This window comes from Stenotrophomonas sp. SAU14A_NAIMI4_8 (genome assembly GCF_003086695.1).
GTDB lineage: Bacteria > Pseudomonadota > Gammaproteobacteria > Xanthomonadales > Xanthomonadaceae > Stenotrophomonas.
The window spans coordinates 180,320-403,924 of sequence record NZ_CP025999.1 but is presented as its reverse complement, the minus strand read 5'-3'; the positions used below and the strand labels follow the sequence as shown (position 1 = coordinate 403,924).

The 223,605-nt window shown below is 67.7% G+C and carries 211 protein-coding genes, 1 tRNA gene, 1 pseudogene and 2 riboswitches (1 of these 215 running past the window's edge); of the genes and pseudogenes, 87 read left to right on the top strand and 126 right to left on the bottom strand.

All coding sequences use genetic code 11. From position 1 onward, the window contains the following. Positions 1 to 70: the beginning of a bifunctional phosphopantothenoylcysteine decarboxylase/phosphopantothenate--cysteine ligase CoaBC gene (coaBC, locus tag C1930_RS01765; RefSeq protein ID WP_108770941.1), read on the bottom strand. It extends 1,193 nt beyond the left edge of the window; the window shows 70 of its 1,263 coding nt (coding positions 1-70); its start codon is at positions 68 to 70; its stop codon lies off the left edge, out of view. Positions 71 to 296: 226 nt separating this feature from the next. Between coaBC and C1930_RS01760 the strand changes: the two genes are divergently transcribed. The 4 genes from C1930_RS01760 (at position 297) to C1930_RS01745 (ending at position 4,389) form a co-directional block, all read left to right on the top strand. Further along, entirely contained in the window at positions 297 to 923 is a 627-nt protein-coding gene (locus C1930_RS01760; protein WP_108757615.1) for a response regulator transcription factor, read from the top strand. 69 nt (positions 924 to 992) lie between these two features. Continuing rightward, positions 993 to 1,697 carry a DNA repair protein RadC gene (gene radC / locus C1930_RS01755; RefSeq protein ID WP_108755182.1) on the top strand — a complete coding sequence of 235 codons (705 nt, stop codon included), beginning with the start codon at positions 993 to 995 and terminating at the stop codon, positions 1,695 to 1,697. A 103-nt stretch (positions 1,698 to 1,800) separates the two neighbouring features. Then, positions 1,801 to 3,489: an arginine--tRNA ligase gene (gene argS / locus C1930_RS01750; protein WP_108748211.1), complete on the top strand. Its 1,689-nt coding sequence runs from the start codon at positions 1,801 to 1,803 to the stop codon at positions 3,487 to 3,489. Between the two features lie 21 nt (positions 3,490 to 3,510). Beyond that, on the top strand, positions 3,511 to 4,389 hold the full coding sequence (locus tag C1930_RS01745; RefSeq protein ID WP_108755181.1) for an SPOR domain-containing protein: 879 nt from the start codon (positions 3,511 to 3,513) through the stop codon (positions 4,387 to 4,389). Between the two features lie 125 nt (positions 4,390 to 4,514). Here C1930_RS01745 and C1930_RS01740 read toward each other — a convergent pair whose 3' ends face one another. Further along, entirely contained in the window at positions 4,515 to 5,267 is a 753-nt protein-coding gene (locus C1930_RS01740; RefSeq protein WP_108755180.1) for an SDR family NAD(P)-dependent oxidoreductase, read from the bottom strand. A 150-nt stretch (positions 5,268 to 5,417) separates the two neighbouring features. Next, positions 5,418 to 5,894 carry a hypothetical protein gene (locus tag C1930_RS01735; protein ID WP_108755179.1) on the bottom strand — a complete coding sequence of 159 codons (477 nt, stop codon included), beginning with the start codon at positions 5,892 to 5,894 and terminating at the stop codon, positions 5,418 to 5,420. Between the two features lie 84 nt (positions 5,895 to 5,978). Here C1930_RS01735 and C1930_RS01730 point away from each other — a divergent pair, with 84 nt between their 5' ends. Then, positions 5,979 to 6,446 carry a DUF1456 family protein gene (locus C1930_RS01730; protein WP_108748207.1) on the top strand — a complete coding sequence of 156 codons (468 nt, stop codon included), beginning with the start codon at positions 5,979 to 5,981 and terminating at the stop codon, positions 6,444 to 6,446. Here C1930_RS01730 and C1930_RS01725 read toward each other — a convergent pair. After that, positions 6,415 to 7,302 (bottom strand): LysR family transcriptional regulator, encoded by an 888-nt coding sequence (locus C1930_RS01725; protein WP_108755177.1) that lies wholly within the window; start codon positions 7,300 to 7,302, stop codon positions 6,415 to 6,417. The genes C1930_RS01730 and C1930_RS01725 overlap by 32 nt on opposite strands. Before the next feature lie 144 nt (positions 7,303 to 7,446). Between C1930_RS01725 and C1930_RS01720 the strand changes: the two genes are divergently transcribed. Both C1930_RS01720 and C1930_RS01715 read left to right on the top strand, forming a co-directional pair. Next, the gene (locus C1930_RS01720) at positions 7,447 to 8,586 is read left to right on the top strand and encodes an MFS transporter (RefSeq protein WP_343125581.1); all 1,140 of its coding nucleotides are present in this window, start codon (positions 7,447 to 7,449) and stop codon (positions 8,584 to 8,586) included. Positions 8,587 to 8,648: 62 nt separating this feature from the next. Beyond that, positions 8,649 to 9,038 carry a DUF6165 family protein gene (locus C1930_RS01715; RefSeq protein ID WP_108770940.1) on the top strand — a complete coding sequence of 130 codons (390 nt, stop codon included), beginning with the start codon at positions 8,649 to 8,651 and terminating at the stop codon, positions 9,036 to 9,038. A gap of 7 nt (positions 9,039 to 9,045) precedes the next feature. Here the strand turns inward: C1930_RS01715 and C1930_RS01710 are convergent, their stop codons facing one another. Then, complete coding sequence (locus tag C1930_RS01710) at positions 9,046 to 9,720, bottom strand: response regulator transcription factor (RefSeq protein WP_108770939.1); 675 nt, start codon at positions 9,718 to 9,720, stop codon at positions 9,046 to 9,048. Positions 9,721 to 9,909: 189 nt separating this feature from the next. Further along, on the bottom strand, positions 9,910 to 10,482 hold the full coding sequence (locus C1930_RS01705) for an Ax21 family protein (protein WP_108748202.1): 573 nt from the start codon (positions 10,480 to 10,482) through the stop codon (positions 9,910 to 9,912). Positions 10,483 to 10,758: 276 nt separating this feature from the next. On the opposite strand from C1930_RS01705, the gene C1930_RS01700 reads away from it, so the two are divergent. After that, positions 10,759 to 11,118, top strand: coding sequence for a DUF1428 domain-containing protein (locus C1930_RS01700; protein ID WP_108751912.1), 360 nt, complete (start codon positions 10,759 to 10,761; stop codon positions 11,116 to 11,118). Between the two features lie 20 nt (positions 11,119 to 11,138). On the opposite strand, the gene C1930_RS01695 is transcribed toward C1930_RS01700, so the two are convergent. The 4 genes from C1930_RS01695 to C1930_RS01680 are packed head-to-tail and all read right to left on the bottom strand — an operon-like array spanning position 11,139 to position 14,193. Further along, positions 11,139 to 11,831, bottom strand: a complete 693-nt coding sequence (locus C1930_RS01695) for a hypothetical protein (RefSeq protein WP_108755173.1) — start codon at positions 11,829 to 11,831, stop codon at positions 11,139 to 11,141. 39 nt (positions 11,832 to 11,870) lie between these two features. Beyond that, complete coding sequence (locus C1930_RS01690) at positions 11,871 to 12,920, bottom strand: cupin domain-containing protein (RefSeq protein ID WP_108755172.1); 1,050 nt, start codon at positions 12,918 to 12,920, stop codon at positions 11,871 to 11,873. A 17-nt stretch (positions 12,921 to 12,937) separates the two neighbouring features. Next, positions 12,938 to 13,654, bottom strand: coding sequence for an ATP-binding protein (locus C1930_RS01685; protein ID WP_108770938.1), 717 nt, complete (start codon positions 13,652 to 13,654; stop codon positions 12,938 to 12,940). A gap of 35 nt (positions 13,655 to 13,689) precedes the next feature. After that, positions 13,690 to 14,193 (bottom strand): DNA starvation/stationary phase protection protein, encoded by a 504-nt coding sequence (locus C1930_RS01680; protein ID WP_108751908.1) that lies wholly within the window; start codon positions 14,191 to 14,193, stop codon positions 13,690 to 13,692. A gap of 225 nt (positions 14,194 to 14,418) precedes the next feature. On the opposite strand from C1930_RS01680, the gene C1930_RS01675 reads away from it, so the two are divergent. The 5 genes from C1930_RS01675 to C1930_RS01655 all read left to right on the top strand — a co-directional run bounded on the left by C1930_RS01675 (position 14,419) and on the right by C1930_RS01655 (position 19,689). After that, positions 14,419 to 16,365, top strand: coding sequence for an ATP-binding protein (locus C1930_RS01675; RefSeq protein WP_199911401.1), 1,947 nt, complete (start codon positions 14,419 to 14,421; stop codon positions 16,363 to 16,365). A 1-nt stretch (position 16,366) separates the two neighbouring features. Further along, on the top strand, positions 16,367 to 17,002 hold the full coding sequence (locus C1930_RS01670) for a response regulator transcription factor (RefSeq protein WP_108748196.1): 636 nt from the start codon (positions 16,367 to 16,369) through the stop codon (positions 17,000 to 17,002). A 125-nt stretch (positions 17,003 to 17,127) separates the two neighbouring features. After that, positions 17,128 to 17,535, top strand: coding sequence for a response regulator (locus tag C1930_RS01665; RefSeq protein WP_108770937.1), 408 nt, complete (start codon positions 17,128 to 17,130; stop codon positions 17,533 to 17,535). A 66-nt stretch (positions 17,536 to 17,601) separates the two neighbouring features. Next, a complete protein-coding gene (locus C1930_RS01660; protein ID WP_108770936.1) occupies positions 17,602 to 18,438 on the top strand; it encodes an alpha/beta hydrolase in 837 nt (278 codons plus the stop codon). A 60-nt stretch (positions 18,439 to 18,498) separates the two neighbouring features. Further along, positions 18,499 to 19,689, top strand: coding sequence for an MFS transporter (locus tag C1930_RS01655; RefSeq protein ID WP_108755168.1), 1,191 nt, complete (start codon positions 18,499 to 18,501; stop codon positions 19,687 to 19,689). A 60-nt stretch (positions 19,690 to 19,749) separates the two neighbouring features. Here the strand turns inward: C1930_RS01655 and C1930_RS01650 are convergent, their stop codons facing one another. Further along, entirely contained in the window at positions 19,750 to 20,670 is a 921-nt protein-coding gene (locus C1930_RS01650; protein ID WP_108770935.1) for a histone, read from the bottom strand. A gap of 458 nt (positions 20,671 to 21,128) precedes the next feature. Between C1930_RS01650 and C1930_RS01645 the strand changes: the two genes are divergently transcribed. The 9 genes from C1930_RS01645 (at position 21,129) to C1930_RS01605 (ending at position 29,039) form a co-directional block, all read left to right on the top strand. After that, on the top strand, positions 21,129 to 22,562 hold the full coding sequence (locus tag C1930_RS01645) for a Do family serine endopeptidase (RefSeq protein WP_108748191.1): 1,434 nt from the start codon (positions 21,129 to 21,131) through the stop codon (positions 22,560 to 22,562). Between the two features lie 100 nt (positions 22,563 to 22,662). After that, a complete protein-coding gene (locus C1930_RS01640) occupies positions 22,663 to 23,025 on the top strand; it encodes a hypothetical protein (RefSeq protein ID WP_108760992.1) in 363 nt (120 codons plus the stop codon). Positions 23,026 to 23,033: 8 nt separating this feature from the next. Further along, positions 23,034 to 23,504, top strand: a complete 471-nt coding sequence (locus tag C1930_RS01635) for a phage holin family protein (RefSeq protein ID WP_108770934.1) — start codon at positions 23,034 to 23,036, stop codon at positions 23,502 to 23,504. Next, positions 23,501 to 23,974, top strand: coding sequence for a protein sip-5 (locus tag C1930_RS01630; protein ID WP_108755166.1), 474 nt, complete (start codon positions 23,501 to 23,503; stop codon positions 23,972 to 23,974). Before C1930_RS01635 ends, C1930_RS01630 begins: the two co-directional genes overlap by 4 nt. Before the next feature lie 67 nt (positions 23,975 to 24,041). Further along, the gene (locus tag C1930_RS01625; RefSeq protein WP_108751900.1) at positions 24,042 to 25,142 is read left to right on the top strand and encodes an AI-2E family transporter; all 1,101 of its coding nucleotides are present in this window, start codon (positions 24,042 to 24,044) and stop codon (positions 25,140 to 25,142) included. A gap of 31 nt (positions 25,143 to 25,173) precedes the next feature. Continuing rightward, entirely contained in the window at positions 25,174 to 25,893 is a 720-nt protein-coding gene (locus C1930_RS01620) for an HAD family hydrolase (protein ID WP_108751899.1), read from the top strand. A gap of 3 nt (positions 25,894 to 25,896) precedes the next feature. Further along, entirely contained in the window at positions 25,897 to 27,264 is a 1,368-nt protein-coding gene (locus C1930_RS01615; RefSeq protein ID WP_108755164.1) for a M17 family metallopeptidase, read from the top strand. Between the two features lie 138 nt (positions 27,265 to 27,402). After that, complete coding sequence (locus tag C1930_RS01610) at positions 27,403 to 28,506, top strand: catalase family peroxidase (RefSeq protein ID WP_108770933.1); 1,104 nt, start codon at positions 27,403 to 27,405, stop codon at positions 28,504 to 28,506. Beyond that, positions 28,503 to 29,039, top strand: a complete 537-nt coding sequence (locus C1930_RS01605) for a cytochrome b (protein ID WP_108770932.1) — start codon at positions 28,503 to 28,505, stop codon at positions 29,037 to 29,039. Before C1930_RS01610 ends, C1930_RS01605 begins: the two co-directional genes overlap by 4 nt. Positions 29,040 to 29,418: 379 nt before the next feature. Here the strand turns inward: C1930_RS01605 and C1930_RS01600 are convergent, their stop codons facing one another. From C1930_RS01600 to C1930_RS01585, 4 genes are read right to left on the bottom strand one after another with little or no spacing between them, the layout of a single operon-like run. Then, positions 29,419 to 30,021: a response regulator transcription factor gene (locus tag C1930_RS01600; RefSeq protein WP_108748182.1), complete on the bottom strand. Its 603-nt coding sequence runs from the start codon at positions 30,019 to 30,021 to the stop codon at positions 29,419 to 29,421. After that, entirely contained in the window at positions 30,018 to 31,238 is a 1,221-nt protein-coding gene (locus C1930_RS01595) for a sensor histidine kinase (RefSeq protein ID WP_108770931.1), read from the bottom strand. The genes C1930_RS01600 and C1930_RS01595 overlap by 4 nt, the downstream gene beginning before the upstream one ends. Before the next feature lie 6 nt (positions 31,239 to 31,244). Then, positions 31,245 to 32,021, bottom strand: coding sequence for an ABC transporter permease (locus C1930_RS01590; protein WP_108770930.1), 777 nt, complete (start codon positions 32,019 to 32,021; stop codon positions 31,245 to 31,247). After that, on the bottom strand, positions 32,018 to 32,914 hold the full coding sequence (locus C1930_RS01585) for an ABC transporter ATP-binding protein (RefSeq protein WP_108755160.1): 897 nt from the start codon (positions 32,912 to 32,914) through the stop codon (positions 32,018 to 32,020). The genes C1930_RS01590 and C1930_RS01585 overlap by 4 nt, the downstream gene beginning before the upstream one ends. A 203-nt stretch (positions 32,915 to 33,117) precedes the next feature. Between C1930_RS01585 and C1930_RS01580 the strand changes: the two genes are divergently transcribed. The 5 genes from C1930_RS01580 to C1930_RS01560 all read left to right on the top strand — a co-directional run bounded on the left by C1930_RS01580 (position 33,118) and on the right by C1930_RS01560 (position 41,012). Further along, entirely contained in the window at positions 33,118 to 34,365 is a 1,248-nt protein-coding gene (locus C1930_RS01580; RefSeq protein WP_108770929.1) for an efflux RND transporter periplasmic adaptor subunit, read from the top strand. Between the two features lie 104 nt (positions 34,366 to 34,469). Further along, positions 34,470 to 35,159 carry an ABC transporter ATP-binding protein gene (locus C1930_RS01575; protein ID WP_004153799.1) on the top strand — a complete coding sequence of 230 codons (690 nt, stop codon included), beginning with the start codon at positions 34,470 to 34,472 and terminating at the stop codon, positions 35,157 to 35,159. Between the two features lie 14 nt (positions 35,160 to 35,173). Beyond that, positions 35,174 to 36,331, top strand: coding sequence for an ABC transporter permease (locus tag C1930_RS01570; RefSeq protein WP_108748177.1), 1,158 nt, complete (start codon positions 35,174 to 35,176; stop codon positions 36,329 to 36,331). A 12-nt stretch (positions 36,332 to 36,343) separates the two neighbouring features. Beyond that, the gene (locus C1930_RS01565; protein WP_108755158.1) at positions 36,344 to 37,660 is read left to right on the top strand and encodes an ABC transporter permease; all 1,317 of its coding nucleotides are present in this window, start codon (positions 36,344 to 36,346) and stop codon (positions 37,658 to 37,660) included. Positions 37,661 to 38,186: 526 nt separating this feature from the next. Beyond that, a complete protein-coding gene (locus C1930_RS01560; protein ID WP_108770928.1) occupies positions 38,187 to 41,012 on the top strand; it encodes a TonB-dependent receptor in 2,826 nt (941 codons plus the stop codon). Between the two features lie 159 nt (positions 41,013 to 41,171). Here C1930_RS01560 and rarD read toward each other — a convergent pair whose 3' ends face one another. Beyond that, positions 41,172 to 42,098: an EamA family transporter RarD gene (rarD, locus tag C1930_RS01555; protein WP_108770927.1), complete on the bottom strand. Its 927-nt coding sequence runs from the start codon at positions 42,096 to 42,098 to the stop codon at positions 41,172 to 41,174. A gap of 10 nt (positions 42,099 to 42,108) precedes the next feature. Beyond that, the gene (gene yedA / locus C1930_RS01550; RefSeq protein WP_108755155.1) at positions 42,109 to 43,014 is read right to left on the bottom strand and encodes a drug/metabolite exporter YedA; all 906 of its coding nucleotides are present in this window, start codon (positions 43,012 to 43,014) and stop codon (positions 42,109 to 42,111) included. Positions 43,015 to 43,259: 245 nt separating this feature from the next. Here yedA and C1930_RS01545 point away from each other — a divergent pair, with 245 nt between their 5' ends. After that, entirely contained in the window at positions 43,260 to 44,594 is a 1,335-nt protein-coding gene (locus tag C1930_RS01545) for an MFS transporter (RefSeq protein ID WP_108748172.1), read from the top strand. 31 nt (positions 44,595 to 44,625) lie between these two features. Beyond that, the gene (locus C1930_RS01540; RefSeq protein ID WP_234412768.1) at positions 44,626 to 44,961 is read left to right on the top strand and encodes a hypothetical protein; all 336 of its coding nucleotides are present in this window, start codon (positions 44,626 to 44,628) and stop codon (positions 44,959 to 44,961) included. A 23-nt stretch (positions 44,962 to 44,984) separates the two neighbouring features. On the opposite strand, the gene C1930_RS01535 is transcribed toward C1930_RS01540, so the two are convergent. From C1930_RS01535 to C1930_RS01515, 5 genes are all read right to left on the bottom strand, one after another. Further along, positions 44,985 to 45,929, bottom strand: coding sequence for an IS481 family transposase (locus C1930_RS01535; protein WP_108755154.1), 945 nt, complete (start codon positions 45,927 to 45,929; stop codon positions 44,985 to 44,987). A gap of 272 nt (positions 45,930 to 46,201) precedes the next feature. Next, entirely contained in the window at positions 46,202 to 47,854 is a 1,653-nt protein-coding gene (locus C1930_RS01530) for a M28 family metallopeptidase (protein WP_108770926.1), read from the bottom strand. 78 nt (positions 47,855 to 47,932) lie between these two features. Further along, the gene (locus C1930_RS01525) at positions 47,933 to 48,865 is read right to left on the bottom strand and encodes an MBL fold metallo-hydrolase (RefSeq protein ID WP_108770925.1); all 933 of its coding nucleotides are present in this window, start codon (positions 48,863 to 48,865) and stop codon (positions 47,933 to 47,935) included. Positions 48,866 to 49,050: 185 nt separating this feature from the next. Next, the gene (locus tag C1930_RS01520) at positions 49,051 to 49,347 is read right to left on the bottom strand and encodes a hypothetical protein (protein ID WP_108755151.1); all 297 of its coding nucleotides are present in this window, start codon (positions 49,345 to 49,347) and stop codon (positions 49,051 to 49,053) included. A gap of 91 nt (positions 49,348 to 49,438) precedes the next feature. Further along, positions 49,439 to 50,731 carry a tryptophan--tRNA ligase gene (locus tag C1930_RS01515; protein WP_108770924.1) on the bottom strand — a complete coding sequence of 431 codons (1,293 nt, stop codon included), beginning with the start codon at positions 50,729 to 50,731 and terminating at the stop codon, positions 49,439 to 49,441. A 108-nt stretch (positions 50,732 to 50,839) separates the two neighbouring features. Between C1930_RS01515 and C1930_RS01510 the strand changes: the two genes are divergently transcribed. After that, on the top strand, positions 50,840 to 51,664 hold the full coding sequence (locus tag C1930_RS01510) for a hypothetical protein (protein ID WP_108770923.1): 825 nt from the start codon (positions 50,840 to 50,842) through the stop codon (positions 51,662 to 51,664). Between the two features lie 79 nt (positions 51,665 to 51,743). Here C1930_RS01510 and C1930_RS01505 read toward each other — a convergent pair whose 3' ends face one another. From C1930_RS01505 to C1930_RS01485, 5 genes are all read right to left on the bottom strand, one after another. Next, positions 51,744 to 51,965, bottom strand: a complete 222-nt coding sequence (locus tag C1930_RS01505) for a CsbD family protein (RefSeq protein WP_108748166.1) — start codon at positions 51,963 to 51,965, stop codon at positions 51,744 to 51,746. 202 nt (positions 51,966 to 52,167) lie between these two features. Further along, on the bottom strand, positions 52,168 to 52,305 hold the full coding sequence (locus tag C1930_RS01500; protein ID WP_108748165.1) for an entericidin A/B family lipoprotein: 138 nt from the start codon (positions 52,303 to 52,305) through the stop codon (positions 52,168 to 52,170). Between the two features lie 167 nt (positions 52,306 to 52,472). Then, positions 52,473 to 53,393, bottom strand: a complete 921-nt coding sequence (rocF, locus tag C1930_RS01495; protein ID WP_108748164.1) for an arginase — start codon at positions 53,391 to 53,393, stop codon at positions 52,473 to 52,475. Between the two features lie 104 nt (positions 53,394 to 53,497). Continuing rightward, positions 53,498 to 54,442, bottom strand: a complete 945-nt coding sequence (locus tag C1930_RS01490) for an ankyrin repeat domain-containing protein (RefSeq protein WP_108770922.1) — start codon at positions 54,440 to 54,442, stop codon at positions 53,498 to 53,500. Between the two features lie 58 nt (positions 54,443 to 54,500). Then, positions 54,501 to 55,265, bottom strand: a complete 765-nt coding sequence (locus C1930_RS01485; RefSeq protein WP_108770921.1) for a DUF3011 domain-containing protein — start codon at positions 55,263 to 55,265, stop codon at positions 54,501 to 54,503. 600 nt (positions 55,266 to 55,865) lie between these two features. Between C1930_RS01485 and C1930_RS01480 the strand changes: the two genes are divergently transcribed. After that, positions 55,866 to 56,270: a hypothetical protein gene (locus tag C1930_RS01480; protein WP_108770920.1), complete on the top strand. Its 405-nt coding sequence runs from the start codon at positions 55,866 to 55,868 to the stop codon at positions 56,268 to 56,270. A gap of 6 nt (positions 56,271 to 56,276) precedes the next feature. Here C1930_RS01480 and C1930_RS01475 read toward each other — a convergent pair whose 3' ends face one another. After that, complete coding sequence (locus tag C1930_RS01475) at positions 56,277 to 57,920, bottom strand: fatty acid--CoA ligase (RefSeq protein WP_108772517.1); 1,644 nt, start codon at positions 57,918 to 57,920, stop codon at positions 56,277 to 56,279. Positions 57,921 to 58,048: 128 nt separating this feature from the next. On the opposite strand from C1930_RS01475, the gene C1930_RS01470 reads away from it, so the two are divergent. After that, a complete protein-coding gene (locus C1930_RS01470) occupies positions 58,049 to 58,723 on the top strand; it encodes a response regulator transcription factor (protein WP_108748159.1) in 675 nt (224 codons plus the stop codon). A 4-nt stretch (positions 58,724 to 58,727) separates the two neighbouring features. On the opposite strand, the gene C1930_RS01465 is transcribed toward C1930_RS01470, so the two are convergent. From C1930_RS01465 to C1930_RS01450, 4 genes are read right to left on the bottom strand one after another with little or no spacing between them, the layout of a single operon-like run. After that, positions 58,728 to 62,063, bottom strand: a complete 3,336-nt coding sequence (locus tag C1930_RS01465) for a PAS-domain containing protein (RefSeq protein WP_108770919.1) — start codon at positions 62,061 to 62,063, stop codon at positions 58,728 to 58,730. Positions 62,064 to 62,108: 45 nt separating this feature from the next. Beyond that, positions 62,109 to 62,591 carry a MaoC/PaaZ C-terminal domain-containing protein gene (locus C1930_RS01460; RefSeq protein WP_108770918.1) on the bottom strand — a complete coding sequence of 161 codons (483 nt, stop codon included), beginning with the start codon at positions 62,589 to 62,591 and terminating at the stop codon, positions 62,109 to 62,111. Further along, on the bottom strand, positions 62,588 to 63,466 hold the full coding sequence (locus tag C1930_RS01455; RefSeq protein WP_108770917.1) for an alpha/beta hydrolase: 879 nt from the start codon (positions 63,464 to 63,466) through the stop codon (positions 62,588 to 62,590). Before C1930_RS01455 ends, C1930_RS01460 begins: the two co-directional genes overlap by 4 nt. A gap of 11 nt (positions 63,467 to 63,477) precedes the next feature. Further along, positions 63,478 to 65,676 carry a TonB-dependent receptor gene (locus C1930_RS01450; protein ID WP_234412720.1) on the bottom strand — a complete coding sequence of 733 codons (2,199 nt, stop codon included), beginning with the start codon at positions 65,674 to 65,676 and terminating at the stop codon, positions 63,478 to 63,480. Between the two features lie 168 nt (positions 65,677 to 65,844). Between C1930_RS01450 and C1930_RS01445 the strand changes: the two genes are divergently transcribed. The 3 genes from C1930_RS01445 to C1930_RS20130 all read left to right on the top strand — a co-directional run bounded on the left by C1930_RS01445 (position 65,845) and on the right by C1930_RS20130 (position 69,809). Continuing rightward, on the top strand, positions 65,845 to 66,849 hold the full coding sequence (locus tag C1930_RS01445) for a PHB depolymerase family esterase (protein ID WP_108770916.1): 1,005 nt from the start codon (positions 65,845 to 65,847) through the stop codon (positions 66,847 to 66,849). An 80-nt stretch (positions 66,850 to 66,929) separates the two neighbouring features. Beyond that, positions 66,930 to 68,507 (top strand): N-acetylmuramoyl-L-alanine amidase, encoded by a 1,578-nt coding sequence (locus C1930_RS01440; protein ID WP_108770915.1) that lies wholly within the window; start codon positions 66,930 to 66,932, stop codon positions 68,505 to 68,507. Positions 68,508 to 69,020: 513 nt separating this feature from the next. Next, entirely contained in the window at positions 69,021 to 69,809 is a 789-nt protein-coding gene (locus C1930_RS20130) for a hypothetical protein (RefSeq protein WP_159093519.1), read from the top strand. A gap of 79 nt (positions 69,810 to 69,888) precedes the next feature. Here C1930_RS20130 and C1930_RS01435 read toward each other — a convergent pair. The 4 genes from C1930_RS01435 to birA form a co-directional block, all read right to left on the bottom strand. Next, positions 69,889 to 69,964, bottom strand: a tRNA-Thr gene (locus C1930_RS01435). Positions 69,965 to 70,009: 45 nt separating this feature from the next. Beyond that, positions 70,010 to 70,864 (bottom strand): SPOR domain-containing protein, encoded by an 855-nt coding sequence (locus C1930_RS01430; protein WP_108770914.1) that lies wholly within the window; start codon positions 70,862 to 70,864, stop codon positions 70,010 to 70,012. Between the two features lie 9 nt (positions 70,865 to 70,873). After that, positions 70,874 to 71,605 carry a type III pantothenate kinase gene (locus C1930_RS01425; RefSeq protein WP_108748152.1) on the bottom strand — a complete coding sequence of 244 codons (732 nt, stop codon included), beginning with the start codon at positions 71,603 to 71,605 and terminating at the stop codon, positions 70,874 to 70,876. Further along, the gene (gene birA / locus C1930_RS01420; RefSeq protein ID WP_108770913.1) at positions 71,602 to 72,567 is read right to left on the bottom strand and encodes a bifunctional biotin--[acetyl-CoA-carboxylase] ligase/biotin operon repressor BirA; all 966 of its coding nucleotides are present in this window, start codon (positions 72,565 to 72,567) and stop codon (positions 71,602 to 71,604) included. The genes C1930_RS01425 and birA overlap by 4 nt, the downstream gene beginning before the upstream one ends. A 131-nt stretch (positions 72,568 to 72,698) precedes the next feature. Between birA and C1930_RS01415 the strand changes: the two genes are divergently transcribed. Further along, positions 72,699 to 72,974 carry a hypothetical protein gene (locus C1930_RS01415; protein WP_108748150.1) on the top strand — a complete coding sequence of 92 codons (276 nt, stop codon included), beginning with the start codon at positions 72,699 to 72,701 and terminating at the stop codon, positions 72,972 to 72,974. An 8-nt stretch (positions 72,975 to 72,982) separates the two neighbouring features. Further along, entirely contained in the window at positions 72,983 to 73,729 is a 747-nt protein-coding gene (locus C1930_RS01410; RefSeq protein ID WP_108755136.1) for a M90 family metallopeptidase, read from the top strand. Positions 73,730 to 73,765: 36 nt separating this feature from the next. Here C1930_RS01410 and C1930_RS01405 read toward each other — a convergent pair whose 3' ends face one another. From C1930_RS01405 to dusA, 4 genes are all read right to left on the bottom strand, one after another. After that, positions 73,766 to 75,190: a sensor histidine kinase gene (locus C1930_RS01405; RefSeq protein ID WP_108755135.1), complete on the bottom strand. Its 1,425-nt coding sequence runs from the start codon at positions 75,188 to 75,190 to the stop codon at positions 73,766 to 73,768. A 25-nt stretch (positions 75,191 to 75,215) separates the two neighbouring features. Further along, positions 75,216 to 75,899 carry a response regulator transcription factor gene (locus tag C1930_RS01400; protein WP_053520384.1) on the bottom strand — a complete coding sequence of 228 codons (684 nt, stop codon included), beginning with the start codon at positions 75,897 to 75,899 and terminating at the stop codon, positions 75,216 to 75,218. A 71-nt stretch (positions 75,900 to 75,970) separates the two neighbouring features. Continuing rightward, on the bottom strand, positions 75,971 to 76,345 hold the full coding sequence (locus C1930_RS01395) for a hypothetical protein (protein ID WP_108748148.1): 375 nt from the start codon (positions 76,343 to 76,345) through the stop codon (positions 75,971 to 75,973). Positions 76,346 to 76,557: 212 nt separating this feature from the next. Next, positions 76,558 to 77,589, bottom strand: coding sequence for a tRNA dihydrouridine(20/20a) synthase DusA (gene dusA / locus C1930_RS01390; protein ID WP_108755134.1), 1,032 nt, complete (start codon positions 77,587 to 77,589; stop codon positions 76,558 to 76,560). A gap of 159 nt (positions 77,590 to 77,748) precedes the next feature. On the opposite strand from dusA, the gene C1930_RS01385 reads away from it, so the two are divergent. Then, on the top strand, positions 77,749 to 78,057 hold the full coding sequence (locus C1930_RS01385; protein WP_108755133.1) for an addiction module antidote protein: 309 nt from the start codon (positions 77,749 to 77,751) through the stop codon (positions 78,055 to 78,057). Between the two features lie 62 nt (positions 78,058 to 78,119). Here C1930_RS01385 and C1930_RS01380 read toward each other — a convergent pair whose 3' ends face one another. The 3 genes from C1930_RS01380 to C1930_RS01370 all read right to left on the bottom strand — a co-directional run bounded on the left by C1930_RS01380 (position 78,120) and on the right by C1930_RS01370 (position 82,022). Then, a complete protein-coding gene (locus C1930_RS01380) occupies positions 78,120 to 80,507 on the bottom strand; it encodes a peptidoglycan-binding domain-containing protein (protein ID WP_108770912.1) in 2,388 nt (795 codons plus the stop codon). A 41-nt stretch (positions 80,508 to 80,548) separates the two neighbouring features. Then, positions 80,549 to 81,022 (bottom strand): lysozyme inhibitor LprI family protein, encoded by a 474-nt coding sequence (locus C1930_RS01375; protein WP_234412719.1) that lies wholly within the window; start codon positions 81,020 to 81,022, stop codon positions 80,549 to 80,551. A 151-nt stretch (positions 81,023 to 81,173) separates the two neighbouring features. Continuing rightward, positions 81,174 to 82,022, bottom strand: coding sequence for a hypothetical protein (locus tag C1930_RS01370; protein WP_108770911.1), 849 nt, complete (start codon positions 82,020 to 82,022; stop codon positions 81,174 to 81,176). Positions 82,023 to 82,284: 262 nt separating this feature from the next. On the opposite strand from C1930_RS01370, the gene C1930_RS01365 reads away from it, so the two are divergent. Beyond that, positions 82,285 to 82,686, top strand: a complete 402-nt coding sequence (locus C1930_RS01365) for a lysozyme inhibitor LprI family protein (RefSeq protein WP_234412718.1) — start codon at positions 82,285 to 82,287, stop codon at positions 82,684 to 82,686. 46 nt (positions 82,687 to 82,732) lie between these two features. On the opposite strand, the gene C1930_RS01360 is transcribed toward C1930_RS01365, so the two are convergent. After that, a complete protein-coding gene (locus tag C1930_RS01360; RefSeq protein ID WP_108770909.1) occupies positions 82,733 to 83,203 on the bottom strand; it encodes a hypothetical protein in 471 nt (156 codons plus the stop codon). Positions 83,204 to 83,306: 103 nt separating this feature from the next. Then, positions 83,307 to 84,761 carry a SulP family inorganic anion transporter gene (locus tag C1930_RS01355; RefSeq protein WP_108770908.1) on the bottom strand — a complete coding sequence of 485 codons (1,455 nt, stop codon included), beginning with the start codon at positions 84,759 to 84,761 and terminating at the stop codon, positions 83,307 to 83,309. Between the two features lie 169 nt (positions 84,762 to 84,930). Here C1930_RS01355 and C1930_RS01350 point away from each other — a divergent pair, with 169 nt between their 5' ends. Both C1930_RS01350 and C1930_RS01345 read left to right on the top strand, forming a co-directional pair. Beyond that, a complete protein-coding gene (locus tag C1930_RS01350; protein WP_108770907.1) occupies positions 84,931 to 85,911 on the top strand; it encodes a cation transporter in 981 nt (326 codons plus the stop codon). Positions 85,912 to 86,020: 109 nt separating this feature from the next. Beyond that, on the top strand, positions 86,021 to 86,446 hold the full coding sequence (locus C1930_RS01345) for an organic hydroperoxide resistance protein (RefSeq protein WP_004153735.1): 426 nt from the start codon (positions 86,021 to 86,023) through the stop codon (positions 86,444 to 86,446). Positions 86,447 to 86,671: 225 nt separating this feature from the next. On the opposite strand, the gene mmsB is transcribed toward C1930_RS01345, so the two are convergent. Genes mmsB through C1930_RS01320 form a run of 5 tightly spaced genes read right to left on the bottom strand, consistent with a single transcriptional unit; the run spans position 86,672 to position 92,211 of the window. After that, complete coding sequence (gene mmsB / locus C1930_RS01340; protein ID WP_108755125.1) at positions 86,672 to 87,562, bottom strand: 3-hydroxyisobutyrate dehydrogenase; 891 nt, start codon at positions 87,560 to 87,562, stop codon at positions 86,672 to 86,674. Then, positions 87,559 to 88,734, bottom strand: a complete 1,176-nt coding sequence (locus C1930_RS01335) for an enoyl-CoA hydratase/isomerase family protein (RefSeq protein WP_108770906.1) — start codon at positions 88,732 to 88,734, stop codon at positions 87,559 to 87,561. The genes mmsB and C1930_RS01335 overlap by 4 nt, the downstream gene beginning before the upstream one ends. Further along, on the bottom strand, positions 88,731 to 89,528 hold the full coding sequence (locus C1930_RS01330; RefSeq protein WP_108755123.1) for an enoyl-CoA hydratase: 798 nt from the start codon (positions 89,526 to 89,528) through the stop codon (positions 88,731 to 88,733). The genes C1930_RS01335 and C1930_RS01330 overlap by 4 nt, the downstream gene beginning before the upstream one ends. Next, positions 89,525 to 90,691: an acyl-CoA dehydrogenase family protein gene (locus tag C1930_RS01325; RefSeq protein ID WP_108770905.1), complete on the bottom strand. Its 1,167-nt coding sequence runs from the start codon at positions 90,689 to 90,691 to the stop codon at positions 89,525 to 89,527. Before C1930_RS01325 ends, C1930_RS01330 begins: the two co-directional genes overlap by 4 nt. Before the next feature lie 14 nt (positions 90,692 to 90,705). Continuing rightward, positions 90,706 to 92,211, bottom strand: a complete 1,506-nt coding sequence (locus C1930_RS01320; protein ID WP_108751851.1) for a CoA-acylating methylmalonate-semialdehyde dehydrogenase — start codon at positions 92,209 to 92,211, stop codon at positions 90,706 to 90,708. Between the two features lie 114 nt (positions 92,212 to 92,325). Here C1930_RS01320 and C1930_RS01315 point away from each other — a divergent pair, with 114 nt between their 5' ends. Further along, positions 92,326 to 93,693, top strand: a complete 1,368-nt coding sequence (locus tag C1930_RS01315) for a short-chain fatty acyl-CoA regulator family protein (RefSeq protein ID WP_108755121.1) — start codon at positions 92,326 to 92,328, stop codon at positions 93,691 to 93,693. Positions 93,694 to 93,896: 203 nt separating this feature from the next. Here C1930_RS01315 and C1930_RS01310 read toward each other — a convergent pair whose 3' ends face one another. Both C1930_RS01310 and C1930_RS01305 read right to left on the bottom strand, forming a co-directional pair. Next, complete coding sequence (locus C1930_RS01310) at positions 93,897 to 94,334, bottom strand: hypothetical protein (protein ID WP_108751849.1); 438 nt, start codon at positions 94,332 to 94,334, stop codon at positions 93,897 to 93,899. 43 nt (positions 94,335 to 94,377) lie between these two features. Further along, entirely contained in the window at positions 94,378 to 96,270 is a 1,893-nt protein-coding gene (locus tag C1930_RS01305) for a patatin-like phospholipase family protein (protein ID WP_108755119.1), read from the bottom strand. Positions 96,271 to 96,411: 141 nt separating this feature from the next. On the opposite strand from C1930_RS01305, the gene C1930_RS01300 reads away from it, so the two are divergent. The 3 genes from C1930_RS01300 (at position 96,412) to pncA (ending at position 99,640) form a co-directional block, all read left to right on the top strand. Beyond that, the gene (locus tag C1930_RS01300; protein ID WP_108770904.1) at positions 96,412 to 97,818 is read left to right on the top strand and encodes an FAD-binding oxidoreductase; all 1,407 of its coding nucleotides are present in this window, start codon (positions 96,412 to 96,414) and stop codon (positions 97,816 to 97,818) included. A 109-nt stretch (positions 97,819 to 97,927) separates the two neighbouring features. Further along, positions 97,928 to 98,145, top strand: a riboswitch (cobalamin riboswitch). A 140-nt stretch (positions 98,146 to 98,285) separates the two neighbouring features. Continuing rightward, complete coding sequence (locus C1930_RS01295; RefSeq protein ID WP_108751847.1) at positions 98,286 to 98,957, top strand: epoxyqueuosine reductase QueH; 672 nt, start codon at positions 98,286 to 98,288, stop codon at positions 98,955 to 98,957. 56 nt (positions 98,958 to 99,013) lie between these two features. After that, positions 99,014 to 99,640, top strand: a complete 627-nt coding sequence (gene pncA / locus C1930_RS01290; protein ID WP_108770903.1) for a bifunctional nicotinamidase/pyrazinamidase — start codon at positions 99,014 to 99,016, stop codon at positions 99,638 to 99,640. A gap of 85 nt (positions 99,641 to 99,725) precedes the next feature. On the opposite strand, the gene purU is transcribed toward pncA, so the two are convergent. Both purU and C1930_RS01280 read right to left on the bottom strand, forming a co-directional pair. Beyond that, positions 99,726 to 100,577: a formyltetrahydrofolate deformylase gene (gene purU, locus C1930_RS01285; protein WP_108748124.1), complete on the bottom strand. Its 852-nt coding sequence runs from the start codon at positions 100,575 to 100,577 to the stop codon at positions 99,726 to 99,728. A gap of 60 nt (positions 100,578 to 100,637) precedes the next feature. Beyond that, the gene (locus C1930_RS01280; protein ID WP_199912211.1) at positions 100,638 to 100,892 is read right to left on the bottom strand and encodes a DUF2798 domain-containing protein; all 255 of its coding nucleotides are present in this window, start codon (positions 100,890 to 100,892) and stop codon (positions 100,638 to 100,640) included. Between the two features lie 122 nt (positions 100,893 to 101,014). On the opposite strand from C1930_RS01280, the gene C1930_RS01275 reads away from it, so the two are divergent. After that, a complete protein-coding gene (locus tag C1930_RS01275; RefSeq protein ID WP_108755116.1) occupies positions 101,015 to 101,926 on the top strand; it encodes a LysR family transcriptional regulator in 912 nt (303 codons plus the stop codon). Positions 101,927 to 101,932: 6 nt separating this feature from the next. Here the strand turns inward: C1930_RS01275 and C1930_RS01270 are convergent, their stop codons facing one another. The 3 genes from C1930_RS01270 to C1930_RS01260 form a co-directional block, all read right to left on the bottom strand. Then, complete coding sequence (locus C1930_RS01270) at positions 101,933 to 103,036, bottom strand: NADH:flavin oxidoreductase/NADH oxidase (RefSeq protein WP_108770902.1); 1,104 nt, start codon at positions 103,034 to 103,036, stop codon at positions 101,933 to 101,935. Positions 103,037 to 103,200: 164 nt separating this feature from the next. Further along, positions 103,201 to 104,007: an NAD-dependent protein deacetylase gene (locus tag C1930_RS01265; protein WP_108755114.1), complete on the bottom strand. Its 807-nt coding sequence runs from the start codon at positions 104,005 to 104,007 to the stop codon at positions 103,201 to 103,203. Positions 104,008 to 104,050: 43 nt separating this feature from the next. Then, complete coding sequence (locus C1930_RS01260; protein ID WP_049433141.1) at positions 104,051 to 104,455, bottom strand: acyl-CoA thioesterase; 405 nt, start codon at positions 104,453 to 104,455, stop codon at positions 104,051 to 104,053. 91 nt (positions 104,456 to 104,546) lie between these two features. Here C1930_RS01260 and C1930_RS01255 point away from each other — a divergent pair, with 91 nt between their 5' ends. After that, positions 104,547 to 105,182 carry a LysE family translocator gene (locus C1930_RS01255; protein ID WP_108770901.1) on the top strand — a complete coding sequence of 212 codons (636 nt, stop codon included), beginning with the start codon at positions 104,547 to 104,549 and terminating at the stop codon, positions 105,180 to 105,182. A 56-nt stretch (positions 105,183 to 105,238) separates the two neighbouring features. On the opposite strand, the gene C1930_RS01250 is transcribed toward C1930_RS01255, so the two are convergent. Then, positions 105,239 to 106,258 (bottom strand): ribonucleotide-diphosphate reductase subunit beta, encoded by a 1,020-nt coding sequence (locus C1930_RS01250; RefSeq protein WP_108770900.1) that lies wholly within the window; start codon positions 106,256 to 106,258, stop codon positions 105,239 to 105,241. A 119-nt stretch (positions 106,259 to 106,377) separates the two neighbouring features. Then, complete coding sequence (locus C1930_RS01245) at positions 106,378 to 108,762, bottom strand: ribonucleoside-diphosphate reductase subunit alpha (protein ID WP_108751839.1); 2,385 nt, start codon at positions 108,760 to 108,762, stop codon at positions 106,378 to 106,380. Positions 108,763 to 109,315: 553 nt separating this feature from the next. Between C1930_RS01245 and C1930_RS01240 the strand changes: the two genes are divergently transcribed. Further along, positions 109,316 to 110,083: a DUF2884 family protein gene (locus C1930_RS01240; RefSeq protein WP_108755112.1), complete on the top strand. Its 768-nt coding sequence runs from the start codon at positions 109,316 to 109,318 to the stop codon at positions 110,081 to 110,083. Between the two features lie 92 nt (positions 110,084 to 110,175). Here the strand turns inward: C1930_RS01240 and zapE are convergent, their stop codons facing one another. Together zapE and C1930_RS01230 are read right to left on the bottom strand one after the other, a co-directional pair. Beyond that, positions 110,176 to 111,276, bottom strand: coding sequence for a cell division protein ZapE (gene zapE / locus C1930_RS01235; RefSeq protein ID WP_108755111.1), 1,101 nt, complete (start codon positions 111,274 to 111,276; stop codon positions 110,176 to 110,178). Next, positions 111,273 to 111,944, bottom strand: a complete 672-nt coding sequence (locus C1930_RS01230; protein ID WP_108751836.1) for an alpha/beta family hydrolase — start codon at positions 111,942 to 111,944, stop codon at positions 111,273 to 111,275. The genes zapE and C1930_RS01230 overlap by 4 nt, the downstream gene beginning before the upstream one ends. A 43-nt stretch (positions 111,945 to 111,987) precedes the next feature. On the opposite strand from C1930_RS01230, the gene C1930_RS01225 reads away from it, so the two are divergent. Then, complete coding sequence (locus tag C1930_RS01225) at positions 111,988 to 112,845, top strand: hypothetical protein (protein WP_108755110.1); 858 nt, start codon at positions 111,988 to 111,990, stop codon at positions 112,843 to 112,845. 177 nt (positions 112,846 to 113,022) lie between these two features. On the opposite strand, the gene C1930_RS01220 is transcribed toward C1930_RS01225, so the two are convergent. From C1930_RS01220 to C1930_RS01210, 3 genes are all read right to left on the bottom strand, one after another. Further along, complete coding sequence (locus C1930_RS01220; RefSeq protein ID WP_108770899.1) at positions 113,023 to 114,468, bottom strand: ExeM/NucH family extracellular endonuclease; 1,446 nt, start codon at positions 114,466 to 114,468, stop codon at positions 113,023 to 113,025. A 241-nt stretch (positions 114,469 to 114,709) separates the two neighbouring features. Then, positions 114,710 to 115,228, bottom strand: a complete 519-nt coding sequence (locus tag C1930_RS01215; RefSeq protein WP_108755108.1) for a c-type cytochrome — start codon at positions 115,226 to 115,228, stop codon at positions 114,710 to 114,712. A 181-nt stretch (positions 115,229 to 115,409) separates the two neighbouring features. Then, positions 115,410 to 116,024 carry a TetR/AcrR family transcriptional regulator gene (locus C1930_RS01210; protein WP_108770898.1) on the bottom strand — a complete coding sequence of 205 codons (615 nt, stop codon included), beginning with the start codon at positions 116,022 to 116,024 and terminating at the stop codon, positions 115,410 to 115,412. Between the two features lie 158 nt (positions 116,025 to 116,182). Between C1930_RS01210 and C1930_RS01205 the strand changes: the two genes are divergently transcribed. From C1930_RS01205 to C1930_RS01195, 3 genes are read left to right on the top strand one after another with little or no spacing between them, the layout of a single operon-like run. Then, the gene (locus tag C1930_RS01205) at positions 116,183 to 117,346 is read left to right on the top strand and encodes an isovaleryl-CoA dehydrogenase (protein WP_108770897.1); all 1,164 of its coding nucleotides are present in this window, start codon (positions 116,183 to 116,185) and stop codon (positions 117,344 to 117,346) included. A 10-nt stretch (positions 117,347 to 117,356) separates the two neighbouring features. Further along, the gene (locus C1930_RS01200; RefSeq protein ID WP_108751830.1) at positions 117,357 to 118,967 is read left to right on the top strand and encodes a carboxyl transferase domain-containing protein; all 1,611 of its coding nucleotides are present in this window, start codon (positions 117,357 to 117,359) and stop codon (positions 118,965 to 118,967) included. A 41-nt stretch (positions 118,968 to 119,008) separates the two neighbouring features. Continuing rightward, positions 119,009 to 120,991, top strand: coding sequence for an acetyl/propionyl/methylcrotonyl-CoA carboxylase subunit alpha (locus C1930_RS01195; protein WP_108770896.1), 1,983 nt, complete (start codon positions 119,009 to 119,011; stop codon positions 120,989 to 120,991). A 5-nt stretch (positions 120,992 to 120,996) separates the two neighbouring features. On the opposite strand, the gene C1930_RS01190 is transcribed toward C1930_RS01195, so the two are convergent. After that, positions 120,997 to 122,166, bottom strand: coding sequence for a putative peptide maturation dehydrogenase (locus tag C1930_RS01190; protein WP_108770895.1), 1,170 nt, complete (start codon positions 122,164 to 122,166; stop codon positions 120,997 to 120,999). A gap of 143 nt (positions 122,167 to 122,309) precedes the next feature. Here C1930_RS01190 and C1930_RS01185 point away from each other — a divergent pair, with 143 nt between their 5' ends. Next, the gene (locus C1930_RS01185) at positions 122,310 to 122,618 is read left to right on the top strand and encodes an NHLP-related RiPP peptide (RefSeq protein ID WP_108751829.1); all 309 of its coding nucleotides are present in this window, start codon (positions 122,310 to 122,312) and stop codon (positions 122,616 to 122,618) included. Here the strand turns inward: C1930_RS01185 and C1930_RS01180 are convergent. The 4 genes from C1930_RS01180 to aceB form a co-directional block, all read right to left on the bottom strand. Continuing rightward, the gene (locus C1930_RS01180) at positions 122,572 to 125,109 is read right to left on the bottom strand and encodes a putative peptide modification system cyclase (RefSeq protein WP_108770894.1); all 2,538 of its coding nucleotides are present in this window, start codon (positions 125,107 to 125,109) and stop codon (positions 122,572 to 122,574) included. The two genes, C1930_RS01185 and C1930_RS01180, sit on opposite strands and share 47 nt — an antisense overlap. A gap of 15 nt (positions 125,110 to 125,124) precedes the next feature. Further along, positions 125,125 to 126,165, bottom strand: coding sequence for a GGDEF domain-containing protein (locus C1930_RS01175; protein ID WP_108755102.1), 1,041 nt, complete (start codon positions 126,163 to 126,165; stop codon positions 125,125 to 125,127). A gap of 323 nt (positions 126,166 to 126,488) precedes the next feature. Then, on the bottom strand, positions 126,489 to 127,790 hold the full coding sequence (aceA, locus tag C1930_RS01170) for an isocitrate lyase (protein ID WP_108748104.1): 1,302 nt from the start codon (positions 127,788 to 127,790) through the stop codon (positions 126,489 to 126,491). 70 nt (positions 127,791 to 127,860) lie between these two features. Further along, on the bottom strand, positions 127,861 to 129,483 hold the full coding sequence (gene aceB, locus C1930_RS01165) for a malate synthase A (protein ID WP_108770893.1): 1,623 nt from the start codon (positions 129,481 to 129,483) through the stop codon (positions 127,861 to 127,863). 110 nt (positions 129,484 to 129,593) lie between these two features. Between aceB and C1930_RS01160 the strand changes: the two genes are divergently transcribed. Beyond that, a complete protein-coding gene (locus tag C1930_RS01160; RefSeq protein WP_108748102.1) occupies positions 129,594 to 130,562 on the top strand; it encodes a LysR family transcriptional regulator in 969 nt (322 codons plus the stop codon). A gap of 207 nt (positions 130,563 to 130,769) precedes the next feature. Next, on the top strand, positions 130,770 to 131,678 hold the full coding sequence (locus C1930_RS01155; RefSeq protein ID WP_108751825.1) for a LysR family transcriptional regulator: 909 nt from the start codon (positions 130,770 to 130,772) through the stop codon (positions 131,676 to 131,678). A gap of 466 nt (positions 131,679 to 132,144) precedes the next feature. On the opposite strand, the gene C1930_RS01150 is transcribed toward C1930_RS01155, so the two are convergent. The 5 genes from C1930_RS01150 to arfB all read right to left on the bottom strand — a co-directional run bounded on the left by C1930_RS01150 (position 132,145) and on the right by arfB (position 137,622). Continuing rightward, on the bottom strand, positions 132,145 to 133,401 hold the full coding sequence (locus tag C1930_RS01150) for an MFS transporter (protein ID WP_108755100.1): 1,257 nt from the start codon (positions 133,399 to 133,401) through the stop codon (positions 132,145 to 132,147). Positions 133,402 to 133,521: 120 nt separating this feature from the next. Beyond that, positions 133,522 to 134,148 carry a signal peptidase I gene (gene lepB, locus C1930_RS01145; protein WP_108770892.1) on the bottom strand — a complete coding sequence of 209 codons (627 nt, stop codon included), beginning with the start codon at positions 134,146 to 134,148 and terminating at the stop codon, positions 133,522 to 133,524. Positions 134,149 to 134,315: 167 nt separating this feature from the next. Continuing rightward, entirely contained in the window at positions 134,316 to 136,472 is a 2,157-nt protein-coding gene (gene dcp, locus C1930_RS01140; protein WP_108770891.1) for a peptidyl-dipeptidase Dcp, read from the bottom strand. 111 nt (positions 136,473 to 136,583) lie between these two features. Beyond that, the gene (locus tag C1930_RS01135; RefSeq protein WP_233614934.1) at positions 136,584 to 137,144 is read right to left on the bottom strand and encodes a lysophospholipid acyltransferase family protein; all 561 of its coding nucleotides are present in this window, start codon (positions 137,142 to 137,144) and stop codon (positions 136,584 to 136,586) included. 46 nt (positions 137,145 to 137,190) lie between these two features. Further along, the gene (arfB, locus tag C1930_RS01130) at positions 137,191 to 137,622 is read right to left on the bottom strand and encodes an alternative ribosome rescue aminoacyl-tRNA hydrolase ArfB (protein WP_108748096.1); all 432 of its coding nucleotides are present in this window, start codon (positions 137,620 to 137,622) and stop codon (positions 137,191 to 137,193) included. A 134-nt stretch (positions 137,623 to 137,756) separates the two neighbouring features. On the opposite strand from arfB, the gene C1930_RS01125 reads away from it, so the two are divergent. Next, positions 137,757 to 138,284: a DUF2059 domain-containing protein gene (locus C1930_RS01125; RefSeq protein ID WP_108748095.1), complete on the top strand. Its 528-nt coding sequence runs from the start codon at positions 137,757 to 137,759 to the stop codon at positions 138,282 to 138,284. 82 nt (positions 138,285 to 138,366) lie between these two features. Here C1930_RS01125 and C1930_RS01120 read toward each other — a convergent pair whose 3' ends face one another. Together C1930_RS01120 and C1930_RS01115 are read right to left on the bottom strand one after the other, a co-directional pair. Continuing rightward, the gene (locus C1930_RS01120) at positions 138,367 to 139,116 is read right to left on the bottom strand and encodes a pseudouridine synthase (protein ID WP_108770890.1); all 750 of its coding nucleotides are present in this window, start codon (positions 139,114 to 139,116) and stop codon (positions 138,367 to 138,369) included. A gap of 65 nt (positions 139,117 to 139,181) precedes the next feature. Continuing rightward, positions 139,182 to 139,763: a class I SAM-dependent methyltransferase gene (locus C1930_RS01115; RefSeq protein WP_108770889.1), complete on the bottom strand. Its 582-nt coding sequence runs from the start codon at positions 139,761 to 139,763 to the stop codon at positions 139,182 to 139,184. 231 nt (positions 139,764 to 139,994) lie between these two features. Between C1930_RS01115 and C1930_RS01110 the strand changes: the two genes are divergently transcribed. Genes C1930_RS01110 through C1930_RS01095 form a run of 4 tightly spaced genes read left to right on the top strand, consistent with a single transcriptional unit; the run spans position 139,995 to position 143,128 of the window. Further along, on the top strand, positions 139,995 to 140,606 hold the full coding sequence (locus C1930_RS01110) for a PIG-L deacetylase family protein (protein WP_108755096.1): 612 nt from the start codon (positions 139,995 to 139,997) through the stop codon (positions 140,604 to 140,606). Then, complete coding sequence (locus tag C1930_RS01105) at positions 140,606 to 141,745, top strand: glycosyltransferase family 2 protein (protein WP_108755095.1); 1,140 nt, start codon at positions 140,606 to 140,608, stop codon at positions 141,743 to 141,745. The genes C1930_RS01110 and C1930_RS01105 overlap by 1 nt, the downstream gene beginning before the upstream one ends. Then, positions 141,732 to 142,337, top strand: coding sequence for an acetyltransferase (locus C1930_RS01100; RefSeq protein WP_108755094.1), 606 nt, complete (start codon positions 141,732 to 141,734; stop codon positions 142,335 to 142,337). The genes C1930_RS01105 and C1930_RS01100 overlap by 14 nt, the downstream gene beginning before the upstream one ends. 5 nt (positions 142,338 to 142,342) lie before the next feature. Further along, positions 142,343 to 143,128, top strand: a complete 786-nt coding sequence (locus tag C1930_RS01095; RefSeq protein WP_108755093.1) for a YaiO family outer membrane beta-barrel protein — start codon at positions 142,343 to 142,345, stop codon at positions 143,126 to 143,128. Between the two features lie 50 nt (positions 143,129 to 143,178). Here the strand turns inward: C1930_RS01095 and ubiB are convergent, their stop codons facing one another. Then, positions 143,179 to 144,834 carry a ubiquinone biosynthesis regulatory protein kinase UbiB gene (gene ubiB, locus C1930_RS01090; protein WP_108770888.1) on the bottom strand — a complete coding sequence of 552 codons (1,656 nt, stop codon included), beginning with the start codon at positions 144,832 to 144,834 and terminating at the stop codon, positions 143,179 to 143,181. Continuing rightward, a complete protein-coding gene (locus C1930_RS01085; protein WP_108770887.1) occupies positions 144,831 to 145,466 on the bottom strand; it encodes an SCP2 sterol-binding domain-containing protein in 636 nt (211 codons plus the stop codon). Before C1930_RS01085 ends, ubiB begins: the two co-directional genes overlap by 4 nt. Before the next feature lie 187 nt (positions 145,467 to 145,653). On the opposite strand from C1930_RS01085, the gene ddlA reads away from it, so the two are divergent. Then, positions 145,654 to 146,703: a D-alanine--D-alanine ligase gene (gene ddlA, locus C1930_RS01080; RefSeq protein WP_108757610.1), complete on the top strand. Its 1,050-nt coding sequence runs from the start codon at positions 145,654 to 145,656 to the stop codon at positions 146,701 to 146,703. Between the two features lie 128 nt (positions 146,704 to 146,831). Here the strand turns inward: ddlA and C1930_RS01075 are convergent, their stop codons facing one another. The 3 genes from C1930_RS01075 to oleC all read right to left on the bottom strand — a co-directional run bounded on the left by C1930_RS01075 (position 146,832) and on the right by oleC (position 149,750). Continuing rightward, a complete protein-coding gene (locus tag C1930_RS01075; RefSeq protein WP_107231440.1) occupies positions 146,832 to 146,987 on the bottom strand; it encodes a DUF1328 domain-containing protein in 156 nt (51 codons plus the stop codon). A gap of 121 nt (positions 146,988 to 147,108) precedes the next feature. Next, complete coding sequence (gene oleD / locus C1930_RS01070) at positions 147,109 to 148,095, bottom strand: 2-alkyl-3-oxoalkanoate reductase (RefSeq protein WP_108755090.1); 987 nt, start codon at positions 148,093 to 148,095, stop codon at positions 147,109 to 147,111. Further along, positions 148,092 to 149,750: an olefin beta-lactone synthetase gene (oleC, locus tag C1930_RS01065; RefSeq protein ID WP_108755089.1), complete on the bottom strand. Its 1,659-nt coding sequence runs from the start codon at positions 149,748 to 149,750 to the stop codon at positions 148,092 to 148,094. Before oleC ends, oleD begins: the two co-directional genes overlap by 4 nt. A gap of 103 nt (positions 149,751 to 149,853) precedes the next feature. Here oleC and C1930_RS01060 point away from each other — a divergent pair, with 103 nt between their 5' ends. Then, complete coding sequence (locus tag C1930_RS01060) at positions 149,854 to 150,225, top strand: YkgJ family cysteine cluster protein (RefSeq protein ID WP_108770886.1); 372 nt, start codon at positions 149,854 to 149,856, stop codon at positions 150,223 to 150,225. A gap of 344 nt (positions 150,226 to 150,569) precedes the next feature. Here the strand turns inward: C1930_RS01060 and C1930_RS01055 are convergent, their stop codons facing one another. From C1930_RS01055 to C1930_RS01035, 5 genes are all read right to left on the bottom strand, one after another. Further along, positions 150,570 to 151,457: an alpha/beta fold hydrolase gene (locus C1930_RS01055; protein WP_108755087.1), complete on the bottom strand. Its 888-nt coding sequence runs from the start codon at positions 151,455 to 151,457 to the stop codon at positions 150,570 to 150,572. Positions 151,458 to 151,482: 25 nt separating this feature from the next. Next, positions 151,483 to 152,532 carry a Fic family protein gene (locus C1930_RS01050; RefSeq protein ID WP_325051540.1) on the bottom strand — a complete coding sequence of 350 codons (1,050 nt, stop codon included), beginning with the start codon at positions 152,530 to 152,532 and terminating at the stop codon, positions 151,483 to 151,485. Positions 152,533 to 152,762: 230 nt separating this feature from the next. Next, positions 152,763 to 153,779 (bottom strand): 3-oxoacyl-ACP synthase III, encoded by a 1,017-nt coding sequence (locus C1930_RS01045; RefSeq protein ID WP_108748081.1) that lies wholly within the window; start codon positions 153,777 to 153,779, stop codon positions 152,763 to 152,765. A gap of 102 nt (positions 153,780 to 153,881) precedes the next feature. Next, positions 153,882 to 154,199, bottom strand: coding sequence for a DUF4156 domain-containing protein (locus C1930_RS01040; protein WP_087921159.1), 318 nt, complete (start codon positions 154,197 to 154,199; stop codon positions 153,882 to 153,884). Between the two features lie 115 nt (positions 154,200 to 154,314). Beyond that, positions 154,315 to 157,164 (bottom strand): pitrilysin family protein, encoded by a 2,850-nt coding sequence (locus tag C1930_RS01035; RefSeq protein ID WP_108757609.1) that lies wholly within the window; start codon positions 157,162 to 157,164, stop codon positions 154,315 to 154,317. A gap of 394 nt (positions 157,165 to 157,558) precedes the next feature. Here C1930_RS01035 and C1930_RS01030 point away from each other — a divergent pair, with 394 nt between their 5' ends. Beyond that, a complete protein-coding gene (locus C1930_RS01030; protein WP_108751812.1) occupies positions 157,559 to 158,035 on the top strand; it encodes a hypothetical protein in 477 nt (158 codons plus the stop codon). A gap of 69 nt (positions 158,036 to 158,104) precedes the next feature. Further along, complete coding sequence (locus C1930_RS01025; RefSeq protein WP_108770884.1) at positions 158,105 to 158,584, top strand: tRNA (cytidine(34)-2'-O)-methyltransferase; 480 nt, start codon at positions 158,105 to 158,107, stop codon at positions 158,582 to 158,584. 163 nt (positions 158,585 to 158,747) lie between these two features. Here the strand turns inward: C1930_RS01025 and C1930_RS01020 are convergent, their stop codons facing one another. Next, a complete protein-coding gene (locus C1930_RS01020) occupies positions 158,748 to 159,911 on the bottom strand; it encodes an acyl-CoA dehydrogenase family protein (protein ID WP_108770883.1) in 1,164 nt (387 codons plus the stop codon). Between the two features lie 315 nt (positions 159,912 to 160,226). Between C1930_RS01020 and C1930_RS01015 the strand changes: the two genes are divergently transcribed. Beyond that, the gene (locus C1930_RS01015; RefSeq protein WP_108770882.1) at positions 160,227 to 161,903 is read left to right on the top strand and encodes an electron transfer flavoprotein-ubiquinone oxidoreductase; all 1,677 of its coding nucleotides are present in this window, start codon (positions 160,227 to 160,229) and stop codon (positions 161,901 to 161,903) included. A gap of 64 nt (positions 161,904 to 161,967) precedes the next feature. Further along, positions 161,968 to 162,366, top strand: coding sequence for a c-type cytochrome (locus tag C1930_RS01010; RefSeq protein ID WP_108770881.1), 399 nt, complete (start codon positions 161,968 to 161,970; stop codon positions 162,364 to 162,366). Positions 162,367 to 162,407: 41 nt separating this feature from the next. Here the strand turns inward: C1930_RS01010 and C1930_RS01005 are convergent, their stop codons facing one another. Next, complete coding sequence (locus tag C1930_RS01005; protein WP_108770880.1) at positions 162,408 to 166,019, bottom strand: transporter substrate-binding domain-containing protein; 3,612 nt, start codon at positions 166,017 to 166,019, stop codon at positions 162,408 to 162,410. Positions 166,020 to 166,094: 75 nt separating this feature from the next. Here C1930_RS01005 and C1930_RS01000 point away from each other — a divergent pair, with 75 nt between their 5' ends. The 4 genes from C1930_RS01000 (at position 166,095) to C1930_RS00985 (ending at position 170,620) form a co-directional block, all read left to right on the top strand. Beyond that, the gene (locus tag C1930_RS01000; protein ID WP_108770879.1) at positions 166,095 to 166,733 is read left to right on the top strand and encodes a response regulator transcription factor; all 639 of its coding nucleotides are present in this window, start codon (positions 166,095 to 166,097) and stop codon (positions 166,731 to 166,733) included. Between the two features lie 200 nt (positions 166,734 to 166,933). Then, positions 166,934 to 167,875: a hypothetical protein gene (locus tag C1930_RS00995; protein WP_234412715.1), complete on the top strand. Its 942-nt coding sequence runs from the start codon at positions 166,934 to 166,936 to the stop codon at positions 167,873 to 167,875. Positions 167,876 to 167,979: 104 nt separating this feature from the next. Beyond that, on the top strand, positions 167,980 to 169,977 hold the full coding sequence (locus tag C1930_RS00990) for an XVIPCD domain-containing protein (RefSeq protein ID WP_108770877.1): 1,998 nt from the start codon (positions 167,980 to 167,982) through the stop codon (positions 169,975 to 169,977). A gap of 280 nt (positions 169,978 to 170,257) precedes the next feature. Further along, positions 170,258 to 170,620 (top strand): glycine zipper 2TM domain-containing protein, encoded by a 363-nt coding sequence (locus C1930_RS00985; protein ID WP_108748070.1) that lies wholly within the window; start codon positions 170,258 to 170,260, stop codon positions 170,618 to 170,620. 55 nt (positions 170,621 to 170,675) lie between these two features. Here the strand turns inward: C1930_RS00985 and betT are convergent, their stop codons facing one another. Together betT and C1930_RS00975 are read right to left on the bottom strand one after the other, a co-directional pair. Further along, positions 170,676 to 172,649, bottom strand: coding sequence for a choline BCCT transporter BetT (betT, locus tag C1930_RS00980; RefSeq protein WP_108770876.1), 1,974 nt, complete (start codon positions 172,647 to 172,649; stop codon positions 170,676 to 170,678). Between the two features lie 62 nt (positions 172,650 to 172,711). After that, a complete protein-coding gene (locus C1930_RS00975; protein WP_234412714.1) occupies positions 172,712 to 173,812 on the bottom strand; it encodes a hypothetical protein in 1,101 nt (366 codons plus the stop codon). Between the two features lie 157 nt (positions 173,813 to 173,969). Here C1930_RS00975 and C1930_RS00970 point away from each other — a divergent pair, with 157 nt between their 5' ends. The 3 genes from C1930_RS00970 (at position 173,970) to pnuC (ending at position 178,159) form a co-directional block, all read left to right on the top strand. Next, positions 173,970 to 175,097 carry a phosphotransferase gene (locus tag C1930_RS00970; RefSeq protein WP_108770875.1) on the top strand — a complete coding sequence of 376 codons (1,128 nt, stop codon included), beginning with the start codon at positions 173,970 to 173,972 and terminating at the stop codon, positions 175,095 to 175,097. Positions 175,098 to 175,228: 131 nt separating this feature from the next. Next, a riboswitch (TPP riboswitch) is annotated at positions 175,229 to 175,324 on the top strand. Positions 175,325 to 175,397: 73 nt separating this feature from the next. Next, entirely contained in the window at positions 175,398 to 177,578 is a 2,181-nt protein-coding gene (locus C1930_RS00965) for a TonB-dependent siderophore receptor (RefSeq protein ID WP_108770874.1), read from the top strand. A gap of 8 nt (positions 177,579 to 177,586) precedes the next feature. Beyond that, complete coding sequence (gene pnuC / locus C1930_RS00960; RefSeq protein WP_108772514.1) at positions 177,587 to 178,159, top strand: nicotinamide riboside transporter PnuC; 573 nt, start codon at positions 177,587 to 177,589, stop codon at positions 178,157 to 178,159. 65 nt (positions 178,160 to 178,224) lie between these two features. On the opposite strand, the gene C1930_RS00955 is transcribed toward pnuC, so the two are convergent. Together C1930_RS00955 and C1930_RS00950 are read right to left on the bottom strand one after the other, a co-directional pair. Next, on the bottom strand, positions 178,225 to 179,199 hold the full coding sequence (locus tag C1930_RS00955) for a Dyp-type peroxidase (protein ID WP_108770873.1): 975 nt from the start codon (positions 179,197 to 179,199) through the stop codon (positions 178,225 to 178,227). 236 nt (positions 179,200 to 179,435) lie between these two features. Continuing rightward, a complete protein-coding gene (locus C1930_RS00950; protein ID WP_199911434.1) occupies positions 179,436 to 180,008 on the bottom strand; it encodes an Ax21 family protein in 573 nt (190 codons plus the stop codon). Positions 180,009 to 180,336: 328 nt separating this feature from the next. Here C1930_RS00950 and C1930_RS00945 point away from each other — a divergent pair, with 328 nt between their 5' ends. The 3 genes from C1930_RS00945 (at position 180,337) to C1930_RS00935 (ending at position 181,473) form a co-directional block, all read left to right on the top strand. Next, a complete protein-coding gene (locus tag C1930_RS00945; protein WP_108770872.1) occupies positions 180,337 to 180,624 on the top strand; it encodes a helix-turn-helix domain-containing protein in 288 nt (95 codons plus the stop codon). Between the two features lie 8 nt (positions 180,625 to 180,632). Next, the gene (locus C1930_RS00940; protein ID WP_159093517.1) at positions 180,633 to 181,058 is read left to right on the top strand and encodes a hypothetical protein; all 426 of its coding nucleotides are present in this window, start codon (positions 180,633 to 180,635) and stop codon (positions 181,056 to 181,058) included. An 82-nt stretch (positions 181,059 to 181,140) separates the two neighbouring features. Continuing rightward, positions 181,141 to 181,473, top strand: coding sequence for a hypothetical protein (locus C1930_RS00935; RefSeq protein ID WP_108770870.1), 333 nt, complete (start codon positions 181,141 to 181,143; stop codon positions 181,471 to 181,473). 12 nt (positions 181,474 to 181,485) lie between these two features. On the opposite strand, the gene C1930_RS00930 is transcribed toward C1930_RS00935, so the two are convergent. Further along, positions 181,486 to 182,235, bottom strand: coding sequence for a pentapeptide repeat-containing protein (locus tag C1930_RS00930; protein ID WP_159093515.1), 750 nt, complete (start codon positions 182,233 to 182,235; stop codon positions 181,486 to 181,488). Positions 182,236 to 182,323: 88 nt separating this feature from the next. Here C1930_RS00930 and C1930_RS00925 point away from each other — a divergent pair, with 88 nt between their 5' ends. Beyond that, positions 182,324 to 182,638, top strand: coding sequence for a hypothetical protein (locus C1930_RS00925; protein WP_159093514.1), 315 nt, complete (start codon positions 182,324 to 182,326; stop codon positions 182,636 to 182,638). A gap of 29 nt (positions 182,639 to 182,667) precedes the next feature. On the opposite strand, the gene C1930_RS00920 is transcribed toward C1930_RS00925, so the two are convergent. Beyond that, positions 182,668 to 183,036: a hypothetical protein gene (locus tag C1930_RS00920; RefSeq protein WP_108770867.1), complete on the bottom strand. Its 369-nt coding sequence runs from the start codon at positions 183,034 to 183,036 to the stop codon at positions 182,668 to 182,670. 510 nt (positions 183,037 to 183,546) lie between these two features. On the opposite strand from C1930_RS00920, the gene C1930_RS00915 reads away from it, so the two are divergent. Next, positions 183,547 to 183,921: a hypothetical protein gene (locus tag C1930_RS00915; protein ID WP_108755067.1), complete on the top strand. Its 375-nt coding sequence runs from the start codon at positions 183,547 to 183,549 to the stop codon at positions 183,919 to 183,921. A gap of 14 nt (positions 183,922 to 183,935) precedes the next feature. Here the strand turns inward: C1930_RS00915 and C1930_RS00910 are convergent, their stop codons facing one another. From C1930_RS00910 to C1930_RS00885, 6 genes are all read right to left on the bottom strand, one after another. Then, positions 183,936 to 184,595, bottom strand: coding sequence for an Ivy family c-type lysozyme inhibitor (locus C1930_RS00910; protein WP_108770866.1), 660 nt, complete (start codon positions 184,593 to 184,595; stop codon positions 183,936 to 183,938). 200 nt (positions 184,596 to 184,795) lie between these two features. Further along, complete coding sequence (locus C1930_RS00905; protein WP_108748051.1) at positions 184,796 to 185,821, bottom strand: NAD(P)H-dependent glycerol-3-phosphate dehydrogenase; 1,026 nt, start codon at positions 185,819 to 185,821, stop codon at positions 184,796 to 184,798. Between the two features lie 20 nt (positions 185,822 to 185,841). After that, complete coding sequence (gene secB, locus C1930_RS00900) at positions 185,842 to 186,360, bottom strand: protein-export chaperone SecB (protein WP_004153553.1); 519 nt, start codon at positions 186,358 to 186,360, stop codon at positions 185,842 to 185,844. 100 nt (positions 186,361 to 186,460) lie between these two features. Next, positions 186,461 to 186,898, bottom strand: coding sequence for a rhodanese-like domain-containing protein (locus C1930_RS00895; protein ID WP_108748050.1), 438 nt, complete (start codon positions 186,896 to 186,898; stop codon positions 186,461 to 186,463). Positions 186,899 to 186,954: 56 nt separating this feature from the next. Then, positions 186,955 to 187,386: a hypothetical protein gene (locus C1930_RS00890; protein ID WP_108751794.1), complete on the bottom strand. Its 432-nt coding sequence runs from the start codon at positions 187,384 to 187,386 to the stop codon at positions 186,955 to 186,957. Between the two features lie 33 nt (positions 187,387 to 187,419). Further along, complete coding sequence (locus C1930_RS00885) at positions 187,420 to 187,887, bottom strand: YiiD C-terminal domain-containing protein (RefSeq protein ID WP_108748048.1); 468 nt, start codon at positions 187,885 to 187,887, stop codon at positions 187,420 to 187,422. Positions 187,888 to 187,922: 35 nt separating this feature from the next. Here C1930_RS00885 and C1930_RS00880 point away from each other — a divergent pair, with 35 nt between their 5' ends. The 3 genes from C1930_RS00880 (at position 187,923) to C1930_RS00870 (ending at position 191,103) form a co-directional block, all read left to right on the top strand. Continuing rightward, complete coding sequence (locus C1930_RS00880) at positions 187,923 to 188,711, top strand: uroporphyrinogen-III synthase (RefSeq protein ID WP_108755065.1); 789 nt, start codon at positions 187,923 to 187,925, stop codon at positions 188,709 to 188,711. A 103-nt stretch (positions 188,712 to 188,814) separates the two neighbouring features. Then, positions 188,815 to 189,795: a uroporphyrinogen-III C-methyltransferase gene (locus C1930_RS00875; protein WP_108770865.1), complete on the top strand. Its 981-nt coding sequence runs from the start codon at positions 188,815 to 188,817 to the stop codon at positions 189,793 to 189,795. Between the two features lie 6 nt (positions 189,796 to 189,801). Beyond that, positions 189,802 to 191,103: a heme biosynthesis HemY N-terminal domain-containing protein gene (locus C1930_RS00870; RefSeq protein ID WP_108770864.1), complete on the top strand. Its 1,302-nt coding sequence runs from the start codon at positions 189,802 to 189,804 to the stop codon at positions 191,101 to 191,103. 69 nt (positions 191,104 to 191,172) lie between these two features. Here C1930_RS00870 and C1930_RS00865 read toward each other — a convergent pair whose 3' ends face one another. Next, complete coding sequence (locus C1930_RS00865; RefSeq protein WP_108748044.1) at positions 191,173 to 192,468, bottom strand: acetyl-CoA C-acetyltransferase; 1,296 nt, start codon at positions 192,466 to 192,468, stop codon at positions 191,173 to 191,175. Positions 192,469 to 192,561: 93 nt separating this feature from the next. Here C1930_RS00865 and C1930_RS00860 point away from each other — a divergent pair, with 93 nt between their 5' ends. Together C1930_RS00860 and C1930_RS00855 are read left to right on the top strand one after the other, a co-directional pair. Then, positions 192,562 to 193,449 carry a hypothetical protein gene (locus C1930_RS00860; RefSeq protein WP_108755062.1) on the top strand — a complete coding sequence of 296 codons (888 nt, stop codon included), beginning with the start codon at positions 192,562 to 192,564 and terminating at the stop codon, positions 193,447 to 193,449. A gap of 132 nt (positions 193,450 to 193,581) precedes the next feature. Continuing rightward, entirely contained in the window at positions 193,582 to 194,022 is a 441-nt protein-coding gene (locus C1930_RS00855) for a hypothetical protein (RefSeq protein WP_159093513.1), read from the top strand. An 81-nt stretch (positions 194,023 to 194,103) separates the two neighbouring features. Here the strand turns inward: C1930_RS00855 and C1930_RS00850 are convergent, their stop codons facing one another. The 4 genes from C1930_RS00850 to C1930_RS00835 form a co-directional block, all read right to left on the bottom strand. Continuing rightward, positions 194,104 to 194,739 carry a superoxide dismutase family protein gene (locus tag C1930_RS00850; RefSeq protein ID WP_108770863.1) on the bottom strand — a complete coding sequence of 212 codons (636 nt, stop codon included), beginning with the start codon at positions 194,737 to 194,739 and terminating at the stop codon, positions 194,104 to 194,106. Positions 194,740 to 194,772: 33 nt separating this feature from the next. Further along, positions 194,773 to 195,342, bottom strand: coding sequence for a superoxide dismutase family protein (locus C1930_RS00845; RefSeq protein ID WP_108755059.1), 570 nt, complete (start codon positions 195,340 to 195,342; stop codon positions 194,773 to 194,775). A 93-nt stretch (positions 195,343 to 195,435) separates the two neighbouring features. Next, positions 195,436 to 196,890, bottom strand: a complete 1,455-nt coding sequence (gene ntrC, locus C1930_RS00840) for a nitrogen regulation protein NR(I) (protein ID WP_108770862.1) — start codon at positions 196,888 to 196,890, stop codon at positions 195,436 to 195,438. Next, on the bottom strand, positions 196,883 to 197,944 hold the full coding sequence (locus C1930_RS00835; RefSeq protein WP_108770861.1) for an ATP-binding protein: 1,062 nt from the start codon (positions 197,942 to 197,944) through the stop codon (positions 196,883 to 196,885). The genes ntrC and C1930_RS00835 overlap by 8 nt, the downstream gene beginning before the upstream one ends. A gap of 216 nt (positions 197,945 to 198,160) precedes the next feature. On the opposite strand from C1930_RS00835, the gene C1930_RS00830 reads away from it, so the two are divergent. Further along, positions 198,161 to 198,457 (top strand): HigA family addiction module antitoxin, encoded by a 297-nt coding sequence (locus C1930_RS00830; RefSeq protein ID WP_108770860.1) that lies wholly within the window; start codon positions 198,161 to 198,163, stop codon positions 198,455 to 198,457. A 108-nt stretch (positions 198,458 to 198,565) separates the two neighbouring features. Here the strand turns inward: C1930_RS00830 and C1930_RS00825 are convergent, their stop codons facing one another. From C1930_RS00825 to glnA, 7 genes are all read right to left on the bottom strand, one after another. Further along, entirely contained in the window at positions 198,566 to 200,611 is a 2,046-nt protein-coding gene (locus tag C1930_RS00825; protein WP_108770859.1) for a TonB-dependent receptor, read from the bottom strand. A 160-nt stretch (positions 200,612 to 200,771) separates the two neighbouring features. Continuing rightward, the gene (locus tag C1930_RS00820; RefSeq protein ID WP_108751784.1) at positions 200,772 to 201,065 is read right to left on the bottom strand and encodes a hypothetical protein; all 294 of its coding nucleotides are present in this window, start codon (positions 201,063 to 201,065) and stop codon (positions 200,772 to 200,774) included. Positions 201,066 to 201,156: 91 nt separating this feature from the next. Further along, entirely contained in the window at positions 201,157 to 202,311 is a 1,155-nt protein-coding gene (locus C1930_RS00815; RefSeq protein ID WP_108755053.1) for an MltA domain-containing protein, read from the bottom strand. A gap of 117 nt (positions 202,312 to 202,428) precedes the next feature. Then, positions 202,429 to 203,175 (bottom strand): N-acetylmuramoyl-L-alanine amidase, encoded by a 747-nt coding sequence (locus C1930_RS00810; RefSeq protein ID WP_108755052.1) that lies wholly within the window; start codon positions 203,173 to 203,175, stop codon positions 202,429 to 202,431. 106 nt (positions 203,176 to 203,281) lie between these two features. Continuing rightward, the gene (gene amt / locus C1930_RS00805; protein WP_108755051.1) at positions 203,282 to 204,709 is read right to left on the bottom strand and encodes an ammonium transporter; all 1,428 of its coding nucleotides are present in this window, start codon (positions 204,707 to 204,709) and stop codon (positions 203,282 to 203,284) included. Between the two features lie 22 nt (positions 204,710 to 204,731). Further along, positions 204,732 to 205,070 carry a P-II family nitrogen regulator gene (locus C1930_RS00800; RefSeq protein ID WP_164275288.1) on the bottom strand — a complete coding sequence of 113 codons (339 nt, stop codon included), beginning with the start codon at positions 205,068 to 205,070 and terminating at the stop codon, positions 204,732 to 204,734. Between the two features lie 318 nt (positions 205,071 to 205,388). Next, the gene (glnA, locus tag C1930_RS00795; protein WP_108751779.1) at positions 205,389 to 206,798 is read right to left on the bottom strand and encodes a type I glutamate--ammonia ligase; all 1,410 of its coding nucleotides are present in this window, start codon (positions 206,796 to 206,798) and stop codon (positions 205,389 to 205,391) included. Between the two features lie 223 nt (positions 206,799 to 207,021). Between glnA and C1930_RS00790 the strand changes: the two genes are divergently transcribed. Together C1930_RS00790 and C1930_RS00785 are read left to right on the top strand one after the other, a co-directional pair. Further along, entirely contained in the window at positions 207,022 to 207,816 is a 795-nt protein-coding gene (locus C1930_RS00790; protein WP_108770858.1) for an undecaprenyl-diphosphate phosphatase, read from the top strand. Positions 207,817 to 207,888: 72 nt separating this feature from the next. Continuing rightward, positions 207,889 to 208,722, top strand: a complete 834-nt coding sequence (locus C1930_RS00785) for an META and DUF4377 domain-containing protein (RefSeq protein ID WP_108770857.1) — start codon at positions 207,889 to 207,891, stop codon at positions 208,720 to 208,722. 315 nt (positions 208,723 to 209,037) lie between these two features. On the opposite strand, the gene C1930_RS00775 is transcribed toward C1930_RS00785, so the two are convergent. The 12 genes from C1930_RS00775 to C1930_RS00720 form a co-directional block, all read right to left on the bottom strand. Beyond that, positions 209,038 to 209,646, bottom strand: a complete 609-nt coding sequence (locus C1930_RS00775; RefSeq protein WP_108770855.1) for a YbhB/YbcL family Raf kinase inhibitor-like protein — start codon at positions 209,644 to 209,646, stop codon at positions 209,038 to 209,040. Positions 209,647 to 209,656: 10 nt separating this feature from the next. After that, positions 209,657 to 211,735 carry a tetratricopeptide repeat protein gene (locus C1930_RS00770; protein WP_108770854.1) on the bottom strand — a complete coding sequence of 693 codons (2,079 nt, stop codon included), beginning with the start codon at positions 211,733 to 211,735 and terminating at the stop codon, positions 209,657 to 209,659. Positions 211,736 to 211,791: 56 nt separating this feature from the next. Further along, on the bottom strand, positions 211,792 to 212,826 hold the full coding sequence (locus tag C1930_RS00765) for an alpha/beta fold hydrolase (RefSeq protein ID WP_108751775.1): 1,035 nt from the start codon (positions 212,824 to 212,826) through the stop codon (positions 211,792 to 211,794). Positions 212,827 to 212,833: 7 nt separating this feature from the next. Further along, a complete protein-coding gene (locus tag C1930_RS00760; RefSeq protein WP_108748025.1) occupies positions 212,834 to 213,625 on the bottom strand; it encodes a lysophospholipid acyltransferase family protein in 792 nt (263 codons plus the stop codon). A gap of 212 nt (positions 213,626 to 213,837) precedes the next feature. After that, on the bottom strand, positions 213,838 to 214,671 hold the full coding sequence (locus tag C1930_RS00755; RefSeq protein ID WP_108770853.1) for an MBL fold metallo-hydrolase: 834 nt from the start codon (positions 214,669 to 214,671) through the stop codon (positions 213,838 to 213,840). Continuing rightward, on the bottom strand, positions 214,658 to 215,665 hold the full coding sequence (locus C1930_RS00750; protein WP_108770852.1) for an NAD-dependent epimerase/dehydratase family protein: 1,008 nt from the start codon (positions 215,663 to 215,665) through the stop codon (positions 214,658 to 214,660). Before C1930_RS00750 ends, C1930_RS00755 begins: the two co-directional genes overlap by 14 nt. Further along, positions 215,665 to 216,684: a 3-oxoacyl-[acyl-carrier-protein] synthase III C-terminal domain-containing protein gene (locus C1930_RS00745; RefSeq protein WP_108770851.1), complete on the bottom strand. Its 1,020-nt coding sequence runs from the start codon at positions 216,682 to 216,684 to the stop codon at positions 215,665 to 215,667. Before C1930_RS00745 ends, C1930_RS00750 begins: the two co-directional genes overlap by 1 nt. A 5-nt stretch (positions 216,685 to 216,689) precedes the next feature. Further along, positions 216,690 to 217,124, bottom strand: coding sequence for a hotdog fold thioesterase (locus C1930_RS00740; RefSeq protein WP_108748021.1), 435 nt, complete (start codon positions 217,122 to 217,124; stop codon positions 216,690 to 216,692). 9 nt (positions 217,125 to 217,133) lie between these two features. Beyond that, positions 217,134 to 219,185: a phospholipase D family protein gene (locus C1930_RS00735; RefSeq protein WP_108770850.1), complete on the bottom strand. Its 2,052-nt coding sequence runs from the start codon at positions 219,183 to 219,185 to the stop codon at positions 217,134 to 217,136. Further along, entirely contained in the window at positions 219,182 to 219,808 is a 627-nt protein-coding gene (locus C1930_RS00730) for a YceI family protein (protein ID WP_108770849.1), read from the bottom strand. Before C1930_RS00730 ends, C1930_RS00735 begins: the two co-directional genes overlap by 4 nt. Positions 219,809 to 219,812: 4 nt before the next feature. Continuing rightward, positions 219,813 to 220,289: a histidine phosphatase family protein gene (locus tag C1930_RS00725; RefSeq protein WP_108748018.1), complete on the bottom strand. Its 477-nt coding sequence runs from the start codon at positions 220,287 to 220,289 to the stop codon at positions 219,813 to 219,815. A 52-nt stretch (positions 220,290 to 220,341) separates the two neighbouring features. Next, positions 220,342 to 220,971, bottom strand: coding sequence for a ParA family protein (locus tag C1930_RS00720; RefSeq protein WP_108748017.1), 630 nt, complete (start codon positions 220,969 to 220,971; stop codon positions 220,342 to 220,344). Positions 220,972 to 221,093: 122 nt separating this feature from the next. Here C1930_RS00720 and C1930_RS00715 point away from each other — a divergent pair, with 122 nt between their 5' ends. After that, on the top strand, positions 221,094 to 222,578 hold the full coding sequence (locus C1930_RS00715; RefSeq protein WP_108755042.1) for an AAA family ATPase: 1,485 nt from the start codon (positions 221,094 to 221,096) through the stop codon (positions 222,576 to 222,578). Positions 222,579 to 222,634: 56 nt separating this feature from the next. On the opposite strand, the pseudogene C1930_RS00710 reads toward C1930_RS00715, so the two are convergent. Then, positions 222,635 to 222,766, bottom strand: a pseudogene (locus C1930_RS00710) (integrase core domain-containing protein); the annotation flags it as partial. Positions 222,767 to 222,804: 38 nt separating this feature from the next. Further along, positions 222,805 to 223,605 (bottom strand): IS3 family transposase (locus C1930_RS00705; protein ID WP_108770848.1); only part of this gene is annotated, 801 nt, incomplete at its 5' end.

The window sequence follows — 223,605 nt, the reverse complement described above, 5'->3', positions numbered from 1 at the left end:
CGCACAACAGCAGTTTCTGGCCCGCCAGCGCGCGGGCCGGCGCGGGGGAGGCGTTGGGAGAATCAGCCACCTGGAATTCCTGTGCAAACGAGGGCGCTAGCTTACCCGAAGGGCGGTGGCGTCCCGGTGCATGGCGCACATAGCGGGCCGCTATCAGCACATAGGGTTATGACCACATGAAGTTCCGCATGGACCATTGTTCGATTCGGAACTTTCCTATACCTGTGCGGCCGCGCTGTTTGCAGAATCATAGGTGGCCACGCCGCGTGTGCCGTCTGTTTTCCCAGGAGCATGCCGTGCACCCGCGCATCATCATTGCCGACGACCACCCGGTGGTCCTGCACGGCATCCGCATCGTGCTCGAACGCCACCGTCTGGATGTGGCCGGCGCCGCCTGCGATGGCGCCGGCCTGCTGCGCCTGGTGGACGAGCGCCGCTGCCATGCCGTGCTGACCGACCTGGCCATGCCCGGCCCCGGTCCGGACGGCCCGGAACTGGTGGCGGCCCTGCGCGAGCGGCACCCACAGCTGCCCGTGGTGGTGCTGACCGGCGCGCGCCATCCCGGCCTGCTGGATGGGCTGCTGCGTGATGGCGTGCATGGTCTGGTCGACAAGGCCGCCGATTTCGCCGAGCTGCCGCAGGCGCTGCATGCGGCCATGGGCGGGCAGGTGTTCGTTTCCCAGCAGCTGCGCCGGCACCTGCAGTCACGCGACCTGATGTTCCAACGCGAACCCTCACCGCTGTCGGCGCGCGAACAGGAAGTGATGCAGCTGCTGGCCGAGGGTCTGAGCGTGAATGCGATCGCCGACCACAGCGGCCGCAGCGCCAAGACCATCAGCCGGCAGAAGGCCGAAGCCAAGCGCAAGCTGGGCCTGCACAGCAACCAGGAACTGTACGAATACCTGAAGCGCCAGCGCGATTGAGGGCTTGCCCCACCGCAGGGCGCGGCAAGCGCCGATGCCCGCGACGATCGCGGGCGGCCACGATGGGCCATGACCATCCTCGACTGGCCCGAGAACGAACGCCCCCGCGAGAAGCTGCTGGCCCGCGGTCCGGCCGCCCTGTCCGATGCCGAACTGCTCGCCCTGTTCCTGGGCTCGGGCTTCGGCGGGCGCGACGCCGTGCAGACCGCGCGCGACCTGCTGCAGGCCCACGGCCCGTTACGGGTGCTGCTGGACCGACCGCCCGCCGAACTGACCCGCCTGCCTGGGCTGGGCCCGGCGCGCAGCTGCACCCTGGCCGCGGGTCTGGAGCTGGCCCAGCGCTACCTGGCCGCCGAGCTGCAGCAGGGCGACTGCGTGGGCGAAAACCCCAGCGCCGTGGGCCGCTACCTGCAGCACCGGCTGCGCGGCCAGCCCCGGGAAATCTTCATGGCCCTGTTCCTGGACAACCGCCACCGCCTGCTGGCCTGCGAAGAATTGTTCCAGGGCACGATCAATGCCGCCCCGGTCTACCCGCGCGAAGTGGTGCGTCGGGCCCTGCTGCACAACGCCGCCGCGGTCATCCTCAGCCACAACCACCCCTCCGGCGATCCTGAACCGTCGGCCGCCGATACCCGCATCACCCGCGAACTGCAGCAGGCCCTGGCCATGGTGGACGTGCGCCTGCTGGACCACTTCGTGGTGGGCGAAGGGCGCCCGGTGTCGTTTGCTGAACGGGGTCTGCTGCCGAAGGTGGGCGCCCGCCTGCCCGGCTGAACCGGCCGCAGCGCTGGCCCCGGCCGCAGGCGCCCGGTCAGCGGGTTGACCGGTATCTGCGCTAAAATGGACGATTCCGCCGCTCATTCTCACAGCAGGCCTCGTGAAAAATCTCCTCCGCGCCCTGATCAACCAAGGCATCGAAGCCTTGCGCGCCAATGGCACCCTGCCCGCCGACACCCTGACGCCGGACTTCGTGGTCGAACGCCCGAAGACCCGCGAGCATGGCGACTTCGCCACCAACGCCGCCATGCTGCTGGCCAAGGCCGCGCGCAGCAACCCGCGTGCCGTGGCGCAGGCGCTGGTGGACGCACTGCCGCGCAGCGAGGACGTCAGCAAGGTCGAGATCGCCGGCCCGGGCTTCATCAATTTCCACCTGGCCCCGGCCGCCTACCAGCGCGAAGCCGCGCTGGTGCTGAAGGAAGCCCACGACTACGGCCGCAACCTGTCCGGCAATGGCCGCACGGTGGGCGTTGAGTATGTGTCGGCCAACCCGACCGGCCCGCTGCATGTCGGCCACGGCCGCGCGGCGGCCATCGGCGACTGCATTGCCCGCGTGCTGGATGCCAACGGCTGGAACGCCAAGCGCGAGTTCTACTACAACGACGCCGGCGTGCAGATCGAAAACCTGGCGCTGTCCACCCAGGCCCGCGTGAAGGGCATCGCGCCCGACCAGGACGGTTGGCCCGAAGGCGGCTACCGCGGTGAATACATTGCCGATGTGGGCCGTGCCTACATGGCCGGCGCCAGCGTGGATCTGGAAGGCACCACCGTGGTCGGCGCCAAGGACCCGGACGACCTGCAGGCCATCCGTCGCTTCGCCGTGGCCTACCTGCGCAACGAGCAGAACCTGGACCTGGCCGCGTTCGGCGTGGATTTCGACATCTACTTCCTGGAAAGCTCGCTGTACGCCGACGGCAAGGTGGCCGAAGCAGTAGCCAAGCTGCAGGCCTCGGGCCACACCTACGAGGAAGGCGGCGCTCTGTGGCTGCGCAGCACCGACTTCGGTGACGACAAGGACCGCGTGATGCGCAAGTCCGACGGCACCTTCACCTATTTCGTGCCGGACGTGGCCTACCACCTGTCCAAGTGGCAGCGCGGCTACGAGCGCGCGATCACCGAACTGGGTGCCGACCACCACGGTTCGCTGGCGCGCGTGCGCGCCGGCCTGCAGGCCATGGAAGTGGGTATTCCGCAGGGCTGGCCCGAATACGTGCTGCACCAGATGGTGACGGTGATGCGTGGCGGCGAAGAAGTGAAGCTGTCCAAGCGTGCCGGCAGCTACTTCACCCTGCGCGACCTGATTGACGAAGCCGGCCGTGATGCCACCCGTTGGTTCCTGATCGCGCGCAAGCCCGATTCGCAGCTGACCTTCGACATCGACCTGGCCCGCCAGCAGAGCAACGACAACCCGGTGTTCTACGTGCAGTACGCGCATGCACGCGTGTGCAGCCTGCTGCGCCAGGCCCAGGAAAAGGGCATCACCCATTCGCCCAGCGCCGGCCTGGCCGGTCTGACCACGCTGGACGACGAAGCCTCGCTGTGGCTCATGGTGGAAATGTCGCGCTACCCCGAAGTGGTGGAATCGGCCGGCACGCTGATGGAACCGCACCTGGTGGCGCAGTATCTGCGCGAACTGGCACACGCCTTCCACACGTGGTATCAGAGCAAGAAGATCCTCGAACTGGATCAGTCCGAGCTGGATGCACGCCTGGCCCTGGCCAACGCGGCACGGCAGGTGCTGGCCAACGGCCTCGACCTCCTGGGCGTCAGCGCCCCGGAAAAAATGTAATTCCCCGGAGAAGCAGTAGACATGGCAGCACGACGCGGCAAGACACAGGCCAGGCGCAACAGCAGCAGCCAGGGCACGCCCGGATGGGTGTGGCTGGTGGCCGGTGTGGCCATTGCCGCCGTGGTGTTTTTGGCGGCGCCCAATCTGTTCAAGGGCGAAGGCGATGGTTTCCTGCGTGCCGGGCCGCAGCCGAACCCGAACGCGCAGCCGGCGCCGGTGGCCGACGCCGATGCCGATGTCGGCAGCCAGCCGGCCACGCCGGCCGCTGCCACCAAACCGGCTGAACCGGAAAAGCCGACCGCCACCCAGTACGACTTCTACACCCTGCTGCCGGGCAAGGAAGTGGAGATGTCCGACGCCGAACTGGCCGCCAGCGCGCGGGCCGAGGAACTGCGCCGGGCCAAGGCCGAAGCACAACGCGCTCAGGCCGCACTGGAAGGCAAGCCGGTTCCGGCTGCGCCGGCTGCAACGCCGGCTGCCGCCCCAGCAGCAACGGCCAGCGTGGCCAGCACCGCTGCGGTGACCGCCAGCGAACGCCCGTTGCCGGCGCCGTTGAGTGAACGCCCCGCGGCGGCAGCGGCGACCCCGCCGGCCACCGCACCGGTACGCACCGAAACCGCGGCGCAGCCGCCGGCTGCGGCTGCGGCACCGGCAGCCGCCGCTGACAACACACGCTACATCCTGCAGGCCGGCGCCTTTGGTGCGTCTGGCGATGCAGAAGCGACCAAGGCCAAGCTGGCCATGATGGGCCTGGCCGCACGCGTGGAATCGGCGCAGATCAATGGCAAGACCGTGTACCGCGTGCGCATGGGGCCCTACGGCAGCGCCGGCGAGCTGGCCGAAGCCAAGCAGAAGCTGGATGGCACCGGCTTGCAGGCGATGGCGATCAAGGCGCAGTAAGTTGAAAAGCCGGGCAATGCCCGGCTTTTTGCTTTCGTAGCGTCGAGCTTGCTCGACTGCTGTTGAACTCAGTCGAGCAAGCTCGACTCTACGACGGCAATGGCGCAGTCGAGCATGGCTCGACTCTACAACCCGCGGGCGACCTGGAAGCCGGCGAACGACTGGCTGACCGGCATCAGCTCCAGGCGATTGATGTTCAGGTGCGGCGGCAGCGTGGCCACCCAGAAGATCTGTTCGGCGATGTCTTCGGCGGTCATCGGGTTGGCGCCGGTGTACAGCTTGTCCGAGGCGGCCTGGTCGCCATGGGTGCGCACCACGGTGAACTCGGTTTCGGCCATGCCCGGCTCGATGGTGGTCACGCGCACGCCGGTGCCGTGCAGGTCCGAACGCAGGCCCAGCGAGAACTGGCTGACGAAGGCCTTGGTGCCGCCGTAGGCGTTGCCGCCCGGGTACGGGTAGACCCCGGCCACCGAGGAGATGTTGATGATCGCGCCCTTGCGCTCCACCAGCAGCGGCAGCAGGCGGTGGGTCAGCGTGACCAGTGCGGTGATGTTGGTGTCGATCATGGTGGTCCAGTCCTTCAGACTGGCGCTCTGCGCCGGCGCCGTGCCCTGGGCGAGGCCGGCGTTGTTCACCAGCAGATCGATATCGCCAAAGGCCGGCGGCAGGGCCAGCAGCGCGGCCTCCATCGCCACCGGATCGCGCACGTCGAACACCGCCGCGTGCACCACGTCCTTGCCGTAACGGTCGACCAGCGGCTGCAGGCGCTCACCACGGCGGCCGGTGGCGATCACCTTCCACCCGGCCTGGGCGAAGCGATGGACGGCGGCGGCGCCGAAGCCGGACGTGGCGCCGGTAATCAGGACGGTGCGGGTCATGCAGACAACTCCGTGGGGAACCAGACCCCCATTCTGGCACCGTCGGCCGCCGCCTGCGTTTGCCATATCGGGCCGGGGTGCCCTGCCAGGGTGCCCGGGTTGGGGTCAGCGCCCGGTGCCGGTGGCACCGGGATCCGCCCCCGGCATCGTTCAGCGCAGGCGGAACACCCGTGCCTTGGGCAGGTCTTCATCGACCTGCAGGAACCAGCGCCCGGCAATGCCCGGTATCACTTCGATCTGCGGCGCCTGCAGCGGTGCGCGCAACGTCATCTGGCCCTTCATGACCTGCCACTGCTGGCCGTTGTCCAGGCTGAACACGGTGCCCGGCGCCCAGCCGGCCACCTCGCCCACCAGCCGCGCACTCACCGGGCCCTCTTCCAGCCCCAGGTGCATGGCGGCCGGCGCGGGGACGCCCGCCGGCACCGGCGCGGCGGCGGTGCGGGTTTCCGGCCCCGGCCCTTCGGCCTGGCGCAGCGCGCGGTTCAGCGCCTGCAGCTGTGCCGGGCTGAGCCCGATCTCGGCCAGCTGCGCCGCGCTCAGCCGCTGTTCCAGCGGTACGTACGGGGCCTGCGCGCTGGCGCTGAAGCTGCTGGCCAGCAGCAGGGCGGAAAAGACGAACCGGCGCATCGCGAGGACCTGTGCGGGAGAGCGCCCACGATGCTGCAATCCGGTGACAGTCCGGTGACAGCGGCCGGGCCGGTACAATGGGCCATGATCAACAACGATGTCCTGCGCAGCGTGCGCTATTCCCTGGATCTGGGTGACCACCACGTGGTGACCCTGTGCCAGATGGCCGACCCGGCATTCGCCGTGGATAACGAGCAGGTGAAAGCCTGGCTGCTGCGTGAAGATGAGCCCGGCTTCCAGGCGATGAGCGACAGTGCCCTGGCGCATTTCCTGGATGGCTTGATCGTGCACCTGCGCGGCCGCGACGAAAGCCAGCCGCTGCGCCCGGTGGAAACCCGCATCGACAACAACCTGGTGCTGAAGAAGCTGCGCGTGGCCTTCCAGCTGCGCGATGTGGACCTGATGGAGATCTTCGCCAGTGCCGGCTTCCGTGTGTCCAAGTCGGAAGTGGGTGCGCTGTTCCGCCAGCCCGGCCACACCAACTACCGGCGCTGCCTGGACCAGATGCTGCGCAACTTCCTCAAGGGCCTGAGCCTGCGCCTGCGCGGCTGAGCACGGCCTGCACGAAGGCACGCGCGGCCGGGGTCGGCAGGCGCTGCCAGACCAGGTGCACGCGGCGCGTGGGCGTGGGCTGCAGCGGCACCTGCTGCACGTGCTGGAAGCCGGCGGCAATCGACACCGGCACGATGCCGATCGCCAGGCCCTGGCGCACGAAGCGTTCCACCAGTTCCATCAGGTTGACCTCGAAGCGCACCGCATGCGGCAGCCCGGCCGCAGCGAAGGCATCGTCGGTCTGGCGCCGCGCACCGGTGCCGCGCGGGAAATCCACCAGCGCTTCGTCCTGCAGATCGGCCAGGGCCAACCGCCGCCGGCCTGCCAGCCGATGGCCCGGCGCCAGCACCGCCACCAGGTCTTCTTCCAGCAGCACCTGCTGGCACACCCCATCCAGCTGCGCTGACGGCGCCAACCCGACCAGGGCCACGTCCAGCACGCGCGCCTGCACCTGCTCGATCAGGGTCTCGCTCTTGTCCACCCGCAGCTGGAATTCCACCTGCGGGTGCGCCTGCTGGAACGCGGCCAGCAGCGCGACCACGTCGATATCGGTGAGTGAGGAGATCTGGCCAATGGCCAGCATGCCGCGCACTTCACCGCTGACCGCCGCCACGTCGGCGCGCAGGTGGCGCAGGCTGGCCAGCACCTGCCGCGCATGCACCAGCAGCGCTTCACCGGCCGCGGTGGTGCGCACCTGGCGCGGCAGGCGCTCGAACAGCAGCGTGCCCAGTTCCTGTTCAAGATGAGCGATCTGGTGGCTGAGCGCCGACTGCACCACGTGGCAGCGCGCGGCGGCACGGGTGAAGTTGCCTTCTTCGGCCAGGGCCACGGCAAATTCAAGCTGCTTCAGGTTCACCCATGTATCTCGTTTTCAGATGACAGGGATGATGATGATTCATTTCCATCATGGACGCAGCAGGCGGACACTGTGCGCCCCTGCACTACGGAACAACGCGTGAGCCCTGCCCTTCCCCCCCTGCACCGCTGGCAGGTGCTGCTGATGTCGGTGGCAACCGGCGTAGCGGTGGCCAGCAACTACTACGCCCAGCCGCTGCTGCATACCATCGCCGATGCCTTCGGGGTGCCGTTCGGGCAGGTGGGCATGGTGGTGACCGCCGCGCAGCTGAGCTATGCCGCCGGCCTGATCCTGCTGGTGCCGCTGGGCGATCTGTTCGAGCGGCGGCGCCTGATCGTGGTGATGAGCCTGCTGTCGGCCGGCGGTCTGGTGATCAGCGCCTGCGCGCCCAGCCTGACCTGGCTGCTGGTGGGCACGGCCATCACCGGTCTGTTCTCGGTGGTGGCGCAGGTGCTGGTGCCCTTCGCCGCCACCCTGGCCGCGCCGGAACACCGCGGTCGCGTGGTGGGCACGCTGATGAGCGGCCTGCTGCTGGGCATCCTGCTGGCGCGCACGGTGGCCGGGCTGCTGTCCAGCCTGGGCGACTGGCGCCTGGTCTATGCCATCGCCGCTGGCGTGCTGGTGCTGACCGCCGCCGCGCTGCAGCGCGGCCTGCCACGCTTCCATCACTCGGCCGGGCTGGGCTATTTCGCCCTGCTGCGTTCGATCGGCACGCTGTTCGTGCAGGAGCCGGTGCTGCGCCAGCGCACCCTGCTGGGGGCCTGCAGCTTTGCCATGTTCGCCATCTTCTGGACGCCGCTGGCGTTCCTGCTGGCGCAGCCGCCCTACGCCTACAGCGACGCCACCATCGGGCTGTTCGGCCTGGTCGGCGCCGCCGGTACGCTGGCGGCGGGTCTGGCCGGGCGCATGGCCGACCGCGGCCAGGCCGGCCGCGCAACCGCCATCGCACTGCTGATGCTGCTGCTGTCCTGGCTGCCGCTGGGGTTGTCGGCGCACTCGCTGCTGGCACTGCTGGTGGGCGTGGTGGTGCTGGACCTGGCCGCACAGCTGCTGCATGTCAGCAACCAGAACCTGATCTACGCGCTGCAGCCGGAAGCGCGCAACCGCCTCAACGCCGGCTACATGACCGGCTATTTCATCGGCGGCTCGCTGGGCTCGCTGCTGTCGGCGCAGGTGTACCAGCACTTCGGCTGGACCGGCGTATGCGTGGCCGGTGCCAGCGTGGCAGTGCTGGCCCTGCTGCTGTGGCTGCCAGGCGCTGTTGGAGCCCGCGCAGACGCCTGAGCGTTGGCGATGGCAGGGAACAGGCGCGCTATCATGGCCGCCTGTTTCCAGGAGGTCGTCGCGTGGACGCCATTCTCACCCCGGTATCGATCGGCGAGCTGATCGACAAGATCACCATTCTCGAGATCAAGGCCGAACGCATCACTGATGCAGCCAAGGTCGACAACGTGCGCACGGAACTGAATGGTCTGCTGCCGCTGCTGCTGCAGCAGCTGCAGGCGCAGCCGGCGCTGCAGGCCCTGAAGGAGCAGCTGAAGGTGATCAACGAGCGCATGTGGGACATCCAGGACCAGCTGCGCGACAAGGAAGCGGCGCAGGTGTTCGACGATGCCTTCGTGCAGTTGGCACGCGGCGTGTACGGCACCAACGGCGAGCGCGTGGTGGTGAAGAACGAGATCAACCGCGTGGCCGGTTCTGCGCTGGTGGAAGAGAAGCAGTACCAGGGGCAGTAAGCCGGCCTCAGCTGCATTCCAGCAGGTGGCGGATGCGGAACAATTCGCCATCGCTGCGGATGCCCAGCTTCTGGTAGGCGGTTTTCTTCTGGGTACTGATGGTGCTGGCCGCACGCTGGAAGCGCAGGGCCATTTCGCCGGTGCTGCAGCCCTGCAGCACCAGCCGCAGCACTTCGCGTTCGCGGCGGCTGAGCGGCGCCAGGCTGGGCGTGACCGCGCGCAGGGTGCGCGACCGGCTGAGCTGGGCGCGCAGGTCGGGCGGCACGAAGCGGCCGCCGCGCGACACCACATCCACCGCGCGCAGCAGCACGTCGGGCGCGGTGGCCTTGGACAGGAAACCGCGTGCACCGGCCTGCATGGCCGTGGTGACCGTGCTGGCGTTGCAGTGCGCCGACAGCACCAGCACCGGCAGCTGCGGCCACTGGCGGGACAACCGGCGCAGCAGCGCCATGCCATCGCCCAGATCGCCCAGTGGCAGTGCATCGACCACCAGCAGATCGATGCCGCCGGGCTCGCGGCGCAGCCGCTGCAGCAGTTCGCGCTCATCGGCGTAGCTGCCGCATACCTCCACGCCACTGTGCTGCCGCAGCAGCACTTCCACGCCCAGCCGCAGTACCGGGTGCGGATCCAACAGTGCCAGCCGGCACGGCCGGTCGGGTAGCAGGGGCGGAAGGACGGGCATCGCTGCATATCCGGCATTTCGGGAATGCCACCGTAGGCCGCCGCCGCCCGCTGCGGAATCCAATTCGTTGCAATGCAGCACGCGCACCGCGCCGTGGTCATGCGCGGTTTCGATAGCTGAAAACAGAACAGGCCCGGTCAAGACCGGGCCTGTTGATGCGTTGCCGGAGCAATGCGCGCGGCGCGGCAATTACCAGCTGAAGCGCGGGCCGACGGTGTATTCCTTGTCGCCGTGGCGGTTCATCTTCAGCTCGCCGTTCACACCCCAGTTCTGGTTCAGCTTCACCTGGCCACCCAGGCGGCCGTACCACTGGCCGTCGATATCGACGCCGTGCTTCTTCGAATAATCTTCGTAGCCGACCAGGCCGTAGACTTCGGCGTGGGCACCGAAGGCGGTGCGGATACCGGCTTCAGCGCTGTAGCCGTTGAAGTCCAGGCCGTGCTTCTGGTCGAACTTCTGGTAGGCCACGCGGGCGACGAAGTCGCTGGACGGTGCGATTTCAACGTTGTAACCGGCACCGACCTTCCACTGGTCGACCTTGATGTTGGTGTGGTCCACTTCCTGGCGGCTGTATTCACCGAAGGCATGGAAGTTCGGCAGGAAGCCGTAGGAACCCTTGACGCCGTAACCGTCGGCCTTCACGCCATCAACGTCGGTCTTGGCGTAGTCCGCCTCGGCGTAGTTGTAGGACAGGTTTTCAGCGGCCGAAGCCGTGAACGGCAGGGCAGCGGCCAGAGCCAGGGCAATCAGCGAATTCTTCATGGGGGTACACCTTTACTTTCTTATGGTGTGCAGCAGCGCCAGGGCGCCATCGCATCGGGAATGTAAATTCTCCGTTATTCGACACAACGCTCCCTGAAAACCGCGGTCTTCGCATTGCTGAATTTTCTGGCTTGATTCAGGCAGTTTCTGGCATACGCGCGCGCTGCGTGCACATGCACTGCATTCCAATGGGCACAGGCGTGTCGATTGCGCGCGCACTGATTCGTCGAACCAGCAAGGCCGTGCATCCGCCACGGTCCACCACGGAGGCAAGCGATGAGCTACATCGATGGTTTCGTCCTGGCGGTGCCCACCGCCAACAAGGAAAAATTCCTGGCCCACGCCCGCATGGGCGACGTCGTGTTCATTGAATACGGCGCGCTGCGCGTGGTCGAGTGCTGGGGCGACGATGTGCCGCCAGGCAAGACCACCGACTTCTTCGGCGCGGTGAAGGCCACGCCGGATGAGACGGTGGTGTTTTCCTGGATTGAATGGCCCGACAAGGCCACCCGCGATGCGGGCATGCAGAAGATGATGGAAGACCCGCGCATGGATCCGTCGAAGAACCCGATGCCCTTTGATGGCGCGCGGATGATCTATGGCGGCTTCGTGCCGATCCTGGATCTTTTGCCCTGACGGACCCGACGCGACGCGCCTCAGCGCGCGCTGGGGTCGTCTTCGCTGGCATGGCCGGCGCCCAGCGCGGCGCCGGCCCCAAGGCCCAGGCCGCCCATGCCGGCGCCCGCTCCACCACCACCGCCCCCACCCCCGCGACCGCCCTTGGCCTCGCCCTCGCCGCCACGTGCCTTGTTGCCGCCGCCACCGCCACTGGCCGGACGGGTCGGGCCCTGCGGCGGAATCTGCAGGTCGGTCGGCACCGGGGCCAGGTCCAGTGCCTGGCGCACGAAGTCACGCAGCGACACCACCAGGTCGTGGGTATGCACCGGCCGGCCCTGCGCCAGTTCGGTGGCGGCACGCGCGGCCAGCCGCACTTGTTCGTCGGTGCCCAGCAGCAGGATGTCCGACAACGCCGCCTCCACTGCATCGCGGATGCGCCGTGCACGCTCCGAGCCCGGCTCGGTGCTGCCGCTTTCGTGGGCGCGCTGGCGCAGTTCGCGCAGATGGGTGGGGTCCACGCCCAGATCGCCGGTGAACGAGCCGCCCAATGTCTTGTAGGCGGCCATCAGCGTGCGCAGGCGCTCGTTGATCTGCCGGTTCTCACGCTCGCGGCGCTGCTGCAGGGTCTGCATCACCAGCAGGCGGATGCCCACGCCCAGCAGGGTGATCAGCACCAGTCCAGCCAGCGTGGACAGCACCCCCTGCCAGGAACTGAAGTCGATACCGCGCATGCGCAGGCCTCCCCGGGAAGGCCCCCATGGTGGCCTACTTCAGGTGCAGGGATCGAGAGGATTGCCGCGGGCCACGATCAGCGGGTCGCCGGCGGTGGCCGGCAGCACCGGCATGCGCTCCACCGGTACGCCGAAGGTCGCCGCCAGGGTGGCCGGTGGCAGCGCCGCGCCACACAGGCGGTAGCCGATATCGGCGGGCATCGGTCGGTCGAAGAACACCAGGAAATGGATGTCCTGCCCCAGTGCCTCGATCTGGTGTGGATAGGCCGGGGGAATGAAGTACACATCGCCCGGTGACAGCAGGTAGGTGTCGGTGCTGCCGTCGGGGTCGAGCACGGTCATGCGCGCATGGCCGCGGTGCACGTAGCCCATTTCGGCGGTATCGGGGTGCCAGTGCGGTTCGCGCATGCCGTCTTCGCCAACCTGCAGCGAGTACATGGCCAGATGGCGCAGGGCGGGCCAGAACTGGCTGCGGGCGACCCGTGCGTGGCCATACGGGAAGGTCACCGGTGCCGACTGCGCTTCCACATCGAAGCGCAGCGGCTGCGCATGATCGGGCGACGCAGGCGGCAGACCCCGCGGGCGCGGTACCAGGTAGCGGCTGCCGGTATCGCGTGGCAGCGCCGCAAAGGCGCTGGCGGGCAGATCGAAGGTATTGCCCAGCACGGCGTCGCTCATCGCACCGAAGGCTGCCTGCAGCGAGAAATCCTGCGGGTGCGCATGGCTGAAGGCGATGATCAGTTCGGCGCGGGCGGGGCCCAGGTTTTCAATCAGGTGCAGGGCACCGCTGGGAATATGGAACATCTGCCCTTCTGACACGACAAACGCACTCACCTGGTCACCGTTGTCGATCACCTGCACGCGCACCTGGCCCTGGCAGACGTAGGCCAGTTCATCGGCATTGGCATGCCAGTGCGCTTCGCGCATGGCGTCTGCTTCCAGCCGCAGGCGCTTGATCGACAGCCCCTGCAGCAGCGGGAACGCGGTGCCGTCCAGGCGGCGGACTTCGCCCAGCGCACTGGCATGGGCCAGTTCTGCGTGGGCGAGCGAACGGACGTGACGGGACAGGGGCATGGCAGAAACAGACATGACGTTCTCCGTAGGGATCAGGCGATCGTGCTGGGCAGGGCCAGCAGGAAGCAGGTACCGCGGCGTGGCGAGGACTGCACATCCACGAAGCCACCGCTGGCTTCCACCGCGGCGCGCACCTGGGCCAGGCCGAGGCCGCGCCCCGGGCCACGGCTGCTGGCGCCGGGCTCGAACACACGCGCGGCCACCGCCGGGTCGATGCCCGGCCCGTTGTCAGCCACCCGTACGATGCCGTAGCGGCCCGGTGTTCGGCCGGGCCCGGCGACCACCAGGGTGCAGGTGTCGGTGCTGATGCGCAGGCGCGCGCCTGGCGCGCAGGCTTCGCGCGCGTTCAGGGCCAGGTTCACCAGCGCACGCTGCAGGGCACTGCGGTCCACCTGCACGCGTCCGGACAGCGCGCACGCATCCAGTTCCAGCTGCATGGCCGGGGCGATGGCGTGCTGGAGCAGCGGCGCCATTTCCTGCACCAGCTCGGCCAGATCCACGCCGTCACTGCTGCACGGACGCGGAATGTCCTGGCCCAGGAACAACCGGGCCATGCCGGCGCCCTGCTGCAGGGCCTGCCCAGCCACGTCCAGCAGCGCGCTGTCGGCCGGGCCCAGTCGGCCGCCCTGCAGTGCCAGCCCGATCGCGGCGGCGGCCGCCTGCAGCACGTTGTTCAGATCATGGCCCAGCATGGCCAGGCGGCTGGCGGGGGACAGCTCGGCGGGAGCCACTACCAATGGGGTGTGCATTACCGCTCTCCTTGCAATGCGGACGGGTCGGGTGATCAGCGGGTTTCGCGGCAGGCGCCCAGGAACCAGCTGCGGCGTTCGGCCTCGTCGATCCAGGTTTCGATCAGGCTGGTGCTGGCCACGTCGCCGTACTCGCTGCACACGCCATGGGTGGCACGCAGGAAGCCGACCAGGCGGCGATTGTCGTCGGCCAGTTCGGCCAGCATGTCCTGCGCGGTGACATAGTCGGCATCGTTATCCAGCAGGCGCTGGATGCGCTGGATGTGGCCGATCGAACGCAGGGTGGTGCCGCCGACCTTGCGCGCACGCTCGGCAATGGCATCGGTGGTGGCCAGCACCTGCGCGGACTGTTCGTCCAGCATCAGGTGGTAATCGCGGAAGTGCGGACCGCTCATGTGCCAATGGAAGTTCTTGGTCTTCAGATACAGAGCGAACATGTCGGCCAGCAGCGCGGTCAGCGCCGGGGCCAGATCGGCGGCGGCCTGCGCGCCCAGGTCGTTGCGTACGCGCAGGGCGCTGGAAAAGGTGGGAGCGGTCATGGCGGCGGTTCCAGTAGGGGACGGATCCAGCGTAGGCAGCGCGCGGGCCGGCGCCCATTGCACCTGGGTATCGTGCGGGGCATACCTTGGTTTGCCCGGCCGGCTGCGCACATCCGTGCAAGACGCCGCGCCGGTTCCTTGCCCAGCATGGGCGGGCAAGGGACCGTAGCAGCGGTCTTTCGGCGTGGCCGACAGGCGGCGCCCCACCCTGGCACAGGAGGCCCGATGCCAACGCCGCGCACCCCATCCCCCTGGACCCCGGCACCGCACCCCAGTGGCGGCGGCGACGTGGTGTTCCCGCACCGGATCATTCCTGCCATGGCACTGCGTGCGGTGGCCTGCGTGGTGGTGCTGGCCATCGCCCTGTTCGACACGCTGTCCACGCTGGAAGGCGCGGTGGCGGTGCTGTACGTGCTGCCGGTGCTGCTGGTGGCGCGTACCGGCCGCCGCGGCGACATCATCGCCGTGGCCGTGGCCGGCGCCGGGCTGACCCTGTGCGCCTACCTGGATACGCACGGCATCGACCACGTGGGGCCGCAGACCGTGCGCGCACTGGTCAGCCTGGTGGCGATCGCGATCGCGGCCGTGCTGGCCCTGCAGAACCAGCGTTCCATGCGCACCCTGGCCGACCAGGCCGTGCTGCTGGACCTGTCGCACGACATGATCTTCGTGCGCGACCCGGCCGGGGTGATCGGCTTCTGGAACCTGACCGCCGAGCAGGTGTATGGCTGGAGCCGCGAGGAAGCCGCCGGCCAGCCGGCCGACCGCCTGCTGCAGACCCGCTACCCGGCGCCGCGCTCGCAGATTGAAGCGGACCTGCTGCAGCACGACCGCTGGGAAGGCCTGCTGGCGCAGCGCACCCGCGACGGCCGCACGCTGTGGCTGGAAAGCCGCTGGGTGCTGCAGCGCGATCGCCAGGGGCGGCCGCTGCGGGTGCTGGAGACGCATACCGATGTAAGTGAACGGCAGGCCGCACACGCCGCGCTGGTGCGCAGCGAACAGCGCTACCGGCGCATGTTCGACGGCAGCCGCATCGGCGTGGTGGAACAGGACTGGAGCGAGGTGCAGGCCGAACTGTCGCGGCATGGGGTGGGCGACCGCGCGCAGCTGCAGGCCTATCTGCAGGCCTCCCCACAGGCGCTCACCCGCTTCCGGCAACGGGCGCGCCTGGTGGGCCTGAACCCGGCCTTCCGCCGCCTGATCGGCGAAGGCGCACCACCGGCGACGGTCGATGCGGTGCTGGCCGACGACGACCGCACCTTCGCCGCATCGCTGGCCGCCTTCGTGGCCGGCGCGCCGCACTGCGAAGGCGAGACATCCATCGTGCGCGCCGACGGCAGCACGGTGCCGGTACTGTTCACCATCACCTTCCCCGACCGCCGCGAAGGCGATGGCACGGTGCTGGTGTTCGTGGTCGACATCCACGAGCGCAAGCAGGCCGAGGCCCGCGCCTTGGCCGCGCAGGCCGAACTGGCCCATGCCAGCCGCGTGGCCACCCTGGGTGAACTGACCGCGTCGCTGGCACATGAGGTGAACCAGCCGCTGATGGCGGTGGTGACCAATGGCGAGGCCGGGCTGCGCTGGCTGCGCCGGCCGCAGCCGGAGCTGCACGAAGTGGAACTGGCGATCGAGCGCACCATCGCCGAGGGACGCCGCGCCAGCGGCATCGTCAAGAACGTGCGCGACTTCCTGGGCAAGACGCCGCCCGCGCACGAAGTGCTGGCCCCGGCCGTGCTGGTGGACGATGCCCTGCGCCTGCTGCAGCACGAGCTGCAGCGCGAGCAGGTGCAGGTACAGGTGGACCAGGTGGCCGCGCTGCCGGACGTGCCGGGCCAGCGCATCCAGCTGCAGCAGGTGCTGGTGAACCTGCTGTTGAATGCCTGCCAGGCCATGAGCGGCCAGCCCGGCGTGCGCGCCCTGCACATCGAACTGCAGGCGATCGACGGCCACGTGCGCATCGACGTGAGCGACACCGGGCCGGGCATCGCCGCCGAACACGTGGCGCGCCTGTTCGAGCCCTTCTTCACCACCAAGCCGCAGGGCATGGGCATGGGCCTGCCGATCTGCCGCACCACCGTGGAAGCCCACGGCGGCCAGCTGCAGGTGCGCAGCACGCCCGGCACCGGCACCTGCTTTACCCTGCTGCTGGCCACTGCACCGGAGACCGCCTGACATGCATCGTTCCGCGCCCCCACCCGCTGCGCCGCCGTTGGTGGTGATCGTGGATGACGATCCGTCCGTGCGCACCTCGCTGGACAGCCTGCTGCGCTCGGTCGGGCTGCAGACGCGCTTGTACGCGGCCCCTGGCGAACTGGGCGCGCAGCCGCTGCCCGATGTGCCCGGCTGCATCGTGCTGGACGTGCGCCTGCAGGGCGTGAGCGGTCTGGATGTGCAGGCCCAGCTGGCCGCCCAGGGCGTGGCCCTGCCGGTGGTGTTCATGACCGGCCATGGCGACATTCCGATGACGGTGAAGGCAATGAAGGCCGGCGCGGTGGATTTCCTGGCCAAGCCCTTCCGCGACCAGGACATGCTGGATGCGGTGACCGCGGCCATCGAGCGCGACCGCCAGCGCCGCCAGAGCGATGGCGCACTGGACGGCGTGCGCGCGCACTACGCCACCCTGACCAGCCGCGAGCGCGAGGTGATGGCGCTGGTGGTGTCGGGCCTGATGAACAAGCAGGTGGCCGCCGAACTGCAGTTGAGCGAGATCACGGTGAAGATCCACCGCGGCAACGTGATGCGCAAGATGGGCGTGCGCTCGCTGGCCGAGCTGGTGCGCCAGGCCGAAGCCCTGGGCATCGGCCACTGAGCACAGGCCGCGCCCGGGCCGCTACCCACACCTGCGTATGATGGTGGCGACCGCGCGACTGCGGCATAAAGGACACCAGCCAAGCCCGGACCCGTTGCGTCCGGGGTGGCATGAAGGAGTCCCACATGTTTCCGCCCCCCCTCATCGCGATCGTGGACGACGATGCCGGCGTCCGCGCGTCGCTGTCCAGCCTGATGCGCGCGCTGGGCTATGCCGTGCGTGCCTACGCCCACGGCCAGGCGCTGCTGGATGACAGCACGCTGCCCGCGCCGGCCTGCATCATCAGCGATGTGCAGATGCCCGTACTCGATGGTGAACAACTGCAGGCACGCCTGCGCGCGCGCGGTGCGCTGCCGCCGATGATCTTCCTGACCGCCTTCCCCACCGCGGCCGTGGAACAGCGCGTGCGGGCGTCCGGCGCGGCGGCGTTCCTGCGCAAGCCGGTGGACGCCGATGCCCTGGCCGACTGCCTGCAGCGACTGTTCGAGGCAGGCGATCACACCAAGGTATGCCCCGGCGAACCGAGCGTGTGATGTTGCGCCGAGCCCCCCAGGCGTAGCGTGGACCTCGTTCCCACCCACCCCTGAGGAGTTACCCGGATGAGCACTGTCACCACCCCCGATGGCGTCGAGATCTTCTACAAGGACTGGGGCCCGAAGGAGGCCCAGCCGATCGTCTTCCACCATGGCTGGCCGCTGTCCAGCGATGACTGGGACACGCAGATGCTGTTCTTCCTGGCCAAGGGCTTCCGCGTGATCGCCCATGACCGCCGCGGCCACGGCCGTTCGGCGCAGGTGAGCGAAGGCCACGACGTGGACCACTACGCCGCCGATGCCGCAGTGGTCATGCAGCACCTGGACCTGCGCAACGCGGTGCATATCGGCCATTCCACCGGCGGTGGCGAAGTGGCGCGCTACGTGGCCCGTTACGGCCAGCCGCAGGGCCGCGTGGCCAAGGCCGTGCTGGTCAGCGCGGTGCCGCCGATCATGCTGCGCACCGCGGCCTACCCCAAGGGCCTGCCGATCGATGTGTTCGACGGTTTGCGTGCAGCACTGGCGGCCAACCGCTCGCAGTTCTTCCTGGACCTGCCCGGCGGCCCGTTCTACGGCTTCAACCGCGAAGGCGCACAGATCGTTCCCGGTGCCATCCAGAACTGGTGGCGGCAGGGCATGGCCGGCAGCGCCAAGGCCCATTACGAAGGCATCAAGGCCTTCTCCGAAACCGACTTCACCGACGATCTGAAGGCGATCACCGTACCGACCCTGGTACTGCATGGTGACGACGACCAGATCGTGCCGATCGATGCGGCCGCGCGTGAGTCGATCAAGCTGCTGGCCAACGGCACGCTGAAGGTCTACCCGGGGTATCCGCACGGCATGCTGACCACCCACGCCGACGTGATCAATCCGGACCTGCTGGCCTTCGTGCAAGGCTGAGGTCTGCCCGCGCGCGGGCACTGCAGCACGCCCGCGCGTTCTTCCGCCAGGAGCCGTGTCATGTCTTCCTCCCCCACTGCGGTCGGCGCCACGCGCGCCGCACCGTTGTTCGCCATGGCCGTGGCCGCCGGCCTGGGCGTGGCCAACATCTACTACAACCAGCCGATGCTGGCGGCCATGGCCCATGACCTGGGCGATGTGCGGGTAAGCAGCTGGATACCTGCGCTGACCCAGCTCGGCTACGCCGCCGGCCTGCTCCTGCTGCTGCCGCTGGGCGACCGCCACGAACGGCGGCGGCTGATCGTGCTGCAGTTCCTGGCGGTGGCGGTGGCCCTGGTGGTGTCGGCACTGGCGCCAGGGCTGGCCACCTTGGCGATCGGCGCGATCCTGCTGGGGGCGGCCGCCACCGTCGCCCAGCAGATCGTGCCGTTCACTGCGCTGCTGGTGGCGCCGGAGCGACGCGGTGCGGCCATCGGCACGGTGATGAGCGGCCTGCTGGCCGGCATCCTGCTCAGCCGTACGCTGGCCGGGCTGGTATCGAGCGCCAGCAGTTGGCGCGCCATGTTCTGGCTGGGCGTGCCGCTGGCACTGGGCGCGGCGCTGCTGATGGCGCGTTCGCTGCCACGGCATGCACCGCCGGGCCACCCGCCCGGTTACGGCGCCCTGCTGGGGTCGTTGCGCACACTGTGGCGCGAGCATCCGCTGCTGCGCCGGGCCACCTGGGCGCAGGCGCTGCTGTTCGCTTCGTTCTCGGTGTTCTGGACCACGCTGTCACTGCACCTGGCCGCGCCGCCGCTGCAGCTGGGTGCTGCCACGGCCGGGCTGTTCGGCATCATCGGCGTGGTGGGCGTGGCGATCGCACCGATGGCCGGGCGCCTGGCCGACCGCCGTGGGCCGGCACCGGTGGTGCGGTTGGGTGTACTGGCCACGCTGGCATCGTGGCTGCTGCTGGGCCTGTGGCCAGGCCTGCCCGGCCTGGTGCTGGGCGTGGTGGTGCTCGACTTCGGCGTGCAGGTGGCGCTGGTCAGCCACCAGCACCAGGTGTACGGCCTGCACCCGGAGTTCAAGAGCCGGCTCAACACCGTCTTCATGACGGGCATGTTCCTGGGCGGGGCGTTCGGCTCGTGGGCCGGCGCACTGGCCTGGCATCACTTCGGCTGGACCGGCGTGGCGGTGTTCGGCGGTGCCTTGCCGCTGGCCGCGCTGGCGGTGCTGCAGTGGCGGCCGACGGTGCAGCTGGCACGCCACTGACAGGCAAAAAAAAACCCTTCCGCCCGGATCGGGCGGAAGGGTTGATGGCGCCAGCGCAGATTACTTGCGCTTGGCAGCCTTGCGCACGGCCTTCTTGGCCGGCGCCTTCTTGGTGAGAACCTTCTTGGCCGGTGCCTTCTTGGCAGCGACCTTCTTGGCCGCGACCTTCTTCAGCGGTGCAGCCTTCTTGGCCACGGTCTTGCGGGTGGCGGCGACCTTCTTGCCGACAACCTTCTTGGCGGCCGCAGTCTTCTTGGTGGCGACCTTCTTGGTGGCGGCAACCTTCTTGCCGACGGCCTTCTTGGCCACGGCGGTCTTCTTGGTGGCGACCTTCTTGCCGGCCGCAACCTTCTTGCCGACAACCTTCTTCGCAGCCACGGCCTTCTTGCCGGCGACCTTCTTAGCAGCAACGGTCTTCTTGGCCACAGCCTTCTTGGCGGTCGCGACCTTCTTGCCGACAACCTTCTTGCCGACAACCTTCTTGGCAGCGGCGGTCTTCTTGGCGACGGTCTTCTTGGCCACGGCAGCCTTCTTGGTGGCGGCCTTCTTCACGGTGGCAACCTTCTTGCCGGCAGCCTTGGTGGCAGCCTTGGTGGTCTTCTTGGCAGCGGCGGCCTTCTTGGTCACGGCCTTGCCGGCAGCCGCCTTCTTCTTGGCCACTTCCTTCTTCAGGGCAGCGGCTTCGGCCTTGGCATTCTTCTTGGCCGTTTCCAGCTTCTTCTTCGCCTTGGCAACGGTCTTGCCAACCGACTTGGCAGCCTTCTCGGCCTTCTTCGCAACGGTCTTTTCGACCTTGGCCACGGCCTTCTTGGCCTTGGCAACGCGGGTACCGGCAGCCTTGGTGGCGCGCTTGACGGTCTTCTTGACCGACTTCACGGCGTCTTCGGCGGCGTGGGCGATGGTCTCGCCGACGTTGGTGGCGGTTTCTTTCACGTTCTCGACGGCGTCGGTCACGACCGACACACCATTACCGTTGCTCATGTTGCCCTCCTGGGGGCCTGGATTGTCAAAACGGGGCGATGCTATACCGACAATCGCCATCGTGGAACGGGTCACGCTTCTGCAATCGCATCCTGTGCGACGGCACTAAGGTAAGCGAACCGGGTCGTTACGCCGTGCAGGATCCGGCAAACCCCTTCTTTTCAGCGCTTCGCGAACATTGCGGGCACGTGGCTGCATGCGCTGGAACGTGCGCTGGCCGCGCGTTGCGGCAATTGCGGCCAAGCGGCATCGTGCTGCCCATATGCGCGGAACTGCGCAAGTATCGCGCTGTGTCCAACTGTCGCCTGCTGCCTGCATGCGTACCGGCGCGGGTCGCGTGGACGCCGCCAGCGCCCTGGTTTTTTCATGGGCCATTTATCCGGATCGCGACACACTCATTCAGCTTGTTCTACCGTATAGGCCTACGGCCCCCCACCCACGCCAACAATTTGACTGCCATGCGACCGCTACCCACCCTGCTCACGCTCGCCATTGCCGCAGCCTTCGGCGGCTTCGTTGCCACCGGCCTCAACGCGCACCTGGACAACCGTGCCGACGCAGCACCATTGCCGGCCGCACTGCCCACCACCGCGGCGCTGCCGGCATCGGTGGCCGGGCAGGCAGTGCCCTCGCTGGCGCCGATGCTGGAAAAGGCCATGCCAGCGGTGGTCAGCGTCAACACCAAGCAGGTGGTGCGCGTACGCAACCCCTTCTTCAACGACCCGTTCTTCCGCCGCCTGTTCCCGGATATTCCGCAGGAACGCATCAACGAATCGCTTGGCTCGGGGGTGATCATCGATGCCAGCGAGGGGCTGGTGCTGACCAACCACCACGTGATCGACAACGCCGACGACGTGCAGGTCACCCTGGCCGACGGGCGCACGGTGAAGGCCGAATTCCTCGGCTCGGACCGCGACACCGATATCGCCCTGATCCGCATTCCGGCGCAGAACCTGACCGACATCAAGCTGGCCGACAGCAACCAGCTGCGCGTGGGTGACTTCGTGGTGGCCATCGGCAACCCGTTCGGTTTCAGCCAGACGGTCACCTCGGGCATTGTCTCGGCGGTCGGCCGCAGCGGCATCCGCGGGCTGGGCTACCAGAACTTCATCCAGACCGATGCGTCCATCAACCCCGGCAATTCCGGTGGCGCGCTGGTCAACCTGCAGGGCCAGCTGGTGGGCATCAACACCGCCAGCTACAACCCGCAGGGCAGCATGGCCGGCAACATCGGCCTGGGCCTGGCCATTCCATCCAACCTGGCCCGCAGCGTGGTGGACCAGCTGGTGAAGCATGGCGTGGTGGTGCGCGGCACGCTGGGCATCGAAAGCCAGAACCTGAGTGCGCAGATCGCCCAGGGCCTGGGTCTGGGCGAAACGCGCGGCGCGCTGGTCACCCGCGTGCTGGCCGGTTCGGCCGGCGCCAGCGCCGGGCTGAAGCCGGGCGACGTGGTGGTGTCGGCCAATGGCCAGCGGGTGGACAGTGCCGAAGCGCTGCACAACGTGGAAGGCCTGGCCGCGGTGGGCAGCGTGCTGACCCTGGATGTGCGCCGCGAAGGCAAGCCGCTGCAGATCAAGGCCACGCTGAAAGAGCAGGCGCGTGCGGTGACCGGTGACAGCCTGGACCCGCGCCTGGGCGGGGCCACCTTCGTCGATCTGCCCGAATCGCTGCGCCAGTCCGGCGTGGGCGGCGTGCTGGTCAGCGAGGTCAAGCGTGGCAGCCGCGCGGCCAGCAACGGCCTGCAGCAGGGCGACATCATCGCCGAGGCCACGGTGGGTGAATTCGCCGATCTGGCCAGTTGGCGCGCCAATTTCCAGCAGCGCCCGCCCACCCTGGTGCTGCGCATCCTGCGCAACAATGGCCAGCAGCAGGGCCAGTTGGTGATGCGCTGATCGCCCCGCCGTAACACCCCCTATACCCGGCCGATGCTATTGCTACCCGTCCCATCGGCCGAACATCCGTTCGTCCCCCCATCGCAACAGGAGTGATTCGATGAGCCCCACCAATACCGAGAACCTGAAGGAACACCTGGGTGAAGCCGGTTCCCACCTGAAGCAGGCCGCCAGCGCTGCCGGCGGTGCGATCAAGGGTGCGACCGGTGCAGCGACCGACGAGCTGCGCATCGGCAAGGCCAACGTGAAGGCCGAACTGTCCGACAGCGCGCTGTCCGGCCTGGCCGCTGCCGAGTTCGGCGGTGCCGCCGCCAAGGAACAGGTCGATGCGCTGATGGACAAGGGCAAGGATCTGGTGGACAGCGCCGCCGAGCTGATCCGTGAACGTCCGCTGGCCTCGTTCGGCGTTGCCTTCGCCGCCGGCTGGCTGATTGCCAAGCTGGCCAGCAGCAACAACAAGTAAGCCGCGGCGTGAGCGAAGACACCTCGCAGGCTCCCGATCCGGCGGCGACCCCGCCGCTGGACGAGAGCATCCGCCAGGTCGGCGCGGCCGGCAAAGCCGCCGCCGATTCGGCCAAGCACTCGCTGCGTTCGCTGCGGCGCCTGGCCTCGGCCGACTTCGCCCTGGCCCGCAGTGCGTTCGGCCGTGCGCTGGCGTGGGCCGGGGTCGGCATCGTGTTCGGTGCCTCGGCCTGGCTGCTGATGGCGGCCACCCTCATCGCCCTGCTGCAGAGCTGGGGCCTGAGCTGGCTGCAGGCACTGCTGATCACCTCCCTGCTCAGCCTGGCCGTTACCGGCTACGCGATCTGGCGGGTGTCCTACTTCTTCCACCACACCGGCATGCATGCCACCCGGCGTCAGCTGTCACGCCTGGGCCTGTTCGATGAGCCCAGCGAGGATGACCCGGACGCCGATGTGCAGATTCCGGAGGGCAAGCCATGAAATTCGGCGCGCTGCAGCGGCGGGTGAAGCGCTGCGAACAGGTGGTGGCCGTGCGCATGGCCGAAACCCAGGACAACTGGGGCGTGCTCAGCCAGGTCTGGCGCCGCGGCTGGTCGCCGCTGCGCATCGTGGTGGTCGGCCTGGCCGGCGGCTTCGTGGCTGGCAAGCTGGAAGTGCCTGGAAAGGTGAATGGCGCGCGCTGGCTGCAGATGATCGGCTCGGTGTCCAACCTGATGGCCAGTGGCCAGGCGGCGTTCGCCGCGGCGATGGCGGCCCATGCCGCCGATACCGCCGACGAAGCTGCCGAGACCGCGGATGCCGCCGCCGACACCGCGGCGGATACGGCGGCCGGGCAGGCCACGCCACGGCCGGCGCCTGCGGCCGCCCCTGCTCCGGCAGCGCCACGTGCGGCCGACGAGCTGCGCGTACCGCAGCCGGCCGAGGCCGCTACCGACGTCTCTGAACGTTGACACCGTGAACCCGCCGCGTTGATCGCGGCGGGACGATAATGCGCTTCCCTTCCCGGTCGGTGCGCCGATGAGCGAGCCCCTGTTGTCCCCCTCTTCGCCCGCGCCCGACGCGCCGCTGCCGCCGCCGTCACGCCCGCGCGGGCCGATGTCGCTGGTGATCCTGGCCACCCTGGCCGTGGCGTACACGCTGTGGGCGGCGCAGGACATCTTCCTGCCCATCCTGCTGGCCATGTTCTTCGCCCTGGTGGGCAACCCGATCCTGCGTCTGCTGCAGAAACTGTGGATTCCGCGCGCACTGGGCGCGCTGTTGATCCTGGGCGCCGGGCTGGGGGTGACCACCGCGCTGGCGGTGCAGCTGGTGGGCCCGGCCATGGACTGGGCGCAGGAAGCACCGCAGCAGTTGCGCAAAGTGGCGCGCCAGGTGCAGGACCTGACCAAGCCGGTGCAGCAGGCCAACCAGGCCGCGGAAAATTTCGCCCGCGTGGCCGGCGGCGAGAGCAGCCGCCGCGTGCAGGTCATCCGCACCCAGCTGGACGATCCCTACCGCATGCTGACCCGCGCCCCGCGCCTGGCCGCCTCGGTACTGGCGGTGGTGCTGCTCACCCTGTTCTTCATGATCTACGGGCAGAGCCTGCAGCGCGCGGCCATCGCCTTGTTCCCCAACCGCCAGCAGCAACGCTTCACCAGTGACATCCTGCGTTCGATCGAACGCGAGGTATCGCGCTACGTGTTGACCATCACCGTCATCAACACCCTGGTCGGCCTGCTGTTCGCCGGCGTGCTGATGCTGCTGGGCATCGGCCTGCAGGAAGCGCTGCTGTGGGGCACGGTGGCGGCGCTGCTGAATTTCGCGCCGTACGTGGGCCCGCTGATCGGCGTGGCGCTGATGCTGCTGATGGGCTTCGTCGAATTCCGCGATCCGCTGCAGGCACTGCTGCCGGCCGCCGCCTACCTGGCCCTGCATACCCTGGAAGGCCAGCTGGTGACCCCCATCGTGCTGGGCCGGCGCATGAAGTTGTCACCGCTGGTGCTGATCCTGGCGCTGATGGTGTTCGGCTGGGCCTGGGGCATGATCGGCCTGCTGCTGGCGGTGCCGCTGCTGGTCTGCATCAAGCTGGTGCTGGCGCGGCTGGAAGGCATGCAGGGCTGGGCGCGGCTGCTGGAATGAAAGCCCGGCCGCGCGGGCGTAGAATGGCGGGGTGAACTTCCCTGTCCTTGCCATCACCCTCGACCTCGACGACACGCTGTGGCCGTTTGCTCCCATCGGCGCCCGCATCGACCAGGTCCTGTACGACTGGATGCGTGAACACAGCCCCGCCACCGCCGCGATGTATCCGGTGGCGGCCATGCGCGAACTGCGCGAGCGCGCGTTCCGCGACAACCCACAGCTGCATTTCGACCTGAGCGCGCTGCGTCGGCTGACTCTGCAGGAGGCGCTGCAGAACAGTGGCGCCAGCCTGGACCTGCTGGAGCCGGCCTACGAGGCGTTCTACGCCGCGCGCAACCAGGTGGAGTGCTATCCGGACGCGCTGGATGCGCTGGCCCGCATTGCCGCGCGCGTACCGGTGGCCGCCCTCAGCAACGGCAACGCCGATCTTGAGCGCATCGGCCTGGCCCATCATTTTGCCTTCCAGCTGGGTGCCCGCGAACACGGCGCCGCCAAGCCGGAACCAAGCATCTTCCATGCCGCCTGCGAACGCCTGGGCGTGGCCCCGGCGCAGGTGCTGCACGTGGGCGACCACATTGAAATGGACGTGGCCGGCGCGATCGCCGCAGGCCTGCGCGGTTGCTGGATCAACCGCGAAGCGGCCACCTGGAATCATCCGCAGCTGCAGCCTGACCTGCAGTTCGACACCCTTACCGGCCTGGCCGATTGGCTGGATGCCAACCTCGACGCCGCCGCACCCCGGAGTAGCTGACGCATGAGCGAGATCACTGGTTTCACCGCTTCCACCGCCACCGCCCTGCCGCTGTACGTGCTCGACCGCAGCCAGTTCGAGGCGTGGAAGGCGACCCAGCCGGCGGCCACCCAGGCCTGGCTGGGCGCACAGGGCTTCAACGCCGCCGCGCACAGCGTGGCCCTGCTGCCGGGCAGCGATGGTCTGGCCGGTGCAGTGATCGGCGTGGGCGACCGTGCCGATGCCTACAGCTATGCCCATGCCCCGCACGCCCTGCCCGAAGGCAGCGTGTGGCAGCTGGCCAGCGAACTGAGCGCCGACGAACAGGCCCTGCTGCAACTGGGCTGGGGCCTGGGCAGCTACCGCTTCGACCGCTACCGCAAGCGCAACCGCGCACCGGCACAGCTGGTGGCCGCGCCGCAGGGTGAAGTGGCCGACCTGATCGCCGCCAGCCTGCGCGTGCGCGACTGGGTGAACACCCCCACCGAAGACATGGGCCCGCAGCAGCTGGAAGATGCAGCGCGCGCCTTGGCCGACGCACACGGTGCGCAGGTTGAAGCGATCACCGGCGATGCCCTGCTGCAGCAGAACTTCCCGGCCATCCACGCCGTCGGCCGTGCCTCGCACCGCGCGCCGCGCCTGGTGGTGCTGCGCTGGGGCAAGGAAAGCGACCCGGCGCTGGTGGTAGTCGGCAAGGGCGTGTGCTTCGACACCGGCGGCCTGGACATCAAGCCCGCCGATGGCATGCGCAACATGAAGAAGGACATGGGCGGCGCCGCCCACGCCCTGGCCCTGGCCGGGCTGGTGATGGCGCAGCAGCTGCCGGTGCGGCTGACCCTGCTGGTGCCGGCGGTGGAAAACGCGATCGGCCCCGATGCGTTCCGCCCCGGCGAAGTCATCGCCACGCGCAAGGGCCTGAGCGTGGAGATCGACAACACCGACGCCGAAGGCCGGGTGATCCTGTGCGATGCACTGACCTTCGCCAGCGAACAGCAGCCGGACCTGGTGCTGGATTTCGCCACCCTGACCGGTGCCGCGCGCATCGCGCTGGGCCCGGACCTGCCGGCGCTGTTCAGCAACGACGACAGCGTGGCCCAGCAGTGGCTGCAGGCCGGCGATGCCACTCGTGACCCGGTGTGGCGCATGCCGCTGTGGCGCCCGTACCTGCGCTATCTGTCCAGCGGCGTGGCCGACCTGGCCAACGCCGGTTCGCGCATGGCCGGTTCGGTCACCGCCGCGCTGTACCTGGAACGCTTCCTGGCCGAAGGCCAGCGCTGGGCACACCTGGATGTGTACGCCTGGAACGACGGCGAACGCCCGGGCCGCCCGGCCGGTGGCGAAGCGCTGGCGCTGCGTTCGGCCTGGGCCATGCTGAAGGCGCGTTACGCCTGAAGATGCCGCCGGGCATGGCCCGGCGCTACCGGAACCGGTCGGCAAATCTGACGAAAAATTGAATACCGGGCCTGGAGGGGTTCTGCGAGGATGTGCGGGTCGACCACCCACACGTCCAGTGAAGGCAGGAACCCGACCATGCCCTTGTTCCGTTTTACCCGCGCCGGCCAGGGGCCGCGCTCGCCCCGCCCGCACACGCCCCTGCCCTGGATCGCCCTGATCGCGCTGATGTTGGGCGGCGTTGCGCTCCTCTTCGCCTGGCTGGCCGGCTGGATCGGCGACCGCCTCACCGCGCAGCGCTTCACCGACACCATCGAAGCCACCGGCCCGGCCCATCCCGGCTTCCGCCGTGCGCACAGCAAGGGCATCTGCGTAAGCGGCTGGTTCGAACCCAGCGCACAGGCCCGCACCCTGTCCAGCGCACGGGTGTTCTCGCAGCCGCGCGTGCCGGTGATGGGCCGCCTGTCGATCGGCGGTGGCGATCCCTATGGCGCCGACAACACCGCGCGGGTGCGCAGCCTGGCCGTGCAGATGGTGAGCGATGACGGCCAGGAATGGCGGATGGCGATGAACAGCTTCCCGTTCTTCGCCGTACCCACCGCCGAGGCCTTCTTCGAACAGACCCGCGCCGGCATTCCCGACCCGGCCACCGGCAAGCCCGACCCGGCGAAGATGGCCGCCGTGCTGGCGAAGTACCCCAGCGCGCAGGCGTTCCAGCAGTGGGCCAAGACCGCGCCGTGGACCAGCAGCTGGGCCGACACCACCTACAACAGCGTGAACAGCTTCTGGTTCACCAACGCCCAGGGCCAGAAGCGCGCGGTGCGCTGGCGCTGGCAGCCGCAGGCGCCGGTGGTGGTCATGGATGCCGAGGCGCGCAAGCAGGCCAGCGTCGATTTCCTCAGCCAGGAACTGCGCCAGCGCCTGGCCAACGGCCCGGTGCGCTGGGACCTGGTGGTCAGCACCGCCGCCGCCGGCGATGCCATCGACGACCCGTCGGTGCCGTGGCCCGAATCCCGCGAACAGGTGGTGGCCGGCGTGCTCAGCCTGGACCGCATGCAATCGCAGGAAGAAGGCGCCTGCGGACAGATCAACTTCGATCCGCTGATCCTGCCCAGCGGCGTGCGTGGCAGCGATGATCCGATCCTGGCCGCCCGTTCGGCGGTGTACTCGCAGTCCTTCAACCGCCGCGAACGCGAACGCGCCGCCGGCAACGTCGAACAACCGAAGGAGGCCGCACGATGAACACCGGCAACGGCCACTTCAACCTGCTGGCGCGGGTGCTGCACTGGACCATGGCGGTGATGATCGTGGCCATGCTGTTCATCGGCGTGACCATGGTCGCTTCGTTGCACCTGCGGCCAATGCTGATCGACCTGCACCGGCCGCTGGGCGTGGCGATCTTCGTGCTGGTGCTGCTGCGCCTGTACAACCGCCTGCGCCACCGGCCGCCACCGCTGCCGGCCGATCTGCCGGCCTGGCAGGTGCTGGCCGCCACAGCGTCGCACTGGCTGCTGTACGGGCTGATGCTGGCGATGCCGCTGATCGGCTGGGCGATGCTGTCGGCCGGTGGTTACCCGATCACCCTGTGGGGCGGCGTGCACCTGCCGGCCGTGGTGCCGCACAGCCCGGCGCTGTATGCGGCCCTGCGCAATGCGCACAGCCTGCTGGCCTACGTGCTGTTCGCCACCGTGCTGATGCACGTGGGCGCAGCGCTGTTCCACCTGTGGGTGCGCCGCGACGGCGTGTTCCAGGCCATGGCCCGCGGCAAGGATTGAAGGGGTCGCGCCGGGCCATGCCCGGCGGATCGTTTCCGCGCCTGCACACGACCAGCAGCCGAGCATGGCTCGGCTCTACAGAAAGCGCGCACCACTGGGAGCTTCCAGCCCCAGAATGCCGGCACTCGCGGCTGTGGCTGTTGATGTTTCCGCCTTGTAGCGAGCCGAGCACCGCAGGTCCGGCGAGGGCGAAGAGGCGCCGGTGTCTGAGCGCAGCGAGTTCGGCGCCGTCCCTCGACGGACCGAGGAGCGCAGGGTACCGGCGCGCAGCGCCGGCTCGCGGATGGCGGAGCGTTTCTTTGGTTACTTTCTTTGCGCGCAAAGAAAGTGACACCCCTGCAGAAACCGGCCGCCGGGCGTGGCCCGGCGCTACCGTTGCCTACAGCCAGCCTTTCTGCCGCGCCAGCCGGTACGCTTCGATGCGGTTGGCCACGCCCAGCTTGCCGATGCATTCGGACAGGTAGTTGCGCACCGTGCCGTGCGACAGGCCCAGCTGTTCGGCAATCTCGCTGGCGCTGCGGCCCTCGCCAGCCAGGCGCAGCACGCGGCGCTCGCGGTCGGTCAGCGGGTCGGCCTGCGACCAGGCGTCCAGCGCCAGTTGCGGGTCGATTGCACGAACGCCCTGCTGCACCTTGCGCAGGGCCTCGGCCAGGTTCTCCGCCGGCGCGTCCTTCAACAGGTAGCCCAGCACGCCCGCCTCCAGCGCGCGGCGCAGGAAACCGGCACGGGCGAAGGTGGTCACGATCACCACCTTGATCGGCAGCTCCTGCCGCGCGATGCGCTGGGCCAGTTCCAGGCCGGTCAGGCCCGGCATCTCGATGTCGGTCACCAGGATGTCCGGCTGCAGCTGCTGCAGCATCCGCCACGCGGTTTCACCATCGGCCGCACTGCCCAGCACCTCGATATCCGGTTCCAGGCCCAACAGTGCCGACAACGCACCACGCACCATGGCCTGGTCTTCGGCCAGCAGGATGCGGATCATGCCGCGCCCTCCTGCGGCAGCGACGCCGACGCCGGGGCCACCGCCACCGTGGCCGCCGCCAGCGGCACGCGCACGGTCAGCACGGTGCCCTCGCCACGCGGCGACTGCACGGCCAGCACACCGGCCAGCGCGGCCACCCGTTCGCGCATGCCGCACAAGCCATTGCCTTCGGCCTGCACCCCGCCGCGGCCGTCATCGCGTATCTGCATCACCAGTTGTCGTCCTTCCAGCATGAAGTCCACCTGCGCCTGCGTGGCCTGCGCATGGCGCACGATATTGGTGGCCGCTTCGCGCAGCACCAGCGCCAGGCCGCGTTCCACCTCCACCGGCATCGGCGGCGGCACGCTGTACTGCAGGTGCACCTGCTGGCATTCCAGCAGCAAGCGCGCCGAGGCCAGCTCACCGGCCAGGTCACTGGCGCGGATACCGGTCACCGCGCTGCGCACCTGTGCCAGCGCTTCGCGGGCAATCGCTTCGGCCTCGCCGATTTCCTGCCGCGCACGTTCGTCCTGGCGGTCGTACAGCTTGCGCGCCAGTTCCAGCTTCAGCGTGATCAGCGAAAGGGTATGGCCCAGCAGGTCGTGCAGGTCGCGGCCGATGCGCTCGCGCTCGGCGGTGGTGGCCAGCCGTCGTACTTCGTCCTGGGAAAGCTGCAGCGCCACGTCACGCTGGTGGCTGAGCGATTCCACGTTCACCACCAGGCCGACGATGAAGGACACCGCCGGCATCCACACCAGCGCCTGCCACGGGTAGCCGAAGTACAGCGCCACCGCGCCGAACAGCAGGTTCAAGCCGGTCAGCTGCAGCAGGTACACCCACCAGCCACCGCGCCCGCTCATGCGCAGCAGCACGCAGCCGAACACGAAGTAGCTCAGGCCCGACGGATACCAGGGCAGCAGCACCAGTGCCATGGCGATCATTGCCAGCGCGTAGCGCCAGGCATGGTGGCGCGGCGCCAGCATCACCCGCGCGTACAGCAGCAGGAACAGCGGATAGCTGGCCAGGGTGATGAACAGCCAGCGCAGGGTGAAGCCATTGCCCAGCACCGGGGTCAGGAAGATCCACACCGACCACAGCAGATGGATGGCCCCGCTCCACGGCGACTTGCCACGCCGCAGCAGATCGGCCACCGATGAATCCGGCGCAGGGCGCAGCAGCGACGCAAGCCAGTTCGATGGCACGGGGGAATCCAGGCGAGGATGATCGCTGTCGATCATGCCAGTTCAGCCGATCCGACGCAGGCGGCGGCGTGCCAGCAGCAAGGCTGCAGCAGCTACCAGCAGCAGCGCCAGCAGATGGCCCAGCGTACTGCCGGCCGCGGGCTGCCCCACCACCGGCAACGCCAGCTGCGCCAGGTGCCAGGTCGGCCACAACGGCGCCACCGTGGAAAACACCTTCGGCAGGGCCGCCAACGGCAGCCACAGGCCGGACAGCAGGGCCAGCGGCAGGTACACCAGGTTCACCACCGCCGGCGCCGCGCTGGCGCCCACGTGGCTGCCGATCAGCAGGCCGATGGCCCCCAGCGGCACCGCGGCCAGCGCCGCCACGGCCAGCAGCTGCAGGATCTGCAGCGGCTGCAGGTGCACGCCACCGAAGGCATGCGCCACGGCAACCAGCAGCGCGGCAATCAGCGTGGCAAACAGCACCGCCATCACCAGCCGCGCCAGCAACGGCGCCGCCGATGGCAGCGGCAGCGCGCGCTTGAGGGTCAGCAGGCCGCCTTCGCGGTCCAGCGCCAGCTGCACACCGAAGCCGAACAGGGCCGGCGCCATGGCACCAAACACGCAGTAGGTGGCCAGCAGGTACAGCGGCGCATGGCCGCGCCCCAGCAGCACGCCAAACAGCAGGTAGAACAGCACCGGGAACAACAGCGACGGCAGCACGAAGGCCGGCGTCCGCCAGGCGCGGCGCAGCTCGGCCAGCAGTTCGGCGACATAGGGGCGCAGCGCGGCACGGCAACGGCCGGCGCGGCTGGATTCACGGTGGATGAGGGTGTTCATGCAGCCTCCCGGGTCAGGTCAAGGAACGCGTCGGCCAGGGCCGCGCCCTGCACTTCCAGTTCCTGCAGTTGCGCATCGGCGGCCAGCAGGCGTGCCACCACCGGTTCGGCCGGGCTGGCCAGCACCTGCAGATGCGCGCCGTCGCGCTGCACCTGTTGCACGCCCGCCCAGTGCTGCACGTCCTCGACAGCCAGCGCGCTACGGCAGCGGATGCGGCGCGGCCGGTCGGCCAGGCGCAGCTCGGCCAAGGGTGCGTCGGCCAGTACCCGGCCGCCTTCCAGCACCACCACGCGCTGCGCCAGCGCCTCGGCCTCTTCCAGATAGTGTGTCGTAAGCAGCACACCGCAGCCTTCGGCCACCAACTGCCGCACCGCCTGCCACATGCCCTGCCGGGCCTGGATGTCCAGGCCAGTGGTGGGTTCGTCCAGGAACAGCACGCGCGGCCGGCCGCAGATGGCAATGGCGAACTGCACGCGGCGCTGCTGGCCGCCGGACAACTGGCCATAGCGGCGCCGTGCCACGTCCTGCAGGCCAGCGCGCTGCAGCACTTCGGGCAACGGCCATGGGTCGGGATAGCAGGCGCGGGCCTGCTGCACCAGTTCGTCCACGCGCAGCATCGGCGGCAGGTTGGTGCTCTGCAGCATCAGCCCCAGGCCAAGGCGGCTGGCGCGCTGCTGCGGATCACCGCCCAGCAGCTCCACCTGGCCGGCGTCGGCGCGACGCAGGCCCAACAGCACGCTGATCGCGGTACTCTTGCCGGCACCGTTGCGGCCCAGCAGCGCCAGCACCTGGCCAGCGCGCACCTGCAGGTCGATACCGTGCAGCGCGGTGTGGTTGCCGTAGTGCACCTGCACCTGCTGCAGGCGGGCCAGCGACGGGGGAATCGGATCCATGGGCAGTGCCGGTAGTGGGGACGTTGCCATCCTGTGCCGCCGTGGTCACATCCGGCAGTTGCCGCCGTCAGGAACTTCCAATGACAGCTGTCACTGCCCCTGCCGCCGTGCCTGCCGTCATGCTGTGCCGCACGCTCCACCGCCGGAACCGCCGCTGTCCGCGCTTCCGGTCACACCCGCCCGAACGCCTGTGATGGAACGCAATGAACGCTTCTGCCGAATTGTTGAAAGAACTCCGTATCGACCGCGGCGCGCCGCCGCCCCCGCGCGGTAGCGGCGGTTCGCGCCGCTGGCTGTGGATCGTGCTGGCGCTGCTGGTGCTGCTGCTCGGCGGCGCGGCCTTCCTGCTGTTCGGGCGCGAACCGGCGGTGGAAGTCAGCACTGCCCCGGCCGTGGCCATCCAGCAGGGCAATGCCAGCAGTTCGGTGCTCGATGCCAGCGGCTACGTGGTCGCCCGGCGCATGGCCACGGTGTCGGCCAAGATCACCGGCAAGGTGCGCGAAGTCATGATCGAAGAAGGCATGCGGGTGGAGGCCGGGCAGATCATGGCCACCCTGGACCCGATCGATGCCGATGCGCAGCGCAGCCTGTCGGCATCGCAGGTGCAGGCGGCGCGTGCGCAGGTGTCCGGGCTTGAGGCGCAACAGCGCCAGGCCGCCGCCGAAGCCAGCCGCCTGCAGGCCCTGGTGGGCCAGCAGCTGGTCTCGCGTTCGCAGTACGACCAGGCCGTGGCCCAGCGTGACAGCCTGCGCGCGCAGCTGGAAACGGCCCAGCGCAACGTCAAGGTCGCCAGCGACCAGTTGGCCATTGCCGATCTGGGCGTGGACAACAACATCGTGCGCGCGCCGTTTTCCGGCGTGGTGACCGCCAAGGCGGCGCAGCCGGGCGAAATCGTCTCGCCGCTGTCGGCGGGCGGTGGCTTCACCCGCACCGGCATCGGCACCATCGTCGACATGGACTCGCTGGAAATCGAAGTGGAAGTGGGCGAGGCCTTCATCGGCCGCGTGCAGCCGAAGATGCCGGTGGAAGCCACGCTCAATGCCTATCCGGAATGGAAGATTCCGGGCGAGGTGATCGCCATCATTCCCACCGCCGACCGCGGCAAGGCAACGGTGAAGGTGCGGGTGGCGCTGAAGGTGAAGGACCCGCGCATCGTGCCCGAGATGGGCGTGCGGGTCAGCTTCCTGGAACAGGCGCAGCCGCAGGCCGCCGCCAGCACGGCGCAGGGCGTGCGCGTGCCGGACAACGCCGTGGTGCAGCGCGACGGCGCGTCGGTGGCGTTCGTACTGGGCGATGACAACCGCGTGCAGCAGCGCAGCGTGCAGGCCGGCCAGGCCATGGGCAAGGACCGCCAGCTGCTGAAGGGCGTGAGCGCCGGTGAAGCGGTGGTGCTGAGCCCGCCCGACGCCCTGCACGACGGCAGCAAGGTGCAGCAGAAACAAGCGCAGTAACGGCCTGGCGCCCGCGTGGCGCCGCCGGCAACACCGCTCGACGCCTGCCCTCCGGCCTGCAGCCGGCGCGCATTCCCGTTTCCCGCCTCTGTGGAGAATCCCCGATGTCGACCCTGGTTTCACTGCGCAACATCACCAAGACCTACCAACGCGGCCCGGAAAAGGTACAGGTGCTGCACGGCATCGACCTGGACATCGCCCGCGGTGACTTCGTCGCCCTGATGGGCCCGTCCGGTTCGGGCAAGACCACCCTGCTGAACCTGATCGGCGGGCTGGACAACCCCAGCGGCGGCGAGATCAGCATCGAGGGCGAACGCATCGACCAGATGAGCGGCGGCCAGCTGTCCACCTGGCGCAGCCACCACGTCGGCTTCGTGTTCCAGTTCTACAACCTGATGCCGATGCTGACCGCGCAGAAGAACGTGGAACTGCCGCTGCTGCTGACCCACCTCAGCGCGGCCCAGCGCAAGCGCAATGCCGAAATCGCGCTGACCCTGGTCGGCCTGGCCGACCGCCGCAGCCATCGCCCCAACGAACTGTCCGGTGGCCAGCAGCAGCGCGTGGCGATCGCCCGCGCCATCGTTTCCGACCCCACCTTCCTGATCTGCGACGAACCCACCGGCGATCTGGACCGGCAGTCGGCCGAGGAGATCCTGGGCCTGCTGCAGCAGCTCAACCGCGAACACGGCAAGACCATCATCATGGTCACCCATGACCCGAAGGCCGCCGAGTACGCCACCCACACGGTGCACCTGGACAAGGGCGAGCTGGCCGACGCCCCGCTGGCCCACTGACGGAGGCTGCGGCGATGAAATACTTCTCCCTGGTGTGGGCACAGCTGTTTCGCAGCCGTACCCGCACCCTGCTGACCCTGCTGTCGGTGGTGGCCGCGTTCCTGCTGTTCGGCATGCTCGATTCGGTGCGCGTGGCCTTCAATTCCGGTGGCAGCGTGGAAGGTGCCAACCGCCTGATCGTCGCCTCGCGCCTGTCCATCACCCAGTCGCTGCCGATCCGCCTGGAAACCCAGGTGCGGCAGGTGGCCGGCGTGCGCGACGTGGCCTATGGCATGTGGTTCGGCGGCATCTACCAGGACCCGAAGAACTTCTTCCCCAACTTCTCGGTGTCGCCCAACTACTTCGACGTGTACCGCGAACTGCAGATCGACCCGGCGCAGCTGGAAGACTGGAAACAGACCCGCACCGGCGCCATCGTCGGCGAAACGCTGGCCAATCAGTTCGGCTGGAAGATCGGCGACACCATTCCGCTGCAGGCCACCATCTTCCCGCGCGGTGGCAGCAACGACTGGCCGCTGGAACTGAAGGGCATCTATCGTTCCAAGGACCGCGCACAGGCCGGCAACGAAGAACGCCAGTTGATGATGAACTGGAAGTACTTCGACGAATCCAACGACTACATCAAGAACCAGGTGAGCTGGTACACGGTCACCCTGGACAACCCGGACCATGCCTCGCGCGTGGCCCAGGCCATCGATGCGATCTCGGCCAACTCCGACCACGAGACCAAGACCCAGACTGAATCGGCGTTCCAGCAGGCCTTCGTCAAGCAGTTTGCGGATATCGGCATGATCGTCACCTCGATCATGGGTGCAGTGTTCTTCACCCTGCTGCTGCTGACCGGCAACACCATGGCCCAGGCCGTGCGCGAACGCGTGCCGGAGCTGGCCACGCTGAAGACACTGGGCTTCAAGGACAGCACCGTGTTGGCGCTGGTGATGGTGGAATCGGTGCTGCTGATCGGCCTGGGCGGCCTGATCGGCATGGGCCTGGCCGCGCTGATCCTGCCGGCCATCGGCCCGAAAAGCATGGGCATGCTGCCGCCCCACGTCCCCACGCCCACCTGGCTGGTGGGGCTGGGCCTGATCGTGGTGATCGGCATCATCGTCGGCCTGCTGCCGGCGTTGCGCGCCAAGCGCCTGAAGATCGTCGACGCACTGGCCGGCCGCTGAGGAGGACTCCCCATGAACAAGCTCAAGAAGTGGTTCGGCAACGCCTTCACCGTGCTGCTGCTGGCGGTGGGCCTGGTGCTATGGATCGGCCTGCCGTGGTTTGGCGTGCTTGCCGTGGCGCTGCTGCTGGCGCTGTGGCTGCTGCTGACCCGCGGTGGGCGGCTGGCACTGGCCGCCACCCGCATCGGCGTGGCCAGCCTGCCGCAACGCTGGGGCGCGTCCTCGGTGATCGTGGTCGGCATTGCCGGCGTGGTCGGCGTGCTGGTGGCCATGCTGGCCATGGGCGAAGGCTTCCAGGCCACGCTCAGCAACACCGGCGATGACACCACTGCCATCGTGCTGCGCGGCGGTTCGCAGGCGGAAACCAACTCGGTCATCACCCGCGAACAGGTGCCCACCCTGTCCACCTTGCCCGGCGTGGCGCGCGATGGCGAAGGCCGCCCGCTGCTGTCGCCGGAACTGTCGCAGGTGGTGAACCTGGTCTCGCGCGCCGACGGCACCGACGTCAACGCGCAGTTCCGCGGCGTTGGCCCGCAGGCCTGGGCCGTGCATGACAAGGTGAAGATCGTGCAGGGCCGCAAGTTCAGCGCCGGCCTGCGCGAGATCGTGGTCGGCCAGGGTGCGCAGGGCCAGTTCCGCGATATGGAAGTGGGCAAGACCCTCACCCTGGGCAACCAGACCTGGACCGTGGTGGGTGTGTTCGCCACCGGCGATGCGCACGATTCGGAGCTGTGGACCGACGCCGATACGCTGGCCACCACCTACCAGCGCAGTGCCTGGCAGTCGATCAGCGTGCGTACCGAAGGCAAGCCCGGCTTCGAGCAGTTCAAGGCCGCCGTTGCCGCCGATCCGCGCCTGAAGCTGGATGTGGAAACCACCCGTGCGTACTACAGCAAGCAGGGCGGTGGGCTGACCAAGCTGATCGACATCCTTGGCAAGGTGATCGGCACGATCATGGCGGTGGGCGCGGTGTTCGGCGCGCTCAACACCATGTATGCGGCAGTGGCCACGCGTGCGCGCGAGATCGCCACCATGCGCGCGATCGGCTTCCGCAGCCTGCCGGTGGTGACCGCGGTGATGCTGGAAACCATGCTGCTGGCGCTGCTGGGCGGCCTGCTGGGCTGCGCGGTGGCGTGGCTGGTGTTCAATGGCTACAGCGTGTCTACGATCGGCAGCAACTTCAGCGCGGTGGTGTTCAAGTTCCATGTGTCGCCGGAACTGCTGTGGACCGGGTTGAAGTGGGCGCTGGGCATCGGCCTGGTCGGCGGCTTGTTTCCGGCGCTGCGTGCGGCGCGGTTGCCGATTACCACGGCGTTGCGCGAAACCTGATCAACGCACGGGTGTAGGTAGTGATGAATGTAAGCGGGCGAAGCGAAGGCTTCGCCCGTTTTTTTTGCCCGCCATCCACGCATGGCGTGGATCTACCGGACCGGGGCTCGCGTCATCCACGCATGGCGTGGATCCACCGGGGCACGCGCCATCCACGCATGGCCTGGATCCACCGGGGCTCGCGCCATCCACGCATGGCCTGGATCCACCGGCCGTCATTGCGCGGGCGCCATGCAGTAGATCCACGCCATGCGTGGATGAACCACCGCACACCACGCGCATTACAGATCACCCAACATCGGCCGCTATCGATGCCTCTGCGCATGCAAAACAGCGCGCGCGTGATGCCGCGCACATCCAGCCTGTGGATTGTTGGTTGCGATTCATCTTCGCGCGCATGTGACACGCCGGGACAAACAGTTACGAATGAAAACACTCTAGAATCGCGCCCCCCACGTTGGTTTGCAGCACCCTCCGCGCCCACAGAACGGGCGCATGTTTTTTTCTGAAACACGAGATTTCACGGATGTTCCTGAAGACCACCCCGCTGCGCAACGCGATCACCCTCGCGCTGGCTGCCAGCTGCACCACCCCCGCCTTTGCACAGGATGCAGGCGACAACACCACCAACCTCGACCGCATCGAGATCACCGGCTCGCGCATCCGCCAGGCCAGTGTCGAAACCGCCCAGCCGGTGGTTGCGCTGAACCGCGCCGAGATCGAGAAGAAGGGCTACGTCAACGTTGCCGACATCCTGCAGGACGTGACCGCTGCCGGTTCGCCGAGCATGAGCCGCGCCTCCTCGCTGACCTCCTCGCGCGACTTCGGCGGCATGTATGTCAGCCTGCGCAACCTGGGCCCGGAACGCAGCCTGGTGCTGATCGACGGCCGCCGCATGGGCGTCAGCGCCGGCGGTTATTCGGACCTGGCCTCCATTCCTTCGGCCATCGTCGAGCGCGTGGAAGTGCTGACCGACGGCGCTTCGGCGCTGTACGGCTCGGACGCCATCGCCGGTGTGGTCAACATCATCACCCGCAAGAACTTCGACGGTGGCGAAGCCAGCGTCTACGTCGGCCAGTACGGTGAAGGCGACGGCCAGAAGCGCTCCTACAGCGCTACCTTCGGCAAGACCTTCGACCGCGGCTGGTTCAGCGTGGGTGCCGAGCGCACCAAGGAAGACGAAGTGATGGGCGGCGCGCGCGAGTTCAGCCGCTACGTCAACGGCCCGCGCCACCCCAATGACGGCCTGAACGGCACCACGCCGTGGGGCAGCGTCACCGTGGGTGGCAAGGCACTGACCGTCGGCCCGGGCGGTGACCCGACCGATGCGGCGAACTTCCACACGCCGAACCCGGCCGATGGTGCCAACACCAAGACCAACATGAGCCTGCTGACCGGCCTGGAGCGCACCTCGGTGTTCGCCAACGGTGGCTTCTCGTTCACCGACAACCTGCGCCTGGTTGCCGATGCGATGTACAGCAAGCGCGAATCGACCAAGCACCTGGCCGGCTACCCGTACTCGGTCACCGCCGCGCAGTCGCGCAATGGCACCCGTGCCGCCCTGTCCAAGGACAGCGCGTTCAACCTGTGGGGCCAGGACGTGCTGTTCTCGCACCGCACCGAAGAGATGCTGCGCGGCACCGAAAACACCCTGGAAACCAAGCGCGGCAGCCTGAGCCTGGAAGGCAGCTTCGAAACCGGTTCGCGCTACTGGGACTGGAACGTCAGCTACACCTACAACCGCAATGAAGGCGAGCGCGTCGGCACCGGCAGCATGTACCAGCCGAACGTGAACCTGGCCGTGGGCCCGTCGTTCATCGAAAACGGCGTTGCCTACTGCGGCACCCGCGATGCGGTGATTGCCGGCTGCGTGCCGTGGAACCCGGCCGCGCCGATGGGCTATACCGGCCCGGGCTCGCTCAGCAACCAGGACGTGCAGGATTACCTGTTCGCCCGCTTCGTGGACAAGAGCCAGACCACCACCAAGGTGGCCAGCGCCAACATCTCCGGCTCGCTGTTCTCGCTGCCGGCCGGTGACATCATGGCCGCCATGGGCTTCGAGCACCGCACCGAAGAAGCACGCTACACCCCGGACCTGATGGTGCAGAACGGCCAGATTGCCGGCACCAGCGGCCAGCCGACCCAGGGCGACTACTCGCTCAACGAGGTCTACCTGGAACTGCAGGTGCCGCTGCTGGCCGACATGGCCTTCGCCCGTGAACTGTCGCTGGACGTGGCCGGTCGCTATTCGGACTACAACAACTTCGGTTCCACCACCAACAGCAAGTTCGGCCTGAAGTGGAAGCCGATCGACAGCCTGCTGGTGCGCGCCACCTACGGCACCGGCTTCCGTGCGCCGACCGTTGACGACCTGTACGGCGGCACCGTCAGCAGCCGCGATTCGTTCACCGATCCGTGCGATACCTCCTTCGGCACCGCCGCCACCAGCGCCACCGTCGCGGCCCGCTGCAAGGCCCTGAACGTGCCGGCCAACTTCCGCCAGCTCAACAGCGATGGCAGCGTGGCCAGCAAGCCGGGCCAGCAGGCCACCACCGATTTCAATTCGGGTTCCAACCCGAACCTGAAGCCGGAAACCGCCAAGACCTGGACCGTCGGCCTGGTCTACAGCCCCGACTTCGTGCAGGGCCTGGACCTGAGCCTGGACTGGTGGAAGATCCGCATCGACAACGCCATCGTTGGCGAGTCGGCCACCAACATCCTGGAACAGTGCTACGTGCAGGGTTCGGACGCTGCGTGCGGCCGCTTCACCCGCGGCAGCAACGGCCAGGTCAATGCGCTGGACCGTTCGCTGGTCAACGCCGGCTACCGCGAAACCGCCGGCTATGACATCAGCGCGCGCTACCGCCTGCCGGAAACTGCGTTCGGCAAGTTCGCCGTCACCTGGAACACCACCTACACCGACTACCTGGAGCAGCGTAACGACAACGCCGCGACCACCCCGGTGGAACAGCTGACCAGCTGGGGCGGCAACTTCCGCGTGCGTTCGACCTTCAACCTGGACTGGCAGTACGGCAACCTGGGCATCGGTTGGACCGCGCGCTACTACTCCAGCATGAAGGAGAAGTGCTCCTACATGGACGAGTGCAACATGCCGGGCTTCAGCTCGGCCTACACCGATGCCTCGCCGACCAATAAGGTGGGTTCGAACACCTTCCACGACCTGCAGGTGCGTTACGCCCTGCCGTGGGATGGCACCGTTTCGCTGGGCCTGAACAACGTGTTCGACCACCAGGGTCCGATCATGTACAGCCAGCCGAACAGCAGCTTCGTCTACTACGGCGGCTTCGACATCGGTCGTTTCATGTACATGAAGTACCAGCAGCGCTTCTAAGCACTGCACCCGCGTTCCCGTTCCGGCCAACTCTCTCCTGGCCGGAGATGGAAGCAGAACGGCGCCCCTCGGGGCGCCGTTCTTTTTTCCGCGGTCCTGGGGTCGGATCCCTTCGCATGGCGAAGGGCTCTGACCCCATCGTCTTCGCAGGTCCCGGGGTCAGAGCCCTTCGCGCTGCGAAGGGATCTGACCCCGCGCTGCGCGCATCGCCCGCACGTTCTCGGCCACGAACAGCACCAGTCCGGCCCAGATCACCGCAAAGCCGATCGCCTTGCCGGTATCGAACGCTTCATGGAAGAAGAACACGCCCAGCAGCAACTGCAGGCTGGGCGCGATGTACTGCAGGATGCCGACCAGCGACAGCGGAATGCGCTTCACCCCGTAGGCGAAGCCGATCAGCGGCACGGCTGTCACCACGCCACCAAACACCAGCAGAAGATCGTTGCGCCAGCCCCAGCCGTGGAAGAACGCGCCGCCGTGGCCGTTCTCGGCCCAGATCGCAAAACCCAGCGCCGGCAGGAACAGGTACAGGCTTTCCACGCCCAGGCCGGCCACCGGATCGACCGACACCAGCTTGCGCAGCAGGCCGTACAAGCCAAACGAGCAGGCCAGGCCCAGCGCGATCCATGGCGGCGTGCCCGCATCGATGGTCAACCAGGCCACGCCCACCGCCGCCATGCCCACCGCCACCCATTGCAGGCGGCGCAGCCGTTCCTTCAGCACCAGCACGCCCAGCAGCACGTTCACCAGCGGATTGATGAAGTAGCCCAGGCTGGTTTCGATCACATGGCCAGCGTTAACCGCCCAGATGTACAGGCCCCAGTTGAAGGCGATGGTCAGGCTTGATACGGCCAGGATCGGCAGCGCGCGCGGCTGCGCGGCGATCTTCTGCCACCAGCCCAGGCGTGCGCTCAGCAGCAGCCAGGCCACCACCAGCACGGTGGACCAGATGATGCGGTGGGCGATGATCTGGAACGAAGGCACCTCGTTGAGCAGGTGCCAGTACACCGGCACCAGCCCCCACAGCACGAAGGTGGAGGCGGTGACCAGCAGGCCGCGGCGTTGTTCTTTTTCGTCCATGCTCACTTCTTCATGCTCATTTCTTTCGGGTCCGGGCCATGGTCAGCACCACCACGCCCAGCAGGATGACCGCCATGGCCAGGAAATCGCGCCAGCCGAAGCGCTCGCCATTCAATGCCGCGCCCAGCAGCACCGCGATCACCGGGTTCACGTAGGCGTAGCTGCCGGCCAGCGCCGGGCGCACGTTGTGCAGCAGCCAGACATAGGCAGTGAAGGCCACGATGGAGCCGAACACGCACAGGTAGGCCATCGCCAGCAGGCCACCGGTATCGGGCAGGGTGGTCGGGCGTTCGCCCACGGCCAGGCCGATCAGCACCAGCAGCACGCCACCGCACAGCATCTGCCCGGCGGCGGTCATGAACGGGCCGGGCAGATCCAGCCCGCGCGCCCAGACCGAACCGAACGCCCAGCCGATCGGGGCAATCAACAGCAGCACCAGCCCCGTAGGCGAAGCGGTCAGGCTGCTGCCCGCGTTCAGCCACACCACGCCGACGAAGCCCACCGCGATGCCCAGCCACTCGCCGCGGCTGGCGTGCTGGCCACGCAGTGCGGAAAACAGCGCCATCCACAGCGGCACCGAGGCCACCGCCGTGGCGGCCAGGCCCGACGACACCTCGCGTTCGGCCAGCACCACCATGCCGTTGCCCAGCACCAGCATGGTCACGCCCATGATGACCAGGTTGCGCCACTGCCGCAGGGTCGGCCGGGGCAGCTTCCAGAACACCCGCAGGGCCAGGTACATCAGCCCGCCGGCAATGATGAAGCGGCTGCCAGAGACCATGGTGAGCGGCAGCGCGCCGCCGTGCAGGGCCTTGGCGATGCCCAGGTAGGTGGACCCCCAGACCACGTAGACCAGCAGCAACGCCAACGCAACAAGGCCGCCCCGGGGGGCAGCCGCAGAAGAAACAGGGGGAGCCGACATGACGCACCAGAAAGCCGGGGGAAGCCGGATTCTAGAGGGTTCGGCTGCATCGCGTACGACGATCTAGCTATGGTCCCTCCCCCCCGCCGCTGTCATCCTGTGCGGTCCCATGCCCTGCCCCGCCTGTTCCGGCACCTGGCGTTGACATGGGATGCAGTACCCAGGAGGCTGACCGCCAGCGCCCCGCGCGCGGCTGGCACCGATCTTTCCCGCACGGAAGCGCCGCATCGAGGATCCCCAACCGGATGAGCACCACGTCCCATTCCGCTGTCCCCAGCACCGACGGCGCCGCGCTGCGCCGGTCGATCTCCAATACCCTCAAAGGCTCCGCCGGCAATCTGGTGGAGTGGTATGACGTCTACGTGTACTCGGTGTTCGCCGTGTACTTCGAATCACAGTTCTTCTCGCCCGAAGACAAGAACTCCACGATGTACGTGTGGGCGATCTTCGCCGCCACGTTCCTGATGCGCCCCATCGGTGCCTGGTTCTTCGGCCGCTTCGCCGACCGCCATGGCCGCCGCCTGGCGCTGACCGTGTCGGTCACCCTGATGGCCGTCTGCTCGTTCCTGATCGCCATTACCCCCACCGCGGCCAGCATCGGCATCTGGGCGGCGATCATCCTGCTGTTCGCGCGCCTGCTGCAGGGCTTCGCCACGGGTGGTGAGTACGGCGCCAGCGCCACCTACATGTCCGAGGCCGCCATTCCCGGCCGCCGCGGCTTCCTGTCCTCGTTCCACTACGTCACCCTGGTCGGTGGCCATGTGCTGGCCCAGCTCACCCTGTTCCTGATGCTGAGCGTCTGGGGCAAGCCGGAAATCTCCGAGTTCGGCTGGCGCATCGCCTTCGGCATCGGCGGTATCGCTGCCGTGGTGGTGTTCTGGCTGCGCCGTGGCATGGACGAGACGATGGAAGAATCGTCGATCGAAGCCGCGCGCGAAGGCAAGGCGAAGAAGTCCGGTTCGATGTACGAACTGTTCGTGCACCAGTGGCGCCCGCTGCTGCTGTGCTTCCTGATCACCGCCGGCGGCACCATTGCCTTCTACACCTACTCGGTGAACGGCCCGAAGATGATCCAGAGCGCGTTCGCCGCCGACGACCCGATGACCGCCACCCTGGTCAACCTGGGCGTGCTGACGTTCCTGATGGTGCTGCAGCCGGTGGGCGGCTGGCTGTCGGACATCATCGGCCGCAAGAGCCTGCTGGTGTTCTTCGGCGTGGGCGGTGTGCTGTACAGCTGGTACCTGATCACCCAGCTGCCGCACCAGCACGATGCCACCCTCGCCTTCCTGACCCTGGCGCTGGGCTTCGTCATCCTCACTGGCTACACCTCCATCAATGCCGTGGTGAAGGCCGAACTGTTCCCCGCCCACATCCGTGCGCTGGGCGTGGGCCTGGGCTACGCGCTGGCCAACTCGCTGTTCGGTGGCACCGCGCCGCTGCTGTACCAGGGCGCGCTGAAGACCGGCCACGTGGACTGGTTCGCCATCTACGTGACCGCCACGATCGCGGTATCGTTGGTGGTCTATGTGTTCTTCCTCACCAACAAGGGCCCGAACTGGCTCGACGGCACCCGCAAGTAACGCTGCGGTCCTGATGGCAGCCACCGGTGCAATGCCGGTGGCTGCGGTTTACCCGGCCACCCCACTGATGTGGGTGGCCCTGGGCACGGCCCTGGCCACGATGCTGGCCTGGCTGCTGCGACGCCCACCCGCGCAGGCCCAATGGCCGCGTATCGGTTTTGGCATCGCCCTGCTGCTGTTCTGCCTTGCCCTGCTGGTGGCGCTGGCCACGGTGCTGGGCGGTGATGCCACGCCCATGAACCTGCAACTGCATCGCGGTGAGAATCCCGGCCGTGCGCTGGCGTCGGGGCCGCGGGCAGGGCTGTATGTAGTCGCTTTGGTCGCCAGCGCCTGGGGCGCATGGCGGCTGCTTCGCGGCGGCCGGTAGAGTCGGCTGGGTAGAGTCGACTGTTAGTTGTGTAAACCCACTACGTTATTCAGCGGCACTCTGGAGATAGGTGGCTGGCCGCCGATCCCCATATGGGGACGGTGCCAGTTGTAGTGGTGCAGCCATTGGGTCAGCACGGAATTGCGTTGGTCCGAAGAGGCGTACTCGCAAGCGTAGGCCCACTCGCGCAAGCTGGTCTGGATGAAGCGCTCCGCCTTGCCGTTGGTGCGCGGTGTGTAGGGCTTGGTCCGGATGTGCTTGATTCCAAGGGATTTGAGCAGCTTGGCAAAGGCGGTGGAGCGATAGCAGGCGCCGTTGTCGGTCAGGATCCGCTTGAAGGTGATTCCCAAGCTGGCGTAGTACTCCAGAGCGCTCAGCAGCGCTTGGCAGGCCGTTTCTCCCTGTTCGTTGGGGTGAACGCTGCTGTAGGCGAGCCGGGAATGATCGTCGATGGCCACGTGGACGTACCCCCAGCCGCCGCCGGCAGCGTTTCCCCGGCGTTTGGCATCGGTTCTGTGCCCAGGCCTCTGGAAGTTGCCCAGTTTCTTGATATCCAGGTGCAGCAGTCCTCCGGGCTGATCGTATTCGTATCGGATGACCGCTTTGGGCGGATCCAGCCGGCACAGCCGGTTGAGGCCGTGAACACGCATCAACCGGGAAATGGTGCTGTGGCCGATCCCCAAGGCCTTGGAAATGGTCAGGTAGGTGTGCCGTTTACGGCGGCGCTCCTTGATCTGCTCGACGACCGACGCAGGCGTGGCATGCGGCGTCTGGTGCGGGCGAGAGCTGCGGTTTTCCAGCCCCGACGCCCCGAACTCCCGGAATCGGGCCAGCCACTTGTAGGCCGTACGCACACTTACGCCACACGCTTGTGCTGCCTCCTCCGGCCGCAGGCCCTCGTGGAGGATGCGACGGACAAGAAGTTCTCGACTAAACGGCGTTAAACGGGCATTTTTATGGTTGTTCATCCGGGCTCTTTGGGATCTGGAGAGGTGTGGTAACCACCATTTTCCAGAGATGTCCCGGATGAACAACGTACAGAGAGATCACAGTTAGTCGACTGCCTTCCCGTCCGACGCATGGAAACCCGCGCTTCGCGCGAAGTCGACTAACAGTCGACTCTACCGCAGGCGTCATGGCGCCGTTGCCATTTCACCGACGTCATGGCGCCGATGCCAATTCGCCGCCGTCATGGCGGCGCGGTCATCTCCACGCCGCCACAGCCGATATCCCCCCGCCATCAGCGGCGGGCGGCTTCACTCTTCTCGCGGGCACCGCGGAATTCGGACGCTTCTTCCCAGGTCGGCCAGCGGCGGCTGTTGGCCAGTTCGGCACCCAGGTCGTACACCAGCAGGGTGTCGGCGGCATGGCCGGCCGGGTCCCAGCTGGGGGTCCAGGCATCGCAGGCCTGGTGGTAGCAGTCGGCGAAGTACTTCTCGCGCAGCGCGCGGCCGGCTTCCACGCCGCCTTCCAGCTTGTCCAGGCCCGGGCCGATGGTGATGGCCGGCACGCCCAGGCGGGCGAAGGCGAAGTGGTCAGCGCGGTAGAAGAAGCCGGCTTCCAGGTTCGGATCGGGGCTGTAGCTGCGGCCGCGGGCCTTGGCGACGCGTTCCAGATCCCCTTCCAGCGACACGCGGCCCTTGCCCCACGAGGCAATATCGCGGGTGGCGCCATCGGGGCTGAACATTTCGATGTTCAGCACGGCGGCGGTCTTTTCCAGCGGTGCCAGCGGGTGCGCCGCGTAGTAGCTGGCGCCCAGCAGGCCCTTTTCTTCAGCGGTCAGGGCCACGAAGAACAGCGTGCGCTGCGGCTGCGGGCCGGCGGCAAACACCCGGCCCAGTTCCAGCACGGTGGCCACGCCGGTGGCGTTGTCGATTGCACCACGGCGGATGCGGTCGCCCTTGGCGTCGGGCTGGCCGATACCGAAGGCATCCCAGTGCGCCGAGAAGATCACGGCTTCATCGCCGTGCTCGCCACCGGGCAGCTTGGCCACCACGTTGCGGGTCACCACCTGCTCGCGCTTCAGTGCGAATTCCGCGCTGAGACGGGCGTTGTCCAGCAGCACCGGGCGGAAGTCGGCCTGCATGGCCTTGCGCTTCTCGGCGTCGAAATCCAGGCCGGCGTCGGCGAAGATCGCCTCGGCCAGCGAGCGCTGCATCCAGCCGCGCAGCGGCGTGTGCTGGGCCATCGCCTCGGCGTTGCTGCGTTCGATGTCGAACAGCGGCGAGGTGCCCGAACTCTTCACCGTGGCCCAGCCGTAGGCGGCCGGCGCGGTCTCGTGCACGATCAGCACACCCTCGGCGCCACGGCGCGCGGCTTCCTCGAACTTGTAGGTCCAGCGGCCGTAGTAGGTCACCGCCTTGCCGTCGAACGCACCCGGCGCATCGGCCTCGAAGTCGGCATCGTTGATCAGCACCACGGCAATCTTGCCGTGCAGATCCACATCCTTGTAATCGTTCCAGTGGCGTTCCGGCGCATCGATGCCGTAGCCGACGAACACCAGCGGTGCGTTCTTGATCTGCACGCGCTTGCGCGGCTGCAGGCTCTGCAGGGTCACGTCCTCGCCGTTCACCAGCGCGCGGGTGCCGCCCTTCAGGGCCAGGCTGGCCTTGGCCGCGCCATCCAGCTGCGCACGCACCAGCGGTACCGGCTGCACCCAGCTGCCATCGGCGCCACCGGGCTGCAGGCCATAGCTTCGGAACTGTTCGATCAGGTACTGCACGGTGCGCTCTTCGCCTGCCGTGGCCGGGGCGCGGCCCTCGAACTCGTCCGAGGCCAGCACCCGCACGTGGCGCGACAGCGCCTGCGGATCGATGCCGCCACCGGGAAGATCATTGGCCGCATGGGCCAGGCCCCCGACGAACAGGCAGGACGACAGCAGCAACACGCGCATCGGATTCACGGCAATACCACGGCAGGAAGGGATGCCCTGAAGTGTAGCGTGACAGTGCGATGACGGCGTGCGTTGCGTTCAGCGACGCACGCGGTCCAGCCAGCAGGCCAGGCCCTGCGCGTTCAATTCGATATCCATGGCCAACACCTCGGCCACCGCGGCCTGGTCCAGCGCGCAGCCATGCGCCTGCGCGCGCTCCAGGTACAGCGCCTGCAATGCCGCCAGCAGGCAGCGGTGGCGATCAGGCCGTCCATCGCACTGGCGGCCGATGGTGGCCATGGCATCGATCTGTTCGATCAGATCGGCCGCCAGCGTCGGCACCTGCTGCACCCGCCCGTAGTGGGTCAGGTACATCGCCTGCGGGTCGTACGCCAGCATGCGCTGGATCGACGCCTTCATGGCCTCGGGATCGAACTGCACCGGCGAAGACGTCGGGAAGATGAAGGCGCCCTTGGCGCTGTCCAGCTCGCGGTAGGAAATGCCGAAGGTATCGCCGGTGAACCAGCTGCGGCTGCGCGCATCCCACACACAGTAGTGGTGCAGCGCATGGCCGGGGGTGTGCAGCAGCAGCAGTTCGCGGCCGGCCAGATCGATGCGGTGGCCATCGTCGGCCACCACCACGCGGTCTTCGGCAATCGGCTCGATGCGGCCGTAACTGCGCGCGATTTCCTCGGCGCCGTACACCGCGGTGGCGCCGGCAATCAGCAGGGTGGGGTCGATCATGTGCGGTGCGCCGCGCGGGTGCAGCACGGCACGGGCCTTGGGCAACTGCTGCATCAGCAGGCCGGCGCCGCCGGCGTGGTCCAGGTGCACGTGGGTCAGCAGCAGCCAGTCCACCGCTTCCGGGCCCAGGCCGGCATCGGCCAACGCCTGCAGCATCGCCGGTACCGACAGACCGGTACCGCAGTCGACGAAGGCGGCGCGATCGTTTTCCACGATCAGGTAGGCGGCATCGAACTGCGCCCGCTGGAAACCGGTATCGATGGTGTGGATGCTGGGGTCGGCGGTCATCGGCACGCACCTGGCAGGTGGCGGAACAGACGCCCATGGTAGGCCGCCGCAGGGGCGCGGTTCGATGCGGCTTTGGTCGGAGGGGCACGGTGGGCCGGGGGTAGAGTCGACTGTCAGTCGACTTCGCGCAAAGCGCGGATTTTTTGGCAATGCCCTGCAGGAGAGCAGTCGACCAACGATCGACTCTACCTTTGCAGGTACCTCGGCCGCAGCAGCAGTGCCAGCACCAGCACTGCCAGGAACGCGCCGTAGGCGTACAGCACGGCCAGCACCTGCGGCCAGATCGGGCCTGCACCGGCCTGCACCAGGCCGATATGGTGGCCCCACAACATGGCCACGATGCTCAACAGGAAGGCCAGCACCAGGCTGGCGCTGTCGAACACGCGCCGCCGCAGGGTGCGCGGCTGGCGCGGGAAGAGCCAGTACAGGCTGCCCAGCAGCAGGAACCAGGGCAGGAACAGCAGCAGTGACAACCAGGCCATTGCAGACTCCGCGTCAGGGACGTTGCGCAGTTCCACGTGCCGACCAAGGTCGGCACCTACCCACTACCAATTGCCGTGATGTTCCGGCACGTTACTCGGCGCGCAGCGCCGCCAGTGCGGCCAGCACGGCCTCTACGTCGGCTTCCAGCTTGAACAGCTCGCTCTGCAGTGCGTCGCCCTGCTCGGCCTGCTTGAGCACGGCGATCAGCTGGCCGGCATCACGCGGCGAATCGAAGCCTTCGCTCTGGATCAGCAGCGTGCCGTCGCCGGCGGTCAGCTTGAAGTAGAAGCGGCCGTCCTTCTCGCGATACTGCTTGAACAGCGGCGGGGCCACGCGGGCCACGCCGGCGTCTTCGCTGGCGATATCGCCGGCGCTGGACAGATCGCGCAGGCCCACGGCGTGGCGCAGTTCGTCCAGCAGCGGCATGGCCAGCTGTTCGCGCAGCTGCTGGCCACGGCGCTTCAGCAGCGCTTCGATCTTTTCCGGCTCGGCCATCAGTGCGTTGTAGCGCTCGCGCAGCGGCGACAGTTCGCTGTCGATGCGCTCGAACAGCTGCTGCTTGGCATCGCCCCAGCTGATGCCTTCGGCGAAGGCCTGGGCAAACGCGGCGGTCTGCTCGGCGGTGGCGAAGGCCTGGTACATCTGGAACAGCGCCGAACCTTCGGTGTCCTTCGGTTCGCCCGGTGCGCGCGAATCGGTCAGGATCGAGAACACCAGCTTCTTCAGCTCTTCGCGCGGGGCGAACAGCGGAATGGTGTTGTGGTAGCTCTTGCTCATCTTGCGGCCGTCCAGGCCGGCCAGGGTGGCCACCTGCTCGTCGATCACCACCTCGGGCAGCGGGAAGTACTCCTTGCCATACACGTGGTTGAAGCGCTGGGCGAAGTCGCGCGCCATTTCGATGTGCTGGATCTGGTCACGGCCCACCGGCACCTGGTTGGCCTTGAAGATCAGGATGTCGGCGGCCATCAGCACCGGGTACATGAACAGACCGGCGCTCACGCCGGCATCTTCATCCACCCCTTCCTCGCGGTTCTTGTCCACCGCCGCCTTGTAGGCATGGGCACGGTTGAGGATGCCCTTGCTGGCGATGGCGGTCAGGAACCACATCAGCTCGGTGGTTTCGCGGATATCGCTCTGCCGGTAGAACCACACGTGTTCCGGGTCCAGGCCACAGGCCAGCCAGCTGGCGGCGATTTCCAGGGTCGCGCGCTGGGTGCGCTGCGGGTCCTGGGCCTTGATCAGGCTGTGCAGGTCGGCCAGGAAGAAGAAGCTTTCGATATCCGGCGCGCGGCTGGCGGCGATCGCCGGGCGGATGGCGCCAACGTAATTGCCCAGGTGGGGCGTGCCGGAGGGGGTGATGCCGGTAAGGACTCGGGTCGTCATGACTGCGTGCGGAAACCTTCGATGAACGGGGCCAGTTTACCGCGTGCCGGGCCAACCCCGTCGGGGCCGGCCGTGCGTTTGTTCACTCGAGCCCACCGGAGACCTGCCATGAAGCGCCTGCTGCCCCTGCTGCTGATCCTGCCCCTGGCCGGCTTCCGGCCTGCCCCGCCGCCGTCGGCCCCCTACCCGCAACAGCCGGTGCGGATGGTGCTGGTGGACCGCGACCGCGATACCGAACTGCGCAGCTATGCCGCCGACGGCCAGCAGTGGGTGGCGGGGGAACGCGGCCACCGCTACGCCGTGCGCCTGTACAACGACAGCCCCAGGCGGGTGCTGGTGGTGCTGTCGGTGGACGGCATCAATGCCATTTCCGGCGAAGATGCCGATCCGTCGCAGACCGGCTACGTGCTCGATCCGGGCCAGAGCGCGGACATCACCGGCTGGCGCAAGAGCCAGGACGAGGTGGCCCAGTTCGTCTTCAGCAGCCCCGGCGGCAGCTACGCCAGCCGCACCGGGCGGCCGGACAACATCGGCGTGGTTGGCATGGCGGTGTTCAACGAGGCCTACCGCTGGCGCCCCACCCCGCGCCCGCCGCTGCGCCATCTGCCGCCGCCGGCACCGGCCGCGCCGGCCCCCGCCGCCGAATCGGCCGCGGCCGACGCCAGTGCCAGCCGCATGGAAAGCAACAGCGCCAGCAAGGCGCGCAGCCAGGCCCCGGCGCTGGGCACCGGCCATGGCGAGCGCGAGTACTCGCAGGTGCGCGATACCCAGTTCGAGCGCGCCAGCCGCACACCCACCCAGGTAGTGCAGCTGCGCTACGACAGCGCCCGCAACCTGCGCGCACGTGGCATCCGCCTGGATGCACCGTCACGCCTGGCGCAGGAACCGCAGGCCTTCCCCAACCGCTACGTGCCAGATCCGCCGGCGCGCTGAGCGCACACAGCACGACGCCCGCACCATTTCGGCGCGGGCGTCGGGCTGTGGGGGACGCTCAGGTGTCTCAGCGCGGGACTTACCTGAAGTCCGGGTAATCCTTGCGCACGCTGTCCGAGAACTCGCTGACTTCCTTCTCGGCACGGTCCTTTGCCCAGCCATAGCGTTCCTGCAGACGGCCGGCCAGATACTCGGCGTTGCCTTCTGCCACATCGAAATCATCGTTGGTCAGATCGCCCCACTTGGCCTGAGCCTTGCCCTTCAGCTGCGACCACTTGCCGGAAATGATGTCTTTGTTCATTGCTGGAATCCTTGGTTGCAACGGCGTTCTTACCGTGACTCCAGCTTCGCCCACTGCCTGTTGAACAGCGGTCAACCCACCATGAAAAGCATGCTCACCTGCTTGAATGGTTCACTACCCGGCGCGTTGCACCGCGCCTGCACGCGCGCACGAAAAAGGCCGGGACATGCCCGGCCTTCCCGTGTGTCGCACCACCGCAGGCTCAGTTGCCCTTGGCGGCATCCTCGACCTTTTCGCCAGCCTTCTGCACATCCTTGCCGGCACCGGCAACGGTATTGCAGCCGGACAGCATGGCCACCGAGAACATCGACAACAGCATCAGGGCAACTACACGCTTCATGAGCTTCTCCTTGGGTTGGCCGCTACACCGCGCACATCGCGGGTCGGATTCTGTCGGTTGGCGGCGGTCCCCGAAGGCAGCGCCGTCGCTTGACGTGCAATCTGGCGGCAACGGCGTGGAGCGAGTGTGAACGGCGCAGTGGGCCATTCAGACTGCGGCAGGCAGGCTCAGTCGCGCATCAGGGTGGATTTGCCGAACAGGCTCTCCACCAGGTCCACGGCCAGCTCGGCAGTGGTGTTGTGGTTGTCCAGCAGCGGGTTCAGTTCCACGATGTCCAGCGAGCCCATGCGGCCGCTGTCGGCAATCATTTCCATCACCAGCTGCGCCTCGCGGTAGTTCACCCCGCCCGGCACGGTGGTGCCCACGCCGGGGGCGATGCTGGGGTCAAGGAAGTCCACGTCGAAGCTGACATGCAGGTGGGTGTTCTCATCCACACCGGCCAGCGCGGCTTCCACCGTGCGCTTCATGCCGTTCTCATCGATGTAGCGCATGTCGTACACATCAACCCGGTGGGTCTTGATCAGGCGCTTCTCGTCCGGGTCCACCGAACGGATGCCGATCTGGTGCACCTGGGTGGGGGCGATGGCCGGGGCGCTGCCGCCCAGCCGGGTCAGTTCGTCCGGGCCCAGGCCGCACAGGCAGGCCACCGGCATGCCGTGGATGTTGCCCGACGGGGTGACATCGCTGGTGTTGAAATCCGAATGCGCATCCAGCCACAGCACGCGCAGGGTCTTGCCCTGCTCACGGCACCAGCGCGCCACGGCGGTGATCGAACCGATGCCCAGGCAATGGTCGCCGCCCAGCATGATCGGCATGCGCCCGGCCTGCAGTTCGGCGTAGCTGGCCTCCATCAGCGCGCGGTTCCAGGCCACCACTTCATCCAGGTGGCGGTAACCGGCCACCGGCGCCGTCCACGGGTTGCGCGGGCCGTCCAGGTTGCCCAGGTCGCGCACGTCCACGCCACGCGCAGCCAGCGCCTCGGGCAGGCCGGCCACGCGCAGGGCTTCCGGCCCCAGCCGCGCCCCGCGATGGCCCGCGCCCACGTCGGTCGGCACGCCAATCAGGGTGACGGAAATGGGATGGGCCATGGGTGCCTCCTGCGAACGAAAAAGAAGCACAGTCTAGCCAGAGGCGTGTGACACCACTCGCGGCGGTGCAGCAGGACCACAGTCGCGTTCAATCTGCCTGAACGCTAGAGAATGGCCGCCGCCCAACGCTCGGTGTAAAACACACGCTTCTTCAGCACGTCGATCCGCCACTGCCCACCCACACGCTTGAGCACGAACAAGTGCTCGTAACGCAGGGAGCGCGACTTCTGCGGATCATCGCGGACCAGCACTTCCGCCTTCGACGCCGTGGGCCTCGCAATGGCTACCAGTTGATCTTCAGGCACGTATCGCCGGGGGTTCCCCACCGAAACGCCGGTCGAGTACACACGCCTGCGGTCGGTACACCAGGCCGTCAGTATGGCCAGTTTATCCTGCTGGAAACCCTCGCTGAGCATGAGGTCACCGCCGGAGCGGGAATCGTTGTAGCCGCGCGTTTCCCAGGCGTGATAGTCCAACAAGTAGCCGCGCACTACCGCCGCAGGCTCCCCTCCAGCGTCTGGCTCAGGCCACTCGAGGGGCAGCGCCTCCGCCAGAACGGGCGGCATCTGCGCACCTGCCGCCTGCAGACGTTCTGCCACGTTCCCGTGCTTGCGAGCCACAGCCAGCATGAGTGCATTGCGCCCTTCAAAATCCAGCGGTGCCACGTTGGCGCCGCTTTCCAGCAAGAGTTCAACCATCGGTAGATGCCCACCGGACGATGCCAGCATCAACGGTGTGTACTGCGACTCCGGCGAAGCGATGTCCACCGGAGCTCCGCGCTCGATCAATAGCCGTCCGATATCACCATCGCCTCGCTCGGCGGCCCAACTCAGCGCCGTGTAGCCGAGTGCGGTGCAGGCATGCTGGATGTTGGCGCCACGATCCAGCAGCCTTGCTACTGCGTCCCGCTTCCCGGCAATGACGGCCGACAGCAGGGGGGTACGCCCCGTGCCCTTGTGCTGCCACTCGATATCGGCGCCTGCATCAAGCAAGGCCTCCATCCGGTCGAGATCCGCTTTTTCCGCGGCCTTGGCCAGAAGATGGGACATGGTTCTGACTATCCAAGCAGGTGAGGACAGCTACCATAGGGCGGCGGGCACGAACAGCTCAACCCCCGCGGCGGCGCACCGGGGTGAGGCTCTGCACCTGGCCGTTGTTGCGCAGCATGCACAGGAAGCGGCCATCGGCATAATCGATGATCAGTTCCTGGTAATCGCTGCCCACCGGTACCTGGGTGACCAGCGTTCCCTGGTCGCCCTTGCGCGCATTGCACGATCCCAGCGCGGTATCACCGGCGGGTGCCACGCGGGGTACGCTGGATGTGTTGCGGAACACCGCCCGGCAGCCGCCGTTCACCCATACCGAATGCCGCGACAGGCCCCAGTTCACGCCCTGCTCGCAGCGGGTGCGGCTGAGCTGACGGCTCACTTCCACGGCGCCACGGGTGTTCATGTCGCACGACACCTGGCGCTGGTCGGTGGATTCGCAGGTGACCTCGTTGGGCAACGCGGCATCGCCGTCGTTGTCGTGCCGGTGCGCGGGCGACGGCGGCGGCGCTGCCGCGCTGTCGCTGACCTGGCAGATGCCGTTGGCCCCATTGCGGCCGGTGTAGCTGACCTGCGGCGTGCCATCGTCGCCGGTGCTGATGGACACCGTCAGCCCGCTCTGTGCATCGCGCGCTTCGGCGTAGCGGTCATTCACGTGCTTCAGGGTGGTCTGCCGCCCCTGCACGTAGACCGGCCCGCCCGCGTCGGCGTGCACGTCGATGCCACCGGGGCAGCGGGCATTGAGGAAGGGCACGGCGGCCAGCGCCGGCGTCGTGAGCGCAACACCCAGCACAGCGGCAACAACAGACAACGTCTTCAGGCGCATGGTCGGCTCCCGAGCGGGCCCGGAACGGGCAGATGGGCGGAGTATGCGGTGCAGGTGTCGGAGCGGATGTGAGGGCTGGGATGAGGTGTCGGCCGCCGGTAGCCGAGTGGACACCACCGCACGGCCGTGATGGGATGAAGGCACGCCTGCAGGGTTAAGTATTCTTTACACGCCGCCGTGTGCGATGCGCATCAGGCGCTTGAAACTGCACGCCATTCAACGCATTCCTGAGCCGCGCGCATTCTGTCGTTTTTGCCTTGGAATCATTGCTTTGAGCCAAAAACGGCAATTCAACTTTCTGATCAGAAAGTGCGAATGGATCGTGAGAATCAATTGGCGCAGCCTCTTCCCACGTGCCAATCATGAATCGCCACCTCATCCGGTGGCCGGGACTTCCAAGCCCGTTGTTCGATGATGTTTACGCTTGCCAGTCGGCGTCGTCGCCTCCTGCACGACGCCGGCTGGCAATCCGTCCGCGGCTCTACGGCGGGCGTTGCGTGGGGGCCCTGTGCCCGCCGGTTCATCGACTCGGTCTTGGAAGCCACGCATCGCCCGCCACCCGCAGCCGGTGGCGCTCTGCCCCGCTTCGAGGATGCCCGCATGACCCGACCGCCGCACCCGTTCCTGACTGCCACCCTGGGCGACGCTGCCGCGCAGCTGCCGCCGGAACTGGCACGCCCGCTGGAAGCCGCCTTCGCCGCCGCCAACGAAGTGCCCGATCCGCTCACCCTGCCCGCCTGCCTGCAGCGCCTGCGCGCCGGTGAAGCGGCCGATGGCCAACCCTGGCGGCGGCCGGTCTGCTCGCCGGCACAGGGCCAGGCGTTGGCCCGCGCCGACCGCGCCAACGCCGGCCTGACCACGGTGCTGGAACTGCTGCACGCCGCCGAACGCGTGCGCGTCGATGGGGCCACCAAGGACGATATCGGCGACGCCACGCGCGAAGGCCTGCTGCTGGCCTGCCGCGGGCTGGCCGAATACGTGGGGCAGCAGCTGCAGGCCGCCTGAGCCGGATCACGCCGGCGGCGCAGCCATCTGCGGATCGTGCAGGCTGCGCAGCTTCTTCTTGTTGATCTTGCCCACGCTGGTGCGTTCCAGCGCATCGACGAAGCGCACCCGCTGCGGAATGGCGTAGCGGGATATATCGCCGGTGCGGCTGCGCGCCGCCACCAGTTCGATGATCTCTGCTTCACTCACTTCGCTGCCGGCCTGCCGCACCACCAGCGGCAGCGGCCGTTCGCCCCACTTGTCATCGGCAATGCCGATGACGGCCACCTCGCTCACCGCCGGGTGCAGCGCGATGATGTCTTCCAGTGCCAGCGACGAGATCCATTCGCCGCCGGTCTTGATCACATCCTTGATGCGGTCGGTCACCCGCAGGTAGCCGCTGCTGTCGATGTTGCCGATGTCGCCGGTATGCAGATAGCCGCCTTCCCAAAGCACCGCCGATGCCTCGGGGTTGTGCAGGTAGCCCAGGGTCAGCCAGGGCGCGCGCACCACCACTTCGCCGGTGGCACTGCCGTCGTGGGCGACGTCCTGCATCTGCGCATCGACGATGCGCAGTTCGACCAGCGGCACCGGAATGCCGGCCTTGGTGCGCAGTGACAGTTCCTGTTCCGCATCGGCCACTGCGTCGGGGTCGATCTGCGCCAGGGTCAGCAGCGGGCAGGTTTCAGACATGCCATAGCCGCCGAAGACATCGATGCCGCGCGCCAGCGCCTGCTGGGCCAGCGCGCGCGGCAGCGCCGCACCGCCGATGATCACCTTCCAGCCGCGCAGATCGGCCTGTGCCGCATCGGAGTGCTCCAGCAGCATGTGCAGGATGGTGGGCACGCAATGCGAGAACGTCACCCGTTCGCGGGCGATCAGCTGCAGCAGCCGTGCCGGCAGGTAGCGCCCCGGATAGACCTGCTTGATGCCCATCAAGGTGGCCACATAGGGCACGCCCCAGGCGTGCACATGGAACATGGGCGTGATTGGCATGTAGACATCGTCGCGATGCAGGCGCCCCTGGCTGGCAGCACTGCCCAGCGCGGCCATGGCCGCCAGCGAATGCAGCACCAGTTGCCGGTGGCTGAAGCACACCCCCTTGGGCAGGCCGGTGGTGCCGGTGGTGTAGAACACGGTGGCGCGCGTGTTCTCGTCGAAATCGGGGAAGCGGGTAACCGGCGTGGCCTCGCGCAGGCCGGCCTCGTACTCGCAGGTGAAGCCCGGCGGCAGCGGACCGTCCTCATCGTCCAGCAGGATGCGCGTCTGCAGGTCGGGCAGCTGCTCGTGCAGCGCGTACAGCACCGGCAGGAAATCGCGGTTGGCCAGGATCACCCGAGCGCCGCTGTGGTTCAGCGTGTAGGCAATCTGTTCCGGCGCCAGGCGGATGTTCACCATCATCAGCACCGCGCCCAGCATCGGCACGGCGAAGTAGCTTTCCAGGTAGCGGTTGCTGTCCCAGTCCATCACCGCCACGGTATCGCCCTGCTTCACCCCCAGCGACGCCAGCAGGCCGGCCAGTTGGCCGATGCGCGCCTGCAGGGTGCGGTAGTCGAAGCGCACGCGGTCGCCGTAGACGATTTCCTGCTGCGGCCGCGTCGCCAGCGGCGTATGCAGCAGCTGCTTGATCAGCAGCGGGTAGGCCGGCGCGGCGGCGTGTTCCGTTGGCATGGTGCGCTCCTTGTGGGCCGCATCGGGGCGGCCGGGTTCATCGGCCACACTAGCGATCCACGCAGGCCACGCCAGCGTACCTAGGTACCTGTGCCCGGCCGCAGCGGTTTTGCTAACCTCGCCAGAACATGCCCAGCCTGCTGATCGCCGACGACCACCCCTTGTTCCGTGCCGCCCTGCACCGCGCGGCCGAGGACGCCGTGGCCGACCTGCAGATCAGCGAAGCCGATTCGCTGGAAACCGTGCTGGAAGCACTGGAAAGCCAGCCGATCGACCTGATGCTGCTGGACCTGCACATGCCGGGCAACCACGGCCTGGCCGGGCTGGCGACCATCCGTGCGCTGCAGCCGGGGCTGGCGATCATCATCGTGTCGGCCAACGAAGAACCACATGTGATCCGCCGCGCGATTGATCTGGGCGCGGCCGGCTACCTGCCCAAGAGTTCCGGCTTGAACGACCTGCAGCACGCGCTGCAGACCGTGCTGGAAGGCGAGCGCTGGATTCCGGCGTTGTTGCGCGAAGCGGTGGCGCGGGTCACGCCGTTCAACAAGGACGCCGACCTGGCCGCACGCCTGTCCAGCCTGTCGGCGCACCAGTACAAGGTACTTAGCCTGGTGGCCGAGGGCCTGTTGAACAAGCAGATTGCCGACCGCCTGGGCGTGCAGCTGCGCACGGTGAAAGCGCACATGACCCGCATCATGGAACGGCTTGGGGTGCGCAATCGCGCGCAGGCGATCCGCGTGCTGCACGAAATGGGCCTGACCGATCCCGCACGACAGATTGAAGACACCCAGGACGCCTGAGACCTCAGTCCGCCACGGTGGTGGGCGTGGCCAGCAGGTGGTTGATCGCCCAGCGCAGGGCCAGCGGCTTGAAGGGTTTGTTGAGCAGTGACAGCCCCACCGCACGCACCGCCTCGCGCACCTCGCTGCCGGTATCGGCGCTGAGTACCACAGTCGGCCGCGGACCATGCGCGGCCACCAGCCGCTGCCACAGCGCCACCCCGGTATCGCCCGCGTCCAGGTGGTAGTCGAACAGCCACAGCGCGGCATCGGCCGCGGCGCTGCCCACGGCGTCCGCATCGGCAACGGCCACCACGTCGCAGCCCCAGGCCAGCAGCATCTGCTGCATGGCGTGCAGGGCGTCCGGATCGTTGTCGACCACCAGCACACGGGTGCCCTTGATGGCACTGCTGCCACCGCTGGTGGCCTGCGGGCGCTGGACCACCGGCGGTGTGGCGCGTGCCACGCTGATGGAGAACGCCGAACCGTGATCGAGCACGCTGTGCAACCGCAACGGTGCATGCAGCAGGTGGGCAATACGGTGGGCGATGGTCAGCCCCAGGCCCAGGCCCTGGCCGTTGCTGCGGTCGCCGCGGTGGAATTCCTCGAACACGATGGACTGCTGTTCCGGGGCGATGCCGGGGCCGCTGTCATGCACCCCGATCAGCAGCGCCGGGCCGCGACGGCGCACGCCCAGCAACACCCCGCCCTGGCGGGTGTAGCGGATCGCATTGGCCAGGAAGTTCTGCAGCACCCGCCGCAGCAGCAGCGGATCGCTGTGCACCCAGGCCGCCGTGCGCACGTAGCGGAACTGCAGGCCACGCGCGGCGGCCAGCACGGCGAATTCCTGCGCCAGCGGGTCCAGCACGGTGGCCAGCGCGAACGGGCGTGGGTCGGGCACCAGCCCACCGGCTTCCAAGCGCGAGATGTCCAGCAGGCCCGACAACAGATCGTCGGTGGAATCGAGCGCCCCGCGGATCTGGCGCAGGAAGCTGCCGAGGAATTCCGAATCGATGTGCTGGGACATGGCGTCGGCCAGCAGCTGCGCCGCGTGCAACGGTTGGATCAGGTCGTGGCCCACGGCGGTCAGGAAGCGCGTCTTGGCTACGTTGGCCCGTTCGGCCTCGTGCACCGCCTGCTCCAGCCGCGCGGTGCGGTCCTGCACCCGCCGTTCCAGCGTTTCATTGCTGCGCTTGAGCGCATCCTCGGCGCGGCGGAAGGCGGTGACGTCGGTGAAGGTGGCCACGTAACCACCGCCGGGCATCGGGTTGCCACGGATTTCAACGATGGTGTTGTCCGGGAAGATGCGCTCGGACAGATGCGGGGTGCCGCGCCGCATGTGGGCCACGCGGCGCTGCAGCGCGTGGTCGGGGCTGTCGCCGGCACGCTGGCCGATCTGCAGCTGGTCCAGCGCCCACGCGGTCAGGTCCACCACCGGCCGGCCCACCTGCAGCAGTTCCGGCGGGAAGCGGAACAGCGCGGCGTAGCGGCTGTTCCAGGCCACCAGCTGCAACTGCGCATCGACCACGCTGATGCCCTGGCTCATGTTTTCCAGCGCGGCTTCCAGCAGGCGCTGGTTGAAGCGCAGTGCCTGGGTCGCCTCGCCTACCGCACGGGTGACCGCATCCAGCGGCGCCGCGCCGCCATCGCGCGCGGCTTCCACCAGCAGGCGCGCCATGCCGGCGCCGACCACGGCGGTCAGTTCGCGCTCGATGGCGGTCACACGCTCGCCTTCCAGCATCTGCCCGGCATGCCCTTCCATCAGCTGCCGTGCGCGTTCCTGGCCCAGGAAGCGCCCGGCGGTGCGGCGCATGGTGGCCGCAGCCACCGCATTGCGCTGGCGCGGCAGCGACGGGCGCACCGCCCGCGCCACCAGCACGATCGCCACCAGGTTCGCCGCCAGGCTGGCACACATGCTGATGGCGATGTGCCCCGGTTGCAGCCGCACCGACAGCAGGGCCAGCCAGTGCAGGCCGTCGCCGCTGGCACCCGGCTGCGGCGACGGCACCACCATCGGCAGCAGCACCAGCCACAGCCACACCAGCGAGCCCACCACGATGCCGGCCATGATGGCCGGCGCCGGCGTGCGCGGGCGGTACACCGCCAGCAGCACCGCCGGTGCCAGCTGCGAGAGTGCGGTGAAGGACATCAGGCCGAAATCGCTGAGCGCTTCGGTATCGCTCATCGCGCGGCTGTACAGCCAGGACATCAGGAACACCGCGACGATGCCGGCGCGGCGCAGGGCCAGCACGCGCGGGCGCAGGTCGGCACCGGCGTCGCCGCCCTGCATGCCGCCCAGCAGGCGCGAGCCCACACCGTGGTTGCCCAGCATGATCGACAGGGTCAGGCCGGACAGAATCATCATGCCCGTGGCCGCGCTCAGGCTGCCCAGGTACGCCACCAGGGCCAGCAGATGGTGGCCACCGGCCAGTGGCAGGCCCAGCACGTACAGGTCTGGCGAGACCGACGGCGGCAACTGCGCCGCGCCATACAGCGCCATCGGCACCGACGGCAGGCCGATCAGCAGCAGATACAGCGGAAACAGCCAGCGCGCCGTCTTCAGGTCGGACGACTGGCGCAGCTCGACCACGCCCACGTGGAACTGGTGCGGCAGGGTGAACGCGGCCAGCGCACCCAGCAGCACCATGGTCAAAAAATCGGGGATGACCGCCGGCGGCGGCAGGGTGGCCATTTTCTGCAGCAGTGGCGTGCCGGACTGCTGCACCGACAGCGCGGCATACAGGCCGATGGCCAGCAGCGCCACCAGCTTCAGCACCGATTCCAGCCCCAGCGCCACCACGATGCCGCGGTTGTGTTCGGTGGCCGAGGCCTTGCGCGCGCCGAACAGCAGGGTGAACGCGGCCATGGTCAGGGCGAACCAGAACGACATGTCCAGCCGCCAGCCATTGGCGGCGAAGTGATCGCCCAGCAAGGCGCCCAGGCCCTGGCTGACCGCTTTGAGCTGCAGCGCGATGTAGGGAATGATGCCGAACAGCGCCACCACCGTGATGGTGATGGCCAGCCCCTGGTCACTGCGCAGGCGCGCCACCACCAGGTCGGCCAGGGTGGCACTGTTGTGCTGCTTGGCCAACCGCCCCAGCCGCAGCAGGAACGGCAGGCCGAAGGCAAAGATCAGCGCCATGCCGATCAACGTGGGCGGCACCGGGAAGCCCCACTGCACACCCTGCGATGCCGCGCCGTAATAGGTCCACGCGGTGCAGTGCACCGCCAGTGACAGTGCGTAGATGACCGGCCAGGCGCGCGCCAGGCGGTGCCCCTTGCGTTCGCCCCACAGCGCAACGCCGAACAGCAGCACGGTCCACGCGATGCAGGCCAACAGGACGATCGAGGGCGTCAACATCGCTCCAGTGTAGAGAGAACCCGTGCCGCCGTGCAGCGGCCCGCGCTAGGCGGCGACCACCACCAGCGACAGCTGTTCGGCCACCACGGCCACCTGCCCGCCCGGTACCACTTCCACGGTCTTGTGCTGGGTCAGCAGCCACTGGCCGGGCTGCCGCGGTTCCAGGCTGACCAGCCGCGAGCGCACCTGCACCTCGCTGGCGCTGGGCACCGGGGCCAGGAAGCGCACCTTGTTCAAGCCGTAGTTCAGCACGTGGGCGATGCCGGCAAAGCCGGCCAGCGCGGCCACATCGTCTTCCACGGTCAACGCCAGCAGCAGGAAGCCATGGGCGATGGTCTGCCCACCCGGCAGGTCGCTGCGGGCACGCTGCGGATCGACGTGGATCCAGTTGTGGTCGCCGGTGGCATCGGCGAAGGCATCAATGCGGGCCTGGTCGATGCGCCTGCGTGGGCCCAGGCGTTCACTGGCCGCCCAGCGCCACAGATCCTGCAGGGCCACCGGCAAGGCCTCGGCATGGGCGGTGGTCACCGCACACGCTCCAGCAGGGCCAGGATCGCATCGCGCGCCTCGGGCTCGTTCAACATCGGTGCGTGGCCGACCGCCGGCACTTCCACCAGGCGGGCCTGGTCAGAGGTGGCCACCATCTGCCGCGCCACATCGGCCGGCAGGATGTCCGACAGCGCGCCGCGCACCACCAGCACCGGTACGCGCGAGGTCAGCCCACGTACCGCCCGCCACAGCACCGGGCGCAGCAGCCACAGCAGCCACGGCCGGGTGGTACGGATCACCGCCGGGTCGTAGTCCAGTTCCAGCAGGCCGTCGTCACGCACGCGGAAGGTGCGCTGCGCCATCGCCCGCCAATCGTCGCTGCCGTAGCGCGGGAACGCGGCCTTGCCGATCGATTCCACGTACGCGGTGGCCTGGGCCAGGTCCATCGCTGGCAGCGGCTTGCCGGCGTACTTGCCGATCCGCGCCAGCGCTTCGCGCGGCACCTTCGGGCCGGCATCGTTCAGTACGGCGGCTGCCACGCGCTCTGGTGCGCGCGAGGCCACGGTAAGGGTGACCAGCACGCCCAGCGAGGTGCCGATGAACACCGCCTTGTCGATGCCTTGCGTGCGCAGCAGCGCCACCATGTCGTCGGCGTAGACGCGCGCGTTGTAGCTGGCCGGGTCGGCGGCGCGCTGCGAACCGGCGCGGCCGCGCAGGTCCACCGCCAGCACGCGCCAGCCGGCCGCCGACAACGAGACAGCCAGCGCATCAAAGTCGGCCGCGTTGCGGGTCAGGCCTGGAATGCAGACCACGGTGCCGCGTGGCGCGGCCCCGGTTGCCGGTGCATGGTCGCGCGCGTGCAGGCGCAGGCCATCGTCACTGTTCCAGTACAGATCCTGGTAAGACGGCGTCATGCAGTTCACTCCTAGAAATCGTAACGGACGCTCAGACTGTACTGCCGCGGCGGGCCGTAGAAGCCAATGAGCGTACCGACCGCCGGAATGTTGTAGCCGGTGGTGCGGTATTCCTTGTCGGTCAGGTTGGTGCCCTGCAGCGAGAACGTCCAGGCATCATCCAGCCGCCAGATGACACCGGCATTGACCAGCCCGTAGCCATCCTGGCGGATCACCGGGCTCAGGTCGGTGGTCGGCCACACCTCGCTCTGGTAGCTGTAGGTCACCCGTGCGGACAGATTGCCGCCGCTGGCCAGATCGGTGCGGTATTCCACGTTCACCGCGCCGGAGAAATCCGGAGCATTGGTGAACTTCATCTGGTCGGCCACGTTGACGCCGCGGTCCATGTACTCGTCGTACTTGGTGTCCAGCCAGGCCAGGTTGCCGGAAATCAGCCAGTGCTGGGTGGGCAGGTACTGGTACTCGATTTCCAGGCCGTTCACCGTGCCTTTGCCGGCGTTGGTGAAGTCACCGAAGAAGCCATCGGCCACGCCATCGCCGTTGGTGTCGATGCCAGTGAACACCGAAAGCTGGATGTCCTTGTACTTGTTGTGGAACGCCGACAGGTTCAGGAACAGGCGCTGGTCGAAGAAGCCCATCTTGCTGCCGATCTCGAAGCTGTCCACGGTTTCATCGTCGAACGGCTCGGCCGAGCGCGGCACCGCCACCGCATTGGCGCGGATGTTGTAGCCGCCGGATTTGAAGCCGCGCGTGGCCAGGCCATAGACCATCACGTCCGGGGTGATCTGGTAATCCAGCGAGACCTTGGGCGAGACGTTGCTGAAGTTGGTCTTCTTGTCGAAGTCGGCGGTGACCGCCACCGGCCGGCTGAAGCCGGGGTCGGCATACAGGCGGTTGAGCACGATCGCGCGCTTGTCCTCGTCGGTGTAGCGCGCGCCCAGGTCAAGCTTCAGCTTGTTGGTCAGGTCGAAGGTCCAGTCGGCATACAGGGCGATGCTGTCGGTCAGCACCTTGCCCTGGTTGTCGGCGAACTGCGCGCTGAAGTAGTTGTTCTGGATCTGGCCACCGGCCTCGCCGCTGAACTGGTACAGGCCGACCACGCCGCGCACGCGGCCGCCGGCGTCGTAGTTCAACTGCAGTTCGTTGCTGATCTGGTCGTCGTGGTAGGTACCGCTCACGTCGGCCAGCTTCACCGGCGTGGTATCGAAATCGACGTTGCCATCGCTGTCCGATTCGCGCTTGGCCACCACGTACTTCAGCGCAACGTCCTCGCTGGGCCGCCAGTTCACCGTGGCGGATGCACCCTTGCTTTCCACGTTGTTGAGGTTGCGCATGCCCGAGCGGATGTCGTAGCGGCTGTCCATCGGCTGGAACGCCGGCAGGAACGGGTTGGGCGCCAGCATCTTCGAACCGCGCATGCCGGATTTGTCATCGATCCAGTCCAGCGCGAACTGCACATCGAAGTCATCGCCGGCATAGGCACCCAGATTGAAGCGCGCCGCATTGATCTGCTTGTCGCTGACCGGCTGGCCGTTGAAGGTGTTTTCGCCGAAACCATCCTGGTTCATGCTGGCCACTGCCACGCGCGCGCGCAGGCCGCTGTCGGCGCCGCCGATCGGGCCGCCGATGGCCGCCTTGGCGTCCAGCTGGCTGTAGTTGCCCACGGTGATCTGTGCGAAGCCTTCGGTCTGGGTGGGCAGGCCGCGCGAGATGTACTTGATCGCGCCGCCAATGGTGTTCTTGCCGTACAGCGTGCCCTGCGGGCCGCGCAGCACTTCGATGCGCGAGACGTCGAACACGTCCAGCAGCGCACCCTGCGGGCGCGCGATGTAGACATCGTCCAGGTAGATGCCCACGCCCGGGTCGGCGCCCCAGGTGGGATCGGACTGGCCGACGCCGCGGATGTAGGCGGTGACCGTGCTGCTGGCGCCGCGCGCCGCGTAGATGGTCAGGTTGGGCACCTGCGCGTCCAGATCGCTGATGTCCTGCACGTTCATCTTGTCCAGCGCTTCGGAGGTGAACGCGGTGACGGCCACCGGCACTTCCTGCAGGGTCTCTTCGCGCTTGCGCGCGGTGACCATGATGCTGTCCAGGTTGGTGGCCGTGGCCGCCTTGCCCGCGCTGGGCGCAGGCTCTGCCGCCTGCTGGGCCAGTACCGGCCCGGACACCACCAGCGCGCCGATCATCAGGCTCAAACAATTCCGTTTCATTCGCTCCTCCCCAGTGCCACGCGGGTGGCCCACGCCGCCCATCGTGCCAAGGCTAGCGGTGCGACCGGGGCCCGGCGAGTGGACCTAGGTCCAGTCGGCAGCCCGGGCCGGATCGGGATACTGGGCGCGCCGTCACCGGCGGCCATCGCGCACGCACCAGGAGCTGGCATGAACGCTGTCATCGATTCGATCAGAGCGGCAGGGCGGGCGTTGTGCCTGTGCCTGGCCATGGGCGCAAGCGCTGCGGCGGCGGGCGCCGAAGGGCATTGGGATGCCGGTGTGTACGGCAACCTGTTCGGCAGCCGCGAGTACCAGGTGTGGGTGCCTGCCGGCTACCAGGCCAGCCACCCGCTGCCCGTGCTGCTGGTGCTGCACGGCTGCGTGACCGGGCCCAACCTGATGGGCGAGGCATCGGGCTTCAACGAGGTGGCCGACAGCGAGGGCTTCATCGTGGTGTACCCGCGGCAGAACGTGACCGCCAATGGCGGGCGCTGCTGGAATTGGCAGTTGCCGGTGAACCAGGCGCGCGGCAGCGGCGAGGCGTCGATCCTGGCCGGCATTGTGGGCGCGGTGAAATCCGCTTACAGCGTCGACCCGCGCCGGGTGTATGTGACCGGTATCTCCGCCGGCGGAGCGATGACCTCGATCATGCTGGCCTGCTATTCGGATGTGTTCGCCGCCGGTGCGGTGCATGCCGGTGGCATGTACAAGGGCGCGACCACGGTATCGGGCAGCGCCTATGCGCTGCTGGCCGGCAGCATCTACTCACCGGACAGCAACGGGCGGCTGGCGTGGCAGTGTTCGGGATCGCCGTCGCCGCGACCGTTGCCGGTGCTGGTATTCCATGGCAGCGCCGATACCACGGTGAACCCGGTGAACGGCCAGCAGGCGGTACGCCAGTTCCTGCAGACCAACGATCTGGCCGACGACGGCCTGGACAACGATTCGGTGGGCACCACGCCAACCAGCATTTTCAACGGGCAGGTGCCGGGCGGGCATGCCTATACGGTCCACAGCTACCAGTACGGCGGCCGCACGCTGGTGCAGCACTACGTGGTGCAGGGCATGGGGCATGCGTGGAGCGGCAGCACCTCGGGGCTGCCGTTCACCGATCCGCAGGGACCGGATGCCACGCTGATTACCTGGTTGTTCCTGAGGGATCGGCAGCGTTGAGGCAGACATGCCTCGTTCGTAGCCAACGCACATTGCTGATACCCTCGAACCAGGGGGGGATCCACCAGCAAAGGAGATGCATGATGTACATCGCCCATAGTAGGAATTCGGTTTTGATAGCCGCAGGATTGGCGCTTTCTTTGGCTTTTGCCGGCAGTGCAAGTTCACAACAGCCGCAGAAGCAAGAGGGAAAGGATCTCCTCTCTGTGGCGGAAAGTGCGACTATTTTCCGCCAACTTGAACCTGAGCTGCAGCGTTTTGTCGACAAGCAATCGCGACTCCCCGGCCAAGAGAAGAGCGTAATCGTCAGAATCACGCCAGACAATTCGACCGGAATCGTCTGGATAGATCTTGATTCTGGCTACCTTCCCAAAGGACAGACAGAATTCAGTGAAGAGTTTGGTGACAAGCTAGCGGAAATTGAATCCGAGCTTTATGACTATCTATCTGGGACAGTAGGATTCAAATACGTCATTGCGAGAATTGGCGGCCGAACTATCAACGAAGTATTTCCTCCAGAGCGCCTACTGAAACGAAAGAATCAACGCAGCAGCCGCTCCGCGGCATCCCCTGTTCCGGGGATGGTGCTAATCAACCCCGGCCATGGCAAGTATTTCCATCATGGTGAGAATGTGTGGAAGTATGAGCGGCCCACGCCCTACGCCGGGACCACGAATGTCCATGAAGATGACATCACACCACAGTACGCATCGGTGCTAGACACTTATCTCACTTCACGCAGCAACATGTACGTAACCGATGTTCGCCATACGCGGGATATCCTAATGCCCTTCATCGAACCGGAGAGCAACCTCCCCTGGAAGGATCTGGCCGCTCGATACTACATTAAATCGCTCCTACCGAACGATGGCGGCACAATCTGGAATCTCTACCCCAACGGGAAACCAGGCAATGAAAATCTTCGCGAGTACGACGAAGACGTGATGGCTAGAGCAAAATATGCCAACCATATCAATGCCGAAACTCTAATTTCACTCCATACCAATGCAGCGGGACCGTCAGCACGCGGAACACTAGTGATGACTCAGTTGGATGACCCATCCTCGGTGCAGCTCTCCAATAACATCCTCTGCTACATGAAAGAGCAGATAAATGCAGTGGAGGCCTACTCCGACTTTGCAATCAGGCCAGCCCTCGTCAATGGAAACAACAAGGCAGAAGTGCGTGATGCGGAAATGCCAACGGCATTGATCGAAGTAGCATTTCACAGCAACACAGAGGATGCCGCAGCACTTCAGGATCCAAAGTTCCGATCCGCGGCGATGAAGGGAGTCGAGAAGGGATACCGCACCTTCATGAGGGGTGAAACCGACTGCCGGCCCCTTACGATCACAAGTGTCCCGGCGGTAACTGGGCCACACCTCACCGAAATTCCTTACAGCGTGCAGTTTGTGGGATCTCCAACCTATCCGCTGTACCTTCGCAGCAAGGTTGTGACCTGCCCACCGGGCTATCTCTGCAGCCAGAATTCTACCCAGTATGCTTTCCCAGGGGACACGCCTGGTACGCTGAACGCCGTTGCAAAGTGTACTGTGGCGCGCCCCGTGGCGGGCAGCGTTATTGTATTGGACCGTTATCTGGAAGACAGCGACGGCGTAAAGAGCCCGATGGTCCGCACCTCGATCACCTGCGTGTAACAAACGACTTGAACGAGCCTGCTCTATCCACTTGATCTGATCGAACTGATCGTCCAATCCCCCCAAGGCGCCGTCCAGCGCCTTGAGGGGGACAGGCGATTCTCGAGCAATAGCAGCTATAGAGCACAACCGATCCTTGCAGCGGTTCCGGGAGCCAGCCATCCCAGAGAATGAGCCAGCACCTCGTTCAATCAAAGGTACCGTTTACATCAGCCATTCAGCGTAGTTCGCGCTGGCAACGCTTGCCAACTCACTGACTCGCGGCCATTTGCGGTCGTCTCCATATTCATTCATTTTTGATTTCCTCGCCCCCTCCTGGAGCACGGCTTCGGAATGAACTCCAATTAGCAGTCGGCCAGGAAAAATGCAGGACAACACAAAGTCGCGCTGTCCTCATGGACCTAAGGGGCGAGATCGCGTCGATCATCGATCGCGGGACTTGCGATTGGGAATGTAAATTGGGTTAATTGACTGGAGCGGGGGCGTCAGTCCCCGTTTTGATGCGGAGAAGGAATGCACAGGATCGCAAGCTCGTTGCTCGGCTTCTGCGCCATGGGTCTTGCAGGCTGCGCGACCACCACACTGCCCAAGGGCGTTGCGTCATCGGGTTACACCGAAGTTGTTTCGGTACCTATTGGTCCTCTTCGCTACTTCCACACAGCTTCCTTACTGCCTGGTAGAACCGACGTAGGCATCACTCATGTCCACCTCTGTGCAAACACTGAGCGGAGTATCAGCCTGCAGATCGCGGATGGGCTTGGGATCGCTGCTGAAGATGTCTGTTCACGGATCGATGCGGCGGCGGCATTGGCCGAATCATGGATTCCGGCGGAATCCAACAGCTATCGGATTCTGCTCGCACCGGAAGGCACGGCGGGGGCAATACAGGCCAGATCGCTTGGCCGCTTTGCGACAGGCAGGACACTTGCACTTGCATCGCACGTCTACGGCGATCAACCACAAGCCTTCGCGAATCTGGTTGACCTGGTTGCGCATGAGAGCCTTCATGCATTGGGGCTCGCTACCAAGCATCCCCGAGCGCGCGACGAAAGAAGTGCCTATTACGCAGGGCTATGTGCCCAACTCAAGATCAACGGGCTCATCAAGGAAGAGAGCTTGCCCGGAGCCCCACTTGCTTCAGGTGATCGGGCAGTACGCATCTCGTCGCAGCAGGCCTATCGTGTGCGGCTTGAGACCTATCCGTTGCTGGTGGACGGCACCATCCGGCTTGGAACGCCATCCGGCGCGTCGATGCTGCAACGGTGCCAGCAGATCGGAAACGAGCTGATTCGGCTGCAGTAGGCCCAAGTGCGAAAAAGCCAGCGCACTGCGCTGGCTTTTGTGGCTGCGCCCGCTTCCGGGGCACATGGGCAACCCCAGGTGGTGCCGCTTATCCGAATCGAACGGATGACCTACTGTTTACAAGACAGTTGCTCTACCAACTGAGCTAAAGCGGCATGGGGTGCTGCGCCGGCGGCGCCTGGCGCGGCCGGGACCCGATTCTAGCGCAGTCGCGTGCAGTCCAGCGACCGTTGCTGTGCGGCGGCGCTGCGCTGCTGCACCTGGGCCGGCTCGCTGCCACTGGCCAACTGCCCTTCCAGCCACCACTGCCCGGCTTCGCCACTGGCCACCAGGCGCGGCTGGAAGCCGGCGGCCTGCACGGCAGCCATGCGGCGTTCGGCGCCTTCGCGGTTGCGGTACTGGCCCAGGGCAATGGCATTGGCCTCTTCGCCCTGGCCGATGATGTAGTAGTCGCTCAGCCCGGCGGCAACGATGCGCTTGACCGTGGCCTGTGCGTCATCGCGGCTGGCCGCGGCAGGCAGCAGCACCCGGTAACGGGCACTGCCGCTGGCGGCCGGCTGTTCGCGCAGGCGGGCCGGCGCCAGCAAGGAACCGGCGCGGCCCTGCGCGGCCACGGCGGCGGCGCGGTCGGCAAACGGCCCCAGCGCAATGCAGCGCGGCGGCGCGGCCGGTTTTTCAGGCGCCGGCTTTTCCGGCGCGGGGGTTTCAGCGACCGGCGGGGTCGGTGCGGCGGGCTTGGCCACGGCGGCCAGCGGCGCGGCGGCGGTGGGCTGCGGCTGCTGCGCGGCAGCAGGCGTAGGCGCAGCAGCCGGTGCGTCGGCAGGCGCCAGCGCGGCGCCCGGCGCGGCTTCGCGCGCTACCAGCGCTTCGGTCGGCGCGGCAGGGGTCTGTGCCACGGCCACCGCGTCGGTGCCGCCGGGCAGCCAGCGCAGTTCGGCCACGCCGCTGGGCGACGTTGGCGCAGGTGCGCGCGTGGGTTCGGTTCGCAGCAGCCACCAGCTGGCGACCCCCAGGTTGAGGATGGCCAGTACGACAATCAGGGCACGGGTCAGCATGCGCCGATACTAGCCTGCTGCCGGGTGCACCGCCCAGCGGGCCAGGCCATCGAGCACCAGCGACGGGTGGTAGTCGGCGCCCGGCAGCAACGGCATCAGTGCCGGTGCGCCGCCGCCATGCACCAGCAGCGCCGGCGGCGTGCCCAGCAGCGCCTGTGCCTGCTGCGCACTGCGTTCGATCAGCGCAACCGCTGCGCCATCGCAGCCCGACGCCAGCGCATCGGCGGTGTCGTTGGCGAATTCGCTGTAGTCGCCGCCGGTGGCCGGCAACTGCACGGCCCGCGCATGCAGGGCTTCGCGCATGGTGGTGGGCGATGCGGAAATACGGCCACCGTGGTGCTGGCCGTTGCCATCCAGCAGGTCCAGGGTGAGCGCGGTACCTACGCCGACCACCAGCACCGGCCGTTGCGCGGTGGCCGCCGCCAGCAGGGCCAGGAAGCGGTCCACGCCGAACTTTTCCGGCTTCGCATAGGCGATGCGCACGCCCGCGCATTCGGCGCTGGTGCGCACCACGCGCACCTCATCGAAGCGGCGCTGCAACTGGTCCAGCATCGCAGCGGTGAGCGACGGTGCGGCCACGCTGGCAACGAAGGCGACGCGGCCGCTGGGCAGGCTGTGCTCGGGTTGCGCGGCCATGCCTTCGGCGCCGTGCGCCCAGGCCTGCACATCGCCGGCACGGTTGCCCTGCAGCGGCGCGAACTTGAAACGCGAATTGCCCAGATCGAACAACCAATCGCTCATGCCGCCCTCACGCTGACTTCGCCGGCGTGCAGCAGGCGCTCGCGGCCATCGATGCGCACGCGCAGGGCGCCATCGTCGGCCAGGCCCAGCGCGGTGCCGTGCTGCCATTGGCCATCCAGTTCCACACGCACCTCCTGGCCGGCCAGCATGTCCAGCGCGGCATAGCGCGGCAGGAACGGCGCCAGGCCATCACGGTCGAAGGTTTCCAGCGCCGGCAGCAGGCGCGCCAGCACGGCGGCCACCACCTGGTTGCGGTCCACCACGGTGCCGGCCAGCGTATCCAGGTCCACCCACGGCTGGGTGATCTCCTCACCGAAGGCAGGCGGCATATGCACGTTGATGCCGATGCCGATGACCGCGCGCGCCGGGCCGGCGTACTCGCCACCACCTTCGGCCAGCAGGCCGACCAGTTTGCGGCCGTCCACCAGCACGTCGTTGGGCCACTTCAGCTGCGCCTGGGTGAAGCCCAGATCGTGCAGCGCTTCGGCCACGGCCACGCCGGCCACCAGGCTCAATCCGGCCAGACGGCCCAGGCCGCCTTCGAACAGGCGCAGCACCGACAGGTAGACATGGGCGGCCAGCGGCGAAGCCCAACTGCGGCCACGACGGCCGCGGCCACCGGTCTGGCGCTCGGCCAGCAGCACGCTGACCCCGCGCACTGGCGCGCTGCAGCGCAGCAATTCGGCGTTGGTGGAGTCCACCGTCCAGGCCACCTGCAGGTCGTGCAGCAGGGCCTGGGCGTCGGCAGGCAGGCGGCTGCGGATGGCCTGGGGGTCGAGCAGCTCCAGCGCCCGGGTCAGGCCGTAGCCCTCGCCCGCGCGCCCCTGGATATCCACACCAGCGGCCCTAAGTCCTTGAATCCGCTTCCAAATGGCGGCCCGGGTCTGGCCCAGCTCACGGGCCAGGGCATCGCCGGACAGGCGACCGGCAGCGAGTTTGGCCAGCAGTTGGCGATCGTCCACGGCAGTTTCCGTCAGGTCAGGCAGGAATTATGCGGGAAAGGCCGGGCAGGCGCCCGCCGGGGGGCTTCCACGGCGGGGCCGGGTTCGGGCTATGATCGGGAACTCACCTCCCCTTAACGTGGATGTCGTCAATGCGCCGTTATGCCCATTGCCTGATCCTGCTGACGATGCCGTTCGCGGCGTCTGCAACGGCAGCGCTCGATGACAGCCGGGGTGCCTGTGTGTATTCGGCGGGGGATGCCGCTTCGCAGCGCGCGCCCAGCGCCGCGCCCACCAGCGCAGCGGCCAAGCCGGCGCCGGTACGCCCTGCGGCCAGCACCACCACCGGCGGTGGCGGCGATGACGATGTGCTGCCGCGCATCCGCGCACCGAAGTGGCACAGCTACCTGCCGGGCATGTTCCGCTGATCAGGTCGTTGTTGCAGTGGCTGCGGCCGACGCCGCGGCCGATCGAAGATGCCCATTGGGATGATGCCTGCCAGCGCGCGGCATGGCTGCGCGGCCTGGATGATGCGCGGCGCGCGCGCCTGCGCGTACTGGCCACGCGCTTCCTGCACGAAAAGACCCTGACCCCGGTGGGCGGCCTGCAGCTGCAGGTGGCCGACGGCGTGCTGCTGGCGGCGCTGTGCTGCCTGCCGCTGCTGGAATTTGGCGACGTGGGGCTGCAGGGCTGGTCGCAGCTGATCATCTACCCCGATGCGTTCCGCGTGCACCGCAGCCACATGGATGCGGCCGGCGTGCTGCACGAATGGGATGACGAGCTGATTGGCGAAGCCTGGGACAGCGGTCCGCTGATCCTGTCGTGGGCCGATGTGCAGGCCGACCTGGCCGCGCCGCACGACGGCTTCTGCGTGGCCGTGCACGAGATGGTGCACAAGCTGGATGCGCTGGACGGGGCGATGGATGGCACCCCGCCACTGCCGCGCGACTGGCAACGCGAATGGGCAGCCACGTTCCAGCAGGCCTACGATGCCTTCTGCGCGCAGGTGGATGCGGGCGGGGAAACGTTGATCGACCCGTATGCGGCCGAGGCCCCGGAAGAGTTCTTCGCGGTGGCCAGTGAATACCATTTTTCCGCGCCGGATCTGTTGGCCGAGGCGTTGCCCGAGGTCGCCGCGCATCTGCGGCGGTTGTATGGCGCGCCGCCGGCGATGGTCGGGTGATTCATGTGTTCGCCGGGCAATGCCCGGCGGTGGGGATCACGGGCCCGGCGGCAGGCGTACTTCGAAGCGGGCGCCGCCCAGTTCGCTGGAACGGGCCACCAGCAGTTCGCCGCGGTAATCCTTGATCAGGTCCTGCACGATCGACAGGCCGATGCCGTGGCCCTGCACGCGCTCGTCGCCGCGCACGCCACGCTGCAGCACCTTGCCGATGTCATCCGGGGCGATGCCCGGGCCATCGTCGTCCACCGCCAGCAGCAGGCCGGCGCGGCGCGCGTTAGGCGCCGGCAACGGCTGGGCGGTCAGCAGCACGCGGCGCTTTGCCCACTTGAAGGCGTTTTCCAGCAGATTGCCCAGCAGTTCCTGCAGGTCGCCCGGTTCGCCGTGGAAGCGCGCTGCCGGGTCGATGTCGAATTCGCACAGCACGCCCTTGGCGGCGTAGACCTTTTCCAGGCCACGCACGATTTCTTCGGCGTTGGGTTCGATCGGCAGCGGTGCAGAGAACAGCTTGTGGCCCGACGATGCCGCACGCGCAAGCTGGTAGGACACCAGGTTGTTCATGCGCTGCAGCTGTACGTCCAGTTCTTCGCGCAGCGCATTGTCGCCGGCACCACTGTCCATCTGCGTGCGCAGCACGGCAATGGGTGTCTTCAGGCTGTGCGCCAGGTCGGCCAGGGTATTGCGCTGGCGCTCCAGGTTCTCGCGCTCGCTTTCAATGAAGGCGTTGATGCTGTCGGTCAGCGGCTCCAGCTCACGCGGGTGGCGCTCGCTCATGCGCTCGGTTTCGCCGCGCTGCACCTTGGTCAGCTCGGTGATCACCCGCCGCAGCGGGCGCAGGCTCCACTGCAGGATGACCGTCTGCAGCAGCAGCAGGATCAGGCCGATGCCGCCCAGGTAGAACCAGACGCGGCTGCGGAACACACGCAACTGCGCACCCAGCGCGCGCGAGTCTTCCATCACGTAGATGGTATACGGGAATTCGGTGGCCGGGTCGGCGTCGGCGTCCCACACCAGGCCCAGGCCATAGCGGTACACCGAGCCCTGGCTGCCATCGATCTGGATCATCGGCAGCGGGCCTTCGAACACTTCCTGGCGCGGCGCCAGCAGGCCACCACCCACGGTGGGCAGCATGGGGCCTTCGGCGGACATGGAATTGCCCTTGCCGTCGGGCATCACCACCTGCAGGTACAGACCACTGCCGGGCACGTCGAAGCGCGGATCCGGCGGCTGTTCGCGGATGTACAGCGAACGGTCGCGGGTGAAGTCGATGCCGGCCGCATAGGCGGTGGCGTAGTTCTTCAGGCGCTCACGCAGGTTCGCCTTCGCCGTATCGGCGAAGGCGGCATCGAGCGCATAACCGGCCAGGGCCAGGAACGCGACCAGGCCCACGGACGCGGCAAACGTCTGGCGCGCCTGCAGTGAGCGCGGCCGCCAGCGTCGGAAGAACCACAGACGGCCGGACATCATGCTATCGCCAGGGTGAGCCGGCTCAGCCCTCGTTGCGCGGAATCGCGAAACGGTAGCCGCGGCCGCGCACGGTCTCGATCGGCTTCAGTTCGCCGTCCGGGTCCAGCTTCTTGCGCAGGCGGCCGATGAACACTTCCAGCACGTTGGAGTCGCGGTCGAAATCCTGCTGGTAGATGTGTTCGGTGAGATCGGCCTTGGAGACCAGTTCACCGGCATGCATCATCAGGTATTCCAGCACCTTGTACTCGTAGCTGGTCAGGTCCACGTTGCTGCCGCTCACGCTGACCGTCTGTGCCGCCAGGTCCAGGGCCACCGGACCGCATTCCAGGGTGGGCTTGCTCCAGCCAGCGGCGCGGCGCAGCAGCGCGTTGACGCGGGCCAGCAGCTCTTCCACATGGAACGGCTTGACCAGGTAATCGTCGGCGCCCTGCTTCAGGCCTTCGACCTTGTCCTGCCAGCTGGAACGGGCGGTCAGGATCAGGACCGGGAACTTCTTGCCTTCATCGCGCAGGGCCTTGATCAGCTCCATGCCCGACATCTTGGGCAGGCCCAGGTCGATGATGCCGACGTCGAACGGCACTTCGCGGCCCATGTAGAGGCCTTCTTCGCCGTCCTGTGCTGCATCGACGGCAAAACCTTCGCGCTTGAGCCGGGCTGCCAGGGTCTCACGCAGCGGGGCTTCGTCTTCGACCAGAAGGATACGCATGAACTCTCCCTAGTGTGCTGGGTGTGGCCCGCAGGCCTGTGGGTACGGGGTGATGCGGCAACTATCCCTGTTCAGGGGTTATCGCCGCGTAGTGATGACATATCCGACCGCGGCGTGCGCGGCTGTGAACGTGCTGGGGCGGGGTCGTCCATGTAGCGGACCCGGCCCCGGTCGTCCATGTATTTCACCCGGTTGATGTCACGACCATCGAACGGCACCCGCTCGGCGCCCAGGATGTGGCCGCCGGTGGTGCGCTGCACCCGGCGCACGGCGTCGGACAACGAGCGTTCGTCGCCACGGCCACCGCGGTCGCTGCGGTCCATCATCTCCGCCCGCCCCTGGTCGCCGCGCGGCGGCTGTTGTGCCAGCGCCGAAGACAGCGGCGCAGCAGCCAGCACCACGAAGGTGGCCAGGGCAAAACGGCGGTGGAAGGGAGCGGAAGACATCGAAGCGATCCTAGCCGAGCACGGCAATTTGTTCAAAAGTCGTAAATCCGGGGATCGGGCGCCAGGCCCGACCTTTACAAATCTTTTGCAAATTCTTGGTTTTGCGCAGTGAATCCGGTCTGAACTTTTCCGGGACCGCCTCCGCTTCGTTCATCTAAGTGAACATTCGGGACGAATCAACTGCGCTTGTCAAGTCAGGAATGTGACTGCAATCACGCTGCGGCGCGGTCCGCCTCGCGCTCGGTCACCGCCAGCGCCTGCTCGACCAGCGCCCAGTCGGCGCCGGGGCGGTGTGCGCCCTCGCTCAGCACCTGGCGGAACGCGCGGCCACCGGGCTGGCCGTGGAACAGGCCCAGCAGGTGGCGGGTGATGTGCTTCAGCGCCAGGCCTTCATCCAGGCGTGCCTGCACGTAGGGGCGCAGCGCGCGCAGCAGTTCGCCGCGCGGGCGCAGCGGCGCGCCGGTGTGCAGCGCCTCCAGCTGATGCAGCAGGTAGGGGTCGTGGTAGGCCGCGCGGCCCAGCATCACGCCATCGACGTGTGCGGCCTGGGCCTGCACCGCGTCCACCGTTGCCAGGCCGCCGTTGATGACCACCGGCAGCGCCGGGCGCTCCTGCTTCAGACGGTAGGCCCAGTCGTACTTCAGCGGCGGCACTTCGCGGTTTTCCTTCGGCGAAAGGCCCTTCAACCAGGCGTTGCGCGCATGTACCACCACCATGGCAGCACCGGCCTGCACCTGGCGATCGACGAACGCGGCGAACACCGCGTAATCGTTGTCCTCGTCCACGCCCAGCCGGCACTTCACCGTTACCGGAATGTCCACCGCCGCGACCATGGCCGCCACGCACTCGGCCACCAGCTCCGGTTCGCGCATCAGGCAGGCACCGAAACGGCCGGCCTGCACGCGGTCGGACGGGCAGCCGCAGTTGAGGTTCACTTCGTCGTAGCCCCAGTCGGCGGCGATGCGCGCGGCCTGCGCCAGCAGGGCCGGATCGCTGCCGCCCAACTGCAGGGCCAGCGGCTGTTCGCTGCCGTCGAAGCCGAGCAGGCGCTCGCGATCGCCGTGGATGACGGCGTTGGCGTGCACCATTTCCGTGTACAGCCGCGCGCCGGGCGCCAGCACGCGGTGGAACACGCGGCAATGGCGATCGGTCCAGTCCATCATGGGGGCGACGGACAGGCGCAGGGAATCGGCGTAACGGGCAGTAGCGGACGTCATCGGGGCATTGATCGTGGAGACTGGCATTGCCAGTGAGATCAATAGTTTACACCGGACGGCTGAATGGCGAGGGGCGGCCCGGGAGGTGCGTGGCGACCGTTGACGCATCTGCCAATTGAACCGTGTATCCTTCTGGATACGATCAGCCCATGGCATCCCTGCACGCAACAGCGGCACTACGCGACCATGAGCAAGCTCAAGACCCTCCCTTTCGATCCGGCTGACTACCTGCAGGACGATGTTGCGATTGCAGCCTACCTGACCGAAGCGCTGGCGGCCGGCGATGCCGGCCATTTCCAGGAAGCGCTTGGCACGGTTGCGCGGGCCCGGGGCATGGGCGGCATCGCGGAGACGTCGGGCCTGGGCCGCGAGAGCCTGTACAAGGCGCTGCGACCCAACGCACACCCTCGATTCGACACGGTGCAACGCGTGCTGCTGGCCCTGGGTGTCCATCTGACGGTACAAGCCGACGCGCGGTCTGCCGTACCGGATTGACTGCATGCGGCAGAGGCCGGCGCCGGCCGGCCGCCCCAGCATTCGCCGCGGGCCCTTCTGCCCTACTGCACGCGCCCCTTCACCTGCTCCTGCTGCTGGTCCTGTGCGCGCTGGTTGAACTGGCTGTCCAGTTCCGCGCTCTGCCGGGTGCTGGCTTCCACCGACTGGGAAACGGCCTGCTGGCGGTCCACGAAGGCGCGCTGTGCGGCCGGGTCGCCCAATGCACCCTGCACCGCAAACAGTCCGCTGCCATCCGGGCGGGCGACCACATGGTCGATCTGGCCCATGCCGGCCACCTTGCTCTCGTAGGCCAGCTGGCCGGCGGCGCGTTCGGTTTCCTGTGCGCTGCCGAACAGCGGGCACAGCCCGGCCTGCGCGCGTTGCTGCTGCAGCGCCTGCAGCTTTTCCAGGGCCTGGCTGAAACGCGGGTTCTCGGCATGGCCAGCGTCGCGCATGCTGGGCGCGGCCGGCGCAGCGGCAGGTTCGGTACGTGCCGGTTCGCTGCGCGCCGGATCGGTGGCGGCATGCGCCCCCGCCTTCACCGCAGCCGGGTCGGCCAGGCGGGCCAGGGTCAGGCGCCCCGCCTTGCCGTCGTCGTCCAGGCCGTTGCTGGCCTGGAACTGCTTCACCGCCGCCAGGGTGTCCTTGCCGAAGATGCCATCCACGCCCAGTGCCGTGCCGTCGGCCGCGGTGTAGCCCAGCGCCGCCAGCTTGCCCTGCAGCGCCTTGACCTCGTCACCGCGCTCGCCCTTCACCAGCATGCCGTCGGCCATCGCCGCCGGCGCTGCGCTGCGTGCGGCCTGCGCGGCGTCGGGGCCCTGCGCATGTACCTTGCCGCCCAACGTGATGCGGTCGTTGAGCATGTCGCCCAGGTAGCGGCGGAACTGCTCGGGTTCCACTTCGATGTGCGCGTGCACGGCCTTGGTGCCTGCGTTCGACTGCTTCACCAGCGGCGCGCCGTATTCGACGAAGTCGCCGTTCTTGTACGGCGAAGACCCCACCGCGCCGTGCAGCACTTGGCCAACCAGTTCGCGCCGCGGATCGCCGGCGGGGTGGCTGTAGATCGCGATGCCGTTGGTCGGGTCCTTCAGGAACTGCACGTAGCCGGCCACCGGGTTGGGGATCATCACGTCGCGGTTGGCCAGGCGGTCGGTCAGGATCAGGTCCTTGCGCACCAGCGGAATGCCGTTCCGGTCGCCGCTGGTGCGGATGTTCTCCATTTCGCCTTCCACCATGCCCGACTGGCGGTCGGCCTTGCTGGCATCGCCGGTACGCACGGCTTCGGCATTGGTGTTGGGATGGTGGATCTTCAGCAGTCGATAGGCCGCCTCCCCGCTCATGCCATGGTCCAGCGTGCGGTTGCTGGTGACGTTGCCGTACGGCTCGACCACCGTGATGCGGCCACCCCCAGGGGCAGCGGCGGCAGCTGGGGCCGGTGCCTGCGCGTGGCTGCGCTCGGCCGCCGGCGCACGCGTCTGCGTTCCCGCGCCAAGCGCGGCCAGCGTATCGCGGCCGGCCTTGCCATCTTCCTCGAGCCCGTGCGCCTTCTGGAACTGGCGCACCGCATGTTCGGTGTTGCCGCCGAAATCGCCATCGGGGTTCAGCGCCTTGCCGTCCTTGCCGGTGTAGCCGGCCTGCGCCAGCTTCTGCTGCAGGGCCTGCACTTCGGCACCGCGCTCACCCTGCACCAGCACGCCGTCGGCCATCGCGGCGCGTGCGGCATGGCCGCCGCGTGGGCGATGCAGTGGCTCGCCGAACGCCTGTTCGTAGGTCTTGCCCTGGTAGTCCTGCGGGTGGCGGTTGACCTGCTCGTACCGCGCCAGCCCGACCAGATCCGCCTTTTCATTGAGCGTGCGTTCGCGCAGCGCAGGCCATTGCGTGGGTGAGCTTTCGAAATGTCTTTGCACGTTGTCGTGCTTGTAGTCCTGCACCGCGCGTACGATCTGTTCGTCGCTCAGCTCGGACAGCTTGTAATCGTCGCCGTAGGCCGCCTTCAGGCCGTTGACGAACACACCGCGGGTCATGTTGCGGTACTGCACCGAGGTGCTCCACAGCGCGTCCTGCACCGCCGGGCCACGCCCCTGCAGATCCACGCCCGCGTCCTTCAGGCGACCCAGCTGTTTGTCGTAGTACTGGTGCTGGATGAAGTCGTGCTGGTCATTGGCGAAGGCCCCCTTGTCGCGCTCGGCGACCTCTTTCCAGCGATCGTTGAAGGCCTGGGTGGCCGGCGTCAGGCCACGGAACTGGGCACCGTAGCGCGAGCCCGCCAGGTATTCGTCCACCCCGCCCACCGCGCTGGCGAACTGGTAGGTGCCATAGGACACGCCGCCGTGGTCGCCCCTGCCGGAGGAGATCCAGCCGGGCCCGCGATTGCTGGTTTCATAGCTGGCAGACGTCTGGCCGCGATGCCAGCCGTCCATCGCCTTCTTTGCGTCGGTCACCACGTCCATGCTGCAGGTCTCCTTACGGTAAGCGGTTCGATGGGATCAACTCAGGGCCGGTGGGTCTCAGCGTTCAGCTGGTCCACGCGGTTGGCCACGCGGTTGATGCGGCAGGACTGTGCATCCAGCATCTGGCCCTGGCCGTCGGTACGCGGGTCCCAGCTGCAGTGGCGATCGGTGTCGGACCACCAGGCAGCCTGCGCGTCCATCCAGTCGTCTTTTTCCTTGCTGTCCGGGCTGGCCACCTTCGTTGCGACGATCTGCGCCAACCGGTCTTCCTGGTAGCGCAGCTCTTCATCGCCGCAGGCCTGCAGGGCGGGCGTCACGCCGTCGGAGGCATCCACGCAGGCGGTGTACTGCGGACGCAGCGTGGCCTTGTTGTACGAGTCATCCGGGCGCGCGGCCGGGAAGTCATCATCATCGGCGTCGGCTGACGTGGTGCTGCCGGGTGCAGCGGGCGCTGACTGCGGGGCCGTGGCGAGTGCGCTGGTCGTGGCAGCTGCGGCCACGGGCGCAGCCGGCACGGCCGCGTCCGCACTTGTGTCCTTGCACGCTGCGAGCCCCGTGCCGACGGCCAGGGCGAGCACGAGCGCACCGGCATGGGCGGACAGCGCGCGACCGATGCACGGGAAAAGCGTCATTGCCTTCATTGCTCATTTCTCCTTGAAAACGGGATCACTGAAGACCCGGTGCCAGCGTGTGCGCCTGCAGCTCGACAGCACGGCTGGCGTAGCGATTGATGCGGCACGACTGCGCGTCCAGCAGCGCACCCACATGGTCACTAATGGGTGCGCAACGCTTGCCGGTGTCTATGGCCCAAAAGGCCTGCTCGTTCATCCAGCGGTCCTTGGCCGGGCTGTCCGGGCTGGCCATCAGGCGCGCCACCTGCACGTCCAGCTGCTTCTGTTGGTACGAAAACTCGGCGGCATCGCACGCCTCGAGCGTGTCATCCATGCCTCGGGCATGCTGCACACAGCGGGTGTACTGCGGGCGCAGCGAGGCCTGGGTGAAGGAGGCATCGCGTGGGCGGATGTGCGCCAGCAGGGCATCGGCGCGGTAGGCCACGCGGGACAGCCGGCACTCCTGCGCGGCCTGCAGCGCATCCACTGCGGCGTTGGCGGCCGCGGTGCAATAGTGGTCGGTATCGCGGCGCCACGCCGCTTCGGTGGCCGCGAAGGCCGCGCTGGCCTCGCCATTCAATCCCGCCACGAGGGTGCCGGTCGTCGCCTGCAGATGCTTCTGATGGTAGGCCAGTTCTTCCCTGCCACAGGCCTGCAGGGTGCCCGCGTGCTGCACGCCTTCCACGCAGCGGAAGTAGGCCGGCCGCAGGCGCCCGGCGCTGTAGGAGGCATCGGGATAACGGGCGGCGGCGGGCGCCTGCGCGGGGGGCGGCGCGGACGCTGCAGCCGACGCCATGGGCGCTGCGGGCTGGCAGGCGGCCAGGGCCGTGCACAGCAGCAGCGATGCCACGCGCCGGCCCAGCAGCACCTGTTCGTAGCCCGTGCGGAGTGTCGTTGCCAGCATCACCTGCGTCTCCCTGCGAGTGGACGGCAGCTGCCGTACCAGGCTGGGCCGTCCGTCGGCCCCATCACCCAGCCATGCTAAGGCAGCCTCCGCAGCAGATGCCTGACTGGATTCATGTTGCGTGAGGGCGGTCGCAGATCCCCGTTACAGGGGCAGCCGTGGCGGCGGTCGTCCCGCGTTGACGACCCGCCCCCGGCCAGCCGCTATAGTTCGGCGCTCGCCATGGACTGGATGCGTAGAACAGATGAAGCAGCACACGCGGATGAACATGCCCCTGACCGCCCTGATGGTGGCCGCCCTGGCCATCGGCACGGCCAGTGCCGCGCCGGCCACCAGCGGCCTCAGCCCCATGTTCACCGCCTGCCGCGACAGCGCGCAGGGCGCGATCGAACAGGCGGCGTGCCTGTCGGCGGAAAGCACCCGCCAGGACCAGCGCTTGAACCAGGCCTACACGCAGCTGCAGGCCCGCCTGAGCGGCGACAACCGCACCAAGCTGGTCAATGCACAGCGCGCATGGCTGCAGTCGCGCAGCCGCGACAACGAGCTGGATACCGCCCTGTATGACAACTCGCAGGTGGGCAACCTGCAGGGTGGGCTGGACGATGTGCTGCGCCTGAGCGCGCGTGCCGACCAGCTGCAGAAGTACCTGCAACTGCTGGACTGAGCCGGCAGGGGCCGGGCGCCCACTGCAACGCCCGGCCTTCAATCCCTCAGCGTGCCCGCGGAGGCCCGGACTCGCCCGCGCGCGCGCGGCCGTGCCACTCGTGGTGGGTCTGCTTCCAGCGGCCGCCTTCGGTCGCCACCCACTGCAGGGTCCAGGTTTCGACCTGGCCCCCCGGCCGTTCATTTGTCAGCGTGACCTGCTCGCCGGGCGCACCCGATGCGGGCAGCGGAAACGGCGCGCCTTCCACCCACCGTGCGGTGTAGGTCGCCCCGTCCTGGCGCTGGCGCAGGGTCAACGTTTCCGGGTCCATCATGCGGCGATTGGCGTCGGGCACACGGTCCAGCCAGTCAAGAATCGCCTTCGCTTCGGGCGTTCCCGCACGATGGTGGGACACGTGTTCGACGATGGTGGTCGGGGTGGCGGCGCCGGGCGCGGCGGCAACCGTGGCCGGCAGTGTGGCCAGGCCAAGGGCCAGCAGCAGCGGCAACGAACCAGCGTAGGCCCTGCGTGCAGTCATGGATCGTCCTTGAAGGTGTGCGTGATGGCACAGACCGATCATGGCCGCGGCGACGGCGGGTTTCAATCAGGGAGATTGCAGGTGCCCGCCGGCCGGGCCGCCGTCAGTGCGCGCCGCCGCGACCGCCCACCTGTTGGATCAGGGTCTGGCTGGCAGCGTTGAGGCCCACCACCGTTACCTGCGCGCCATGCGCGGCCAGCTTTTCCTGCGCGCGTTCCAGCGCCGCCACTGCGGTCAGATCCCACAGGTGGGCCTCGCGCAGGTCGATCTGCACCTTCGGCGCCACGTGCTGGTAATCGAAGGCCGCGCCCAGCTGCCCGGCCGAGGCGAAGAACACCTGGCCGCGCACCCGGTAGACCTGTTCGTCGCCCACGGTTTCGTGCTGCACATCCAGCATGCGGCCGACCTTGCGGGCGAAGAACAGCGCCGACAGCAGCACGCCGCTGAGCACGCCCTTGGCCAGATCATGCGTGGCCACGGTGACCACCACGGTCAGCAGCATCACCGCCGAAGAACTGCGCGGATGGGTGCGCAGATCGCGCAGCGAGCGCCAGCTGAAGGTGCCGATGCTGACCATGATCATCACCGCCACCAGCGCGGCCATCGGAATCTGCCGCACCAGATCGCTGCCGTACACCACCAGCAGCAGCAACAGCACGCCGGCCACCAGGCACGACAGACGGCCGCGTCCGCCGGAGGTCACGTTGATGACCGACTGGCCGATCATCGCGCAGCCGGCCATGCCGCCGAGGAAACCGGTGAGCGTGTTGGCCACGCCCTGGCCGACGCATTCGCGGTTGCGCTCGCTGGGCGTTTCGGTGATGTCCTCGACGATCTGCAGGGTCATCATCGATTCCAGCAGCCCGACCACGGCCAGGGTGGCCGACACCGGCAGCAGGATGCGCAGGGTTTCCCAGGTGAAGGGCACATCGGGCATGAGGAAGTGCGGCAGGCTGTCGGGCAGCTGGCCCATGTCGCCCACGCTGCGCACGTCGATGCCGAAGCCGATGACCGCGGCGGTAAGCACCACGATCGCCACCAGGGGCGAGGGCACCGCGCGGGTGATGCGCGGCAGCAGGTAGATGATGGCCAGCGCCGCGGCGCACAGCACGTACACGGTGGGGCCACGGCCGATCAGTTCGGGCATCTGCGCCAGGAAGATCAGGATGGCCAGTGCGTTGACGAAGCCGGTGATGACCGAGCGCGATACGAAGCGCATCAGCGAACCCAGTTTGAACACGCCGGCCAGCACCTGCAGCAGGCCGGCCAGGATGCTGGCGGCGAACAGGTACTGCAGGCCGTGGTCCTTCACCAGATCGACCATGACCAGGGCCATGGCGCCGGTGGCGGCGGAGATCATGCCCGGGCGACCACCGGCAATGGCGGTGACCACGGCGATGGAGAACGCCGCGTACAGGCCCACCTTGGGGTCGACGCCGGCAATGAGCGAGAAAGCGATGGCCTCGGGAATCAGGGCCAGGGCGACGACCATGCCGGACAGCAGGTCACCACGGATGTTGCCGAGCCATTGCTGGCGCAGGGGATAGGACGTTTGCATGGGAAAACTCCGCGCGCACGCGGGCGTGGCCACGTGGCGCTGTCAATCAGGAGCGGTCAATCACAACCAGTCAATCACTGGCAGTCGACCAACGGTCGACTCTACCCGGGGGTAGGTACGTGGGAGGGGCGCAGTCTACGGGAAGCGGCGCGGCGGGGATAGCGCAGGCATGGCCCGGCTCTACAATGGAAGCATGGCCGCCGACCGCCCACAGTTCTTCGATCCCAGCAGTGAACAGGGCGTGCTGCGCCTGTCCATCGCCGCCTCGCTGCTGCTGGCCGCCGCCGCCGTGGTGTTCGGGCTGCTGGCCAATTCCTCGCTGATCATCTTCGACGGCATCTACGGCCTGATCGACGTGGTGATGACCTGGCTGTCACTGCTGGTAGCCCGGCTGATCGCCCTGTCCACCAATACCGATGCGCTGCAGTCGCGGTTGAACCAGCGCTTCACCATGGGCTTCTGGCACCTGGAGCCGATCGTGCTGGGGGTCAGTGGGACGCTGATGATCGGCGCGGCGCTGTACGCACTGGTCAATGCGGTGGATGCGCTGATGTCTGGTGGGCGGCATATCGCGCTGGGCCCGGCCATCATCTTCGCCGGCCTGTCCATCGTGGCCGAGGGCACGCTGGCGTGGTTCATCGTGCGCGCCAACCGTCGCATCGGTTCGGAATTCATTGCGCTGGACGCAAAGAACTGGGTGATCGCCGCCAGCATGTCGGCCTGCTACCTGGTCGCGTTCCTGGGCGGGGTGCTGGTACGCGGCACCTCGCTGGCCTGGGTGGGGCCGTATATCGACCCGGCCATCCTGGCCTTCGTCTGCGTGCTGGTGATGATCGCCCCGCTGGGCACGGTGCGCCGGGCGCTGGCCGGCATCCTGCTGGTCACCCCGCCGGAACTGCAGGCGCACGTGGATGCAGTGGCGCGCGACGTCGTGGCCCGGCATGGCTTCGTCGAACACCGCAGCTACGTGGCCCAGGTGGGGCGTGGCGAGCAGATCGAGCTGTTCTTCGTGGTGCGCGAGGACGACCCGCCGCGGGCGCTGCTGGAATGGGACCGGCTGCGTGACGAGATCGGCGATGCACTGGGCGATGCCTCGCCAGACCGCTGGCTGACCATCATGTTCACCACCGACCGCGAATGGACGATCTAGCACCACCGGACGATCCATCAATATTTGCGGACGATCTGTCACCCAGCGTCCATGAAAAGCGGGCAAAGTAGCTCCATCGAAACACCCACCCACTGACCAGGAGCATCCCATGTCCATCGAAAAGGTTCTGTACACCGCCCAGGCCACCTCCACCGGCGGCCGTGAAGGCCGTTCGGTCTCGTCCGACAACGTGCTGGACATCCAGCTGTCCACCCCGCGCGAGCTGGGCGGCGCCGGCGGCCCGGGCACCAACCCGGAGCAGCTGTTCGCAGCCGGCTACTCGGCCTGCTTCCTGGGCGCGCTGAAGTTCGTGGCCGGCCAGGCCAAGGTCGCCCTGCCCGCCGACACCACCGTGACCGGCAAGGTCGGCATCGGCCAGATCCCGACCGGTTTCGGCATTGAAGCCGAACTGACCATCAACGTGCCGGGCGTGCCGCGCGAGCAGGTGGAAGAACTGGTGCAGAAGGCCCACATCGTCTGCCCGTACTCCAACGCCACCCGCGGCAACATCGACGTGACCCTGATCGTTGCCTGATGCAGCCAAGGGTCGGCGGGGCCGGATCCCTTTGCCAACCGGCAAAGGGCTCTGACCCCACTGCCCCCCTGCGCAGGATCGGGGTCAGAGCCCTTTCGCGTTGCGAAAGGGATCCGACCCCGGTATCCGACCCCGCAATAAAAAATGGGCGGATGCCGGTCGAAACCGGGCATCCGCCCATCCCACCTCGGGTGGGCCCCGGCACAGGGCCGGGGACGCATTCGCTTATTTGTCGCTGGTAATGAGCTGCACCACGCTGGAGAAATCCAGCTTGCCGCGGCCGGCCTGGTGGTTCATCGAGTACAGGTTGCGGGCCACTTCGCCCAGCGGGATCGAGGCGCCAACGCTCATCGCCGCTTCCACGGCCAGCCCCATGTCCTTCAGCATCAGATCGCTGCCGAAGCCGCCGCTGTAGCCGCGCGAGGCCGGCGCGTTTTCCAGCACGCCCGGCCACGGGTTGCACACTTCGGTGGCCCAGCTGCGGCCGGTGCTGACCGCCATCATCTGCGACAGCACCTTCGGGTCCAGACCGTGCGCCACGCCCAGCGCGATGGCTTCGCCGGTGACGGCCATGATCACGCCCAGCGCCATGTTGTTGCACAGCTTGGCGACCTGGCCGGCACCGCTGGCGCCCACGTGGAAGATGTTCTTGCCCATTGCCTGCAGCACCGGGCGGGCGCGCTCCAGCGCGTCCTCTTCGCCACCGACGATGAAGGTAAGGGTGCCGGCCTGGGCACCGGCGGTACCGCCGGAAACCGGCGCATCGATCATCTGCAGGCCGCGTGCGGCGGCCGCTTCGGACACCTTCCGCGCACTGGCCGGGGCAATGGTGCTGCAGTCGATGACCAGCGCGCCGGCCGGAATGGCGGCCAGGAGGCCATCGTCACCCAGGTACACGCCTTCGACGTGGCGGCTGGCCGGCAGCATCGAGATCACGACCTCGGCATCGGCCAGGGTCTCGCGCGCCGACGCGGCAGCACTGGCGCCGGCATCGACCGCCGCCTGCACGGCGGCCGGCACCAGGTCGAACACGCGTACGCTGTGGCCGTTCTTGACCAGGTTGGCGGCCATCGGGCCACCCATGTTGCCCAACCCGATGAATGCAATGCGGCTCATGCAAGGCTCCTTTCAGCCATGGGGGTACCCAGGTCGGCCAGCGGATGCGCGGCGTCGGCCCAGGGGGATACAAAGAAGGTGTCGGCCCAGGCGGTGGTGGCCTCGGCCAGGGTGGCCGGGCTCCACTGCGGGTTGCGGTCCTTGTCGATCAGCAGCGCGCGGATGCCTTCGGCGAAATCGCCATGGGCCGCGCAGTGCAGTGCGGTGATGTACTCCAGGCGGTAGACGCTGGCCAGGTCCCGGCCGGCGTTGCGCCGCTGCAGTTCGAAGGCCAGCCGCGCCGAACCCGGTGCACCGGCGGCCAGCGTCTTCTGCGCGGTCTGCAACCAGGCATCGTCGGTCTGCAGCGTGCTGATGCGATCGATGATCGCGGGCAGGTCATCGCCTTCGCACAGCGCATCGACCGTCGCGGCATTGGCCAGCAGCGGGCCGGTGGCAGCATCGCTGGCATGCGACTGCAGCAGCTGGCTCAGGCGTTCGTGGTTGTGCGCGGCATCGGCGGACCATGCCACCTGCAGCAGCGCATCGAACACCGCGCTGCGACGTTCCTCGGCCACGTGCAGATCTGCCAGGCCGGCATAGATGGCATCGCCGGGGTTCAGCAGCGCACCGGTCAGGGCCAGGAACAGGCCGGCCCTGCCCGGCACGCGCGGCAGCAACCAGCTGCCACCCACATCGGGGAACAGGCCCACGGTGATTTCCGGGAAGGCCAGCTTGGAACGCTCGCTGACCACACGATGGCTGGCGCCGGACATCAGGCCGATGCCCCCGCCCATCACGATGCCATGGCCCCAGCACAGGATCGGCTTGGGATAGGTGTGGATGAGGTAATCGACGCGGTATTCAACGTCGAAGAATTCGGCGGCGTAGGCGTTGTCGCGGATATCGTGGTGGCCGGCGTCGCGGAAGGCAACCATGGCCTTGTGCAGGCTGTGCAGGTCACCACCGGCGCAGAATGCCTTTTCACCAGCGCCCTGCAGCACCACCATCGCGATACTGTCATCCTCGGCCCAGGCGTTGAGCTGCTTCAGCAGCAGGTGCGCCATCGCCAGCGAGAAGCCGTTGAGCGTGCGCGGCGCGTTCAGCGTGGCGATGCCGATGCGCGTGCCGTTGCCGGCCACGCGCGCTTCGAACAGCACCGGTGCTTCGTCGGCAACGGTGTCGGTGCTCATGCGTTCTTCCACTGCGCGGCGCGCTTTTCCAGGAAGGCGGTCACGCCCTCGACCTGGTCGGCCGTGTCGAACAGATCGACGAAGGCTTCGCGCTCGGCCACCAGTGCCGCGGCGTGGGTGCCGGTGCGGGTGGACTGCACCAGGGTCTTGCAGGCGGCGATGCTGGTCGGGCTCTGCTTGCCGGCCTTCTTCGCCCATTCCAGCGCCAATGCCTTGGATTCGCCCTTGCCGACCTTTTCTTCGGCCAGGCCAATGCGCAGTGCGGTGTCGGCATTGATGCGCTCACCCAGCAGGATCATGCGCTTGGCCCAGCCCTCGCCAACCAGGCGCGGCAGGTTCTGGGTGCCACCAGCGCACGGCAGCAGGCCGACGGTGGCCTCCGGCAGTGCGACCTGGGCGTGGTCTTCGATGATGCGCAGATCGCAGGCCAGCGCGCATTCCAGGCCGCCGCCCATGGCGTAGCCGTTGATGGCAGCGATCGACACGCCACGGAATGCGGACAGCGCTTCGAAGGCCTCACCGAAACGACGCGCGGCTTCGCGTGCAGCGGCCTTGTCGCCCGATGCGAACTGGTTGAGGTCGGCGCCGGCGGAGAAAAATTTCTCGCCGTCACCGGTGATCACCAGGGCGTAGATGTCGCGGTCTGCGTTGAGCGCGCCCACCAGGTCGCGCAATGCGGCCAGGCTGTGCACGGTCCAGGTGTGCGCCGGCGGGTTGTGCAGGGTGACCACCGCGGTGTGGCCATCGGCCTCGACCTTCAGGCCCACGTGTTCCTGGGTACGCCAATCCTTCATCGCAGTTCCTCTTCGGTGTTGAGCAGGTGGCGGGCCACGATCACCCGCATGATCTCGTTGGTGCCTTCCAGGATCTGGTGCACGCGGCTGTCGCGCAGCAGGCGCTCGATCGGGTATTCGCGGATGTAGCCGTAACCGCCGTGGATCTGCAGCGCTTCGTTGCAGATCTTGAAACCGGCATCGGTGGCGAAGCGCTTGGCCATCGCACACCACACGTTGGCGTCGCTGGCGCCGGCGTCGAGCTTGCGCGCGGCCGAATGCACCATCTGCCGCGCGGCCACCAGTTCAATGGCCATGTCGGCCAGCTTGAACTGCAGGGCCTGGAAGTCGGCCAGCGCCTTGCCGAACTGGCGACGCTCGCCCATGTAGCGGCGTGCGGCATCCAGCGCGCCCTGCGCGGCACCCAGCGAACAGGCGGCGATGTTGATGCGGCCGCCGTCCAGCCCCTTCATCGCCAGCTTGAAGCCGCCGCCTTCCTCTCCCAGAAGGTGGCTGACCGGCACGCGCACGTTTTCGAAGGTGATGCCACGGGTGGGCTGGCTGTTCCAGCCCATCTTCTCTTCCTTGCGGCCATAGCTGATGCCCGGCAGGTCGGCCGGCACCGCGATGGCGCTGACGCCGCCGGCACCGGCACCGCCGGTACGCGCCATCACCACCAGCAGTTCGGTAGCACCGGCGCCGGATATGAAGGCCTTGGAACCGTTCAGCACATACACGTCGCCATCGCGCACCGCGGTGGTCTTCAGCGAGGCGGCGTCGGAGCCGGCGCCCGGCTCGGTCAGGCAGTACGAGGCCAGCTTGCTGCCCGACGACAGATCGCTGCCCCACGCGTCGCGCAGTGCGTCCTGGCCCCACTTGGACACCATCCACGAGGCCATGTTGTGGATGCTGATGTACGCCGCGGTCGACGGATCGACGTTGGCGAGCTCCTCGATGACGACGGCGGCGTCCAGACGGCTCAGGCCGCTGCCGCCCACTTCCGGGTCCATGTACAGACCGCAGAAGCCCAGTTCACCGGCCTTGGCGATCGCCTCGCGCGGAAAGATGCCCTCCGCATCCCATCGCGCGGCGTGCGGCGCCAGTTCGGCCTGTGCGAAGTCACGCGCGGCTTCGCGGTACGCCTGCTGCGCTTCTTCCTGGTCCGTCGTCATCGAGTGGCTCATGGCTGCTCCCGCCCTTACTTCAGGCTGATGGTGGTGTTGACGCCGTGGCTCAGCGTCTCGTCATCGAACCAGCGTGCGGTGACGGTCTTGGTCTGGGTGTAGAACAGCACCACCTGCTTGCCGTACGGGCCCAGGTCGCCCAGCTTGGACGCGCGCGAACCGGTGAACGAGAACAGCGGCACCGGCACCGGAATCGGCACGTTGATGCCGACCTGGCCCACGTCGATGTCTTCCTGGAACTTGCGCGCGGCCGCGCCAGACTGGGTAAACAGTGCGGTGCCGTTGCCGTTGGGATTGCCGTTGACCATCGCGATGGCGTCTTCCAGCGTTTCCGCTTCCAGGATCACCAGCACCGGCCCGAAGATTTCTTCCTGGTAGATGCGCATGTCGGTGGTGACACCGGCAAAGATGGTCGGGCCGACGAAGTTGCCCTTCTCGAAACCGTCGACCTGCGGCTTGCGGCCGTCCAGCACCAGCTTGGCCCCCTGCTCCACGCCCGAGGCGATCAGGCCTTCCACGCGCTCGCGGGCGCTGCAGGAAATGACCGGGCCGACATCGGTGCCGGCCACGGTGCCGCCGCTGACCTTCAGGGTCTGCGCCTTGGCAACCAGGTCCTGCACCCAACCGCGTGCCTCACCCACCAGCACCAGGGTGGAGGCGGCCATGCAGCGCTGGCCGGCCGCACCGAAGGCGGCGCCGACCATCGCGTTGAGGGTCTGTTCCTTGTTGGCGTCCGGCAGCACCACGGCGTGGTTCTTGGCGCCCATCATGCACTGCACGCGCTTGCCGGCCAGCGAGGCACGGTTGTACACGTGGGTGCCGACACGGGTGGAACCGACGAACGACACCGCCTTGATGTCCGGGTGGTCGCAGATCGCGTTGACCACCTCTTCGCCACCGTGGACGACGTTCAGCACGCCCTTGGGAATGCCGGCTTCCAGCGCCAGTTCGACCAGGCGCATGGTCACCATCGGGTCCTGCTCGGACGGCTTGAGGATGAAGGTGTTGCCCGTTGCAATCGCCATCGGGAACATCCACAGCGGAATCATCGCCGGGAAGTTGAACGGGGTGATGCCGGCGCACACGCCCAGCGGCTGCATGATCGTGTAGGTATCCACGCCATTGGCCACGTTGTTGGCCAGCTCGCCCAGCTGCAGGTTGCCGATGGCGGCGGCGTGCTCGACCACTTCCAGGCCGCGGAACACATCGCCTTCCGCATCGGGCAGGGTCTTGCCCTGTTCGGCGGTGAGGATGTGGGCCAGCTCGCTCATGTTTTCGCGGATCAGCTGCTGGTACTTCAGGAAGATGCGCGCGCGGGTACCGATCGGGGTCTTGCGCCAGGTCTTGAAGGCTTCCTTGGCGGCGGCGACGGCGGCATCCACTTCGCTGGTGGTGGCGAACGGCACCTGCGCCAGCACGTCCTGGGTGGCCGGGTTGACCACGTCCTGCCAGTGGGAGGTGGCCGATTCGATGAACTGGCCATCGATCAGCATGCGGATACGGGGCGCTGCAACAGTCATGACGACAATCCCACGGGCTCGAAAGATGCTTGGCATTATTCACAGCACCCACCTCGATTTCCGGGCTGAATCCGCTTAATCTGGCCAACACGCCAGACGATTCCTGTTAATTCTGTGAATTTCCAGCCTTCCCAGCGCCAGTTGGGCCTGCGCCTGCTGCGGCTGCGCGAGCAGCGCGGCTACAGCCAGGTTGATCTGGCGCGCGCCTTGGGCCTGTCGGCCAGCTACCTGAACCAGATCGAGCGCAACAAGCGCCCGCTGACACCGGCGGTACAGCAGAAGCTGGGCGAGGTGTTGGGCGATGTTTCCGCCCTGTTCGACGACGATGAGCCCGCTGCACTGCAGGAATCGTTGGGCGAGACCCTGCGCGACCTGGGCCTGGCCGATGTCAGTGCCACCGAACTGCGGGCCCTGGCTGGCAACCTGCCGCAGGTCAGCCGCGCCCTGCTGGACCTGCACCGCCGCCACCTGGCCCTGCGCGAGCATGCCGCGGCACTGGAATTCCAGCTGGGTGAGCCCGGCGCCGGCAGCACCCTGCCGGCCGGTGACCAGGTGCGCGAGTTCTTCAACCGCATGCACAACCACATTCCCGAACTGGATGAACTAGCCGAACGCCTGTTCGCCGAATGGGGGCTGGCACCGGGCCACGTGGCGCCGCGCCTGCGCCAGCTGCTGGCCGACCGCCACGGCGTGCTGGTGGAAGTGGCCGCGCTGCAGGCCGGGCGCGAGAAGCGCCAGTACGACGCTGGCAGTCGCACGCTGTGGTTGCCGGATTATCTGGAACCGGGCCAGCAGGCGTTCCAGATGGCGGCCGAGCTGGCCCTGCGCGGCTACCTGCCGCAGATCGATGCGGTGGTGGCGCGCGCGGGCTTCCACGATGACGCGCGTATCGCGCAGGCGCGGATCGGCCTTTCCAACTACTTTGCCGGTGCGCTGGTGATGCCCTACATGCGCTTCCTGCGCGCGGCCGAGGCGAGCAGTTACGACATTGAACTGCTGGCACACCAGTTCGGCGTGGGGTTCGAAGCGGTCTGCCACCGGCTGAGCACGCTGGCGCGGCGCAGTGCGCCCGGGCTGCCGTTCTTCTTCATCCGCGTGGACCGTGCCGGCAATGTGTCCAAGCGCCATTCGGCCACCGATTTCCATTTCTCGCAGGTAGGCGGTTCGTGCCCCTTGTGGATCGTCTACGAGGCGTTCAACCAGCCCGGGCGCATCCTGACGCAGACCGCGCGCATGCCCGATGGGCGGCGCCATTTCTGGTTGGCGCGGCAGGTCAGCAGCGGGCCGGTGGGGCATGGCCAGCCGCGCAAGACCTTCGCGGTGGCGCTGGGCTGCGACCTGCAGCATGCCGAGCGACTGGTGTATTCCCTGGGGCTGGATGTGCAGAGCCCGGGCAATTCGGTGTCGATCGGGCCGGGTTGCCGGGTGTGCCCGCGCGAGGACTGCATGCAGCGCGCGTTCGTGCAGTTGCCGGGGAGGTAGGTTCTTCTGCAGGGCTGCGCCCTGCGCCCCTGTAGAGTCGAGCCATGCTCGACTGAAGCGACGGGTAGGTGCCCACCTGGGTGGGCACGCTCTGGGCCTGCGCGGAATGCATCCACGCATGGCGTGGATCTACTGGTAGGTGCCCACCTTGGTGGGCACGCTCTGGCCGTGCGCGGAATGCATCCACGCATGGCGTGGATCTACTAATCCCAATACACGGTCAGCACGCGGTGGCCTTCCGAGGGTACGGGGGCGTCGATGTGCTGGCCGTAGGGCCAGCCTTCGCCCACGCCGTCGCATTCCAGACCCTGCAGCCACCCTTCTACGGTCTCGACGTCGGCGCGGGTCAGCACATGCACGTTCTCGGCAGCAGGCCATTCGCTGTCGTCTTCCAATGCGCTGCCCCAGTCCTGGTGCAGGCCGACGTACACACCTTCCACTTCGGGCTTTTCGGCAATCACGGCCAGGCGCGCGTACAGCTCGGCAATCGGCGGGCGGCCGAAACCCCATTGGTTGGGCGCGATGCATTCTTCGAAATCATTGCCTTCGAAGTACGCGGCCAGTGGCACCACCGGCAGGTGCTCCGGGTCGCGGGCATCGAGGCGTTCAAGCAGATCCAGCAGTTCCTGGCGGGCAGACATCCACAGCTCCTTGCAGCATGAAGCACGATTGTATCGATCGCGCTCAGTAGATCGGTGTCACCTTCATCTGCGGCAGCGGACGCGGTGCGCCTTCGGTCAGGTCCGGGCCCAGGTCTTCCCAGGTGCGGCCCTGTTCCACCATCAGCCCCCACAACTGCTGCGACGCCTGGCGCTTGTCTTCCGACCCCAGCTTGTACGACGGCGGCACCGGCTCACCCACGGCAACGGTGGAATAGGCGGCACGGTAGGCCAATACCTGCTGCGCTGGGTCGTCGGTGCGCGCCACTTCGAGCGTGTAGCGCTGGTAGGCCGAAGCCAGGTTGCGCCAGCGGATCCAGTAGTGGTTCTCGAACGAGAACGCACAGAAGCGCGCGCCGGCCAGGCTGCCCTTGTCGGCAATTCGGGTCAGCACGTCCTGCGGCATGTCCAGGTTCATGCCGCCTTCGTCGCCCTGCAGGCTGACGTGCACGATGCGGTCGCGGTAGCCGGGCGCGCGCGCCTGCAGCAGGTCGCGCCAGTTCTGCATGGTGGCCACCACGGCGAACAGGAAGCGACCCAGTTCACCGGCAGCCAGCGGCGTGGCAATGGACTGGTAGTGGCGCTGCCAGCCATGGCGGTTGCCGGTGGGCAGGAACACTGACTTTTCCAGGGCCGCGCGCGTACTGCCGCCGTGGCTCACTTCTTCGGCGTGCTGCGGGTACACCAGGTTGATGGCGAACGTGGGCCAGCGCGGCATTGCCGCGTCGAACAGGTGGATGGGGAAGTTGCTGCTGATGCCGCCATCGGAGAACCAGCACACGCGGAAGGCGGTGATCACCGGGCCGCATGCCTGGCCGGCGCTGGTCAGCCCTTCCATGCTGTCGGCCACGCTGTGCTCCTGCGTGGCCGGCGCTGCCGCCGGTTCGCAGCGGCGCTCGCGGCGGGCCGGTTCGTGCAGCGGCACGGCGCTGATCAGCAGCGGGAAGCTGAGGCTCATGCGTGTGGCCACCAGCACCGGCAACTGCGCGCCCTGCGGCAGATGGTAGTACTGGCGCCCGTCCACCTGCAGCGGCGCACCGGCCTGCTGCACCAGCCAATCCACCACGCTGGCCGGGAACAACTGGGCGAATTCCTCGCGCAGGAACCAGAACTGCGCCCCGCCCAACGGCAGGGTGCGCGGTTCGTTGTGGGACACACAGGTGGTGATCATCTGCAGGCTGATGGCCTGCGGGCTGTGCGGTTCGCCGGCATAACGCGGTGCATCGTGCAGATCGGCGAAGGTGAGCGGAGCGTCCAGCGGCTTGCCCGCCAACTGCTGCAGGCGCGCGTGCAGCCAGTCGGTCAGCGCCGGGGTCTGCGGATCGCGCCCCAGCCCACTGCACAGGCCCAGCAGGTTGCGCCGCGCCACCCGCGCCACGCGCAGCGCTGCACCGGCCACACCGGCGCCATAGGCGCACAGCAGCGACGGCAGCAGGGTAGCCGCCACACCGCTCCAGCCGCCGCCCCAGCCGCCCAGCGCCAGCAGCAGGGCCAGCGACACCAGCACTTCCAGCGGCGCGATGGTGAACACGGCCACGGCCAGGCACAGCAGCTTGCGCGGCCAGCGCGCCTTGCCGGTCAGCACTACCAGCAACCGGTACGCCGAACGCGCGCCGCGCGCGGGCTGGAACAACCCGTAGATGAAGCCGCGCCGCGACAACTGCGTTGACACCGCCGACAGCCCACCGTAGCCCGCCTCACCGGGCAGCGTTTCGCCGGCCTGCTGGCGGCGGTCGCCATACGCGGCCGCTGCAGCCACCGCCGCGGCAATCGCCCCGGCCGAGGTGCCGCCGATGCTCTTGAAGCGGTACTGCTGGGCCAGCGCCAGCACCGCGTTGGGATACACGATGCCGCTGGTGATGCCGCCTTTCATGACCAGATCGCAATATTTGTCCGCCACTGCCCTGCCCCCGTGCATGCCGTCCACCGCGTGGGTTCCAGTATGGCGCAGGGGCTTCTCAGGGCCTGAGAACCGCTACGCAGTCAGCGCGATTCCCCCTTGGCCGGGCGCCGTGCCGCATGCACACTGCGGCCAGGAAGCGGACTGCAGGGACTGCCCATGACCACCCGACGCGCCTTCATTGCCGGCTGCGGCGCCGCTGCGGCGGCCACCGCCTGTTCACCCGGGCAGGCACTCACTGGCAACGACATCAGCCAGCTCGAGCCCACCGCCTTGGCGGGCATTACCCGCGTCGACGGACAGCGCTTACTGGTAGACGCCCTGCAGCGCCACCGTGGCCCGGTCTGCGTGGCCGGTGGCCGCTTCAGCATGGGCGGGCAGACCAGCGCCGATGGCGCCCTGCAGCTGGACATGACCGGCCACAACCGGCTGCTGCGGCTGGATGTGCCGGGCAAAGTAGTGCGCGTGCAAGCCGGCATGCGCTGGCGGGAACTGCAGGCGCTGCTGGACCCGCACGACCTGTCGGTGAAGGTGATGCAGAGTTTCAGCAGCTTCACCGTGGGCGGCTCGGTCGGCGTGAACTGCCATGGCCGCTACGTCGGCAACGGCAGCCTGGCCGCGACGATCCGCGCATTGCAGGTGGTACTGCGTTCGGGCGAGGTACTCGAAACATCGCGCAGCCAGCACCCGGAGCTGTTCGCGGCGGTGATCGGCGGCTACGGGCTGCTGGCCGTGGTGAGCGAGGTGGAACTGGACCTGGCCGACAACACACGCATGGCGCGGCACATGCAACGCGTCGCGCTGGCCGACTACCCGCAGTGGTTCGCCGACCACGTGCAGTCGCGCGGCGATGCGCTGATGCACAACGCCGATCTGCTGCCGCCGCGTTTCGATGCCCCGGTAACGGTGACCTGGCGCCGCAGCAGCGCCGCGTTGACCGACACCCGCCGGCTGGTGCCGGTGGGCGACCGCTATGCCTACGAACAGAACATGATCTGGGCGGTGTCCGAACTGCCAGGCGGCGCGCAGCTGCGCGACAGTTCGGTGGTGCAGAAGCAGCTGCAGCAGCCTCGGGTGATCCACCGCAACCTGGAAGCGAGCCTGGACGTGGCCTCGCTGGAGCCGCGCACGCGCGCCATGTCCACCTACCTGCTGCAGGAGTACTTCATTCCGGTGCGGCAGTTCCAGGCGTTCGCCACGCGCATGGCGGCGATCCTGCAGCACCACCACGTGGACGCACTGAACGTGTCGATCCGCCACGCGCCGGCCGATACCACTTCGCTGCTGGCGTGGGCGCGCCAGGAGGTGTTCTGCTTCGTGCTGTACCACAAGCAGCGACGCTTCCCCTGGAGCGACACCCTGGCCACCGGCTGGACGCGGGCGCTGATCGATGCCGCGCTGGACTGCGGCGGCAGCTACTACCTGCCCTATCGCCCGCATGCCACCCGCGAACAGTTCCGCCGCGCCTACCCGCAGTGGCAGCGGTTCGTTGAAGCCAAGCGCCAGTACGACCCGCAGATGCAGTTGGTGAACCATCTTTGGCAGCGCTACATCGCGGTGCCGTAGCAACGGGATCTGACCCTGGTGGAATGAAGGGGTCGGATCCCGTTGCAGCGCAACGGGCTCTGACCCCAACCCCCTTGACCGGCGCGACCGACGCGTCCACCGTGGGCGCGCCGAAGGTATCCCTCCAGGCGCTCACGCGCAGGGAGGGATTTAAACGGGAATCCGGTGAAGGCGCCTGGCGCGCCCATTCCGGAGCTGCCCCGCAGCGGTGAATGGAAACGAAGCCTGCCAACAGCACTGGGCGCACGCCTGGGAAGCGGCAGGGAGTAGGTGGGCTGCGGCCCGTGTCCATCAGCCCGAATACCGGCCCCGGCCGGGGGACACGACCGTCCCCTGATTCGACCTGGACTCTCCGCGGGGAGGGTGCCGGGGCCATCGTCGTCCTGCGCGCGCGGGCGCGGTGGCCGCGTGCGTCCTGTTCACGGTGTCCGGCCCGATCCGTTCCCCACGCTGCCACGCACCCGACGATGACCGAGCTTCAACGCCCCACCCTGACCCTGCCCGCCGACGGCAAGCGCCTGCTGCTGCATTCCTGCTGTGCCCCGTGTTCGGGTGAAGTGATGGAGGCGATCACCGCCTCCGGGATCGATTACGCGATCTTCTTCTACAACCCCAACATCCACCCGGTGAAGGAATACGAGCTGCGCAAGCAGGAGAACATCCGCTTCGCCGAGCAGCACGGCATTCCGTTCATCGACTGCGACTACGACACCGACAACTGGTTCAGCCGCGCGCGTGGCATGGAAAACGAGCCCGAGCGCGGTATCCGCTGCACCATGTGCTTCGACATGCGCTTCGAACGCACGGCGCTGTACGCGCACGAGCACGGCTACGACACCATCAGTTCGTCGCTGGGTATTTCGCGCTGGAAGAACATGGCGCAGATCAATGACTGCGGCATCCGCGCCGCGTCGCGCTACGAAGGCCTGCAATACTGGGACTACAACTGGCGCAAGGGCGGCGGCGCCAGCCGCATGGTGGAAATCAGCAAGCGCGAGCAGTTCTACCAGCAGGAATACTGCGGCTGCGTGTACTCGCTGCGCGATGCCAACCGCCACCGCCGCGAAACCGGCCGCGAGCGCATCAAGATCGGCCTGCTGTACTACGGGCAGGATGCGGAAGCGCCCAAGGGCGATTGACGCGCGCGTACGGGGCGGCCACGCTGGTCGCCCCCTTCTGTTGTAGTGGAACTGCCATGACCGTCCTGCCCGCCGATGTCGCCCTGCTGGTGATCGACCTGCAGCCGGACTTCATGCCCGGTGGTGCGCTGGCCTGCGCCGACGGCGATGCGCTGGTGGCACCGATTGCCGAGCTGCTGGCCCAGCGCCGCTATCGCACGGTGGTGGCCACCCAGGACTGGCACCCGGCCGGACATGCCTCGTTTGCCAGCCAGCACCCGGGCACGCGCCCGTTCGAGACCATCCTGCTGCACGCGCAGCCGCAGACGCTGTGGCCCGACCACTGCGTGCAGGGCAGCGACGGCGCCGCGCTGCACCCGGGCGTGGACTGGAACGTGGCCGACCTGATCCTGCGCAAGGGCACCCGCCCGCAGGTGGATTCGTACAGCGCCTTCCGCGAAAACCACGGGCCCGATGGTGATCGCCCGGCCACCGGCCTGGCCGGCTGGCTGCATGAGCGGCGTATCCGCGAAGTGCACGTGTGCGGCCTGGCGCGCGACTACTGCGTGCTGTGGAGCGCGCAGGACGCGGCCAAGGCCGGATTCCGGGTGAAGTTCCTGTGGGAGCTGACCAAGCCGGTGACCGATGCCAACGACGCGATGGTGCGCGAGGCCTTGGGCAAGGCGGGGATTGCGGTCATCTGAGGTGCGCCCGCCGGGCATGGCCCGGCGCTACCCAAGGTGACGGTCGGTAGCGCCGGGCCATGCCCGGCGGCCACGCAACCCGCTGTCAGCGGAACACCACCGTGCGGTGCCCGTTCAACAGGATGCGGTGCTCGACATGGCGGCGCACGGCACGCGCCAGCACCTGCGATTCGGTATCGCTGCCCAGCCGCACCAGGTCGCGCGGGGTCATGGCGTGGTCTACCCGGGCGACGTCCTGTTCGATGATCGGGCCTTCGTCCAGGTCTTCGGTCACGTAGTGCGCGGTGGCGCCGATGATCTTGACCCCGCGCGCGTGCGCCTGGTGGTACGGCTGCGCGCCCTTGAAGCTGGGCAGGAAGCTGTGGTGGATGTTGATCGCACGGCCAGCCAGCGCGCGGCACAGGGTGGGCGACAGAATCTGCATGTAGCGCGCCAGCACCACCAGGTCGATGCGCTCACGCTCGACCAGATCGATGATCTGCTGTTCCTGCACCGCGCGCGTTTCCGCGTTCACCGGCAGGTGGTGGAACGGCACCTGGTAGGACGCGGCCAGCGGCGCGAAGTCGGCGTGGTTGGACGCCACCGCGGCGATATCCACCTTCAGCTGCCCACTGTGTGCGCGGAACAGCAGGTCGTTCAGGCAATGCCCCTGCTTGCTGACCAGCACCAGCAGGCGCGCGCGGCGGCGGCCGTCGTGCAGCTGCCAGTCCATGCCGAAATCGGCGGCGAGCGCGGCCATGGCGCCATGCACCGTGTCCAGCGGCAGGCCGGCGTCACGGTCGAAGTGCACCCGCAGGAAGAAACGGCCGCTCTCTTCATCGCCGAACTGCTGGGCGTCGAGGATGTTGCAGCCGTGGTCGAACAGCAGCCCCGACACGCGATAGACGATGCCGGTGCGGTCGGGACAGGACAGGGTAAGAATGGAATCGGGTCGCATGGCCCAAGTTTAGGGCAGCACCCTGCGGCGGTGCACAATGCTGTCAGATGCAACCGATCTTCAATGCGGATGCACCGTCAACGCCACCAGGCGCACCACCAGCGGGCGCACCAGCAGCACACCACAGAACGCCACCGGCATGGCCATCTGGTAGGCCGCCAGCACCCGCGCCAGGTAGCCGCTGCCCAGCCCGGCGTTGGCCGCGGTGATGACCAGGCACATCAGCAGCGCCATCAGGCTGGCCATGAAGAAGGCGAACACGAACGGCGTACTGCGGGCGTGCAGCTTCCAGCGGAAAGATCGGGGGTGGGCCATCGCACATCGCATCGGGTGAAGTGGGCCGGCAGGCTAGCGGTGCGGCGGCCTGTGCACAGCCCCGCCGCGCTTGGCGCAGACCCAAGCCATGCTTGCTGGTTTCCGTGGCAAGCTGGCCGGTCATGAACCTGTTGCAGCTCATCCGCAGCTTCACCCGCACCGCGCAGACCGGCAGCATTGCCGCGGCCGCGCGCAGCCTGGGTATCAGTGCCACCGCCGTGGGCCAGAACATCCAGCGCCTGGAAACCCACCTGGGCGTGCGCCTGCTCAACCGCAGCACGCGGCAACTGGCCCTGAGCGAGGCCGGGGCGCTGTACCTGGCCCAGGTGCAGCACATCGAGGCCGACCTGGCCCGTGCGCAGGCGCTGGTGACCGCCGACGACATCGTGCCCAGTGGGCCGCTGCGCATTGCCAGCAGCCGCGCCTTCGGCCGCCATGTGCTGGCGCCGCTGCTGCCGTCGCTGCAGCAGCGCTATCCGCAACTGCAGCTGGAACTGCGCCTGAGTGATCGCGCGGTACAGCACGGTCCGGAAACGGTGGATGTCAGCCTGCGCATCGGCGCGCAGCTGGAAGATGGGCTGGTGGCGCGGCCGCTGGCGCGCATTCCATTCCTGTTCTGCGCCGCCCCGGCCTACCTGGCCGCGCACGGCATGCCGCAGGAACCGGCCGAGCTGCAGCAGCATCGCGGCCTGCTGCACCGCTTCCCCACCGATGGCCGGCCGCTGCGCTGGGGCCTGCGGCGTGGCGATACGCGGGTGGACGCGGCTCTGCCGCCCAGCATGGTCTGCGATGACATCGACGCGCTGGCCGAGCTGGCCGCCGCCGGTGCCGGCATCACCCGGCTGGCCGCCTTCGTGGCCGACCCGTACCTGCGCGATGGCCGGCTGCAGACGGTGTTCGGCCCGGCCAGCGCGTGGCAGCCGGAGCCGATGGAGGTGTTCTTCTGTGTAAGCGACCGGCGCGACTTCACCGCGCGCATCCGCGCCCTGTTCGAGCACCTGCAGGCCGGCCTGCCGCCGGCCTGGCAGGTGTGACCGGCCTCAGCGCGGGCGGAACACGTTGCGCGCTTCGCGCGGTTCGCAGCGCAGGTACTGCGGCGCCGGCACCACGCTGTCGCCCAGCGCGGCAGCGGCATGCCACGGCCAACGCGGGTCGTACAGGATGCCGCGGGCCAGGGCGATGGCATCGGCCTGGTTGTGGCGCAGGATCGATTCGGCCTGTTCCGGCTCGGTGATCAGGCCCACCGCGATGACCGGCATGCGCAGCTTCTTGGCCTTGATGGCCGCGGCGAACGGCACCTGGTAGCCCGGGCCCACGCTGATCTTCTGGCGCTCGTCCAGGCCGCCGCTGGACACGTGCAGGAAGTTGCAGCCGCGCGCGTCCAGCACCTGTGCCAGGGCTTCGCTCTGCACCACGTCCCAGCCGCCTTCGACCCAGTCGTTGGCGGAAATGCGCACGCCCACCGACACCTTGTCCGACACCGCTTCACGCACCGCGTCGAACACTTCCACCAGCAGGCGCAGGCGGTTCGGCAGCGAGCCGCCGTAGCCGTCGGTGCGGCGGTTGCTGAGCGGCGACAGGAACTGGTGCAGCAGGTAGCCGTGGGCGGCGTGGATTTCGATCAGCTCGAAGCCCAGGCGCTCGGCGCGCACGGCGCTGGCGGCAAAGGCGGCCACCACCTCGGCAATGCCGGCTTCATCCAGCGCCTGCGGGGCCGGGTCGTTGGCATGGAACGGCAGCGGCGACGGCGCCACGGTGGGCCAGCCACGGGCATCGTCGGCCGGCAGCTGGCGGCCGCCGTCCCACGGGCGTGCGGTGGAGGCCTTGCGGCCGGCGTGGCCGAGCTGGATGCCCAGCGGCATCGGCGACCAGCGCCGCACGCTGGCCAGCACCTGCGCCAGCGCCGCTTCGGTACCGTCGTCCCACAGCCCCAGGTCGGCATAGCTGATGCGCCCGCGCGGTTCCACTGCGGTCGCTTCCAGGATCAGCAGGCCGGCGCCGGACTGCGCCAGGCTGCCCAGGTGCTGGGCATGCCAGTCGCTGGCGCGGCCGTCTTCGGCGGAGTACTGGCACATCGGCGCGATCACGATGCGGTTGGACAGGGTAAGCGGGCCGAGGGTGACCGGCGAGAACAACTGGCTCAAGGCGATAGCGACATGCGGAGGGGGTGCGTATTGCACCGCTGCACGGCCTGCGGATCAACCGTCTGAATGGATCGCTGTTTCGCAGGGGGCGTGATCGGTAGCGCCGGGCCATGCCCGGCGGGCAACGGCGGCCGCGCTGCGCGCTCGCCGGGCATGGCCCGGCGCTACCGGCTGACGAAGCCGGCCAGGGCCTCGGCGCAGTCGCGTTCATCCTTGAACTGCAGCAGGTCGTCGGCACGGGTGCGGCCGCGGTTCAGTGCGGCCACCGGCAGGCCGGCCTTGGCCGCGGCCTGCACGAAGCGGAAGCCGGAATAGACCATCAGCGAGGAGCCCACCACCAGCACCGCATCGGCCTGCTGCAGGTGCTCATGCACCGCCGCTACCCGTTCGCGCGGCACGTTTTCGCCGAAGAAGACGACATCTGGCTTCAGCAGGCCGCCGCAGTACGGGCAGTCCGGCACCACGAACGCGGAAAAATCGGTCTCCAGATCCGCATCGCCATCGGGCGCGATGCCGGCCTCCAGCGCGTCCCAGCCCGGGTTGGCGTCCAGCAGGCGCTGCTGGAAATCCTCGCGCCCGCTGCGGCGTTCGCAGCCCATGCAGCGCACCAGGTCCAGCCGCCCGTGCAGATCGATCACGTTCGTGCTGCCGGCGCGCTGGTGCAGGCCATCCACGTTCTGGGTCAGCAGCACCTGCAGGGTGCCGCGTGCTTCCAGCGCGGCCAGCGCCTGGTGGGTACCGTTGGGCAGGGCCAGGCCGAAGCGCGGCCAGCCCAGCAGGCTGCGCGCCCAGTAGCGCTGGCGGGTGGCCGCCTCGCCCATGAAGGCCTGGTAGGTCACCGGCGGGGTGCGCTTCCACTGGCCGTCGGTATCCCGGTAATCGGGAATGCCCGAGGCAGTGCTGCAACCGGCGCCGGTGAGCACGAACAGGCGCTGGGCGCGGTCGATGAAATCGGTCAGCGGCGGGGTCATGCCGACCAGATGGGGGCGCGGCGGCGCCCCCGCAAGCGCCGGTTCAGACGGCCTCGGGCAGGCGCGGCACGGCGGTCGGCTGGCCGTCTTCGCCCAGCGCGATCATCACGAAGTGGCCGCGGGTGCACAGCTTGCGCTCGCCGCTGTGCAGGTCTTCGGCAATCAGCTCCACTTCCACCTTCATCGAACTGCGGCCCACTTCCACGATGCGACCGATGGTTTCCACCATCTGGCCGATGCGGATGGGCAGCTTGAAATCGACCTGGTCGCTGCGCGCGGTCACCACGGTGCGGCGCGAATAGCGGGCGGCGGCCAGGAAGGCAGCCTTGTCCATCCAGGCCAGCGCCTGGCCACCGAACAGGGTGCCCATGTGGTTGGTGTGGTTGGGGAAGACGATTTCGGCCATGCGCACTTCGATGGGCGGCACGGTTTCGACGATGGGGGTCATGGCGGTGGCCAGGGTGTGGGGGTGCGGCAATTTTAAGGCAGGCCCGAGCGGCCGGGGCTACACTGCGCCACGCCCACCGCACGGACCGCACATGCCCGCCGCTTCCGACCTGCTCGCGTTCGCCCTGCTGTCGCTGGGCATGGTCCTCACCCCAGGCCCGAACATGGTCTATCTGGTCTCGCGCTCGATCTGCCAGGGCCGCCGTGCCGGGCTGGTGTCGCTGGGCGGCGTGGCGGCGGGCTTCGTCTTCTACATGCTATGCGCGGCGCTGGGCATCACTGCGCTGCTGATGACCATTCCGCTGGCGTATGACGCGCTGCGCCTGGGCGGTGCACTCTACCTGCTGTATCTGGCGTGGCAGGCGGTGAAGCCGGGCGGGCGCTCGCCGTTCGCGGTGCACGCGCTGCCCGCCGACAGCCCGCGCAGGCTGTTCACGATGGGCTTTCTGACCAATCTGCTGAACCCGAAGATCGCGGTAATGTACCTGTCCCTGCTGCCGCAGTTCCTGCACCCGGACGGCCACGGCAGCGTGCTGGCACAATCGCTGGTGCTGGGCTTTACCCAGATCTCGGTCAGCTTGGCGGTGAACACGGTAATCGTGCTGATGGCCGGCAGCATTGCCGCGTTCCTGGCCGCACGGCCGAGCTGGCAGGCCGCGCAGCGCTGGCTGATGGGCACGGTGCTGGCCGGGCTGGCGGTGCGGATGGCGGTGGAAGGGCGGCGGTAACAAAAAACCCCGGCGCTGGCCGGGGTTCTTCGTTGCAACCGGGATGACTTCTTCGATCAGAAGTTTATGTCGAAGGCGACTTCGCCCTGCACGCCCACCTGGTAGGCCGAGACGCGGCGTTCGAAGAAGTTGGTCAGTTCCTGCACATCCTGCAGTTCCATGAACGGCAGCGGGTTGCGCACGTTGTACTTCTTTTCCATGCCCAGCTTGGCGAAGTGCTGGTCGGCACAATGCTGCAGGTACTGGCGCATGTCGCGGGTGGAAATGCCCGCCACGCCGCCGGACAGCACGTCCTCGGCGAACTGCACTTCGCATTCGATGGCTTCGGCCAGCATGTCGTAGACCTGCTGCTTCATTTCCTCGTCGAACAGGTCCGGTTCTTCCTCACGCACCACGCGCACCGATTCGAACGCGAAGTCCATGTGCGCGCTCTCGTCGCGGAACACCCAGTTGGTGCCCGAGGCCAGGCCCGGCAGCAGGCCGCGCGAACGGAAGTAGTACACGTAGGCGAAGGCGGCGAAGAAGAACAGGCCTTCGATGCACGCGGCGAAGCAGATCTGGTTCAGCAGGAACTGGCGGCGCTCGGCACGGGTCTCGATGCGCTTGAGGTCCTGGATCGAGTCGATCCACTTGAAGCAGAAGTCGGCCTTCTTCTTGATCGAGTCGATGTTTTCCACCGCGGCGAAGGCTTTGACGCGCTCTTCCGGGTCCGGCAGGTAGTTGTCCAGCAGGGTCAGGTAGAACTGCACGTGCAGCGCTTCTTCGTACAGCTGGCGCGACAGGTACATGCGCGCTTCGGGCGCGTTCAAGTGCTGGTACAGGTTCAGTACCAGGTTGTTGGACACGATCGAATCGCCGGTGGCGAAGAACGCCACCAGGCGGTGGATCAGGTGGCGCTCACCCGGCGACATCTTGCTGTGCAGGTCGGTGATGTCGATCTGGAAGTTGATCTCTTCCACCGTCCAGGTGTTCTTGATCGCGTTCCGGTACATGTCATAGAACTGCGGGTAGCGCATCGGGCGCAGGGTCAGTTCAAAACCGGGATCGAGCAGCATCTGCTTGGGCTTGTCGGCCATGGGTGTTTCCTTGAATTCTCGGGTCAAAACGCCGGGCATGGCCCGGCGCTACCTTGGTGTTTCCGTGGTGCAGCCGAGCATGAGTGCCGACCAACGGTCGGCACCTACGGCGCGGCGTGTTACTGGCACGCCTCACAGGCTTCCGGGTTTTCCAGCGAGCAGGCCACCGCTTCGGTCGGGGTGTAGGTGCTGACCGTGGTCTTGGCGATCTTGGTGGCCGGACGCGAGCGCAGGTAGTAGGTGGTCTTGACGCCCTGCTTCCACGCGTACATGTACATGGACGACATCGCACCGATGTTCGGGCTTTCCATGAACAGGTTGAGCGAGGCCGACTGGTCGATGAAGGCGCCACGCTCGGCGGCCATGTCGATCAGCGAACGCATCGGCAGTTCCCATGCGGTGCGGTAGACCTGGCGCAGGGCTTCGGGAATCTGCGCCACGCCGGCGATGGAACCTTCGGCCAGCTTGATGGCATCGCGCATGTCGGCGGTCCACAGGCCCAGCTTCTTCAGCTCGTTCACCAGGTAGCGGTTGACCTGCAGGAAGTCACCGGACAGGGTTTCGCGCTTGAACAGGTTGGAGACCTGCGGTTCCACGCACTCGTAGCAACCGGCGATCGAGGCAATGGTGGCGGTCGGGGCAATCGCGATCATCAGCGAGTTGCGCAGGCCGTGTTCCTTGATGCGCTCGCGCAGGGCGTCCCAGCGCGCGGTGTCTTCGGGCACCACGTTCCAGGCGTCGAACTGCAGTTCGCCGCTGGCCGCACGGGTGTCGTTGAACGACGGGTGCTTGCCGCGTTCCTGGGCCAGCTCCGAGGAGGTTTCCAGGGCGTGGAAGTAGATCGTTTCGGCGATCTTCTTCGACAGGGCGCGGGCTTCGGCGCTGTCGAACGGCAGGCGCTTGCGGAAGAACACGTCCTGCAGGCCCATGCAGCCCAGGCCGACCGGACGCCAGCGCAGGTTGGCGCGGCGGGCGGTTTCGATCGGGTAGAAGTTCAGGTCGATCACGCGGTCGAGCTGGCGCACGGCCAGGCGCACGGTCTCGGCCAGCTTCTCGAAATCGAACTCGTTGTGCTCGTCGAAGTGGTTGCCCAGGTTGATCGAACCCAGGTTGCACACCGCGGTTTCATCGTTGGACGTGACTTCCAGGATTTCCGTGCACAGGTTGGACAGGTGGATCACGTTGCCCGGGCGCAGCGTCTGGTTGCTGGCGCGGTTGCACTTGTCCTTGAAGGTCATCCAGCCGTTGCCGGTCTCGGCCAGGGTACGCATCATGCGGGCGTACAGCTTGCGCGCCGAGATGGTGCGGTTGGCCTTGCCCTGCGCTTCGGCCTGCACGTAGGCCTGTTCGAAGGCTTCGCCGAACAGGTCGGTGAACTCCGGCACGACGCGCGGATCGAACAGCGACCATTCCTGGTCGGCCTCGACGCGCTTCATGAACAGGTCCGGCACCCAGTTGGCCAGGTTCAGGTTGTGGGTACGGCGGGCTTCGTCACCGGTGTTGTCACGCAGCTCCAGGAAGTCCTCGATGTCGGCGTGCCAGGTTTCCAGGTACACGCAGGCCGCGCCCTTGCGCTTGCCGCCCTGGTTCACCGCGGCCACGGACGAATCCATGGTCTTCAGCCACGGCACGATGCCGTTGGAATGGCCGTTGGTGGACTTGATGAGCGAACCACGCGAACGCACGCGGGTGTAGCTGACGCCAATGCCGCCGGAGAACTTGGACAGCTGGGCGATGTCGCCGTACTTGGAATAGATCGATTCCAGCGAATCCTGCGGCGAATCCAGCAGGAAGCACGAGGACAGCTGCTCGTGGGTGGTGCCGGAATTGAACAGGGTCGGGCTGGACGGCAGGTAGTCCAGGTTGCCCATGCGCTTGTACAGCGCCAGGGTCTCGGACACGTCCTCGCTCAGCGCGCTGGCGATGCGCAGGAAGAACTGCTGCGGGGTCTCGATCACCTTGCGGGTGTGCGGGTGGCGCAGCAGGTAGCGGTCGTACAGGGTACGCAGGCCGAAGTAATCGAAGTTCAGGTCCAGCGAGATGTCGATGGCATCGTTGAGCTTGCGCGCGTTGGTCTGCACGAAGTTCAGCAGGCGGTCGTTGATCAGGCCCACTTCGTGGCCACGGCTGACCGACTGCGAGAAGGCGTAGATTTCCTGGCCCGACACTTCCTTGGCGATGTAGTTGGCCAGCAGGCGTGCGGCAAGGCGGCCGTACTCGGGCTCTTCACCGATCAGCAGGGCGGCGGTGCGGATGGACAGTTCGTCCAGTTCGCGGGTGGTGGCGCCGTTGTACAGGCCGGAAATGGTACGGGTGGCCACGCGCATCGGATCGACCGCGTGCAGGCCTTCGGAGGAACGCTGCACCGCGCGCACGATCTTGTTCAGATCCACCAGCTCGGTCGTGCCGTTGCGCTTGGTCACGCTCATCGCGTTGGACGTCGGCGGCGACGTCAACAGGAATTCGCTTTCCTTTTCGATGGTGGCGCTGGATTCGGTGGTCACGGCGTGTGTCCTCTTGGCGTGATTGGGGGTGCTCGATGCATCGGGGTGACGCGACCTGGGACCTGACGCCCCAGAGTGGCAGGAGGGCGTCGCAGGGATTGAGACCCTGCGCCTGCCACTGCCGGTGACGGTCGCGGAACGCTACTGCCGGGGACCCCGGCACTTGGGGTCGCTGCGACCGACGGCCACAAGATAGTGGGGGTAGAGGGGGCCGTCAACGCCAAATGTAGTGAAATCGGGTAATCCCTTGCGGCGCAAGGATCATGCCATCGGCGGCGCGTTTGGACGCTTCAGACCTGCTGGAACCGGCTGCGCAGTCAATACCGAAAGGCGTCACAAGGGCGGTACAACGTGCTGCGGAAACGGAACAATGACAGCTTCACATGACAGTGATGAAGCTGGCTAGGGACAACCCTGTGGATAGGTGGTGGGCAGTCGGTGGGAAAGCCTGTATGGCCGGATGGATGGCTATCGGGCAATGACTTCCGGCCGGTGACGTCGCCTTCTGTGCACGGGATGCTGGGACCCTGCACTGACCGGAAAGGATTCCACCATGCGCCTGACCCTGCCCGCCCTGGCCCTGCTGGGCTGTCTGGCCACCGCCCCGGTGATGGCCGGCGACGCCCCGCAGCTGCGCTCGGACCAGTGCGGCATGCGCACCGACTACGACGTGCTGGTGGACAGCGGTGGCATCTGGCTGCGGCATGGCCCACAGGCGCCGCACGAGGTGGTGTTCCACGATGGCGTGCTGAGCCTGGACGACACGGTCGTGCCGGTCAGCGAGGCCGACGCCGCCCGCCTGCGGCAGATGGAGGCCGGGGCGCGGCAGCTGATGCCGGCGGCCACGGCGCTGGCCCATGAAGTGAGCGGACTGAGCTTCGATGTGCTCGACGGGGTCTATGAGGGCCTCACCGGCACCGCCAACAGCCGCAAGGTGCGGCGCCTGCGCCGGCAGGCCGATGACTGGATCGGCGGCACGCTGGGCAAGGGCTACTGGGAACAGGCGGTGTTCGGGCCGGGCTTCGAGGCCAGGGTGCAGGACATGGCCGAATCGCTGTCCGCGTCCATCGCCCGCAGCATGCTCTGGCAGATGGTCACCGGCCGCAGCGAGGCGATGGAGGAGCGCGCCGACCGCCTGGACGCGCAGATGGAACAGCAGCTGGAAGGCCGCGCCGAGCGCATCGAGGCCAGCGCCCAGGCGCTGTGCCCGCTGGTGGCCGCCGTGGCCGATGCCCACGATGCTCTGGAGGTGCGCTACCAGGGGCAGCCGCTGCGGCTGATCGAACGCAGCGAGGGCGTGCAGGTGGCCGGCGATCCGTAGCGTCGAGCTTGCTCGACCCTCGTTGGCACCGCGCGGAAAGCAGTCGAGCAAGCTCGACTCTACGAAAGCGGATGCCGGGCAGCAGAAGCTGCTTACGCCCGGTGCGGGGTGCCCAGGTATTCGGCGCTCTGCATTTCGATCAGGCGCGAGGCGGTGCGTTCGAAGGCGCCCTGCAGGCGCTGGCCGCTGTACAGCTCGATGGGCGAGGTGCTGGCGGTGCAGACCAGGTTGACGTGGCGGTCGTACAGCTCGTCGATCAGGTTCACGAAGCGGCGCGCGGCATCTTCGTTCAGGCGGTCGAAGGCGGGAATGCCGCCCAGCAGCACCGTGTTGAACTCGTGCGCGATCTCGATGTAATCCGACGGGCCACGCGGGCCTTCGCACAGGGCGGCGAAATCGAACCAGGCAATGCTCTTGCCCCGGGCCCGCACCGGAATCTTGCGGCCCTCGATCTCGATGTTGCCGGCCTTGGCCGCCTGCCCACCGCTCAGTTCGGCCCAGCGGCTGCCCAGCCAGCCGTCGCTGTCGGCAGCCAGCGGCGCGCGGTACACCGGCGAACGGGTCAGCGCGCGCATGCGGTAGTCCTCGGTGCCTTCGGCATACAGCTCCACGCAGAAGCGCTGCAGCAGGCCGATGGCCGGCATGAAGCTCTCGCGCTGCAGGCCGTTCAGGTACAGGTTTTCCACCGCCGTGTTGGAGGTGGTGACCAGGGTCACGCCCTCGGCGAACAGGCGCTCCAGCAGCCGCGCCAGCAGCATGGCATCGCCGATGTCGGTCACGAAGAACTCGTCCAGCACCAGCACGCGCAGGTTGCTGCGCCATTCCTGGGCGATCTTCGCCAGCGGGTCGCTCTGCCCCTGGTGCTCGCGCAGGCGCTCGTGCACGCTGCGCATGAAGCGGTGGAAGTGGGTGCGGTACTTCTGCTTGATCGGCAGGCCGTCGTAGAACAGGTCCACCAGGAAGGTCTTGCCGCGCCCCACCCCGCCCCAGAAATACAGGCCCTTTACCGGCTCGGGCTTCTTCCAGAACGAGGACAGGCGGTCCAGCCAGCCGTCTTCGGCGCTGTCCACCAGGCCCAGGTGGATCCGGTCCAGCTCGGCCAGGGCCGCGTGCTGGGCCGGGTCGTTCTGCCAGTCGCCGCGGGCCACGCCGGCGGCATAGCGCTGCGAGGGGGTCTGCACCGCCTCGTTCATGCCGCCGCGCCCAGCCAGTGCTTCACGCCGTGGGTGAGTGCGCCGCGCAGGTCGATCAGCTTGCGGTGGAAGAAATGGCTGGTGTCGGGCATGCGCACCAGCTCGTGCGGCGCGCCCAGGGTGTCCAGCCACTGGTAGACCGCCTGCGGATCGACGATTTCATCCTGTTCGCCCTGGATGACCAGCCAGCGGGCCGGCGGCTGCACGCCGTCGAAATCCCAGCGACCAGCCGGCGGTGCGATCGAGATGAGCGCCTCCGGCTGCAGTTCAGCGGCGGCCTTCAGCGAAACGAACGACCCGAAGCTGAAGCCGGCCAGCCACAGGCGATCCTGCGGGCGCTGGCTGCGCACCCAGGCGGCCACGGCCTTCAGGTCGTCCTGTTCGCCATTGCCATGGTCGAAGTCGCCGGCCGAACCACCCACGCTGCGGAAGTTGAAGCGCACCGTGGCGATGCCCTGCTCGCGCAGGGTGGTGGCGGTCATGGTCACCACCTTGTTGTGCAGGGTGCCGCCTTCGGTGGACAGCGGATGGCAGACGATGGCCACGATCGGCTGTGCCGGCACGTCGGCCTTGGGCAGATCGACCACCACTTCCAGCGGACCGGCCGGGCCGTCCAGTTCAAGACAGGCGGTTTCGCCGGGAGCAACGGGGAACGAGGGATTGCGCATGGCAACATGATACCGTCCCCCGCCCCTGCCCTGTGCCTGCCCCATGCTCTATCTGTCCCTGGCTGTGATCTGCAGCGTGCTGGTGTCGGTGCTGTTGAAGCTGGCCGGGCGGCGCGCACTGGACGTGCCGCAGATGGTGACCTGGAACTACCTGGTAGCCGCCACCCTGACCGCCGCGGTGCTGCAACCGCCGCTGGATGCGCTGCGCGCACCGCATGCGCCGTGGGCCGCGCTGCTGGCGCTGGCGGTGGTGCTGCCGACCATTTTCCTGGTGCTGGGCCGCGCGGTGGCGGTGGCCGGCATCGTGCGCAGCGATGTGGCCCAGCGCCTGTCGCTGCTGCTGTCACTGGCCGCGGCCTTCCTGTTCTTCGGCCAGACCGCCACGCCGTGGAAGCTGGCCGGGCTGGCGCTGGGCCTGGTGGCGATGGTGGCGATCAGCCTGCGCCCGCGCGGGCCGGCCGTGGCCGCCTCGCCCGGCGGCTGGGGCTGGCTGCTGGGGGTGTGGGGCGGGTTTGCGGTGGTGGACGTGCTGCTGAAGCAGGTGGCGCTGTCCGGTACGCCGTCGATGGCGGCGGTGCTGGCCAGTTTCAGCGTGGCCTTCGTGCTGATGCTGGCGCTGCAGCTGTGGCGGCACTTCAGCGGGCGCAGCCGGCTGGCCTGGCGCAACCTGGGCGCCGGCGCGCTGCTGGGCCTGCTCAACGGCGGCAACATTCTCTTCTATGTGCACGCGCACCAGTCGATGCCGGACAGCCCGGCCACGGTATTCGCCGGCATGAACATCGGCGTGGTGGTGCTGGGCGCGCTGGTGGGTGTGTTCGCCTTCGGCGAGGCCACCACGAAGTGGAACCGCACCGGCCTGGCGCTGGCGGTGCTGGCGATCGGCTTGATCGCCTGGGGGTGAGCATGTGGATCGGGGTCAGAGCCCATTCCGCTGGAATGGGATCCGACCCCTGCCGCGATCATTGCCCCGGGGTCGGATCCCATTCCAGCGGAATGGGCTCTGACCCCTGCATCTCCCCACAGCAGTCGAGCATGGCTCGACTCTACAGAAAGCCGCCGGGCGTGCCCCGGCGAATCCTTATTTGTCGAAGCCCAGCAGCAGCGGGTCGTGGTCGGAACTGCGCCACGGGCCCTGCACGTTGCGGCCCTGGTAGCCGCTGGCGTCCTGTTCGTCGGCATTGCTGTGCCATTCGGCGGCACCGGCCAGGCGCTGGGCCATGCTGGCGCTCAGCAGCGCGTGGTCAAGGCGGCCGCTGTAGCCGTTGTAGACGTAGCTGTAGGGGTGCTCGACCTTGGCCACCTTGAACGCATCCTGCCAGCCCAGGTCGTGCAGGGTGCGGATCGGGTCTTCCATCGCGTAGGCATTGAAGTCGCCCAGCAGCACGATGTCCTTCACCTTCAGGCGCGCGGCTTCGGCCTTCACCCACTGGTTGAGCTGGCGCGCCGATTCCACGCGGGTGGCGTTCCAGCAGCCCTGCCCGTCGTTCTGGTCGGCATCGGCACCGCTGGCATCGCGGCAGCCCTTCGACTTGAAGTGGTTGGCCACCACCATGAACGTCGCGCCCCTGCCCTGGAAGGCCTGCGCCAGCGGCGCACGGCTGTGTTCGGCGAACGGGCCGTCGAGCTTGGTCAGCGGCTTGCCCAGCGGCTTGAACGCACCGCGCTTGTAGATGATGCCGACCCGGATCGGATTGGTGCCCGGGCCTTCGCCGGCGTCAACGAACGCCCAGTGCTGCGTGGCGGGCAGGCCGGCATTGAGCGCGTCCACCAGTTCGGCGATGGCCGACTGCGGACCGTAGCCGTCGTTTTCCAGTTCCATCAGCGCGGCGATATCGGTATCCAGGGCGCTGATGGTGGCCACCAGCTTGGCCACCTGCGCCTTGTGTTCGTCCATCGTGCGCGCGCCGCGCAGGGTCGGGAAGCCGCCGCCCTGGCCGTCGCCGTTGAAGAAGTTTTCCAGATTGAACGCCGCGATCTGCAGGCTGCCGGGCACCTTGGGCACGGCCGGGCGCTGCAGTTCCGGCAGCTGCAATGTGCCGTCCACCTGCAGGCGGGCACGGCCCTGCGCGTCCACGCGCACGGTGCCTTCCACGTTGCGCAGCTGCATGCCGGTGCGCAGCACCGGGTTGCCCGGCAGGTAGGCCACGCTGCCGGGGTCACGGGCGTCGCTGCCGTCGTCCAGCAGCAGGCGGCGGCGCTGGTTGTCGGCCAGCACCTGTTCACTGCCAGCGGTACCCGGGGCGGCCACTTCGCTGGGCTGCCACAGGCGGCCTTCGAAGGCCACGGTCAGCTCGCCGAAGCGTTCCAGGCCGTCGGTGCCGGCCAGGGTGAGCGGCGCGGCGATGCGCACGTGCTGGCCCTGCAGGGTGCGCCAGTCGGCCGGGGCCGCGGTAAGCACCACGGTGGCGCTGCTGCGCGGGGCCGGGCTGGCGGCCGGGGCCGGCGTGGCCTGCGGCTGGGCCTGGGCGAACGCAGCGGCCGGCAGCAACAGGGACAGAGCAAGGGCGAGGGAACGGCGGCGCATCGACTCACGACTCCATGAATTGAGGCGCACAGACTAACCCTGAAATGCGAAACCCCCGCGACGCGGGCAGTTTTGGCCTTGGCCGGCAAAGCCGCCTGGGGAGCGCAACCGGGGCAACCGGCGGGTAGAGTCGACTGTCAGTCGACTATCGCGCGCAGCGCGGGCGTTTCGGTGGCATTGGGAAGAGCAGTCGACCAACGGTCGACTCTACCGGGCGTTTCGCCGTTCCCCCGTCCGGCCGTTATTTCAGGTTGCCCAGCATCCAATCCACGGTGGCGTGGATCTGCTCTTCGGTCAGCGCCGGGTTGCCGCCCTTGGGCGGCATGATGCCGCCGTCCGGGCCGGTGTAGCCCTCGATGGCGTGCTTGTAGAGGGTGTCCTTGCCCTGTGCCAGGCGCTGGTCCCAATGTGCATGATCCAGGGTGGGGGCCTGGCCGACACCGGTGGTATGGCAGGCGGTGCACAGGTTGTCGAAGATGACCTTGCCATCGGTGGTGCCGCCGTAGGCCACCTGGGCGGCGGCCTTGGCCAGCGCGGCAGCCTTGGCTGCGGCCTGCGCGGCCGCGCCGGTGCTGCCGGCGTACACCGCACCCGTGGGCGCGATGCGCTGCTCGGTGCGCTTGGCCGCCGTAGGCGACACTTCAGGCGGAATACGCGTGTGGATGTACGCGGCCAGCAGGATCAGGCCAAGGGTGATGGCGGCCAACAGGGCGATCACCATGGAAAAGCGTTTCAGGAACTCCAGATCGTAATTCCGCACTCTTCGTTACCCCTGGCTGGTAGTCGTGGGACCACGGCTGAGCGACTGCGTGTAGGGGCGAGTATAGAACGCGGTTTGCGCGCGACAACAGGCGCCCGTGCTGGTGCGGCGCAACATGCATCCGCACGCGGGTAGCGCCGGGCCATGCCCGGCGAACAGAAACCGTCGAGCAAGCTCGACGCTACGAAAGCGGGGCGCCGACGGCGCGCAGGCAGAAGCTGCAGATCGCGTCCACCAGTGCGTCTTCGTCGCGGTGTGCTTCGCGGCTGGGCGCGGTGGGGCCGACCATCGCTTCGGTGAACGCCCCCACCAGGCACGCGGCGGCAGCATGGGTGTCCTGCACCGGCAGTTCGCCGCTGGCCACGCCTTCTTCCAGCAAGCGCAGGAACACATCGCCGAAGGCGCGGCGCCCGCGCATGCGCTCGGCTTCCACGTCCGGGTCCACCGGCTCGACGATGAAGGCATGGGCCAGCCCCGGCCCGGCCAGGGCGCGGCGCACGAAGGCGGTGATGGCCAGGCGCAGGCGCTCGCCCACCGGCCCCGGCGCGGCGGCAATGCGCTCCATGATCGCCACTTCATGGGCCACGGCCGCGTTCAGCACCTCCACGAACAGCTCGGCCTTGGACGGGAAATGCCGGTAGATCAGCCCGGTGGACATGCCGGCCTGGGTCGCCACGGCGGTCACCGGGGCGTTGCGCCAGCCGCCAGCGGCCACCAGCGCACGGGTGGCCAGCAGGATCCGTTCACGGGCCCCGGCCAGGCGTTCTTCCATCAATGCAGAGCGTTTGTAGGCCATATTCTGATTCTAGTTTCAATTTTTGAATTTGTATTCACTTCTTCATCGAACCCCGCTACGCTGGGCCCGAATCGCCCGTGCGGGGCCTGCCTTCAACAGGCCCCGCTCCCCCTTCACGGGTGCGTCCATTCCCCACCTTCCCTCGTGGAGCCACCGCAATGCACGTGCCATCCCTGAACTTCGATCTTGGCGAAGAGATCGACCTGCTGCGCCAGAGCGTGGCCCATTTTGCCGCCGCCGAGGTCGCTCCGCTCGCCGCCGAGGCCGATGCCAGCAACCAGTTCCCGCTGGCGCTGTGGCCGAAGCTGGGCGAACAGGGCCTGCTGGGCCTGACCGTGGAAGAAGAATACGGCGGCACCGGCATGGGCTACCTGGCCCACGTGGTGGCGATGGAAGAGATCTCGCGCGCTTCGGGTGGCATCGGCCTGTCCTACGGCGCGCACTCCAACCTGTGCGTTAACCAGCTGCGCAAGAACGGCAGCGAGGAACAGAAGCAGCGCTTCCTGCCCGACCTGTGCAGCGGTGCCAAGGTGGGTGCACTGGCGATGAGCGAGCCGGGCGCCGGTTCGGACGTGGTGTCGATGAAGCTGCGCGCGGACAAGCGCGGCGACCGCTACGTACTGAACGGCAACAAGATGTGGATCACCAACGGCCCCGACGCCGACGTGCTGGTGGTCTACGCCAAGACCGACATGGAGGCCGGCGCCAAGGGCATCACCGCCTTCCTGGTGGAAAAGGGCATGAAGGGCTTTTCCACCGCGCAGAAGCTGGACAAGCTGGGCATGCGCTCCTCGCCCACCTGCGAACTGGTGTTCCAGGACTGCGAAGTGCCCGAAGAAAACGTGCTGGGTGCCGTCGGCGGCGGCGTGCGCGTGCTGATGTCCGGCCTGGACTACGAGCGCGTGGTGTTGTCCGGCGGCCCGCTGGGCCTGATGGCCGCGGCCATGGACGTGGTGATGCCCTACGTGCACGAACGCCACCAGTTCGGCGAGGCGATCGGCAGCTTCCAGCTGATCCAGGCCAAGATCGCCGACATGTACGTGGGCCTGGGCGCCTGCCGCGCCTACGTCTACGCGGTGGCGCGCGCCTGCGACCAGGGCCGCACCACCCGCCAGGACGCCGCCGGCGCCATTCTGTATGCCGCCGAAAAAGCCACCTGGCTGACCGGCCAGGCGATCCAGATCCTGGGCGGCAACGGCTACATCAACGAATACCCGACCGGCCGCCTGTGGCGCGACGCCAAGCTGTACGAAATCGGCGCCGGCACCTCGGAAATCCGCCGCATGCTGATCGGCCGCGAACTGTTCCAGCGCACCCTGTAAGGCCACTGCGATGACCGTATTGAACACCCAGCTGCAACCGGGCAGCGACACGTTTGAAAGCAACCGCGCGGCCATGCAGGCCGTGGTCGACGACCTGCACGCCACCCTGGCGCGCACCGCGCTGGGCGGCAGCGAGGCAGCACGCGCCAAGCACACCGCGCGCGGCAAGCTGCTGGTACGCGACCGCATCGACGCCCTGCTCGACCCGGGCAGCGCCTTCCTGGAAATCGCGCCGCTGGCCGCGCACGGCATGTATGACGATGCGGTGCCCGCAGCGGGCGTGGTGGCCGGCATCGGCCGGGTAAGCGGCGTGGAGTGCGTGATCGTGGCCAACGATGCCACGGTGAAGGGCGGCACCTACTACCCGGTCACGGTGAAGAAGCACCTGCGCGCGCAGGAAGTGGCCGAGCAGAACCGCCTGCCCTGCATCTACCTGGTCGATTCGGGCGGCGCTTTCCTGCCCCTGCAGGACGAGGTCTTCCCGGACCGCGATCATTTCGGCCGCATTTTCTACAACCAGGCCAACCTGTCGGCGCAGGGCATTCCGCAGATCGCCTGCGTGATGGGCAGCTGCACCGCCGGTGGCGCCTACGTGCCGGCCATGAGCGATGAAACGGTGATCGTGCGCGAACAGGGCACGATCTTCCTGGGCGGCCCGCCGCTGGTGAAGGCCGCCACTGGCGAAGTGGTGAGCGCCGAAGAGTTGGGCGGCGCCGACGTGCACACGCGCATTTCCGGCGTGGCCGATCACATGGCCGACAACGACCTGCAGGCACTGGCGCGGGTGCGCGCGATCATCGCCCAGCTGAACTGGCGCAAGCCGGAACCGGCGATGGCCGTGCAGGCGCCCGAAGAACCGCTGCTGCCGGCGCATGAGCTGTATGGCGTGATTCCCGCCGACACGCGCAAGCCCTACGACGTGCGCGAAGTGATCGCGCGCCTGGTGGACGGCTCGCGTTTTGATGAATTCAAGCCGCGCTATGGCGCCACCCTGGTCACCGGCTTTGCCCATCTGAACGGCTATCCGATCGGGATCATCGCCAACAACGGCATCCTGTTCTCCGAATCGGCCCTGAAAGGCGCGCACTTCATCGAACTGTGCACCCAGCGCAACATCCCGCTGGTGTTCCTGCAGAACATCACCGGCTTCATGGTCGGCCGCAAGTACGAACAGGGCGGCATCGCCAAGGACGGGGCCAAGCTGGTGATGGCGGTGGCCTGCGCCAAGGTACCCAAGTTCACCGTGGTGATCGGCGGCTCGTTCGGCGCCGGCAACTACGGCATGTGCGGCCGCGCCTATTCGCCCAACTTCCTGTGGATGTGGCCCAACGCACGCATCGGCGTGATGGGCGGCGAGCAGGCCGCCAGCGTGCTGGCCACGGTGAAGCGCGATGGCATCGAGGCCAAGGGCGGCCAGTGGCCGGCCGAAGAAGAAGATGCATTCAAGGCGCCCATCCGCGAGCAGTTCGAACAGCAGGGCCACCCCTACTACGCCAGTGCCCGCCTGTGGGATGACGGCGTGATCGATCCGGTCGACACGCGCCGCGTACTGGCCCTGGCGCTGTCGGCCAGCCTGAACGCCGCCCCGCAGCAGACGCGCTTCGGCGTGTTCCGCATGTAACCCATGCCATGACCGAGCACGCTCCCATGAAGCCCGTTGCCATGTTCACCAAGATCCTGATCGCCAACCGTGGCGAAATCGCCTGCCGCGTGATTGCCACCTGCCGTCGCCTGGGCATCGCCACCGTGGCGGTGTATTCCGATGCCGACCGCACCGCGCGCCACGTGCGCCTGGCCGACGAGGCCGTGCATATCGGCCCGGCCGCCGCCCGCGACAGCTACCTCCGCGGCGACGTGCTGCTGGACGCGGCGCGGCGCACGGGTGCGCAGGCCATCCATCCCGGTTATGGCTTCCTGTCCGAGAATGCGGACTTCGCCGATGCGTGTGCCGCTGCGGGCATCACCTTCATCGGCCCGCCGCCCAGCGCCATCCGCGCGATGGGCGACAAGAGCGCGGCCAAGGCGCTGATGGCCCAGGCCGGCGTACCGCTGACCCCGGGCTACCACGGCGACCAGCAGGCACCGGCCTTCCTGCGCGAACAGGCCGATGCCATCGGCTACCCGGTGCTGATCAAGGCCAGCGCCGGCGGCGGTGGCAAGGGCATGCGCAAGGTTGAACGCAGCGACGATTTCGTCGATGCGCTGGCCAGCTGCCAGCGCGAGGCGGCATCGGCCTTCGGCAACGACCATGTGCTGGTCGAAAAGTATGTCGAGCGCCCGCGCCACATCGAGATCCAGGTGTTCGGCGATTCCCACGGGGATGCGGTCTACCTGTTCGAGCGCGACTGCTCGGTGCAGCGCCGCCACCAGAAGGTGCTGGAAGAAGCACCGGCGCCGGGCATGAGCGCCGAGCGCCGCGCGGCCATGGGCAAGGCGGCCGTCGATGCCGCGCGCGCGGTGGGCTATGTGGGCGCCGGCACGGTGGAGTTCATTGCCGGTCCGGATGGCGATTTCTATTTCATGGAAATGAACACCCGCCTGCAGGTGGAACATCCGGTGACCGAGTTCATCACCGGCACCGATCTGGTGGAGTGGCAATTGCGCGTGGCGGCCGGCCAGCCGATGCCGCTGCGCCAGGAGCAACTGGCCATCCACGGCCACGCCATCGAAGCGCGGCTGTATGCCGAAGATGCCGACCGCGGCTTCCTGCCGTCCACCGGCACCCTGCGCCGCCTGCGCCTGCCGGCGCCCTCGTCGAACGTGCGCGTGGATACCGGCGTAGAGGAAGGCGACAGCATCACCCCGTACTACGACCCGATGATTGCCAAGCTGATCGTCTGGGACGTGGACCGCGATGCCGCGCTGCGCCGCATGAGCCAGGCCCTGGCCGACTGCCAGGTGGTGGGCGTGACCACCAATGCCGGCTTCCTGCGCCGGCTGGTGAACACCGATTCGTTTGCCAACGCGAAGCTGGATACCGCGCTGATCGAACGCGAGCAGGCCGCACTGAATGCGGTGGGCGATGCCGATGACGATCTGTGGCAGCTGGCGGCCGTCGCGGCCGTGGCCAGCACCGCGCGTGCCGGCAGCGATGCGCGCGATCCGCATTCGCCCTGGCAGGCGCAGGATGGCTGGCGCCTGGGTGCCGCCGCAGCGCGCGTGCTGCCGCTGCAGCAGGGCGAGCGCACCCGCACCCTGAAGGTGTGGGCGCAGGCCGACGGCTGGCGCGTGCAGTGCGATGACGCGGCGCCGGCAACGCTGATCGGCACCGCCGATGCACAACAGTTGACGCTGCAGGTAGATGGCCGGCGCCGGTCGGCGCAGCTGCTGCGCGACGGCGGCCAGCTGTTCCTGTTCGATGCAGCGGGCCAGCACCGCTTCACCCTGCACGATCCGGTTGCCGAATCGGACACCGCCAGCGCCGATGCCGGCAGCCTGCTGGCACCGATGCCGGGCAGGATCGTGGCCACCCTGGTCCAGGCCGGCACCCAGGTAAAGCGCGGCACGCCGCTGGTCGTTTTGGAAGCCATGAAGATGGAGCACACCCTGCAGGCACCGGCCGATGGCACGGTGAAGGGGTACCGCGCCAAGGCGGGCGACCAGGTGGGGGATGGCGCGGTGCTGGTGGATTTCGAGGCGGGTTGACGGTTTCAGGTTCCCGGCTGCCAGACCTGGCGGCCGGGATCGAACTCACTGGTTGTCATCAGCTCACTGCGCCAGCCAATCCCACAGATGGCCATCGGGCTCTGCTGCATCGGATCCAGCTCGAGTACCTGCTCGATATCCTGCTCATTGATCGCGGCGGTGACGAAGGCGCCCAGCCGGGCCTCGGTCGCACACGAAAGCAGCAGCTGCGAGGCGTGACCAACGTCGAGAATCACCGCACGGTAGGCCTTCGGATGCTGGCGATACTTCCAGAAGGTACGCGCAAAGCGTGGTGCAAGAACCACCTGAACATGGGCATCGGCAAACCACTGCTGCCCGGCAACAAACCGCCGGGCCAACGCAGCGGGATCGTCAACCGGCCCAGCAACGGGGCTGAGGCTGTGGTCGATGGGATGGTAGCGGTACAGGCCGGGCTCCAGGCCCAGGACGGACTGGACCAGCAGGAAGGCCTCGGTGGGATGCAATCCCCCCGCAGAGGGCACATTCTTCTTCAGGAAGATCGCGTCATCACCTTCGCGCTGCTCTCCATGACTGGCGAACACCCGCCATAGCAGCTGTGAGAGCGTGGCAAGGTCGAGCAGGCGTGTGCGATCAAAGTTGCGGCAGGTAGCGCGCTGTTTGAGCCAGGCATCGAAGGGCACTTCATCAGGCACCACCAGATCGATGGCGCGCTCTCCAGGCTCGGCACATGCCGGCGGTGGCGGACCCAGTTGCCTGCACAGGCCCGCTGCCGTCTCCAGTCCCGCTTCGCGCAGTGCTGTCACACTGTCCTGGTTCTGCCAGCGCGCGAGCCGATGCATGACCGCCGCAGGCGTCCACCAGGAGGTGGCTGACAAGGCTCGCTCGGCCTCCTGCCACGCGTGATCCTCATCGCCATCGCCGAACACGAGGCCGGCTTGGCACAGACGCGCGATGACGCCACGCGAAAACTGCGGACCGTCTTCCGTCCATTGCTCAGCGGGCATCCGCCCCAATGCCAGCAGCATGTCCTCGTCCAGCACGACCGCTGCGTCCAGATGCGGAGCAACGGCAACCCACTGCGTGCTGCTGACGACCGAGGTTCCGCCCGCCAGCAGGTCGGCCACAGCGTAATGTTCGACCGTGCGCAGTTCGATCATGAGCTGCTGGCAGCGGCGGAAGCGGGGTACGGGCATGGCGGTGGTCCGGGAAGTCGACAGAGATGTTTTCGGCCGCAGCAGCTGGAACTGTCGGCTCAAGCCATCGCGGCCGCCGCCGCTACCTGCACTGGCATCATGCAACTGCCATCGCGCTTTTTCCCAGAACCAGAGGCCGTAGAATGACCCCCGATCTTCCCCTGCTCTCCCCCGAGCAAGCGCTGCAGCTGCTCGACCTGCTGTCCAGCGACGACGCGTTCCGAGCTGTTTTCCATGAAACCCCGGCCAAGGCGCTGGGCGCGATTGCACCCGATGTCGCCGAGGCGTGCAAGGATTGCAGCACCCAGGGCCCACTGGCCAGCAAGGAGGAGTTTGCCCAGGCGCGCGACCGCTTGGTGGAACGCCTCACCGCCGATGCAGTGTTCCGCGTGCCGCACTGCTTCGTCAGTGGCGAGATTGACGCGCAGCTGCGGCACCCGCCCGCACCGTAAGGGATGCGTTCTGCTGCGCCGAGGCCCAGGTGCGGGCCTGGCGCAGTTCGCTGGTGTTGACCAGCTGCATCACGTAGGACCCCGCACTTTCCGCATAGGCACGGCCTGCATTGGCCAGCAGCCACTGGCGTGCTTCCGGCTCGCCCGGGTCGTGCTCGGCCGCCAGTGCTTGCCAGCGCACAACGCGCGCCTGGAACAGTTCAGTACCATCCAACAGAGGCTGCAGACGGGCAAGGGCTTCTGCCGCATGCCCCTGCAGGCGGTCGGCGTTGGCCTCGACCAAGGTCACCATCTGCCGACTCCGCAGGTCGCCGACCGAATCGGACAGTTCCTTCAGGGCAGGCAATAGATCGCCTGCCACCTGTGCATGGTCTGCCCGCTGCGCGCCATAGGCCGCCGCTGCGGCCAGAAACATCCATTCGGCGCGATCCTGTCCCTTGGTCGCCTTGACGCGGGCCAGCAGTCCGCGAGTGACGCGATCAAAAGCCGAAGCGTCCGCTGGACGACCGCTTTCGGTAGCCAGCAGCAACGCCTGGAGTTCGAACATCTGGCAGGCCAACACGCTTTCTCCGCAGGCCTTCAGCGCGCGCTTGTTGGCGGCGGCGGCACGCGCGGTGTCGCCGGCATCGACCGCCACGGCAACGCCTTCCAAGCCGTTGCCAAACCCCCGATCGGGTTCGCCGTCGATCATTCGCTGTGCACCGGCGAGGTCACCTGACGCTGCCGTGGCCGCAACGAGGTGGCGGTTGCTGGTCCATCGCCCCAACCTGGCGGATACGCGGTAGCTTTCCAATGCACCGGCATAGTTGTTCTGGGCAAGCTGCGCGCGGCCGACATCCTGCCATGCGATGGACTGCAGGGGATTGGCGGCAACGGTGGCCTTCCTGGCCGACGCTTCGGATTCGGGATAGCGCCCCAGGGTCTGCATGGCCCAGGCGTAGTTCGCGTGGGCACCGTGATAATCCGGATACAGATCAGCCAGCAGCTTCCATTTGGCGGACACCTCCTCGAGGCGGCCATCTTCCAGCTCGGTACGCCATGCATCCAGATACAGGCGATCACGGCCGGGAAGGCGGGCACGGATGCCACCGGCACGGTTCAGCATGCGCCGGGCGTTGTCCAGATCACCACGGGCGACATAGACCCGCATCTGCCCCAGATAAGCGAAGGCGAACAGGGGATCGAAGCGCGATGCCTGCTCGAAGAAGCGCAGCGCTTCGTTGTAATGGCCATCGCCGTAGGCCTGCAGGCCTATCGCGTAGGCGTGCAGTGCATCCAGATCACTGGTGGCCACCTGCGGCAGCGGCAGCGACGTCTGCGAAACCTGCTTCATGGCCTCGCCCAGCTCGTTGCGCAGGGCCACCGTAACCGCATCAGTGGAGGCAAACAGCGATTCCATCCCCCGCTGCTCGGCATGCGTGGTCCACACCACCTTGCCGGTGGTGGGATCGATCAGCTGCGCGGTCACCCGCAAGCGACCATGCAGCTCTTCCACACGCGGCACCACGACCGCACGTGCGCCTTCACGCAGCGCGACTTCCACTGCAGCCTGCGTGTCCAGCAGGCCTCGTTCCTGGCGCATCCGCTCCAACGTGTCCTGCACCTTGATGTTGCTGAGCACATTGACGTACCGGGACTGCTCCAGGCTGATGCGGAAGGCCTGTTCGAAGCCATCGTCCAGCAACATGTTGCCGGACAGGTTCTGTACGTCCGCCAGCACGATCCATTCGCGTTCGGCGAAAGCGATGGCAGGCGCGGGTCGCAACAGCGACCAGCCGATGAGAGCCAACACCAGCGCCGCTACGGCATTCATCGCCATAGGCAGGGGTCTGCGCCACCACGCAATCGAGCGGCGCGCCTTGCCGTGGCTGCGAGGCCTGCGGAATTCGGCCTCACCCGGCACGCCGACCTCGAACACTTCCTGTTCACTGGCGATGCCCTTGAAGCGCCAGCGACCATGTGATTTCCACTGAAGACTCTGTCCTCGGCTGCCCAGCTCGCCGGCGCTGCGCCGGACCGTCGATTCGGCCGACGCCGATACCAGGATCTGCCCAGGGCGGGCCAGCTGCATGAGCCGCGCAGCCATGGGCTTGGCCAGCCCCTCGACCTCGACCGGCTTGGCACCGTGGGCCACGGCCTCGGCACTGTTGTTCCAGAGGATGACTTCGCCCACGTTCAAGCCCGCGCGGGCACGGAGGCTGACATTGCGCGCGGTGCCAAGCACGGCCAGTTCACTCTGGTAGTCAAGTGCGAACCCCAGTGCATCGATCGGGCGTTCAAACAGCAGGAACAAGCCATCGGACCGATCGATCAGGCGTCCGTTCCAGGTTTGCTGAAGCCGCAGCACCAAGCGGTCATGGTCCTGGAAAAGTTCTGCGGCTGCACTGTCACCTATGTGTTCGACCAGGGTAAGTGAGTCGCAGAGATCGGTGAAGAGCAACGCGCGCAGCTGAGGGCTGTGCGGGGTCGACGTTCCGGTGTCGCCGTTCATCACCTGGGTCTCCGCTCATTGTCCGTCCGGGCCGTGGGCCCATCGCAGGCAGTTTCCGCCGGCGCGCTTGGCTTCGTAAAGCGCCCGATCGGCACCGGCATACCATTCGCTCCAGTCGGCCTCCGGTACCAGCATGCTGACGCCGATGCTGGCCAGGCTGACGTGCGGGGTGCCGTGGCCGCGTTCCAGCAGGCCGTGCACGGCGCTGAGGATGAACTCGGCGGCATGCTGGGCGGCCTCGCGGTCGGCGCGGCGCAGGATCAGGCAGAACTCATCGCCGCCCAGGCGGCAGGCCAGATCGTGCTCGCCGGCCATTGAACGCAGGATGTTGCCCATGCTCTGCAGCACGCGGTCGCCGGCCTGGTGGCCATGGCGGTCGTTGATCTGCTTGAAGTGGTCGCAGTCGATCAGCAGCAACGCCTGCGGCGGGCCGTCGGGGTGCGCGCGCGATTCCTTCAAGTACAGGGTCAGGCCGCGGCGGTTGTGCAGTCCGGTCAGTTCATCGGTACGCACCAGCTCGCGGGTATGGGTGAGCTGGTGGGTGGTGATGTACAGGTTGTCCAGCGCGGTTTCCAGGTCGTGGTTGCGCCGCCGCAGCTGGCTGATCAGGGCCTGTTCGTTGGCCAGCACGCGCATGATCGTGCGCCGCAGGAACTGCGCCACCAGGCCGGGATCGGCATCGACCAGGCGCTGGAAGGCATCCGGGCCCAGTTCCAGCACCGTGCAGTCGCTCATCGCGCGGGCGCCGGCGCTGCGGGCGTGGTTGCCCATCAGCAGGCCCAGTTCGCCGAAGAACTCGTGGCGGCCCAGGGTCTTCACCAGCAGGTCTTCGCCGAAGTCCAGTTCAATCTGGCCTTCCAGGATGACGTACATGCTCTGGCCGGGGTGCCCGCGCAGGAACAACCACTGGCCGGCCGGCAGCGGGCGCGGCTGGGAAAACTGCGCGAACAGGGCCACTTCAGCGTCGGAAAGCACGGCATGCGTCATCCCGGCCATCGCCGCTGTGGCGATACCGGATGTCATGTCTGATGTCTCGGCTGAACCCCTGCCGGTCATTCCCTGCCGCCAGCGTCCCCTGGTGAGCAGCGGAGCATAGCACCGCTTGAAACTGTGCGCCGCTTCTCATTTTGCGTCAAATCGCCGCAGATCCCGGTCGGTTACCCCGCGCAGCGCCTATTCAGCTGACGCAGTGCTCAGTTCGCTTACAACAACGCCGGCAGGTCCCCCGACCTGCCGGCGTCGTCTGGCCCTTCCCTGGCCACCCTGATCGGGGGTCGTAGGCCCGTAGAGTCGAGCTTGCTCGACTGCTCCTCAGCCCCGGCCGGATTGCGCCAGTCGAGCAGGCTCGACTCTACGGACAGGGGCCGGCCGGATTCGGCTCAGGCCGCGCGTTCGCTGCGCCCGCCGTGGAACTGTTCTTCCTCGGTCGAGCCGGTCAGCGCGGTGGTCGAGGACTGCCCCTGCTGGATCGCCTGGGTCACCGCATCGAAATACCCAGTGCCCACTTCGCGCTGGTGCTTCACGGCGGTGAAACCACGCTCGGCGGCTTCGAATTCGGCCTCCTGCAGTTCCACGAAGGCGCTCATCTGGCGGCGCGCATAGCCGTGGGCCAGGTTGAACATCCCGTAGTTCAGCGCGTGGAAGCCGGCCAGGGTGATGAACTGGAACTTGTAGCCATAGCTGCCCAGCTCGCGCTGGAACTTGGCGATGGTCGCGTCGTCCAGGTTCTTCTTCCAGTTGAAGCTGGGCGAGCAGTTGTAGGCCAGCAGCTTGCCGGGGAACTTCGCGTGGATCGCTTCGGCGAATTTCCGTGCGAATTCCAGGTCCGGCTTGCCGGTCTCGCACCACACCAGATCCGCATAGGGGGCGTAGGCCAGGCCGCGGCTGATGGCCTGGTCCAGACCGTTGCGGGTCTTGTAGAAGCCTTCCACGGTGCGCTCGCCGGTGGTGAACGGGCGGTCGTTGGCATCGATGTCGCTGGTCAGCAGATCGGCCGCTTCGGCATCGGTGCGCGCCACCAGCAGGGTCGGCACGCCCAGCACGTCGGCGGCCAGGCGCGCGGCGTTGAGCTTCTCGATCGCCTCGCGGGTCGGCACCAGCACCTTGCCGCCCATGTGCCCGCACTTCTTCACCGACGCCAGCTGGTCTTCGAAGTGCACGCCCGCCGCACCGGCTTCAATCATCGCCTTCATCAGCTCGAAGGCATTGAGCACGCCGCCGAAACCGGCCTCGGCGTCGGCCACGATGGGCTGCAGGAAATCGATCTCATCCTTGCCTTCGGCATGGTGCAACTGGTCGGCGCGCAGCAGGGTGTTGTTGATGCGCTTGACCACCGCCGGCACCGAATCGGCCGGGTACAGCGACTGGTCCGGGTACATCTGCCCGGCCAGGTTGGCATCGGCGGCCACCTGCCAGCCCGACAGATAGATCGCCTTCAGCCCGGCCTTGACCTGCTGCATGGCCTGGTTGCCGGTCAGCGCGCCCAGCGCATTGACGAACTCACGCTCGTGCAGCGACGCCCACAGCTTTTCCGCGCCCAGCCGGGCCAGCGAATGTTCGATGTGGACCGTGCCGCGCAGGCGCACCACATCGGCGGCGCTGTAGTTGCGCTGGATGCCTTCCCAGCGCGGGTGGGTGTCCCAGTCGTGCTGGATCTGTTCGGCAGTGGGCAGCGTGCTCATGTCTTTCTCCAGTTCGGTTCGTGCAGCGGGTGCAGCGGGGAAGGAAGCGGCGTGGGAGCGCGTGCAGCAGTCAGTCGATGCGCGCGTAGGCCGGCAGGGTCAGGAAATCGGTCAGGTCGCTGCTGCGGCTCAGTTCGCCCAGCAGGGTGATGGCTTCGGCAATGCGGCTACCGCCGGGCAGCGCACTGGTGTCGCCCAGCCGTGCCGGCAGCTGCGCCAGGGTGGTATCGAGCAGGCCCAGGTCGATGGCAGTGCCATCGTCCAGCTGCTGCCCCGGCGTGTGCAGCCACTGCCACAGCTGGCTGCGGCTGATCTCGGCGGTGGCCGCATCTTCCATCAGGTGGTGGATCGGCACGCAGCCGTTGCCGTCCAGCCAGGCGGCCAGGTAGCGCACGCAGACTTCCACGTTGCCCTCGAAACCAGCGCGGGTGATGCTGCCCGGCGGCCGTGCAATCAGCTCGTCGCGGCCCACGCGCACGTCCTGGCGCAGCACGCTGTGCTGGTTCGGGCCCGGCATGTGTTCGTCGAAGATTGCCTGCGCCACCGGAATCAGCGCCGGGTGCGCGACCCAGGTGCCATCGTGGCCGGCGCTGACTTCGCGCAGCTTGTCGGCGCGCACGCGGGCCATGGCCTGCTCGTTGGCCGCGGCATCGTGGTTGATCGGAATCTGTGCGGCCATGCCACCCATCGCATGCGCACCGCGGCGGTGGCAGGTCTGGATCAGCAGTTCAGAATAGGCCTTCAGGAACGGCTGGGTCATGGTCACCTGGCCACGCTCGGGCAGCACCCGGTCGGCGTGGCGGCGGAAGGTCTTCAGGTAGGAGAAGATGTAATCCCAGCGGCCGCAGTTCAGGCCGACGATGCGGTCACGCAGCGCGTGCAGGATCTCGTCCATCTCGAACACGGCCGGCAGCGTTTCGATCAGCACGGTCACCTTGATCTGCCCGTGCGGCAGGCCCAGCATCCCTTCAATGTGCGACAGCGCGGTTTCCCACAGCGCGGCCTCTTCCATGCTCTGCAGCTTGGGCAGGTAGAAGTACGGGCCGCGATCCTTGGCCTGCAGGGTGCGGGCGTTGTGGAAGGCGAACACGGCCGCGTCGAACAGGCCACCGGCCAGCGGCTGGCCGTCCACGGCCACGTGCTTTTCGTCCAGGTGCCAGCCGCGCGGGCGCACGATCAGCACCGCCTGTTCCTCAAAGGGACGCAGGGTGTAGTGCTTGCCATTGGCGGCGGTGAATTCCAGATCGCCACGCACGGCGGCGGCCAGCGACTGCTGCCCGGCCAGCAGGTTGCGCCAGGTGGGCGAGGTGGAATCCTCGAAGTCGGCCATGAACACCTTGGCGCCGGAGTTCAGCGCGTTGATGACCATCTTCGGGTCGGTCGGGCCGGTGATCTCGACGCGGCGGTCCTGCAGCGCGGCCGGCAGCGGGGCCACGGTCCAGTCGCCACTGCGGATCGCGGCGGTGTCAGTGCGGAAATCCGGCAAGCCGCCCTGGTCGAAGAACGCCTGGCGCTCGCGACGGGCCTGCAGCCGCGCCTGCCGACCCGGTTCCACCGCGCGGTGCAGCGACACCAGCAGGGCCAGCAGCGGCGCCGGCAGCACGGTGTCCTGACCGGCCACGCGGGTCGCCAGGGCGATGCCGGGGGTGGCCTTGGCCGGGGTGGAGGGAACGGCGGAAGCGACGGCGGACATGGGGCAACTCCAGCGGTGGGGGAACGCCCCCAAAGTGCCGCCCCACCCCAGTATTTGGCAAAACAGTTTTTGCAATGCTTTACATAAAACGTGCTAATACTTGTGACGCCATGCCCACACGCAGCCCGCCAAGTCCGCGTTTTTCCTACAAATCCGACCGGCTGAAGCCACTGCGCGCGTTCTGCCAGACGGTGCGCCTGGGCTCGGTCTCACGGGCAGCTGAGGCGCTGTTCGTCAGCCAGCCGGCCATCAGCCTGCAGTTGCAGGCGCTGGAACGCGAACTGGGGGTGCCGCTGTTCGAGCGCAGCGGGCGGCGCCTGGTGCCCAGCCGCGAGGGCCAGCTGCTGTACGAAATGGCGCAGCCGCTGGTGGAAAGCCTGGACGGGCTGGAGGCACGCTTCCGCGACAAGGTGCGCGGGATGGACGCGGGCGAACTGAACATCGCCGCCAACAGTTCCACCATCCTGTACCTGCTGCCGAAGATCGTTGAACGCTTCCGCCAGCACCACCCCGATGTGCGCCTGACCCTGCACAACGCGATCAGCGCCGATGGCACCGATCTGTTGCGCGAGGATGCGGCCGACCTGGCCATCGGTTCGATGACCGACGTGCCGGCCGACCTGACCTATGCGCCGGCCTACCGTTTCGAACAGGTGCTGATTGCCCCGCACGACCATCCGCTGGCCAGCGGCGGCGAGCTGGAACTGGCCGACATCGCGCGCTACCCGCTGGTGTTGCCACCGAAGCGGCAGATCACCTACCGCCTGGTGGACCAGGTGTTCCAGCGCCACCGCATTGCGTACACCGTTGCGCTGGAAGTGGGCGGTTGGGAAGTGATCAAGCAGTACGTGGCGATGGGCATGGGCATTTCCATCGTGCCGGCGCTGTGCCTGCACGAAAGCGATGGCGAGCGGCTGGCGGCGCGGTCGATGAAACGCTGGTTCCCCGAGCGCAGCTACGGGGTGATCGTGCGCCGGGGCAAGGCGCTGTCGGCGCAGGCGCGGGCGTTCATCGATCTGGTGCAGCCGGAGTTGTTCAGCCCGCGCGATTACGACCAGAGCGGGCATTCGGAACGGTAGGGGCTGCTCTTGGTAGGTGTCGACCTTGGTCGACACGGTAGATCCACGCCGTGCGTGGATACGCTTGACCTACCGGGGTCAGAGCCCGCCGCTGCGCGACGGGATCCGACCCCATGAGGTGCTCGCCATGCGTGGATGCGCTTGACCTACCGGGGTCAGAGCCCGCCGCTGCGCGACGGGGTCTGACCCCATGTATAGACTGGGCCCATGTCCATCGAACTCCGCCACCTGCGCTACTTCCTGGCCGTTGCCGATACGCTGCACTTCGGCCAGGCGGCCGAGCGGCTGGGCATGTCGCAGCCGCCGCTCAGCCAGCAGATCCGGCAACTGGAAGAACTGATCGGAGCGCGCCTGTTCGTGCGCAGCCATCGCCGGGTGCAGCTGACGCCCGCCGGCGAGCTGCTGCAGGAGCGCGCGCGGGCCATCGTGCTGCAGGTGGAAAGCGCGGTGGAGGAGGTGCAGCGTGCGCAGCGCGGCGAGCAGGGGGAACTGCATATCGGCCTGACCCGGGCCACGCCGCTGTCGCCGCAGATTCCACGTTCGATCCTGCACTACCGCCAGCAGTACCCGCAGGTGCGGCTGCAGCTGAGCGAGATGAATACCCTGCAGCAGATCGATGCGCTGCTGGACGGCAGCCTGGACGTGGGCATCATCCGCAAGCGCACCTTGCCGCCGGAGCTGGTGGCGCACAGCCTGTTCGTCGATCCACTGGCGCTGATCGTGCATGCCGACCACCCTGCCCTGCGCCGGCTGTCGGCCAGCGGCGCGCTGTCGCTGCGCGATTTCGCCCAGGAGCCCTTCGTGGCGTTCCGCCGCAGCGCCGGTGCCGGTATCCACGACCACATGATCGCGCTGTGCGCGGCGGCGGGCTTCACCCCGCGCATCGTGCAGGAGGCGGGCGAAGCATCCACCCTGATCAGCCTGGCCGCCGCGGGCCTCGGTGCGGCGATCCTGCCGGCGTCGTGCGATCACATCCGCGTGGAAGGCGCGCGCTTCGTGGCGCTGGCTGACGCCGGTGCGCATTCGGAAGTGCAGCTGGCGTGGCGCCGCGAAGGGGTGACGCCGTTGATCCGCAATTTCGCCGGTTTGCTGCGTGGCGCATTCGCGGCGGAATGACCGCGGGCACCTTGTAGTGGTAGTGGCCAACCTTGGTTGGCCCGCGCCAGAGTGCCGACCAAGGTCGGCACCTACCAGAGCGGACGCACGCGGAACCCGCTGGGGTTCAGGCGGTCACCGGCTGCGGGGTTGATCCGCAATTTCGCCGGCTTGCTGCGTGGTGCATTCGCGGCGGAATGACCGCGGCCACCTTGTAGTGGTAGTGGCCAACCTTGGTTGGCCCGCGCCAGAGTGCCGACCAAGGTCGGCACCTACCAGAGCGGACGCACGCGGAACCCGCTGGGGTTCAGGCGGTCACCGGCTGCGGGGTTGATCCGCAATTTCGCCGGCTTGCTGCGTGGTGCATTCGCGGCGGAATGACCGCGGACACCTTGCAGTGGTAGTGGCCAACCTTGGTTGGCCCGCGCCAGAGTGCCGACCAAGGTCGGCACCTACCAGAGCGGACGCACGCGGAACCCGGCGGGGTTCAGGCGATCACCGGCTGCGGGGCGCGCTGCTGCAGCGCCCAGATGATGCCGCCGCCGAGCAGGGTCAACACGCCGGTGAACAGGCACACGCCCAGCCAATCCCACGCGGCGTAGGCCAGCCCGCCCACGGCGCCCAGCACGCTGCTGCCCAGGTAGTAGGCAAACAGGTACAGCGCCGAGGCTTCGGCACGCATCGAACCGGCGCGGCTGCCGACCCAGCTGCTGGCCACCGAATGCCCGCCGAAGAAACCGAAGGTGACCAGCGCGATGCCCACCGCCATGGTCGCCAGCCACGGCAGCATCAGCAGCACGATGCCGGCGCCGATCAGGCCGAAGGAAATGGTCAGGATGCGGCCCCGCCCATGCCGCATCGCCAGCTGGCCCATCCACGCCGAGCTGAAGGTCCCCACCAGGTAGACGCTGAAGATCAACCCGACCACGGTCTGGCTGAGGTGGTACGGCGGCGCCAGCAGGTGGTAGCCCAGGTAGTTGTAGAGGGTGACGAACACGCCCATCAGCACGAACGAGGTGGCGAACAGCCATGGCAGGCCCGGGTCGGCAAACAGCGTTCGCCAGCGCGACGGCAACTGGCGCAGGCCACCGCGACGGGCCTGGAAGTGCCGCGACGGCGGCAGCTGCAGCCACAGCAGCACGGTGCTGGCCACCGCAATGATCGACACCGCGCCGATGCCCCAGCGCCAGCCCCAGTGGTCGGCAATGATGCCGGCCAGCAGGCGCCCACTCATGCCGCCAATGGCATTGCCGCCGATGTACAGGCCCATGGCCAGGCCCAGCGCGCGGCTGTCCATCTCCTCCACCAGATAGGTCATGGCCACCGCCGGCACGCCGCTCAGGGCCAGGCCCAGCAGGGTGCGCAGCACCAGCATCGTGGTCCAGTCGTCCACCAGCGCGGTGCACAGCGACAGCAGCGCCGAGGCCATCAGCGCCGCGATCATCAACGGCCGGCGGCCCACCGCATCGGACAGCAGGCCGGCCAGCAGCATCGCCACCGCCAGCGTGCCGGTACTCAGCGACAGCGACATCGCGCTGCCGGCGGCCGACACGCCGAAGTGGCGGCTGAACTCGGGCAGCAGCGGCTGCACCGTGTACAGCAGGCCGAAGGTGGAAAAGCCGGCCAGGAACAGCGCCACCGCGGTACGGCGGAACGCCGGGGTGCCCTGCTGGATGCGGGTGTCAGTGCCGGAATCGAGGGTACGGGGGCGGGCGCTGTCGGCCGCCGCGGTTTCGCCAGTCATGGAATCGGGTGGCCGTGGGGGCGGCCAAGATGGGGATCAGGCGGCCAGCGTAGGCCGCCTTATCCAGTCGATCCATAACCTGATAGGTCAGGATTGATATGTAGAACGTATCAATTCAGCTTACAGCCGCTGCCACTCGAAGCCGTCGCCGCGGCGGTAGTACACCGACACCGCGCGACCGTAGAGGGCATCGGCATCGACGAAACCGAAGAAGCGGCCGTCGAAGCTGTTGCCGCGGTGGTCGCCCAGCACCAGCACCTTGCCGGCCGGCACCTGCAGGTCGGCGATGTCCGGGCCACCGCCCATGTCCAGGTCCAGCTGGGCCTGGCGCGGGCCGAAGGCTTCGGTATCGGCCAGCCCGGCGATCTGCAGTGCCTGGCCATTGATGGTCAGGTGGCCGCCGTGCAGCTGCACATGGTCACCGGCCACGGCCACCACGCGCTTGATCAATCGGGTGCCGTCGGCCGGCGAATCGAACACGGCCACTTCGCCGCGCTGCGGGGTGCCGGTGGCCAGCAGTTGCTGGTGGGTGAAGGGCAGGCGCAGGCCGTAGGCGCGCATATCCACCACCACGCGGTCGCCGGGCTGCAGGGTGGGCTGCATCGAGCCGCTGGGCACCACGTAGTGGTTGGCCAGGGTGTCGCGGGCGGCAGCCAGCAGGCCCAGCATCACCAGCAGGGGCAGGGCTTCTTTCTTCAGCCAGACCAGTGCGCGTTGGGAAAAGGGAGGGCGGGCGACAGCATCCATGACAGGCTCCGGGTGGGTGGTAGGTGGATCAGACCACAAGGCGGCGGGAGAGGTTCCCGGTCGGGTCGGGCAAGGGGGTCAGAGCCCTTTCCGCAGTGCGGAAAGGGATCCGACCCCGGTGCGGCGCAACGAAAAACGGCGGGGTTGCCCCCGCCGTTTTCTGTTTCTTATTTCAGCCCGCGGAACTTCAGCAGCGGTTCCACCGACGGGTCCTTGCCGCGGAAATCGCGGTACAGGGTCGACAGTTCCACGCTGTTGCCGCGCGAGAGGATCTTGTCGCGGAACTCCTGGCCGTTGGCCGCGGTCAGGCCACCGTGTTCGGTGAACCACTGGAACGCGTCGTGGTCCAGCACTTCTGCCCAGAAGTAGGCGTAGTAGCCGGCCGAATAGCCGCCGCCCCAGATGTGGTCGAAGTAGGTGGTGCGGTAACGCGGCGGCACCTGCGGCAGGTCCACCTTGAACTTCTTCAGCGCGCTGGCTTCAAAGGCGCCCACATCCTGCAGCGGGGCATCGGCCTTCTGGGTGTGCCAGGCCAGGTCCAGCAGCGCCGCCGACAGGTATTCGGTGGTGGCGTAGCCCTGGTTGAAGCTGCGTGCCTTCAGGATCTTGTCCACCAGTTCCTGCGGCATCGGCTCGCCGGTCTTGTAGTTCTTGGCGTAGTTGGCGAACACCTTCGGGTCCAGCGCCCAGTGTTCGTTGAACTGCGAGGGGAACTCGACGAAATCGCGCGAGGTGGCGGTGCCGGCGATCGACGGGTACTTCACGTTGGAGAACATGCCGTGCAGCGCGTGGCCGAACTCATGGAACAGCGTGGTGACGTCGTCGAAGCTGAGCAGCGCCGGCTGGCCTGCGGCCGGCTTGGTGAAGTTGCAGACGTTGTAGACCACCGGCTTGGCACCGGTCAGGCCGTCCTGTTCAACAAACACGTCCATCCAGGCGCCGCCGGACTTGGTGTCACGCTTGAAGTAGTCGGTGTAGAACAGGGCCAGCGACGTGCCGTCCTTGTCGAACACTTCGTACACCTTCATGTCCGGGTTGTAGGTCGGAATGTCGGTGCGCGGCTTGAAGGTGATGCCGTACAGCTGGGTGGCGGCGTAGAAGACGCCGTTCTGCAGCACGTTGTCCAGTTCGAAGTACGGCTTGATCTGCGATTCGTCCAGATCGTACTTGGCCTTGCGCACCTGTTCGGCGTAGAAGTCCCAGTCCGAAGCGGCCAGCTTGAAGCCGCCGTTCTGCGCGTCGATCACCTTCTGGATGTCGGCCGCTTCCTCGCGCGCCTTGGCGGTGGCCGCCGGCACGGTGTCGGTCAGCAGCTTCAGCGCAGCGGCCGGGGTCTTGGCCATCTGGTCGCCCAGGTTGTAATCGGCGTAGGTGTCAAAGCCCAGCAGCTTGGCCTTCTGCGCACGCAGCTGGGCCAGGCGCTGCACGGTCTGCCGGGTGTCGTTGGCGTCGCCGCGCTCGGCGCGGGTTTCCGAAGCCTTCAGCACGGCGGCGCGCTGGTCGCGATCGCTCAGCGAACCCAGCACCGGCTGCTGCGTGGTGTTCTGCAGCGGCAGCAGGAACTTGCCGTCCAGCTTGCGGGCGCTGGCGTCGTTGGCCGCGGTGTTGATCGCGTTCTCGTCCAGACCGGCCAGCTTGGCCTTGTCATCCACCACGACGGCGGCGGCGGCGGTGGCCGCGACCAGGCGGGTGTGGAACTGGGTGGACAGCGTGGTCTCTTCCACGTTCAGCTTGCGCAGGCTGGCCTTGTCGGCGTCGGACAGCTGGGCGCCAGCGCGCACCAGACCGTCGTAGTAATGCTCGACCAGACGCTTCTGCACCGGGTCCAGTTCCAGCGTGTCGCGCTGGTCGTACAGCGACTTCACGCGCGCGAACAGCTTCGGATCGAGGTTGATCTCGTCCTGGTGCGCGGCCAGCTTCGGTGCGATCTCTTCCTGGATCTTCTGGCGCGCTTCGGTGCCATCGGCCTGGACCAGGCCGAAGAAGATGCGCGACACGCGGGTGAGGGTTTCACCGCTGCGCTCCATCGCCACCAGGGTGTTGTCGAAGGTGGCCGGCTCGGGGTTGTCGGCGATCTTGCGCACGTCGGCCAGGTGCTGGCGCATGCCTTCTTCGAAGGCCGGCAGGTAGTCGCTGTCCTTGATCTTGTCGAACTGCGGCGCCTGGAACGGCAGCGTACTGGCGCTCAGCAGCGGGTTGGTGGAGGCATCGGCCGGCTGCTGGGCCGGGGTCTGCTGGGCTTCGGACACGGGGGTGGACTCCTTGCCGGAACAGGCCGCCAGCGCCAGGCTGATGGCGGCGGCCAGGGCTACGGTACGCGACATGTAGAACGCTCCTTGGGCGGGCGGTAGGGAATGACAGCCCTCCACCCTACTCCTGTCGCGGCCGCCCGGCATGTGCCGGACGTGGCGTGTATGCGGCCGCTGCGGGGCGTTTCAGACCGTGCCGCGGGTCTTGCCCATCCACGGGCGGTAGAACTCACGGATGGCCGCCATGTCGGCCGCATCATCGCCGGTGGGGGTGAACAGCGGGCCGATGCCGATGGTCTTTTCCGGGTAATGGAAGTACGCCGCCAGGACCGGCACGTCGGCCATCCGCGCGATCTTCAGGAAACCGGCCTTCCAGTCCTTCACCGCCTTGCGGGTGCCTTCGGGGGTGATGGCGAACCACATTTTTTCGTTGTTGCGCAGCAGGTCCACGGCCTGGCCGACCGTGCCCTGCGGCGCACTGCGGTCCAGCGGGATCACCCCCAGCCGGTGCAGCAGCGGGCCCAGCGGCCACCAGAACAGCGAGGCCTTGCCCAGCACCTTCACCTTCATGCCCAGCGCGATCTTGGCCGCCATGCCCCACAGCCCGTCCCAGTTGGACGAATGCGGGGCGATGATGAAGACCAGGCGCGGAATGTCCGGCAGCGTGCCGGTCACCTTCCAGCCGCCCAGGCGCAGGGTGCAGCGCGCCAGCCAGCGCAGGAAGGCGTTGGGTTTGACCTGCGGCATGTTCGGCGGCACGGCCGGCAGCAACGGCGTCGGGTTGTTCAAGCAATCACTCCCAGTCACGTGATGAGCGCCCGCGCTTGATCTGCGCGCGCCCGCGTTTGGCGTCCAGACGACGCAGTTTCGAGCCCAGGGACGGCTTGGTGGCCTTGCGCGGCTTGGGCACGTTCAGCCCAGCCTGGATGAAGGCCGCCAGCCGCTCGCGCGCATCCTCGCGATTGCGATCCTGGGTGCGGAACCGTTGCGCATCGATGACAAGCACGCCTTCGCCGGTCATGCGCCGGTCGCGGCGCGCCAGCAGGCGCTCGCGCAGCGGCTCGGGCAACGAGGGCGAGCCGGCCACATCGAAACGCAGTTCCACCGCGGTGGACACCTTGTTGACGTTCTGCCCACCGGCACCGCTGGCACGCACGAACCGCTCGACGATCTCGCCGTCGGGGATTTCAAGCTGCGCGCTGATGGTGACCGGTCCACTGCCCATGCGCGCATTGTAGCGGCACCGGCGCCGCCGTGGCCGCCATCGCGCGCCGTATGCCGCCGATCAGGTACCGAACACGTCGCCTTCGCCTGCGCAGCAGTTATGCTGGGCCTTCCATGTACCGCAGGAAGCTTCGCATGACCCGCCTTGTTCCCGCCCTGCCCGCGCGCCTGCGCCGCGTTGCCCTGCTGCTGGCCCTGGCCGCGTGCAGCAGCCCGGTCTGGGCCGCGCCGCCGACCGACAGCGACATCAACCGCCTGCTGGCCGCATCGCGCGCGCAGACCATGCTCGACGCGGCGCTGCCGCAGATCGAAGCGATGCAGCAGCAGCAGTTCCAGCAGGCCACCGCGCAGCGCCAACTGACCGCCCAGCAGCAGGAACAGCTGCAGCGCATCCAGGCGCGCACCAACCAGACCCTGCGCCAGGCGCTGTCGTGGCAGCAGCTGCGGCCGATGTATGTCGATCTCTACAAGAAGACCTTCAGCAAGGAAGACGTGCTGGCCATGGCCGAGTTCTACGAGAGCCCGGCCGGCCAGAGCCTGCTGGACAAGACCCCGGCACTGATGCAGAACGTGATGGTGGCCATCCAGACGCGCATGCAGCCGCTGATCACCGATCTGCAGAAGGACCTGGAAGCGATCGTGAACGAGCCGGAAAAGAAGTAACCCCATCGGGGTCGGATCCCTTTCCCAACGGGAAAGGGCTCTGACCCCGGGGCACCACGCCGGGCATGGCCCGGCGCTACCTTCAGTCCACCTGCCAGCCGAACAGGTCCAGCGCCTTCTGGAAACCGGCATCCACCGGCGCACGCACATCCAGCATGCCGCCATCGGGGTGCGGGAAACGCAGGCGCTCGGCGTGCAGCAGCATGCGGTGCACGCCCTGCATGCGGAAATTGCGGTTGTGGCGGCCGTCACCGTGGCTGGTATCGCCAATCAGGTGGTGCGACAGGTGCTTCAGGTGCCGGCGGATCTGCCGGAAGCGACCGGTCAGCGGCTGGCAGCGCAGCAGCGCATAGCGCGAACTGGCGAATTCGCCCACCGGCACGCAGAGTTCGCCGATGGCCAGGCGCTGGAAATCGGTCACCGACGGCTTCTTCACCGGCTTGCCGGGCCCGCCATCCAGATCGTGATCCACCTGCCAGGCCTCCTCGGCCGGCCAGCCGCGGCAGATGGCCAGGTAATCCTTGCTCACCTCACCGCCCATCAGCGCCTTGCCCAGCGTGCTGGCGGTATCACGGTCGAAGGCCAGCAGCAGGCAGCCGCTGGTGGCGCGGTCCAGGCGATGCACCAGGAAGATCGGGCGACCCAGCTGCTCGCGCAGGCGGTCGGCCAGGAAATCATCTTCGCCACGGGCCAGCTTGCTGTCATGGACCATCAGCCCGGCCGGCTTGTTGACCACGGCCAGCCGTTCATCCAGGTGCAGCAGCTGCAGGGGGGCGGTTTCAGGGGCGGTTTCGGTATCGGTACTCACCGCCGGATTATACGGGGGCGCCAGCGTGGGGTCGGATCCCTTTTCCTGCGGAAAAGGGCTCCGACCCCATACAACGGCGGCAGGAGCCGTCAGCCGTTGCGCACCGCCAGCAGTTCACCATTGCCCACCGGCACCAGGCTGGTACTGAAGTCCGCATCGGCATCCAGCAACGCGCGCAGCGGCTGCATCTGTGCGGCGTGCGAGGTGGCGTTGTCCACCACCAGCAGACCGCCGGGGCGCAGCACGCGGCGCAGCTGCGGCCACCAGCCGGCGTACTGGTCGCGGTCCGAATCGAGGAACAGCAGGTCCACGCTGGCATCGTCCGCCGCGGCCAGCCAGTCCCCGGCATCGCCCTGCACCAGGGTGATGCGCCCGGCCAGGCCACTGCGGGCGAAGTTCGCGCGCGCCATCGCCACCTTGTCCGCGGCGTATTCCAGCGTGGTCACGTGGCCATCGATCGCTGCGGCGGCCTCGGCCAGCCACAGCGTGGAATAGCCGTTGGAGGTACCGATTTCCAGCACGCGACGGGCCTGGCCGAAACGCACCAACACCGACAGCAGTTCGCCGGTGTCGGCGGTGATGTTCAGCATGCGCCGGCCACGTTCGCTTTCGCCCGCATCGTTGTCGGCGCCGTGGCGCGCCAGTTCGTCCTTCAGTGCTGCCAGATCCATGTCTCGTCCTGCAGTGCGTGCCGCATTCGGCACGTTCGGGTGATTGTCGCGCGAACGCCGCCGCCGCAGCGACTGGCGCAACCCACGCGGTTTCTGCCACCGCGCTGTGATCCTGCGCGCTTTTCGGAAATGTTGCATGGATCGCCCGCATCTGCGCTGCGATAGTCCCGGCCCTCTCGGCGCACGCCCCGGCACACGCGCCTGTTTCCCGAATCCCGCAAGGACCCCGCCATGCCCCTGGATATTCTGGCGATCGGCGCCCACCCCGATGACATTGAACTGGGCTGCGGTGGCAGCCTGGCCAAACTGGCCCGCGACGGCGCGCGCGTGCATGCACTGGTGCTCAGCCGTGGCGGCCGCGGCTGCCACGACGGTGCCGATCGCAGCGGCGAATCGCATCGCGCCCTGCAGCAGCTGGGCGCCCTGCACGTGCAGCAGTGCGACTTCCCCGATACCTGCTTCCCGGCCTGCCGCAACGAGCTGATCGCCACCATCGAACGTGCCTGCGCCGCCGTGGCACCGCAGCGGGTCTACACCATGTGCGGCCAGGACCACCACCAGGACCATCGCACCGTGCATGAGTGCTCGATCATCGCCTGCCGCGGCGTGGGCCAGGTGCTGTGCTACGAAAGCCCGAGCACGTTGCCGCAGTTCGCGCCACAGGTGTTCGAAGACATCAGCGCACAGCTGGAGCAGAAGATCCTGGCGCTGCGCGAACATGCCAGCCAGGGCGAACGCCAGTACATGCAGGAAAGCCATCTGCGCTGCCACGCGCAGTTCCGTGGCCAGCAGATCGGCCTGGGGCCGTGCGAAGGCTTCCTGGCCCACCGGATGGTGCTGTGATGAAGACGCTGCTGTTCCTGGCCATGTGCGCCTTCATCGGCGTGCGCCTGCTGGTGCATGCCGCCCGCCGGCCCAGCGCGCGGCTGCACAGCATCGACGCCATCGTGCCCGCCTACAACGAGGCACCGTGCTTGGCGCGCTCGCTCACCGACCTGCTGCACAACCGCTACGTGGCGCGGGTGATCTGCGTGAACGATGGCTCCACCGATACCACCGCGCAGGTGCTGGACGCGCTGCAGGCGCAGTGGCCCGGGCGCCTGCTTGCGCTGCACCAGGCCAACACCGGCAAGGGCGGGGCGTTGATGCACGGCCTGCAGCATGTCACCGCCGAACAGGTGTTCCTGACCGATGCCGATACACGCATCGACCCGCAGGGCGATGGGCTTGGCCACCTGCTGGCCGAGATCGAACGCGGCGCCGATGCCGTGGGCGGCGTACCTTCTTCCTGCCTGCGCGGCGCCGGCTTCCTGCCCCATGTGCGGGCCAGCCTGAAGCTGCCGATGATCGTGATCAAGCGCAGCTTCCAGCAGTGGCTGGGCGGCGCGCCCTTCATCGTCTCCGGTTCGTGCGGGCTGTTCCGCACCGCCGTGCTGCGCAAGGTGGGGTTTTCCGACCGCACCCGGGTGGAAGACCTGGACATGTCGTGGTCGCTGGTGGCGCAGGGCTTCCGCGTGCGGCAGAGCATCCGCTGCGTGGTCTACCCGCAGGAATGCAACACGCTGCGCGAGGAATGGCGACGCTGGCGGCGCTGGATCGTGGGCTATGCGGTCTGCATGCGCCTGCACCGCGGCCTGCTGCTCAGCCGCTTCGGGGTGTTCAGCATCCTGCCGATGCTCCTGCTGGCACTGCTGGGCGTGGCCGCTTCGCTGCATGTGTGGTTCGGTGCCACGCAGGTGCACGGCCCGGGTGGGCTGGTGCTGGCGGTGATGCCGCTGGTGTGGATCGGCATCGTGATGGCGCTGGCGGTGATCAGCGCGGTGCACCACCGCAGCGCCTGGCTGGTGCCCGCCGCCGCGTTTTCCATGCTGTACGTGCTGCTGGCCTACGCCATCTGGCTGGTGCACGGCCTGAAGGGGCTGTGCACCGGGCGCGAGCCAGCACGCGACAAGCCGACGAGGTACCCGCATGTGGTGGAATGACCTGCAAGCGATGGCCACCGCGTTGGCCACGATGTCACCTGCCATCGACCCGCAGGCACAGGTCTCGCCGCGGGCCATCGTGCAGGGTGCGGTGCGCATCGGCGCCGGTACACGCGTCTGCGATGGCGCGCATATCCAGGGCCCGGTGCTGATCGGCCGCGACTGCGTGATCGGCAACCACGCGCTGCTGCGCGGGCCGCTGCAGATCGGCGATGGCACGCGCATCGGTTTCGCCAGCGAACTGAAGCACACGCTGATCGGCCAGCAGGTCAGCATCGGCCCGCAGTGCTTCATCGGTGACAGCCGCATTGACGACCACGCCTATCTGGGCGCGCTGGTGCGCACCAGCAACCATCGCCTGGATGGCGCCACTGTCTGCGTTCATGTGGGCGGCAACGTGCACGACAGCCAGCGCGACAAGCTGGGCGCATGGATCGGTGCACGCGCCGCGCTAGGCGTCGGCGTGATCATCCTGCCCGGGCGCATTGTCGCTGCGGGCAGCCAGTTCGGCCCACGCATCACCGTGGAGCGAAACCTGCCGCCGGGCCGCTACCGGCTGGTGCAGCAGCTGCATTCCCAACCCCTGGAGTAACCACCATGCGATTGATCTTCCGTGGCGCACTGCCGTGCGCCCTGCTGCTGGCCGTGTCCAGCGCCCATGCCGGCATCGACCGGGTTGCGCTGCAACTGGACCACGCCGACTACACCGATGGTTTCGGCCACCGCGATGTGCAGACCCTGGACGTGGCCGGTCGCAATGGCGACAGCCGCTGGCACCTGGGCCTGGCCCATGGCGAGCGTGACTACGGCAGTGCCCGTTTCGGCGGCAACCGGGTGCAGGGCTCGCTGCACCACACCTGGTCGCCTCGGTTTTCCACCCGCACCGCGGCCACGGCGTCCAACGACGATCCGGTGTTCGTGAACCGGCAGATCCAGCAGGACCTGCAGTGGAAGGTGGCGCCGCAGACCGTGCTGAGCGTGGGCGGCAAATACGCCGAATACCACGCCGGCGCCTACGTCAGCGGCTGGTCGGTCGGGGCGTCGCACTACTTCCCGCGGGTGACGGCTTCGCTGCGGCATGAGCGCCACCGCCAGTCGAACGGCCCCGATGGCCACGGCACCACCGTGTCGCTGCGGCTGAAAGACAGCAGTGGGCGCGGTTCCACCCAGCTGTGGCTGGGACAGGGTACCTCCGGGTATACCGCCGATGCGGACCCGCTGCTGCTGCGCGAACACGACAGCAAGCGCGTGTTCGTGCGCCGCAACCAGCCGCTGGGCCAGCATCTGATGCTGGAAGCCGGGCTGGGCAAGACCTGGCATTCAACGCGTCTGGATCGCTTCCAGAGTGTGCAGTCGCACCTGGGTCTGGGCTACCACTGGTAGCCGCAGGAGGCTGGCAGCGTGCGCGCTGCCAGCCGATCAGCCATGCGGGCTCAGCGCCACCAGGCGCGGGCCAGCGCAACCGCGCCCAGCACCGCCGCGCCCAGCCCCAACATGGGCAGGTCACCCCAGTACCAGCCGGGCGGCTGCAGCACGTACAGCAGTGCGGAAATGGCCAGCAGGCCCACGCCGGTAATCGCCCCAACCGCGCGCTTCTGCAGCTTCTGCAGGCTGGCGTCCAGCGCCACCAGATCGCGTGAACGCATGGCCAGTTCGTGGCGGCCTTCCACCTGCTGGCTCAGCCAGGCATGCACCAGGCGCGGCATGTCCGGCGCGTGGGTCATGATTTCCGGCAGGCGCTTGCCGATCTCACGCACCACCCGGCGCGGGCTGTAGCGCTCGCGCAGGATCTTCGCCAGCACCGGCTTGGCCACGGCCCAGATGTCGATCTGCGGGTCCAGCTGGCGGCCCACGCCTTCGATGTTCAGCAGGGTCTTCTGCAGCAGGATCAGCTGCGGCTGCAGGGTCAGCTGGTAACGCTGGGCTACCCGGAACAGCTTCAGCAGCACTTCGGCCAGCGAAATCTGCGACAGCGGCCGGGTGAAGTACGGTTCGCACACCGAACGCACCGCCGCTTCAAGATCGTCGATGCGCACGTTGTCCGGCATCCAGCGCGCCTGCACGTGCAGTTCGGCAATGCGGCGGTAATCGCGGTTGAAGATGGCCATGAAGTTCTCGGCCAGGTAGTACTGATCTTCCTGCGAGAGCTGGCCCATGATGCCGAAGTCCAGCGCGATGAAGCGCGGGTTGTCGCGGCGCGCCGGATCGGTGTCGACCCAGATGTTGCCGGCGTGCGCATCGGCGTGGAAGAAGTTGTCGCGGAACACCTGGGTGTAGAACACCCGCACGCCCTTGGCCGCCAGCGCCTTGCGGTCGATGCCGGCCTGGTCCAGGGCGACGATGTCGTCGGACGGAATGCCCCACACCCGTTCCAGGGTCAGCGCGCGTTCGGCGGTGTGGCTCCAGATCACTTCGGGCACGTACAGATCGTCGCTGTTTTCCCAGAAGCGGCGCAGCACGCTGGCATTGGCGCCTTCGCGCTGCAGGTCCAGCTCGGCGGCCAGGGTGTTTTCCACCTCGGCCACCACTTCGCGCGGGCGGATCTTGTCGGCACGCGGGTGGGTGCGCTCGACCAGGCTGGCCAGCGAGTTCAACAGCGCGATGTCGGCGTCGATCTGCTTCTCGATACCCGGGCGCAGCACCTTCACCACCACCTGGCGGCCATCGGCCAGGGTGGCGGCGTGAACCTGCGCGATCGAGGCCGAGGCCAGCGGTTCGGTATCGAAGCTGGCAAAGGCCTCGCTGACCGGCAGGCCCAGCGCTTCTTCCACGATGCGGCGTGCGGTATCGCCGTCGAACGGCTTGACCCGGTCCTGCAGCAGGGTCAGTTCATTGGCCACGTCCGGCGGCACCAGGTCGCGGCGGGTCGACAGGATCTGGCCGAACTTGACGAAGATCGGGCCCAGGTCCTGCAGCGCCAGCCGCAGGCGTGCGCCACGCGACTGCGCGGCAATGGCCGCCGGTGCGCGCGGCACGAAGGGTTTGGCCAGGCGCAGCCAGCGCTCGGCCGCGGTGCCCTGCAGCAGGTCGTCCAGGCGGTAACGCAGAATGACCCGGCCGATGCGGTTGGCCCGCAGCAGGGCCTTCATGCGGCACCCCGCAGGCGCTGCACGCGCACCTGCAATCGTTCAACATCGTCGCGCAGCACGTCCACGTCATCGTGGAAGGCATCCAGTTCGCCACGCGGCACCACGTCGCGCGATTCTTCGGTGACGAATTCGGCGGCGCTGTGGGCCAGGTCGATGGCGCCCTGCCGCGCGTGCTGCAAGGCGCTGCGCAGGGTGTTGGCCACCTGCACGCCCAGCACTTCGCCGAACACGCTCACGAACGGTTGCTGCCAGTCCGGATCGAAGCCCTTGGCCAGCTGCTGCAGGCGGCGCGCCAGTTCGGCATCCCCGGCCACGCGTACGCGGCCCTTGCCGGCGTCGTCGCCACGCCGCGCGTTGGCCAGCAGCGGCAACTGCGCCAGCACCCCGACCAGGCTGCTGCGCACGGCCAGGTCGGCTTCCTGGGCGTCCACCGGGCCGACCCGCAGCTGGTCGCCGTCCACGCTGATGCGCATGGCCAGCGCGGGCGCTTCCAGGGTCAGGTCGATGTGCCGGCCGTGCAGGCTGGCCAGGGCGTGGCGGGTGTCCGGATCCAGCGCCAGGGCGCGGTTCAGGGCGATCTGCAGGGCGCGGCCAGCGACCGGCTTGAGGGACTTGAGCAGGGAAAGAGCCATGTGGCCATTCTACCTGCGTGGGTGGTGGGCTTGGGCCGGGGGCCCTGCGATCTGTCGGAACGGACGGGGTCGGATCCCGTTGCTGCGCAACGGGCTCTGACCCCCTGGGGATTCATGTGGGCCTCACCTGGTCGGCGCGGGAAGGTTCATGCTGTGGGTCCTTGTTGCACAGGACATCGCATTGCCCATGGCACGTACCCGGGTTGGCATCATTTTCGGCGGCACGTCTTCCGAACACGAAGTTTCGCTGCAGTCGGCGAAGAACATCCTCGATGCGCTGGATCGCGAGCGCTACGAACCGGTGCTGGTCGGCATCGACAAGCAGGGGCAATGGCACCTGCTGCAGCCCGACGCGTTCCTGCTCAACGCCGATGATCCGGCCCGGATCGCGCTGCGCCCGTCCGGCGCCGCCTCGGCGCTACTGCCGGGTGCAGCACTGGGGCAGATCGACGTGGTGCTGCCGATCGTGCACGGCCCGCTGGGCGAAGACGGTGCGCTGCAGGGCCTGCTGCGCATGGCCGGCCTGCCGTTCGTGGGCTCGTCGGTGCTGGGTTCGGCGGCGGCGATGGACAAGGACGTGGCCAAGCGCCTGCTGCGTGATGCCGGCCTGCCGGTGGCGCCGTGGGTCTGCATCCGCCGCCACCAGGCAGCCCAGGTGGATGTGGCCGCGTTGATCGCGCAGTTGGGGCTGCCCCTGTTCGTGAAACCGGCCAACCAGGGTTCTTCGGTGGGCGTGAGCAAGGTAAAGGATGCGGCTGGCTTTGCGGCTGCGCTGGAACTGGCGCTGCGCCACGACCACAAGGTGCTGGTGGAATCGGCCGTGGCCGGTCGCGAGATCGAATGTGCGGTGCTGGGCAACGCACAACCGCAGGCCAGTGTCTGTGGCGAGGTGGTGGTGCATGACGAGTTCTACGCCTATGACACCAAGTATCTGAACGCGGCGGGTGCCGATGTGGTGGTGCCGGCGGCGATCGATGCTGACAGCCAGGCGCGTATCCAGCAGATCGCGCTGCAGGCGTACCAGGCGCTGGAGTGCGCGGGCATGGCGCGGGTGGATGTGTTCCTGGGCGCGGATGGGAAGATCACCATCAACGAGATCAACACCCTGCCCGGCTTCACCCGCATCAGCATGTATCCCAAGCTGTGGGGTGCAAGTGGGCTGGGCTACACCGCGCTGATCACGCGGTTGATCGAACTGGCGCTGGAGCGGCACGCGGCCGACAAGGCGCTGGTGTAGTGCGGGGGGCCCCGCATCGCGTGCGACGCGCGGGGCCCCGCTTCTGTAGAGTCGAGCTTGCTCGACTGCTGTTGCAACAGTCGAGCATGGCTCGACTCTACAGGTGCGTCAGTCGAGCAGGCTCGACACTACCCGCGCTTGCGGAACATCGAGATCACCGCAAGGATCAGGAACACGACGAACAGGATCCAGGCGATGTTGCTGGCGGCGCCGGCAATGCCGGAGAAGCCGAGCACGGCGGCGATGATGGCGATGACGAAGAAAATAACGGCGTAGTGCAGCATGGCGCTCCTCGCGATGGGTCGGGCCGTGGATGGCGTGGGTCCATCCTCCCGATCCGGCGGTGTGCAACCGGTGACGGCCACTTCTGCGCGCGATGAAGCCTTCAGCGGCGTGATGCCGTCGTCACGAGGCCGCGTGCAGGCGGCGCAGCCCTTCTTCGATGCTGACTTGCGGCACGTAACCGAAATCGCGGCGCGCCGGTTCCATGCTGTACCAGTGCGGCGTGCACAGCTGTTCGGCCAGGAACCGGGTCAACGGCGGTTCGCCGGGCAGGCGCAGCAGCGGCCACAGGCGCTCGCAGACGGCGCCGATGCGGTAGGCGGTCTTGAAGCTGAGGGTTTTCTCCACGGCCGGGGCATTCACCGCCGCCAGCAGCTTGTTCAACAGCTCGCGCATCGGCAGCGGTTCGCCGTTGGAAATGAAGTACGCCTTGCCGGCACAGGCCGCACCCGGGGTCAGCGCGTCGAACGCCAGGAAGTGCGCCAGCGCGGCGTTGTCGATGTAGGTGGTGTCGACTTTGTTGCTGCCATCGCCCACCAGGCGCAGGCGGCCCTGGCGGGCACGCTGGGCCAGCCGCGGTACCAGCTGCAGATCACCCGGGCCCCAGATCAAGCGTGGGCGCAGCGCCACGGTGGCCAGGCTGGCATCGTTGGCGGCCAGCACGCGCTGCTCGGCAATCGCCTTGGTCGCCGCGTACGGGGCCTGGAAATTCTCGCCGTACGGGACTTCGTCGGCGCCCAGCCCTTCCACCGGGTAGGTGGCGCGATGGGTCACGCTGGGCGTGGAGGTATAGACCAGGCGGCCGACGCCGTGCGCGCGGCAGGCGGCAATCACGTTGTCGGTGCCCACCACGTTGGCCTGGTGGTAGCTGTCATAGCTGCCCCAGGCGCCGGCCTTGGCGCCGTTGTGGAAGACCGCGTCCACCCCGGCCACCGCATGCAGCACGGCCTGCGGATCGGCCAGGTCGCCACGGATCTGGCCCACGCCCATCGCCTGCAGCGCCGGGTAATGGCCACGGTTGAGCGCCAGCACCTGGTGGCCGCGCTCAAGCAGGCCGCGGCACAGGGCCTGGCCAAGGAAGCCACCACCACCGGTAACCAGGATCTTCATGCACGCTTCTCCAAGGCAGCGCTGGCCCAGACGGCCAGCTTTTCGCGGCCGATCTTGGCGTTGTGTCGAATGTCCACCGGGAAGCCCGGATGGACCAGGAAGTGCTGCACACCGGCAGCGGGCAGGTGCGTGGCCGCATGGGCGCGCAGCGCCTCCTGCAGGGCCGCGCCATCGCGGGTGCCGCGTTGCAGCTCCACGCACAACACCGGCACCTGCGCACCGGCCGCGCCCACGCCCACCAGTGCGGTGCGGGCCACGCCGGGCAGCGTGTTGAACACCGGTTCCACCTGTTCGGTGTACAGCGGCCCGCGCGCGGTTTCCACGCGGTGGGTCTTGCGCCCACAGAACCAAAGGCGGCCCTGCGCATCGAAGTAACCGACATCGCCCATGCGGTGCACGATGCGGCTGCTGCCATCGGCCAGGGTTTCGGCAATCTTCGCCGCGGCGGTGGCCTGCGGGCGGTTGAAGTAGCTGTCGGTGGCGGTCGGCCCGGCCACGGTGATCTCGCCCACTTCGCCCACGCCCAGCACGCGCACCTGCGACCAGTCGGGCAGCGGGGCGTCATCGATGGCGATGATGCGCACTTCGTTGGGCGCCACCACGCTGCCCACGCAGGTGCCGGCGCCGGCCTCGGTGGCGGCACGCGTACGTTCCAGTTCACGGCCTTCCACCACGGCCACCGGCAGGCACTCGGTGGCGCCATAGGGCGTCCAGAACTGCGCATCGCCCGGCAGCAGGCGGCGGATGGTAGCCACCACGTCCGGCGGCACCGGGGCGCCGGCCGAGGTGACCCGGGTGACCGACGGCAGCGGCCGACCATGGCGGGCCAACACGCGCATCAATGCCGGCGAACCAAACAGCTGGGTCACGCCGAAACGCTGGATGGCATCGTGCAGCCGCGCCGGGTCGGCCTGCGCCGGCCGGGTCGGGTCCATGTCCGGAATGACCGAGGTCAGCCCCAGCGCCGGGTCGAACAGCGCGAACGGCGGGAAGGTCGGCAGGTCCACCCCGCCCGCTTCCATGCCGAAGGCGTTGCCCAGCAGTTCGATCTGGCCGACGAAGTGGCGATGGCGGTAGACCACGCCCTTGGGCACGCCGGTGGAGCCGCTGGTGAACAGGATCGCGGCCATGTCCTCGCCGTCGGTGGCGGCCAGCATCGGGCCGCTGGCGGCGCCGGCGCGCTCCAGCGCGGCCAGGGTGGTGCCGCCCCAGCCCAGGCGCTGGCCCACGGTCACCAGACGGGTGGCCGACGGTGCCCAGCGCAGCGCCAGACGGGCCACGTGGGCCAGGGGAATGCCGATGAAGGCCTCCGGCTGCGCTTCGTCCAGGCACTGCTTCAGCGCGCGCTTGTCGATGCCCGGATCGACCAGCACCGGCACCGCGCCCAGCTTGAACAGGGCGAACATCAGCAGGAAGAACTCCGGCGAAGGCCGCACCATCACCACCGTGCGCACGCCGCGGCCGATGCCGTAGCCGGCCAGGCCGGCCGCCATGGCATCGCTGCGGGCGTCCAGCTGGCGGTAGTCCAGGGTCACGTCATAGGCGGCCATGCCGTTGCCAGCGCCTCGGCGGCCGGGGCAGCGGATGGCGATCTGGTCGGGGCGTTCACGGGCCAGTTCCGGCAGCCGCGCGGCAATATTGCAGGGTCGGTTCATCCGTTCATTGTCGCCGCTTACGGAATTTCTTGCGCGGCGGCCGACTTCGTGGAAAATCCGCAGCCTCGTCACCCATTCCACTGCCGCCCGAGGCGGCTTGACCATGCAACATCCCTGCATGACCTGCGGCGCCTGCTGCACCCAGTACCGCGTGGCCTTTCACTGGATGGAATCGGACGAGGTCACCCCCGGCGGGGTACCGCACCAGCTGACCGAAACGCTGGACCCGCACCGCCTGTGCATGCGCGGCACCCATTCCAAGCCGGTGCGCTGCGTGGCCCTGGATGCGCAGATCGGCGTGTATTCACGCTGCACCATCCACCCCAACCGGCCCAGCGTGTGCCGCGAGGTCGATGCCTCGTGGGAATACGGCAAGGCCAGCCCGCAGTGCGACAAGGCGCGCCTTGCCTATGGCCTGGCCCTGCTGACCCCGGCGGACTGGGAAGGCAGCGACGGCAGCCCGATCGCGGCCTGAGGCCAGGGGTCGGATCCGTTTCGAAGAAACGGCTCTGACCCCGTGTCGCGCAGAGGGGGTCAGAGCCCTCTCTGCGAGAGGGATCCGACCCCGCACACCGAAATAGCCCGATCGCGGCCTGAGGCCAGGGGTCGGATCCGTTTCGAAGAAACGGCTCTGACCCCGTGTCGCGCAAGGGGGTCAGAGCCCTCTCTGCGAGAGGGATCCGACCCCACACACCGAGGCAGCCCGATCGCGGCCTGAGGCCACGGGTCGGATCCGTTTCGAAGAAACGGCTCTGACCCCGTGTCGCGCAGAGGGGGTCAGAGCCCTCTCTGCGAGAGGGATCCGACCCCGCACACCGATCAGATCGGGTTGGCGTCCAGGAAGGCGCGGATCTCCGGCACCAGCACTTCGTGCTTGTCTTCCAGCACGTAGTGGTTGGCATCTTCGAAGGCATGCACCTGGGCGGCCGGCAGCGCGGCCTGGAAGCCCTTCAGGAAGTGGTGGTCGAACACGATGTCGCGCAGGCCCCAGCCGATGAAGGCCGGGCGGTCGGCGAAGGACGGCAGCGCCTGGCCGGCGCGTTCCAGCAACGACCAGCCCTTGTCGGCCGGCGACAGCGGAATGTCCTGCATGAAACGGATGGTGCTGATGCGGTTGGCGTAGCTGTTGTACGGCGCCACGTAGGCGCGGCGCACATCGGCCGGCATCTTCCGCTCCACGCCCAGCCACGAGGCACCGGACGAGAACGCATTGAAGGTGCGGATGATCCACTCACCGATCTTCCAGTGCCGGCCCAGCGCAATCTGCCACGGCATCTTCTTCGCCGCCGGCAGCGGGAAGGCCGCGGTGTTGAGCACCACCAGGCGCTTCACCTGATCGTGGTGCGACAGCGCCCAGCCGAAGCCGATCATGCCGCCCCAGTCGTGCACGGCCAGAGTCACCGGGCCGGTGATGCCCAGGTGCTTCAGCAGCGCATCCAGGTCGTCCACGCGCGACTGCAGGGTGTACGCGTAGCGGCTGTCATCGGGCTTGTCCGACAGGCCCATGCCGATATGGTCGGGCACGATGCAGCGGTACCTGTCCGACAGGCCGGCCACCAGCGTGCGCCAGTAATAGCTCCACGACGGGTTGCCGTGCACCATCACCACCACCTCGCCATCGCGCGGGCCCTCGTCGAGATAGTTCATCGACAGACCGGGGCGAACCTCGAAACGCTGCGGGTGGGCGGGGTAACCGGGAAGATTCATGGGCCAGTTCTTCAGTAGGTGAACATCACTGCTCGCGCGCAGGCGGCAGTACGTAGCGTTGCGGGGTATGCGAATTGTCGGACAGCAGGCGCAGGTAGGCAGGGTGCAGGAACAGCTTTTCCTTGCCCATGCGTTGTTCCTGCAGCATGCCCACGTCCACCAGCTCACGCAGGTAGCGCGCTGCCGTCTCGCGGCGGGCAATGCCGGCATCCACCAGGTTCTGGATACGGCAGTAGGGTTGGCTGAACAGTACGTCGATCAGCTCGCGGCTGTAGATCTTGGGCCGCTGGATGCGCACCCACTCGCAGGCCTGCTCGTGCAGCTGGCGGATGGCATCGATCTTCGCGCCGGTCCAGCGAGCGGTGTCGGCCACCGCATCCAGCATGTAGGCGATCCAGGCCGCCCAATCCCCGTCGCGGGTAACCGCCAGCAGCAGCCGGTAATAGGCCGCCTTGCGTTCGATGATGTAGCGCGACAGGTAGAGCACCGGCAGATCGAGCAGATTCTGTTCCACCAGCATCAGCAGGTTCAGCACGCGCCCGGTTCGGCCGTTGCCATCGGTGAACGGATGGATCGCCTCGAACTGGTAGTGCGCCACGGCCATGCGGATGAGCGGATCGATGTCCCGTTCGTCGTGGATGAAGCGTTCCCAGTTGGCCAGCTTTTCGCGCAGCAGGGCCTCGCCGGCAGGCGGCGTATAGATCACTTCGGCGGTCTGCTGGTTGACCAGCGCCGTGCCCGGTACGCGCCGTACCTGCATCTGCGCATCCTTGATGCGGCTGCAGACACGTTCGGCGGTGTCGGTGCAGAGCGGTCGTTCCGCCAGTGACTGGAACCCTTCCTGCAACGCACTTCTGTAGCGCAGTGCTTCGCGGGTGGCCGGGTCGGCGCCGTGCTGCTGGTCGGCGAAGCGGAACAGTTCGTCAGTGCTGGTGACGATGTTCTCGATTTCCGAACTGGCCTGCGCTTCAAGCAGCGGAATGGTATTGATCAGCACTGCCGGGTTGGGCAGGTGTCCGGTGGCCTGGCGCAGCGAAGCCAGCGCCTTGTGTGCTTCGATGCAGGCCTTCAGCAACGGCCGGGTTTCGAGCTCGGCAACAGGAGGCAGCGGCGGCAGGTCGTTATAGGGCGTCTGGGCATCCATACAGCCGCTCATGTCGATGGAATCGACATGATGCCGCCCACATGTCGAAAAAGTAAGAAAATTCGTACATGAACGCCTCCGGCCGCACGTTCACGTCGCCCGGATCGCGCCATTGCGGCGCGATCCCAGGCCAGACCCGTCAGGCGACAGGCCAGGCGGTCTTACCAGACCACTTCGGCCATCGAGCAGTTCAGGCCCGAGCCGATGCCCAGAAGCGCGATGCGATCGCCCTTCTTCAGCTTGCCCAGCTGCTTGAGCTTGCTCAGCACGATCGGCACCGAGGCCGGGCCGATGTTGCCGTGCTCGCCGAAGATGGTCATCACCTTCTTCGGGTCGATGCCGAAGTTCTTGATGAACGCGGCGGTGTGCGGCTGGCTGACCTGGTGGATGACGAACTGGTCCAGTTCCTCCACGGCCCAGCCCAGGGCGATCTTGGCGGCGGCGAAGGTCTTCTGCGCCAGCTTGATGCCTTCGATCAGCAGCAGGCGGGTGTCGGTCACCATGCGGTCCAGGTTGCCCAGGCACAGCTGGTTCCACTCGGTGGCCGAGCGGGTCACGCCACCCTTGTAGCGCGGGGCGTCGGGCACCAGTTCCGAGCGCGCCATGACCATGGCCGCGGCACCCGAACCGGTGGTCAGGGCCGCCAGTTCGTTGCGGAAATCGTCGGCTGTGACGTCCGGGGCGGTCATCCGCTCCAGGGTCTTTTCGTAGACCAGGTTGGCGGTTTCGCCATCGACCACCAAGGCGTAGTCGATGTCACCGCGCTCGAGCATGCGCGCGGCGATATCCATGCCGTTGATGAAGGCCAGACACGCATTGGCCACATCGAAGGTCATGCATTCGTCGCTGACGCCCAGGTTGCCCGACACGATGGAGGCCGTGGACGGCTCCAGGTAGTCGCGGCTGACCGAGGTGTTGACCAGCAGGCCGACTTGGCCGGCGGTGATGCCGGCGTCTTCCAGCGCCTTGCGGCCGGCCATGGTGGCCGCGTCCGAGGCCAGCACGCCGGTGTCCCACAGGCGGCGGGCGTGGATGCCGGCGATATCGCCCAGCACGTCGGTGCGGATACCCAGGCGGTCCAGGGTCGGCTGCAGGCGGTCGTTGATTTCCTTGGTCGTCAACGTATGCGGCGCGTCGACGTGTGCGAGGCCGGCGATCGAGACATTCTTGAAGAGCATCGAGGTTAGCGCCAAGGCTCAGGCAAAAGGGGGCGCTATTCTATAACCCCCGCGCCTTCACCGCATCTTTACGAATTCAGCCTTCCCCGTATGGTGAAGGATTCAGCGTGGCGGGCACTGGAACGCGGCGAAGCGCTGGCTGCCATCGGCCGGGGCGGCGGCGGCCTGCACGGCGTTGGCGCCGGCACTGGGGGCCTCGTTGCGGGCCAGGGTTTCCAGCTCTTCCTGCACCCGCAGCGGGTTGCGGTTGTAGAAGCCGACCTTGCTCTTGACCGTTACAACTACCTCACCCTTGGTGATGCAGCCGGCCGGAACCGGGCCTGCCGGCAGCACGCGGGTCGCCTTGCCGGCCGGTTCGATCGGCACCCAGGTGCAGGCGGTGACGGTGAGCAGCAGGGAAGAAAGCAGCAGAACGCGCATGGGCAGATCCTGGAAGGGTATGGGGCGATTCTGCCTGAACAGCCTGAATCGGGGGTAGCCGGGGATGGGGTCAGATCCCCCGACAGAGGGATCCGACCCCTGGCCGGGTCTTGCCTTATTTCTTCACCGGGTTGCCGTCGGCATCGACCACGGTCACCTCGCCCAGGTTCAGCGCGCGCACCGCGGCTTCGGTCTGCTTCAGGTCACCCACCACCACCCAGGTCAGCGCCTGCGGCTTGATCTCGGCCGCCGCCTGCTGCACCTGCGCCGGGGTCATCGCTTCGATCTCGGCCTTGCGGCGCAGCACGTAGTCGTCGGGGCGCTTGAACTGCACGATGTTGCCGATGGTCGAGGCCACGGCCGCCGCGGTTTCATACGCGCCCGGCAGGCTCAGGGTCTGGATGTTGCGGATGCGGTTGACCTCTGCCTCGGTGGCCGGCTTGCTGCCATCGGCGAAGCCGGCGATCTCCTTGCGCATTTCCGCCAGCGCCGGGCCGGTCTTGTCGATCTGCACCGGCGCCATTGCCATCCACGGGCGCTGGCCCACGGTGTTGCTGGCCATGGTGCGGGCACCGTAGGACCAGTGCTTGTCCTCGCGCAGGTTCATGTTCAGGCGCGAGGTGAAGTCGCCACCGATCACGCCGTTGGCAATGTCGAAGCGGGTCGAGCCGGCATCACTGGACGGCGGAACCACCTGGCCGGCGAACAGGTTGGCCTGCACCGCACCCGGCTGGTCGATCAGGAACACGCGCGGTGCGCTGGGCACGGCAACGGCAGTGGTGGCCTTGACCGTGGGCGCATCGCCGCTGGCCTTCCAGTCGCCCAGCTGCTTGTCCAGCAGCGGCACGATCTCGGCCAGGGTGGTGTCGCCCACCACGATCAGGGTGCCGTCCTGCGGGCGCAGCCAGTCGCGGTGGAAATCGACCAGGTCTTCGCGCCCCAGGCTGGCGATGGCCGCTTCGTCACCGCTGCCGGTGAACGGAATCGCATACGGGTGGCCCTTGCCGTACAGCAGCGGCGGCAGCACGCGCATGGCCACTGCATTGGGGTTGACCTTTTCCTGCTGGATGCCGGCGATCCACGAAGCCTTTACGCGGTCGATCTCGCCCTGTTCGAAGCGCGGTTCGCGCAGCAGGCTGGCGTACAGCGCCAGCGACGGCACCAGGTTTTCCTTCAGTGCCGACAGTTCAACATCCACCGAATCCAGCCCGGCCGAGGCATCCAGGCTGGCGCCCAGCGCATCGGCGGCATCGGCGAAGGCCAGCGAGCCCAGCTTGCCGGCGCCTTCGGTCATCAGGCTCATGGTGAAGTTGGCCGTGCCCGGCTTGCGCCCCTGGTCGGCGGTGAAGCCGCCCGGGAACTGATAGCTGAACTGCACCACCGGAATCTCGTGGCGCTCGGCCAGCACCACCTGGGTGCCGTTCTTCAGGGTGGCGCGCTGCAGGGCCGGGAACTTCAACTGCGGGAACTCGCGGGTCTGCGGCACGCCGGCCTTGCGGTCCACCTGCTCGGGCAGGGTGCTGTACTTGCTGTCCACGGCCGGCACGTTGAACGGCTTGGGCGTGGCCGAGGCTTCTTCCTTCAGCGCCACGCGCTCACCCGGTTCCACCACCAGGGTGTGGCTGCCCTTGTCCAGCCACTGTGCGCCCAGGCGCTTCAGATCGGCGGCCGTGGCCTTGTCGATGTTGGCCAGCGAGGTGCGGAAGCAGCCCGGGTCGCCGGTGTAGACCGCGCATTCGGCCAGCGCATCGGCCTTGCCGCCGAAGCCGCCAATGCGCTCGATGCCACGGATGAAGCCGGCGCGGAAGCCGGTCTTGGCGCGTGCCAGTTCATCGGCAGTCGGACCGTCCTTCAGCAGGCGCTCGATTTCTTCGTCGATGATCTTCTCGATGCGGGACGGGTCCTGGCCCTTCTTCACCGTGGCCATCACCATGAAGTTGGACCCCAGCTGCGAGGCGTAGGCGCCGGCGCTGATGTTGTCCACCAGCTTGTCCTGATGCTGCAGGCGCTGGCTCAGGCGCGAGGACTTGGCACCACCCAGCACTTCGGCCAGCAGCTGCAGCTGGTCGATGTCGGCCGTGCCGACCTGGGCCACGTTCCACGCGCGGTAGATGCGCGCCTGCGGCACCTTGTCGGTCATCACTTCGCGGGTGTCGGCATCGCGCTTGGCCACGTCCACCTTCGGCTGCGGCATGGTCGGGCCGGCCGGGATGCTGCCGAAGTAGCGCGCCACCTTTTCCTTGGCGGTGGCCAGGTCGATGTCACCGGCCAGCACCAGCACCGCATTGTTCGGGCCGTACCAGGTGCGGAACCAGGTCTTCACGTCATCCAGCGAGGCCGCGTTGAGGTCGTTCATCGACCCGATCACGCTGTGGTGGTACGGGTGGCCGGCCGGATACAGCGCGCGGTTCAGCTTTTCCCAGACCTGGCCATAGGGCTGGTTTTCGCCCTGGCGCTTCTCGTTCTGTACCACGCCGCGCTGTTCGTCCAGCGCGGCCTGGTCGATCGCCCCCACCAGGTGGCCCATGCGGTCCGATTCCATCCACAGCGCCATGTCCAGCGCGGTGGTCGGCACGTTCTCGAAGTAGTTGGTGCGGTCGGTATTGGTGGTGCCGTTCTGGCCGGTGGCACCGACCTGCTTGAACGGCTCGAAGTATTCGCCGTCGTGGTTTTCGCTGCTCTGGAACATCAGGTGTTCAAACAGATGGGCGAAGCCGGTACGGCCGGCCGGCTCGTCCTTGCTGCCCACGTGGTACCAGACGTTCACCGCCACGATCGGCGCCTTGCGGTCGGTGTGCACGATCACGCGCAGGCCGTTGGGCAGGGTGAACTGCTCGAAGGGAATGTCCACCTTGGCCGGCGCGGCCGGCTTGGCCGCCAGGGCGGTGGTCGGCGCAAGCGTGCCGAGGGCGGTGCTGAGGGCAACGGCGAGCAGCGCGGTGCGCGGGCGCAGGGCGAAAGACATTTCCAGATCCTTGGTCACGTTGGTGAATGCCGATCCTAGCGTGTGTCCCGCCCGCCCGGTATCGGCCAGCAGTCACTGCCCTGGGGGCGCCAGACCGCCCCGCCATAGCGGTCACGTAAGTCGCGCCAGCGCGTCCGGACAGTGTCCACGGCCTGCCGAACGGACAGGTGTCCGCCCCGCGGACACTCCGAAGACCGCAAAAAATCCTTTGAAATCAACGCTTGAAAGTTGGCACGGCGATTGCTGTGTAGTTCCTGCGCCAGGAAGGGCTTCAGATCGAAACTGACTGACCGCTGAACAAATAGAGAAAATCGAAAATTTCTCTTGCATGCCCAGAATTGGTGTACTACCTTACTACCACACCACCGCTCAACAACACTAAACAGGCCCCGTCATGAACGCCAAGACCATTGCCATCGCCATCGCCCTGATCGCCGGCACCGCGGTTGTTTCGTCGGTGCAGGCCTCCGAATCCATCAAGACCCTGGACACCGTGCAGGTGCGCCCGGCCGCCGACCAGCTGGCCCAGCAGGCCTGGGAACAGGCCAGCGGCATCCCCACGCTGGCAGCAGTGCAGGTGCGCCCGAGTGCTGACCAGCTGGCCGAACGCAACGGCTACGTGGCTGCCCCGGTCGCCGCTGCAATGCCGATCACCACCCTGGCCGCCGTCGAAGTGCGCCCCAGCCTGGAACAGCGCGTCGCCCTGGCCGCCGAACAGGAAGCACAGCGCTACGCCGCCACCCTGGCTGCCGCTGCCACCTCGGTGGCCAACCAGGTGATCACCAACCTGCCGACCCTGCAGGTTCGCCCCAGCGCCGCCGATCTGCAGGCCCTGGCCAGCGAAACCGCACAGGTGCTGCTGCGCCCGTAACCGGTGCCGCCCTGCCCCGCGCAGGGCGTGCGCCGTAGAGGCGGCAGCGGTGGCAGGTACACTGCACCGATGAATGCCGCGCCCCAGTTCCACGTGATCCTGTTCCAACCGGAAATCCCGCCCAACACGGGCAACGTGATCCGGCTCTGTGCCAACACCGGCGCGCAGCTGCACCTGGTCGAACCGCTCGGGTTCGCACTGGAAGACAAGCAGCTCAAGCGCGCCGGGCTGGACTACCACGAGTATTCGCGCCTGCAGGTGCACCCCGACCTGGACACCGCGCTGGCGCGCATCGCGCCGAAGCGGCTGTTCGCACTCAGTACCCGGGCCAGCGTGCGCTACGACAGCGTGGCCTTTGAAGACGGCGATGCATTCCTGTTCGGCCCGGAAAGCCGTGGCCTGCCGCAGGATCTGCTCGACGCCCTGCCCGACGGCCAGCGCCTGCGCCTGCCGATGCAGCCGGGCAACCGCAGCCTCAACCTGTCCAACACCGTGGCCGTACTGATGTACGAAGCCTGGCGCCAGCACGGGTTTGCCGGCGGCACGTAACGCGGCAGACCGATTGTGGTGGGTACGGACCGCCCCTGGTGGGTGCGGACCTTGGTCCGCACCAATGCCCGGTCGCGCGCGGAGGGTCTGTGCCAACCAAGGTTGGCACCTACCACCAACGTGGGCACCTACCCGGTAGATCCACGCCATGCGTGGATGACGGTCAGAACGCGTTGATACCGGTCAGCTCGCGGCCAATCACCAGCTGGTGCACGGTCTCGGTGCCTTCATAGGTAATCACCGATTCCAGGTTCAGCGCATGGCGGATCGCCACGTGTTCGGTGGTGATGCCGGCCCCGCCCAGCAGGTCGCGGCATTCGCGGGCGATATCAATCGCCATGCGGCAGTTGTTCCACTTGGCCAGGCTGACCTGCTGCGGCTTCAGCTGGCCAGCTTCCTTCAGGCGCCCCAGCTGCAGGGCCAGCAGCTGCGCGGTGGTGATGCGGCGGGCCATTTCGGCCAGCTTGATCTGCGCGCTCTGGGTGGCGGCCAACGGCCGGCCGAACAGCACCCGCTCCTTGGCATAGCCCAGCGCTTCGTCCAGGCAGGCAATGGCCGAACCGATCGGGCCCCAGCTGATGCCGAAGCGGGCCTGGGTCAGGCAGCCCAGCGGCCCCTTCAGCCCCTTCACGTTGGGCAGGCGGTGGCTGTCGGGCACGCGCACGTCGTCGAAGTACAGCGCACCGGTCAGCGAGGCGCGCAGGCTCATCTTGTGCTTGATCTCCTGGCTGGTGAAACCGGCCATGCCCTTTTCCAGCACGAAGCCCTGGATGCCGTCTTCGGTCTGCGCCCAGACAATGGCCAGGTCGGCCACCGGGCCGCTGGTGATCCACATCTTGCTGCCGCTGATGCGCCAGTCGCTGCCGTCGCGTACCGCGCGGGTCTTCATCGCGGCCGGGTCCGAACCACCATGCGCTTCGGTCAGGCCGAAGCGGCCGATCAGCTCGCCACGGGCCATCGCCGGCAACCACTGCCGCCGCTGTTCCTCGCTGCCGTAGGCGTAGATGGGGTACATGCACAGCGAGCTCTGCACGGAAACGAAACTGCGCAGGCCCGAATCGCCGCGTTCCAGCTCCTGGCAGATCAGGCCGTAGCTGACCGCGCCCAGGTCGCCGCCGCCGTATTCGGACGGCAGCGTCGCGCCCAGCAGGCCCAGTGCGGCGATCTCCGGCACCAGTTCGTCGGGAAAGCGCGCCTGGTCGAACGCATCGCCGATGATGGGCAGCACCCGTTCGTTGGTGAAGCGGGCCACGCTGTCCTGCACCGCGCGTTCTTCCTCGCTGAGCAGGGAACGGACATCGAACAGATCGTACGGATGCAAAGCCATGGCACTCACGCGCAGTCAGGACCGGGCCATTGTCGGTCATCCGCACGCATCGCGTCTGGTAGGTGTGGACCTTGGTCCACACGGATGCGGGTCCGCGCGGTGAAACAATGTGCCAACCAAGGTTGGCACCTACCCGGCCACGCGCATTTCGCTGCATTGCAGCAAACGCGGTGTGAACGGCGCCGATCTAGCTCGATCACGCGCGGCCCGGTACCCTGACACATTCAAACAAGCGTTTCGCACGTGGCAGCACGCGCGATTCCCAGGCACCGCCGGTGGCCCCGATGCCGGCACTACCCACGAGTCATGCATTCGATGAGCGCTGAAGCCAACGCCCTGCCCCCGCGTGAAGTAATGGAATTCGACGTGGTGATCGTCGGCGCCGGTCCTGCCGGCCTGGCCACCGCCATCCGCCTGCGCCAGCGCGCGATCGAAGCCGGCCGTGAACTGTCGGTGTGCGTGCTGGAAAAGGGCTCCGAGCCCGGCGCGCATGTGCTGTCCGGTGCGGTGATGGACCCGCGGGCACTGACCGAACTGTTCCCGGACTGGGCCGAACGCGGCGCGCCGCTGAAGCAGAAGGTCACCCGTGATGAGTTCCTGTTCCTCAGCGAGACCGGTTCGCGCAGCACGCCCAACGCGCTGCTGCCCGAATGCTTCCACAACGAAGGCAACTACATCATCAGCCTGGGCGAGGTGACCCGCTGGCTGGCGCAGCAGGCCGAGGCGCTGGAAGTGGCGATCTTCCCCGGCTTCGCCGCCGCCGAGGTGCTGTACGGCGACAACGGTGAAGTGGTCGGCGTGGCTACCGGCGACATGGGCATCGAAAAGGACGGCAGCATCGGTCCGGCCTTCGAACGCGGCATGGCCCTGCATGCCAAGTACACGATCTTCGGCGAAGGTGCGCGCGGCCACCTCGGCCGCCAGCTGATCGCCCGTTACAAGCTGGATGAAGGCAAGGACCCGCAGGCCTACGGCATCGGAATCAAGGAACTGTGGCAGATCGACCCGGCCAAGCATGAGCCGGGCCTGGTGGTGCACGCCGCCGGCTGGCCGCTGGACAACGACACCTATGGCGGCGCCTTCCTGTACCACGCCGACGGCGGCAAGGTGGCGGTGGGCTACGTGGTGGGCCTGGATTACAAGAACCCGTGGCTGAGCCCGTTCGAAGAGTTCCAGCGCTTCAAGACCCACCCGCAGATCCGCAAGCACTTGGAAGGCGGCACCCGCATCGGCTACGGCGCGCGCGCCATTACCGCCGGTGGCCTGATGTCGCTGCCGAAGACGGTGTTCCCCGGCGGCGCGCTGGTCGGCTGCGAGGCCGGCTACCTCAACGTCAGCCGCATCAAGGGCAGCCACGCGGCCATCAAGACCGGCATGCTGTGCGCTGACGCCGCCTTCGATGCGCTGGTGGCCGACCGCCAGCACGACGAACTGAGCGCCTACCCGCAGGCGTTCGAAGCCAGCTGGCTGTTCACCGAACTGCAGCAGGCCAAGAACTTCAAGCAGTGGTTCAAGAAGGGCCAGACCGTGGCCACCCTGATGACCGGCGTGGAACAGTGGCTGCTGCCCAAGCTGGGCGTGCGCAACCCGCCGTGGACCCTGCGCCACAGCACCCCGGACCATGCCTGCCTGGAACCGGCGTCCAAGCACACCCGCATTGCCTATCCCAAGCCCGACGGCGTGCTCACCTTCGACCGTCTCAGCTCGGTGTTCCTGAGCAGCACCAACCACGACGAAAACCAGCCCAGCCACCTGACCCTGAAGGACGCCAGCATTCCGGTGAAGGTGAACCTGGCCGAGTACGCCGGCCCGGAGGCGCGCTACTGCCCGGCCGGTGTGTACGAGTTCGTTGGCGAAGCCGACAACGCGCGGCTGCAGATCAACGCGCAGAACTGCGTGCACTGCAAGACCTGCGACATCAAGGACCCGACCCAGAACATCGTCTGGGTGACTCCGCAGGGCGGTGGCGGCCCCAACTACTCGGGCATGTAAGTCACCGGGCTGCGACGGCGTGTCGCAGCCCGCGTCCACGCTCGGGCCGGTATGCTGCCGGCCCATGCGCGCGCTCGCTCTACCTGTTGTATTCGCCGTGGCCCTGGCGGCCACCGCCTGCCAGCGCCCGCCAGCCGCACCGGCCAGTCCCGAACAGGCACGCCAGCAGGCCATGCAGCGCGCGTTTGAACTGTGCGCCGGCTGCCACACGGTGAAGGCCGGCGGCATCCATCGCTTCGGTCCCAACCTGCACGGGGTGCTCGGCCGACGTGCCGGCAGCCTGCCCGACTACGGCTATTCCGACGCCATGCGCCGCGCCGATTTCGTGTGGAGCGCGCAGACCCTGGACACCTTCCTGCAGTCACCCAGCCACATGGTGCCCGGCACGCGCATGTACAACGCGTTCCCCAGCGCGGAACGGCGCGCCCTGGTGATCGCCTACCTGCAGGAGCATGCCCAGTAGGAGCATGCCCACCAGGAGCACGCTCGGTAGGTGCACAGCGTTCACTGAGCCAGCCGCTGCAACTGCTGTTGCAGCAGGGCCATGAACTCGCTCACCTGCTGCAGCAACGGCCCCATGGCCGCCTCGTCGCCCTGCTGCAGTTGCTCTTCCAGGGCGCCGGCGCGGGCGGCCAGGCCCTGCGCGCCCACCGCGCCCAGCGCACCGGCCATGCGGTGCAGGTGCTGCACCAGCTGGGCGCGGTCGCCGTCGCGCAGCGCGGCGTGCAGATCGGCCATGTCGCGGGTCGTGGCGGCCAGCAGGCTGTCGCGCAACTGGGTAGCCACCTGCAGCGAACCGAAGCGCTGTTGCAGCGCCGCCAGATCCGGCAGTGCCAGCGTTGCATCCACCAGCTCACCCGGCGCATGGGTGGCGGCGGCCAGCTCGGCCGCATCCAGCCCGGCCGCCTGTGGCAGCCAGCGCAGCAAGGCCTGGCGCAGCGTGGCCAGCGACAACGGCTTGGCCAGCACATCGTCCATGCCCGCCTCGCGGCAACGCCGTGCGTCGTCGTCCAGCACGCTGGCGGTCAGCGCCAGCACCGGCAGCCGCGGCTGGCCGTTGCGGCTCTCACGCTCGCGCAGCAGGCGGGCGAAGGCGAAGCCATCCATCACCGGCATGCGGCAGTCGGTGATCACCAGATCGAACGGTTCCTTCGCCAGCCGATCCAGGGCCTGCCGCCCGTCGTCGACCAGCACATGCGGCACGCCCAGCTGCTGCAGGCGCCAGGCCATCATCGCCTGGTTGGTCGGGTGGTCTTCCACCACCAGCACGCGCGCCGCCCGCAATGCCGGCGGCAGCAGCGCGGTCTGTTCCTGCTCGGCCAACAACGCGGCCACGTCTTCGGCGCGCGCCTCCACCAGCGCCACCTCCACGTCCACCCGCGTGCCTTCGCCCAGCACACTGTGCAGGCTCAGCTCACCGCCCATCTTGTGCACCAGGCGCCGGCAGATGCTCAACCCCAGCCCGGTGCCGCCATGCTCGCGCTGGATGTAGGCACCGGCCTGGGTGAAGGGCGCGAACAGGTGCGGAATCTGGTCCTCGGCAATGCCGATGCCGGTATCGGACACGGTCAGTCGCAGCGGCTGGCTGCCATCCTCGGCGGTGGCACCCAGCACATCCACCTGCAGGCGCACATGGCCCTCGTTGGTGAACTTGATCGCGTTGCTGAGCAGGTTGAAGACGATCTGCCGCAGGCGCACGCCATCGACTTCGTGTGCCTGGGCCAGGCGCGGGTCGATGTCCACCTGCAGCTCCAGGCCCCGTGCCGTGGCCTGCGGCGAAAGCAACCGGCACACGCTGTCCAGCAGCGGGCGCAGCGGCATCGGCACCGGCGCCAGGCGCAGCGCGCCCGCTTCCATGCGCGAATAATCCAGGATGTCGTCCAGGATCTGCCGCAGCATCTGCGCCGAATCCTCGATCACGGTGATGATGCGCTGCTGTTCCTGGTCCAGCGGCGAATGGGACAGCACTTCCAGCATGCCCAGCACGCCGCTCATGGGCGTGCGGATCTCGTGGCTCATCGTGGCCAGGAAGCGCGACTTGGCGTCGGCCGCCTGCTCGGCTTCCACCTTGGCCGCGGCCAGCGCATCGGCCTGCGCGCGCGCCTCGCTCACATCCACCCAGTAGCCGCTCCAGGTCACCGCACCGGCCTCGGCGGCATACGGATGGGCCTGGCTGCGTACCCAGCGCTGACTGTCATCTTCGGTCAGCACGCGGAACTCGAACGACAGTGCAGCGAAGTGACGCGCGGCCTGCGCGGTGGCCTGCAGGATCACGGCGCGATCATCGGGCGCGATTCGGCCCAGCAACGCCCCGGTCTCCTCCATCGCCTGCTGCCGCGTAATGCCGAACAGCGCCTGCACATCGCCGGCAATGAACGGGAAGGTGAGCGTGCCGTCGGCCGCGCGGCGGGCCTGGTAGACGATTGCCGGCAGGTTGTCGGTCACCTCGGCCAGGCGCTGCTCCACGTGGCGGCGCCCGGCCACTTCACGGCGCAGGCGCCAGTGGCCCAGGCCATGCACGGTGGCCGCGGTCAGCAGCACCAGCAGCAGCGGAATGATCCAGCGCAGCAGCCCGCCCCAGTGCACGCCCTGGCGGTATTCCACGGCCAGCCAGTCGCCACGCAGCGATTCGCGTTCGCGCGGGGTCATCTGCAGCAGCAGGCGGTCGAAGGTGGTGGCCAGGGCGGCATGGCGGTGGTTCACCGCAAGCGCCAACTGGTCGTTGAAGCCTGCCGGTGCGGCAATCTGCAGGCGGCCGGGGAAGCGCTCGCGCAGCATGTGGTCGACCAGTGCCAGGTTGCCCACGTACGCATCGGCATCACCGTCCAGCAGCCGCTGCAGCGCCTGTTCGGCACTGCGCGCGGGAATGATGCGGGCCTGCGGCGCCTGCTGCAGCACATAGCCGCGCACGCGCTCGGGGTCGGACAGCAGCACGCGCTTGCCCTGCAGGTCGGCCAGCCCCAGCAGCACCGGGCTGCCCTGCGCGGTCACGATCACATTGGGCACGCTGATGAAGGGCTGGCTGAACACCCAGTCGGGCCCCAGGTACTGCGAATCCAGCGGAATGCCCATCACTGCCTGCACATCGCCGCGCTTGGCCTTGGCCCGCACCTCGAACCAGTCGTGGCTGGGTTCGATCTGCAGGTTGGCGCCGGCCTTCACCAGCAGGCGCAGGTATTCGGCGGCCAGGCCCGTGGGCTGGCCGCCCGCGTCGGCGAAGGACAGCGGCGCCGCATTGGGCGGGAAGCCGATCTTCAGCGGCTCCTGCAGCACGCGCTTTTCGGCCTGGCTGAGGGCCAGCTGGGCCGATGCCGACCACTGCAGCGGCGGCAGCCAGCGCTGTACCAGCGCCTCCTGCTGCGAGGCGCTGCTGGCCGCCAGCGCCAGGTCCAGCGCTTCGGCCAGCGGCTGCTTGCCGTTGGGCACACCGAAATGCAGCCGCTCGGGCGGTAGATCGCTGGGCCGCAGCAGCACCACACCCTGCAGTTTTTCCTGGGCGATCAGCTCGGTGGCGACATAGGCATTGCCGATGAACACGTCAGCTTTGTCGTCTCTGACCATTTCCAACGCGGCTTGCGTGTTGTTTGCGACAAGCTGTCGGGCACGCGGGAAGCGGGCACGCACCTGCGGCGCGGTCATGAAATCCTGCTCGATCACCACCCGCAGCCCGTCCAGATCCGGCGCCTCGGACGCGCGCAGGTCACCCGGTCGGCCCACCATCGCCAGCGGCGCTTCGGCGTAGGCGCGGGTGTAGACCATGCAACGGGTGCGCTCGGCGCTCAGGGCGATGTTCATCACCACATCGATCTCGCCACGGCACGCCGCGTCCAGCACCGCATTCCAGTCCGGGTAGCGACGGAACTCCAGTTTGCTGCCCAGTTGACGGGTCAGAAGCGACAGGTAATCTGGCCCCAGCCCGGCCGGCCGGTCATCCTGCAGGAACTCGTAGGGCGGCCAGCCGCTGTCATACTGGCCGACAACCACCACCGGATGCGCGGCCAGGAACTGGCGCTGCAACGGGGTGAGCGGCAAGGGTCCGGGCTCGGCCTGGGCCAGCAGCGACAGGCCCAGCAAGCCCAGCAACAGGACCCATCCACGAACAGCGCCGTTCCGCATCTGCGACGATCTCCCTTGAACCCGCCGGGTACCGCGCTGCTCGCGGCCGGCACTGCCCGAAGGCCATACTAGAGCATGACCTTGCGCATCATCATCGCAGACGATCACCCCGTGGTCCGCATCGGAACCCGCGCGGTCATCGAATCCAGTGGCGTGGGCCGGGTGGTTGGCGAAGCCGACAATGCCCAGGCCCTGATCGCACTGCTGGCCAACCAGCCCTGCGACCTGCTGGTCACCGACTATTCCATGCCCGGCAGCGCCCAGGCCGACGGCTTCGCGATGATCGGCATGATCCGCCGCCGCTATCCCGATCTGCCGGTGCTGCTGCTCAGCGTGTCCAACAACCTGGCCATCCTGCGCATGGTGCTGGACAGCGGCGTGCTCGGCCTGGTGGACAAGAGCTCGTCCATGGAAGAACTGCCACAGGCGATCCAGGCGGTCTACCGCGGCCAGTCCTACATCAGCCGCAGCCTGCGCGAGCGCGTGGAAGAGGCCGGCAGCTGGCGCATGCGCGAAGGCGACGGCAAGCCGCTGTCACCGCGCGAAGTGGAAGTGCTGCGCCTGCTCGGCACCGGCATGACCGTGAAGGAGATCTCGCTGCAGCTGCACAAGAGCGTCAGCACCATCAGCCGGCAGAAAGGCGATGCCATGCTGAAGCTGGGGCTGAAGGGCGACGCCGAGCTGTTCGACTACCTGCGCGACGGCAAAATCTGAGAACTGCTTCACGGTTTCACGGTGGCCGCCCGGTGCTGACACTGTGATCGACGCCACGGCTGTGCCATGATCCGCGCCGATGGGCTCTCCCATGCGAGGTCGAAGGAATCGACCGGCCCATCACCACGCTGCCCGACTGCGGGCGGCGCGCATTCTGCGTTGGCCATCCGGCCCGACGCCCGCACACCATGGAGAGGCGCATGACCCATTCCCCCCGTTACGTCCCGGCTGCCGCCCGCCCGCGATTGCGCATGGCGTTGGCTGGCCTGGCCGTTTCGCTGCTGGCCAGCGCCTGCACTCCCTCGACCTCGACCGCGTCACCCCAGGGCGCCGCCGCGCCACGACAGGAAGTTGCCCCCATGCAGAACTCCGCCACCGCCGCTGCGACCCCCGCCGCGGTTGCCACCCCGCCCGATGCCGGCAGCGTGCTGTACTTCATCTACCAGGTGGATGGCGACGGCGCCGTCTCCTACGAAGTGGCCAATGGCGCCGTGGCGACCTTCTGGTTCGGCCACAGCTACGAAGTGGCCGGCACCCGTTACTACACCGGCTTTGCCTGGAACACGCCGCAGAAGTTCGGCAAGCCCGGCGAAGACGACGTGGGCCCGGAAAGCCGTGTCACCCTGTCCGAAGCCACCTTCACCCTGAGCGGTGACAAGCCCGACCGCCCCTGGGTGTTGAAGGGCGTGGAGCCGTGGATCGGTGCGATCGGCGCCTATGGCACCGCCCCGGACGTGGACGGCAAGCGCAAGCCGGTCGAACACCGCACCGCCGCCGGCAAGCTGGTGCTGGCCGTGCCCACCCGCAGCTTCAGCAACGGCACCAGCGTGGAAGGCTACGAGATCCTGGTGTTCAACCCGGACTACGAGACTTCCGAAGATGGCCAGGTCTGGGCCAGTGCCGGCACGGTGAACACCGGCGAAGACAATTCGGCTGCCTGCGACGACGGTGCGGTGATGCCGTGCATCAGCAACCAGGGCACGCTCAGCTTCAGCGCCGTGCCGGGCAGCGATCTGCCGGCCATCACCGTGGCCGCCACCGGCACCACCATCGATGCACCGGGGCAGACCCGTGCACTGGGCGCCAGCGATGCACGCCGCTATCACTACGACGCCGCCCGCAAGGCCTACGTCGCGCAGTAACCCTTACACGCAGTACCTGTTGACCGACATGTTGATGACTCACGGATGAGTCCGGTTGGCGTAACGCGGCACAGGCCGCTCCATCAACCCCAGAGGAAAACGTCATGGCACAACGTGACTACAGCAGACAGGAAGTTCTCGACATCATCGAACAGGTGGCCCAGCGCAAGGGCATTCCCAGCGAAGACTTCCTGCGCTTTGCCCATATCGAGACCGGCGGCCAGTTCGACGAACGCGCGCACAACAGCCGCACCGACGCCAAGGGGCTGTTCCAGTTCCTGCCGTCGTCGGCGCGCCAGTACGGCCTGAGTGGCCACGAGTACGACCCGACCCGCAACACTGAAGCGGCCGCGGACATGTTCCAGCGCAACCTGGCCGACATGGAAAAGCGCCACGCGCGCACCGGCCACCCGTACCTGTCCGGCGAAGCATCGCCCACCGGCCTGGACCTGTACCTGGCCCACCAGCAGGGTGCGGCCGGTTACGGCTCCATCCAGACCGCCATCGCCACCGGCACCTTCGGCGTGGTGCGTGATGGCCATGGCGAACCGATCAACATGCGCCCGCGCATCATGGGCCAGATCGGCAGCGACATCGAAGCGCTGACCGGCCACACCCGCGCGGAAATGCGCACGATGAACGACAAGGACCTGGCCAGCACCTTCGCCCAGTACTACGACCGCAAGTACGACGGCATCAGCATTCCGGAAAAGAACATCGCCGCCATCAGCGCCGATGCGCCGGCGCGCAGCGCACCGGTGCAGGCCGCTGCGGGCCCGACCCAGACCGTGCCGGCGCCCACCGCCGCCACCGTGTCGGCTGCAGCGGCGGCCAACCAGGACAAGCCGGGCATCGCCCTGACCGCCGCCTACGATGCCGGCGTGAAGTACGACGATGTGAAGTACGCAATCAACATCGCGTCCAGCCAGTACTACCGTGGCAACGGCATCACCGGCAAGAACGTGGACCAGGGCTACGCGGACTGCTCCGGCTGGGTCGGCACGATGCTGAACAAGACCCAGGACGAGATCAACCAGAAGGCCGGCCACGCCGTCTATGGCGATGCCGACAAGATCAAGCTGGGCTTCGCCGGTTCCGGCGGCATCGTGCAGCAGGCCTACAAGGATTCGGGCGTGCTGCTGCAGCGCGACGACATCCTGAAGCCGGGCGCGCTGCAGGAAGGCATGGTGATCGGCCTGGACACGGCCAAGACCAAGCACGAGCACTGGAACGGCATCGACCACATCGTGATGGTGGTGCGCGACCCCAACACCGACAAGCTGCTGATCAGCCAGTCCACCGGCAAGCTGGGCGTGCACACCATGCCGGTGGAGGACTACCTGAAGCAGGTGGAAAACCACCCGAACTGGAAGCTGTTCGCCTCCGACCCGCTGCACAAGGCGCGCGACCTGCTGGAAAACCGCAGCCAGACCCAGCAGCACGAACAGGGCAAGGAAGCACCTGCGCAGGCCGCCGCCAGCGCACCGCGCAGCGAGATCCACCGCAATGGCGACCACAGCGAAGGCGTGCGCAAGGCGCAGGAACAGCTGGGTCACCTGGGCTACGTGGGCGCCGACGGCAAGCCGCTGTTCGAGGATGGCAAGTTCGGCCGCAACACCGAAGCGGCCGTGCGTGAGTTCCAGAAGGACAACGGCCTGGCCGTGGACGGCATCATCGGCCCGAAGACGCTCGATGCCATCAACGATGCGCGCGAACGTCCGCTGCTGAACGACGAACGCCACCCGCGCAACCCGATGTACAACCAGGCCGTGCACGGTCTGGAGCAGTTGCCGCCGGGTACGTTCAAGGACCGCCACGCGCTGGAAGCCACCGCCGCCACGCTCACCCGCGACGCCCATGCCGCCGGTCTGCAGCGCATCGATTCGGTGGTGCCCAGCATGAACGGTGAGCGCCTGTTCGCCGTGCAAGGCGCAATGGGCGACCCGGCCGCCGTGCGCGCCTCGGTCGATGCCAAGGCCGCCAGCGAACAGAGCGTGGCCCTGAGCAGCGGTGCCGTGCAGGGCGCACCGAACGTGCTGCAGCAGCAGGACGATCAGCAGCAGGAACAGGTGCGCCAGAACCAGCGCGCGATGGGGCACTGAGCCCGGTGGTGCCGGCTTCGGGTCAGAGCCCTTTCCTGCGGAAAGGGATCTGACCCTGGGGGTCGGATCCCGTCCGCCGGACGGGCTCCGACCCTGCTGTTCAGCTTTCTGCTTTCAGGCGGGCTTCATGGCGCATGACGCTAGATGAATGCGCACACCGACCGGGTGGCCCACGCAATGTTCCGGCAATGTCCGAAGCCCAGCGTGGTACCTGCGGCAGCCACGGCGCCCAGGCGCCTTCCCTGCCCCGCGTGGCATGCCCCCAACTGGAGACCCGAACATGTTCAATACGTCCTCACTCAGCTTCCGCAGCCTCGGCCTCGCCCTGGCGCTGCTGGCCGGCTTGGCCGTGGTCGGCGATGCCAGCGCCCTGTCACGCAAGGACAAGCGCACCGTGGTCGGTGCGGTGGTGGGCGGCGTGGCCGGTCACCTGATCTCCAACGGCGACCCGACCGCCACCGTGGGCGGTGCCGTGGCCGGTGGTGCCATCGGCAACCTGACCACCAAGGACCGCCACGACGATCGTCGCTACGACCGCCGCTATGACCGTCGCTATGGCCATGACCGCGGCCACGACCGCCGTTACTACCGCCACGATGATCGCCGCTACCGCCACGACCGCGGTCGCCACCGCGGCTGGTAAGTACACCTGGCAACACCCGGAACGCCGGCCGCAGTAACGGCCGGCGTTCTGCTGTTCAGCGCACGTGGTCCAGGAACTGCCGGTGGCGGGCGTACTGGTCCAACACATCGTGGATCAGCTGCACGCGCGTCCAGCCCATCACGTCATAGTCCTGCCCGCCCTCGCGCAGATAGACCTCGGCGCGGAAGTAACGCCCGGCCTTGGCGGCGCGGCGCGGGTCCTGCAGGGTGAAGCTGGGCGGCTCATACGGCTGCGGCCGCACCGAATAGAAGAAGTCCATTTCCTGGCCATGGCCGACCTGCAGCCAGGCGCGGCCATCCTCGCCCAGGGTCACCTCGACCTCCAGCTCCTGTCGCCGCAGTTCACCGGCCACGTCCTGCAGGGCCGGCATCACCTGCTGGTCGATGAAGCGCAGCACCTCGGCCTGCACCGGGTTGTGCGCCAGCAACCGCAGGCGCGCACGCCAGTCATCGCTGGTGCCGGGCAGGATGCGTGCGTCGCGGATGATCGAGCGCTTGGTGGCATCCAGGCGCATCGCCTTCAGCAGCCCCCAGCACATCAGGATCATCACCAGGGTGAAGGGGAACGCGCTGGCGATCGTGGCCGCCTGCAGTGATTCCAGGCCACCGGCAAACAACAGCGCCACCGCCAGCGCACCCACCAGCAACGCCCAGAAGATGCGCTGCCACAGCGGTGATTCTTCCTCACCCTTGGAGGTGAGCATGTCGATCACCAAAGCACCCGAATCGGCAGAGGTGACGAAGAACAACGCCACCAGCAGCACCGCCAGGCACGAGGTCGCCATCGTCCACGGCAGATGGCGCAGGAACTCGAACAGCGCCATGGAGCTGTCGCTGGAAACGGTCTGCACCAGTTCCTGTACCCCTTCAGCGCGCACCATGAACAAGGCGGTGTTGCCGTAGATGGTCATCCACAGGAAGGTGAAGCCCAGCGGCACCAGCAGCACGCCCACCACGAATTCGCGCACGGTGCGGCCACGCGAGATGCGCGCGATGAACATGCCCACGAACGGCGACCAGGCGATCCACCAGCCCCAATAGAACAGCGTCCAACCGCCCAGCCAGCCGGTGGGCTCGTAGGCGTACAGGTTGAAGGTCATCGAGAACAGCTGCGACACGTACATGCCGGTGTTCTGCACCAGCACCTGCAACAGGTGCACGGTGGGTCCGCAGACCAGCACGAAGGCCAGCAGTGCCGCTGCCAGGATCATGTTCAATTCCGACAATCTGCGCACGCCGCTGTCCAAGCCCGCCACCACCGAACCGGTGGCCACCAGGGTGATGACGGCGATCAGCACCACCTGCACCAGCGTGCTCACTTCCAGCCCGAACAGGTAGTTCAGGCCGGAGTTGATCTGCATCACGCCCAGCCCCAGCGAGGTGGCCAGGCCGAAGATGGTGCCCAGCGCGGCGAAGGTATCCACGGTGTGGCCGATCGGCCCGTGGATGCGTTCACCGATGAGCGGGTACAGCGCCGAGCGCACGCGCAGCGGCAGGTTGTGGCGGAAGCCGAAGTACGCCAGCGCCAGCGCCACTACCGCGTAGATCGCCCACGCGTGCACGCCCCAGTGGAAGAAGGTGATGCGCATGGCCTGGCGTGCCGCCGCAGCCGATTCGGGCGTGCCGGTGGGCGGGGTGGCGTAGTGCATGATCGGTTCGGCCACGCCGAAGAACATCAGGCCGATGCCCATGCCGGCGGCAAACAACATCGCGAACCACGAGGCATAGCTGTAGTCGGGGCGGCTGTGGTCGGGGCCCAGCTTGATGCGGCCATAGCCGCTGACGGCCACGCCCACCACGAACACCAGGAAGCCGGCGACGGCCAGGATGGTGAACCAGCCCGCATCGTTGGCGGTCCAGTTCTTGGCGGCGGTGAACCAGTGCGTGGCCAGTTCCGGCGCGAAGATGGCCAGGGCCAGCAGGGCGATGACGATCGCCGCGGTGGGAATGAATACCTGCGGCAGGATGCGCTGCCTGACGGGGGTGGGGTGCGGAGCGGAGCTCGGCATGTCGTCCTCCGTGAACGGAAATGCGTGAAGGGAATACGCGGCGGACCGCGAGGAGGGGCGTCCTAGAAGTAGAAACCGATATTGAGGTTCAGGCGTGAGTGCCAGCGTGAGGGCCCTTGCGGGTCCAGGCCGATGCCATCGCCGCCGGCGAACCACATGTTCTTTCCGGCGATCCAGTCGATGTAGGTCAGCATCATGCCCTTGCCCAGGCTGCAGCCGGTGACGTTCTGCCACGACGAGCGCATGCCCGGCTGGCGTTGCAGCGGGCGGGTCATGCTCACGTTGTTGTAGCAGGTGATGTCATCCAGCCAACGCTGCGCGCCGAACGAATAGGCTACGTTGACGCTGGGCACATCGGCTTTGCGCGCGATCTGGAACGGTGCCTGGAAAGCCGACAACGCGATGGTCGCTCCCGGCACACCGTAGTGGTAGCGCGCCCATTGCAGCTGGGTGGTCCAGCCATCGCGCGCCCATTGCGCATGCACGGCCATGCCGTGGTGATCATGATGGCGGCGCGTTTCCACGTTCTGCACCGAACCGCTGAATGCCGACGCACCCAACAGCAGGGTTCCACCGTGCCAGTCACGGTCATGCTCGTAACGCAGGTTTACCCGGTCGCGCTCGCGGTAGGGCAGCTCCGGCGTGCGTGCCACATCGAACGAATAGCGGTCGTAGCGCGCCGCGTCGCCGTACTCATCGCCGGCAAACCAGCCGACGTGCCACAGGTGGTGGCCACTGCGATGCTGCAGCACCAGGCCGGGATCGTAGTCATCCTCGATGCCCAGGTAGTAGCCGGAGCCGAACCAGAAGCTCTGCGAAGCCGTAGGCAGCAGGCCGAACGGCACCTGCTGGATACCCGCACGCAGATCGGTGTCTTCGTTGAACTGCCAGCCTGCATAGGCGTGGTGGACCGCATCGAAGCCGTCATACCAGCGGTACTGCGCCGAGAAAAACAGCGGCCCGGCACCGGCATCGATGTCGGCACGCAGCAGTTCCAGCTGCAGCCCGCTGGTGGGGCCGTAGTCCAGCCACCCATAGTTGAAGCGGACGGCGCCGCCGGCGTCGAACCACGGTTCCGCATTGGGATCGTGGGGCTGTGCCAGCGCCTGGCCGGCCGATGCACACGCCAGTGCGCCAAGAAAAATAGAGAAAAAACATCGCACGATTGCGTCCCGGTGCCTCCCTGTTTCCAGAATGGAAGCCTGCCAGTGTAACCAGCGCGGGTGTTCGCCCCGTTCACCGGGCCAGCGCAGGGATGCGGCACGGGCGGTACCATGAGCGTGCTGTGCTGCTGCCCATCCGATCTGCGAACGCGCCACCATGACCGATACTTCCCACCGCGTGCAGGGCCTGAACAACGACGAGGTCGCGGCCGACTGGCCGGCGATTTCCGCGCAGGACCTGGCCTGGTTGGGGCAGCGCTATACGCAGCTCGGCCCTACTGCCACGCTGCAATGGCACAGCCCGCGCCCGCTCTCGGCCGCGGCGATCGCGCGCGGCGAACACGGCGCCGTTTTCATCAAGCGCCACCACCACAGCGTGCGCAGTGCCGCCGTGCTGCAGGAAGAACACCGTTTCATCGCCCATCTGGCGGCGCGCGATGTACCGGTGGTGCAGGTGCTTGCTGCAGACAACGGGCAGACCGCGCTGGAGCAGGGCCCGTGGACCTACGAACTGCACGCGGTGGGCGCCGGGGAGGACCTCTACCGCGATGCACCTTCGTGGTCCCTGCTGACCGACATCGCACAGGCGCAGGAAGCCGGCCGCATGCTGGCCCGGCTGCACCGTGCCGCAGCCGATTATCAGGCGCCACAGCGCGCTACCCATATCCTGGTGGCACGCGACGATCTGATCCGCGCACACGATCCCATCGCCGCGCTGCAGGCCAGCCTGCCTGATCGCCCCGGCCTGGCCCGCTACCTGGCGCGCATTCCCTGGCAGGCGCAGCTGCGCGAGCACGTGCTGCCCTGGCATGCCGGCCTGGCCGAGCGGCTGCAGCACGAACCGCGGCTGTGGGCGCACAACGACTGGCACGTCTCCAACCTGCTGTGGGCCCGCGACGGGCAGATCGCCACCGTGCTGGATTTCGGCCTGGCCTCGCCCACCAGCGCGCTGTTCGACCTGGCCACGGCCATCGAGCGCAATGCGGTGGCCTGGCTGGAGCTGCAGCGCGGCGCCGACGCGGTGCGCAGCGATATCGCCCTGGCCCTGCTGGCCGGCTACCGGCAGGTGCTGCCGTTGTCGGCCGAGCGTGTGCATCTGCTGGCCGACCTGCTGCCGATGGTGCATTTCGACTTCGCACTGTCCGAAGTGGAGTACTTCGAAGGCATCACCGGCTCCACCGCCAATGCCGACGTGGCCTGGCAGCCGTTCATGCTGGGCCACCCGGCCTGGTTCCATACCGAGGCCGGGCAAGGCCTGCTGCAGGCGCTGCACGCTGCGGCATAGCGGCCTACAAGCCTGGGGTCAGAGCCCTTTCCTGCGGAAAGGGATCTGACCCCTCCATACTCTGCCCCCAGCCCCGGCCCCCCTGCCCCGTTCCCGGACTCGCAAATCCGTACGGTTTGTAGTGAAATGGTCACCTGAAGCGGGGGTGCCTGGATCTGCCAGGCTGAGAGAGTCCCTTGGAACCTGATCCGGTTTGCACCGGCGTAGGGAGCTTTGAGCAGCTGTCGCACCCCCCGTTCCCTGGGCCGGTGCGTCCGCGCGCCGTCGCTTCGTCTCCCTTGCTGTCAGAAGACGAACCGAATGAACCGCTGCCTGCGCCCCACCCTGCTCGCCCTGGCCCTGTGTGCCGCCCTGCCGCTGCATGCCAGCGAGGCCGCCACCGATGCCGCCGACACCTCCGATCGTTCGCCCACCGATCTGGCCGCCGTGCGCGTGCAGGCCGGCAAGCCCGCCTCTGCCAGTTCGCGCGCCAATGCCTTCGGCGGTGGCAGCTGGAAAGACACCCCGGCATCGGTGAACGTGCTCGACCGCAGCTACCTGGAACAGCGCCAGGTGCGTTCGCTGTCCGAACTGGCCAGCAACGATGCCTCGCTGGGCGATGCCTATGCCCCGGTCGGCTACTACCAGAACGTGGCCATTCGCGGCTTCGCGCTGGACGCCGCCACCGGCTACCGCTTCAACGGCCTGTCGATGGCCGGCGAACAGCGGCTGGCGCTGGAGAACGTGGAATCGGTGGAAATCCTGAAGGGTGAAGCCGGCCTGGCTGCCGGGGTGATGGCCCCGGGCGGCATCATCAACTACGTGGGCAAGCGCCCGGCCGAAGTGCGCACGGTCACCCTGGGCACCGATTCGGAAGGCTCGCGCTACGCCGCCGTGGACGTGGGCCACTGGCTGACCCCGCGCTTCGGCGTGCGCTTCAACGCCGCCTGGGATGCCAGCGATTCGTATATCGAACACCTCGATGGCCGCCGCAACTTCTACTCGCTGGCCGCCGACTGGCTGATCGGCGAACGCGGCAAGCTGGAAGTGGATGCCAACTACCAGACCAGTTCGCAGCGCTCGGCATCGGGCTACCAGCTGCTGGGGGCCAGCGAACTGCCGCGCGGCGTGGACCGTGACCACCTGCTGGGCTACCAGCCGTGGCAGATGCCGGTGGGCATTGCCAGCACCAACATCACCGTGCAGCACACCTACGATTTCAGCAGCAGCTGGCAGTCGCGCGTGGCGTTGGGCCACAGCCGCACGGTGATCGATGACAACGTGGCCTTCGCCTACGGCTGCTACTACGCCGCGCAGTGCGCCGACGGCAGCGTGCCGGGCAACTACTTCGCGCCCAATGGCGATTACGATGTCTACGACTACCGCAGCCCCGACGACACCCGCCGCAACCAGCAGGCACGCGCCGAGCTGCGCGGACGCTTCAGCACCGGCAGCGTTGGCCATGAGCTGACCCTGGGCGGCGAGACCTACCGCCGCACCGTGGACCGCCGCCCCAGCGTGAACGAGTACGTGGGCACCACCAACTACCACGACGGCCAGGTGCCGGTGTTCGACCCGTCGCCGTTGCAGCCGGGCCCGTCCGCGCGTCGCCTGGACAGCCGCCAGCACGCATTCTTCGCATTGGACAGGCTCAGCTTCGGCGACGACTGGCAGTGGCTGGCCGGTGGCCGCTACGTGCGCCTGGACGAGCGCGCCTACGACAAGCGCGGCAACCCGCAGCGGCACAGCCGGCTGTCGCGCTTCCTGCCGCAGACCGCCCTGGTGTGGAAGGCCACCGACCAGCTGAACGCCTACGCCAGTTACGTGCGCGGCATTTCGCTGGGGCAGGAAGCGCCGTTCTGGACCAGCAACGCCGACACCTTCCTGCCGGCGGTGGAATCGCGCCAGCTGGAAGCGGGCGTGAAGTACGCGCCGAACGAGGCGCTGAGCGTGGGCGCGGCGGTGTTCCGCATCAGCCAGCCCTACCAGTACGCCAAGCCGGACGACAGCGATGTGGGCTTCACCTTCGTGCAGGAAGGCCAGCAGACCCACACCGGGCTGGAGCTGACCGCCAACGGCCAGCTGACCGATGCGCTGCAGGTGGTGGCCAGCGCCAGCGTGCTGCGCGCACGCGCACGCGATGCCGGAACGCCGGCCTATGAAGGGCACCAGCTGGTGAACGTGCCGAAGATGCGCGCCAGCGTGCACCTGGCCTACGCGCTGCCGTTCGTGCAGGGCCTGCAGGTGACCGGGGGCTGGCGCTACGCATCGGCCAACGTGGCGCGTGCCGATGGCGCGGTGCGTGCGCCGGACTATTCGGTGTTCGATGCCGGTCTGCGCTTCCAGCACCGCCTGCACGAACGTGCGGTCACCTGGAACCTGTCGGTGGACAACGTGTTCAACCGCTTCTACTGGCGTGACACCGGCAGCAGCGCCGGTGACTACTACCTGTTCCCCGGTGCGCCGCGACAGGCGCGCCTGTCGGTGACGTTCGCGCTGTGAACGGGCCGCTGCTCGAGTGGACCGCCGCGCTGTGCAGCGTGCTGGGCGTCTGGCTGATGGCCCGGCGCCGGCTGTCGGCCTGGCCGGTGGGGCTGCTGTCGGTGACGCTGTACGGGCTGGTGTTCGCCGAAGCCAAGCTGTATTCGGACACCCTGCTGCAGGTGATCTTCGGCGGTTTCCTGGTCTACGGCTGGTTGAACTGGCGCCAGCATGCCACCGATGAAGGCAGCATCCGTATCGTGCCGCTGGCGCGCGGCAAGCTGCTGCGCGACCTGGCCATCGGCGTGTGCGGTGGCGTGGCGCTGGGTGCGGTCATGCACAGCTTCACCGATGCCGCACTGCCGTGGCTGGATGCCCTGCTGACCGGACTCAGCCTGGTCGGCCAGTGGTGGCAGGCACGCCGGCATGCGGCGTGCTGGTGGGTGTGGATCGGCGTGGACGTGGTGTACGTGGGCACGTACCTGTTCAAGTCGCTGCACGTGACCGCGGCGCTGTACGTGTTCTTCCTGGGCCTGGCGGTATTCGGCCTGCGCGCGTGGCAGGCCGCCGCGCGCGCACCGCAGGTCGCCTCGGCCCCGTAGAGTCGAGCTTGCTCGACTGCCCAGGTGCGCCGGGCCGCGCGGCTTCATCCACGCATGGCGTGGATCTACTCGGCCAGGTCGGCCAACACCTTGCGCGACGGCGCGAAGAAGGTGACGCCGGTGACCGCCGTGGAGAAATCCAGGATGCGATCGTGCAACGGCGCCGGATTGCCGATGAACATGCGTTCCAGCATCTGCTCGATCACCCACAGCCGGCGCGTGTATCCGATGAAGTAGGTGCCGTACTCGTTGTGGCCCGGGCGCGCGAACGGCATGTTGTCGCGCAGGATCTCGTGCTCGCCGTCGGCATCTTCGATGGTGCACAGCGTCTTGTGCGACTTCTGCGCATCGGCCGGTGCATCGTCCAGCTCCATGTTGTCGTGCTTGGTGCGGCCGATGATGGCTTCCTGCGCCTCGGTCTTCTGCGCGCGCCAGGCCTCCAGGTTGTGCAGGTACTTCTGCACCACTACGTAGCTGCCACCGGCATGGTCGGGGTCTTCGTCACCCACGATGGTGGCCTCTGGCAGCGACAGCCCTTCCGGGTTGGCGGTTCCATCAACGAAGTCGAGCAGGTCGCGACCATCGAAGTAGCGGAAGCCGGCCACTTCATCCACCGTTTCCACCGCATCGCCGAAGGCCAGCAGCAGGTTGCGCTCGAAGGCCACGATCAGGTCCTGGGTGCGCGCGCGGATGTGGTACAGCAGGTCGCCGGGGGTGGACACCGCCGTGTGGGTGGCGCCCTGGATCTCACGGAATAGCTTCAACTCGCGCGGCGGCGTGCTGCCCACCAGCGGCGCCCACACGCGGTGGCCGATGGCCACGTTGCAGGTGAACGTGCGCTCGATCTCGCGGATGGCGGTGTTCTTGATCAGATCGTCCGTGCTGCCCAGCACCTGCCGCACCGTGGCGATGGAATCGGCATCGTCCTTCACCTTCAGCACCAGGAAGGCCGCGCAATGGGTCAACGGCGCGGTGATCTGCTGCGGCTCGTTGTCCAGCGTGTGGTTCAGGGCGGTGATCGGGGCGGGCTGGGAATTCATGGAACATCCTGCTGGCTTGAGGCGGCGATCATAGCCGAACCACCCCGAACACGGCTGCAGTAGAGCCACGCCATGCGTGGCCGAGGACAGCATCCACGCATGGCGTGGATCTACTGTTGGGCGACGCGGCGAATCCAGGCAAAAAAGAAGCCCGGCACAAGGCCGGGCTTCGGATGGCATGCGGGAGAGAGAGAGAGTCACATGCCACTTACACGCACTAACGACAGAGCGATGTCTTACCAGCTGAAGCGCGGACCCACGAACCACTCGCGGTCGCCCGCCTTGGCCAGCTTCACTTCGCCGCTCAGGCCCCAGTTCTGGTTGAACTTGGCGGTGGCGCCGACGCGGCCGTAAAACTCGCCTTCCGGATTGATGCCGTGCTTCTTGCTGTAATCCTCGTAACCGGCCAGCGCATAGCCTTCCAGGTACGGGTTGAACGCGGTACGCAGACCCACTTCGGTGGAGTAGCCGTTGAAGTCCAGGCCGTGCTTCAGGTCGAACTTCTGGTACGCAACACGAGCCACCAGGTCGGTGTTCGGTGCGATGCCATAGTTGTAGCCGGCACCGATGCGCCACTGGGCGACATCGTTCTTGAAGGTGTCGGTTTCCTGCTTACTGTAGTCACCGAAGACCGAGAAGTTCGGGTGCACTGCAACCGAGCCCTTCACGCCCCAGCCATCGGCGTCGCCGCCCTTGGCATCGGTGTTCACGTAACCGCCTTCAACGTAGTTGTACGACAGGCCATCGGCAGCCGATGCAGCGAACGGCAGGGCAGCCAGCAGACCCAGGGCAAGCAGCGAATTCTTGATCATCGGGACACACCTTTAATTATTTTTGGTTTCGTCGGCCGCCTCCCGGGAGAGGGAGAGAGGAGGCGGTCGACAGGTGTGAATTATCCGTTTGCTGGTGAAATCGACCCTGAATATTGTACTGACCAGTACATGAATGAAGTTCCCGTTCAGGGAACTTGTGGTGGTTTGGTCGGACTCGCATGAACTACCTAAAAATCCTCATGAACTTGCGGATTCCATGCAATCCGAAGCGATTTAACGTTAAATCCTCATCAGAGTGAGGATTCCGTGCCGCAGCCAGACTCGACCTTCGAAGACAGAACTGCATGATCGTGAGGACCAAGCGTTGAAGATTCGATTGGAAAACGCCGCTGACCTCGGCCCGTTGGTCAAGGCGGTGCGCAAGCACCAAGGGCTACGCCAAGACGCCACTGCGGAAGGAATCGGGGTGAGCGAGAATTTCCTGAGCAAGATCGAGCGCGGCGGTACCACCGTTCAGTGGGACAAGCTGTTTACCGTGCTGGATGAGCTGGGCTTGCATGTGGAGATCGACGTGCCGGACGCGGCGCTGTCGCCCGCGGGCAAGCGTCACCAACCGGCAGGACGCACCCGCGACACCCCAGCGACGAAATGATGCACGCAGTGCTCTACGCCGTCTTCCAGGCACTTGCCCTGGTGCTTGTCTGGACTGGGCAGAAATCAGACGCGAAGACGCAGTGGCTCAAGGTCGGTGTGCTGTTGCTGCTGGTCTTTGCAGGGACCGTGGGCATCAGCGTTCTGCTCAAGTGGATGGCCCAATCGCTGGCGTTGTTCACTGTCGCCACGGCCAAGCAGTACGCCATCGCGGTCTCGATGTCGCTGCTGTGTCTGTGGGGAATGGCGATGTTGATCGCGTTGATCAACGTCATCGGTACTTCCATCAAGCGCTTTCATGAAACCTACAACGCCGACAACTGGAAGAAGGTGGCGCCTGCGGTAGGCGGTGCACAGCCCGGCGTGATGATCGTCGCCCGCTGTCTGCTGTCCTTCGCCAGCGCCCTGATGCTTTCAGGGCTTTGGCTAAGATAGGAACGTTGTCCCCGCTGGCGACCGACCGGCTTGCCCGGCTGAACCACACGGCTGATCCCCCACGCGCGTACAAGGACGACCCATGCATCCCCTGTTGCAGTTCCTGCTGAGCGCACTGGCCGGGGTGGTGTTCCTTCACTACCTGGTGGCGCGCGACTACTGGCGTGGCTTTGGCTGGCTGATCGGCCGCTGCGATCCCAACCTGGGCCACGCCAGCGAAGATGCACTGATCACCTCATCCCACCGCATGATGGCGCTGATGGCGGCATTGCTGCTGGGCTGGGCCATCGCAGGGCCTTCCCCGTACCGTGACAACTGGGAAATGGAAGTAATGGGCCTGGCTGCCGGCATGCTGGCGACCTATGTGGTGATCATTGCCAGGGCGTCGGTGCGCGCGGCAGGTTCACGACGCTAGGCCGCGCGAGCCTCAACCGCCGCCTTCCAGCCGCTTCAGATGGCGGTCGGTCCATGCCAGCAACGGGTGTTCCGCCGGCGCCGGCATCGTCGCCTCGATCACCTCACCCTCCTCGCTCTCGAAGCGGATGTCATCGTTGCAGTAGCAGGCGGCCAGCTGTGTGTCACTGGGTCGGCAGCCGACGAAGATCGCCTTGTGCAGGTCGGCGCGCTTGAAGCGGGCGCCCTCGAAGTTGCAGCGAACGAAACGCGCGCGCGAGAAGTCCGCATCGGCAAAGCTGGCATCGCGGAAATCACAGTCGATGAAGTGCGCGTTGGAATGGCATCGAAGCAGCTTGGCCTGCACGAAACTGCAGGCGTCGAACACGCCGCTCAATCCGGTGTGGTCGAAGGTCGTCAGATCGAAACGGCAACGCAGGAAGGATTCGTCGAGTGTCCCCATCGCTGCTCCGGTGAAATCGCAGTCTTCCATCACGGCATGGACCAGGAACGTGGTCCCGTGCCACGGGGAAACATACGAGAGATCCACCGATTGCAGGTTCTGATACTGCGGCACCGCAAACGGAAACCCACGGTAATCCAATCGCCCCTCTGCGGTCAGCCCGAACGGCGAAGGCTGCCAGTGCCGGTTGGTGATCGTCTTGTCGCGCCAGTCGGCCTTGCGGCGCGGGTTGGCCAGCTGCGGCACCTGCTCAGTCGTCCAGCGCGCGCGCAGTGCGGCGATGTCGTGCTTCGGCAGCAGTTTCAGGCGCTGTGCGGCCATGCGTTCATCCATGAGGCAGGGCCGGGCAGTCTAGCAGGCAGGCCCGGCAGGTTAAGCTCGGCAGCCACGCAGACGGAACCGCAGCATCATGCAGATCAAGCCCCTACGCAGCCCCATAGACGTCGTGCGCGACTGGGCAGAGGAACTGTCGATGAAACGCGGGCGTTCAGTGCAGGAGCTGCGCGAGAGAGGTCTGGGCGCGCGCGATTTCAGCCATGCGCGCCGTGTTGAACTGCGAAGCCGCAGCGGCTTCTTCATGACCGTGCCGCTGTCCTTCTGCGTGATCGATGCAACGAAGGGCGTGGCCGTCTTCAGCGAACATGATGGGTATTTCGAGTTCCGCCTGGACGAGGATGACGAGGTGACCGAGATTGTCGAGGACCGCTACGTGCACGCAGGCTGAGTGCGGACCTGCCGTTCGAACCGCGCTGCTTACAGCCGACCCAGCGCGCGGTAACGGGCTGCTCCCTGCGTGACCAGCTGTGCCAGTTCGTCCATCAGTACCGGATCCCATGTGTCGAAGTTGAAGCAGGACTTGCCCTGCATGCGCTTCTTCAACGCCGGGCTGATCCCGGCCAGCAGCTCGGGGAATTCATAGATCGGCATGAAGTGGAAGGCGTGCTTGCGCCCGGACACTTTCACCGCGCCGAAGAACTGCGGCTTGCCCTTGGCGTCGAGGTGCGGACCGTTGGCGTAGAAGTGCTCGGGACTGTCGTGCACCACCTGCAGTGAATCGGCGGCGTCGCGCAGCAGGCCGCGCAGTGCGGCGAACAGGTCAACAGGCGTTGTGGCATCCGTCATGGGTCGGGCCCCTATCGGAACAACGTGGAAGAACGGTGCGGCGGTTGGCGCCCAGCGTAGCACTGCAGCGCTGTCGCAACTGGCACTGGATGGTGTGCAGCACGGGGGCGCGATCAAGACCGTTGTCGCATATCGGCACTGAGCGGCGTTCGCCTGCGTCACTTGTTGCCGCAGGGGTTTGGGCGGCATGGAAGACTACGCAGGCGCGTCGCACCGTGGTGCGATTGCAACTTGTCTGATGGGCGCAGCGCGGCTGCGCGGGTAGACAGGGTGGGCCACCAGCGCACCGGTGGCCGGGCCTCGAAAACCCGTCCGATTGACAGTGAAGTGTTTGCGCTTGCCGACCGACGTCAGCGTTCGGGGCGTCGGTCGGCAATCCGTCTGCCGGCCATGGCGGGCGGAGCGTGGAGGCCATGTGCCTGCCGGTTCACTGTCACCGGTTTTCGAGCCACGTCTCCGCCCGCCACCTTTGTGTGGCGGCCACCGTTCGTCCCGCACGGAGCCCCAGCCATGACCACCCCGGAATTCCCCCGTCTGCACCCGCACCGCGCTGCCCCCAGCGCTGATCAACCGACCACCGCCGACACCGCTGAACTTCCCAGCGCCTTCGTTGCCGCGCTGCGCCGTATCGGTCAGGGCGCGGCCGCCGATGGCCAGCCCTGGCCCGAACGCCAGCTGATGCCCGGCCGGCAGCAGGCACTGGCCGACGCCGAATGCGCGTTGTCCGGCCTGCGTGTGGGCCTGGAAATGCTGCTGGCCGCCGAGCGTATCCGCCAGAACGGCCCGCCCAGCGATCACCCCGGCGACCGCGTGGTGGAAGGGCTGATGATGGCCTGCCTGGCGATGACCGCGCAGATCAGCACGCGCCTGCGCCCGGACGCATAGCCCAGGCCACCCGCTTACCGGCAGTCCTCGTCCTCGCCGGCCAGGGTTGCCGGGTCCAGCGGCCGCAGGTGGGCGATGCGCTGGCGCTGTTCGTCGTTGGGCCCGCCCAGCCAGCGCACTTTGCAGCGCGCGGCCAGCCGGCCCACCATGCGCCCCTGCTCGGGCGAGTACAGCACCGCCAGCGCGGTGCCGGGGCACTGGTGGGCCTGGCAGGCGGTGTAGAACCACCAGGCGCCGTCCTGCAGCTGCACCGGCTGGCCCGGTGCGCTGGGCCCACTGAGGAGCCGTTCGCGCAGCGGCGCGATGCCCGGCTCGCTGGATTCGGCATCGGCGGTGTCCTGCATCAGCGCGTCGAACGCGGCCAGCAGCCGGGCGTCCTTGCGCCCGCAGTCGTCCACCGTGTTGCCGCCCACCAGGGTGAAGAAGTAGGTGGCCAGCGGATTGTCCTGGCAGCTCAGTTCGCCGCTGGGGGTTTCGCCTTCGGGCTCGCCTTCGTTGTCCCACACCGATGGGTCAACGCCGTCTTCGATGGACGGTTCGGGTGCGGGTGCTGTGGGCGTTGCCGTGGGTGCGGGCGCAGCCTCTGCTTGCGGTGCCGGTGCCGGTGCCGGTGCCTGCGAACACGCAGCCAACAGCGCGATGAGCCATGAGATGGCGAGATTCCTGGACTTCATTCCCTGTCCGTGTCGTGATGTGGGGCAGCGATTGTAGATCCACGCCATGCGTGGATGGATCGCGCGTGCCGATGCGCTGTGCCAAGCAAGCTTGGCACCTACCAGAAGCGGGTTCCCGCACGTTGTAGATCCACGCCATGCGTGGATGGCCGCGCGCGATCCCCCCAAAAAACCCCGGCGCTGGGCCGGGGTTCTTCAGATCACTTGAACAGGGTATCCGGGTATTCCGGTTTCTGTTCCCTCGCCAGCAACGCGCGCAGGCCTTCTTCAGGCGTCTGCTCGCCGTGCAGCACGGCACGCACGCGGTCGGAAATGGGCAGGTCGATGCCATGACGGCGCGCCTGTCGCATCACTTCGTCGGCGGTCTGCACCGACTCGACCACCTGGCCGATTTCACGCACGGCGTCCTGCAGCGTCTGCCCCCGGCCCAGGGCCAGGCCCAGGCGGCGGTTGCGCGACAGATCGCCGGTGCAGGTCAGCACCAGATCGCCCAGCCCGGCCAGACCCATCAGGGTTTCCGGCTTGGCACCGATGGCCGCGGCCAGCCGCAGCATTTCGTTCAGGCCACGGGTGATCAGGCCGGCACGGGCATTCAGGCCCAGCTGCATGCCATCGGCCACGCCGGTGGCCACGGCCAGCACGTTCTTCATCGCGCCACCCAGTTCGGCACCCACCATGTCATCGCCGGTGTAGGCGCGGAACGCCGGGCCATGCATGGCTTCGGCCACCGTCTGCGCGAACTCGGGCACGTCGCCGTGCACGGTGATCGCCGTCGGCAGGCCCTGGGTCACTTCCTTGGCGAACGACGGCCCGGTGACCACGGCCAGCGGCACGTCGTCACCCAGGATCTCGCGCGCTACTTCGTGCAGGAAGCGGCCCGAACCCGGTTCGAAGCCCTTGGTGGCCCAGGCCACGCCGGCACCAGCCGGTCGCAGCGGCGCCAGCGCGCGCACGGTTTCATTGAACGCGTGCGACGGGGTCACCACCAGGATCCAGGCGGCATCCTGCAGGGCGGCCGCCATGTCGGTGGTCGCGCGCAGGCTGTCCGGCAGCGGGATGCCCGGCAGGTAGCGAGGGTTTTCATGGCGCTGGTCGATGGCTTCGACCACGGCGGCATCGCGCCCCCACAGCACGGTCGGGTGACCGTGCCGGGCGAGCAGCGTGGCCAGCGCGGTTCCCCAGGAACCGGCGCCAAGCACGGCGACTTTGTCAGCGGTATCGCTCATCCGTGACGTCGTAGCCAAGCTCAGGCGTTGCCGGCCGGCTCGGAATCAGCCAGCGACGGCGCGTCGCCCTGTTCCTGGCGCTGGCGCAGGGTTTCGGCGTACAGGCCTTCGAAGTTGATCGGCTGCAGGAAGAACGGCGGGAAGCCGCCGGCCTGGATCAGGTCGCTGACCAGCTGGCGCACGTACGGGAACAGGATGTTCGGGCACTGGGTGCCCAGCAGCACGTCGATCGACTGCGGGTCCAGGCCGACCAGGCCGAACACGCCGGCCTGCTTCACTTCGGCCACGTAGGCGGTGCGCTCACCGGCCTGGCAGGTCAGGGTCACGGCCAGCACGACTTCGAAGGCGTTTTCGCCCAGGCGCTGCACCTGCTGGTTCAGGTTCAGCTGCAGCTCCGGCTGCACCTGGTCATTGAAGATGGTCGGTGCGTTCGGCGACTCGAAGGAAACGTCCTTGACGTAGATCTTCTCGACGGTGAAAGCGGGGCCGGTAGCGGCATCGACCGGCGCAGCGGCGCCGTTGGTGATCTCTTCGGACATTTCCTGTAACTCCAGATGAATGCAATGAAAACGTAGGTCGAACTACAGCGATGGGGGCGGCAGGTGGCCCACACAAGGCCAATGCCGCCATCGCGTTCGATCAGTTGCGACCCTTGACCAGCGGCAGTTCGGCCTGCTGCCAGGCGGGAATGCCGCCGTCGAGCACGAAAACTTTTTCGAAACCGGCCTTCTTCAGCGCCTTGGCGGCGGTTTCCGAAGCGTTGCCGCTGCGGCACACCAACACCACCGGGCTCTGCTTGGCGTTGGCCACCAGCTTGTGCTCCGGACCGAACGCGCTGGCCTGCGCCTGGCGGCTGCCGGCGATGTGGCCCTTCTCGAAGTCGCCACTGGCCGACAGATCGACCACCACGGCACCGCCGGCATTCATCAGCTGGGTCAGTTCAGCCGGCTTGATGCCCTTGAAGCCCCGGAACAGGCGGCGGACCTCGGTGACGATGATCGCCACGGTCAGGCCCACCAGGGCTGCGGACAGCATCGGGTTTCGGCCGGCAAAGGCCAGCAGCTCTTCGTAATTCACTCAGATCACGGGTCTATAAGCGGGGGCCGATTGTCGCACAAGCCGCAGGCGGCCCGTCACTGCCCCTGCCAGAGGTCCGGCAGGCCGGCCGCCTGCCACCAGCGCTTGGCTTCCGGGTCCCAGCGCCAGCGCTCGGTTACCACCACGGTGCGTTCGGCCTGGGTGTTCTGGTTGATCACCCCGATTTCCACCCGGCGCTCGACCTGGCCGCCGTCCAGCGAAGCCGAGCTGCGCTCGCGGTAGGACGACACGCGCAGCTGGGCGTAGCGGTTCAGCTCGAACTGGGTGGGCGGCTTGTCCTTGCGCAGCTGCGGGTCCAGGTAGGCGATGGCGTCGTCCATCGTGCCCCAGCGGATGGTGGCCCCGTAAGCGATCTGGGTTTCTTCCAGCAGCTTGCGCTGCTTGCGGGTCAGGTCGTCGGCGGCCGCGCCGGCAACGGCGCTGACCAGCAACAGCGAACACAACAGGATCTGGATCAAGCGGCGCATCGGTGGGTTCCCCAAGGACGTCAGCCTGACATCCTACCCTTTGGCGAAGGCAACGAAGCGACCACTGAATTCAGCCGCCGGGCGGCCATCGGCGCCGGGCTGGGTGGCGACGATGCTGATGCGTGCCTTGCCGCGCTGGCGGAAGGTGGACAGGAAGGTGTCCCAGGCGCTGCTTTCGGCGGCGGCCGCATGGGCGTGCAGGTCCTCGTAGACCGGCGCCAGGTAGCGCAGGTTGCTGTCGGCCACGTAGACCTCGGCGTCGTGCCCGGCCAGGCGCAGGCGCAGGCTGACCAGGGCCCAGCCGGACAGGGTGAGCACCGAGGCCAGGCTGCCGCCGAAGGCATTGCCCTTATCGTTGACGTTGGCGGCCAGCGGCGCGGTGATGCGCAGCACGCCGTCGGCGTAGCCATCCAGACGGATCTGCATGGCGCGCACGGCCGGCATGCAGTCGAGCACGTCCTGCAGGGAGGCCAGCGAGGAAGTCAGGGCATCAACGGACATCGGAGCAGCAACCACGACAACGAAGGGCCCGCATAATGACGTCAATGCCCGACCATACGATACCCACTGGCTGGACCCTGATATCGCTGCGCCCGCAGGGGCAGCATGCCGGGTTGCGCCGCGCCGCAGCCCGCTACGGCGGGACCACGCTGGCGTTTTCGCCGTGGCGGCTGCGGCGCTTGCAGGGCGCGGCGGTGGAACAACGGCTGAACCAGGCGCTGGCCTGCCCGCGGGTGGTCTTCACCAGCCCGGCGGCGGTGGCGGCTGCAGCGGCGTGGGTGGACCTGCCCGCCGCGCAGCGCGGCCCGTGGCTGACCGTGGGCGAAGGCACCGCACGTGCATTGCAGGCGCTGGGCGTGGCCGACGTGCAGGCACCGCAGCGGATGGACAGCGAAGGGCTGCTGGGCCTGCCCGCCCTGGACAACGTGCAGGGGCTGCAGATCGGCCTGGTGACCGCCCCCGGCGGACGCGGGCTGATTGCCGCGCAATTGCAGCAGGCCGGTGCGCAGATCCTGCGTTCGGACGTGTACGAACGCGTGCCGCTGCGCCTGCCGCGCCGTACCTTGTCGCGATTGACCCATTCGGCGACGCCCTGGCTGCTGGGCGTCAGCAGCGGCGAGGCGTTGCAGCGGTTCTGGCAGCAGTTGTCGCCGGCCTGGCAGCAGCGCCTGCGCCAGCAGGCCACCGTGCTGGCCGCCAGCGAACGACTGGCGGCGCAGGCGCAGGCGCTGGGCCTGCAGCGCGTGGTGCGCAGCGAAGGCCCCACTGTCGCGCAGATGACCGCGGCCGCACACGCCGCACTCACCGCCCCGGCAGCGAACTGAACAGGCGCCGGGCGCACGCTTGCTGCGCTGAACGCCAGCGGTGATGCTGTGTGCAACGCCGCCGGCCGGGCCCACCCGGGCGCGCCGCCGACAAGGAAGCCTGATGAACGACACTTCGCCCCCTGCCGCCCCCCGTTCCCGTGCCCGCTGGCTGCTGGCCACTGCCGTGGTGGTGGGCCTGGCGGCTGCCGGCTATGGCGCCTGGTACTACTGGCAGCACCAGCAGCGCGAACAGCAGGCGCAGGCGCAGACCGCCGCCGTGCAGTTGCAGGGCCTGGAAGCAGCGGTGGACGCCCTGCGCCGCGACCAGCGCGCCAGCAGCCAGCGCCTGCAGGATGCGGCGGCCACCAACCGCGTGCTGCGCGACGAGATGCTGGGCCTGTCCCAGCGCAGCGCGCTGCTGGAAGAAAACCTGGCCAAGCTGACCGAGAGCGCCAACCTGGGCCGCCAGGCGGTGCAGCGCGACGAGGCCGAGCTGCTGCTGACCCAGGCCGCCCAGCGCCTGGCCTTCGCCGACGATGTGGATGGCGCGCGCCGCCTGTACGGCCTGGCCGCCACCGCGCTGGCCGAACTGCCCGACAGCGATGGCCTGAACCTGCGCCAGGCGCTGGTGCAGGAACGCGAAGCGCTGGATGCACTGGGCGATGGCCCGCGCGTGCTGGCCCTGCAGCGCTTGGATGCGGTCTCGCAGGCGTTGCAGCGCCTGCCTTCGCAGGTGCAGCCCAGCTCGCCCGTGGCGCCGGTCGCGCGGCCCTGGTGGCAGGCGGTCATCGCAGCCTTCGTCGATATCACCCCCAGCCGCCTGCAGGGGCCACTGACCGCCGGCGAACGTGCCAGCGCCGAACAGGCACTGGAACTGGAACTGACCCTGGCCCGTGCCGCCATTGAGCGCGGTGATGGCCGCGGCCGCGATGCCGCGCTGGCCCGTGTGGACCAGTGGGCGCAGCGCCGCTGGCCGGATTCACCAGCCCTGCGCGCGCAACGTGCTGAACTGCAGGCCCTGCGCCAACTGCCGCTACAGGCCGATGGCAACGTACTTGGCAGCACGCTGCGGCAGCTGCGCACCCAGACCGACCGGAGGTAAGACCCTATGAAGCCCGTGCAATCCCTGGTCGTGCTGTTGCTGGCCGTGGCCATTGGCATCGTTGCCGCGCAATGGCTGGGCGCCGAAGACCTGAACCGCTATGGCGAGGTGATCCTGCGCCACGGTGGCTACGACTACCACAGCAACCTGCCCAAGGTGGCGCTGCTGGCGGTGATCGCCGTGCTGGTGCTGTGGCTGCTGTGGAGCCTGATTGCCGCACCGTTCCGTGCCTGGGGCCGCTACCGCCGCAAGCAGGGCCGGGTGCGCCTGATCGATGGCCTGCAGGCCTATGAACAGGGCCAGTGGCAGCGCGCGGAAAAGCTCCTGGACGGTGCTGCGCAGGATTCGGAGGTGACGGCGATCGCGCTGGCCAACGCGGTGCGCAGCGCGCAGGCGCGGGCCGACGGCGCCGGCGGTGAAACGCTGCTGCAGCGGCTGGGCGAGCGCGATGCCACGCTGCATGCGTTGCTGCGCGCCGAGCAGCTGCTGGCCCGCGATCTGCCGGTGGATGCGATCAATGCGCTGGACGTGGCGGCGATCCAGCCGCTGCCGCCGCGTGGCCTGTGGCTGCGCACCGAAGCGCTGGCCCGCGCCGGCCGTGCCCACGAGGCATACGGCCAGCTGGGCGCGCTGCGCCAGAGCAAGGTACTGCCCAGCGAAGCCGCCAGCGAACTGGAAGCCCGGCTTGCCGCGCAGGCGCTGCTGGAAGCGGCCGATGTGAACGCGCTGGCCGCACAGTGGGAAACCACGCCCAAGGCGCTGCGGCCGACGCCCGATGTGGTGGGTGCCTATGCCACCCGCGCGGTGGCGCTGGAATGGGACGAACCTGCCCTGCTGGCACTGGAACAGGCACTGGACCAGCGCTGGGACGACGAACTGGTGGCGCTGTACGGGCGCCTGCCGGTAGACCGCCTGGCCACCCGCCAGGCCAACCTGCAGCGCTGGCGCAACGTGCATGCGGATTCGGCAGCGCTGCGCCTGGCCCAGGGCCGGGTGGCACTGGCGCAGCAGGATTGGGCGGCGGCGGAAACCTTCCTGCACGAGGCCGTTGCCGCCGGTGCGGGTGCGCCGGCCTGGGAAGCGCTGGGCGAAGCCTTCGCCCAGCGTGGCGAACCGGCACTGGCCGCGCAGTGCCTGGGCAACGCCCTGCGCCTGCAGCGCGGCGAGGACAGCGTGGCGCTGGTGCGTGACGGCACCGCCGAGGCACCGCTGCGGGCCACGGTGGAAGAGCAGCCGACGGCGGTGCAGCCGCCGGTGTATGACGCGAACGAAGAACGCGACGCGTTCGGCAACCCGCGGTTGCCGTGACCATCGACGCATCGCGCTACGAAAACGCCGCCCGATGGGCGGCGTTTTCAATTCCAACGTTTGATGCGCTCAGCGTTCGACGATCGCCACCACGCCCATGCCGCCGGCGGTGCAGATCGACACCAGGGCACGGCCGCCGCCACGTTCGGCCAGCTGCTTGGCAGCGGTGGCGATCACGCGGGCGCCGGTGGCGGCGAACGGGTGGCCGGTGGCCAGCGACGATCCCAGCAGGTTGATCTTGTCCGGATCGATGCGGCCCATCGGTGCATCCAGGCCCAGGCGGTTACGGCAGTAATCCTCGCTCTCCCACGCGCGCAGGGTGCACAGCACCTGCGCGGCGAAGGCTTCATGGATTTCGTAGATGTCGAAATCCTGCAGGGTCAGGCCATTGCGCTTCAGCATTTCCGGCACGGCCACGGTCGGCGCCATCAGCAGGCCTTCGCCGTGCACGAAATCCACCGCCGATACGTGCGCATCGCGCAGGTAGGCCTGCGGCTCGTGGCCGTGCGCGCGTGCCCACTCTTCGCTGGCCAGCAGCACGGCCGCGGCGCCGTCGGTGAGCGGGGTGGAATTGGCTGCGGTGAGCGTGCCACGGCCGGACACCTTGTCGAACGCCGGCTTCAGCGTGGCCAGCTTTTCCAGCGAGGTATCGGCGCGCAGGATGTTGTCGCGCTCCACGCCGCGGAACGGTGCGATCAGGTCATTGAAGAAGCCGCGCTCATAGGCGGCGGCCAGCTTCTTGTGCGACGAGACAGCCCACTCGTCCTGCGAATCGCGCGAGATGTTCCATTCCTTGGCCATGTCCTCACAGTGATCGCCCATGCTCTTGCCGGTGCGCGGCTCGGCCACGCCAGGGAACTCGGGCTTCAGTTCAGAGAACTTGAACCCCGAGGTGAGGGCACGGATCTTGTCGCCGGTGGTCTTGGCCCGGTTGGCGGCCAGCAGGCGCGCGCGCAGCTTCTTGCCGTAGACGATCGGCACGTCGGAGGTGGTATCGGAACCGCCACCGATGCCCGATTCGATCTGCCCCAGGGCAATCTTGTTGGCGACGGTGATGATGCTGTCCAGCGAGGTGCCGCAGGCGCGCTGCAGGGTGATGCCCGGGGTCAAAGGCGACAGGCCCGAGGACAGGGTGGCCTCGCGGCCCAGGTTCCAGTCGCTGGAATGCTTGATGACCGCACCCATGGCCACTTCGCCCAGTTGCTGGCCATGCAGGCCGAACCGTTCGACCAGCGCGCCCAGCGTACGTACCGACATGCCAAGGTTGCCGACATCCGAATACGCGGTGTTCTGGCGGCAGAACGGAATGCGGACGCCACCGAGGATGGCGACGGGACGAGCGTTGGGCATGGAGATACCTGGCATGGATGAGGGTGTCTGCAACATGGCCTGCACGACAGAGCAGGCATAATGGGGCCAAGTGTAGCTGCCGCCCTGTGATGGGCCAACCGTGGAACCATGAGCAAACCCGACCCCGCGATGAACGCCCTTGGCGTGCTGGCCCTGGAACTGGCCGGCGGAGAAATTCCTGGCCAGGCGGTCCTCAGCGCCGAACAGGCCGGCGAACTGGCCGAACGTGTCGGCCGCGATCTTTCCAAGCTGGTGCCGCAGGTAGCCGAGCTGGACCTGGTCTTCGCCGCCGCCCATTTCGACCCGGCCGAAGTACTGCGCCCGGGCTGGCCGATCCACCGCCGCCTGGAAGAACTGCAGATGCGTGCGCCCGGCAGCAACCAGGGCCCGCGTCTGCTGGCCTTCGGTGCCGATGCGCAGGGCGACGTGCCGCTGCCGTTCCAGGCCGATGCCACCCTGGTGGGCGGTGGCCTGCGCGTGGTGCCGTTCCTGCTGACCGGCACCGATGCGGCCACCATTGCCGCGGTGGCCGATGCGCTGGAAGAAACGCTGCTGGCCAACGGCATGGCCCATGCCGATACCGCGCTGATGGCGCAGAAGGGCTTCGGCGCGCGGGTCGAGCATGCGCGCTATTTCACGGTGAATGACCTGGCCGCGATGATGTCGATGCAGTACGACAACCAGGGCCTGGCCGCACTGTGGCCGCTGATCGAGACGGCGATCCTGGCCCCGGCCGAGGAAGAGTGGCTGGACGCGGCGCCGGAACCGCTGCTGCGCTATGTGCAGGGCGAGGCGCGCATGGCGCTGTTCGACCCGGCTGGCTGGTGCGCGTACTACAACCATGCCAAGGGCGATTGTGATCGCCTGCAGGGCATCTACGAGCAGTTCCTGATGCGCCAGCGGCAGATGGCGGCGGTGCTGGAGGCACACGGCGTGCCGGTGCTGTTCGTACACTGCGAAGCCGGCCAGGACGCGCGCGCGCTGCTGGCGCGCTGATATTCGTGGGATACCTTCCGCCGGGCATGACCCGGCGCTACCGTTGCGCGAAGGGCCAGTCGAGCAAGCTCGACTCTACGAAAGCGGCGCTCCGCCGGGCATGACCCGGCGCCACCTACAGGAGTTCCTGCGATGGCCGTTTCTGCTTGCCGACGTGCCGCCTGCCTGCTCGGGCTGGCCCTGAGCGGGTTGGCCCAGGCCAGCGCCCCGGTGCGCACGGGTGATGACAATCTGCCGCTGGAGTACACCAGCGTGGCAGCGTTCGCTGAGAAGCTGCCGCAGCGCAAGGACATCGAGCGACTGCAGGCGCAGACGCCGGCCGGCATGGTCGTGCTGCAGACGAGCAAGGAAACGGTGGAGAACGACCCCGACTACACCGCCACCACCTGGGTGTTGTTCACCGCGCCACATCCGTTGGCGCCCTCGGTGGTGCGCATGCGCACGGCGATCGGCTGGGATCGCGAACATCCGTTTCGTCGCACCCGGAAGATGGCCACCCTCTGCGAAGGCAGCACGGCCGCCTGCGATGCAGTGGCGGTGCAGGCCAGGAAGTTGGCCGCGGCGCCGTTGTAAGGCGATCGGATGCAATCCGCCGGGCATGGCCCGGCGCCAGCACAATGAAAAACGCCGGCTTTCGCCGGCGCTTCTGCTTTCTTACGGGGCCTTCTGGATGACCGCGCAAGCCAGGCGCGCGCCGGCGTTGCCGGTCGGCTGGGTCTTGTAGTCGTCGGCGTCGGCGTGGACGATCAGGCCTCGGCCGATGATGTCGAAGTCATCACCCTTGCCGATGTTGACGTTGCTGGACACCGGGCCATCGATGGTGGCCACGCCCTTGTCGTCGGCCTTGATGTTGGGCATGTCGCCGCCGTGGTGCGGATCGGCCGCCACGCTGCCGTGGTCCTGCTTGCCCGGGTTGAAGTGGCCGCCGGCGCTCATGCCGTCCGGCGCGCTGCAGTCACCCTTTTCATGGATGTGGAAGCCGTGCTCGCTGCCTGGCTTCAGGCCACTGATCTGGCCGCTGACGTGCACCTTGCCATCGACCACCTTGAAGGTGACGCTGCCCTTGGTTTCATTGCCCTGGGTCGGTGCCAGTTCGGCGCTGGCCGTGGCTTCGGTGGTGGCGGCAGCAGCCGCGTCGGCAGCCGGGGCACTGGCCGGATCGGCCGGTGCTGCCGAACCTTCGGCCGGGGTGGTGGCCGGTGCTTCGGCTTCCGGCGTGGCCGGCTGGCTGCAGGCCGCCAGGCCCAGGGCGGCGATGGCCGCGAACAGCGAAGTGTGGATCAGACGCATGTGAATCTCCTTGGTGAGGGTGCCGGCGGGCGATCAGCGGGTAACCCGGATCACGCCGCAGGCGATGCGGACGCCGGCATTGCCGGCGGGCTGGCTGCGATAGTCATCGGCGTTGGCATGCACGACCAGTGCACGACCGGCGATATCGGTGGCGGCGCCTCCGCCTAGGGTAACGCCCTTCAGGTGTACATCGATGTTGGCGCGGCCCTGCGCATCGGCCTGCAGGTTGTCGATGTCACCCAAGTGATGCTTGCCACTGCCGGCGCGACCATGCGCGCTGCCGCCGGGGTTGAAGTGATTGCCGGCACTGCTGGCATCGACCGCACTGCAGTCACCGCGTTCGTGGATGTGGAAGCCGGCCTGCTGCATCGGCTGCAGCCCACCGATCAACCCGGTCAGGTGCACGCCGCCACTTTCCGGCTTCAACACCAGGCGACCGCTGACGATGCTGGCCGAGGCCGGCGACAGGTTCGCTTCGGCCTGCTGCGCGGTGCTGATAACGTTCGGCGGCGGCGGCGTGGGCTGCGGCTTCTTCGGCGCGCTGCCACAGGCAGACAGCAGCACGGCGGCGGACAGCGGCAGAAGGGCATGTGAAAGACGCATCGAAGACTCCTTGCAGGTAACACTACGGACGGCATCGTCCATGACGGATCAACGGTTCGGCAAGCGGGCGCGAGCAGGGTGTGCAGATTCCGTTCAATGGCTGCCGCGGCGGCGGCCAGCACCCAGCTTGCGGGTGAGCGTATTGCGGCCCAGCCCCAGGCGCGCGGCGGCCTCGGCACGGCGGCCGTGGGTGATCTGCAGGGCGGCCTCCAGCAGGGCGTGGTCCACCCGATCGCGCACCTGCGCATGCAGGCCTTCGGCCCCTTCCTGCAACTGCCGGCGCGCCCATTCGGACAGCAGGGTTTCCCACTGCCCCGGATCGGCACCCGCTGCGTGGCTACTACCACGGCGCTGGCGGGTGCGGTTCAGCGCGGTGTCCACGTCGGCCACGCCGATGGTCTCGGCGGCGGCCAGCGCGGCCATGCGCCAGCAGACATTTTCCAGTTCGCGCACGTTGCCGGGCCAATCGTGCTCGCGCAGCGCCTGCAGGGCAGCGGCGGTCAGCCGCTTCGGCGGTGTGTCCAGCTTGTGCGCGGCAGCGGCCAGGAAGGTGCTGGCCAGCTGCGCGATGTCTTCGCGGCGCTCGCGCAGCGGTGGCAGCTGCAGGCGCACCACATCCAAACGGTGCAGCAGATCGGCGCGGAACTTGCCCTGCGCGACCAGCCCTTCCAGATCCTGGTGGGTGGCGGCGACCACGCGCACGTCCACATGGATCAACTCGCGTCCGCCGACCCGGAAGAACTCGCCCTGGGCCAGCACACGCAGCAGGCGGGTCTGCAGTGGCAGCGGCATGTCGCCGATTTCATCCAGGAACAGGGTGCCGCCGTTGGCCTGCTCAAAGCGGCCGATATGGCGGCGCTGCGCGCCGGTAAAGGCGCCCGCTTCGTGGCCGAACAATTCGCTTTCCAGCAGCTCGGCCGGGATCGCGGCGGTGTTGAGCGCCACGAACGGGCCCTGCGCACGCGGCGATTCACGGTGCAGCGCGTTGGCCACCAGCTCCTTGCCGGTGCCGGTTTCGCCGGTGATCAGCACCGCCAGCGGTGCCTGCGCCAGGCGGCCGATGGCACGGAACAGCGCGCGCATGGGCGGGGTGTCACCCACCAGCTGCGGCGGCTGGTCGCTGGGCGCTTCGCTCACCGGGGTCGGCGCGGCCAGGGCCGGGGCCACCGCTGGCAGCACGCGCTGGGCCAGCGCCACGGCATCGTCCAGATCGAAGGGCTTGGACAGGAATTCGTGGGCGCCACCGCGGAACGCACCGGCGGTGCTGGCCACATCGGTGTAGGCCGACATCACCACCACCGGCAGCTGCGGCAACGCGGCCTTCAGCTTGTCCAGCAGCACCAGGCCATCGTCGCCGGGCATGCGTACATCGGTGAACAGCAGCGCCGGTGGAGGGTTCTCGGCCAGCGCTTTCAGTGCCGCTGCCGCGCTGTCGAAATCATCGACCTGGTAGCCGGCTTCACGCAGTGCGGTGCACAGCACGAAGCGCACGGCGCGGTCATCGTCGACCACCCAGATGCGCTGCGCGGAAAAAGAGACGTCAGACATCGCGCGGGGCCTCCTCGGCCGGGGCGGTGCCGTTGCCGATCGGCAGCAGCAGGGTAAACACGGTATGGCCGGGGCGCGAGCGGTAGGTCAGCGTGCCGCGATGCTCGCGGGTGACCTGCTGGGCCAGCGCCAGGCCAAGCCCGGTGCCCTCGGCGCGGCCGCTGACCAGCGGCAGGAACAGGTGCTCGGCCAGTTCTTCGGGCACGCCGCGGCCGTCGTCGGCAATTTCCAGGCGCAGTGCCAGCGTGTGCAGTTGTTCGGCAATGCGCACGCCATGTTCGACGCGCGTGCGCAGGGTGATGACCCCGGCGCCGGCCTGGATGGCGTTGCGCACCAGGTTCCACACGGCCTGGGTGAGACGGTCGGCGTCGCCGGCGAATTCGGGAATGCTGGGGTCGTAGTCGCGCTGCAGGCGCACCGCCCACCCGGCTTCGCTTTCGGCCAGGCGCAGCACGCGCTCCAGCGAAGCGTGGATGTTCAGCGGGGCGTGCGGCGCGGCCGGTGCCGGCGACAGCAGCTGGTCGAGCAAGCCGTTGAGGCGTTCGATTTCCGAGCCGATCAGTTCGATCAGTTCGCGTTCGCTGGCATCGCGCTGGGCCGCGCGGCGCGCCAGCAGCTGGGCGGCGCCCTTCAGCCCGGCCAGCGGGTTGCGCAGTTCGTGGGCCAGGCCCTTCAAGGCGGCGCTGAGCGCGCTGGGCAGGGCTTGGGTCGGGTCCAGGCCAGGAAATTCATCCACCGGGTGCGCTTCCAGCAGCCAGCCGCCGTCATCGCGGCGGCTCATCCAGCCTTCGGCGAAGCGCGCGCCTTCGCCCGGTACGGCCAGCGCCAGCCGGTTCAGGCGCAGGCTGTCGCGCTCGTCGCGGGCCAGGAAATGGGCCAGTGCCTCGCCCTGCACTTCCAGCGCGGCCAGCGGTTGGCCCAGCAGGCGGCGGACGCTGACGCCCAGCCAGCGGGCGAAGGCGGGGTTGCAGCCGACGATGCGGCCATCGGCCCCGGCCCAGGCCAGCGGCGTGCCGAGGGCATCAAGGGACGGCGGGGGTGCGGGGTCGGACATTGCACCAATGTAGTGCAAAACGAGGTGTGGGGGTCAGAGCCCTTTTCTGCGAAAAGGGATCTGACCCCATGCGCGGTGAGGTCCGGGGTCGGATCCCTTTCCGCAGGAAAGGGCTCTGACCCCATCGCACCAGATGCGTCGAACGCCGTCGCTTTGCCCTATTCCGCCAAAGACCCGCGCTTGCCACACTACCGAATCTTGCGAACGGGCCATTTCATGCGAACCGTCCCCTACCCCGCTCCAGGCGAGATCCTGCTGCACGAATTCCTGCAGCCACTTGGCATCACCCAGTACCGATTGGCCAAGGCCATTGGCGTGGCGCAGCGCCGGATCGGCGAGATTGTTACGGGCCATCGCGCCGTAACGGCAGACACTGGCCTGCGCCTGTCGCGCTACTTCGGCGTCTCTGACAAGTTCTGGATCGGCCTGCAGGCCGACTTCGATGCGGCGATGACCAAGGAGAAGCTGGCTGAGGTCCTGGCGCGGATCGAGCCTTACAACGCGGTGGCATGAACCTGTCCGGGGTCAGAGCCCTTTTCTGCGAAAAGGGATCTGACCCCATGCGCGGTGACCCCTGCCGCAGGTCGAGCAAGCTCGACCACTACCGGGTGCATGGCCGGGTTACAGCTTCATGTTCAGGCCGACGAAGACGCTGCGGCCGGGCGCGGGCGAGAACATCGGGCGGGCGCTGTCCCAGAAGAAGCTGTCGTACCAGGCGTAGGCGTACTCGCGGCCGGTGACGTTCTTCAGCTGCAGGTCCACGCTCCAGCGCGGGTTGATCTGGTACGCGGCGCTGAGATCGAGCACGGCGAAGCCACCGAACTTGCCGGCCACGTTGCGCTCTTCCAGGTAGTAGTCGCCCTGCGCGCGTGCCTGCAGGCCCAGCCGCAGTGCGTCGCTGGCCTGGTAATCCACGCCCAGGTTGCTGATGTGGCGTGGCGTGGCGGCCACTTCGCGGCCCTGCAGGGAAACACTGGCATCGCGGTCGTCGCGGGTGATCTTCGCTTCCTGGTAGGCATGCGAGGCCCACACGGTCCAGTCATCGCCCAGCTGCAGGCTCAGCTGCGCATCCACGCCGCGGCGGCGGGTCTTGCCCAGGGTGACCGTGGTGCCGGTGGCCGGCATGTTGGACACCTCGTTTTCCGCATCCTGCTGCCACACCGCCAGACGCGCCTGCGCGCCCTGGAACGGCTGGAACTTCAGGCCCAGCTCCATGCCGGTGTTGGTGGACGGCTGCATCGGCGCCTGGCCGGGGGTGAGATAGGCCGGTGCGGTGGACCCGGTGAGCACCTGGAAGGTGCGGCCCCAGTTGGCGTAGACGTGCGTGTTGGCACCCAGGCTGTGGATCACGCTCAGCTTGGGCTGGCCGATGCTGCCGTAATCCTGCAGGCGGCCGGTGCTGCCATCCATCAGCCGGGTGCGGCCGCTGAAGCGGTCCACGCGGTAGGCCGGCACGATCTTCCACGCATCGTTTGGCTGGTAGATGGCCTGCACGTAGGCGCCCCAGTTGTCGAAGCTGTGGCGGTCGTTGTTCTGCACCCGCGCCGGCGCCACGCTGAAGTCGGTGGGCTCGGCGTAGCTGTAACGCTCGCGGATGTAGCCGTTGTCCTGCTGTTCGTAGTTCAGGCCAGCTTCGACGGTGAGCACGGGCGCGGCCTGCCAGGTAAGCGTGCTGATCAGGCCGGCCTGGCGCTCATCCCACACGCGGCGCTGGCGCGGCAGGTTGCCGCTGGGCAGGTCGCTGAAGGTGACGCGGCGGTCGTCTTCGTAGCGGTTGTAGTACAGGCGGGTGCCGAAGCTGAGCGCATCGCTGAGCGCCAGATCCAGGTGCGCGGCGATCTGCCGCATGTCACGGTCATCGCCATCGTTGGCATTGCGCAGGTCGATGCCACGACGGTGCGTGCGCAGTTCCTCGGCGGTCATGAAGCCCGGTTCGTCGGCTTCGTGGTGGTAGGCGCGCGCGGTCAAACCCACGCGCAGGCCGTCTTCCAGCGAACCGTAGAACCACTTGCCGCCCAGCGCGTACTTCTTCGAGGTGTCGTGGTCGCGGTAGCCATCGCTGGCCTGCTGGCCGACAAAGTAGTTCTGTGCAAAGCCGTTGCTTTCACGGCCGATGGCCAGCTGCGCATCGCGGGTGTTGTAGCTGCCGTAGGCCAGCCGCGCGTCGGTGTAGTTGCCGCCTTGGCGGGTACCGAAGTTCACGTTGCCGCCGATGTTGTGCAGCCCGTAGCGCGGGTCGTTGGTGCCGCGCACTACTTCGATGTAGCTGATTTCCAGCGGGAACAGCATGTCGATGAAGCGCTGGTTGCCGCTGTTGACGTTGCTGGGAATGCCGTCGATCAGGGTCTTGATGGCGTTGAGGTAGCCCTCGCCGTTGAAGGCGCGGAAACTGACCTTGCCCGATTCGGCACCCTGCCGGGTTTCGGTGAGCTGGATGCCCGGCATCTGCCCCAGCAGTTCCCAGCTGTGCGAGACGTTGCGGTCTTCGATCTGGTCTGCGCCCAGCACGTCCACCGAGGTCAGCACCTGGTGCGCGCTCAACTGGCCTTCGCTGTGCTGGTGCACGTCGACCTTGCCCAGGGTGAGCGCGGCGTCGGCCGATTGCGCGAAGGCATCGGGGGCGAAGGGGGCGGCCGCGAGGGCAGCGACCAGGGTGGGGGTCTTCATGGGGGTGGAAGGGTGCGGGCAAAATGTAATTCTATAACATTTCACCCGTGAGCCCGGTAGAGTCGAGCTTGCTCGACTGCCGCTGCCAGGAGCAGTCGAGCAAGCTCGACTCTACGGAGATGCCAGTCGAGCATGGCTCGACTCTACAAGGGCGGGTGGGTTAGACCGGGTAGCCGGTGGCTTCGCGGGCCTTCTTCCAGGCGCTTTCGAATTCACGGGCGCTGATTTCGTCGTCTTCGTCGAAATCCAGGAACGAGACGGGCTGGTCGGCCAGCACGAAGCGGTCGTCGCTCTGGCCGTGCTCGTCGGCCCAGACCAGCTTGGTGCCGTAGATTTCCACCTGGCGCACGATCTTCTCGCCGCGGGCTTCCATCAGCACGTTGCCCTTGCCCAGGCCCGATTCGGCCCAGTGCTTGTAGTACTTCTTGGTGGTGTGGCTTTTGACGTTCTTCATTGGCGGGGGCCGGACAGTTCGGAATGGCGCCATTATCAGGCATCCGGGGTCAGAGCCCTTGCCTGCGGCAAGGGATCCGACCCCGGCCGGGTCAGTTCGGCAGGGCGGCGCCCTTCGGCCACAGCAGCCAGATGCGGCCCTGCTGCTTCATGTCGCCGGCCAGCTTGCCGGCGGCGTCGCCGCTCCCCCAGTACAGGTCGGCACGCACTTCGCCGGCAATGGCGCCGCCGGTGTCCTGCGCGGCCACCGGGCGCACCACCGGGCTGCCATCCGGGCGCGTGGTGGACAGCCACAGCAGGCTGCCCAGCGGCACCACGCTGCGGTCCACCGCCACGCTGTAGCCGGCGGTGAGCGGTACGTTCAACGAACCGCGCGGGCCTTCCGGGCTGTCGGGGTTGCGCACGAAGAACACGTAGCTGGGGTTGCTGCGCAGCAGTTCGGGCACGCGCGCCGGGTTGGCCCGGGCCCAGGCGCGGATCGCGTCCATGGTCACGTCTTCCTTCTTCAGCGCGCCCTGGTCCACCAGCCAGCGGCCGATGGCGCGGTACGGGTGGCCGTTCTGTTCGGCGTAGGCCAGCCGCACCTGGCTGCCATCGGCCAGGCGCACCCGGCCCGAGCCCTGGATCTGCAGCAGCTGCAGGTCCATCGGGTCGGTCAACCAGGCCAACACCGGGGCCTTGGCGCCCTTGCTGGCGATGGTGCCGGCATCGTCATAGGGCTTGAGCACCTTGCCGTCCAGGCGGCCACGCAGACGCTTGCCCTTCAGTTCCGGGTACAGGCTGTCCAGCTGCACCACCACCAGGTCGTCGGGCGTGCCATACACCGGCACGGTGGCGGTCGCGGTGCGGGTCAGGCTGCCGCTGTAGATGGGTTCGTAGTAGCCGGTGATCAGGCCCTGTTCGCGGTGGCCGCCGGCGCGCAGTGCATAGACCTGCAGATCGCGCTGCAGGAAGGCGCGGATGGCGGCCGGGTCCTTGTCGGACACCGTGGCTGCGGTCGTGCAGGGTCGTGCCCAGACCGCATCGTTCTTCAGGCGGCTGCAGCTGCTGCGCCAGGCGCTGAAGCCGGCCAGCAGGTCGGTATCGGAAACGACCGGCAACGCATTCCAGTCGGCCTTGGCGTAGGTGGCGGCCGGCTTTGCTGCGGCAGGGGCTTCGGGACGGGGGCTGGTGGTGGAGCAACCGGCCAGCACGGCGGCGCCAAGCAGGAGGAGGAGTGCGCGCGGTGACGACGTAACAGTGATCATCGTCGCAATGTAGTGGGGCCGATGGTGGCGGAGCAACCTTCGGTAGCGCCGGGCCATGCCCGGCGGAAAGCGGATCCCGCGCTGCGCGCTCGCCGGGCATGGCCCGGCGCTACCGGCTTACGGCGTCTGCAGCAGCAGCGAATGCAGGATGCGGGCGTCTTCGGCGTCCAGCGTCTTCGGCAGATCGTCACTGCCACGGAAACGGCGATGGAACGCGGCGACAGCCGCTTCGCGATCGTCCAGCGGGTAGCCGAAACGGGCCAGCGCGTTCCACGCGTCGAAGCCGTCCGGTGCGGGGCCATCGCTGGCGCGCGGCCACACGCCGAAACCGGCGGCGGCCAGCTGCTGCCACGGGAAGAAACGGCTGGGATCGGCCTTGCGCGTGGGAGCCAGATCGGCGTGACCGATCACTTGCCGCGGCGGAATATTCAGGCGCGTGGTGAGATCGCGCAGCAGGACGATGAGCGCGTCGATCTGCGCTGCGGTGAACGGCGTATGCCCATTGTTGTCCAGCTCGATGCCGATCGACGTGGAATTCAGATCGGTGAGCGTGCCCCAGCGGCCGGCGCCGGCATGCCAGGCGCGGCGTGCATCGGCCACCAGCTGGTAGCGATGGCCATCGGCGCCGATCAGGTAATGCGCGCTGACCGGGCCGCCGCTGTTGGCGGTGCGCAGTGTGTGCAGGCTCTGCTGCACCGATTCCTGGTCGGTATGGTGGATGACGATGGCCACCGGGCCACGCGCATTCTGGTTGGGTGATGGCACCCACGTAGCCAGCGGGTTGCGGACATCCTGCGGCGTGGACGCGCAGGCGGCCAGCAGCAGGCAGGCCGACAGCAGAAGGGACGTGCGGATCGGGGACATGCCCTGATTGTGCGCGATCAGCCGCGACGATGCATGCCCACGGAGTAGATCCACGCCGTGCGTGGATGCTGTGGCGGGCGACCTTCGCAGGCCGCCCGCCATTGCATCAGGCCTCGTAGGCCGATTCACCATGCGAGGTGACATCCAGGCCGGTACGCTCGGCCTCTTCGGTCACGCGCAGGCCCACGACCACCTTCACCAGCAGCAGGATGGCCGCGGTCACCACCGCCGACCAGACCACGGTGAGGCCAACGCTGACCACCTGCACCCACACCTGGTGGCCGATATCCAGATCGGCCTTGGTACCGCCCAGCGACTGCGCGCTGAACACACCGGTAAGGATGGCGCCGACGATGCCGCCCACGCCGTGCACACCGAACACATCGGCGGTGTCGTCCACCTTCAGCAGGCGCTTCAGGCCGGTAACGCCCCACACGCAGACCACGCCGGCCACGAAGCCGATCACGATCGCGCCGAGCGGGCCGACGGTGCCGCAGGCCGGGGTGATGCCGACCAGGCCGGCGACTGCACCCGACGCTGCGCCCAGTGCCGACGGCTTGCCCTTGGTGATGGCCTCCACCAGAGTCCAGCCCAGCACCGCCGCCGCAGTGGCCAGCACGGTGTTGAGGAAGGCCAGCGAGGCGACGGTGTCGGCGGCAGCGGCGGAACCGGCGTTGAAGCCGAACCAGCCCACCCACAGCAGCATCGCGCCGATATAGGTGAACGGCACGTTGTGCGGCTTCAGCGCGGTCTGCCCGTAGCCCAGGCGCTTGCCCAGGAACCACGCGCCCACCAGGCCGGCCACGCCGGCGTTGATGTGCACCACGGTGCCACCGGCGAAATCGATCGCGCCCATTTCACCCAGGTAGCCACCACCCCAGACGATGTGCGCCATCGGGATGTAGCTGAGGGTGAACCACAGTGCCGAGAACAGCAGCACCGCGCGGAACTTGATGCGTTCGGCGAAGGCGCCGACGATCAGGGCGGTGGTGATGCCGGCAAAGGTGGACTGGAAGGCAACGAACAGGTAATCGGGCAGGCCCTTGATGGGCGTGTTGCCGACCGAATCCGGGGTGAAGCCCTTCAGGAAGGCAAATTCGGTGAACGAACCGAAGAACGGGTTGCCTGCGCTGAACACCGCGCTGTAGCCGTAGGCCACCCACAGCAGCAGCACCAGCGAGAACACCACCAGGATCTGGCTGAGCACCGACAGCACGTTCTTCGAACGCACCAGGCCGCCGTAGAACAGGGCCAGGCCCGGCACCACCATCAGCAGCACCAGCAGGGTGGAAGTGAGCATCCAGGCCACGTCGCCGTGGTCGAACGCCGGCGCAGCCGCTTCAGCGGCCACCGGTGCGGCCGCAGCTGGGGCCTGCAGCGGTTCAACGGCCACGGTTTCATTGGCCAGCGGGGTGACCTGGGCTTGGGCATGGGCAGCGCCCGGCCAGACGCCAGCGGCCAGAGCGCTGAGCAGCATCAACAGGCACACCAGATGGAACCGGGCTTGCCACCCGGCGAGAAGGCGCATCTTCATGGGGGAATCTCCGGAAGGGGGCTTACAGCGCGTCGGCGCCGATTTCGCCGGTGCGGATACGGATGACCTGCTCGACGGCGGTGACGAAGATCTTGCCGTCGCCGATCTTGCCGGTGCCTGCCGAACTCTGGATCGCTTCGATCACCGCTTCGGCACGCTCGTCGGTGACCACGGTTTCGATCTTGATCTTGGGCAGGAAATCGACGACGTACTCGGCGCCGCGATACAGCTCGGTGTGGCCCTTCTGGCGGCCGAAGCCTTTCACTTCGGTCACGGTGATGCCAGACACGCCAGCGTCGGAAAGGGCCTCGCGGACCTCGTCGAGCTTGAACGGTCGGATGATGGCGGAGATCAGTTTCATGCGCATGTCCCGATGGTGGATGGGGCCACGGCGCGGTTGCGCGGTGGCATCAGGCAACCACGGGCCATCGATGCGATGGCCGTGGCTGTTGCACCGGACACGGACGGGGCCGGGACGGCCGTGCCTCTCTCCTTGCACGGCCGACGCGGGAGGGAGGGCGGCCCATGTCGCGTGTCCGGTCTCTCTTGCCCCTGGATCAGCGGACCAACGGTCCGCTCTACCAAGGCGGGCACGGGGCCCGCCACGCGGCTCCCCAGCCGCGAAGATCGGAGGCGATGGCGACGGGTGGGAGGGGTACCCGCCGCCATCGCCGCCCAATCAGTTGGCGTAGTACATCTGGTATTCCAGCGGGTGGGTGGCCGCGCGGAACTTGGTCACTTCCTGCATCTTCAGCGCGATGTAGCCGTCGATGAAGTCATCGCTCATCACGCCGCCGGCCTTCAGGAACTCGCGGTCCTTGTCCAGCGCTTCCAGCGCCTGGTCCAGCGAGGAGCAGACCTGCGGGATCAGCTTCTCTTCTTCCGGCGGCAGGTCGTACAGATCCTTGTCGCTCGGTGCGCCCGGGTCGATCTGGTTCTTGATGCCGTCCAGTCCGGCCATCATCAGCGCAGTGAAGGTCAGGTAGCCCGACTGGATCGGATCGGGGAAGCGCATTTCAATACGGCGCGCCTTCGGGTTGGACACCCACGGAATGCGGCACGAGGCCGAACGGTTGCGGGCCGAGTAGGCCAGCATGACCGGGGCTTCGAAGCCCGGCACCAGGCGCTTGTAGCTGTTGGTGCCCGAGTTGGCGAAGGCGTTGATGGCCTTGGCGTGCTTGAAGATGCCGCCGATGTACCACAGCGCCAGCTGGCTCAGGCCGCCGTAGCCGTCGCCGGAGAACAGGTTGGTGCCGCCCTTGGACAGCGACTGGTGCACATGCATGCCGCTGCCGTTGTCGCCGACGATCGGCTTGGGCATGAAGGTGACGGTCTTGCCATTGCGGTGCGCCACGTTCTTGATGACGTACTTCATGCGCAGCAGTTCGTCGGCCTTCTGCACCAGGGTGCTGAACTTGGTGCCGATTTCGCACTGGCCGGCGGTGGCCACTTCGTGGTGCTGCACTTCCACTTCAATGCCGACCTGTTCCAGCGTCTTGCACATTTCAGCGCGCAGGTCGTGCAGCGAGTCGGTCGGCGGCACGGGGAAGTAGCCACCCTTCACGCCGGGGCGGTAGCCGCTGTTGGTGCCGTCGTACTTGGCGCCGCTGTTCCAGGCCGCTTCTTCCGATTCCACCTTGAAGAAGGTGTTGCCCATTTCATTGGCAAAACGCACGGCGTCGAAGATGAAGAATTCCGGCTCCGGGCCGAAGAACGCCGATTCGGCGATGCCCGACGACTTCAGGTAGGCCTCGGCGCGCTTGGCGATGCCGCGCGGGCAGCGGCCGTACGGCTGCATGGTGGCCGGGTCGAGGATGTCGCAGCTGATCACGATGGTCGGATCGGCGTAGAACGGATCGACATAGGCGCTGGCCGGGTCCGGCAGCAGGACCATGTCCGATTCGTTGATGCCCTTCCAGCCAGCGATGGAGCTGCCGTCGAACATCTTGCCCTCTTCGAACAGCGACGGCTCGACGATGCTGACCGGGAAGGTGACGTGCTGTTCGACGCCACGCATATCCACGAAACGCAGATCGACGAATTCGATCTGGTTGTCCTTGATCAGCTTCTCAACGTTTTCCACGGACATCGGTACGACCTCGGGTGGGAATGAATGCCTGCTGAGGTAGAGCAATGACCGTGCCAACTTTTTCGTAGCCGCAACTGCTTGATTTGCAATGGCACGCCCCAGCGGGGTGCACGACCGGTCGCACCAAAGGGGTGCACGGCCGCCCGCGCGCACCCGTTTGGTGCGGCAGGGATGGTCTATTCTCTCGGGCTTGTTCCCGCCACCGAACGTGCCTGCCCTGCCCATGTACGACCTGCTCTCCGCCCTGCTGCTGGGCATCCTCGAAGGCCTGACCGAATTCCTGCCGATCTCCAGCACCGGCCACCTGCTGATCGCCCAGCACTGGCTGGGCCCGCGCTCGGATTTCTTCAACATCATCATCCAGGCCGGCGCGATCGTGGCGGTAGTGCTGGTGTTCCGCCAGCGCCTGTGGCAACTGGCCACCGGCCTGGGCCAGCGCGAGAACCGCGACTACGTGTTCAAGCTGGGCGCCGCGTTCCTGGTGACCGCGGTGGTAGGCCTGCCGGTGCGCATGCTGGGCTGGGAGCTGCCGGAAACGGTCAGCCCGGTGGCCTGGGCGCTGATCATCGGTGGCATCTGGATGCTGCTGGTGGAGGCCTACACCACGCGCCTGCCCGACCGCGACCAGGTGACCTGGACCGTGGCCATCGGCGTGGGCCTGGCGCAGGTGGTGGCCGGCGTGTTCCCCGGCACCTCGCGTTCGGCATCGGCCATCTTCCTGGCCATGCTGCTGGGCCTGAGCCGGCGCGCGGCCGCCGCTGAATTCGTCTTCCTGGTGGGCATTCCCACCATGTTCGCCGCCAGTGCCTACGCGTTCCTGGAACTGGCCAAGGAAGGCAAGCTGGCCAGCGAGAACTGGACCGACGTGGGCGTGGCCTTCGTTGCCGCGGTCATCACCGGCTTCGTCGTAGTGAAGTGGCTGCTGGGCTATATCAAGTCGCACCGCTTCACCGCGTTCGCGCTCTATCGCATTGCGCTGGGCGCGGCGCTGCTGCTGTGGTTGCCGTCCGGCAGCTGAACGGCGCCGGGGCAGGCCAACCCCCTGCCCGGCCGTGATCCGTTTGCATCCGGGTTCCCAAGGAGATCCACCATGAAGCGCACCGTTACCCTGCTCCTGCCGCTGGCCCTGCTGGCCGCCTGCAGCCAGACCCCGACCACCGCACCGGCCGGCACCGGCGGCGATGACCTGGCCCCGGCGGCCGCCAAGGCCGGCGACCAGAAGGCCGTGGCCCATCTGGATGCGCAGCGCCTGCAGAGCCAGCACTGGCGCCTGCAGCAGGCCACTGGCGCCGACGGCGCACGCATCGATGCACTGTTCGCACGCAGCGACGCGCCGGTCACCCTGGATTTCGCCGACGGCCGCGTGTCGATCAGCAACACCTGCAACCGCATGGGCGGCAGCTACACCCTGGCCGAGGGCACGCTGACGATCAGCCCGATGGCATCGACCCAGATGGCCTGCACCGACGCTGCGGTGATGGCGCTGGATGAAGCCGTGTCGAGCCGCCTGCAGGGTGAACTGAAGACCGCCCAGGGTGCCGACGGCAGCCTGACCCTGACCACCGCCAAGGGCGATGTGCTGGTGTTCGCGGCCGAACCCACCGCGGAAACGCGCTACGGCGGGCCGGGCGAAACGGTGTTCCTGGAAGTGGCAGCGAAGACCGCCAAGTGCTCGCACCCGCTGATTCCGGACTACCAGTGCCTGCAGGTGCGCGAAGTGAAGTTCGACGACAAGGGCCTGAAGCAGGGCACCCCGGGCGCGTTCGAGAACTTCTACGGCAACATCGAGGGCTACACCCATGAAGACGGCGTGCGCAACGTGGTGCGGGTGAAGCGCTACGCAGTGAAGAACCCGCCGGCCGATGCACCGTCGCAGGCGTATGTGCTGGACATGGTGGTCGAGTCGGCCATCGAGAAGAAGTAAGTAGCGTCGAGCTTGCTCGACTGCTGCTTGGTAGCGTCGAGCTTGCTCGACTGCTGCTTGGTAGAGTCGAGCTTGCTCGACTGCTGCTGGGTAGAGTCGAGCTTGCTCGACTGCTGCTGGGTAGAGTCGAGCTTGCTCGACTGCTGCTGGGTAGAGTCGAGCTTGCTCGACTGCTGCTGGGTAGAGTCGAGCTTGCTCGACTGCTTCTCATGCAGTCGAGCATGGCTCGACTCTACAAGGGGCCGAGTCGAGCATGGCTCGACTCTACAGAGGGCCAAGTCGAGCAAGCTCGACTCTACGACGGCGCGGTCGGGCTTACAGCGCGGGGTTCAGCGTGTAGGTGCCGTGCAGCGCGGCTTCGGCCAGCACGTGGCCGTGCATGGCGCGGTAGGCGTCGGCCGCGGTAAAGCGCTGCGGCAGGTCCAGGCTGGCCACGTCCAGGGCAAACACACGGAAGAAGTAGCGATGCACGCGCTCGTCGTTGAACGGCGGGTACGGGCCGTCGTAGCCCAGGTAATCGCCGGCCATGTCCGGATTGCCGGCAAACCAGCCGGTGAAATCGTTCACGCCCTGGCGGCTGCCGACCGGGCCGGTGGGCGCGGTCTTGCCCTTCACCACGAAGCCATCGCTGCAGCTGCCCGCGGCGATCTCGTGCACATCGGCCGGAATATCGGCCATCACCCAATGCACGAAATCGCAGCGCGGCTGGTCGCGCGGCACGGTCATGTCGCTGCGGCCGACGGTTTCCGGCACGGTGGGAACATCCGGATCCACGCACACCAGCAGGAACGAACGGGTGCCGGCGGGCACCTCGCTCCAGGCCAGGTGCGGGTTGCGGTCCGGCGCAAAACCGTTCGCATCGCCGGCGGCGAATTCGCTCGGCACCGGGGCGCCGTTGACCAGGCTGTGGCTGCTCAGTTGCATCAGGCTCTCCTTATTCTTCCGGGTAACCCAGGCGCACCGCGACCGGGGTGAGCTGGGCGAAGGCGGCACTCATCACGTCGCGGTAGGCGCGCCAGTGGCCCGGCGGGAGGCGCGGTGCACCCAGCTGCGGGGCCACCGGCATCGGCCGCTCGAACAACTGTTCCAGCATGGCCGCCATCGCGCGCGGGTCATTGCCGATGGCATCGATGCGCAGCAGCACGTGCGGATACAGATCGTCCTCATGCAGGCTGGCCACCTGGGCCAGCGCACGCGCCAGCCACTCGGCGGCCTCGGCCAGCGAGGTCATCGCCAGCGGCGCGGCCGAGCCGTAGGCCACCCAGTCCAGCAGCATGTCGCGCGGGTCGCGCAGCACCACCAGCAGGCGGCCCTGCGGCAACTGCGGGCGCAGCGACCACAGCAGCGCGTTGTCCCACCACAGCAACCAGTCGATGATGGTGTCATCTTCCACGCCACGCGCCGGCAACTGCTCGCGCCAGCGCTGCACCAAGCGTTCCGGGGTCAGCACGCCCGACGCCAGGTCCTGCAGGGTGTGGTAGTTCTGGAAGGCATCGTCGGGCGGGGTGTTGGTGTAGCGATCGCTGCGCAGCACCGGGCTGGCGGCCGCCAGACCCGTGGCAACCCGTTCCACGCCCGAACCCGGTGCGCCCCACAGGAAGATCGGCGCCGAACCGCTCTGGCGCGTTGCCTCGTCAATCTCGGCCAGCGCCGGCCAGCTGGGCGGCGCCTTGGCCTGCGGCGGCAGCGGCAGGCGCTGCGGGGCCTGCTCGGTCTGCAGGGCCAGCCAGGTGCGCAGGGCATCGGCCGGCTTGCCGGCGCGGTCCTGTACTTCGCCCAGCCAGGTACGCAGGTCGCTCTGCGCGCCCTCGCCTGCCTGGCCGATCAGCGCCTGCACACGGGCAATGGCGGCGTCGGGGTCGCGCTGCATCAGGCCATCGATCAGGCGGGTTTCCGCACTCACCCGGCCCGGTTCCAGCGCCACGATGCGTTCGGCCACGGCTTCGGCCTCGGCGTGCTGGCCGGCCATGTCGTGCAGGCGCATGCGCGCTTCCAGTGCCGGCAGGTGCGCAGGCATGGCGGCGATCCAGCGCTCGACCACGGCCACGGCGGCATCACTGCCCACTTCTTCCACGGCCAGGCGGGCCAGCCACGGGTCGTGCAGGGAAGCGTTCGCCTCCAGCACCGCATCCAGGCGTGCGCGCGCTTCTTCCTCGCGGCCCAGTCGCTGCCAGGCCATCAGCAGCAGCTGCAGCACCTGGCGGTCTTCGGGCTGGGAATCCAGCAGCGGCAGCAGGTGTTCCAGTGCCTGCAGCGGCTGGCCGCTGCGCAGCGACAGTTCACCGGCCAGCCGGCGCATCGGCGGCACGTCCAGCGACGGCTGCTGCAGGGCGACCTGTATGGCCTCGGCGGCGGCGTCCAGGTTGCCCTGGCGCAGCGCCAGCTGCACCACCAGGCCATGCAGCGAGGTGATGGCCGGGTTCAACACCAGCACGCGGCGGAAGGCCTGTTCGGCGAAGGCCAGCATGTCCTTGCCCAGGTAGGCAAAGCCGAGTGCGTACAGCACGCGCGGGTCATCCGGCAGGGCCTGGCCCGCGGCCGACAGCAGGGCCAGCGCGCGGTCGGCATCGCCGCGGCGCAGGGCCACCATGCCGTCGATGGTCAGCAGTTCCGGATGATCCGGCTCCAGCCGGCCGGCCAGGGTGGACAGGCGCTGCGCTTCATCGAAGTCGTTGCGGCTGATGGCCAGGTGGGCCTGCATCAGATAGGCCGGGAACGCGTTCGGGTTCAGGTCGGTGGTGCGCAGCAGCGCATCGTCAACACCGTCGAACTGGCGCAGGGCCAGCAGCAGCCCGGCCTGCTGCAGGTGCAACTGGGCGTCGTCGGGGGCCAGTTGCAGTGCCTGCTGCAGCGCGTCCAGCGCGGCCTGCGGCTGGCCCTGCTGCTGCAGCGCAAGCGCCAGCCAGCGGTGGGCCTGGGCCTGGCCCGGTTCGTCGTGGGTCCACGCCTGGGCCAGCTGCACGGCCTGGTCGGCCTGGTTCTGGCGCAGCGCCTGGATGATCTGGTCTTGCATGGCGGTCCGGTTCAAGTGCAAACCCGCATTGTAGCGGGCCGCGCGGTGCTGCCGGTTCAGCCGCCCAGTACCCGGCGCAGGCGCTGGGCCACCCAGCGTTCGGAGAAGCCATCGCCACGCCAGTTTTCCAGGAACCCGCAGTGGCCACCCCAGCACGCGGTTTCCAGCCGTGCCTGCTGCGGCAACTGCCAGTTGCCGAAGGTGGAGTACGGAATGACCGGATCGTCCTGGGCCATCAGGATATCGGCCGGCACCTGCAGTGTGGACAGGCGATCGCCGGCAATGGAATAGCCGTCGAAATAGGCCTGCAGCGAGCCGAAATCGGTATGCCGTTCCACCAGCCAGGCGGTGAGCGCGCGGATGTCCAGCTTCAGCACGCGGTCGTCGCAGTCGCTCAGTTCGGGGAACAGATCGCGCTTGCGGCGCAGCGAGCCGGCCCACTTGCGGCGGAAGTACCAGTCGTACATGGCCGGGCCGTTCTCGATGCTTTCCATGGTCAAGGCCGGGTCCAGCACCGGGCAGACCGAGGCCACCTGCAGCAGCGGCACGCCGGCGGCGGGCGCGCGCAGGGCCAGCCGCAGCACGAAGTTGCCGCCCAGCGAATAGCCGGCCGCCACCAGCGGCAGCCCCGGCCAGCGCCGCGCGATATCGCCGGTGGCCTGCACCACTTCGTCGATGCGGTTGGAATGGAAAATGCCGGGATTGAGGTGGTGGGTGTTGCCGTGGTCGCGGAAGTTCAGCCGCACCACGTCGAACCCTTCTTCGATCATGCGCGCGGCCGCCATGCGCATGTAGCTGGATTCGGCGCTGCCTTCCCAGCCGTGCAGCAGCAGGGCCATGCCCTTGGGCTCGCGCCCTTCGATGTAGTTGTGCCAGCCCTGCAGCCGCACGCCATCGCCGCCGTCCAGGATCAGTTCTTCACTGACCGCACCGGTGGCGGCCAGCAGCAGCAGGCCGCGCTGCAGGCGCATGCGGCTGGAACTGAGCATGGACTGCAGGTGCGGGTTGCGCAGCCAGCGCGGCGGCTGGTAATCGGCCGCAGTGAGCATCGGCGGTACAGCCGACAGGGACGGTGGCGGGTCTATGGCCACCGCCGCCTTACGCCGTTTCCATGGCCGCGACGATGCGCGCGCGCGAGGTTTCGGCGATGCGCCGGCGGCCTTCCAGGTCCTGCGCCCCGATCGGGGCCAGGAAGTGAACTTCCGCGCGCCGCGCCGGTTCACCCAGCAGGCGCAGGAAGTTGGCGAAGAAACTTTCGCCGGGGCCGAATGCCACGATGGTCTGCGCGTTGCCGTGCGCGCCGTAGATCAGCGCCACCGGCTGCACCGGCACGCCGGTTTCGACCGCGGCCTGGAAGATGCGCGCATGGAACGGGCCCACTTCGTGGCCGCCACGGGTACGCCCTTCCGGGAACACACCCACGCCCTTGCCTTCGCGCAGGCGCTCGGCCATCACCTGCATCACGCCACCGAGCGATTCGGTGTTGCCGCGCTGGTGGAAGATGGTCTGGCCACGCGCGGCCAGCCAACCCACCACCGGCCAACTGGCGATTTCGCGCTTGGCCACGAAGCCCATCATGCGCTGGCTGTGCAGGATGCTGATATCGACCCAGCTGACGTGGTTGGCGACGAACAGCACGGCGCCGGGCAACGGCTCGCCCACCCGTGACAGGCGGAAGCCGAAGATCCACATCAGCCCGCCCTGCCACAGGTTCACCACCTTGGCGCCCAGCCGGACCTGGCCGACACGGATATCGGCCCACGGCGGAAGCATGCCGATCAGGGTCAGCGGCAGGAACACGAAGATATGGACCAACAGCAGCGGTACGCGGTACAGGTAACGGCACACACGCGCCACGCCGCCGCGGGGGGCCGGAGTGGGGGAAGTCATCCGCGAACGATACCGGAGGGCTGCCATCGCTGCCAGCCGATTTCGGCCATAAGTCCTATTGACGGGGGCCATGGGCAGGAACACGGTGTCCTGTTGACGGCGCCGTATGGCGGTGGGGTGGAGCTTGATCGACCGTTCCTCGGGGCCCCGTAGCGTCGAGCTTGCTCGACGGCGGTTGATTTCGCGCCAGGAGCAGTCGAGCAAGCTCGACTCTACCGGGGGGTGCGTGGGCGCCACTGCCCGCAATGCGCGGGCACCAGCTGCAGCTCATCCACCTGCCGGCCGACGTGCTGCAGGCGCTGCAGGGTCTGCCGGTAGGCGCCGGTGTGGCCCAGCAGCGCCGTGACCAGGCGTGGCGGCGGCACGCCATCGGCGATGGCGCCACTGGACCACGCCGCGTCGGCCACCAGGAACACCGGGCGGCCATCGGCCCCTTCGAACAGCAGCCCGTGCTGGCCCACCGCGTGGCCGGGCAGCGGTACTGCCAGCAGGCTGCCATCGCCCAGCACGTCGCGCCCCTGGCCGAAGGCGGCGAACGCAGCCGGCAGGTCCACTTCCGGCAGTTCTTCCAGCCAGCGCATGCGCGGGGCGGCATCGCGGGTCAGTGCGGGCAGCAGGCCCACGCTGAGCGCGCGCAGGCGGCCGCGTGCGGCCTGGTCCTGCCAGGCGGCGCGCGAACACAGCAGCGGCACGCCGGGAAAATCGAGTACGCCACCAACGTGGTCGCCATGCAGGTGCGACAGCACCACCTGGTGGATCTGATCGGTGCCGATGCCACGCTGCTGCAGTTGTGCGCGCACGCTCTGGCCGGGGGCCAGGTGCACCGGCGTAACCCACCGGTACAGGCGCTCGGGAAAGCGCGCAGTGGCCTGCAGGAAGGCGTCGGAATAGCCGGTGTCGAACAACAGGTAGCCGCGCTGCGGGTGGCGCAGCAGTGCCACCAGCGCGGGGAATTCGCAGCGATGCCAGCTGGCCCCCTGGCGCACCGCCCGCTGCCGGTGCACGCAGTGGCCCGCTTCCAGCAGTTCCCACTCAAAGCGCAGCATCGCGCCCTCCGCTGCGGTGCCAGTGGTTGGCGAACTGCTGCAATGCGGCCTGCACGCCCACCTGCGGCTGGTAGCCCAGATCACGCCGTGCGGCGCTGATATCCAGGGTCTGCGAATAGCCCAGCACGCCCACGCCGTAGCGGGTCAGGCGTGGTTCGGGACAGCCCGGGCGCAGCCGGGCCAGTGTCTCGGCGACGCCGGCGGCAGCCAGCGCCACGCAGCGCGGCACATTGCGCAACTGCACCTGCAGGCCCATGGCCTGGAACAGCCCCTGCACCAGCGCGCGTACGGCCACCGGTTCGCCGGCGCTGATGTTGTAGGCGCGGCCGGCGCATGCGTGGCCGGCGCGCAGGGCGCAGCGCACGGCCTGCACGGCATCGTCGACCGGGGTCACGTCGATCATCGCGCGCCCCGCATGGATCAACGGGAAGCGGCCAGCGGCGGCCACGGCCAGCAGGCGCGGCAGGATGGCGCGGTCGCCTGGCCCGAACACCGCGCGCGGGCGCAGCACCACCGTGTGCAGGCCCTGCCCTGCGGCGCTGGCCACGGCCAGTTCCGATTCCCACTTGCTGCGTGCGTAGTCGGTGATCCAGCGCGCCGGCGGCTGGAACGCTTCGCCCACGTTGTACTGGTCGGCGAAGCGGAAATAGATGCTGGGCGAGCCCAGGTGGACGAAGCGGTCCACGCCGGCGGCCTGTGCGGCCTGCAGCAGGCGCTGGGTGGCCAGCACATTGGCACGCTGGAAGTCTGCCGCCGGGCCCCACGGCTGGGACAACGCCGCGCAGTGCACCACGGCCTGGCAGCCCTGCAGCAGGGGCTGCAACGGCGCCTGCGCCAGATCGCCGGGCCAGGCTTCGATGCCCTCCAGTGCAAGCGGCTGCAGGCGGGCCAGATCGCGGCCGCTGGCGCGTACCTGCCAGCCGTCGCGGGCCAACGCGCGTGCCACGTGCTGGCCGATGAAACCGCTGGCGCCGGTGACCAGGACGCGCGCCATCAGTAGCGCAGCACCGCGCCGCCCAGGGCCAGGCCGGCTCCGGTACCAATCAGCAGGGCGTGCCCGCCGCGCACCAGGCGGCCATCGAGCAGGGCCTGGTGCAGGGCCATCGGCAGCGATGCCGCCAACTGGTTGCCGTGCTCGGCCAGGATGCGCACCAGCCGCTGCGGCGGCAGGCCCAGCACGCGCTGCAGGTGGTCCAGGGCCTGGCCGCTGGCCTGGTGCGGCACGATCACATCGCAGCCCTGCAGGTTGATGCCGGCGCTGGCCAGCAGGTCCTGCAGGAAACCAGGAAGGCGCCGCGCCGCCTCGCGGTACAGCGCGCGGCCCTGCATCTGGAAGTAGTGCGCAGCGCGGTAGGCCTCGGGCGCATCGTGCAGGCGCATGCCGGTGCCGCAGGTCGGCACCTGGCACAACGCGGCGCCATCGCCGTAACTGCGCAGGCGCGTGGCCAGCAGGGCCGATGCCTGGTCGTCGCTGGCACGTTCGACCAGCACCGCCACGGCGCCATCGCCGAACAACGGCGCGGTCAACGGGTCATCGGGGTCGAGCCCGGCACTGGGAATATCACTGCACACGATCAGCACGCGCCGGTAGCGCTGCAGCGCCAGCAGGCTGCCGGCCAGTTCCAGCGCCACCACGAAGCCCAGGCAGGTGGCATTCACATCGAAAGAAGGCACACCGCTGTCGCCCAGCCCCAGCGCCCGCTGGATCAGCACGGCCTGACAGGGAATGGCCTGTTCCATCACCCCGCACGCGGAAATGATGCAGTCGATGTCGCCCAACCCCAGCCCGGCCCGCTGCAGCGCATCGCGCGCGGCCTGCGCGCCCATCCACGAGGCACGCTCGTCGACCTCGGCATGGGCGCGGCTGGCCACGCCACTGTGGCGTTCGACCCAGCCCGCCGGTTTGTTCCAGCGCTGGTCGAACACGGTCGAGGCGATGCGCCGGCGCGGCAGCCAGGCGCCGCTGGACACGATGCGCAGCGGCAAGGCTGCACTGGAAGGCACCGCGGCCACCGGGCTCAGCCGTGGCCTGCTGCAACCACCGCCAGGGTCAGGCGGGACACACACACCAGCTTGCCCTGCTCGTCTTCAATGCGGATTTCCCACAGCTGGGTGCTGCGGCCCACGTGCAGCGCACGCGCCGTGCCAGTGACCGTGCCCGAGCGCACCGCGCGCACGTGGTTGGCGTTGATTTCCAGGCCCACGCAGATCTGCTTGGCGGTATCCACGCACAGGTTGCCGGCGCTGCTGCCCAGGGTTTCGGCCAGCACTACCGAGGCGCCACCGTGCAGGATGCCGTATGGCTGGCGGGTGCGTTCGTCCACCGGCATGGTGGCCTGCAGCCAGTCCTCACCCGCGGCGCTGAAGACGATGCCCAGTGACTGGATGGCGGTGTTGCGGCTGAGCGCATTGAGCTGGTCGATCGAGACGGCTTCGCGGAACACCTGCGGCATGGGGCACCTTCAGAGAATGGGAACGAGACCGGCGCCGAATGCGGTCAGCATGCGCACCAGCAACCACTTCGGGCCGACGTTGACTTCCGGGAAGTCGCCCACGGCCACATAACACGTATGGAAATCCGGGCTCTGCCGCGGCAACGGCTGCGGGCAGTCGGGGCCGGGCTGGAACTCGTAGTCGGTGGCATAGCGCCACGGCCAGAAATCGAGGATCGGCAAGGCTTCGGAGGCCTTGCCCACGCTGTAGTTCAGCCCGGACAACACCGGCGGCTTGGTGCGCGGCGCCACCGTCCACGCGTTCTGCGGGTGGGTGTCGCGCAGGATGCTCTGCGCCAGCTGTTCGGCGAACACCGGATCGTCGATGATCACCGCGCCTTCGGTGTTGTAGTTCTCGCTGCGCGGGTCGAAGTTGTGGGTACCGACCACGCCGATGCGGCGGTCGACCACCAGCGACTTGGCGTGCAGGCCCATGCGCGCGCCCTTGCGGGTCACGGGCAGGGGTTTGTTCACGGCCTTGCTGCCCAGGAACGAGGGGCGTGTTTCGGTACGCAGCAGGCGGGTTTCCACCTCGCTGCCGGCGGCGCGACGGCGCGCACGGCCGTTTTCGTAGGCACTGCCCAGCCGCGGGTTGACCCGGCGCACTGGCTCGCTGTCCACCTGCGGCGCAGGCGGCGCATCGTTGCCGCCGGCATTGCTGCCAGCCGCGCTGCCACCGATCAGGCTGCTGCGCCCACCCGCCTCGCTGCCCGTGCCGGCAATCGGGTCAGGCAGCAGGTTGCGGTAGTCCACCGGCGCATCCAGCGGGAACGGCTTGTATTCGAAGATGTTGAAGCCCAGTTCGCGCATGTTGCGCCGCTTGTACTTGTACGACAGCGCATAGACGATGGGGTTGTCGGTGGCCGCCAGGCTGTTGCTGGACACCACGATGCGCGGCGGTTCGGGCCGCTTGCGCAGGTCGCGGAACAGCGCCTGCGCCGGCTTGGACAGCACCAGGTATGGGGTCTGCAGGATCACTTCCTTCTGCGCACCGGCAATCAGGCTGTCCAGCTGCGGTTCGGTCACGTGCTGGCCGGCCAGGGGCGCGTCGGCACGCTCGCGGCGGTGCTTGCGCGGCAGGTCGGCCACGTAGCGCACCGAGGCCACCGGTAGTGCGGTGTCCACGAAGCTGCGGGTGATGAAGCCCTGGTCGTTGGCCTCCTCGCTGACCCGCTCCACCCGTTCGGGGCGGCGGAACTGCGCGGGCGGCAGCGCCGGCACGCCCTCGTTGAGCAGGGTGCGGCCGACATCGTTCAGGCGCTCGGCCGGCACGCTGCGCGGGGCACGCCAGAACGCATCGAAGTTGGCGGCCATGGCGCGCGCTTCGGGGCCGGCAATCAGCACATCGCGGTCGCGGAAGTTGTATTCGCGGTCCCAGTCGTAATAGTCGTCCTGGTAGTTGCGCCCGCCCACCACACCGATGGCATCGTCGATCACCAGCAGCTTGTTGTGCATGCGCTGGTTGAAGCGGCGGAAGCAGCACAGCACGCTGCCGGCGTAATCGAAGTAATTCAGCCGCGCCTTGCCGAAGGTCGGGTTGTACACCCGCAGCTGGAAGTTCTGGTGGGCGCCGGACAGCGCGCCCAGGATCTGCAGGTCGGAGATGGCCGACAGCTGGTCGATCAGCACCCGCACCTTCACCCCGCGCCGGGCAGCGGCCAGCAGTTCGTCGATGACCAGGCGCGCACTGTCGTCCTTGTCGAAGATGTAGGTCTGCAGGTCGATGCTGCGGGTGGCGCTGCGCATCAGGTTCAGGCGCGCCACCAGCGCACCTTCGCCCTCATCCAGCAAGGTGGCGTAGTGCCGCGGCTGGGTATCGGTGGATTCGCTGAAGGCACGGCCGGCCAGGGCGCGCAGCGGTGAATCCTGCGCGCAGCGGTCGGCGCGCTGGCAATCGACCTGGGCCGAGCGCGCCTGCACGGCGATGGCTTCGGCACGGTCACGCTGGGCGTGCGACAACGACGCACACCCGCTGCCCAGCAACACCGTTGCCAGCGCTACCACGCGCAACAGGAAATTCACGGTTTGGACGCCTCGCTCAGGCGCGCGCGCAATACGAAAGTCACTCGGTCACTCAAGGCAAGCTGCCAGCTGTCCATACCGTACCGGCCTCGTTGCACGGTACCGCGGCTGACGACATCGCAATCATAGCCGGGTCGGCCACATTCCGCCTTCTCGACCTGCAGCGATTCAGGATGGCTGACGCCGCGCAGGGTCAGCCGGCCCTGGATCTCACCGCCACGCTCCACCGTTTCCGGCCAGTACGGCAGCGAGTCGAATTCGACGAAGGGATAGCGCCCGGCATCGAAGAATTCCGGCCCGCGCATCCAGCCGGTGTAGCGTTCCTTGCCGGGAATTTCCACGGTGCGGGTGAACATCTTCAGGTGCACCTGGTGGCGACCGTCGGACAGCACGTCCACCCGCCCTTCGAAGTGCGGAAACACCCCTTCGATGCGCTGGCCCAGCCGCGATCGCACTTCGAAGCCGATCTGCGAGCGTTCCAGGTCCAGCTGCATCGTGCGCCGGGCTTCGCTCACCACCGGCGGCAGGGAGGTGGGGGTGGAGGGCGCCGGCACTCCGGCCCAGGCTACGCCGGGGAGCAGCAGCCAGGCCAGCAGGCAGCGGCCCGGCAACGCCAGGCTCATGGCTTCACGGCCACCAGAACGCGTTCAGGCTGGCCACACCGGGCTCGATGCTGGCCTCGCGGGGGAAGCCCAGCACCGCCACGCCCGCCGGCGGCATGCCCCGGTAGTCGCTGCTGGTGCCCTCGGTCATCAGCGCCACCAGCCGTTCCAGGCCCGGGTTGTGGCCGACGATCAGCAGCCGGTCCAGGTCGCGGCGGTCATCCACCAGCGCCGCCAGGGTGCCGGGGGTGGCCTCGTAGACACTGTCTTCCAGGCGCTTTTCGACATAGCCGATGGCCGCCATCACCGCCTCCAGCGTTTCGCGGGTGCGCCGCGCCGGCGAGCACAGCACACAGTCGGGCAGCAGGTTGTTGTCCTTCAGCCACTTGCCGGCGGCTTCGGCCTCGGCCAGCCCCACCGGCGACAACGGCCGGTCAAGGTCAGCCTGGCCAGGGGTGGCCGGTTCGGCATGGGCATGGCGCAGCAGGATCAGTTCACGCATTGCAGTTTTCCATTGGCCTACGGGAGTGACACAGGAAGGAAGAACACCAGCCTTACAGCTTCAGCCAGGCCAGCAGCGGCTCCCAGTCGGCCTGGTGCTCGCGCACCTGCGCCGAACGGTAGTCGAACAGACTGCGGCCCAGGCCGGTCATGACCACATAACTCTGGCTGTCGCGCAGCTGCGTGACTACCGGGTAGGGCCATTCGGCCAACATCTGCAAGGCCTGCTGCGAGGTCTGGGTCCACGGCTTGGTACGGTTCAGCACCAGCCCCACCGGCAGCTTGCGGCTGTGTACGCGCGGGTTGCCGGCCAGGCTGTTGAGGAAGCCGACGATGGCTTCGATGTCCAGCGCCGAGGGCAGCACCGGCACCACCACGGCATCGGCGGCGTCCAGGAAATGGGGGATATCGTCGGCCAGCGCGCCGGCCGGGGCGTCGATGATGACGGTATCGGTGCCGTCGGGCAGCTTCTGCGCCCACTGCTTCTTGCGATACACGTCGATCGGCAGCACCGCGCTTTCCAGCCCGGCCCGGCGCTGGGCCCAGCGCGTGCTGGAGCCCTGCGGGTCGGCATCGGCGATCACCGTGGCCCTGCCCTGCAATGCCGCGTATGCGGCCAGGTGGGTGGCGACGGTGGTCTTGCCCACCCCGCCCTTGGAACCGGCCACCAGGATCGTCTTCATGCCAGCCTCGCTTCCGGGTAAGTGCCCCGAGCGTACACCGGCGCCCGTGACGGAAGGTAGCGCTGTGCTGAACCCCGGCCCCGGCCTTTGCTATCGTGGCGCCCCCGAAGGATCGAACCCGCATGAGCGAACTGCAGGACCTGAGCGCGCTGATCCGCGCCAACACGCCCCTGATCGTGATCGAGACCCAGGATGAGGGTCGCATCGTGGAACTGTTCCGGCAGACGCTGATGCACGTCTGGCGCGCCCTGCACCGCTGGTCCATCACCGAGGGCCTGCGCCGCATCGACCTGGAACGCGAGGACGAGGCCGTGGGGCCGCCGGATGCCAGTGCGGCGCTGCAGATGATCCGCCAGGCCGAACAGCGCGGCATCTACCTGCTGCTCGATTTCCACCCCTACCTGGGCTATGCCAGCCACCAGCGCGCGTTGCGCGACCTGATCCAGCGCCGCCACAGCCAGCCGCACGTGCTGGTGCTGATCGGTGCGAAGGTGGAACTACCGGCCGAGCTGGAAGCGCTGGCGGTGCGCTTCAACCCGCGCCTGCCCGACGCCAACGCACTGCTGAAGATGCTGCGCGAAGAGGCCGATGCCTACGCCCGCGAACACGGCGGCCGCCGCGTGGAAGTAGACAGCGAGGCGGTGAAGAAGATCCTGAAGAACCTGCAGGGGCTGAGCCTGGTCGATGCGCGGCGCATTGCCCGGCAGCTGATCTACGCCGACGGCGCGCTGCGCGACGACGACCTGCCGCAGCTGGCGCGGCTGAAGTTCGAGCTGCTGAACCGCAGCGGCCATCTGTTCTTCGAACACGACAGCGCGCGCTTCGGCGACGTGGCCGGTGCCAACCGGCTCAAGCGCTGGATCAACCAGCGCCGGGTGGCCTTCATTGCCGGGTCTGCCCCGGCCGGGCTGGACCCGCCGCGCGGCATGCTGCTGCTGGGCGTGCAGGGCTGCGGCAAGTCGATGCTGGCCAAGGCCACCGCCGCCGGCTTCGGCGTGCCGCTGCTGCGCCTGGACGTGGGCGCGCTGTACAACAAGTACCACGGCGAAACCGAGGCCAACCTGCGCCAGGCGCTGGCCTCGGCCGAGCAGCTGGCGCCGTGCGTGCTGTGGATGGATGAAATCGAGAAGGGCCTGGCCAGTGGCGGCGAAGATGGCGGCGTGTCGCGCCGCGTGCTGGGCTACCTGCTGACCTGGATGGCCGAGCGCAAGGCCCCGGTGTTCATCGTGGCCACCGCCAACCAGGTGCACGAACTGCCGGCCGAGCTGCTGCGCAAGGGCCGTTTCGACGAGATCTTCTTCGTCGACCTGCCCGCGCCGGATGTGCGCGTGGAACTGCTGCGCCTGCACCTGGGCCGGCGCCAGTTGAATCCCGATGATTTCGCATTGCCGGCGCTGGCCGCGGCCGCGAACGGGTTCTCCGGTGCCGAAATCGAGCAGGCGATCGTGGCCGGCCTGTATTCGGCACATGCCGAGGGCCGTCCGCTGGATACCGAGTTGCTGATGACCGAGCTGCGGGCCACGCGCCCGTTGTCGGTGCTGATGGCCGAACAGGTGGCGGCATTGCGCGAATGGGCGTCGGGGCGGACGGTGTCTGCGGACGACTGAAGGGTTATCGGCCAACGGCGCAGCCCCTCGTGGCTGGGGGTGGGTAAAGTCGACTGTTAGTTGTGTAAACCCACTACGTTATTCAGCGGCACTCTGGAGATAGGTGGCTGGCCGCCGATCCCCATATGGGGACGGTGCCAGTTGTAGTGGTGCAGCCATTGGGTCAGCACGGAATTGCGTTGGTCCGATCCATGAAGTGACCCCCTGAAGTTGGACAGGTGGGGGATCAGGCGGCCAGCGCGGCCTGCTCCCGGTACTGTACGGGGCTCAAGCCCTTTAGTTTCAAGCGGATACGATTCTCGTTGTAGTACCGGATGTACTCCACCAGCCCAGCTTCCAGGCTATCGATGCTGTCAAAGGTGTTCAGGTAGAAAAATTCCGACTTCAGGGTCCCGAAGAAGCTTTCCATGGCCGCGTTGTCCAGGCAGTTGCCACGCCGGGACATGCTCTGTTTCAGCGAGTGCTTTTCGAGCTTGTGGCGGTAGTTTTCGTGCTGGTAGTGCCAGCCTTGGTCGGAGTGGATCATCGGACGATCTTCCGGTGAAAGCCTCCTGATCGCTTGGTCCAGCATTTCACCCACCAGGTCAAACACGGGCCGGCGCTTCATCTGGTATGCCACGATTTCGCCGTTGTAGAGGTCCATGATCGGCGAAAGATAGAGCTTCATGCCCTGCACCTTGAACTCGGTTACATCGGTCACCCACTTGCGATTGGGCATCTCAGCCTCAAACTGGCGGCCCAGGTCGTTGGGAACCACGACATTGGCCGCTCCCTTGAACGCGCGATAGCGCTTGATGCGTACCCGCGAGCGCAGGCCCAGTTCGGTCATCAGCCGCTGCACCCGCTTGTGGTTGATGGCTTCGCCCTGATTGGCCAGCTCCAGCGTTATGCGGCGGTAGCCGTAGCGCCCTTGGTGCTTGTCGTAGATCGAGCGGATGCGCTCACGCAGTTCCTCCTCGCCCCCGTCGGGATGGGCCAAGGCATTGATCTGGTAATAGAACGTGCTGCGAGAGAGCTCAGCCGCCTC

What these genes read in the sequence shown, in the direction of transcription:
- radC (WP_108755182.1), top strand. Translation starts at nt 993, where the DNA reads ATGACCATCCTCGACTGGCCCGAGAACGAACGCCCCCGCGAGAAGCTG.
- C1930_RS01745 (WP_108755181.1), top strand. Translation starts at nt 3,511, where the DNA reads ATGGCAGCACGACGCGGCAAGACACAGGCCAGGCGCAACAGCAGCAGC.
- C1930_RS01740 (WP_108755180.1), bottom strand. Translation starts at nt 5,267, where the DNA reads ATGACCCGCACCGTCCTGATTACCGGCGCCACGTCCGGCTTCGGCGCC.
- C1930_RS01735 (WP_108755179.1), bottom strand. Translation starts at nt 5,894, where the DNA reads ATGCGCCGGTTCGTCTTTTCCGCCCTGCTGCTGGCCAGCAGCTTCAGC.
- C1930_RS01730 (WP_108748207.1), top strand. Translation starts at nt 5,979, where the DNA reads ATGATCAACAACGATGTCCTGCGCAGCGTGCGCTATTCCCTGGATCTG.
- C1930_RS01720 (WP_343125581.1), top strand. Translation starts at nt 7,447, where the DNA reads ATGTCGGTGGCAACCGGCGTAGCGGTGGCCAGCAACTACTACGCCCAG.
- C1930_RS01710 (WP_108770939.1), bottom strand. Translation starts at nt 9,720, where the DNA reads ATGCCCGTCCTTCCGCCCCTGCTACCCGACCGGCCGTGCCGGCTGGCA.
- C1930_RS01705 (WP_108748202.1), bottom strand. Translation starts at nt 10,482, where the DNA reads ATGAAGAATTCGCTGATTGCCCTGGCTCTGGCCGCTGCCCTGCCGTTC.
- C1930_RS01700 (WP_108751912.1), top strand. Translation starts at nt 10,759, where the DNA reads ATGAGCTACATCGATGGTTTCGTCCTGGCGGTGCCCACCGCCAACAAG.
- C1930_RS01695 (WP_108755173.1), bottom strand. Translation starts at nt 11,831, where the DNA reads ATGCGCGGTATCGACTTCAGTTCCTGGCAGGGGGTGCTGTCCACGCTG.
- C1930_RS01690 (WP_108755172.1), bottom strand. Translation starts at nt 12,920, where the DNA reads ATGTCTGTTTCTGCCATGCCCCTGTCCCGTCACGTCCGTTCGCTCGCC.
- C1930_RS01685 (WP_108770938.1), bottom strand. Translation starts at nt 13,654, where the DNA reads ATGCACACCCCATTGGTAGTGGCTCCCGCCGAGCTGTCCCCCGCCAGC.
- C1930_RS01680 (WP_108751908.1), bottom strand. Translation starts at nt 14,193, where the DNA reads ATGACCGCTCCCACCTTTTCCAGCGCCCTGCGCGTACGCAACGACCTG.
- C1930_RS01675 (WP_199911401.1), top strand. Translation starts at nt 14,419, where the DNA reads ATGCCAACGCCGCGCACCCCATCCCCCTGGACCCCGGCACCGCACCCC.
- C1930_RS01670 (WP_108748196.1), top strand. Translation starts at nt 16,367, where the DNA reads ATGCATCGTTCCGCGCCCCCACCCGCTGCGCCGCCGTTGGTGGTGATC.
- C1930_RS01665 (WP_108770937.1), top strand. Translation starts at nt 17,128, where the DNA reads ATGTTTCCGCCCCCCCTCATCGCGATCGTGGACGACGATGCCGGCGTC.
- C1930_RS01660 (WP_108770936.1), top strand. Translation starts at nt 17,602, where the DNA reads ATGAGCACTGTCACCACCCCCGATGGCGTCGAGATCTTCTACAAGGAC.
- C1930_RS01655 (WP_108755168.1), top strand. Translation starts at nt 18,499, where the DNA reads ATGTCTTCCTCCCCCACTGCGGTCGGCGCCACGCGCGCCGCACCGTTG.
- C1930_RS01650 (WP_108770935.1), bottom strand. Translation starts at nt 20,670, where the DNA reads ATGAGCAACGGTAATGGTGTGTCGGTCGTGACCGACGCCGTCGAGAAC.
- C1930_RS01645 (WP_108748191.1), top strand. Translation starts at nt 21,129, where the DNA reads ATGCGACCGCTACCCACCCTGCTCACGCTCGCCATTGCCGCAGCCTTC.
- C1930_RS01640 (WP_108760992.1), top strand. Translation starts at nt 22,663, where the DNA reads ATGAGCCCCACCAATACCGAGAACCTGAAGGAACACCTGGGTGAAGCC.
- C1930_RS01630 (WP_108755166.1), top strand. Translation starts at nt 23,501, where the DNA reads ATGAAATTCGGCGCGCTGCAGCGGCGGGTGAAGCGCTGCGAACAGGTG.
- C1930_RS01625 (WP_108751900.1), top strand. Translation starts at nt 24,042, where the DNA reads ATGAGCGAGCCCCTGTTGTCCCCCTCTTCGCCCGCGCCCGACGCGCCG.
- C1930_RS01615 (WP_108755164.1), top strand. Translation starts at nt 25,897, where the DNA reads ATGAGCGAGATCACTGGTTTCACCGCTTCCACCGCCACCGCCCTGCCG.
- C1930_RS01610 (WP_108770933.1), top strand. Translation starts at nt 27,403, where the DNA reads ATGCCCTTGTTCCGTTTTACCCGCGCCGGCCAGGGGCCGCGCTCGCCC.
- C1930_RS01605 (WP_108770932.1), top strand. Translation starts at nt 28,503, where the DNA reads ATGAACACCGGCAACGGCCACTTCAACCTGCTGGCGCGGGTGCTGCAC.
- C1930_RS01600 (WP_108748182.1), bottom strand. Translation starts at nt 30,021, where the DNA reads ATGATCCGCATCCTGCTGGCCGAAGACCAGGCCATGGTGCGTGGTGCG.
- C1930_RS01595 (WP_108770931.1), bottom strand. Translation starts at nt 31,238, where the DNA reads ATGATCGACAGCGATCATCCTCGCCTGGATTCCCCCGTGCCATCGAAC.
- C1930_RS01590 (WP_108770930.1), bottom strand. Translation starts at nt 32,021, where the DNA reads ATGAACACCCTCATCCACCGTGAATCCAGCCGCGCCGGCCGTTGCCGT.
- C1930_RS01585 (WP_108755160.1), bottom strand. Translation starts at nt 32,914, where the DNA reads ATGGATCCGATTCCCCCGTCGCTGGCCCGCCTGCAGCAGGTGCAGGTG.
- C1930_RS01580 (WP_108770929.1), top strand. Translation starts at nt 33,118, where the DNA reads ATGAACGCTTCTGCCGAATTGTTGAAAGAACTCCGTATCGACCGCGGC.
- C1930_RS01575 (WP_004153799.1), top strand. Translation starts at nt 34,470, where the DNA reads ATGTCGACCCTGGTTTCACTGCGCAACATCACCAAGACCTACCAACGC.
- C1930_RS01570 (WP_108748177.1), top strand. Translation starts at nt 35,174, where the DNA reads ATGAAATACTTCTCCCTGGTGTGGGCACAGCTGTTTCGCAGCCGTACC.
- C1930_RS01565 (WP_108755158.1), top strand. Translation starts at nt 36,344, where the DNA reads ATGAACAAGCTCAAGAAGTGGTTCGGCAACGCCTTCACCGTGCTGCTG.
- C1930_RS01560 (WP_108770928.1), top strand. Translation starts at nt 38,187, where the DNA reads ATGTTCCTGAAGACCACCCCGCTGCGCAACGCGATCACCCTCGCGCTG.
- yedA (WP_108755155.1), bottom strand. Translation starts at nt 43,014, where the DNA reads ATGTCGGCTCCCCCTGTTTCTTCTGCGGCTGCCCCCCGGGGCGGCCTT.
- C1930_RS01545 (WP_108748172.1), top strand. Translation starts at nt 43,260, where the DNA reads ATGAGCACCACGTCCCATTCCGCTGTCCCCAGCACCGACGGCGCCGCG.
- C1930_RS01540 (WP_234412768.1), top strand. Translation starts at nt 44,626, where the DNA reads ATGCCGGTGGCTGCGGTTTACCCGGCCACCCCACTGATGTGGGTGGCC.
- C1930_RS01535 (WP_108755154.1), bottom strand. Translation starts at nt 45,929, where the DNA reads ATGAACAACCATAAAAATGCCCGTTTAACGCCGTTTAGTCGAGAACTT.
- C1930_RS01530 (WP_108770926.1), bottom strand. Translation starts at nt 47,854, where the DNA reads ATGCGCGTGTTGCTGCTGTCGTCCTGCCTGTTCGTCGGGGGCCTGGCC.
- C1930_RS01525 (WP_108770925.1), bottom strand. Translation starts at nt 48,865, where the DNA reads ATGACCGCCGACCCCAGCATCCACACCATCGATACCGGTTTCCAGCGG.
- C1930_RS01520 (WP_108755151.1), bottom strand. Translation starts at nt 49,347, where the DNA reads ATGGCCTGGTTGTCACTGCTGCTGTTCCTGCCCTGGTTCCTGCTGCTG.
- C1930_RS01515 (WP_108770924.1), bottom strand. Translation starts at nt 50,731, where the DNA reads ATGACGACCCGAGTCCTTACCGGCATCACCCCCTCCGGCACGCCCCAC.
- C1930_RS01510 (WP_108770923.1), top strand. Translation starts at nt 50,840, where the DNA reads ATGAAGCGCCTGCTGCCCCTGCTGCTGATCCTGCCCCTGGCCGGCTTC.
- C1930_RS01505 (WP_108748166.1), bottom strand. Translation starts at nt 51,965, where the DNA reads ATGAACAAAGACATCATTTCCGGCAAGTGGTCGCAGCTGAAGGGCAAG.
- C1930_RS01500 (WP_108748165.1), bottom strand. Translation starts at nt 52,305, where the DNA reads ATGAAGCGTGTAGTTGCCCTGATGCTGTTGTCGATGTTCTCGGTGGCC.
- rocF (WP_108748164.1), bottom strand. Translation starts at nt 53,393, where the DNA reads ATGGCCCATCCCATTTCCGTCACCCTGATTGGCGTGCCGACCGACGTG.
- C1930_RS01490 (WP_108770922.1), bottom strand. Translation starts at nt 54,442, where the DNA reads ATGTCCCATCTTCTGGCCAAGGCCGCGGAAAAAGCGGATCTCGACCGG.
- C1930_RS01485 (WP_108770921.1), bottom strand. Translation starts at nt 55,265, where the DNA reads ATGCGCCTGAAGACGTTGTCTGTTGTTGCCGCTGTGCTGGGTGTTGCG.
- C1930_RS01480 (WP_108770920.1), top strand. Translation starts at nt 55,866, where the DNA reads ATGACCCGACCGCCGCACCCGTTCCTGACTGCCACCCTGGGCGACGCT.
- C1930_RS01475 (WP_108772517.1), bottom strand. Translation starts at nt 57,920, where the DNA reads ATGCCAACGGAACACGCCGCCGCGCCGGCCTACCCGCTGCTGATCAAG.
- C1930_RS01470 (WP_108748159.1), top strand. Translation starts at nt 58,049, where the DNA reads ATGCCCAGCCTGCTGATCGCCGACGACCACCCCTTGTTCCGTGCCGCC.
- C1930_RS01465 (WP_108770919.1), bottom strand. Translation starts at nt 62,063, where the DNA reads ATGTTGACGCCCTCGATCGTCCTGTTGGCCTGCATCGCGTGGACCGTG.
- C1930_RS01455 (WP_108770917.1), bottom strand. Translation starts at nt 63,466, where the DNA reads ATGACGCCGTCTTACCAGGATCTGTACTGGAACAGTGACGATGGCCTG.
- C1930_RS01450 (WP_234412720.1), bottom strand. Translation starts at nt 65,676, where the DNA reads ATGAAACGGAATTGTTTGAGCCTGATGATCGGCGCGCTGGTGGTGTCC.
- C1930_RS01445 (WP_108770916.1), top strand. Translation starts at nt 65,845, where the DNA reads ATGAACGCTGTCATCGATTCGATCAGAGCGGCAGGGCGGGCGTTGTGC.
- C1930_RS01440 (WP_108770915.1), top strand. Translation starts at nt 66,930, where the DNA reads ATGATGTACATCGCCCATAGTAGGAATTCGGTTTTGATAGCCGCAGGA.
- C1930_RS20130 (WP_159093519.1), top strand. Translation starts at nt 69,021, where the DNA reads ATGCACAGGATCGCAAGCTCGTTGCTCGGCTTCTGCGCCATGGGTCTT.
- C1930_RS01430 (WP_108770914.1), bottom strand. Translation starts at nt 70,864, where the DNA reads ATGCTGACCCGTGCCCTGATTGTCGTACTGGCCATCCTCAACCTGGGG.
- C1930_RS01425 (WP_108748152.1), bottom strand. Translation starts at nt 71,605, where the DNA reads ATGAGCGATTGGTTGTTCGATCTGGGCAATTCGCGTTTCAAGTTCGCG.
- C1930_RS01415 (WP_108748150.1), top strand. Translation starts at nt 72,699, where the DNA reads ATGCGCCGTTATGCCCATTGCCTGATCCTGCTGACGATGCCGTTCGCG.
- C1930_RS01405 (WP_108755135.1), bottom strand. Translation starts at nt 75,190, where the DNA reads ATGTCCGGCCGTCTGTGGTTCTTCCGACGCTGGCGGCCGCGCTCACTG.
- C1930_RS01400 (WP_053520384.1), bottom strand. Translation starts at nt 75,899, where the DNA reads ATGCGTATCCTTCTGGTCGAAGACGAAGCCCCGCTGCGTGAGACCCTG.
- C1930_RS01395 (WP_108748148.1), bottom strand. Translation starts at nt 76,345, where the DNA reads ATGTCTTCCGCTCCCTTCCACCGCCGTTTTGCCCTGGCCACCTTCGTG.
- dusA (WP_108755134.1), bottom strand. Translation starts at nt 77,589, where the DNA reads ATGCCAGTCTCCACGATCAATGCCCCGATGACGTCCGCTACTGCCCGT.
- C1930_RS01385 (WP_108755133.1), top strand. Translation starts at nt 77,749, where the DNA reads ATGAGCAAGCTCAAGACCCTCCCTTTCGATCCGGCTGACTACCTGCAG.
- C1930_RS01380 (WP_108770912.1), bottom strand. Translation starts at nt 80,507, where the DNA reads ATGGACGTGGTGACCGACGCAAAGAAGGCGATGGACGGCTGGCATCGC.
- C1930_RS01370 (WP_108770911.1), bottom strand. Translation starts at nt 82,022, where the DNA reads ATGCTGGCAACGACACTCCGCACGGGCTACGAACAGGTGCTGCTGGGC.
- C1930_RS01365 (WP_234412718.1), top strand. Translation starts at nt 82,285, where the DNA reads ATGAACATGCCCCTGACCGCCCTGATGGTGGCCGCCCTGGCCATCGGC.
- C1930_RS01360 (WP_108770909.1), bottom strand. Translation starts at nt 83,203, where the DNA reads ATGACTGCACGCAGGGCCTACGCTGGTTCGTTGCCGCTGCTGCTGGCC.
- C1930_RS01355 (WP_108770908.1), bottom strand. Translation starts at nt 84,761, where the DNA reads ATGCAAACGTCCTATCCCCTGCGCCAGCAATGGCTCGGCAACATCCGT.
- C1930_RS01350 (WP_108770907.1), top strand. Translation starts at nt 84,931, where the DNA reads ATGGCCCGGCTCTACAATGGAAGCATGGCCGCCGACCGCCCACAGTTC.
- C1930_RS01345 (WP_004153735.1), top strand. Translation starts at nt 86,021, where the DNA reads ATGTCCATCGAAAAGGTTCTGTACACCGCCCAGGCCACCTCCACCGGC.
- mmsB (WP_108755125.1), bottom strand. Translation starts at nt 87,562, where the DNA reads ATGAGCCGCATTGCATTCATCGGGTTGGGCAACATGGGTGGCCCGATG.
- C1930_RS01335 (WP_108770906.1), bottom strand. Translation starts at nt 88,734, where the DNA reads ATGAGCACCGACACCGTTGCCGACGAAGCACCGGTGCTGTTCGAAGCG.
- C1930_RS01330 (WP_108755123.1), bottom strand. Translation starts at nt 89,528, where the DNA reads ATGAAGGATTGGCGTACCCAGGAACACGTGGGCCTGAAGGTCGAGGCC.
- C1930_RS01325 (WP_108770905.1), bottom strand. Translation starts at nt 90,691, where the DNA reads ATGAGCCACTCGATGACGACGGACCAGGAAGAAGCGCAGCAGGCGTAC.
- C1930_RS01320 (WP_108751851.1), bottom strand. Translation starts at nt 92,211, where the DNA reads ATGACTGTTGCAGCGCCCCGTATCCGCATGCTGATCGATGGCCAGTTC.
- C1930_RS01310 (WP_108751849.1), bottom strand. Translation starts at nt 94,334, where the DNA reads ATGTCTGCCCGCCAGGAACTGCTGGATCTGCTTGAACGCCTCGATGCC.
- C1930_RS01305 (WP_108755119.1), bottom strand. Translation starts at nt 96,270, where the DNA reads ATGCACGGGGGCAGGGCAGTGGCGGACAAATATTGCGATCTGGTCATG.
- C1930_RS01300 (WP_108770904.1), top strand. Translation starts at nt 96,412, where the DNA reads ATGACCACCCGACGCGCCTTCATTGCCGGCTGCGGCGCCGCTGCGGCG.
- C1930_RS01295 (WP_108751847.1), top strand. Translation starts at nt 98,286, where the DNA reads ATGACCGAGCTTCAACGCCCCACCCTGACCCTGCCCGCCGACGGCAAG.
- pncA (WP_108770903.1), top strand. Translation starts at nt 99,014, where the DNA reads ATGACCGTCCTGCCCGCCGATGTCGCCCTGCTGGTGATCGACCTGCAG.
- purU (WP_108748124.1), bottom strand. Translation starts at nt 100,577, where the DNA reads ATGCGACCCGATTCCATTCTTACCCTGTCCTGTCCCGACCGCACCGGC.
- C1930_RS01280 (WP_199912211.1), bottom strand. Translation starts at nt 100,892, where the DNA reads ATGGCCCACCCCCGATCTTTCCGCTGGAAGCTGCACGCCCGCAGTACG.
- C1930_RS01275 (WP_108755116.1), top strand. Translation starts at nt 101,015, where the DNA reads ATGAACCTGTTGCAGCTCATCCGCAGCTTCACCCGCACCGCGCAGACC.
- C1930_RS01265 (WP_108755114.1), bottom strand. Translation starts at nt 104,007, where the DNA reads ATGACCCCGCCGCTGACCGATTTCATCGACCGCGCCCAGCGCCTGTTC.
- C1930_RS01260 (WP_049433141.1), bottom strand. Translation starts at nt 104,455, where the DNA reads ATGACCCCCATCGTCGAAACCGTGCCGCCCATCGAAGTGCGCATGGCC.
- C1930_RS01255 (WP_108770901.1), top strand. Translation starts at nt 104,547, where the DNA reads ATGCCCGCCGCTTCCGACCTGCTCGCGTTCGCCCTGCTGTCGCTGGGC.
- C1930_RS01250 (WP_108770900.1), bottom strand. Translation starts at nt 106,258, where the DNA reads ATGGCCGACAAGCCCAAGCAGATGCTGCTCGATCCCGGTTTTGAACTG.
- C1930_RS01240 (WP_108755112.1), top strand. Translation starts at nt 109,316, where the DNA reads ATGCGCCTGACCCTGCCCGCCCTGGCCCTGCTGGGCTGTCTGGCCACC.
- zapE (WP_108755111.1), bottom strand. Translation starts at nt 111,276, where the DNA reads ATGAACGAGGCGGTGCAGACCCCCTCGCAGCGCTATGCCGCCGGCGTG.
- C1930_RS01230 (WP_108751836.1), bottom strand. Translation starts at nt 111,944, where the DNA reads ATGCGCAATCCCTCGTTCCCCGTTGCTCCCGGCGAAACCGCCTGTCTT.
- C1930_RS01225 (WP_108755110.1), top strand. Translation starts at nt 111,988, where the DNA reads ATGCTCTATCTGTCCCTGGCTGTGATCTGCAGCGTGCTGGTGTCGGTG.
- C1930_RS01220 (WP_108770899.1), bottom strand. Translation starts at nt 114,468, where the DNA reads ATGCGCCGCCGTTCCCTCGCCCTTGCTCTGTCCCTGTTGCTGCCGGCC.
- C1930_RS01210 (WP_108770898.1), bottom strand. Translation starts at nt 116,024, where the DNA reads ATGGCCTACAAACGCTCTGCATTGATGGAAGAACGCCTGGCCGGGGCC.
- C1930_RS01205 (WP_108770897.1), top strand. Translation starts at nt 116,183, where the DNA reads ATGCACGTGCCATCCCTGAACTTCGATCTTGGCGAAGAGATCGACCTG.
- C1930_RS01200 (WP_108751830.1), top strand. Translation starts at nt 117,357, where the DNA reads ATGACCGTATTGAACACCCAGCTGCAACCGGGCAGCGACACGTTTGAA.
- C1930_RS01195 (WP_108770896.1), top strand. Translation starts at nt 119,009, where the DNA reads ATGTTCACCAAGATCCTGATCGCCAACCGTGGCGAAATCGCCTGCCGC.
- C1930_RS01190 (WP_108770895.1), bottom strand. Translation starts at nt 122,166, where the DNA reads ATGCCCGTACCCCGCTTCCGCCGCTGCCAGCAGCTCATGATCGAACTG.
- C1930_RS01185 (WP_108751829.1), top strand. Translation starts at nt 122,310, where the DNA reads ATGACCCCCGATCTTCCCCTGCTCTCCCCCGAGCAAGCGCTGCAGCTG.
- C1930_RS01180 (WP_108770894.1), bottom strand. Translation starts at nt 125,109, where the DNA reads ATGAACGGCGACACCGGAACGTCGACCCCGCACAGCCCTCAGCTGCGC.
- C1930_RS01175 (WP_108755102.1), bottom strand. Translation starts at nt 126,165, where the DNA reads ATGACCGGCAGGGGTTCAGCCGAGACATCAGACATGACATCCGGTATC.
- aceA (WP_108748104.1), bottom strand. Translation starts at nt 127,790, where the DNA reads ATGAGCACGCTGCCCACTGCCGAACAGATCCAGCACGACTGGGACACC.
- aceB (WP_108770893.1), bottom strand. Translation starts at nt 129,483, where the DNA reads ATGTCCGCCGTCGCTTCCGCCGTTCCCTCCACCCCGGCCAAGGCCACC.
- C1930_RS01160 (WP_108748102.1), top strand. Translation starts at nt 129,594, where the DNA reads ATGCCCACACGCAGCCCGCCAAGTCCGCGTTTTTCCTACAAATCCGAC.
- C1930_RS01155 (WP_108751825.1), top strand. Translation starts at nt 130,770, where the DNA reads ATGTCCATCGAACTCCGCCACCTGCGCTACTTCCTGGCCGTTGCCGAT.
- C1930_RS01150 (WP_108755100.1), bottom strand. Translation starts at nt 133,401, where the DNA reads ATGACTGGCGAAACCGCGGCGGCCGACAGCGCCCGCCCCCGTACCCTC.
- lepB (WP_108770892.1), bottom strand. Translation starts at nt 134,148, where the DNA reads ATGGATGCTGTCGCCCGCCCTCCCTTTTCCCAACGCGCACTGGTCTGG.
- dcp (WP_108770891.1), bottom strand. Translation starts at nt 136,472, where the DNA reads ATGTCGCGTACCGTAGCCCTGGCCGCCGCCATCAGCCTGGCGCTGGCG.
- C1930_RS01135 (WP_233614934.1), bottom strand. Translation starts at nt 137,144, where the DNA reads ATGCCGCAGGTCAAACCCAACGCCTTCCTGCGCTGGCTGGCGCGCTGC.
- arfB (WP_108748096.1), bottom strand. Translation starts at nt 137,622, where the DNA reads ATGGGCAGTGGACCGGTCACCATCAGCGCGCAGCTTGAAATCCCCGAC.
- C1930_RS01125 (WP_108748095.1), top strand. Translation starts at nt 137,757, where the DNA reads ATGACCCGCCTTGTTCCCGCCCTGCCCGCGCGCCTGCGCCGCGTTGCC.
- C1930_RS01115 (WP_108770889.1), bottom strand. Translation starts at nt 139,763, where the DNA reads ATGGATCTGGCAGCACTGAAGGACGAACTGGCGCGCCACGGCGCCGAC.
- C1930_RS01110 (WP_108755096.1), top strand. Translation starts at nt 139,995, where the DNA reads ATGCCCCTGGATATTCTGGCGATCGGCGCCCACCCCGATGACATTGAA.
- C1930_RS01105 (WP_108755095.1), top strand. Translation starts at nt 140,606, where the DNA reads ATGAAGACGCTGCTGTTCCTGGCCATGTGCGCCTTCATCGGCGTGCGC.
- C1930_RS01100 (WP_108755094.1), top strand. Translation starts at nt 141,732, where the DNA reads ATGTGGTGGAATGACCTGCAAGCGATGGCCACCGCGTTGGCCACGATG.
- C1930_RS01095 (WP_108755093.1), top strand. Translation starts at nt 142,343, where the DNA reads ATGCGATTGATCTTCCGTGGCGCACTGCCGTGCGCCCTGCTGCTGGCC.
- ubiB (WP_108770888.1), bottom strand. Translation starts at nt 144,834, where the DNA reads ATGAAGGCCCTGCTGCGGGCCAACCGCATCGGCCGGGTCATTCTGCGT.
- C1930_RS01085 (WP_108770887.1), bottom strand. Translation starts at nt 145,466, where the DNA reads ATGGCTCTTTCCCTGCTCAAGTCCCTCAAGCCGGTCGCTGGCCGCGCC.
- ddlA (WP_108757610.1), top strand. Translation starts at nt 145,654, where the DNA reads ATGGCACGTACCCGGGTTGGCATCATTTTCGGCGGCACGTCTTCCGAA.
- C1930_RS01075 (WP_107231440.1), bottom strand. Translation starts at nt 146,987, where the DNA reads ATGCTGCACTACGCCGTTATTTTCTTCGTCATCGCCATCATCGCCGCC.
- oleD (WP_108755090.1), bottom strand. Translation starts at nt 148,095, where the DNA reads ATGAAGATCCTGGTTACCGGTGGTGGTGGCTTCCTTGGCCAGGCCCTG.
- oleC (WP_108755089.1), bottom strand. Translation starts at nt 149,750, where the DNA reads ATGAACCGACCCTGCAATATTGCCGCGCGGCTGCCGGAACTGGCCCGT.
- C1930_RS01060 (WP_108770886.1), top strand. Translation starts at nt 149,854, where the DNA reads ATGCAACATCCCTGCATGACCTGCGGCGCCTGCTGCACCCAGTACCGC.
- C1930_RS01055 (WP_108755087.1), bottom strand. Translation starts at nt 151,457, where the DNA reads ATGAATCTTCCCGGTTACCCCGCCCACCCGCAGCGTTTCGAGGTTCGC.
- C1930_RS01045 (WP_108748081.1), bottom strand. Translation starts at nt 153,779, where the DNA reads ATGCTCTTCAAGAATGTCTCGATCGCCGGCCTCGCACACGTCGACGCG.
- C1930_RS01040 (WP_087921159.1), bottom strand. Translation starts at nt 154,199, where the DNA reads ATGCGCGTTCTGCTGCTTTCTTCCCTGCTGCTCACCGTCACCGCCTGC.
- C1930_RS01035 (WP_108757609.1), bottom strand. Translation starts at nt 157,164, where the DNA reads ATGTCTTTCGCCCTGCGCCCGCGCACCGCGCTGCTCGCCGTTGCCCTC.
- C1930_RS01030 (WP_108751812.1), top strand. Translation starts at nt 157,559, where the DNA reads ATGAACGCCAAGACCATTGCCATCGCCATCGCCCTGATCGCCGGCACC.
- C1930_RS01025 (WP_108770884.1), top strand. Translation starts at nt 158,105, where the DNA reads ATGAATGCCGCGCCCCAGTTCCACGTGATCCTGTTCCAACCGGAAATC.
- C1930_RS01020 (WP_108770883.1), bottom strand. Translation starts at nt 159,911, where the DNA reads ATGGCTTTGCATCCGTACGATCTGTTCGATGTCCGTTCCCTGCTCAGC.
- C1930_RS01015 (WP_108770882.1), top strand. Translation starts at nt 160,227, where the DNA reads ATGAGCGCTGAAGCCAACGCCCTGCCCCCGCGTGAAGTAATGGAATTC.
- C1930_RS01010 (WP_108770881.1), top strand. Translation starts at nt 161,968, where the DNA reads ATGCGCGCGCTCGCTCTACCTGTTGTATTCGCCGTGGCCCTGGCGGCC.
- C1930_RS01005 (WP_108770880.1), bottom strand. Translation starts at nt 166,019, where the DNA reads ATGCGGAACGGCGCTGTTCGTGGATGGGTCCTGTTGCTGGGCTTGCTG.
- C1930_RS01000 (WP_108770879.1), top strand. Translation starts at nt 166,095, where the DNA reads ATGACCTTGCGCATCATCATCGCAGACGATCACCCCGTGGTCCGCATC.
- C1930_RS00995 (WP_234412715.1), top strand. Translation starts at nt 166,934, where the DNA reads ATGACCCATTCCCCCCGTTACGTCCCGGCTGCCGCCCGCCCGCGATTG.
- C1930_RS00990 (WP_108770877.1), top strand. Translation starts at nt 167,980, where the DNA reads ATGGCACAACGTGACTACAGCAGACAGGAAGTTCTCGACATCATCGAA.
- C1930_RS00985 (WP_108748070.1), top strand. Translation starts at nt 170,258, where the DNA reads ATGTTCAATACGTCCTCACTCAGCTTCCGCAGCCTCGGCCTCGCCCTG.
- betT (WP_108770876.1), bottom strand. Translation starts at nt 172,649, where the DNA reads ATGCCGAGCTCCGCTCCGCACCCCACCCCCGTCAGGCAGCGCATCCTG.
- C1930_RS00970 (WP_108770875.1), top strand. Translation starts at nt 173,970, where the DNA reads ATGACCGATACTTCCCACCGCGTGCAGGGCCTGAACAACGACGAGGTC.
- C1930_RS00965 (WP_108770874.1), top strand. Translation starts at nt 175,398, where the DNA reads ATGAACCGCTGCCTGCGCCCCACCCTGCTCGCCCTGGCCCTGTGTGCC.
- C1930_RS00955 (WP_108770873.1), bottom strand. Translation starts at nt 179,199, where the DNA reads ATGAATTCCCAGCCCGCCCCGATCACCGCCCTGAACCACACGCTGGAC.
- C1930_RS00935 (WP_108770870.1), top strand. Translation starts at nt 181,141, where the DNA reads ATGCATCCCCTGTTGCAGTTCCTGCTGAGCGCACTGGCCGGGGTGGTG.
- C1930_RS00930 (WP_159093515.1), bottom strand. Translation starts at nt 182,235, where the DNA reads ATGGCCGCACAGCGCCTGAAACTGCTGCCGAAGCACGACATCGCCGCA.
- C1930_RS00925 (WP_159093514.1), top strand. Translation starts at nt 182,324, where the DNA reads ATGCAGATCAAGCCCCTACGCAGCCCCATAGACGTCGTGCGCGACTGG.
- C1930_RS00920 (WP_108770867.1), bottom strand. Translation starts at nt 183,036, where the DNA reads ATGACGGATGCCACAACGCCTGTTGACCTGTTCGCCGCACTGCGCGGC.
- C1930_RS00915 (WP_108755067.1), top strand. Translation starts at nt 183,547, where the DNA reads ATGACCACCCCGGAATTCCCCCGTCTGCACCCGCACCGCGCTGCCCCC.
- C1930_RS00910 (WP_108770866.1), bottom strand. Translation starts at nt 184,595, where the DNA reads ATGAAGTCCAGGAATCTCGCCATCTCATGGCTCATCGCGCTGTTGGCT.
- C1930_RS00905 (WP_108748051.1), bottom strand. Translation starts at nt 185,821, where the DNA reads ATGAGCGATACCGCTGACAAAGTCGCCGTGCTTGGCGCCGGTTCCTGG.
- secB (WP_004153553.1), bottom strand. Translation starts at nt 186,360, where the DNA reads ATGTCCGAAGAGATCACCAACGGCGCCGCTGCGCCGGTCGATGCCGCT.
- C1930_RS00890 (WP_108751794.1), bottom strand. Translation starts at nt 187,386, where the DNA reads ATGCGCCGCTTGATCCAGATCCTGTTGTGTTCGCTGTTGCTGGTCAGC.
- C1930_RS00885 (WP_108748048.1), bottom strand. Translation starts at nt 187,887, where the DNA reads ATGTCCGTTGATGCCCTGACTTCCTCGCTGGCCTCCCTGCAGGACGTG.
- C1930_RS00880 (WP_108755065.1), top strand. Translation starts at nt 187,923, where the DNA reads ATGACGTCAATGCCCGACCATACGATACCCACTGGCTGGACCCTGATA.
- C1930_RS00875 (WP_108770865.1), top strand. Translation starts at nt 188,815, where the DNA reads ATGAACGACACTTCGCCCCCTGCCGCCCCCCGTTCCCGTGCCCGCTGG.
- C1930_RS00870 (WP_108770864.1), top strand. Translation starts at nt 189,802, where the DNA reads ATGAAGCCCGTGCAATCCCTGGTCGTGCTGTTGCTGGCCGTGGCCATT.
- C1930_RS00865 (WP_108748044.1), bottom strand. Translation starts at nt 192,468, where the DNA reads ATGCCAGGTATCTCCATGCCCAACGCTCGTCCCGTCGCCATCCTCGGT.
- C1930_RS00860 (WP_108755062.1), top strand. Translation starts at nt 192,562, where the DNA reads ATGAGCAAACCCGACCCCGCGATGAACGCCCTTGGCGTGCTGGCCCTG.
- C1930_RS00855 (WP_159093513.1), top strand. Translation starts at nt 193,582, where the DNA reads ATGGCCGTTTCTGCTTGCCGACGTGCCGCCTGCCTGCTCGGGCTGGCC.
- C1930_RS00850 (WP_108770863.1), bottom strand. Translation starts at nt 194,739, where the DNA reads ATGCGTCTGATCCACACTTCGCTGTTCGCGGCCATCGCCGCCCTGGGC.
- C1930_RS00845 (WP_108755059.1), bottom strand. Translation starts at nt 195,342, where the DNA reads ATGCGTCTTTCACATGCCCTTCTGCCGCTGTCCGCCGCCGTGCTGCTG.
- ntrC (WP_108770862.1), bottom strand. Translation starts at nt 196,890, where the DNA reads ATGTCTGACGTCTCTTTTTCCGCGCAGCGCATCTGGGTGGTCGACGAT.
- C1930_RS00835 (WP_108770861.1), bottom strand. Translation starts at nt 197,944, where the DNA reads ATGTCCGACCCCGCACCCCCGCCGTCCCTTGATGCCCTCGGCACGCCG.
- C1930_RS00830 (WP_108770860.1), top strand. Translation starts at nt 198,161, where the DNA reads ATGCGAACCGTCCCCTACCCCGCTCCAGGCGAGATCCTGCTGCACGAA.
- C1930_RS00825 (WP_108770859.1), bottom strand. Translation starts at nt 200,611, where the DNA reads ATGAAGACCCCCACCCTGGTCGCTGCCCTCGCGGCCGCCCCCTTCGCC.
- C1930_RS00820 (WP_108751784.1), bottom strand. Translation starts at nt 201,065, where the DNA reads ATGAAGAACGTCAAAAGCCACACCACCAAGAAGTACTACAAGCACTGG.
- C1930_RS00815 (WP_108755053.1), bottom strand. Translation starts at nt 202,311, where the DNA reads ATGATCACTGTTACGTCGTCACCGCGCGCACTCCTCCTCCTGCTTGGC.
- C1930_RS00810 (WP_108755052.1), bottom strand. Translation starts at nt 203,175, where the DNA reads ATGTCCCCGATCCGCACGTCCCTTCTGCTGTCGGCCTGCCTGCTGCTG.
- amt (WP_108755051.1), bottom strand. Translation starts at nt 204,709, where the DNA reads ATGAAGATGCGCCTTCTCGCCGGGTGGCAAGCCCGGTTCCATCTGGTG.
- C1930_RS00800 (WP_164275288.1), bottom strand. Translation starts at nt 205,070, where the DNA reads ATGAAACTGATCTCCGCCATCATCCGACCGTTCAAGCTCGACGAGGTC.
- glnA (WP_108751779.1), bottom strand. Translation starts at nt 206,798, where the DNA reads ATGTCCGTGGAAAACGTTGAGAAGCTGATCAAGGACAACCAGATCGAA.
- C1930_RS00790 (WP_108770858.1), top strand. Translation starts at nt 207,022, where the DNA reads ATGTACGACCTGCTCTCCGCCCTGCTGCTGGGCATCCTCGAAGGCCTG.
- C1930_RS00785 (WP_108770857.1), top strand. Translation starts at nt 207,889, where the DNA reads ATGAAGCGCACCGTTACCCTGCTCCTGCCGCTGGCCCTGCTGGCCGCC.
- C1930_RS00775 (WP_108770855.1), bottom strand. Translation starts at nt 209,646, where the DNA reads ATGCAACTGAGCAGCCACAGCCTGGTCAACGGCGCCCCGGTGCCGAGC.
- C1930_RS00770 (WP_108770854.1), bottom strand. Translation starts at nt 211,735, where the DNA reads ATGCAAGACCAGATCATCCAGGCGCTGCGCCAGAACCAGGCCGACCAG.
- C1930_RS00760 (WP_108748025.1), bottom strand. Translation starts at nt 213,625, where the DNA reads ATGACTTCCCCCACTCCGGCCCCCCGCGGCGGCGTGGCGCGTGTGTGC.
- C1930_RS00755 (WP_108770853.1), bottom strand. Translation starts at nt 214,671, where the DNA reads ATGCTGCGCTTTGAGTGGGAACTGCTGGAAGCGGGCCACTGCGTGCAC.
- C1930_RS00750 (WP_108770852.1), bottom strand. Translation starts at nt 215,665, where the DNA reads ATGGCGCGCGTCCTGGTCACCGGCGCCAGCGGTTTCATCGGCCAGCAC.
- C1930_RS00740 (WP_108748021.1), bottom strand. Translation starts at nt 217,124, where the DNA reads ATGCCGCAGGTGTTCCGCGAAGCCGTCTCGATCGACCAGCTCAATGCG.
- C1930_RS00730 (WP_108770849.1), bottom strand. Translation starts at nt 219,808, where the DNA reads ATGAGCCTGGCGTTGCCGGGCCGCTGCCTGCTGGCCTGGCTGCTGCTC.
- C1930_RS00725 (WP_108748018.1), bottom strand. Translation starts at nt 220,289, where the DNA reads ATGCGTGAACTGATCCTGCTGCGCCATGCCCATGCCGAACCGGCCACC.
- C1930_RS00720 (WP_108748017.1), bottom strand. Translation starts at nt 220,971, where the DNA reads ATGAAGACGATCCTGGTGGCCGGTTCCAAGGGCGGGGTGGGCAAGACC.
- C1930_RS00715 (WP_108755042.1), top strand. Translation starts at nt 221,094, where the DNA reads ATGAGCGAACTGCAGGACCTGAGCGCGCTGATCCGCGCCAACACGCCC.